The 230686-nt window shown below is 52.8% G+C and carries 185 protein-coding genes, 2 tRNA genes and 1 riboswitch (2 of these 188 only partly in view); of the genes, 80 read left to right on the forward strand and 107 right to left on the reverse strand.

The annotated features are described in order from the left end of the window. The 4 genes in view from JNC80_RS01755 to JNC80_RS01770 are tightly spaced (at most 60 nt apart) and all read right to left on the reverse strand, a layout consistent with a single transcriptional unit that may run on beyond the window. A protein-coding gene (locus JNC80_RS01755; protein ID WP_116086482.1) for an ABC transporter substrate-binding protein crosses the window boundary here: on the reverse strand, positions 1–1121 show its 5' portion. Its footprint begins 472 nt before the window's first position; only the first 1121 of its 1593 coding nucleotides appear in the window; its start codon is at positions 1119–1121; its stop codon lies beyond the left edge, outside the window. Positions 1122–1181: 60 nt separating this feature from the next. Next, the gene (locus JNC80_RS01760) at positions 1182–2084 is read right to left on the reverse strand and encodes an ABC transporter permease (protein WP_376709321.1); all 903 of its coding nucleotides are present in this window, start codon (positions 2082–2084) and stop codon (positions 1182–1184) included. After that, the gene (locus tag JNC80_RS01765; RefSeq protein WP_075654174.1) at positions 2081–3022 is read right to left on the reverse strand and encodes an ABC transporter permease; all 942 of its coding nucleotides are present in this window, start codon (positions 3020–3022) and stop codon (positions 2081–2083) included. The genes JNC80_RS01760 and JNC80_RS01765 overlap by 4 nt, the downstream gene beginning before the upstream one ends. A 60-nt stretch (positions 3023–3082) precedes the next feature. Continuing rightward, positions 3083–4708, reverse strand: a complete 1626-nt coding sequence (locus JNC80_RS01770; protein WP_376709322.1) for an amidohydrolase — start codon at positions 4706–4708, stop codon at positions 3083–3085. 946 nt (positions 4709–5654) lie between these two features. Here JNC80_RS01770 and ccoN point away from each other — a divergent pair. The 8 genes from ccoN to ccoS all read left to right on the forward strand — a co-directional run bounded on the left by ccoN (position 5655) and on the right by ccoS (position 13944). Next, a complete protein-coding gene (ccoN, locus tag JNC80_RS01775; RefSeq protein ID WP_376709323.1) occupies positions 5655–7292 on the forward strand; it encodes a cytochrome-c oxidase, cbb3-type subunit I in 1638 nt (545 codons plus the stop codon). 14 nt (positions 7293–7306) lie between these two features. Further along, positions 7307–8038, forward strand: a complete 732-nt coding sequence (gene ccoO, locus JNC80_RS01780; protein WP_022710271.1) for a cytochrome-c oxidase, cbb3-type subunit II — start codon at positions 7307–7309, stop codon at positions 8036–8038. Between the two features lie 11 nt (positions 8039–8049). Continuing rightward, positions 8050–8208 (forward strand): CcoQ/FixQ family Cbb3-type cytochrome c oxidase assembly chaperone, encoded by a 159-nt coding sequence (locus JNC80_RS01785; protein WP_022710272.1) that lies wholly within the window; start codon positions 8050–8052, stop codon positions 8206–8208. Beyond that, entirely contained in the window at positions 8201–9064 is an 864-nt protein-coding gene (ccoP, locus tag JNC80_RS01790; protein WP_022710273.1) for a cytochrome-c oxidase, cbb3-type subunit III, read from the forward strand. The genes JNC80_RS01785 and ccoP overlap by 8 nt, the downstream gene beginning before the upstream one ends. A gap of 341 nt (positions 9065–9405) precedes the next feature. Next, on the forward strand, positions 9406–10962 hold the full coding sequence (gene ccoG, locus JNC80_RS01795; RefSeq protein WP_022710274.1) for a cytochrome c oxidase accessory protein CcoG: 1557 nt from the start codon (positions 9406–9408) through the stop codon (positions 10960–10962). Positions 10963–10977: 15 nt separating this feature from the next. Beyond that, positions 10978–11529 carry a FixH family protein gene (locus JNC80_RS01800; RefSeq protein WP_151158627.1) on the forward strand — a complete coding sequence of 184 codons (552 nt, stop codon included), beginning with the start codon at positions 10978–10980 and terminating at the stop codon, positions 11527–11529. Continuing rightward, positions 11526–13772, forward strand: a complete 2247-nt coding sequence (locus JNC80_RS01805) for a cation-translocating P-type ATPase (protein WP_376709324.1) — start codon at positions 11526–11528, stop codon at positions 13770–13772. The genes JNC80_RS01800 and JNC80_RS01805 overlap by 4 nt, the downstream gene beginning before the upstream one ends. A 4-nt stretch (positions 13773–13776) precedes the next feature. Beyond that, a complete protein-coding gene (ccoS, locus tag JNC80_RS01810) occupies positions 13777–13944 on the forward strand; it encodes a cbb3-type cytochrome oxidase assembly protein CcoS (RefSeq protein WP_075654168.1) in 168 nt (55 codons plus the stop codon). Positions 13945–14010: 66 nt separating this feature from the next. On the opposite strand, the gene phnN is transcribed toward ccoS, so the two are convergent. From phnN to phnG, 13 genes are all read right to left on the reverse strand, one after another. Continuing rightward, positions 14011–14562: a phosphonate metabolism protein/1,5-bisphosphokinase (PRPP-forming) PhnN gene (gene phnN / locus JNC80_RS01815; RefSeq protein WP_376709325.1), complete on the reverse strand. Its 552-nt coding sequence runs from the start codon at positions 14560–14562 to the stop codon at positions 14011–14013. Between the two features lie 35 nt (positions 14563–14597). Then, positions 14598–15752 (reverse strand): alpha-D-ribose 1-methylphosphonate 5-triphosphate diphosphatase, encoded by a 1155-nt coding sequence (locus tag JNC80_RS01820; protein ID WP_221722033.1) that lies wholly within the window; start codon positions 15750–15752, stop codon positions 14598–14600. Positions 15753–15866: 114 nt separating this feature from the next. After that, on the reverse strand, positions 15867–17234 hold the full coding sequence (gene phnE / locus JNC80_RS01825; RefSeq protein ID WP_376709326.1) for a phosphonate ABC transporter, permease protein PhnE: 1368 nt from the start codon (positions 17232–17234) through the stop codon (positions 15867–15869). 3 nt (positions 17235–17237) lie between these two features. Continuing rightward, positions 17238–18203, reverse strand: a complete 966-nt coding sequence (gene phnE / locus JNC80_RS01830) for a phosphonate ABC transporter, permease protein PhnE (protein WP_221719267.1) — start codon at positions 18201–18203, stop codon at positions 17238–17240. A gap of 172 nt (positions 18204–18375) precedes the next feature. Then, on the reverse strand, positions 18376–19293 hold the full coding sequence (gene phnD / locus JNC80_RS01835) for a phosphonate ABC transporter substrate-binding protein (RefSeq protein ID WP_376709327.1): 918 nt from the start codon (positions 19291–19293) through the stop codon (positions 18376–18378). Positions 19294–19339: 46 nt separating this feature from the next. Further along, positions 19340–20188 carry a phosphonate ABC transporter ATP-binding protein gene (gene phnC / locus JNC80_RS01840; RefSeq protein WP_075654162.1) on the reverse strand — a complete coding sequence of 283 codons (849 nt, stop codon included), beginning with the start codon at positions 20186–20188 and terminating at the stop codon, positions 19340–19342. A gap of 162 nt (positions 20189–20350) precedes the next feature. After that, on the reverse strand, positions 20351–20965 hold the full coding sequence (locus tag JNC80_RS01845; RefSeq protein ID WP_376709329.1) for an LbetaH domain-containing protein: 615 nt from the start codon (positions 20963–20965) through the stop codon (positions 20351–20353). Then, a complete protein-coding gene (phnL, locus tag JNC80_RS01850) occupies positions 20962–21681 on the reverse strand; it encodes a phosphonate C-P lyase system protein PhnL (RefSeq protein WP_122005204.1) in 720 nt (239 codons plus the stop codon). Before phnL ends, JNC80_RS01845 begins: the two co-directional genes overlap by 4 nt. 2 nt (positions 21682–21683) lie before the next feature. Continuing rightward, on the reverse strand, positions 21684–22472 hold the full coding sequence (gene phnK / locus JNC80_RS01855; protein ID WP_022710285.1) for a phosphonate C-P lyase system protein PhnK: 789 nt from the start codon (positions 22470–22472) through the stop codon (positions 21684–21686). Continuing rightward, entirely contained in the window at positions 22469–23377 is a 909-nt protein-coding gene (locus JNC80_RS01860; protein WP_075654159.1) for an alpha-D-ribose 1-methylphosphonate 5-phosphate C-P-lyase PhnJ, read from the reverse strand. The genes phnK and JNC80_RS01860 overlap by 4 nt, the downstream gene beginning before the upstream one ends. Continuing rightward, positions 23374–24498: a carbon-phosphorus lyase complex subunit gene (locus tag JNC80_RS01865; protein WP_376709330.1), complete on the reverse strand. Its 1125-nt coding sequence runs from the start codon at positions 24496–24498 to the stop codon at positions 23374–23376. The genes JNC80_RS01860 and JNC80_RS01865 overlap by 4 nt, the downstream gene beginning before the upstream one ends. Positions 24499–24501: 3 nt before the next feature. After that, positions 24502–25113 (reverse strand): phosphonate C-P lyase system protein PhnH, encoded by a 612-nt coding sequence (gene phnH, locus JNC80_RS01870; protein WP_376709331.1) that lies wholly within the window; start codon positions 25111–25113, stop codon positions 24502–24504. Beyond that, the gene (gene phnG, locus JNC80_RS01875) at positions 25113–25601 is read right to left on the reverse strand and encodes a phosphonate C-P lyase system protein PhnG (protein ID WP_022710289.1); all 489 of its coding nucleotides are present in this window, start codon (positions 25599–25601) and stop codon (positions 25113–25115) included. The genes phnH and phnG overlap by 1 nt, the downstream gene beginning before the upstream one ends. A 111-nt stretch (positions 25602–25712) precedes the next feature. Between phnG and phnF the strand changes: the two genes are divergently transcribed. Both phnF and xylB read left to right on the forward strand, forming a co-directional pair. Further along, entirely contained in the window at positions 25713–26471 is a 759-nt protein-coding gene (phnF, locus tag JNC80_RS01880) for a phosphonate metabolism transcriptional regulator PhnF (RefSeq protein WP_376709332.1), read from the forward strand. Positions 26472–26543: 72 nt separating this feature from the next. Further along, positions 26544–27995 carry a xylulokinase gene (gene xylB, locus JNC80_RS01885; protein ID WP_376709333.1) on the forward strand — a complete coding sequence of 484 codons (1452 nt, stop codon included), beginning with the start codon at positions 26544–26546 and terminating at the stop codon, positions 27993–27995. On the opposite strand, the gene JNC80_RS01890 is transcribed toward xylB, so the two are convergent. From JNC80_RS01890 to ppaT, 6 genes are read right to left on the reverse strand one after another with little or no spacing between them, the layout of a single operon-like run. Continuing rightward, positions 27984–28757: an ABC transporter ATP-binding protein gene (locus JNC80_RS01890; protein WP_376709334.1), complete on the reverse strand. Its 774-nt coding sequence runs from the start codon at positions 28755–28757 to the stop codon at positions 27984–27986. The two genes, xylB and JNC80_RS01890, sit on opposite strands and share 12 nt — an antisense overlap. Continuing rightward, the gene (locus tag JNC80_RS01895; RefSeq protein ID WP_376709335.1) at positions 28754–29548 is read right to left on the reverse strand and encodes an ABC transporter ATP-binding protein; all 795 of its coding nucleotides are present in this window, start codon (positions 29546–29548) and stop codon (positions 28754–28756) included. The genes JNC80_RS01890 and JNC80_RS01895 overlap by 4 nt, the downstream gene beginning before the upstream one ends. Then, positions 29541–30371, reverse strand: coding sequence for an ABC transporter permease (locus JNC80_RS01900; protein ID WP_376709336.1), 831 nt, complete (start codon positions 30369–30371; stop codon positions 29541–29543). The genes JNC80_RS01895 and JNC80_RS01900 overlap by 8 nt, the downstream gene beginning before the upstream one ends. Continuing rightward, the gene (locus JNC80_RS01905) at positions 30368–31339 is read right to left on the reverse strand and encodes an ABC transporter permease (RefSeq protein ID WP_376709337.1); all 972 of its coding nucleotides are present in this window, start codon (positions 31337–31339) and stop codon (positions 30368–30370) included. The genes JNC80_RS01900 and JNC80_RS01905 overlap by 4 nt, the downstream gene beginning before the upstream one ends. A 6-nt stretch (positions 31340–31345) precedes the next feature. Then, positions 31346–32989 (reverse strand): ABC transporter substrate-binding protein, encoded by a 1644-nt coding sequence (locus tag JNC80_RS01910; RefSeq protein WP_376709338.1) that lies wholly within the window; start codon positions 32987–32989, stop codon positions 31346–31348. A gap of 24 nt (positions 32990–33013) precedes the next feature. Continuing rightward, positions 33014–34123 carry a pyridoxamine--pyruvate transaminase gene (gene ppaT, locus JNC80_RS01915; protein ID WP_376709340.1) on the reverse strand — a complete coding sequence of 370 codons (1110 nt, stop codon included), beginning with the start codon at positions 34121–34123 and terminating at the stop codon, positions 33014–33016. Between the two features lie 344 nt (positions 34124–34467). Between ppaT and JNC80_RS01920 the strand changes: the two genes are divergently transcribed. Next, positions 34468–35538 (forward strand): purine-nucleoside phosphorylase, encoded by a 1071-nt coding sequence (locus JNC80_RS01920; RefSeq protein ID WP_376709341.1) that lies wholly within the window; start codon positions 34468–34470, stop codon positions 35536–35538. Between the two features lie 60 nt (positions 35539–35598). Here the strand turns inward: JNC80_RS01920 and aptA are convergent, their stop codons facing one another. Next, entirely contained in the window at positions 35599–36930 is a 1332-nt protein-coding gene (aptA, locus tag JNC80_RS01925; protein ID WP_376709342.1) for an omega-aminotransferase AptA, read from the reverse strand. A 191-nt stretch (positions 36931–37121) separates the two neighbouring features. On the opposite strand from aptA, the gene JNC80_RS01930 reads away from it, so the two are divergent. Together JNC80_RS01930 and JNC80_RS01935 are read left to right on the forward strand one after the other, a co-directional pair. Then, complete coding sequence (locus JNC80_RS01930; RefSeq protein ID WP_022710301.1) at positions 37122–37676, forward strand: cupin domain-containing protein; 555 nt, start codon at positions 37122–37124, stop codon at positions 37674–37676. Positions 37677–37712: 36 nt separating this feature from the next. Beyond that, complete coding sequence (locus tag JNC80_RS01935) at positions 37713–38072, forward strand: winged helix-turn-helix domain-containing protein (RefSeq protein WP_376709344.1); 360 nt, start codon at positions 37713–37715, stop codon at positions 38070–38072. A 3-nt stretch (positions 38073–38075) separates the two neighbouring features. Here the strand turns inward: JNC80_RS01935 and JNC80_RS01940 are convergent, their stop codons facing one another. The 6 genes from JNC80_RS01940 to JNC80_RS01965 all read right to left on the reverse strand — a co-directional run bounded on the left by JNC80_RS01940 (position 38076) and on the right by JNC80_RS01965 (position 44356). Next, entirely contained in the window at positions 38076–38498 is a 423-nt protein-coding gene (locus JNC80_RS01940; protein WP_376709346.1) for a DoxX family protein, read from the reverse strand. Next, positions 38495–39142: a TetR/AcrR family transcriptional regulator gene (locus JNC80_RS01945; protein WP_376709347.1), complete on the reverse strand. Its 648-nt coding sequence runs from the start codon at positions 39140–39142 to the stop codon at positions 38495–38497. The genes JNC80_RS01940 and JNC80_RS01945 overlap by 4 nt, the downstream gene beginning before the upstream one ends. Further along, positions 39139–40053: a DMT family transporter gene (locus JNC80_RS01950; RefSeq protein WP_376709349.1), complete on the reverse strand. Its 915-nt coding sequence runs from the start codon at positions 40051–40053 to the stop codon at positions 39139–39141. The genes JNC80_RS01945 and JNC80_RS01950 overlap by 4 nt, the downstream gene beginning before the upstream one ends. A 275-nt stretch (positions 40054–40328) precedes the next feature. Next, positions 40329–42065, reverse strand: a complete 1737-nt coding sequence (locus JNC80_RS01955; RefSeq protein WP_376709350.1) for an ABC transporter ATP-binding protein — start codon at positions 42063–42065, stop codon at positions 40329–40331. Positions 42066–42233: 168 nt separating this feature from the next. After that, positions 42234–43634: a sensor histidine kinase gene (locus JNC80_RS01960; protein WP_376709351.1), complete on the reverse strand. Its 1401-nt coding sequence runs from the start codon at positions 43632–43634 to the stop codon at positions 42234–42236. Beyond that, positions 43631–44356 carry a response regulator transcription factor gene (locus JNC80_RS01965; RefSeq protein ID WP_376709352.1) on the reverse strand — a complete coding sequence of 242 codons (726 nt, stop codon included), beginning with the start codon at positions 44354–44356 and terminating at the stop codon, positions 43631–43633. The genes JNC80_RS01960 and JNC80_RS01965 overlap by 4 nt, the downstream gene beginning before the upstream one ends. A 136-nt stretch (positions 44357–44492) precedes the next feature. Between JNC80_RS01965 and JNC80_RS01970 the strand changes: the two genes are divergently transcribed. From JNC80_RS01970 to JNC80_RS01995, 6 genes are all read left to right on the forward strand, one after another. Then, positions 44493–45596, forward strand: coding sequence for an ABC transporter substrate-binding protein (locus JNC80_RS01970; RefSeq protein ID WP_370637738.1), 1104 nt, complete (start codon positions 44493–44495; stop codon positions 45594–45596). A gap of 277 nt (positions 45597–45873) precedes the next feature. Then, positions 45874–46818 (forward strand): Bug family tripartite tricarboxylate transporter substrate binding protein, encoded by a 945-nt coding sequence (locus JNC80_RS01975; protein ID WP_116086419.1) that lies wholly within the window; start codon positions 45874–45876, stop codon positions 46816–46818. Further along, positions 46815–47300 (forward strand): tripartite tricarboxylate transporter TctB family protein, encoded by a 486-nt coding sequence (locus JNC80_RS01980; protein WP_022710311.1) that lies wholly within the window; start codon positions 46815–46817, stop codon positions 47298–47300. Before JNC80_RS01975 ends, JNC80_RS01980 begins: the two co-directional genes overlap by 4 nt. Before the next feature lie 76 nt (positions 47301–47376). Then, the gene (locus JNC80_RS01985; RefSeq protein WP_022710312.1) at positions 47377–48894 is read left to right on the forward strand and encodes a tripartite tricarboxylate transporter permease; all 1518 of its coding nucleotides are present in this window, start codon (positions 47377–47379) and stop codon (positions 48892–48894) included. 205 nt (positions 48895–49099) lie between these two features. Further along, entirely contained in the window at positions 49100–49255 is a 156-nt protein-coding gene (locus tag JNC80_RS01990; RefSeq protein ID WP_162994568.1) for a hypothetical protein, read from the forward strand. A gap of 113 nt (positions 49256–49368) precedes the next feature. After that, positions 49369–50190, forward strand: coding sequence for a M55 family metallopeptidase (locus JNC80_RS01995; protein ID WP_376709354.1), 822 nt, complete (start codon positions 49369–49371; stop codon positions 50188–50190). A gap of 37 nt (positions 50191–50227) precedes the next feature. On the opposite strand, the gene JNC80_RS02000 is transcribed toward JNC80_RS01995, so the two are convergent. The 4 genes from JNC80_RS02000 to ydiJ all read right to left on the reverse strand — a co-directional run bounded on the left by JNC80_RS02000 (position 50228) and on the right by ydiJ (position 56920). Next, the gene (locus JNC80_RS02000; protein WP_376709355.1) at positions 50228–51622 is read right to left on the reverse strand and encodes an MATE family efflux transporter; all 1395 of its coding nucleotides are present in this window, start codon (positions 51620–51622) and stop codon (positions 50228–50230) included. 158 nt (positions 51623–51780) lie between these two features. Then, the gene (locus tag JNC80_RS02005) at positions 51781–52869 is read right to left on the reverse strand and encodes a DUF475 domain-containing protein (protein WP_022710316.1); all 1089 of its coding nucleotides are present in this window, start codon (positions 52867–52869) and stop codon (positions 51781–51783) included. A 418-nt stretch (positions 52870–53287) separates the two neighbouring features. Beyond that, a complete protein-coding gene (locus JNC80_RS02010) occupies positions 53288–53848 on the reverse strand; it encodes a L,D-transpeptidase family protein (RefSeq protein ID WP_376709356.1) in 561 nt (186 codons plus the stop codon). Between the two features lie 24 nt (positions 53849–53872). Further along, positions 53873–56920 carry a D-2-hydroxyglutarate dehydrogenase YdiJ gene (gene ydiJ, locus JNC80_RS02015; protein ID WP_376709357.1) on the reverse strand — a complete coding sequence of 1016 codons (3048 nt, stop codon included), beginning with the start codon at positions 56918–56920 and terminating at the stop codon, positions 53873–53875. Positions 56921–57267: 347 nt separating this feature from the next. On the opposite strand from ydiJ, the gene JNC80_RS02020 reads away from it, so the two are divergent. Together JNC80_RS02020 and JNC80_RS02025 are read left to right on the forward strand one after the other, a co-directional pair. Then, on the forward strand, positions 57268–57663 hold the full coding sequence (locus tag JNC80_RS02020; protein WP_225686115.1) for a VOC family protein: 396 nt from the start codon (positions 57268–57270) through the stop codon (positions 57661–57663). 130 nt (positions 57664–57793) lie between these two features. Continuing rightward, positions 57794–58183, forward strand: coding sequence for a c-type cytochrome (locus tag JNC80_RS02025; protein WP_376709358.1), 390 nt, complete (start codon positions 57794–57796; stop codon positions 58181–58183). A gap of 41 nt (positions 58184–58224) precedes the next feature. On the opposite strand, the gene JNC80_RS02030 is transcribed toward JNC80_RS02025, so the two are convergent. Then, on the reverse strand, positions 58225–61266 hold the full coding sequence (locus JNC80_RS02030; RefSeq protein WP_376709359.1) for an aminotransferase class III-fold pyridoxal phosphate-dependent enzyme: 3042 nt from the start codon (positions 61264–61266) through the stop codon (positions 58225–58227). Between the two features lie 185 nt (positions 61267–61451). On the opposite strand from JNC80_RS02030, the gene JNC80_RS02035 reads away from it, so the two are divergent. Both JNC80_RS02035 and JNC80_RS02040 read left to right on the forward strand, forming a co-directional pair. Then, a complete protein-coding gene (locus JNC80_RS02035; protein ID WP_028233479.1) occupies positions 61452–61889 on the forward strand; it encodes an Lrp/AsnC family transcriptional regulator in 438 nt (145 codons plus the stop codon). 40 nt (positions 61890–61929) lie between these two features. Continuing rightward, complete coding sequence (locus JNC80_RS02040; RefSeq protein WP_376709360.1) at positions 61930–62877, forward strand: XdhC family protein; 948 nt, start codon at positions 61930–61932, stop codon at positions 62875–62877. 11 nt (positions 62878–62888) lie between these two features. On the opposite strand, the gene JNC80_RS02045 is transcribed toward JNC80_RS02040, so the two are convergent. Further along, entirely contained in the window at positions 62889–63560 is a 672-nt protein-coding gene (locus JNC80_RS02045; RefSeq protein WP_376709361.1) for an HAD-IA family hydrolase, read from the reverse strand. Between the two features lie 853 nt (positions 63561–64413). On the opposite strand from JNC80_RS02045, the gene JNC80_RS02050 reads away from it, so the two are divergent. Next, on the forward strand, positions 64414–64581 hold the full coding sequence (locus tag JNC80_RS02050) for a hypothetical protein (RefSeq protein ID WP_022712226.1): 168 nt from the start codon (positions 64414–64416) through the stop codon (positions 64579–64581). A gap of 197 nt (positions 64582–64778) precedes the next feature. Here JNC80_RS02050 and JNC80_RS02055 read toward each other — a convergent pair whose 3' ends face one another. Continuing rightward, on the reverse strand, positions 64779–66182 hold the full coding sequence (locus tag JNC80_RS02055) for a pyridoxal-phosphate dependent enzyme (RefSeq protein ID WP_376709362.1): 1404 nt from the start codon (positions 66180–66182) through the stop codon (positions 64779–64781). 472 nt (positions 66183–66654) lie between these two features. Between JNC80_RS02055 and JNC80_RS02060 the strand changes: the two genes are divergently transcribed. Beyond that, on the forward strand, positions 66655–68880 hold the full coding sequence (locus JNC80_RS02060; RefSeq protein ID WP_376709363.1) for a long-chain-fatty-acid--CoA ligase: 2226 nt from the start codon (positions 66655–66657) through the stop codon (positions 68878–68880). A gap of 106 nt (positions 68881–68986) precedes the next feature. Here JNC80_RS02060 and JNC80_RS02065 read toward each other — a convergent pair whose 3' ends face one another. The 3 genes from JNC80_RS02065 to pgi all read right to left on the reverse strand — a co-directional run bounded on the left by JNC80_RS02065 (position 68987) and on the right by pgi (position 72586). Next, on the reverse strand, positions 68987–69727 hold the full coding sequence (locus JNC80_RS02065) for an HAD family hydrolase (RefSeq protein ID WP_213596276.1): 741 nt from the start codon (positions 69725–69727) through the stop codon (positions 68987–68989). Beyond that, complete coding sequence (locus JNC80_RS02070; protein ID WP_376709364.1) at positions 69727–70788, reverse strand: succinylglutamate desuccinylase/aspartoacylase domain-containing protein; 1062 nt, start codon at positions 70786–70788, stop codon at positions 69727–69729. Before JNC80_RS02070 ends, JNC80_RS02065 begins: the two co-directional genes overlap by 1 nt. A 145-nt stretch (positions 70789–70933) precedes the next feature. After that, the gene (gene pgi, locus JNC80_RS02075; RefSeq protein ID WP_376709365.1) at positions 70934–72586 is read right to left on the reverse strand and encodes a glucose-6-phosphate isomerase; all 1653 of its coding nucleotides are present in this window, start codon (positions 72584–72586) and stop codon (positions 70934–70936) included. A gap of 300 nt (positions 72587–72886) precedes the next feature. Between pgi and JNC80_RS02080 the strand changes: the two genes are divergently transcribed. From JNC80_RS02080 to preA, 3 genes are all read left to right on the forward strand, one after another. Then, positions 72887–73351 carry an SRPBCC family protein gene (locus JNC80_RS02080; RefSeq protein ID WP_376709366.1) on the forward strand — a complete coding sequence of 155 codons (465 nt, stop codon included), beginning with the start codon at positions 72887–72889 and terminating at the stop codon, positions 73349–73351. Positions 73352–73706: 355 nt separating this feature from the next. After that, positions 73707–75194, forward strand: a complete 1488-nt coding sequence (locus JNC80_RS02085) for an NAD(P)-dependent oxidoreductase (protein WP_376709367.1) — start codon at positions 73707–73709, stop codon at positions 75192–75194. 1 nt (position 75195) lies between these two features. After that, positions 75196–76509: an NAD-dependent dihydropyrimidine dehydrogenase subunit PreA gene (gene preA / locus JNC80_RS02090; RefSeq protein WP_376709368.1), complete on the forward strand. Its 1314-nt coding sequence runs from the start codon at positions 75196–75198 to the stop codon at positions 76507–76509. 87 nt (positions 76510–76596) lie between these two features. Here the strand turns inward: preA and JNC80_RS02095 are convergent, their stop codons facing one another. Further along, the gene (locus JNC80_RS02095; protein WP_374828046.1) at positions 76597–77265 is read right to left on the reverse strand and encodes a TetR family transcriptional regulator C-terminal domain-containing protein; all 669 of its coding nucleotides are present in this window, start codon (positions 77263–77265) and stop codon (positions 76597–76599) included. 354 nt (positions 77266–77619) lie between these two features. Here JNC80_RS02095 and JNC80_RS02100 point away from each other — a divergent pair, with 354 nt between their 5' ends. Both JNC80_RS02100 and hydA read left to right on the forward strand, forming a co-directional pair. Beyond that, the gene (locus tag JNC80_RS02100; RefSeq protein ID WP_376709369.1) at positions 77620–78870 is read left to right on the forward strand and encodes a Zn-dependent hydrolase; all 1251 of its coding nucleotides are present in this window, start codon (positions 77620–77622) and stop codon (positions 78868–78870) included. 94 nt (positions 78871–78964) lie between these two features. Further along, positions 78965–80449: a dihydropyrimidinase gene (gene hydA / locus JNC80_RS02105; RefSeq protein WP_376709370.1), complete on the forward strand. Its 1485-nt coding sequence runs from the start codon at positions 78965–78967 to the stop codon at positions 80447–80449. 36 nt (positions 80450–80485) lie between these two features. Here hydA and JNC80_RS02110 read toward each other — a convergent pair whose 3' ends face one another. From JNC80_RS02110 to JNC80_RS02125, 4 genes are all read right to left on the reverse strand, one after another. After that, positions 80486–83689, reverse strand: a complete 3204-nt coding sequence (locus JNC80_RS02110; protein ID WP_376709371.1) for an efflux RND transporter permease subunit — start codon at positions 83687–83689, stop codon at positions 80486–80488. A gap of 2 nt (positions 83690–83691) precedes the next feature. Continuing rightward, entirely contained in the window at positions 83692–84831 is a 1140-nt protein-coding gene (locus JNC80_RS02115; protein WP_075654125.1) for an efflux RND transporter periplasmic adaptor subunit, read from the reverse strand. A 293-nt stretch (positions 84832–85124) separates the two neighbouring features. Beyond that, positions 85125–86042, reverse strand: a complete 918-nt coding sequence (locus JNC80_RS02120) for a pseudouridine-5'-phosphate glycosidase (RefSeq protein ID WP_022710762.1) — start codon at positions 86040–86042, stop codon at positions 85125–85127. Positions 86043–86082: 40 nt separating this feature from the next. Next, a complete protein-coding gene (locus tag JNC80_RS02125) occupies positions 86083–87246 on the reverse strand; it encodes a PfkB family carbohydrate kinase (protein ID WP_225686081.1) in 1164 nt (387 codons plus the stop codon). A gap of 315 nt (positions 87247–87561) precedes the next feature. On the opposite strand from JNC80_RS02125, the gene JNC80_RS02130 reads away from it, so the two are divergent. The 3 genes from JNC80_RS02130 to JNC80_RS02140 all read left to right on the forward strand — a co-directional run bounded on the left by JNC80_RS02130 (position 87562) and on the right by JNC80_RS02140 (position 91637). Further along, positions 87562–89259: a sensor histidine kinase gene (locus JNC80_RS02130; RefSeq protein ID WP_376709372.1), complete on the forward strand. Its 1698-nt coding sequence runs from the start codon at positions 87562–87564 to the stop codon at positions 89257–89259. A gap of 188 nt (positions 89260–89447) precedes the next feature. After that, positions 89448–89524: transfer RNA gene (locus tag JNC80_RS02135), tRNA-Arg, on the forward strand. Between the two features lie 391 nt (positions 89525–89915). Beyond that, complete coding sequence (locus JNC80_RS02140) at positions 89916–91637, forward strand: right-handed parallel beta-helix repeat-containing protein (protein ID WP_376709374.1); 1722 nt, start codon at positions 89916–89918, stop codon at positions 91635–91637. 24 nt (positions 91638–91661) lie between these two features. Here JNC80_RS02140 and JNC80_RS02145 read toward each other — a convergent pair whose 3' ends face one another. Continuing rightward, positions 91662–92381 carry an MgtC/SapB family protein gene (locus JNC80_RS02145; RefSeq protein WP_376709375.1) on the reverse strand — a complete coding sequence of 240 codons (720 nt, stop codon included), beginning with the start codon at positions 92379–92381 and terminating at the stop codon, positions 91662–91664. Positions 92382–92599: 218 nt separating this feature from the next. Between JNC80_RS02145 and JNC80_RS02150 the strand changes: the two genes are divergently transcribed. Beyond that, positions 92600–93553 (forward strand): ring-cleaving dioxygenase, encoded by a 954-nt coding sequence (locus JNC80_RS02150; RefSeq protein WP_376709626.1) that lies wholly within the window; start codon positions 92600–92602, stop codon positions 93551–93553. Positions 93554–93605: 52 nt separating this feature from the next. Here JNC80_RS02150 and JNC80_RS02155 read toward each other — a convergent pair whose 3' ends face one another. Then, a complete protein-coding gene (locus JNC80_RS02155) occupies positions 93606–95042 on the reverse strand; it encodes an aldehyde dehydrogenase family protein (protein WP_376709376.1) in 1437 nt (478 codons plus the stop codon). 272 nt (positions 95043–95314) lie between these two features. Between JNC80_RS02155 and cueR the strand changes: the two genes are divergently transcribed. Then, positions 95315–95770 carry a Cu(I)-responsive transcriptional regulator gene (gene cueR / locus JNC80_RS02160; protein ID WP_376709377.1) on the forward strand — a complete coding sequence of 152 codons (456 nt, stop codon included), beginning with the start codon at positions 95315–95317 and terminating at the stop codon, positions 95768–95770. Positions 95771–95799: 29 nt separating this feature from the next. Here cueR and JNC80_RS02165 read toward each other — a convergent pair whose 3' ends face one another. Both JNC80_RS02165 and JNC80_RS02170 read right to left on the reverse strand, forming a co-directional pair. After that, the gene (locus JNC80_RS02165) at positions 95800–97827 is read right to left on the reverse strand and encodes a sensor histidine kinase (RefSeq protein ID WP_376709378.1); all 2028 of its coding nucleotides are present in this window, start codon (positions 97825–97827) and stop codon (positions 95800–95802) included. Between the two features lie 161 nt (positions 97828–97988). Next, on the reverse strand, positions 97989–100082 hold the full coding sequence (locus tag JNC80_RS02170; protein ID WP_376709379.1) for an LTA synthase family protein: 2094 nt from the start codon (positions 100080–100082) through the stop codon (positions 97989–97991). 489 nt (positions 100083–100571) lie between these two features. Between JNC80_RS02170 and JNC80_RS02175 the strand changes: the two genes are divergently transcribed. The 4 genes from JNC80_RS02175 to JNC80_RS02190 all read left to right on the forward strand — a co-directional run bounded on the left by JNC80_RS02175 (position 100572) and on the right by JNC80_RS02190 (position 108217). Then, entirely contained in the window at positions 100572–102671 is a 2100-nt protein-coding gene (locus tag JNC80_RS02175) for a putative bifunctional diguanylate cyclase/phosphodiesterase (protein WP_225686049.1), read from the forward strand. Positions 102672–102856: 185 nt separating this feature from the next. After that, positions 102857–103084 carry a heavy-metal-associated domain-containing protein gene (locus tag JNC80_RS02180; protein ID WP_075654115.1) on the forward strand — a complete coding sequence of 76 codons (228 nt, stop codon included), beginning with the start codon at positions 102857–102859 and terminating at the stop codon, positions 103082–103084. Between the two features lie 17 nt (positions 103085–103101). Further along, a complete protein-coding gene (locus tag JNC80_RS02185) occupies positions 103102–105612 on the forward strand; it encodes a heavy metal translocating P-type ATPase (RefSeq protein ID WP_376709380.1) in 2511 nt (836 codons plus the stop codon). Between the two features lie 244 nt (positions 105613–105856). Next, complete coding sequence (locus JNC80_RS02190) at positions 105857–108217, forward strand: glucose/quinate/shikimate family membrane-bound PQQ-dependent dehydrogenase (RefSeq protein ID WP_376709381.1); 2361 nt, start codon at positions 105857–105859, stop codon at positions 108215–108217. A gap of 64 nt (positions 108218–108281) precedes the next feature. On the opposite strand, the gene JNC80_RS02195 is transcribed toward JNC80_RS02190, so the two are convergent. The 8 genes from JNC80_RS02195 to JNC80_RS02230 all read right to left on the reverse strand — a co-directional run bounded on the left by JNC80_RS02195 (position 108282) and on the right by JNC80_RS02230 (position 119572). Then, positions 108282–108647, reverse strand: a complete 366-nt coding sequence (locus tag JNC80_RS02195; protein ID WP_022710747.1) for a DUF779 domain-containing protein — start codon at positions 108645–108647, stop codon at positions 108282–108284. Positions 108648–108667: 20 nt separating this feature from the next. Then, a complete protein-coding gene (locus JNC80_RS02200; protein WP_028233590.1) occupies positions 108668–109702 on the reverse strand; it encodes a zinc-dependent alcohol dehydrogenase in 1035 nt (344 codons plus the stop codon). 263 nt (positions 109703–109965) lie between these two features. Then, the gene (gene adh, locus JNC80_RS02205) at positions 109966–111483 is read right to left on the reverse strand and encodes an aldehyde dehydrogenase (protein ID WP_022710745.1); all 1518 of its coding nucleotides are present in this window, start codon (positions 111481–111483) and stop codon (positions 109966–109968) included. Between the two features lie 232 nt (positions 111484–111715). Continuing rightward, complete coding sequence (locus JNC80_RS02210) at positions 111716–112717, reverse strand: helix-turn-helix domain-containing protein (RefSeq protein WP_221719222.1); 1002 nt, start codon at positions 112715–112717, stop codon at positions 111716–111718. Between the two features lie 183 nt (positions 112718–112900). Continuing rightward, positions 112901–114427, reverse strand: coding sequence for a glycerol-3-phosphate dehydrogenase (gene glpD, locus JNC80_RS02215; protein WP_376709382.1), 1527 nt, complete (start codon positions 114425–114427; stop codon positions 112901–112903). A 238-nt stretch (positions 114428–114665) separates the two neighbouring features. After that, positions 114666–115433 (reverse strand): DeoR/GlpR family DNA-binding transcription regulator, encoded by a 768-nt coding sequence (locus JNC80_RS02220; RefSeq protein WP_376709383.1) that lies wholly within the window; start codon positions 115431–115433, stop codon positions 114666–114668. Positions 115434–115663: 230 nt separating this feature from the next. Then, positions 115664–117997, reverse strand: a complete 2334-nt coding sequence (locus tag JNC80_RS02225) for an AGE family epimerase/isomerase (RefSeq protein ID WP_376709384.1) — start codon at positions 117995–117997, stop codon at positions 115664–115666. Between the two features lie 33 nt (positions 117998–118030). Continuing rightward, complete coding sequence (locus tag JNC80_RS02230; protein ID WP_376709385.1) at positions 118031–119572, reverse strand: phosphomannomutase/phosphoglucomutase; 1542 nt, start codon at positions 119570–119572, stop codon at positions 118031–118033. 409 nt (positions 119573–119981) lie between these two features. On the opposite strand from JNC80_RS02230, the gene JNC80_RS02235 reads away from it, so the two are divergent. Together JNC80_RS02235 and JNC80_RS02240 are read left to right on the forward strand one after the other, a co-directional pair. Continuing rightward, positions 119982–120058, forward strand: a tRNA-Pro gene (locus JNC80_RS02235). Positions 120059–120357: 299 nt separating this feature from the next. Beyond that, the gene (locus JNC80_RS02240) at positions 120358–120936 is read left to right on the forward strand and encodes a transglycosylase SLT domain-containing protein (RefSeq protein ID WP_220158913.1); all 579 of its coding nucleotides are present in this window, start codon (positions 120358–120360) and stop codon (positions 120934–120936) included. 122 nt (positions 120937–121058) lie between these two features. Here JNC80_RS02240 and cysQ read toward each other — a convergent pair whose 3' ends face one another. From cysQ to cysD, 3 genes are all read right to left on the reverse strand, one after another. Continuing rightward, complete coding sequence (cysQ, locus tag JNC80_RS02245) at positions 121059–121877, reverse strand: 3'(2'),5'-bisphosphate nucleotidase CysQ (RefSeq protein ID WP_376709386.1); 819 nt, start codon at positions 121875–121877, stop codon at positions 121059–121061. Positions 121878–121951: 74 nt separating this feature from the next. After that, a complete protein-coding gene (cysN, locus tag JNC80_RS02250; protein WP_376709387.1) occupies positions 121952–123904 on the reverse strand; it encodes a sulfate adenylyltransferase subunit CysN in 1953 nt (650 codons plus the stop codon). After that, positions 123904–124884, reverse strand: coding sequence for a sulfate adenylyltransferase subunit CysD (gene cysD / locus JNC80_RS02255; RefSeq protein ID WP_376709388.1), 981 nt, complete (start codon positions 124882–124884; stop codon positions 123904–123906). The genes cysN and cysD overlap by 1 nt, the downstream gene beginning before the upstream one ends. A 284-nt stretch (positions 124885–125168) precedes the next feature. Between cysD and JNC80_RS02260 the strand changes: the two genes are divergently transcribed. Next, positions 125169–126296: an NAD(P)/FAD-dependent oxidoreductase gene (locus JNC80_RS02260; RefSeq protein ID WP_376709389.1), complete on the forward strand. Its 1128-nt coding sequence runs from the start codon at positions 125169–125171 to the stop codon at positions 126294–126296. 57 nt (positions 126297–126353) lie between these two features. Here JNC80_RS02260 and metH read toward each other — a convergent pair whose 3' ends face one another. Beyond that, the gene (gene metH / locus JNC80_RS02265; RefSeq protein WP_376709390.1) at positions 126354–130106 is read right to left on the reverse strand and encodes a methionine synthase; all 3753 of its coding nucleotides are present in this window, start codon (positions 130104–130106) and stop codon (positions 126354–126356) included. Positions 130107–130440: 334 nt separating this feature from the next. Between metH and JNC80_RS02270 the strand changes: the two genes are divergently transcribed. After that, positions 130441–130935, forward strand: coding sequence for a BA14K family protein (locus tag JNC80_RS02270; RefSeq protein WP_306402054.1), 495 nt, complete (start codon positions 130441–130443; stop codon positions 130933–130935). A gap of 76 nt (positions 130936–131011) precedes the next feature. Here JNC80_RS02270 and JNC80_RS02275 read toward each other — a convergent pair whose 3' ends face one another. The 14 genes from JNC80_RS02275 to rph all read right to left on the reverse strand — a co-directional run bounded on the left by JNC80_RS02275 (position 131012) and on the right by rph (position 141661). Continuing rightward, a complete protein-coding gene (locus tag JNC80_RS02275; protein WP_022710731.1) occupies positions 131012–131257 on the reverse strand; it encodes a hypothetical protein in 246 nt (81 codons plus the stop codon). 174 nt (positions 131258–131431) lie between these two features. Continuing rightward, positions 131432–131725, reverse strand: a complete 294-nt coding sequence (locus JNC80_RS02280) for a Dabb family protein (RefSeq protein WP_022710730.1) — start codon at positions 131723–131725, stop codon at positions 131432–131434. 94 nt (positions 131726–131819) lie between these two features. Beyond that, positions 131820–132167 carry a 2Fe-2S iron-sulfur cluster-binding protein gene (locus tag JNC80_RS02285; RefSeq protein WP_022710729.1) on the reverse strand — a complete coding sequence of 116 codons (348 nt, stop codon included), beginning with the start codon at positions 132165–132167 and terminating at the stop codon, positions 131820–131822. A 151-nt stretch (positions 132168–132318) separates the two neighbouring features. Next, positions 132319–132858 carry a DUF934 domain-containing protein gene (locus JNC80_RS02290; RefSeq protein ID WP_376709391.1) on the reverse strand — a complete coding sequence of 180 codons (540 nt, stop codon included), beginning with the start codon at positions 132856–132858 and terminating at the stop codon, positions 132319–132321. Beyond that, the gene (locus JNC80_RS02295; RefSeq protein WP_376709392.1) at positions 132855–133604 is read right to left on the reverse strand and encodes a phosphoadenylyl-sulfate reductase; all 750 of its coding nucleotides are present in this window, start codon (positions 133602–133604) and stop codon (positions 132855–132857) included. The genes JNC80_RS02290 and JNC80_RS02295 overlap by 4 nt, the downstream gene beginning before the upstream one ends. Beyond that, positions 133594–135264 carry a nitrite/sulfite reductase gene (locus JNC80_RS02300; protein ID WP_376709393.1) on the reverse strand — a complete coding sequence of 557 codons (1671 nt, stop codon included), beginning with the start codon at positions 135262–135264 and terminating at the stop codon, positions 133594–133596. The genes JNC80_RS02295 and JNC80_RS02300 overlap by 11 nt, the downstream gene beginning before the upstream one ends. A gap of 28 nt (positions 135265–135292) precedes the next feature. Continuing rightward, positions 135293–135592 carry a DUF2849 domain-containing protein gene (locus tag JNC80_RS02305; RefSeq protein ID WP_022710725.1) on the reverse strand — a complete coding sequence of 100 codons (300 nt, stop codon included), beginning with the start codon at positions 135590–135592 and terminating at the stop codon, positions 135293–135295. After that, on the reverse strand, positions 135592–137079 hold the full coding sequence (gene cysG, locus JNC80_RS02310) for a siroheme synthase CysG (protein ID WP_376709394.1): 1488 nt from the start codon (positions 137077–137079) through the stop codon (positions 135592–135594). Before cysG ends, JNC80_RS02305 begins: the two co-directional genes overlap by 1 nt. Before the next feature lie 125 nt (positions 137080–137204). After that, positions 137205–137579, reverse strand: a complete 375-nt coding sequence (locus tag JNC80_RS02315; RefSeq protein ID WP_376709395.1) for a YraN family protein — start codon at positions 137577–137579, stop codon at positions 137205–137207. Further along, positions 137579–138484: a 16S rRNA (cytidine(1402)-2'-O)-methyltransferase gene (gene rsmI, locus JNC80_RS02320; RefSeq protein WP_376709396.1), complete on the reverse strand. Its 906-nt coding sequence runs from the start codon at positions 138482–138484 to the stop codon at positions 137579–137581. Before rsmI ends, JNC80_RS02315 begins: the two co-directional genes overlap by 1 nt. A 22-nt stretch (positions 138485–138506) precedes the next feature. Continuing rightward, complete coding sequence (gene hemW / locus JNC80_RS02325) at positions 138507–139715, reverse strand: radical SAM family heme chaperone HemW (protein ID WP_376709397.1); 1209 nt, start codon at positions 139713–139715, stop codon at positions 138507–138509. Beyond that, positions 139715–140368: an RdgB/HAM1 family non-canonical purine NTP pyrophosphatase gene (rdgB, locus tag JNC80_RS02330; RefSeq protein ID WP_376709398.1), complete on the reverse strand. Its 654-nt coding sequence runs from the start codon at positions 140366–140368 to the stop codon at positions 139715–139717. The genes hemW and rdgB overlap by 1 nt, the downstream gene beginning before the upstream one ends. Before the next feature lie 4 nt (positions 140369–140372). Continuing rightward, complete coding sequence (locus tag JNC80_RS02335) at positions 140373–140783, reverse strand: VOC family protein (protein WP_151158979.1); 411 nt, start codon at positions 140781–140783, stop codon at positions 140373–140375. A gap of 161 nt (positions 140784–140944) precedes the next feature. Beyond that, positions 140945–141661: a ribonuclease PH gene (gene rph / locus JNC80_RS02340; protein ID WP_022710718.1), complete on the reverse strand. Its 717-nt coding sequence runs from the start codon at positions 141659–141661 to the stop codon at positions 140945–140947. 213 nt (positions 141662–141874) lie between these two features. Between rph and hrcA the strand changes: the two genes are divergently transcribed. The 3 genes from hrcA (at position 141875) to JNC80_RS02355 (ending at position 144544) form a co-directional block, all read left to right on the forward strand. Beyond that, the gene (gene hrcA / locus JNC80_RS02345) at positions 141875–142960 is read left to right on the forward strand and encodes a heat-inducible transcriptional repressor HrcA (protein WP_213596203.1); all 1086 of its coding nucleotides are present in this window, start codon (positions 141875–141877) and stop codon (positions 142958–142960) included. Between the two features lie 106 nt (positions 142961–143066). Beyond that, on the forward strand, positions 143067–143714 hold the full coding sequence (gene grpE / locus JNC80_RS02350) for a nucleotide exchange factor GrpE (RefSeq protein WP_376709399.1): 648 nt from the start codon (positions 143067–143069) through the stop codon (positions 143712–143714). A 170-nt stretch (positions 143715–143884) separates the two neighbouring features. Beyond that, positions 143885–144544 carry a trimeric intracellular cation channel family protein gene (locus JNC80_RS02355; RefSeq protein WP_022710715.1) on the forward strand — a complete coding sequence of 220 codons (660 nt, stop codon included), beginning with the start codon at positions 143885–143887 and terminating at the stop codon, positions 144542–144544. Positions 144545–144586: 42 nt separating this feature from the next. On the opposite strand, the gene JNC80_RS02360 is transcribed toward JNC80_RS02355, so the two are convergent. Beyond that, positions 144587–145609: an adenosine kinase gene (locus tag JNC80_RS02360; RefSeq protein ID WP_022710714.1), complete on the reverse strand. Its 1023-nt coding sequence runs from the start codon at positions 145607–145609 to the stop codon at positions 144587–144589. A 196-nt stretch (positions 145610–145805) separates the two neighbouring features. Here JNC80_RS02360 and JNC80_RS02365 point away from each other — a divergent pair, with 196 nt between their 5' ends. Together JNC80_RS02365 and JNC80_RS02370 are read left to right on the forward strand one after the other, a co-directional pair. After that, the gene (locus JNC80_RS02365; protein ID WP_376709400.1) at positions 145806–146525 is read left to right on the forward strand and encodes a sulfate transporter family protein; all 720 of its coding nucleotides are present in this window, start codon (positions 145806–145808) and stop codon (positions 146523–146525) included. Positions 146526–146536: 11 nt separating this feature from the next. Continuing rightward, positions 146537–147175: an aspartate/glutamate racemase family protein gene (locus tag JNC80_RS02370; RefSeq protein WP_376709401.1), complete on the forward strand. Its 639-nt coding sequence runs from the start codon at positions 146537–146539 to the stop codon at positions 147173–147175. On the opposite strand, the gene nth is transcribed toward JNC80_RS02370, so the two are convergent. Then, positions 147172–147897: an endonuclease III gene (nth, locus tag JNC80_RS02375; protein WP_376709627.1), complete on the reverse strand. Its 726-nt coding sequence runs from the start codon at positions 147895–147897 to the stop codon at positions 147172–147174. The two genes, JNC80_RS02370 and nth, sit on opposite strands and share 4 nt — an antisense overlap. 151 nt (positions 147898–148048) lie before the next feature. On the opposite strand from nth, the gene JNC80_RS02380 reads away from it, so the two are divergent. Both JNC80_RS02380 and JNC80_RS02385 read left to right on the forward strand, forming a co-directional pair. After that, entirely contained in the window at positions 148049–148567 is a 519-nt protein-coding gene (locus tag JNC80_RS02380; RefSeq protein WP_225685988.1) for a DUF2244 domain-containing protein, read from the forward strand. A 27-nt stretch (positions 148568–148594) separates the two neighbouring features. Next, positions 148595–149476: a ribokinase gene (locus JNC80_RS02385; RefSeq protein WP_075654092.1), complete on the forward strand. Its 882-nt coding sequence runs from the start codon at positions 148595–148597 to the stop codon at positions 149474–149476. Between the two features lie 46 nt (positions 149477–149522). Here JNC80_RS02385 and JNC80_RS02390 read toward each other — a convergent pair whose 3' ends face one another. Further along, positions 149523–150458 carry a nucleoside hydrolase gene (locus JNC80_RS02390; protein ID WP_028233580.1) on the reverse strand — a complete coding sequence of 312 codons (936 nt, stop codon included), beginning with the start codon at positions 150456–150458 and terminating at the stop codon, positions 149523–149525. Positions 150459–150680: 222 nt separating this feature from the next. Between JNC80_RS02390 and JNC80_RS02395 the strand changes: the two genes are divergently transcribed. Beyond that, positions 150681–151121 (forward strand): Hsp20 family protein, encoded by a 441-nt coding sequence (locus JNC80_RS02395; protein ID WP_022710706.1) that lies wholly within the window; start codon positions 150681–150683, stop codon positions 151119–151121. Positions 151122–151265: 144 nt separating this feature from the next. Beyond that, positions 151266–151517 (forward strand): BQ00720 family protein, encoded by a 252-nt coding sequence (locus JNC80_RS02400; protein ID WP_075654091.1) that lies wholly within the window; start codon positions 151266–151268, stop codon positions 151515–151517. Positions 151518–151681: 164 nt separating this feature from the next. Here the strand turns inward: JNC80_RS02400 and ptsN are convergent, their stop codons facing one another. The 5 genes from ptsN to lptC all read right to left on the reverse strand — a co-directional run bounded on the left by ptsN (position 151682) and on the right by lptC (position 156012). Further along, a complete protein-coding gene (gene ptsN / locus JNC80_RS02405; RefSeq protein ID WP_028233579.1) occupies positions 151682–152146 on the reverse strand; it encodes a PTS IIA-like nitrogen regulatory protein PtsN in 465 nt (154 codons plus the stop codon). Positions 152147–152529: 383 nt separating this feature from the next. After that, positions 152530–153120 carry a ribosome hibernation-promoting factor, HPF/YfiA family gene (gene hpf / locus JNC80_RS02410; RefSeq protein WP_075654090.1) on the reverse strand — a complete coding sequence of 197 codons (591 nt, stop codon included), beginning with the start codon at positions 153118–153120 and terminating at the stop codon, positions 152530–152532. Between the two features lie 385 nt (positions 153121–153505). Beyond that, positions 153506–154288 (reverse strand): LPS export ABC transporter ATP-binding protein, encoded by a 783-nt coding sequence (gene lptB, locus JNC80_RS02415; protein ID WP_051139016.1) that lies wholly within the window; start codon positions 154286–154288, stop codon positions 153506–153508. Between the two features lie 171 nt (positions 154289–154459). Continuing rightward, on the reverse strand, positions 154460–155029 hold the full coding sequence (locus tag JNC80_RS02420) for an LptA/OstA family protein (RefSeq protein ID WP_376709628.1): 570 nt from the start codon (positions 155027–155029) through the stop codon (positions 154460–154462). 332 nt (positions 155030–155361) lie between these two features. After that, positions 155362–156012 (reverse strand): LPS export ABC transporter periplasmic protein LptC, encoded by a 651-nt coding sequence (lptC, locus tag JNC80_RS02425; protein WP_075654089.1) that lies wholly within the window; start codon positions 156010–156012, stop codon positions 155362–155364. Positions 156013–156356: 344 nt separating this feature from the next. On the opposite strand from lptC, the gene sppA reads away from it, so the two are divergent. The 8 genes from sppA (at position 156357) to olsB (ending at position 163701) form a co-directional block, all read left to right on the forward strand. Further along, positions 156357–157334, forward strand: coding sequence for a signal peptide peptidase SppA (gene sppA / locus JNC80_RS02430; RefSeq protein ID WP_022710699.1), 978 nt, complete (start codon positions 156357–156359; stop codon positions 157332–157334). 273 nt (positions 157335–157607) lie between these two features. After that, positions 157608–157895 carry an integration host factor subunit beta gene (locus JNC80_RS02435; protein ID WP_033315997.1) on the forward strand — a complete coding sequence of 96 codons (288 nt, stop codon included), beginning with the start codon at positions 157608–157610 and terminating at the stop codon, positions 157893–157895. A gap of 149 nt (positions 157896–158044) precedes the next feature. Further along, on the forward strand, positions 158045–158371 hold the full coding sequence (locus JNC80_RS02440; protein ID WP_022710697.1) for a lipopolysaccharide assembly protein LapA domain-containing protein: 327 nt from the start codon (positions 158045–158047) through the stop codon (positions 158369–158371). A gap of 384 nt (positions 158372–158755) precedes the next feature. Further along, complete coding sequence (gene lhpI / locus JNC80_RS02445; protein ID WP_376709402.1) at positions 158756–159730, forward strand: bifunctional Delta(1)-pyrroline-2-carboxylate/Delta(1)-piperideine-2-carboxylate reductase; 975 nt, start codon at positions 158756–158758, stop codon at positions 159728–159730. 184 nt (positions 159731–159914) lie between these two features. Then, a complete protein-coding gene (locus JNC80_RS02450; protein ID WP_376709403.1) occupies positions 159915–161090 on the forward strand; it encodes an RsmD family RNA methyltransferase in 1176 nt (391 codons plus the stop codon). Further along, complete coding sequence (locus JNC80_RS02455; RefSeq protein ID WP_151158693.1) at positions 161087–161950, forward strand: TrmH family RNA methyltransferase; 864 nt, start codon at positions 161087–161089, stop codon at positions 161948–161950. Before JNC80_RS02450 ends, JNC80_RS02455 begins: the two co-directional genes overlap by 4 nt. Before the next feature lie 28 nt (positions 161951–161978). Next, entirely contained in the window at positions 161979–162461 is a 483-nt protein-coding gene (gene lspA, locus JNC80_RS02460; protein ID WP_022710695.1) for a signal peptidase II, read from the forward strand. A 370-nt stretch (positions 162462–162831) separates the two neighbouring features. After that, the gene (olsB, locus tag JNC80_RS02465) at positions 162832–163701 is read left to right on the forward strand and encodes a l-ornithine N(alpha)-acyltransferase (protein WP_028233573.1); all 870 of its coding nucleotides are present in this window, start codon (positions 162832–162834) and stop codon (positions 163699–163701) included. 40 nt (positions 163702–163741) lie between these two features. Here olsB and JNC80_RS02470 read toward each other — a convergent pair whose 3' ends face one another. Both JNC80_RS02470 and mutS read right to left on the reverse strand, forming a co-directional pair. Continuing rightward, on the reverse strand, positions 163742–164107 hold the full coding sequence (locus JNC80_RS02470) for a VOC family protein (RefSeq protein WP_376709404.1): 366 nt from the start codon (positions 164105–164107) through the stop codon (positions 163742–163744). A gap of 20 nt (positions 164108–164127) precedes the next feature. Then, the gene (gene mutS, locus JNC80_RS02475) at positions 164128–166914 is read right to left on the reverse strand and encodes a DNA mismatch repair protein MutS (RefSeq protein WP_376709406.1); all 2787 of its coding nucleotides are present in this window, start codon (positions 166912–166914) and stop codon (positions 164128–164130) included. Between the two features lie 402 nt (positions 166915–167316). On the opposite strand from mutS, the gene JNC80_RS02480 reads away from it, so the two are divergent. The 4 genes from JNC80_RS02480 to trpS all read left to right on the forward strand — a co-directional run bounded on the left by JNC80_RS02480 (position 167317) and on the right by trpS (position 175665). After that, positions 167317–169632: an NADP-dependent malic enzyme gene (locus JNC80_RS02480; protein WP_376709407.1), complete on the forward strand. Its 2316-nt coding sequence runs from the start codon at positions 167317–167319 to the stop codon at positions 169630–169632. A gap of 143 nt (positions 169633–169775) precedes the next feature. After that, a complete protein-coding gene (locus JNC80_RS02485; RefSeq protein ID WP_376709408.1) occupies positions 169776–172595 on the forward strand; it encodes a [protein-PII] uridylyltransferase in 2820 nt (939 codons plus the stop codon). 171 nt (positions 172596–172766) lie between these two features. Beyond that, positions 172767–174368: a murein biosynthesis integral membrane protein MurJ gene (gene murJ, locus JNC80_RS02490; protein ID WP_151158697.1), complete on the forward strand. Its 1602-nt coding sequence runs from the start codon at positions 172767–172769 to the stop codon at positions 174366–174368. 229 nt (positions 174369–174597) lie between these two features. Continuing rightward, on the forward strand, positions 174598–175665 hold the full coding sequence (trpS, locus tag JNC80_RS02495; protein ID WP_376709410.1) for a tryptophan--tRNA ligase: 1068 nt from the start codon (positions 174598–174600) through the stop codon (positions 175663–175665). A gap of 40 nt (positions 175666–175705) precedes the next feature. Here the strand turns inward: trpS and JNC80_RS02500 are convergent, their stop codons facing one another. Then, entirely contained in the window at positions 175706–176452 is a 747-nt protein-coding gene (locus tag JNC80_RS02500) for a class I SAM-dependent methyltransferase (RefSeq protein ID WP_376709412.1), read from the reverse strand. A gap of 301 nt (positions 176453–176753) precedes the next feature. Here JNC80_RS02500 and JNC80_RS02505 point away from each other — a divergent pair, with 301 nt between their 5' ends. After that, positions 176754–177245: a universal stress protein gene (locus JNC80_RS02505; protein ID WP_022710684.1), complete on the forward strand. Its 492-nt coding sequence runs from the start codon at positions 176754–176756 to the stop codon at positions 177243–177245. Positions 177246–177334: 89 nt separating this feature from the next. After that, positions 177335–177901 carry a NifU family protein gene (locus tag JNC80_RS02510; RefSeq protein WP_075654080.1) on the forward strand — a complete coding sequence of 189 codons (567 nt, stop codon included), beginning with the start codon at positions 177335–177337 and terminating at the stop codon, positions 177899–177901. A 71-nt stretch (positions 177902–177972) separates the two neighbouring features. Here the strand turns inward: JNC80_RS02510 and JNC80_RS02515 are convergent, their stop codons facing one another. Continuing rightward, entirely contained in the window at positions 177973–178593 is a 621-nt protein-coding gene (locus tag JNC80_RS02515; RefSeq protein WP_075654079.1) for a L,D-transpeptidase, read from the reverse strand. A gap of 142 nt (positions 178594–178735) precedes the next feature. Here JNC80_RS02515 and JNC80_RS02520 point away from each other — a divergent pair, with 142 nt between their 5' ends. Further along, positions 178736–179230 carry an MmcB family DNA repair protein gene (locus JNC80_RS02520; protein WP_376709414.1) on the forward strand — a complete coding sequence of 165 codons (495 nt, stop codon included), beginning with the start codon at positions 178736–178738 and terminating at the stop codon, positions 179228–179230. A 32-nt stretch (positions 179231–179262) separates the two neighbouring features. Here the strand turns inward: JNC80_RS02520 and JNC80_RS02525 are convergent, their stop codons facing one another. The 3 genes from JNC80_RS02525 to hrpB all read right to left on the reverse strand — a co-directional run bounded on the left by JNC80_RS02525 (position 179263) and on the right by hrpB (position 184126). Further along, the gene (locus JNC80_RS02525; RefSeq protein WP_022710680.1) at positions 179263–179826 is read right to left on the reverse strand and encodes an ActR/PrrA/RegA family redox response regulator transcription factor; all 564 of its coding nucleotides are present in this window, start codon (positions 179824–179826) and stop codon (positions 179263–179265) included. A 215-nt stretch (positions 179827–180041) separates the two neighbouring features. Beyond that, positions 180042–181346: an ActS/PrrB/RegB family redox-sensitive histidine kinase gene (locus JNC80_RS02530; protein ID WP_376709415.1), complete on the reverse strand. Its 1305-nt coding sequence runs from the start codon at positions 181344–181346 to the stop codon at positions 180042–180044. Between the two features lie 302 nt (positions 181347–181648). Beyond that, positions 181649–184126 (reverse strand): ATP-dependent helicase HrpB, encoded by a 2478-nt coding sequence (gene hrpB, locus JNC80_RS02535; protein WP_376709416.1) that lies wholly within the window; start codon positions 184124–184126, stop codon positions 181649–181651. A gap of 150 nt (positions 184127–184276) precedes the next feature. Here hrpB and JNC80_RS02540 point away from each other — a divergent pair, with 150 nt between their 5' ends. From JNC80_RS02540 to fghA, 5 genes are read left to right on the forward strand one after another with little or no spacing between them, the layout of a single operon-like run. Beyond that, positions 184277–184558, forward strand: a complete 282-nt coding sequence (locus JNC80_RS02540) for a metal/formaldehyde-sensitive transcriptional repressor (protein WP_151158701.1) — start codon at positions 184277–184279, stop codon at positions 184556–184558. 29 nt (positions 184559–184587) lie between these two features. Beyond that, a complete protein-coding gene (locus tag JNC80_RS02545; RefSeq protein WP_075654073.1) occupies positions 184588–185700 on the forward strand; it encodes an S-(hydroxymethyl)glutathione dehydrogenase/class III alcohol dehydrogenase in 1113 nt (370 codons plus the stop codon). Beyond that, positions 185700–186167: a GNAT family N-acetyltransferase gene (locus JNC80_RS02550; RefSeq protein ID WP_116086285.1), complete on the forward strand. Its 468-nt coding sequence runs from the start codon at positions 185700–185702 to the stop codon at positions 186165–186167. Before JNC80_RS02545 ends, JNC80_RS02550 begins: the two co-directional genes overlap by 1 nt. Beyond that, positions 186164–186823 (forward strand): DUF1345 domain-containing protein, encoded by a 660-nt coding sequence (locus JNC80_RS02555; protein ID WP_376709417.1) that lies wholly within the window; start codon positions 186164–186166, stop codon positions 186821–186823. The genes JNC80_RS02550 and JNC80_RS02555 overlap by 4 nt, the downstream gene beginning before the upstream one ends. Before the next feature lie 3 nt (positions 186824–186826). Then, positions 186827–187657 carry an S-formylglutathione hydrolase gene (fghA, locus tag JNC80_RS02560; protein WP_376709418.1) on the forward strand — a complete coding sequence of 277 codons (831 nt, stop codon included), beginning with the start codon at positions 186827–186829 and terminating at the stop codon, positions 187655–187657. A gap of 142 nt (positions 187658–187799) precedes the next feature. On the opposite strand, the gene JNC80_RS02565 is transcribed toward fghA, so the two are convergent. Beyond that, positions 187800–189227 carry a cytochrome P450 gene (locus JNC80_RS02565; protein ID WP_376709420.1) on the reverse strand — a complete coding sequence of 476 codons (1428 nt, stop codon included), beginning with the start codon at positions 189225–189227 and terminating at the stop codon, positions 187800–187802. Between the two features lie 339 nt (positions 189228–189566). Between JNC80_RS02565 and JNC80_RS02570 the strand changes: the two genes are divergently transcribed. From JNC80_RS02570 to gyrB, 3 genes are all read left to right on the forward strand, one after another. After that, a complete protein-coding gene (locus tag JNC80_RS02570) occupies positions 189567–189956 on the forward strand; it encodes a hypothetical protein (protein ID WP_376709421.1) in 390 nt (129 codons plus the stop codon). Positions 189957–190025: 69 nt separating this feature from the next. Then, on the forward strand, positions 190026–191729 hold the full coding sequence (gene cueO / locus JNC80_RS02575) for a multicopper oxidase CueO (protein ID WP_376709422.1): 1704 nt from the start codon (positions 190026–190028) through the stop codon (positions 191727–191729). Positions 191730–192012: 283 nt separating this feature from the next. Further along, on the forward strand, positions 192013–194484 hold the full coding sequence (gene gyrB, locus JNC80_RS02580; protein WP_116086275.1) for a DNA topoisomerase (ATP-hydrolyzing) subunit B: 2472 nt from the start codon (positions 192013–192015) through the stop codon (positions 194482–194484). Between the two features lie 48 nt (positions 194485–194532). Here gyrB and JNC80_RS02585 read toward each other — a convergent pair whose 3' ends face one another. The 7 genes from JNC80_RS02585 to polA form a co-directional block, all read right to left on the reverse strand. Next, positions 194533–195306, reverse strand: coding sequence for an ABC transporter ATP-binding protein (locus JNC80_RS02585; RefSeq protein WP_376709423.1), 774 nt, complete (start codon positions 195304–195306; stop codon positions 194533–194535). Further along, on the reverse strand, positions 195303–196307 hold the full coding sequence (locus JNC80_RS02590; protein WP_376709629.1) for a FecCD family ABC transporter permease: 1005 nt from the start codon (positions 196305–196307) through the stop codon (positions 195303–195305). The genes JNC80_RS02585 and JNC80_RS02590 overlap by 4 nt, the downstream gene beginning before the upstream one ends. Then, a complete protein-coding gene (locus JNC80_RS02595) occupies positions 196307–197080 on the reverse strand; it encodes an ABC transporter substrate-binding protein (RefSeq protein WP_376709424.1) in 774 nt (257 codons plus the stop codon). Before JNC80_RS02595 ends, JNC80_RS02590 begins: the two co-directional genes overlap by 1 nt. 101 nt (positions 197081–197181) lie before the next feature. Beyond that, positions 197182–199122, reverse strand: a complete 1941-nt coding sequence (locus JNC80_RS02600; RefSeq protein WP_376709425.1) for a TonB-dependent receptor — start codon at positions 199120–199122, stop codon at positions 197182–197184. 170 nt (positions 199123–199292) lie between these two features. Beyond that, positions 199293–199491, reverse strand: a riboswitch (cobalamin riboswitch). Between the two features lie 208 nt (positions 199492–199699). Continuing rightward, entirely contained in the window at positions 199700–200710 is a 1011-nt protein-coding gene (locus JNC80_RS02605) for an Ldh family oxidoreductase (RefSeq protein ID WP_376709426.1), read from the reverse strand. 147 nt (positions 200711–200857) lie between these two features. Continuing rightward, on the reverse strand, positions 200858–202696 hold the full coding sequence (locus JNC80_RS02610) for a DEAD/DEAH box helicase (RefSeq protein WP_376709427.1): 1839 nt from the start codon (positions 202694–202696) through the stop codon (positions 200858–200860). 349 nt (positions 202697–203045) lie between these two features. After that, a complete protein-coding gene (gene polA, locus JNC80_RS02615) occupies positions 203046–205988 on the reverse strand; it encodes a DNA polymerase I (protein WP_376709428.1) in 2943 nt (980 codons plus the stop codon). A 498-nt stretch (positions 205989–206486) separates the two neighbouring features. Here polA and JNC80_RS02620 point away from each other — a divergent pair, with 498 nt between their 5' ends. After that, the gene (locus JNC80_RS02620; RefSeq protein ID WP_376709429.1) at positions 206487–207878 is read left to right on the forward strand and encodes a dipeptidase; all 1392 of its coding nucleotides are present in this window, start codon (positions 206487–206489) and stop codon (positions 207876–207878) included. An 82-nt stretch (positions 207879–207960) separates the two neighbouring features. Beyond that, positions 207961–208581: a ribonuclease D gene (locus JNC80_RS02625; RefSeq protein WP_121991997.1), complete on the forward strand. Its 621-nt coding sequence runs from the start codon at positions 207961–207963 to the stop codon at positions 208579–208581. 81 nt (positions 208582–208662) lie between these two features. On the opposite strand, the gene JNC80_RS02630 is transcribed toward JNC80_RS02625, so the two are convergent. After that, on the reverse strand, positions 208663–209769 hold the full coding sequence (locus JNC80_RS02630; protein WP_376709430.1) for an acyltransferase family protein: 1107 nt from the start codon (positions 209767–209769) through the stop codon (positions 208663–208665). Between the two features lie 342 nt (positions 209770–210111). Here JNC80_RS02630 and JNC80_RS02635 point away from each other — a divergent pair, with 342 nt between their 5' ends. Beyond that, complete coding sequence (locus JNC80_RS02635) at positions 210112–212541, forward strand: PBP1A family penicillin-binding protein (protein WP_376709431.1); 2430 nt, start codon at positions 210112–210114, stop codon at positions 212539–212541. 102 nt (positions 212542–212643) lie between these two features. Here JNC80_RS02635 and JNC80_RS02640 read toward each other — a convergent pair whose 3' ends face one another. Further along, positions 212644–213123 (reverse strand): GNAT family N-acetyltransferase, encoded by a 480-nt coding sequence (locus tag JNC80_RS02640; protein ID WP_376709432.1) that lies wholly within the window; start codon positions 213121–213123, stop codon positions 212644–212646. Beyond that, a complete protein-coding gene (glpK, locus tag JNC80_RS02645) occupies positions 213110–214606 on the reverse strand; it encodes a glycerol kinase GlpK (protein WP_376709434.1) in 1497 nt (498 codons plus the stop codon). The genes JNC80_RS02640 and glpK overlap by 14 nt, the downstream gene beginning before the upstream one ends. 137 nt (positions 214607–214743) lie before the next feature. Here glpK and JNC80_RS02650 point away from each other — a divergent pair, with 137 nt between their 5' ends. Beyond that, on the forward strand, positions 214744–215490 hold the full coding sequence (locus JNC80_RS02650; RefSeq protein WP_022711309.1) for an SDR family NAD(P)-dependent oxidoreductase: 747 nt from the start codon (positions 214744–214746) through the stop codon (positions 215488–215490). Between the two features lie 10 nt (positions 215491–215500). Beyond that, on the forward strand, positions 215501–216436 hold the full coding sequence (locus JNC80_RS02655; RefSeq protein ID WP_376709436.1) for a carbohydrate kinase family protein: 936 nt from the start codon (positions 215501–215503) through the stop codon (positions 216434–216436). A gap of 41 nt (positions 216437–216477) precedes the next feature. On the opposite strand, the gene pncB is transcribed toward JNC80_RS02655, so the two are convergent. The 6 genes from pncB to JNC80_RS02685 form a co-directional block, all read right to left on the reverse strand. Next, positions 216478–217782 (reverse strand): nicotinate phosphoribosyltransferase, encoded by a 1305-nt coding sequence (pncB, locus tag JNC80_RS02660; protein ID WP_075654053.1) that lies wholly within the window; start codon positions 217780–217782, stop codon positions 216478–216480. Between the two features lie 143 nt (positions 217783–217925). Next, the gene (locus JNC80_RS02665; protein ID WP_376709437.1) at positions 217926–226601 is read right to left on the reverse strand and encodes a glycoside hydrolase family 94 protein; all 8676 of its coding nucleotides are present in this window, start codon (positions 226599–226601) and stop codon (positions 217926–217928) included. Positions 226602–227059: 458 nt separating this feature from the next. After that, on the reverse strand, positions 227060–228100 hold the full coding sequence (locus tag JNC80_RS02670; protein ID WP_376709438.1) for a sulfate/molybdate ABC transporter ATP-binding protein: 1041 nt from the start codon (positions 228098–228100) through the stop codon (positions 227060–227062). Positions 228101–228246: 146 nt separating this feature from the next. Then, positions 228247–229128 (reverse strand): sulfate ABC transporter permease subunit CysW, encoded by an 882-nt coding sequence (cysW, locus tag JNC80_RS02675; RefSeq protein WP_075654050.1) that lies wholly within the window; start codon positions 229126–229128, stop codon positions 228247–228249. Continuing rightward, the gene (cysT, locus tag JNC80_RS02680; RefSeq protein WP_376709439.1) at positions 229118–230029 is read right to left on the reverse strand and encodes a sulfate ABC transporter permease subunit CysT; all 912 of its coding nucleotides are present in this window, start codon (positions 230027–230029) and stop codon (positions 229118–229120) included. Before cysT ends, cysW begins: the two co-directional genes overlap by 11 nt. 24 nt (positions 230030–230053) lie before the next feature. After that, a protein-coding gene (locus JNC80_RS02685) for a sulfate ABC transporter substrate-binding protein (protein ID WP_370637792.1) crosses the window boundary here: on the reverse strand, positions 230054–230686 show its 3' portion. The gene runs 387 nt beyond the window's last position; only the last 633 of its 1020 coding nucleotides appear in the window; its start codon lies beyond the right edge, outside the window; its stop codon occupies positions 230054–230056.

A 230686-nucleotide genomic window follows, 5' to 3' on the forward strand; every position in this document is an offset into this window, starting at 1 on the left:
AGGAAAGTGGCTTTCTGGCCGTCTTTTTCACGGATACCGTCGCCGCCCATTTTCCAGCCGGCTTCGTCCAGCATTTTATTGGCTGCATCCTGATCGAAAGCAGGCATCAGTTTTGCGGATTCAGGATCGAAATCAATAATCGCCGGATTAACGAGCGACTTCATTTCCTTACCATGGCCGAAATACACCGCCTGAGTGATTGCCGCTTTATTGGTTGCCATATTCACGGCTTTACGGATTACCGGATCAGACACCACAGGCTTGTCGATCTTGAAGCCCATGAACATGTCGTAGATGTAGTTTTCCTGTTTGGAAACATTAATGCCCGGCATGCTTTCCATCGTGGTCAGCGCAATCGGCGGCATGTAATAGGTCATATCCGCCTGACGCGCCTGAATTGCGGCCATCAGCGTATTTGCTTCAGGGATCACGCGCCAGACAATCTCATCAACCTGCGGGCTTGGATTTTTATAGAATGACGGTCCCCATGTGTAATTCGGGTTTTTCTTGAGCTTCAGTTCCTGACGCGGCTGCCAGCTGACCCAGCAATAAGGGCCAGTGCCGTTGAAGCCCTGCACGCCGAAATTCTCACCTAGTTTTTCAACGGTTGCTTTGTCCACAATGGTCGAGAACGGCATGGTCAGCTGCGGCAGAAGATCGGAATACGGCTCTTCCAGCTCATAGATTACGGTGTAATCGTCTTTAGCGGTTACACTCTTGACCTTACCGCCACGGAAGGCAGTCGGAGAGCGTTTTTCTGGGTTTTGCCAGCGCTCAATTGTATAGACCACATCGGCAGCGGTCATCGGACGGCCGTCGCAGAATTTTACATCCTTACGCAGGTTGAAGGTGTAAGTCTTACCGTCTTCAGATACAGACCATGCTTCCGCAAGCCCCGGCTTGACGGTTTTCATGTCAAAATCGAGCGAGACCAGCGTGTCGCCCAGCATCGCCATCACTTCAACCATCGCGGTTGCAGTGGAGCGGATCGGATCATAATTATCCGCATCGATCACGCGCAGGATCGACAATGGCGCCTTGGTCTGGGCATAGGCTGCACCGGACAAAACGGCACTGGCAGCAACACCGGCGACGAGAGTGGCAGTCAGATATTTTCTCATTTTAGTCCTCCTGATGAGGCGCCCACTGTTCTGTGCAGTGATCCGCCGCCAAAAATGATTTTATTTACGTAATTTCGGATCGAGCGCGTCACGGAGGGAATCCCCCAGCACGTTAAACGCCAGAACGATAATGAAGATCACCAGACTTGGCAGAACCGAGACATGCGGAGCGAAAAACAGGAAGTTACGCCCTTCCGATGCCATGGCACCGAGTTCCGCTGTCGGCGGCTGTGCACCAAGACCGATGAAAGAGAGTGCCGCACCGAGCAGGATCACCTGTCCGAAACGAAGCGTTACAAACACGAAGATCGATGACAGACAGTTCGGCAGCACATATTTGAAGATGATGCGGCTGTCGGACATGCCGAGCGAATGCGCACTTTCAATGTAATCCTGCTGCAACACCACAATCGCACCACCGCGCACCACACGCGCCATCAGCGGCACGGTCGCAATCGACAATGCAATAATAACGGCGGTCAAACCCGGACCAAAGATTGCGGCAATTGCCAAGCCAAACAAAATGGCCGGAAAGGACAACAACACATCCATGAAGCGCATCAGCACGCCGCTCCAGCGGGTGTAATAAGCGGCAACAAAACCGATAATCCCGCCGACCACACAACCAAAGAACACCGAGACAAAGCCCATGAACAGAGTGGTGCGGATGCCATAGAGCAGACGCGTAACCATGCCACGTCCCTGCCCGTCAGTGCCGAGCAGATAGCCTGCCTCACCAATCGGCTTCAGCATCATGCCGAGATTGCCGCCATAAGGGTCTTCCGGTGCCAGCCACGGGGCGAACAGACCGCAAAACAGGGTCAGTGCCACGAGGGTCAGAGCAATCACCGAGCCGGTGTCGGAGAGCAGCATGCGCAACACGCTGACACGCTTGAACGCGATTTCCTGCTCCGCCGGTTGCGTTGCATCCGCAACATTTGTTTTTGCAACACTGGTCATCATGCACCTCTCACACGCGGATCGAGCACAGCGTAGAGAATATCAACGCCCAGATTGACGAGAATAAAGCCGAGAGACATTACGATAATTGTGCCCTGCGCCATTGGCAGATCGCTGGACAAAATTGCACCGACTGCCAGACGGCCGATACCCGGCCATGAGAACACAGTCTCAACCACCACAGCGCCGCCGAGCAAAAAGCCGATCTGCAAACCGATCAGTGTCACCACCGGCACCAGCGCATTGCGCAGCGCATGACGGGTAACGACCTTACGCTCTTTCAGACCTTTAGCGCGTGCAGTACGGATATGATCTGCACCAAGCACATCCAGAACGGATGTACGGGTCATACGGGCGACAGGGCCGACAAACACACCGCCCAGCGTGATCGCAGGCAAAATGATGCTGGTGAAGCCTTCCCATGTCCACAATGGTCCGAGACGACCGGTAAATGGCAGGATCGGATATTTAAACCCGAACAGCCAGACCAGCACCAGACCGAGAAAGAACACAGGGATAGACACACCGGCAACAGACACCGCCATGATCGAGCGATCCAGCAATGAGCCGCGATAATAGGCACCGACTGTACCGAGCAGAATGCCCAGAGGAATTGCCCAGATCAGGGAGGCAACCATCAGCTCCAGTGTCGGGCCGATTGTGGCACCGAGTTCCTGCGAGACCGGCACATTATTGATGATGGAAACGCCGAGATCGCCCTGCATCAGGCGGCCGATATAATAGAAGAACTGTTTCCACAAAGGCTGATCGAGACCGAGATCACGACGGATAGCCTCAACCAGTTCCTGTGTCGCGGTAGGTCCTGCACGCACCTGTGCCGGATCGGTCGGCACCACCTGCATCAGCAAAAAGCCGAGCAGCAGCACACCGAACATGACCGGTAAAGCGAGAAGCAGACGTTGTAACGTGTGCCGAAGCATGAAATTGCCTTTCTCTGGCTGTCGGTTCAAGGCGCGCTAACGCGCCCCGAACCTGAACAGTTACACCTGCCGCTCGAAAACGACTTTGCCGTCAAGCACGGTCATATCGCAGACCACATCACTGCGGATTTCTTCCACGTCACAGGTAAAAATATCCTTCGACAACACGGCGACATCCGCCGCCATACCTGCCACCAGACGTCCGGTTTCATTCTCAGCAAATTGCGTATAGGCGCCGAAATGCGTGTAAGCGTGGATTGCCTCTTCCCGTGTCAGACACTGGTCTCCGCCGATCACCGAACCGACCTTGGTCTTGCGGGTGACGAGCGTGTAGATATTCTGGAACGGATTGGTGGAAGTGACCGGCGCATCGGAAGACGCTGCCGGATGCAAACCGGCATCCACCCATTTGCGCATCGGATAGGATGCATGGGCACGCTTTTTGCCCAGATTGGCGACATAAAGATCGCCGAACTCATAGATGAACATTGGCTGCGGCACCGGATCAATACCGGCTTTGGCCATACGCTCGATCTGCCCGTCGCTCAGGAAACCGCAATGTTCAATACGGTGACGGCGGGCTTTAATCGGCTGTTCTGCACTATCCGCATTTTCAATACCGGACAGCACCTGTTCAATCGCCGCATCGCCGATCGCGTGAATGGCCAGCTGATAGCCAAGTTCATGATAATGCTTGAGGGACTTGTGCATTTCCGCATCGGAATAGCAAAAAATGCCGAAATTATTCGGATCGCCTGCCACATAAGGCTCACTCATAGCGGCGGTCAGGCCACCGGCGCTGCCATCCGAGAACACTTTCATCGCACCGTAGCGCAAATTGCCTGTCTGGCGCTTGGCACGGAAACCCTGTTCATAGGCCTGATCGCCGATACCGTCATGATTGCCATAGATGCAAACCCATGTGCGGATTGGCAGCTCACCGGCGGAAGCCAGTTCTTCATAGGCATGGAGTTCTTCCATGCCGTAGCCCATGCCGACAGCGGCATCCATCACAGAGGTAAAGCCCTGAGAGAGCATGAAACCGGCTGCGCGGGTAATCGCGGCCTTCAACTCATCACGGCTCAGCGGCGGGATTTTATCCGTCACTACGCGCATACCGGATTCCGCGAGCAGGCCGGACAATTTGCCGTTGCGCTTTTCAATCAGACCACCGGACGGGCTTGGTGTATCGTGGGTAATATTTGCCAGACGCATGGCTGCGCTGTTGGCGATACCTACGTGACCGCATGTACGGGTGATATAAACCGGATGATCGGGCGCAATCGCATCCAGTTCCTCAATGGTCGGATGGCGCTGTTCACTCAACTCGAAATGATCATAGCCGCCGCCACGGATCCATTCACCCGCCGGTTTCACAGCCACTTCCTGCGCAATACGTTTGAAAATCTCTTCGAGACTGCGCACGCCAGATTCAGGACGCAGATTGATCTCGTTCATACCTATGCCAAGCATAAGAAGATGCATATGGGCATCATTGAGCCCCGGCACCGCAACACGTCCGCCCAGATCGACACGTCGTGTCTTTTCACCGGTCAGTGCTTCAATCTCAGCTGTAGTGCCGGTTGCCAAAACCTTACCGTCAGCAATTGCAAGCGCCTCAACAAAACCTTCATTAAGGCCGCAAAAAATCCGCCCGCCCGCAAGGACGAGATCTGCATATTCCATACTCTGTCTATCTCCCAGCACCCTGCCTTCAAGGAAGACAAGACATAATTCAGCGAGCCCTACCGATATGAAGATCGGGAAGGTTAATGATTGAGCTGAGGAAAAGCCTCACTCATACGAGATCCGGTGGCTTTTTTATTCCCCTGTACTGTTCGGTTACTCCCGGGCTTTTGACCGGTCAGTCCGTCAGCAGTTATTTTTGTTTGTTAAGAACATGCTTGCAAAAAACTGGTACCAAAGCAAGAGCCCGCGCCGCAAATGTTGACAATTTACCAGACGAAAATTGCATAAATTGATAGCAATTTTGCATAATGAAAAACATCGGCAACGTAGCCATCAATGCCAAATTGGTACTGTTTTCTGTGATTTTACCTGCACAAACAGCTCTGTAGAGATGAGAATCATTCCAGACTGGAGCGATCCGAGCCCCTGCTGTACTTCACAGTACCATTAAAACCGGCGCCTGAACGGCCACCGGCACCGCCTCAGCGACAATCAGCCCCACCCTGCGCAGCAAGACGCAACGTCCCTGTTCCGGCTGAATTTTCAAAGCTTAAACGACTATTCCCCGATCCGGTTCAGAACTGAAAAATCTAAATAATTTCCTACATTTATTTCAGAAATTTCTGTAAATACAGCAATAAAGATATAAGAATTTATCAGGCAACTATATGATATTTATAGAAAATTCTACATATCACATTGTCATAATTAAATTATTTCGCAAACAACAAAACCCGAAGCCATTATCTCCGTCAATATGCTGCGAATTAGCGGAAAATCACGCAAAAAACGCTTCATTTATACATGCCCTGTCACCGGCCGTACTTGATTTAAATCAATGACTAAATTTTTCCGTCGCATATAATACCCGCTATATTGCTCGAATTGCAGGCATTTCTGTAATTTGCGGGCAGGATAAGTTGCGCGCGCGAGGGGATTTTTCATGAATTACGCTGCGGGAATTGTAATCTCCGGGCTCGGTGCTTTTTTAGCACTGCTGGCCGCGGGGTTTACGCATGATCCATTATTCAGAAGCCATATGTGGGTTCTGTTTTTCACTCTTGTGATTTTTACAGCCTTACTGCTGCGTAATGCAGATTACAGTCTGAAGCCTGTGAAGGAAGATCAGTCCGTTTATATGGACGGTCCGATCCGTTACGGTGTCATTGCCACAGTATTCTGGGGTGTTATCGGCTTCCTCGTTGGTGTTTTCATTGCTGCGCAGCTCGCATTCCCTGATTTGAATCTGGGACCATGGCTAAATTTTGGCCGTGTCCGCCCTCTTCACACATCAGCTGTTATTTTTGCCTTCTGCGGTAACGCCCTGATCGCCACTTCTTTCTATGTGGTGCAGCGTACCTGCCGTGCGCGCCTTTTCGGCGGCGATCTGGCATGGTTCGTTTTCTGGGGCTACAACCTGTTCATTGTCATGGCAGGCACCGGCTATCTGCTCGGCATCACCCAGTCGCGTGAATATGCTGAACCGGAATGGTATGTCGATCTCTGGCTGACCATTGTCTGGGTTGTCTATCTCGTGATCTTCATGGGCACGCTGATGAAGCGTAAAGAACCGCACATTTATGTGGCCAACTGGTTCTACCTCTCCTTCATCATCACCATTGCTATGCTGCATGTGATCAACAATCTGGCAATTCCTGTCTCTTTCCTCGGCGTAAAAAGCTATTCGGCTTTCTCCGGCGTGCAGGATGCGGTGACCCAGTGGTGGTACGGCCATAATGCCGTGGCCTTCTTCCTGACCGTGCCGTTCCTCGCGATGATGTATTATTTCGTGCCGAAACAGGTCAATCGTCCGGTCTATTCCTACCGTCTGTCGATTGTGCATTTCTGGTCGATCATCTTCCTGTATATCTGGGCCGGTCCTCACCACCTGCATTACACAGCGCTGCCTGACTGGGCACAGACACTCGGCATGGTCTTCTCCATCGTTCTGTGGATGCCGTCCTGGGGTGGTATGATCAACGGTCTGATGACGCTTTCCGGCGCATGGGATAAAATCCGTACTGATCCGGTTGTCCGTCTGATGGTTGCTGCTATTGCCTTCTACGGTATGGCGACTTTCGAAGGCCCGCTGATGTCGGTTAAAGCCGTTAACTCGCTGTCGCACTATACAGACTGGACCATTGGTCACGTTCATGCGGGTGCGCTCGGCTGGAATGGTATGATCACTTTTGCGGCTGTGTACTTCCTTGTACCGCGTCTGTGGAACCGTGAGCGTCTCTATTCTGTGCGCATGGTCAACTGGCACTTCTGGCTCGCAACACTTGGTATCGTGCTCTATGCCGCTTCCATGTGGGTTGCCGGTATCCAGCAGGGTCTGATGTGGCGCGAATATGACGATCAGGGCTTCCTGGTTTACTCCTTCGCCGAAACAGTACTCGCAATGTTCCCTTACTATGTCATCCGTACACTTGGCGGCACGATGTATCTGGCGGGCGGACTTGTGATGGCCTGGAACGTCTACAAGACCATCAAGGGCGATCTGAGAGAGGAGGCCGCAATTCCGGGCTCGACACCAATCTCAGACACCAATACCGGCCCGTATTTGAAACCGGCAGAATAAGGAGCAGGTGAGTTATGTCTATTCTCAAAAAACACTCGCTGATTGAAAAAAACGCTACTTTACTGCTGATCGGTTCGCTGGTTGTGGTCACTGTCGGCGGTATCGTGGAAATTGCCCCGCTGTTTTACCTGCAAAACACCATTGAGAAAGTAGAGGGCATGCGCCCCTACTCTCCTCTGGAGCTGGCAGGCCGTGACATTTATATCCGCGAAGGCTGCTATACCTGCCATTCGCAGATGATCCGTCCGTTCCGCGATGAAGTGGAGCGTTACGGTCATTACAGCCTTGCAGCTGAAAGCATGTATGACCATTCGTTCCAGTGGGGCTCGAAGCGTACAGGGCCTGATCTTGCCCGTGTCGGCGGCCGCTACTCGAATGAATGGCATGTTCAGCATCTGATTGAGCCGCGCGATGTGGTGCCTGAATCGGTTATGCCGAGCTATGCATTCCTGATGAACACGCCGCTGAATATGTCCGGCATTACCGGCAATCTGAAAGCCAATATTGCTGTCGGCGTACCTTACAATCAGGAAATGGTCGACAATGCATTGGCGGATATGAAAGCGCAGGCTGATCCGGAAGCCGATACAGAGGCTCTGCTTGCCCGCTACCCTAAAGCCAAGACCGGCGATTTCGATGGTAATCCGAAGGTTGTCAGCGAGATGGATGCGCTTGTTGCCTATCTGCAGATGCTGGGTACTCTGGTTGATTTCTCAACTTACGACCAGTCACCGAAGTCGCGTTAAGGAGGTTCATCATGGATTATACAACCATGCGCCACTTTGCCGACAGCTGGGGGCTGTTAGGCATGTTCCTCTTCTTCCTCTTTGTTGTCTTCTTCGCCTTCCGTCCAGGCAGCAAACAGGCTGCCGATGCTGCGAAAGCCATTCCGTTCAAGGACGAAAACAATGACTGATAAGCAAATTGACGATGTAACAGGCGTTGAAACAACCGGCCACGAATGGGACGGCATCAAGGAACTTGATAATCCGATGCCACGCTGGTGGCTCTATGCCTATTATGCAACCATTGTCTGGGCGATTGCCTATACTGTTGCCTATCCGGCATGGCCGCTCATCAACGGCGCTACTTCCGGTCTTCTGGAATGGTCGAGCCGTGGTGATTTCTGGAAAGAAAACACCAAAATTCAGGGTGAACGTCAGGATATTCTGGCAGCTATTAAAGAAAAATCCGTTCAGGAAATTATAGCTGATCCGCAGCTTAACCAGTTTGCAATTGCAGGCGGTGCAGCGGCATTCCGTGTGAACTGTGTTCAGTGTCACGGTTCCGGTGCGCAAGGCGCGCCAGGCTATCCGAACCTGAATGATGATGACTGGCTGTGGGGCGGTTCTATTGATGAAATCCTGCAGACTGTACGCCACGGCGTGCGTTCCAAGGATGACGAAGAAACACGCATCTCCGAAATGCCTGCCTATGGCGACATTCTTGAGCCACAGCAAATCCGTGATGTGGCGGCCTATGTCACCAGCCTGACATCGACACCGCATGATGCAAGTCTGATACCGGCAGGCAAACAGGTTTTTGCTGAAAACTGCGCGGCCTGTCATGGCGAAAATGCCAAGGGCAACAAGGAATTTGGCGCGCCAAATCTGACCGATGCGATCTGGTTCTACGGTTCCGGCGAAGCGGAAATTGCCAAACAGGTGAGAAATCCCAAGCATGGTGTAATGCCTGCATGGGAAGGCCGTCTGGGCGACACAACTGTGAAGCAGCTGGCAATCTATGTCCACTCTCTGGGTGGCGGTGAGTAAAAACGCCCTTTTTCAAGTCATGGCCGGCCGGTGTAAAATATTAATGTAAAATATTCCGGCCGGTGCTCAAAAAATCAGCAAGCCCCGCAGATATAATCTGAAAAACGGGGCTCTGATGAAACATTAGAAACTCAGTGCGAATTTCTGTACCGATAACCGGAACCCGCTCTGAGTGATTTGAGTGCAGTTTTATAAGACCATTTCAGTTCTCAGACTGCCCTTAAGCATTCCGCGCTCAAATGCCCTCAATGAGCGCAGTGTTAATGCGATGAAATAAAGAATCTAGAGCAAGCGCCATACTTCAATCTGAACGCAAACAGCTCTAGCCCCCGGAGTGTACCATGTCAGATGTTGGTGAATTTGAACGTATCGATGCGCAGGCGGTGAATTCGTCTGAGAAACGCGGCTCTCTATATGCCGCGCGTGTCAAGGTTTTCCCGAAACGAGCGAGTGGTGATTTCCGCCGTTTCAAGTGGATTATCATGTTCATCACACTCGGCATTTACTATCTCACGCCTTGGCTGCGCTGGGATCGCGGGCCTTACGCCCCCGATCAGGCGGTGCTGATTGATATTGCACATCGCCGTTTCTACTTCTTCTTCATCGAAATCTGGCCGCAGGAATTCTACTACGTTGCCGGTATGCTGATTATGGCCGGTATCGGCCTGTTCCTTGTCACCAGTGTCGCGGGACGCGCATGGTGCGGCTATACCTGCCCGCAGACCGTATGGGTTGATCTGTTTCTGGTTGTTGAGCGCGCCGTTGAAGGCGACCGCAATGCCCGTATCAAGCTCGACAAATCCCCGATGACGGCCAATAAGCTTGTAAAACGCGTCACCAAACATACAATCTGGCTGGCTATTGCCGTTATGACCGGCGGTGCATGGATTTTCTATTTCGCAGATGCACCAACACTGCTGATGGAGTTTGTGACCGGTCAGGCCGCTATGGTCGCCTATATCACTGTCGCTATTCTGACCGCTACCACCTATGTTTTCGGCGGGCTGATGCGTGAGCAGGTCTGCACCTATATGTGCCCTTGGCCGCGTATTCAGGCAGCCATGCTCGATGAAAACTCGCTCACAGTGACCTATAATGACTGGCGCGGTGAGCCACGTACCCGTAATTCCAAAAAAGCCATTGCTGCCGGTGAGAGTGTCGGCGATTGCGTGGATTGTAATGCCTGTGTGGCCGTCTGCCCGATGGGTATTGATATCCGCGACGGTCAGCAGCTGGAATGCATCACCTGTGCGCTGTGTATTGATGCCTGTAACTCGGTTATGGACAAAATCGGCAAGCCGCGCGGCCTGATCTCCTATTCCACGCTGTCCGACTATGATGCCAATATGGCGCTGGCGACCAATAACGGCACAACACCGATTGAGCCGACACGGATTTATGAAGCTAAAAACACCTTTAATGACAAGGTGCAGCAGCTGAAAATGTCCAAGATTTTCCGCCCGCGCAGCCTGTTCTATTTCTCGATCTGGGCACTGATCGGTGTGGCGCTGATTACAACTTTGCTGATGCGCGAACGGATCGGCATCAATGTGCTGCAGGATCGTAACCCGCAATATGTGTTGCTGTCCGATGGCTCTATCCGCAACGGCTATACGGTCAAACTGCTGAACATGGTCAATGAACCGCGCCAGTTTGAGTTGATTATTGACGGCCTGTCACAGGCAGAAGTGCATGTGGCCGATCAGGCAACTGACGGTTCAGGCCGCCATATTTTCAACGCCGAACCGGATCGTCTGAAAACCCTGAAAGTGTTCGTTGTCCTGCCTAAGACCGCGGTCCCTCCGGGCAGCACACCATTCACCATGACAGTCCGTGATGTTAACGGAACCGAGTCAGCAACCTATAAAGCCACTTTCATTGCCCCTGAAAAGCGCTGATAACGGAGAAACGTGATGATCAAGCAAAATACGTCTTCCCCTGCCCCTCAGGGACGCGAATTTACCGGCTGGCATATGCTTGCGATTATGATCGCTTTCTTCGGGGTGATTATTATCGTGAATGTTATCATGGCCACATCAGCAATCCGCAGCTGGTCCGGCCTTGTTGTCCAGAACTCCTATGTTGCCAGTCAGGAATTTAATGAAAAATCCCAGCTCGGCAAAGAACATGCCGCGCTCAACTGGAAACAAAATCTGGATTATAAAGACGGTATTGTCAGCTACAGTCTGACCGATGCCAATGGTGCGCCGGTTAAAGCGCTTGGTGCAACGGCTGTTTTCCGCAGGCCAGTGAATGAAAAAGAAGACCAGATCCTGAACCTGATGCCGGCAGGCAATAATGTTCTCACCGCAGAAGCCGATCTGAAAGACGGAAACTGGGTGGTTGAAATCAATACCTATGCCGGACTTGATCTGCCTTACCGTCAGGTTAACCGTGTGAATATTGCCGGTGGTAAATTCACCATCACCGCAGACAACCAGCCGGCACAAGGATCAGCGCAATGAGTTGCTGTGGTTCCGGCATTCAGTTTTCCGCTGCGGATTATCGTCCGGAAGAATTACTGCTGGCGAGCCGCACACTCGGCGATGGTCAGCGCCAGCTTGACTTGTCTGTCCCTTCCGTTCATTGCGGCTTGTGCATTCAGACTGTTGAAACTGCGCTGAATGCTTTGCCAGAAGTCAGTTATGCGCGTGTCAATCTTTCGTCCAAACGGGTATCGGTGCGCTGGAAAGACGGTATTGAACCGCCGCATGTGATTGATGCACTGCAGAAGGCCGGTTACCCCGCTCATATTTTTGAGCTGGGTGATGATAAAGATCCGCAGCTTTCCCGCCTGCTGATTGCGCTGGCTGTGGCCGGTTTTGCCTCGATGAATATCATGTTGTTTTCTGTGTCGGTCTGGTCCGGCGCTGATGCCGCAACGCGTGATATGTTCCATTGGCTTTCCGGTCTGATTGCACTGCCGACTTTGGTTTATTCCGGTCGTATTTTCTATATGTCTGCATGGAATGCGCTGAAACACGGCCGCAGCAATATGGATGTGCCGATTTCGCTGGCGATCACCCTTGCTTTTGTGATGAGTGTTTATGAAACGCTCAATTCCGGCCAGCATGCTTATTTCGACGCCTCGGCGACATTGCTGTTTTTCCTGCTGATCGGCCGCACGCTGGATCATGTGATGCGCGAACGTGCCCGCTCTGCGGTGAAAGGTTTAAGCCAGCTGGCCGCACGCGGCGCCGTGGTGATCGGTGATGATAACCAGCACAGCTTCATGCCGATTGCGGATATCCGCCCGTCTATGCGCATCATTCTGGCCGTTGGTGAGCGCGTGCCTGTCGATGCGATCGTTGAAAGCGGTCGCTCCGATCTCGATTGTTCCATTGCGACCGGTGAAAGTGTGCCGGTTCCGGTGACGCAAGGGTCGAAAATCCGTGCAGGTACCATGAACCTGACAGCGCCGTTGACGATTAAAGCCACCGCCTCTGCTGATAGTTCTTTCCTCGCGGAAATGGTGCGCCTGATGGATGCCGCAGAAGGTGGCCGTGCCCGTTACCGCCAGCTCGCAGACCGTGCTTCCGCACTTTATGTGCCGCTTGTCCACACCACTGCATTTCTGGCTTTCGTCGTCTGGCTTTATCTGAGCGGCGATTGGTACAAATCCACCTATGTCGCGATCACCACGCTGATTATTACCTGCCCTTGTGCATTGGCTCTGGCCGTGCCGATTGTACAGGTTGTGGCCGCACGTCGCCTGTTTGAAAACGGCATCATGGTCAAAGACGGTTCCGCGATGGAACGTATGGCTGAAATTGACAGTGTGATGTTTGACAAGACCGGCACACTGACACTCGGCCAGCCGCAGCTCATGGAGCGCGGCAGTCTCGATCAGAATGCGCTGGAACTGGCTGCAGAACTCGCACTCTATTCGCGTCACCCGCTGTCGCGTGCGCTGACAGCCTTCACCAATCCGGCAAAAAATATCCGTTTTGATCTGATTGAAGAAGTAAGCGGTACCGGTATCGAAGCCCGTATGGGGCAGGATATTTATCGTCTTGGTCGCCGTGACTGGGCAGTTGAAGATGTTTCACAGGACAATGCCAGCACCGGCACAGAAACCGTGCTGAGCCGCAATGGTACTTTGCTCGAAGCCTTCCGTTTTGAAGACAGCCCGCGTGATGATGCTGCACGCTCTGTTCAGGCGCTGAAAGACGAAAAACTCAGCGTGGAAATTCTCTCCGGTGACAAAGAAAAGACGGTCAGCGCCCTTGCCCGTCAACTTGGTATTGAGAAATACCGCGCGGAAATTCTGCCTGCCCATAAATCAGAACTGGTGACCGAGCGTACCAATGAAGGCCACAAAGTGCTGATGGTTGGTGACGGGCTGAATGATGCGCCTGCGCTGATGTCTGCCTATGTGTCGATGGCACCGGCAACGGCAGCGGATATTGGCCGTAATGCTGCGGATTTCGTCTTCCTGCATGACAGTCTGACAGCTGTACCGCTGGCAGTGGCGATCTCCCGCGAGGCAGGTAAACTGATCCGACAGAACTTTGCATTATCACTGATCTATAATATTATTGCCGTACCCATTGCGCTGTTCGGCTATGTCACGCCTTTGATTGCAGCGCTCTCGATGTCGCTGTCTTCGATCCTCGTGGTCAGCAACGCCCTTCGCCTGAAAGCAGGTAAAAAACAAGGCCAGAAAACAGCCTCTCCTTTAAGCCTGCTGAAGCGACAAAAGGCCTGAGATTATGAATATATTGATTTTCCTCATACCCATTGCCCTGTTTTTGGGCGGCATGTGGCTCGCAGCATTTTTATGGTCACTGAAAAGCGGGCAATATGAGGATATGGACGGAGCTGCCAACCGGATTTTCCTGCCGGATGACGATGATAAACCAGCACCGGAAAAACCATAAATATCAGGGCAGTTTCGTTTTCCCGAAACTGCCCTGAATTGTTTTCAAGATGTGATTAGCACAGGTTCAGCTGCGGCAGGTATTCAGCTGGCTGGTAAAAGCTTCACCCGCTACAGCAACATCACCGGAATTATCAATCACCCAGACCGGTACATCACCGGCTTCAACCGGTTCCTGACGCTGCAAGCGCAGCGCTATGGATTCCGGTGTTTCGCGCCCGCGCGATGCAAGACGTTGCGCCAGCACTTCCGGAGTTGCGGTAATATGGGCAATCGCCACGCGCGGAAAACGCGCGGCCAGTTGCGGCAGAACTTTGCGGGAGAGATTGGCAATCACCACGCCGCCATTTTCAATCACCTGCTCCACCGAGGCAGGCAGACCGTAATAGAGGCCATGTGCCTGCCAGTGCATGCAAAATTCTGAGCGCTCAACCGCTTCCAGAAATGCCGCTTCCGACAATGTATCATGATCTTCCGTATTGCCATGGGCATCACGGGTCACGACGCGGCGCACAAAATGATAGCTGCCATCCTGCGGCAGGCGTGTGCGTGCATAGTCGATGATTGTGTCTTTGCCCGCACCGCTCGGCCCCACAACGGCAACAAAAATACCGGTCATTCCATTCATTCCGTCACTCAATATTGCAACCGCACTCAGAGTACGCGCTGCCCTTCCCGCCATACTGAACGTACCACCGGTATCGCATTCTGCATATGAACGCGAACCATATCAGCCCGTTTGCCCGATGCAAGTGTTCCGCGATCTGTAAAACCGACAGCTTTAGCCGGATTGCGGGTAACCAGATTGATCGCCTGCGGCAGCGTATAGCCATCAACCAGCTGCGGCAGCGTATAAACCGCCTGCACAAGGCTGAAAGGAATATAGTCGGAAGACAGAATATCGAGATGACCGGCGGAAGCCAGATCACGCGCCGAGACATTGCCGGAGTGGGATGAGCCGCGCACGATATTCGGCGCGCCCATCAGCACAGCCATACCGGCTTCTTTCGAGGCTTTGGCTGCTTCCAGCGTTGTCGGGAATTCGGCCACATGAATACCCTGCTCAATCGCTTCATCCACATGGGCAAGTGTCGCATCATCATGGCTGGCAAGCGAAATACCCTTGGCCTGACAACGGGCAGCAATTTCTTTGCGAAAACGGTCTGCATGAGCCACAGATTCCGCCACGCGGCGATCACAAAACGCATCAAACTCGGCCTGCGTCATCTTCTGCTTGCCCATATAGTAGGTCTTATAGGCTTCAAGGCTGGCAAACTGGCGCTGTCCCGGAGCGTGATCCATGAGGGAGGCAATCTTAACCTGAGGATTGTGCTCAAACAATTCAAACGCATCGAGGCAATTCGGCGAAGACACTTCGCAGCGCAAATGCAGATAGTGGTCTGCACGCAGACGGCCATTGTTCTGACCATCAGCAATCGCATCGGCAAGCAGCACCATATCGTCGGAGTTAATATCCGTGTCACCGTCAAGGCCCACGCGCAGCGCGTCGAATACTGTGGTGATGCCGGAAGCAGCAATCTGCGCATCATGCGCCATCAGTGCCGCATCTGCATTCCAGCGTACTTTCGGGCGCGGTGCATAATGGTGTTCAAGATGATCGGTATGCAGCTCAACAACACCCGGCATCAGATAATCGCCGCCAAAATCTTCACCGCTAATGCCATTGCCAGCGCTGATATCAGCGATTTTTCCGTCACGGATCTGGATTGTACCAGTGATAACTTCATCCTCAAGGATGATACGGGCATTTTTAAAAACGATATCGGAAGGGCGCGTGTCGCGTGTCATCGGAATTTTCCTGCTAACCAAAACTGTCCTGCATGATCGCTGTGATCATGCAGGACAGCTGTGGCCTACAGGAGTTTTGTGACAATCAGACAACGCTGATTTGAAGTTTTTGTCTCATTTCTGTGAGACGCGACGATCACCGGTCAAACGTGAGCGCAGCGCATTGGAAATGGCATCAAATACAAACACCACGATCAGAATGAGGATCACCATATAGGCGACGTTTGCCCAGTTGGAATTGGTGCGCATGGCTTCCCAAAGTTTCAGACCGATACCACCGGCACCAACCGCACCGATAATCGTTGCCGAGCGGGTATTGGACTCCCAGAAATACAGCATCTGACTGAGGAACACCGGCATCACCTGCGGAATAACACCGTAGCGCTGCACATTTGCCGGTGATGCACCAACCGATTTCACACCTTCACGCTGTTTATCGTCGATATTTTCCAGCGTTTCTGAATAGAGTTTACCCAGCGTACCGGTATCAGTGAAGAAGATCGCCGAAATACCAGCCAGCGGCCCCGGTCCGAAAGCACGGGTGAAGAACAGCGCCCAGATAAACATATCGACAGAGCGCAGGAAGTCGAACAGGCGCTTGGTAATCTGATTGGCAAAGAAGTTCGGCGTAATATTACGCGCGGCGATGAAGGCCAGCGGCAGCGCGAGCATACCGGCAAACAGCGTACCGACAAAAGCCATGACAATCGTCTGCAACATCTTGATCCAGACATCGCCGTGCTGCCATTCCGCATTATTCCAGATATTGTCAAAAGCCAGCGACAGATTGGACATTTCCGGTTTGATACGCTCACCGGAGACGATCAGCGAGGCGACCTCACCAGCTGACTTACCCCAGAATGGCGAATTGGTATCGAATACAAAGTTCGGCCAGCCGAAGAAACGGCGATTAACGGTGATACGCTCCGGCATGATACGGGCTTCACCGGAGAAACCGAAATCCACCTGCACTTCATCATTTTTCAGCACTACCCATGACGGCAGCGGTTTATCATCAACAGGTCGGGCAGCATCAGCATCAATGCGCACATTCAGCACTTCGCCGCCATGCTCCACGACAACCGTGTTGCCACTGAGATGCAGCGCTTCAGAACTGCCGAAAATCACACTGGTACGGCCATTGGCCTGCTGCACCCATTCCGGATCAGGATTCTTGCCCAGCACCGAAAAGCGCGGATAGGTTACTTTTGCCTCATCACCATTCAAACCAGTGTTTAGGCGAATAGTCGGGCGCACTTCATAGGAATACCACTGGCGGGCAGTAATACCGGCGCGATCCCACTGGCCTTCCGATAGCACTGTGCCAATGGCAAAGAACCACCAGCTATAAGCCATATACAGCACAATGCCCAAACCGATCAGCGGCAATGTATAGCGCTTGGAAAACGGGCGGCGAAAGACCTGCGGATAACGGTTTTCGTAATCAGCAATCTGAGCGGCATTTAAAGTCAAAGCTGTCATTTTTTACGCTCCGAACTGAAAGGCCTGAGCGCCGACAAGACGGCCGCGCAGCCATGCAGAGGTCTGATCCACCGCAATGATTGTTACGAGCAGCAGAAACACAATCGCCAGTGTTTTTGCCTGATGGCCATGACCGATTGACAGGCGCAATGCCTCACCGATACCGCCGCCGCCAACCGCACCGATAATGGTGGATGCACGAACATTGATCTCGAAACGCAGGAAGGCGTAGGACATGAAGTTCGGCATGACTTGCGGCACAATGCCGAAGCCGACGCGCTCAAACCAGTTGGCACCGACGGCACGCAGGCCTTCTTCCGCCTTCATATCGGCATTCTCAACCACTTCGAAAAACAGCTTACCCAGCGCGCCGATCGTATGAATACCAACCGCAAAAATCGCAGGAATTGGCCCCAGCGAGAGAATAGCTGCAAAGAAACCGGCAATCACAATTTCAGGAAAAGCACGCAGAATTTCCATGTAGCGGCGTACGAAAAAACGTAGCGCACGGCTGGTTGTCAGGTTTTTAGCCGCAAGGAAACACAGGATGAAACCAAAGAAAAAGCCGATCAACGTTGCCATCATGGCAATATTGAGCGTCTCCAGCATCTTGTAGAAATATTCAGGAATATAAAAACCGCTGCCGAACAGATAGACGCGGCCTGCCTCATAATCATATTTCTGACTACCGTCGAAATAAGGTGACGGCAGATCAAACAGAGCCCGCCAGACTTCCCAGCCGTCACGCGGCACCATATCACCGACGAAATCGAAGAAATGCGGCAGACGCTCCCAGAATTTACCGGCATTGCTTTCATTGGCGAACCACAAAGATGCGGAAAGCGCCAGAAACAAACCACCGATAATCAGCAGCGTATAGGTACGACGTCGGGAGGACAGTTCCCGCCAGTGCTGCTCGACCAAAGCGGCTTCACCGGACAGGGATGGCTTAGAAACAGTATGGGTCATCGGGCCCGCCTAGAGCATTTCGCAGTCAAATGACTTCATTTGACGCCCGCGATAATGCGACAAAACAAAGAGTTAGAGCGAGCGCAATGAGTAAAAACCAGACGCAACACGCTCTAAAAAGAATAAAAAAATGCGGCCAGCATCATTCTTTGACACTGGCCGCAACTTAATCTTACTGACCGATCTGCGACTTACGTGCGTCGATTACCGGCTGGTAGAAATCTTTGTTCACTTCGATATAGGACTTGAAATCGCCGCCCATTGTGGAAGCAAAGCACTCAGGATCAGTCTTTGGCAGATCCATCATATAGGTTTTGAACTTGGCTTTCAGATCAGCGTCAATCGCTGTGCGGATAACAATCGGGCCGTTCGGGATCAGCGGGGATTTCCAGACTTCTGTGAAGTCTTTCATATCGATCAGGCCTTTGTCGACCATCTTGCGCAGGTTACCGGATGTGTAACCTTCATCGAAGCTGCCAACGCCGGAACCGAAAGTTGTACCGGCATCAAACTTGCCGTCTTTTACAGCCAGAACCAGATTTTCATGGCCGCCGCCGAAACCGGTTTCGCTGAAATAATCTTTAACCGTCGCGCCATCGAGGTCTTTTGGCAGCGAGGTTACCGGAATGAGATAGCCGGAGGTTGAATCCGGATCGGCAAAACCAAGCTTCTTGCCTTTCATATCAGCAACAGTCTTGATGCCGCTGTCTTTACGGGCAACCATGATCGAATAATAACCGGTCGAACCGTCTGTCTGTTCAGTGGTCAGGATCGGCTCAACCGCATCTTCTTTGGTCAGATAGATTTTGGCATAGCCGGAAGCGCCAAGCACTGCATAATCCAGTGTGCCGCCGAGTAGACCCTGAATAACGCCGTCATAGTCGGCAGCAGGAAACAGTTTAACTTCCTTAACGCCGATTGCCTTTGGCAGCTGGTCAATAATGCACTGGTAATTGCGCAGACGGTCAGCTTCGTTTTCGCCGCCGATAATACCAACGCGGAACACTTCAGGCTTATCTGCCTGCGCTGCGGTTGCGGTTGCCACTGCGGACAGCGCAACGGCGCCGAGCAAAAGCTTCTTGAAGGTCATGAACCATTCTCCTGTTAAACGACTATCGTTTGGTTTTGGATGAGCGTTACTGTGCGTCTGCAACAAGCTTTGCGACCTGTCGTGCCACTTGCGGGCTGACCGGAGGCTGCGGCTGTTCCAATGCTGTGGATGTCACGGCTTCCGAGAAGCTTTCATCATCAGCTTCGGCACCATAAATGCGGCGGGCTGCGGCCTGTGTCAGATCAGCAGGCGTTCCGTCGAACACAACGCGTCCGCCCTGCATACCGATAATCCGGTCGCAATAGGTGCGCGCTGTATCCAGCGTATGAAGATTGGTGATAACGGTCAGGCCTTCGCGCTGATTGATATCGCGCAATGCGCTCATCACGACCTGCGCATTGCGCGGATCAAGCGAGGCAATCGGCTCATCAGCAAGAATAACTTTCGGGCTCTGCATCAGCGCACGGGCAATCGCCACGCGCTGCTGCTGACCACCGGAAAGTGTACCCGCCGGCTGCAAGGCGGTTTTGACAATATCCAGACGCTCAATATTGGCGATAGCCTGCGCACGTTCCTCACGGGAGAAAATGCCCATCAGACTTTTCACAGTAGAACGCTGATTAAGACGCCCAAGCAGCACATTGGTCAGCACATCGAGGCGCGGCACCAGATTGAACTGCTGGAAAATCATTGCGCAATCACTGCGCCAGCGACGCAATTCGGAACCGCGCAGACGCGACACGTCCTGATCTTTGAAAACGATAGAACCGTCCGATGTATCAATCAGACGATTAATCATTCGCAACAAAGTGGATTTACCGGCACCGGATGCGCCAATGATCCCCACCATCTGGCCCTGCGGAATTTCCAGATTAACATCTGCAACCGCAGTATTGCCGCCAAAACGACGGGTTACATTTTCAAGCTTCAGCATCAGCGCCCTCTATCAATTTCCCTGCGAAATTAGGCGCGTGATATGAAATGAAAATGTAAGTTAGATTACACTTCCATGAAAGTTCTGAATCAGATTTTTGACAAAAAAGCCGCCGGAAATTCCGGCGGCTCTGTTCTGCTATTGGATTCAGCAGCTTGGCTATCAGCCGCCGTGCTTTTCAAGAAAAGCTTCAATTTCAAGCTTGCGGAAATCATCCAGTGCATCACGCAGACGCTGATGATCCCAGTCCCACCATGCTAGCGCTTCCAGACGCTCAACAATCGCATCGGAAAAACGCTTGCGGATGAGTTTGGCAGGCACGCCGCCAACAATCGTATAAGGCGCGACATCTTTGGAAACGACCGCACCGGAACCGATGACCGCACCATTACCGATTTTAACACCAGGCAGAACGGTCACGCCATGACCCAGCCATGTATCATGACCAATGGTCACTTCATGAGCGCGGCGCCATTCAAAGAAATCCGCTTCCTGCTCGGCATCCGGCCAGTAATCATTGGCGCGATAGGTGAAGTGATGCAGCGTTGCGCGCCACATCGGGTGATTGGTGGCATTGATACGCACCGAAGCGGCAATATTCGCAAACTTACCGATCTTGGCGCACCAGACCATACCGTCGCGCTCAATATAGGAATAGTCGCCCATTTCCGTTTCAGAAATACGACAACGGGTACCAATTTCCGTATAGCGGCCGAATGTGCTGTCGGAAATTTCCGTATCCGGATGGATAAACGGCTGTTCTGACAATCTGGTCATGCATCTGCTCCCTGACGCACATAACCCGGAGCAAACTCGGTCACGTCGATGATACGGTCAGCCACAGCCTCACGCACATCCTCATCATGGAAAATGCCGAGCATCGCCACGCCCTCTGTTTTTTTGCGGCGGATCAGTTCCATAACAACTTCACGGTTTTTGGCATCGAGCGAAGCGGTCGGCTCATCAAGCAACAACACCGGATGATCGGTAATGAACCCACGGGCAATATTCACACGCTGCTGCTCACCACCGGAGAACGTGGCTGGCGGCAGATCCCACAGCCGCTGCGGCAGGTTGAGCATGGCCAGCAATTCACGGGCCTTATCCTGTGCCTGCTCACGGTCAACACCACGGGCAAATAACGGATCGGCCACAACATTCAGAGCGCTGACACGCGGCACAGTGCGCAAAAACTGGCTGACATAACCAATCGTATCGCGGCGCACAGCCATAACGGTGCGCGGGTCCGCCGAAGCAATATCAATCTGTTTGCCGTGATGGCGCAGAATGATTTGACCTTCGTCCACGGCATAATTGCCATAGACCATTTTCAGGATAGAGCTTTTACCGGCACCGGACGGGCCGCCAAGCACAGCACATTCACCGGCTTTCAGCGCAAAGAAAACATTATTCACCACCGGCAATTTAACGCCGCCCTGCAAATGCATGGTGAAGCTCTTTGCCACTTCCGAAACAATAAGGGGCATAGTCATGATTAAACCTGCAAAATTGAGGAAACGAGCAGCTGCGTATAAGGTGCCTGCGGATCATCCAGCACGCGATCAGTCAGACCGGCCTCGATGATATGACCATCTTTCATCACCATCATGCGGTGCGACAACAGACGCGCCACAGCCAGATCGTGGGTCACAACAATCGCAGCCAGACCGAGATCGGCCACCAGACCGCGCAACAGATCAAGCAGGCGCGCCTGTACGGACACGTCCAGACCACCGGTCGGCTCGTCCATGAAAATCAGACGCGGTGCAGTCACCAGATTGCGTGCGATCTGCAAACGCTGACGCATACCACCGGAGAATGCACGCGGCTGGTCATCAATACGGTCGGCAGAAATTTCCACACGGCCAAGCCAGTCGGTCGCCGTTTCACGGATTTTACCATAATGGCGGTCACCGACAGCCATCAGACGCTCGCCGACATTGGCACCGGCGGAGACGGTCATACGCAAACCGTCAGAAGGATTTTGGTGCACAAAGCCCCAGTCGGTGCGCATCAGGAACCGGCGCTCGGCCTCACTCATGCGATAGAGATCACGGAACTGGCCGTCACGCATCCGATATTCCACAGCGCCGACAGAAGGCTGCAAGCGTGTGGCAAGACAATTGAGCAGTGTCGTCTTACCGGAGCCGCTCTCGCCGACAATCGCCAGCACTTCACCCGGATACAGCTCAAAGGAAACATTGCTGCAACCAAGGCGGTTGCCATAGAATTTCGACAGTCCGTTTACACGCAGCAAAGGCGTATCATGATTTATATCGCTCATTGGGCTGCCTCCAGACCTGAGGACACCTGTCCGATATCTTTGTTATTTGCAGACAAGTGTCCGACATGGCCGTCGGCCTGTCGTGTTTCGCAATAATCGGTGTCGGAGCAGACAAACATGCTGCCGCCCTTGTCATCCAGCACCACTTCGTCGAGATAGACGCCCTTGGCACCGCACATGGCGCAAGGCTGGGCAAATTTCTGCACCTCAAACGGATGATCTTCGAAATCGAGGCTCACCACTTTGGTATAAGGCGGCAGAGCGTAAATACGCTTCTCACGTCCTGCACCAAACAGCTGCAAAGCCGGTGACATATGCATTTTCGGATTGTCGAATTTCGGTGTCGGTGAAGGGTCCATCACATAACGGTCTTCGACTTTCACCGGATAAGCATAGGTCGTGGCGATATGGCCGTGGCGGGCAATATCCTCATAGAGCTTGACATGCATCAGGCCGTATTCTTCCAGCGCATGCATTTTGCGGGTCTCTGTCTCGCGTGGTTCCAGAAAGCGCAGCGGCTCAGGGATCGGCACCTGATAGACAAGGATCTGGCCTTCTTTGAGCGGTGCTTCCGGAATACGGTGACGGGTCTGGATGATGGTTGCATCTTCCGTGCGGGTCGTCACTTTAACCTGCGCCGTCTTTTCAAAGAATGCACGGATCGACACGGCATTGGTGGTATCATCCGCACCCTGATCGATCACTTTCAGCGTGTCGTCAGCGCCCAGCACCGCAGCGGTCACCTGCACACCACCGGTACCCCAGCCATAAGGCATCGGCATTTCGCGGCTAGCAAAAGGCACCTGATAACCCGGCACCGCAATCGCTTTAAGCAATGCACGGCGGATCATCCGCTTGGTCTGCTCATCAAGATAAGCAAAATTATACTGCATCAGAACGCTCATTCTGCGGCTTCCTTCTGTGCTTCTTTCTGTGCATCATTAGCAGCATTGTGGCTGGCATATTCGGCACGCATACGGCGGATAAGGTCAAGCTCAGCCTGAAAATCCACATAATGCGGCAGTTTGAGATGCTCGACAAAACCGGTCGACTGCACATTGTCGGAATGGGAAATCACAAATTCCTCATCCTGTGCCGGCGCGGTAATGTCTTCTTCAAATTCTGCGGTGCGCAGCGCACGGTCACAGAGCGACATCGACATAGCCTTGCGCTCGCTCTGACCGAAAACCAGACCATAACCACGGGTGAATTGCGGCGGGCGGGTTGCAGAACCGGCAAACTGGTTGACCATCTGGCACTCAGTCACCTGTATGCTGCCCAGCGATACCAGACCGCCGAGTTCCGGTACATCCAGCTCAACCTCAACTTCACCGATGCGGATTTCACCAACAAACGGATGGGTACGGCCATAACCGCGCTGTGTAGAATAGCCCAGCGCCAGCAGGAAACCCTCGTCACCGCGTGCCAAAGCCTGCAAACGCAAATCGCGCTCCATCGGGAATGTCCACGGTTCGCGGGTCAGATCACCCGGAACATGGCCTTCCGGCATTTCACCATCCGGCTCAATCATGCCATTGGCACCGAGAATATCAGTCACGCGCGGCATAGCTTCATTAATAACTTCATCATCGCGCTGCACACCTTGTGCCACCGGATGATCGCCAGCCATTTCAGGATCAAGCAGGCGGTGGGTGTAATCGAAGGTCGGCCCCAGAAGCTGGCCGCCCGGCAGATCTTTAAAGGTTGCAGAAATGCGGCGCTCTGCCAGCATCTGCGCTGTGTCCAGCGGCTCGGAATAACCAAAGCGCGGCAAGGTTGTGCGATAGGCACGCACCAGAAAAATCGCCTCGATCAGATCACCGCGAGATTGGCGGATTGCCAGTGCTGCCAGCTCACGATCATAAAGCGCACCCTCGGCCATAGCACGGTCAACGGCCAGCCCCAGCTGCTCCACGATCTGCTCCAGCTGCAAAGCCGGAACTGAGCGGTCACCACGGCGGCGGTCACCCAGCAACTGATGTGCATTCTGAATAGCGGCTTCACCGCCTTTAACTGCAACATACATGGTTCAATTTCCGTTTTTAATAAGTTTGGTACTGCGCGGCAGTGCGGCAACGGTTTTAGGTGCGGCAAAAACCAGATCCACACCACGCGGGAACAAGGCCGCATTCGCTGCCCATTGTTCATTGAAACGTACCGGTAAAGCATTTGGTGCAAATTCACGGAGATGCTCGATACCAGGTCCCTGAAGCTGCAGCGTCTGTGTACCCGTAAAGCCGTCCAGCGCCATGATAATGGTGGCTGAGCGATCAGGATATTCTGATGTGCCTTTGGCAAAAACATCCAGCGGCGGCATCTGAGTAACATCGCTGACCAGCGCAAAATTCGCCTCACCAATTTCAGACACCAGCTCAAAGCCAGTCTGAAATGCGAGCCATTCACGCACCGCACTGCTTGCGGCCAAACGGCTGTCGAGCCAAACCTTGGTATCATGGTCAAACAATGCCTGCGCAATAGCACCGAGTTCCGGTGTCAGCGGCAGTGGCGGCTGCGTTTCTGCTGTCAGCGGCTGGATCGTGCCCGGATTAGCCAGCGCATCCATCAATGCACGAAAGCAGGTCTGCGCATCATAAACGGCGTCAGTGAAACCACCTTCAAAAGCCTGATTATCAAAAGCCATTAGTCGTCTCCCCGAACCATGGTGAAGAAGTCCACTTTCGTTGCCGCGGCTTCACGGCGACGCTGGGTGCTACGAACATCAAGACGCTGTGCAATTTTCTGCAACAGATCACGCTCAACAGCCTCACGGCTCTGCGGCGCCTGCCACAAAGCATCGGCAATCGCTGCCAGACGCGCTTTTTCATGATCGCGTCCTAGCGCATAGGAGTGACCGACCAGACCTTCCGAGGAAGTACCGGACGACACGCGAACAGTCGCACGGGTCACAGTTGTCTCACCCAGATTGAACGGTGCTCCGCCGCCGCCGATACGGCCACGCACCATCACCAGTCCGGTTTCAGGGCCGCGCAGCACATCAACCTGCGGCTGCTCTGCCTGATTACTCCAGAAGGAAGCCAGCTCCTTCAATTCTGCCTTTGCCAGCAAAGCGGCGACCTTGCGCCGTTCGCCTTGCAGCTTTTCAGGTAAATTCTCGGTTTCATTCTTCATTTGACACACCGCTCTAAATTGTCTATTTATCTATACAATTAGACATTAATTATTGTCTTAAACGCTCTTAGTGACAAGCGCATGACAATCAGCGGGGTTGCGGCAAATTAAATGGCAGAGACAACAAAAATCGCCCGAAACAGCGGTGTGGCCGTCTGGCGGCAGATCGCCGATGAAATTCGCAGGGAAATTAAACACGGACATTTCAAGCGCGGTGAAAAGCTGCCGCCGGAAATGACACTGGCTGCCCGCTTTGGCGTCAACCGCCATACGGTGCGCAGTGCCATTGCGGCTTTGACACAGGAAGGCGTGTTACGGGCAGAGCAAGGGCGTGGCACATTTATCGCCAATGCCAAACGCCTGACCTATCCCATCAGCAAGCGCACGCGCATGTCCACCAGTCTGGCCGAACAGATCACACAGCAGGAGCGCATCATCCTGTCACACAGGATTGAAAAGCCCTCAGCCGAGGTTGCCCATGCTTTGCAGCTTAGTGATGAAAATGCGCAGGTGCATTATTTTGAAACCCTGTCTATTGCCGATGGTCAGCCGGTTTCCATGTCCGATAGCTGGTTTGACCAACAGCGTTTTCCGCAATTTGATGAATTTTACAAGGCCAGCGGTTCAGTCACAAAAGCACTGAAGCAATCGGGCATTGAGGATTATTTCCGCAAATCCACACTGATTTCCGCCCAACACGCCAACGGACAGGATCTGTTGCACCTGAAACTCACACCGGGGGCGATTGTGCTCACGGCGCAATCGGTCAATGTCGATACCAATGGCGTGCCGGTGGAATATTCAGCAACACGCTTTGCGGCTGATCGCATGGAATTTTCTATCGAGAGCATGCCGCTGAATGAAGAATAAAAACTATTGCCTGCATTAAGTTTCTGTCGTTAGCTGCGGCCTGTTCATAATTCCAGTCACAGGATCAGCAGCATGGCATTTTATCTCGGTCTTGACCTCGGCACGTCCGGCCTCAAAGCACTGCTGATTGATGAAGAGCAGAAAATTATCGCTTCTGCCCATGCAGAGCTCCATGTCTCCCGTCCGCATCAAAGCTGGTCTGAGCAACAACCACAAGACTGGATAAAAGCCGCAGAAACAGCAATCACCCAGTTAAAAGCGGAACATGGTACTGCGCTTTCGAATGTGCGCGGTATCGGCCTTTCCGGTCAGATGCATGGCGCGGTTCTGCTGGATGAGCAGGATCAAGTGTTGCGCCCCGCCATTCTCTGGAATGATACACGCAGCCATGCCCAAGCCGCACAACTGGATACTGATCCGCAATTCCGCGCGCTCACTGGCAATATTGTCTTTCCGGGTTTTACCGCGCCTAAATTGCTTTGGGTGAAGGACAATGAACGGGAGATTTTTGCCCGCATTAAAAAGATCCTGCTGCCGAAAGATTATCTGCGTCTGTGGCTGACCGGCGAACATGTCAGCGAAATGTCCGATGCCTCCGGCACATCATGGCTCGATGTGGCACAACGCAAATGGTCGGCTGACCTGCTGGCAGCAACAGAGCTTGATGAAAGCCAGATGCCGCGCCTTGTTGAAGGTACAGATGTCTCCGGCACATTGCGCGCAGAGCTGTGCCAGCAATGGGGCATGGCATCAGGTGTAGTGGTTGCCGGTGGTGCCGGAGATAATGCGGCATCGGCCTGTGGTATCGGCACGGTAAAAGCCGGACAGGCCTTTGCCTCGCTCGGCACATCCGGCGTGTTATTTGCCGCCAATGACAGTTTTCTGCCGCGTCCTGATAGTGCCGTTCATGCCTTCTGCCATGCTCTGCCACAGACATGGCACCAGATGGGCGTTATCCTCTCCGCAACCGATGCCCTGAACTGGTACAGTACCATCACCGGCCATGAAGCTGCGGCGCTGACGCAGGAGCTCGTCGATGATTTGCAGGCACCGTCAGGAGTGACCTTCCTGCCTTATCTTTCCGGCGAGCGCACCCCGCATAATAACAGCCTGATCCGCGGCAGTTTCACAGGGCTAAGCCATAGCGACAATCGTGTGGCACTCACTCAAGCCGTGCTTGAAGGCGTGGCTTTCGCCTTCCGCGACAATCTGGAAGCTCTGGCAAAAGCCGGTACACAGCTTGAAAGTGTCATGGCTATCGGCGGCGGCTCACGCTCGGCCTATTGGCTGAAAGCACTGGCAACCGCACTGAATATGCCGGTTCACTTGCCTGCCGACGGTGATTTCGGCGCGGCTTTCGGGGCTGCACGTCTTGGATTGATTGCGGCGGAAAAGGCCGATGCTCTGGCTATTTGCACCAGCCCGCAGATTATCAAAACCATTGAGCCGGATCAAAAACTTCATGCGGCTTATGAGGCAGCCTATCAGCGCTACACGGCGCTGTATCAGGCTTTAAAGCCGTAAAGCCTCAAAAGCGAGTTTCGGCACAGCATCAACCAGTTGCCGCGTCGGCTCGGTCAGCGGGTTTTGCAGCACTGTATTCGGCACACCCTGTTCAACAATCTCGCCCTCATGCAACACCAGCATCCGGTCACAGAAAGCCCGTACCAGTGCCAGATCATGCGATATAAACAGATAGGCAATGCCATTTTCGCGCTGTAAATCGGCCAGCAGATTAAGAATTTTCGCACGCACTGATACGTCCAAAGCCGATACGGGTTCATCCAGCACGATCAGATCAGGCTTGCACAAAAGCGCGCGGGCAATCGCCACCCGTTGGCGCTGACCGCCGGAGAGTTCACGCGGGTAGCGGTCAGCCATATCCGCAGTCAGACCAACCCGTTGCAAGACTTCAGCAATTTGCTGGTTCGTATGCTGCTGACTACCATGCAAAGCCAGCGGCATCTGCAAAATCTGGCTGATCATATGGCGTGGGTTGAAAGCCGCCAAAGGGTCCTGAAACACCATCTGGAACGCAGCCCGTTTTTCCCGCAGCGCACTGCCCTGAAGCGCGGTAATATCAGTGCCGTTGAGAATAATCTTACCACTATCCGGTTCGTTCAGCCGCATGATCAGCCGCGCCAGCGTACTTTTGCCGGAGCCGGAACGCCCGACCAGCGCCAGTGTCTCACCGGCATGAAGTGTGAGATTGATATTTTTCAAACCTTTTGAAGGGTCTTTGCCAAAGGCCTTGTTAAGACCGGCAATCTGCAAAACCTCGCTCATAGCGCACCGTCAATCTCAGGCAGACGCGGCTGCTTCACCCAGTCCAGTCCGATATGGGTTGCCAGCAAAGCTTTGGTATAACCATGCTGCGGCGCGGTGATCACTTGTTCAGCCGTGCCGATTTCCACCAGCTCCCCGCGATAAAGCACCGCAATTCTATCGGCCAGTTGTGAGGCCAACGCGATATCATGGGTCACAAACAGCATTGTCAGTCCTTGCGCGCGCACCAGACCATCCAGCAATTGCGCCACATGATTTTGCACCACCGTGTCCAGCGCACTGGTCGGCTCGTCAGCAATCAGTAATTGCGGCTGTGCGGCTAAAGCTGCGGCAATGGCAATACGCTGTTTTTGACCACCGGAAAATTCATGCGGGTAGCTGCGTATGCGCTGCTGACTGTCCGCAATCTGCACCTGCTGCATCAGTTCTGCCGCTCTTAGACGTGCTTCAGTCCACGAGATTTTAAGATGCGTGACGATCACTTCCGCAATCTGGTCTCCCACCCGCATCATCGGATCGAGCGACCCATCGGGATCCTGAAACACCACGCCGATATCGCGACCGGCACGCGGCTCATGCGCCAAAGCCGGAAAGCGGATTGTACCGGCAATTTTAGCACTGGCAGGCAAAAGACCTGCAATTGCCATAGCCAATGTGGTTTTACCGGAACCACTCTCACCAATCAGCGCCAGTCTTTCACCTTGCTTTAGCTCAAAACTAACAGGGTGCAGCACAGTTTGCACACCATAGCGAACCGTCAAATCCTGTACAGCAAGAAAGACATCAGACATTGCTACGCTCCCTTGACGATTGCGGTCGGCGTGTCAGCGCCTGTCCGGTGAGATGCACGGCAAGAACGGTGACCACCAAGGCCAGCCCCGGAATGATGGAAAGATAAGGAGCAGAGCGCAGCACGCTGCGTCCTTCGGCAATCATTGTGCCCCATGTCACGCTGTTCGGATCGCCAAAGCCCAGGAAGGCCAGTGAGGCTTCAATCAGAATAGCCGCCGCAACTGATACGGCTGCCAGCGATGCAGCTGGCCCAAAGGCATTGGGCAGGATTTCCCGAAAAGCAATGGAGAACGGCCCCTGCCCCAGCGTGCGGGCAGCGGCGACGAAATCGCGCTCACGCAGAGACAGAACTTCCGCCCGTGTCACCCGCGCAGCTTGTGTCCAGCTACCGATGCTGATTGCAATAATCAGCGTCGGAATGCTTGGCCCCAGCACATTGATCATCGCCAGCGCCAGCAAAAAGCCCGGCACAGTCTGAAACGCTTCAGTGATCCGCATCAAAACATTATCGGCAAGGCCACCTAGAAATCCTGCCAATGTGCCGATCAGACTACCGGCAATCAGCGCAGCGGCTGCGGAACTCAGCGCCACCAGCAAAGTCGTCCGCGCGCCATGAAACAGCCCTGACAGCACATCGCGCCCCAACCGGTCTGTACCGAGCCAATGAGCGGTATTAGTGAATGGCCGGATCAGCGGTTCTCCGGCAATCGCCAGCGGATCACCGGCAAACAGTAACGGTGCAGACAGCGCCATTAGCCCTAAAAGTATAAGAAGACCAATACCGGCTTTACCTTGTCTGTCCAAAGTCTGAAAAAACGTCATTGGCGCTGGCTCCGCACCCGCGGATCAAGCCGCGCATAGGCCAGATCAACCAGCAGATTGGCAATGATCACTGCGAAAGCACCAAACAGAATGACACCAAGCAACAAGGCTGTATCGCGTTTGGCAACAGCCTCTGCAGCCAGACGACCAAAACCCGGAATGGCAAAGACACTCTCAATCACCACACTGCCGCCAAGCATCACACCGGCTTGCAGGCCTAACATTGTCACCACCGGTAAAACCGCATTACGGGCAATGTGTCGCCAGATGATACGGCGTGAGGAAATACCGCGTGCTTTAAGCGCCTGCACAAACATTTCCTGATGCAGATCGGCCATGCGGTCACGCATCAGCCGCAGATAGAGCGTGAGATAAACACTGGAAAGCGCTGCAACAGGCAAGATCAAATGGCGACTGATATCTGTCGTTCTGGCCAGTCCTGTTTTGCCGGACGCAATGGTTTCCAGCCCGCCGATTGGCAACCAGCGCAATGTTACGCCGAAGATCACGATCAGTACCAAGCCCAGCCAGAAACCCGGCACGGCATAAAGCGCCAGTGAGGTCAGCGATAACAACCGGTCACGTTTGGAATGCGGTTTGGCACCGGCCACAATGCCAAGCAGAGAACCGGCAAAAAATGCCAGAAATGTCGATACGCCCATCAGCAATAATGTTGCCGGAAGCCGCTCCAGAATAACATCCAGCACCGGACGCTGAAAAGCCGAGGACCAGCCGAAATCACCGGAGAACAGCGCCGTGACATAAGCAAAGAACCGCTGCAACGGCCCCTGATCCAGCCCCCATGACTGGCGCAAAGCTTCAAGCTGCTGCGCATCCGCCCCGCCCATCTGCGCCACATAAGCATCCACAGCATCGCCGGGGGCAGCTTCCAGAATAAGAAAGCTGCCCACCAGAACAATACCCAAAACCGGAAGGATACTGGCAAGACGACGGAGGAGAAACGGCACTGATATTTACTCTTGCAAACCGGTATTCGCCCAGCCGGACACCGCCCAGCGCGGATTATCCGAAACATTCTGCACGCGTTCGTTGGCAACCGTAATGAAAGAGAAATCTGCAACATTGATCAGCGGCAGGTCTTCTGCCACCAGACGCTGCAAATCCTGATAGATGCCTGCACGTAGCCCATCGTCCAAAGTCACCGCGCCCTTGGCAATCAGCGCATCGACCGCATCATTCTTATAACCATATTGATTGGTGAATGGCGCACCGGCCGGCAATCCGCTCTGGAACAGCACTGTCGTCGAGATCGCCGGATCGGAGCGATAAACCGGCGTAGCCACAGCAATATCAAAATCATGATCGGTGTAGACCGCTTTGAGATGTGCCGGAGAGTCATTGGCAACTATCACCGCATCAATGCCGATTTTCACCAATGCCTGACGCAGGTAATCGCCAAATTGCTTGGTCTCATTGAAGAATGGTGCAGGCAACAGTTTCAGTTTAAAGCGGAAACCGTCAGCGCCTTTTTTATAACCTGCCTCATCCAGCAGGCTCTCGGCCTTAGCTATATCAAAGACATATTGCTGCGTATCCGGCGCATAGAAGACCTTGTCAAAAGCCGGTACCGGCCCTGTCGCCGCTTTGGCGTAACCGAGGAAGATCGTCTTGACCACAAAATCCTTATCAATCGCATGGGCGATAGCTTGGCGCACTTTCAGGTCAGCGAGTTCTTTGCGGCGATGATTAAGTTCGACACTGAGCTGATAGGTCAGTGCCTCATAGCCATTGGCATAGACTTTAAGCCCCGGCACTTTGGAAATCCGCTCCAGATCAGCCAGCGGCACGGCAGAGAAAGCGGCCAGTTGGATCTGATCTGCTTCCAGCGCATTACCAGCAGATGCGCGATCCGGCAGTACCTGATAGATGATCTCATCCAGTGCAGGTGCTTCTTTGTCCCAGTAATTCTCATTGCGTTTCAGCAGATAATATTCACCCGGCTTATGATCGCCATAGACAAACGGCCCCGTGCCCACCAGTTTTTCATTGGCCGGATTCTTGGCAATATCCGTGCCTTCATAAAGATGTTTCGGCAGTACTGAAGTCACTACCGGCAACGCGTTGCGGATTAGCTGAAACGGTGTCGGCTCGGAGAAGCGGAAGACAGCTGTATGCTCATCCGGTGTCTCAACGCTTTCCAGATTTTTGAAAACCGAGCGGCCGAGATTTTGCAGTTTCTTCCAGACTTCCAGCGCCGAGAAAGCCACATCGGCAGAGGTAAACGGCTTGCCGTCATGCCATGTCACGCCTTCGCGCAATTTGAACGTGGCCGACAACCCGTCTGCCGAGCCTTCCCAGCTGGTGGCCAGCAGCGGCTTCAAACCATCCGGATGCTGCGCATCAACATAAGACTGCTCGGCCAAAGTCTCGATAACCTTGCTCGCCACATAAAAAACGCCGTTTGAGGCGACAATTGCCGGATTAAGATTGGCCGGTTCGCTATCCGCGGCCACAACCAGACGACCACCGCGCACCGGCTCAACGGAGGCCGGTTTTTCAGCCGTTTGTGCGAAAGCAAAACGCGGCAGAACAGAAAGAGCCGCCACACCGGCAGTTCCCGCCAGCAGAGCACGTCGATTAAGCGTCAATCTTGTCATAATACCCTGTCCCTCTGTAACCGCTTAAATCTTAAGCTTTTTCAATGCACCGGCCAAAGCCTCAACAGCCTTTGCCGCAAATTCCGGTTGCGCTGATGCCCCCATATGACCGATACGCAAAACCTTGCCAGCTGTATCCTTGCGACCCAGCGACACCAGCACATCATGGTCGCGCAGCATCAGATCGCGCAAAGCCACATCGCTGATGCCTTCCGGTACTTTAAACACTGTCGCAGTCGGTGCCGCAGTGGCTTCCTGACGCGGCCATAAGTCCAGCCCCAATGCTTTGACACCTTCACGGGCGATTTGTGCCGTTTGCGCATGACGCGCCCAAACATTTGCAGCACCTTCCGCCAGATAGAGATCAAGCGCGGTATTGAGAGCATAAATTTCTGCAACAGATGGCGTTACCGGAAAAGCATTGCCTGCGCGCCATGCCTCTTTCCAGTCCAAAAGGCTCAGAAAAGATGCCCGTGGCGCATCCGGATTCCCTGCCATTTTCTGCCATGCACGATCACTCACTGCTGCGAGCGTCAGACCCGGTGTACTGCCCAGACATTTTGACGGAGAGGTAATGAAAATATCCGCATGCACGGCTTCAGGATGCACATCCATGCCGCCAAAAGATGAGACCGCATCGACAATCAGAAAAGCACCATGACGCGCGGCAATGGCACCGATCTCCGCCAAAGGATTGAGTGTGCCCGAAGGCGTATCGTGATGGCAAACGGCAATAATACTGATGTCAGGGCGCTGTTTAAGTGCAGCCTCTACAGCCTGCGGATCGATCACATCATCATAATCCACTGCCAGTTCAATGACTTCACGGCCGTAGCGCGCAGCCCAGGGGCCAAAGCCTTTGCCATAAACACCGGAGACAAGATTAAGCACCACATCTTGTCGGGCGATCAGACCCGCAGCTGCTGCCTCAATGCCAAGAATAGCCTCACCCTGCATAATAACCGGTTGATTGCCGGTACGCATGACCTGCGCCAGCTTCTCAATCACGCTTTGATAAAATGCCTGAAACGTATCCGTATAATCATAGGAAACCGGCTGCCCTAATGCCCGAAGAACTTCCGCATAGGCCGGTACCGGACCGGTTGTGAGCATATAGGCAGGCACTTGCAGCATGGGATCATTGACCAGTTTAAAAACAGCATCATAGGAGCGGTTTCCCCCATCTCCAAGAGGGATAATTTTCCACGATCAGCAATTATTGGAATTTGATTTCTTTTTACGAGCAGAGATGAAATATCCCACTGTATTCTTTTCTGCAGGCAAAGAAGATCGTGCAATCACAGAAGCTCTCTTCTGCCTGTGACAAACAGACTTGAGACAAGTTTCCGGCAGAGATTCCGGTTTCGCTCTCAAAGCAGATCGCGTACAAGACGCAAGATCAGTTTCTTTCCGGCCAGCAGGTAAAGTCTGATCAGTCATGATCGCAACGCACCTGTCACCACGGATGAAACTGACCAATGTCATATCACCGAAGGTATTCAGAATTGCGCGCTCTTCTCCTCTCTGCCTCCGCTCTTACCGCCGTTACATTTTCTGCCGCACTGGCCGCTCCGGCTCTGGCGCAGGATACTGCTAAAATCGCACCGAAAGTCATGGTCATCACCATGTTCGGTCAGGAAGCCAAACCTTGGGCTGAGGGCGAGAAATTCACGCAGCAGATCAAGCTGGCCGGTCTTAATCCGGAATATCCGAATGTTGACTGCACTGGCGAAGGTCTGTGCCACATGACAATCGCCATGGGTTTTGCTAATGCGGCAAGCTCGGTCTCGGCCATGGCACTCAGCGAAAAATTCGATCTCTCCAAAACCTATTTTCTGATTGCCGGTATTGCCGGTGTTGATCCGAAACACGGCACACTTGGCTCCGCTCACTGGGCAAAATTTGCCGTTGATGCCGACCTCAACCACCGCATCGACCAGAGCGAAGTGCCGGATACATGGGAAACCGGCTCTTTCGCCCTTGGTGCCAGCAATCCGACCGAAAAAGCCAAATGGTCAGCAGGTACAGAAGTTTATGCCCTGAATGCCAAACTCACAGATTATGCTTTCAGCGTGACCAAGGATGTGGAACTGCTGGATGGTGATGGCGCGAAAGCCTATCGCAAACATTACAAGGGCGATATTGCAACCGGCGCACCGATTGTCAGCATGTGCGATACGCTCTCCAGCGACACCTATTGGCACGGCATTAAAATGGCTCTGTTCATGGAAAAATGGGTTGAACTGCTGACTGACGGCAAAGCCACCTATTGCACCTCCCAAATGGAAGATAATGCCACTCTGACTGCGCTGAAACGTGCATCCGAAGCTGGTAAACTGAATTTCGACCGTATTGCTTTGCTGCGTACTGCATCGAATTTTGACCGTCAGGGCGAAGATCAGGATGCTCTGGAATCACTGAAATCAGAATCCGGCGGCTTTAAACTGGCGACCACCAATGCCTATCGCGTCGGCAAAGCCTATGCACAAACCATTCTGACCGGCTGGGACAAGTGGCAGGAAACGCCTCAGACTGACAGCGCAAAATAACTGGATATAGAAAAGCCCCGCACAGAACTTTCTGTGCGGGGCTTTTTCATGTCTTATAGATTACGATGCGCGGTTGATCGCATCACCAAGGATCGAAACAATCTTGCCGATCTCTTCCTTGCTGACGATCAGCGGTGGTGAAAGGGCAATCACATCACCGGTTACGCGGATCAGCAGACCTTTCCTGAAGCAATCGGTGAACACATCATAAGCGCGTGCGCCAACAGCACCGTCACGCGAAGACAGTTCAATACCCGCCACCAGTCCGAGTGTACGGATGTCGATGACATCCTTCGCGGATTTCAGCGAGTGGATTGCTTCCTGCCAGTCATCCGCCAGTTCGGCGGCGCGGGTCAGCAGCCCTTCTTCCGCATAAATATCCAGCGTTGCAATCCCTGCCGCACAGGCTGCTGGATGACCGGAATAAGTATAACCGTGGAACAGTTCAATCGCGCCTTCAGGCCCGTGCATCAGACCATCATAAATATGACGGCTGGCAAAGACAGCGCCCATCGGAATGGCACCATTGGTCAGACCTTTTGCAGTGGTGATCAGATCCGGCGTAACGCCAAAATAATCGGAAGCGAATGGCGAACCAAGACGGCCGAAGCCGGTGATCACTTCATCAAAAATCAGCAAAATGCCGTGTTTCTTGGCAATGGCAGCAAGGCGTTCCAGATAGCCTTTTGGCGGCACCAGCACACCGGTTGAACCGGCCAGAGGCTCAACAATCACAGCGGCAATGGTTTCCGCACCATGCAGCGCGACCATGCGCTCCAGATCATCCGCCAGTTCGGCACCATGTTCCGGCAGGCCTTTGCTGAAAGCATTTTTTTCAAGATCATGGGTATGACGCAGATGGTCTGCACCCGGCAGCAGCGGAAACACACGGCGGTTATTGACCAGACCACCGACAGAAATACCGCCGAAGCCTACACCGTGATAGCCGCGCTCACGCCCGATCACACGGGTGCGTGTGCCCTGACCAATAGCGCGCTGATAGGCAATCGCGATTTTCAGAGCGGTATCAACGGATTCTGAACCGGAACCGGTGAAGAAAACGCGGTCGAGAATTTTGCCGTCGCCACGCGGTGCAATTTCACCAAGACGGGTGGCAAAATCAAACGCAATATTATGCCCCATCTGGAATGTCGGCGCGAAATCCATAGTCGAAAGCTGTTTTTCAACAGCACTGGCAATCTGCTTGCGACCATGACCGGCATTCACGCACCACAGACCCGCAGTACCGTCCAGCACGGAATTGCCGTCCACATCCGTGTAATACATGCCTTCAGCTGTAGCCAGCATACGCGGTGCAGATTTGAACTGGCGGTTTGCCGTAAACGGCATCCAGAAACTGTCAAGCTTGGGACTATTGGTTAAATCAGTCATTGTTTCGCTCCTCGCCGGCGGAATTTTCCAAACGGAAAACCGTCCTCTCCCTTATATGTGGCTAAGAGTTGGCCATGCTTCGGAGAGCGAAACAAGTCTATTTCTTGTACTAATTATCACCTTGATCTGTTTGGTGAAAAATATAAAATGTTTAAAATATTTAACAACCTCAACAGCGGAAACAGGTACCCATGACCGGTGAGATCGATATTGGCGGCCGTTTGCGCTTCATCCGTGAAAAATCGGGGCTTTCACAACGCGAGCTGGCAAAGCGCAGCGGTGTAACCAATGCCACGATTTCGCTGATTGAGGCCAATCAGACCAACCCTTCAGTCGGCGCGTTGAAACGCATTCTCGACGGTCTGCCGATCGGCATGTCGGAGTTTTTCGCCCTGCAACCGGATATGCCACAAAAGGCGTTTTATCAGTCTGAGGAGTTTGTCGAGATCGGCAAAGGCAAAATCTCCTACCGGCAGCTGGGCGACAATCTGTTCGGGCGGGCGCTGCAGATTCTCAAAGAGCGCTACGAACCGGGTGCGGATACCGGCAAAGTGCCGCTGGTGCATGAAGGTGAGGAAGGTGGCATTGTTATTGCCGGTCGTCTGGAAGTGACTGTCGACAGTGAGAGGCGTATATTGGGACCGGGTGACGGTTATTATTTTGAAAGCCGGCGCCCGCACCGGTTTCGTTGTGTCGGGCCGGTAGCCTGCGACGTTATCAGTGCCTGTACACCGCCGACTTTTTAAGTAATGAATTTTTGAAGACAGAACGGAGAACCAATCATGGCACCACAGGGTATCGCTTTGCTGAAGCCGGTATTGCGGATTGATTTTCCTGAAAATGCGCGGCTGGGGCGCGGCAAGATCCAGTTGCTTGAACATATTCGCGACACCGGATCGATTTCAGCGGCAGGTCGCGCCATGGATATGTCCTATCGCCGTGCGTGGCAGTTGGTTGATGCCCTGAACTCCATGTTCAGTGAACCTTCCGTCACCTCTCAGCGTGGCGGCAAACAAGGCGGCGGCGCAGTCCTCACCCCCTTCGGAGAAGAACTGATCCGCCGTTTTCGTCATATGGAAACCACCCTCGCTCAGGCTTTGAGCGATGATATTGAATGGCTGAATAAAAATCGTACCGCGTAAAAGTTATTTACTGCGCAGACGCGGCACAATTGCATGAAGAACTGCCACAATAATCAGCCCGCCGATAACCGACATATGTTCAACAGCCACATGCATTTTCGCGATGGCTTCCGCACCTTCTGCCCGCCAGAAAGCGTGGGAGACCGGAATTGTCATGGCGGTGAACACACCCAGCCCACCGGCACCCAGCCAGACCAGTGAGCCACCCCGTATTATCAGAGCGGAACCGATCAGTTGCACGGCAATGGTCAGTGCCGCAAACAAGGCTGGCACCGGCAAATTATTCGCTGCCATTTCAGCCACCGCAGCCGGAAAATCAAAGAGTTTGGCAATCCCGCTCAGCCAGAATGTCATGGTCAGCAAAATACGCGCCAACAGCTGAATAACGGGCATGGATAAAAGCTGATAAATCCAGTTCGGACTCATAATGTTCCTCCTGTCCGGTCGTTACGCACAGTCCAGCCATGCAGCAGTGTCTGCAAAGCATCGTCTATGGTCCGGCGCTGCATTTCCACACTCACATATTGCCCCAGCAAAGCCAGACTGAGCAGATTTTCAACAATCATATCGTGGAAATGGATGGCCATAATATGAGGATCACCCTGTCGCAGACTGCCGTTCTCTACATGCGGGGCAATGGCCTTGGCGAAATAATGCCGCGCCATTTGCGGGCCTTTTTCAAACCATGTCCGTGCAATTGCCGGAAATCGTCCCGATTCCGCGATAACCAGCCGCTGAAACGCCACGTGATGCTCTTCCATCAGAACAGTCAGCAATTGACGACCCAACCGTTCCAGTCCGTCTTTCAACGGCAACATGGAAACATCCAGATCTTTGATCCCGTAAGTGAAAGTCTCACTCATTTGCGAGATAACAGCCATGAACAGGCCTTCTTTATCCCCAAAATGATTATAGAGATTGGTCTTTGAACCACCGGCCTGACGCATGATTTCATCAACCGACACGCCCTCATAGCCATGCTCCAGAAACAGGGCACCGGCGATGGTTCTGATCTGCTCCCGCCGCTCTATACCGCGACGGGTAATCCGGACTGGTTTTTCTGCGCTCATTCAGCCGCCTCCGGTTGTTTCTCTGCCTGTTTCTCAGCCTCGGTAATCTTATGATGGTGCCGAGCCGGTCTGAATGATCTGCGATCAACCAGCTGACCATAGAGCAAGCTTCCCAGCACCAGAACAATACCGCCAAGTTGCAGCCAGCTTGGCACCATATCATTAAAAACAGCATCCATAATAAAAGCTGTCACCGGAGCGAGCAGAAAGAACGGAGCAACTGCGGATGGTCCTGCGCCCTCAATACCACGGAACCACAAAGCGAAAGCCAGTGCCGTCAGGAAGAGTGCAAGAATGACAAAACCGGCAAAGTTCACGAGCGTAACGGAAGACGGAATGTCCTGAAAAATCACAGCAAGGATTGCCAGTTCAACGCCACCGACAACCAGCTGCCAGCCAGTGAATGCAAGCAAAGAACACGGGCGACCCCATTTATGGACATAGATACCACCCAGTGCCACAGATAAGGCCGCGCCTAAGCCCGCCAGCACACCGATCATATCCATCTGCACACCACCACGCAGCACAACAAGGCTGACACCAACGGCGCCCAGCAAGACGCTGAAAATCTTATGGCCGGTCGGAATAACCTGCATCAGCGGCCATGCGAGCAGAATAGTGAAGAGCGGCCCCAAAGCCTGAATGGTTGCCGCCACACCGCCCGGAAGGCGCAAAGCCGCAACAAAGATCAGGCCGAAAAACAAACCGGCATTGAGCGTGCCAAGCACAAGAATTTTCCACCACCATTCACGCGGCAGCATTGTGCGGGCAAACAGCAACAGAGGAATACCGCCACCTAAAGCGCGGATTGCACCGATAAAAACCGGATTATGCGGCAGCATGTTGGATGAAACAATATAGGTGAAGCCCCATAGAATGGTGGCCAGTGCAGCTGCAAGTTTAGGATTCATGATCTGTCCTGTCCTTCAATTTGCAGTACCAATATCATACCATACGGTATCGTATCAATTCATCATATTGATGGACGCTGCGTTCACAATTAACAGACAAAGCTGGCCTGCATTCCCGACTAGAGCATTTCACAGTCAAGTTGGATCAACTTGACGCCCGTGATAATGCGGCAAATTAAAGAATCTAGAGCGTGCACTGTGATCCAGTCAGGACGTAAACCGCTCTAGGGCACAATTACACAAGCATTATCTGCAGGGTGCAGGAAGCGGAGCTCCTAAACCTCGGCCGCACGGTTCTGCGCTTCAAGCAGCTGGCGGTAGAGACCGGATTTTTCTTCCAGCAACTGCTGATGACTGCCCTCTTCCGCCACACTGCCGTCCTGCACAACAACAATACGGTCAGCATTGGTGATCGTTGCCAGACGATGTGCGATCACCAAAGTAGTGCGCCCGACCGACAATTCCGACAGGGATTGCTGAATGGCACGCTCTGTCTCTGTATCAAGAGCGGAAGTTGCCTCATCCAGAATAAGGATCGGCGGGTTTTTCAGGAAGATACGGGCAATCGCCAGACGCTGTTTCTGCCCGCCGGAAAGCTTGACACCGCGCTCACCGATAATCGTATCCAGCCCCGCTGGCAGACCGGCCACGACATCGCCCAGACGCGCGCGTTGCACAGCATCCATAATCTCGGTATCACTCGCATCAAGGCGGCCATAGGCGATATTCTCACGGATCGTGCCTGCAAACAGGAACACATCCTGACTGACAATGCCGATATTGCTGCGCAGAGATTTCAGCGTCATATCGCGGATATCAATTCCGTCAATACTGATAGCACCGCCGGTCACTTCATAAAAACGCGGCAGCAAAGAACAGATCGTGGTTTTGCCCGCACCGGAGGGCCCGACAAATGCAATGGTCTCGCCAGCCTGAATATCGAGGTTCAGATTATGCACGATCGGACGATTATCCTGATAACCGAAGGAAACCTGATTATAACGGATATTGCCCTGTAATTTGCCTGCATCGCGGGCATTGGCGCGGTCAGCAATATCCGGACGCGTATTCAGGAATTCCAGATAGCGTTGGAAACCGGCAATGCCTTTCGGATAGCTTTCAATTACCGAATTGATCTTATCAATCGGCCGGAAAAACACCCCGACCAGCAGCAGGAAACCGACAAAGCCACCGGCACTCAGGTCGCCGCGAATGACAAAATATGCCCCGCACAGCATCACCACGACCTGAATAAAACGCATCGACAAATAGCTCAGCGATGTTGAGGCCGCCATGACTTTATAAGCTTCAAGCTTGGTGCTGCGATAATTCTGATTATCCTCGGCAAACAACGCGCGTTCATGGTCTTCATTAGTGAAAGCCTGCACCACACGGATACCGCCGACATTTTCCTCAATACGCGCATTGAAAGCCGCCACACGACCATAAAGTGCGCGCCATGTCGTAGTCATGCGACCGCCATAGCGCAATGTCACCCATGCAGTGACCGGCACGATCAGCGCTGTAATAACAGCAAGTGTCGAATGTTCCCAGAACATCAGAATGAAAGCGCCGATCAGCGTCATGATCGCGATGAACAGATCTTCGGGACCGTGATGGGCAACCTCGCCGATCTCTTCGAGATCTTTGGTCATACGCGCCACAAGATGGCCGGTCTTCTGATTATCGAAATAGCCGAAGGAGAGTTTCTGCAAATGATCAAAGGCTTTGCGGCGCATCTCGGTTTCAATATTGATCCCGAGCATATGCCCCCAATAGGTCACCACCACTTGCAAACCGGCATTGAAAATATAAACGCAGAGCAAACCGGCGGCCGCGAGAGCAATCAGCCCCCATTCATTGGTCGGTAACAACCGGTCGATGAATAATGTAACAGCCACCGGAAAAGCCAGCTCCAGCAAACCGGACAATACCGCACTGCAAAAATCGACAGCGAACAGAAGCTTATGCGGACGATAATAGGCAAAAAACCGTTTTACGATATCCGGCATTACAATCTCTCCCGTCGTCCCGCCTGCAAAATCTGACATTATCATTCAAGTTACTGGCGGTTGTAGCCAAAAACCTTCAGCTTGCAACAAGATAAGTGCCTGATTGCCAGTAAATCGGCCGGAATGATCTATCAAAAACCGGCAATAACGATAACCGGCCAGAATATTTTACGAAGTAGCAGAAAACCGTATGGCCGCGAGGAGACCTTTGCTCTGCGTTGCTTTCTGCAGGATCAGATGCCCTCCATGCAAAGCAGCAATTTCCTCGACAATCGACAGACCAAGACCACTGCCTTGCGGAGCATGTCCTGTGTTTTTTGCAACAGAGCCGCGGTCAAAGCGGTTGCGGATCAGGGAAAGCTGCTCTTCAGGCACGCCCTTGCCATTATCCTCAACCTCAAGGAAAACAAGCTCACCCTGCCTGCGCACACGCACAGTCACGACGGCCTCAGAACCCGCATAAAGCAGCGCATTGCTGATCAGGTTTTTCAAAGCCTCTTCCAGCAGCAGCCGGTCGCCCTGCACGGTCAGACTGGCCTCCCCTTCATAGCCCAGATCAATATCTCCCCGCGCTGCCTCACGCACGTAATCACCGGTGATCTGCCGCGCCATTTCAGCAAGATCAACAGATCCGAGCACTTGCACAGTCTGGTCACCGGATGCATCAATTTTAGCCAGCAACAGCAACTGCGCCAGAATTCGCTCGGCATGCGCCACGGCCTGGTCGGCCTGCGTGACCGCTTCCAACATGGATTGGCGATCCTGACTACGCTGGGCAAGAGCAAGCTGTGTCCGCACCACTGCCAAAGGTGTGCGCAACTGATGGCTGGCATTGCCGGTGAAATGGCGCAGTGCATCCAGCGCCGATTGCAACCGCACCATGAAAGAATTGACCGTTTCTACCAACCCCTGCACCTCATTGGGCACATGCTCGCTGATCGGGTGCAAATCCTGCGGATTGCGCTCGGCAATTGCATCACTGAGGCGGTAAAGCGGACGCAAAGCATAGGTCACGGCAATCCAGACCACCAAGGCGGTGCCGACAATCATAAACAGCAACCGCAAGGCTGAGCGCAGTAAAAGCGTATGCGTGAGCTGCCGACGCGCCATAGTTGTCTCGGCGACAGTCACTGTAAAGGGCACGGAATTGACACCGGTCGAAGCGGAACGGCGCAGCAAAGCCAGCCGTATCGGCTCACCGCGATAGGTTCCGTCGCCAAATTCAACATCCTTATTTTCCGGATTTTTCAGCAGCGGCAGTGTTTCATAACCGGTAATAAACTGGCCGGGCGGGCCGTCCACCCGATAAAACACCCGATCCTGCGCGGCAGAAGTGAGCATTTCCAAGGCGACATAGGGAATATCCACTTCCAGATCACCATGCTCAGACACCACAACACGCTCGGCAATCGCCAGCGCCGAACCACTCAGCACACGATCCGCCACCTTATTGGCCGTGCTGACAGCTTCCTGATACGTATCCGCCAGCGCAATCAACCCGATCAGCATAGTTGAAACCAGCAACCAGCCAAGCAAACGTCTGCGCAGAGAATAGCTGTTTTTTCTCATTGTGAATCCGCGGGCAAATCCACAGGTTCATCCGTTGTGATGACCGGCTGAGTGCCGGACAGACGATCCAGATAATATCCCAGACCCCGCGCCGTCCTGACCGTCAGCCCGTAAGGCGCAAGCCTTTTGCGCAAGCGGCTGACATATTGTTCGATAGCGTTGGAACTCAGATCATGGTCAAAACCGCTGAGGGACTGTACAATCGCTTCTTTGGCAACGACCTTACCGCCGCGCACAAAGAGCAGTTCCAGCAAGCCAAGCTCCCGCGCCGGAATATCAATCGATTGTCCGGCAGAGCTGAAAGTGCGTGTATTCAGATCCAGTGTGACCGCACCGAAATGCACCAGCGCATGACGCAATCCCGCCTGACGCCGCAACAGCACGCGCACCCGCGCCTCAAACTCGCTGATATCGAACGGCTTAATCATATAATCATCCGCGCCGAGATCCAGCCCGCGCACGCGCTCTTCCGGTGTACCGCGCGCGGTCAGAATGAGCACAGCCGCCTGATTATGCCGCGCACGCATGGCCCGCAGCACATCCAGCCCGTCCATCTCCGGCAAGTTGAGATCAAGAATCACCAGATCAAAATTCTCAGCCGCAGCGGCGGCATGGGCAGACGCACCGTCTTCAACAATATCAACCGCATAGCCGCTACCGCGCAACAAAGCGCCCAGCCCTTCCGACAGCGCCTTATTATCTTCAACCAGCAAAATCCGCACGCTGACAACATCTCCCTGCTGCCCTGTTGCAGCCCGTATTGTTTCTCCCCGACACAGCATATAATGATTACAAGGGCAATGTCAGCGGATACAAAGAAATAATCCTGCATTGTCAGTAATGTTTGGGCCAGCGAGTTTGGGAGGACAGGACGTGCGCCGTTTCTGGCTGAGTGCGGTTTTAAGTTTATTGCCGGTGTGGAATAGCGCTGTGGCAGCAACGCCCATGATGTTTCCGGCGCTCAGCGGCGACAAGAATGCGCCGGTGCTGGTTGTCTATTCTTCTCTCGACGAGCCGCTTGCACGACCGATGATTGAAGGGTTTCAGAAAAACAACCCTGACATCACCGTGCGCTATGAGGATATGCTGACCACGGAAATTTATGAGCGCATTGTGCGGGAAACTGATGACGGCTTGAAAACTGCCGATTTCGCTTTTTCCTCAGCCATGGATTTGCAGGTCAAACTTACCAATGACGGTTATGCGCAAGCCAGCATTTTGCCGATGAGCGAGCGCTGGCCAAGCTGGGCGAACTGGCGCAACACAGCCTATGCGCTGACATTTGAGCCAGCAGTCTTTGTCTATCACAAGCCGGAATTTAAAGACCGCAAACCGCCGTCAACCCGCGCGGAGCTGGTTGCCTATCTCAAAGAACAGGGTGAAAGCGTTTTCGGCCGTATCGGTACTTATGATATTGAACGCTCCGGCGTCGGCTTTCTGTTCATGGCACGCGATCAGGAGCAGTTTGACGATATCTGGACGGTCATTCAGGCCATGGGATCAGCGGGGGTCAAACTCTATTCCACCAGTCAGGCGATTGTGGAACGCGTTGCCGACGGGCGCTTTGTGCTCGGTTATAATATTCTCGGCTCCTATGCCGCAGACTGGGCATCGCGCAACCCCGATGTGGGGATTATTCTGCCTAAAGATTATACTGTGGTGATGTCCCGTATCGGACTGGTACCGGAAGCCGCTGCATCGCCGGAACTGGGGCGGCGCTATCTTGAGTTCTTCATGTCGAAAGAAGGCCAAACCATCCTCGCCCGCCAGTTGCAAATACCGGCTGTCAGCCCTGAAGTGGCCGGAGACAATACCGCTCTGACCATGCAGGAAATCTACGGCAACAAGCTGAAACCGGTGCCTGTCAGCCCCGGTTTGATGGTCTATCTCGATCAGGTTAAACGCAGCCGCCTGATTGCCAAATGGAATGATGTGCTGCGCCAGCAGAAAAAATATTATTGATTTTCACAGGAACAGGCTCACAATCTTCAAAAGACATATGAACAAGAGCCGTTCCTGAAAACAGCACAAGTCTCAATAATTATGCGCAAAGCGAAGGGTGCGTCAGGTTCGCGTCAGCTTCATATGATCGATTAGCGGGACTGTTGTCCGTGGAGGCGGTTAAACAGTACCGGGGAGGAGCACTGTATATGGTCGGGGGCACCACATGCCTGATCCTTCCCGTGCGTTTTCTAAAAACCACAGCCTGCGTTGAAACGCAGCATCAGGAGGATCAGACTTGAAAAAACTTCTACTCGCTTCCCTCTTTGCAGGCGCATTGGCGCTGCCTGCCTATGCAGCAGATTACACCATTATTGCACCGGCCAATCCGGGCGGCGGCTGGGATCAGACAGCCCGTTCCCTGCAGACTGTTCTGCAGCAGGAAGGTATCTCCGGTAAAGTACAGGTACAGAACGTACCGGGCGCCGGCGGCACGATCGGCCTTGCACAATTCGCCAGCCAGCAAAAAGGTAAAGGCGATGCTCTGATCGTCGGCGGTTATGTTATGGTCGGCGCTATTCTGACCAACAAGTCACCGGTAACCCTGAAAGATGTTACGCCAATTGCACGTCTGACCGGCGAATATGAAGCAATTGTTGTACCTGCTTCTTCTCCTTTCCAGACAATGGGCGACCTGGTTGAAGCGCTGAAAAAAGATCCGGGCGCAGTATCATGGGGCGGTGGCTCCGCAGGTGGTACTGACCATATCGCTGTAGGTCTGATTGCCAAGGCTGCAGGCGTTGATCCTAAGAAGATCAACTATATTGCCTATTCCGGCGGCGGTGAAGCACTGGCCGCAATTCTCGGCAGTCAGGTTTCTGCAGGTATTTCCGGTTACGGCGAATTTGAATCACAGGTCAAATCCGGCACATTGCGTCTGCTGGCTGTCTCCAGCGCCGAACGTATTGAAGGCATTGATGCACCGACCCTCAAAGAATCCGGCCTTGATGTTGTTGTAGAAAACTGGCGTATGCTGGCTGCAGCACCTGGCATTTCCGCCGAGCAGAAAGCCGCAATCAATGCGGATATTGAAAAGCTGGCAAAATCCAAATCCTGGCAGGAAACTCTGAAGACCAAAGGTTGGGCTGACACCTATCTGGCAGGCGACGCTTTTGACGCACAGCTCGATAAGGATATTCAGGCAACCGAAGGTGTTCTGAAAGACATCGGTCTTGTTCAATGAGTGAACTGAAACCTGTAACAGCGCGTCGCCCCGATCGGGCGGCGCTTTGTATCGCGGCCATCCTGCTTGTCATTTCCGGCGTGATGTTCTGGGATATGGCACGTCTTTCCGAGGCTGCCGGTTATTCTCAGGTCGGCCCTGCGACTGTGCCGAAAGCCATTGCCTTTGGCCTTGCAGGATTGGCGATCTGGACAATTATTGCTGCTTTCCGCCATGATTTTCCCGAGCGTGAGCCGCAGGAAGTCAAACCGGTACTCTGGATTGTCGGCGGTCTCACCGCGCAGATGTTGCTGCTCAACACGGCAGGCTTTTCCATTGCCACGGGCATTATGTTCGCCCTGACAGCCTATGGTTTCGGCAAACGCAAATTATGGTTCTCGATCCCTGTCGGAATTGCCGCCTGTTATGTGATCTGGCTGGTTTTTGCCAAATTGCTGCAATTGTCACTGCCTGCGGGGCCGTTAGAGCGGTTGTTCTTTTAAAAGCCACCGGCTGTCTCCTCGTTGCCGCAGCGCCTTACCCTCTGCGTAAAGCGGCTCAACACGGGAACAATGATTAATGTCTACATTTGAATTTCTCATGCAGGGGATTGTGGTTGCGATGCAGCCGATGAACCTGCTCTATGCGCTGATCGGCGTGACACTCGGCACCGCTGTCGGCGTGCTTCCGGGCATCGGCCCCGCACTGACTGTCGCCCTGTTGCTGCCTGTTACCTATCAGCTCGATGCTGCGGGTTCCCTGATTATGTTTGCCGGTATTTATTATGGCGGCATGTATGGCGGTTCCACTACGTCTATTCTGCTGAATACACCGGGTGAAAGCGCCTCGATTGTTACCGCTCTGGAAGGTAACAAAATGGCGCGTAAAGGGCGCGGTGGCCCTGCATTGGCAACGGCTGCTATCGGCTCTTTTGTTGCCGGTCTGATTGCAACCATCGGCCTCGCTTTCATCGCGCCTTATATTGTTAAGCTTGCACTGGTTTTCGGCCCCCGCGAATATTTTGCGCTGATGGTGCTGGCTTTTGTCACCGTGTCATCGGCTTTCGGCGACAGCGCATTGCGCGGCCTGACATCCTTGTTTATCGGCCTTGCGCTTGCCACTATCGGTATTGACCAGCTGACCGGTCAGGCGCGCCTGTCTTTCGGTGTGCCCGATCTGCTTGACGGCATTGAAGTCACCACACTGGCCGTTGCCATGTTCGCGATCGGTGAAACGCTCTTTATCGCCGCACAGGGTGCACGCGCACCGGATAAAGTGGAAGCCGTTAAAGGCTCGCTGTGGATGTCTGCCTCAGACTGGGCACGGTCATGGAAACCTTGGCTGCGCGGTACATTTATCGGCTTTCCGATTGGTGCCATGCCTGCGGGCGGTGCGGAAATCGGTACATTCCTCTCCTATGCAACCGAGCGCAAACTCACCAAACATCCGGAAGAATTCGGCAATGGTGCGATTGAAGGCGTTGCAGGACCTGAAGCTGCCAATAATGCGTCCGCTGCCGGTACGCTTGTGCCATTGCTGACACTCGGCCTGCCGACAACAGCAACCGCTGCAATCATGCTGGCCGGTTTCCAGCAATATGGCCTGCAACCGGGCCCGCTGCTGTTTGCAACCAATCCGCAGCTGGTCTGGGGTCTGATTGCCAGCTTGCTCATCGCCAATTTCATGCTGCTGGTGCTTAACCTGCCGTTGATCGGCCTGTGGGTCAAATTGCTGACCATCCCTAAACCATGGCTCTATGCCGGTATTCTGATGTTCGCCACGCTTGGTACAATCGGTGCTAATCCGTCGGTCTTTGAACTTGGTATGCTGCTGGCTTTCGGCCTGATGGGCTATGGTATGCGTGTCTTCGGTTATCCGATTGCACCGGCCGTCGTTGGTTTGATCCTCGGCCCGCTGGCTGAACAGCAATTGCGACGCGCTTTGTCTATCAGTCAGGGTGATGTGACTGTCCTGTTCACCTCCCCTATTGCAGCTGTGCTGCTGACAATTGCAGCACTGGCACTGATCGTACCGCTGATTATGCGTGCCCGTGGCCGCGGTCAGGTTCTGTCACAGCTTGCAGCGAATGAGGACTAAACCCTTATACCCCCGAAAATGATGAGCCCGCCGGTTATGCCGGCGGGCTTTTTCTTTGCTTATCATCATTATTTAACCGGCCATGCGATTCATGCATGGCAGCTCTGTCATTCTGTCAGTTGTGAAAACGGCTTGGTGATCCCATCTTTGGAGTATCAGATTACGGCTTTGCAAAAAGACAAAGCCCCAAACACGGAGAAGCAAGATGACAGAACGTACAAAGCATTCCCGTAATTTCATCAGCCGCGCACTGGCTGTTTTCGGTGCCGCAGCTTCCGCAGCCGCTGCTGTTGAAGGCCGTCGTCGCCCGCATGAAAGAGACCTGCGCACCCTCGGCATTAATCCGGCCGACTTCAGCTGATTTATCTTATATTTCAGAACATTTAAGCCCCGCGCTTCGGTTGAAGCTGCGGGGCTTTTTTGTCAAGGTAGCCTCGGAATTACGGAATCAATCATGATTACCGGAGGGGAAATATGAGAGTCTATATTTGTGCGGATATTGAAGGTGTGGCCGGTGTTGTAACATCCCAGCAAGGTCAGCCAGGCAATCCGGAATATGAACGGGCGCGCCGCCTGATGACAGAGGAAGTCAACGCCGCCATTGAAGGTGCACTGGCAGGCGGAGCAGACTATATTCTGGTCAATGACTCGCATGGCCCGATGGTCAATATTATTCCGGAAATGCTGCATCCGGCAGCAGAGCTGATCCTTGGTCGCCCCAAAAAATTCAATATGGCTGCCGGTCTGGATGAAAGTTTTGACCTGTTGTTCTTCACCGGCCATCATGCCAGTGCCGCGCAATATGGCGTACTTGCCCATACCACCAACGGCTTTGCCTTCCGCACCATTAAACTCAATGGTCAGATTGTTGGTGAGCCCGGCTTTTATGGCGCCTATGCCGGTGAACTCGGTGTGCCGGTAGCACTGATCAGCGGTGATGATCAGACCGAACAGGAAAACCGTCCGTTCTTCCCTGAGGCTGAATTTGCCACCGTCAAAACAGCCCTGGGCAACCGTGCAGCGCGTCAGATCTCCGTACAGAATGCCCGTGCGATGATCCGTGATCTGGCGAAAAAAGCCGTTGAACGTAAAAACGAATTGAAAGTCTGGAAACCGTTTACCGGCTGCATCCATGCAGAGTTCATCATGAACTCCCCGCTGCTGGCCGATCAGATGGCGATCATCCCTTGTGCCAAGCGCACGGACGCCACAACCATCAGCTTTGATTGTGCAAATGTTGCGGAAGCTGTCGGCTGGATGGGTGTTCTTTCCGGTCTTGCCGCCAATGTGAAATAACAACAAAAAAGCCGGCATTGCCGGCTTTTCTATTTTTCTAAATCAACTTCACGATTTTCCGCTTACTGAAGATGAAATAATAATAGCCCGATTGCAGGCACAGCATCGTGGCGAAGGTCAGCGAATAAGCCCACCAAATTCCGTCAATGCCAATCCATTGATTGAACAAATAAGCTGCCGGAATTTCCACCAGTAAGATAGCACTCATGGTCAAAACAGTCGGTGCATAAATCGCCCCGCTTGCCCGCATAGAGCTCATAAACACACTGCTCATGCCAAATAATACAATCGTCCAAAGCACGATATGCAGCAAATGCGCCGCCAGATCGGCAACTGCCTGTTCAGTCAAAAAGGCACTGGTAATATAGCCGGACAGCAAATAGGCCAGCGCCACACAGGAGCCGGTGACCAGCCAGTTCAATTGCAGTCCGGCAATTACAATCTTATGCACCTGCTCGTTGCGCCCTGCCCCGACCGCCTGTGCGGCCAGAATTGAGGCGGTAATACCGATAGAGATGGCCGGAAACTGCACCCAGCCCAATGTCTGCACAATCGCACCATAGGCGGCTGTCGCCTGCGTACCATGACCATTGACCAGCCCCAGCAGCACGATCTCGGCAAAAGCAATGGTCAGCATCTGCAAGGCTGTCGGCAGGCCAACGCGCAAAATGGTTTTACAATAGGAGCTGTTAAAGCGGATCAGAGCCAAAAAACTGCGCGTGAATGCCATAGGATGATTGCGCCGGTTCCAGTGCCAGATCAGCCAGACCAGTGCCACAGCGGAAGCAATCACCGTGGAAACTGCTGCACTCATCACCCCAAGCTGCGGAAAGCCCAGCCAGCCTTCAATGAAGAGCGGCGTCAACACCATGGCAACAGATGTGGCAACCACGAGCGCCCAGAGCGGACTGACCGCATCACCCACGCCACGGCTCATATTGCTCATCAGCCAGAGCAGGAAAATCACCGGCATGCCCATCATCATGATACGGGCATAATGAGCAGATTCGTTCAGAACGGCCTGTGGCGTGCCAAGAAATGACATCAGCTGCGTGGCAAATAATCCGCCCATTATTGCAACGGTAACAGACACAGTCATCACCATTGCCACCGCACTGCCCGCAATGCCATGTAGCTTGACCATATCCCGCGCGCCCCATGCCTGACCGATCAGCACAGTTGCACCGGCACCAAGACCGATAATCAGACCAAGAAACAAAAAGAACACCGGAGCAAAGGCGGACATTGCCGCCAGCGCATCAACGCCCATCATGCGGCCGACAAAAATACCGTTCAGCGTGCCGGAAGCCGCCTGCAAAATATTGGACAGCAGCATTGGCAGAAAAATCAGCATATAGGAGCGCCACAGACCATGCTGTACCGGCGGCTTAACAGCATCAATGCTCACAGAAACAGCTTGTTTATCACTCATATTCTGTCCGCCTGTTTCCATTGCCGTCTTCCGTTCTCGCTGTCCGTGCATGCTGTTTCTCATCAATGAGCAATAATCGCAGCTTTGCAATCATGCAAAATAATAAAGCCGCCGGAGTGATCCGGCGGCTCATAATTGCGTGAAGGTGATGAAGCAGCTTATTCGGCTGCTACAGCTTCAGCTTTTGCTTCTGCATGTTCTTCGCGGCGGTTATGACGAACCGATGCCCAGAACGCGATACCGATCAGCACCGCACCGCCAAGACCGGTAATCACTTCCGGAATATGCACGAGTGTCTGGAAATACATCACCACCGACAGGATCAGGATCGCATAGAATGCACCATGTTCCAGATAACGGTATTCGCTCAATGTGCCTTTTTCCACCAGCATAATGGTCATGGAACGCACATACATCGCACCGATACCCAGACCGATCGCGATTACGAACAGGTTCTGCGACAGAGCAAAAGCACCGATCACACCGTCGAAGGAGAAACTGGCATCCAGCACTTCGAGGTAAAGGAAGGCACCAAAACCGCCCTGTGCCGCAGCGTTCAGCGTTTTCTGCGAAGCATCAAGAATACCGCCAACCACTTCCACAGCAAGGAAGGTCAGGAGACCATAAATGCCGGAATAGAGGAAAGTTGTACCTTCAACTTCACCAAGAATGGACGAGAAGGTCAGAAGCAGGATCAGAACGATTGCAACTTCAACCCCTTTGATTTCAGCCAGACGCGCCATCGGACGCTCGAGCGGACCGAACCAATGCACATCCTTGTCGGAATTGAAGAAATAGGTCAGTCCCACCATCAACAGGAAGGTACCGCCGAAAGCGGCAATCGGCAGATGCGCATCAGTCATGATACGCGCATATTCTTCAGGTTTCGCAGCAGCCAAAACGATCGCTTCAATCGGACCGATACCGGCAGCAATCACCACAACCAGCAGCGGGAAAACAATACGCATACCGAAAACGGCAATGATGATACCCCAGGTCAGAAAGCGATGCTGCCATTCCGGCGTCATGTCTTTCAGCTTATTGGCATTCACCACCGCATTATCAAAGGACAGCGAGATTTCCAGCACGGCCAGAACCGTACAGATAAAAAAGATCGAGGCCATACCACCGATTGTACCGGTGGACTGCCAGCCGAGCCATGCACCCAGCGCCAGACCGACGACGGTGACAATAAATGCCCAGGTAAAATAGCTGAGAACAGTTTTCTGAGATGCAGGCGTGCTCATTTCACGATCTCCTTAGTGGCCGGAGACCGGTCTGTACGATACGCATTATCAATATAAGAACAAAAGTTAAAAGCGGAATCGGCCTGATGACCTTCCGCAGAAAACATGAAAGAATTTTTCATGATCACATGTCCGCCGGCTATATTTGCGGCAGTACCGACATCACGAGAGCGCCGTAAACTCTCGCCAGAGGGGCCCGGTACCGTGTTAGCTCCGTAATGATTGACCCAGCTGTATAAAACAGTTGCAAGGCGGATGCCGGTGCCTCTCACCAGCCGAATTTCCCGCAGCCTTCATACTACAGATGCATTCTAATTAATCATTGTTACGATTGCTTCAAGGGGGGAATCCGATTTTCAGCCGAAAAAAGGCATATTTTGAACATGATTGCTTTTTCAAAAGCGGATTTCAGCGCCCGTTATTCATAAAGGGAGATCGGTGTACCATTCGGCACCAGCGACCAGATCTCCTGCATTTCGCTGTTTGTCACCGCCACACAGCCATCCGTCCAGTCCCAGAGATGATGGATCGCTCCGAGAGCACCCCAGCCATTCGGCAGACCATGGATCATAATATTGCCGCCCGGAGATACATTCGCCTCTTTGGCTTTGGCTGCATCCTGCTCATTGGGATAGGAAATATGCAGACTGAGATGTGCCATGGAACGCGGATTGCGCCAGTCGATCACATAATCGCCGACAGGCGTTTTCTGGTCGCCTTCCTGTAATTTATGCCCTACCGGTGCGCCTCCCAATGCAATGCGATAGGTGCGTAAGATTTCATCACCGCGCAGTAATTGCAGTTCACGGGCGGCTTTGCGCACGATGATTTTATCCGCCTGCTGCTCAATGGCGGCCATGGCCGGTGCAGTGCCGGAGCCGACACGCCCCAGCACTTTCGTATAGCCATAGGCTGATGCCGGTAAAGCTATGGCCACCAGCAATAGTGCAATCAGATATTTTCTACGTTTTGAGCTCATAGCACCCGTTTGCAAGCTTTAAGATCAGGAAGCAATCAGTTGCTTCAGAACCTGCAAAGGATGCTGAATTTGCGTCTTTTCCATGATCTCAACCTGCGATCGGCAGGAAAAACCTGTGGCCATAACAATTTGTTCGCGCCCATGGGTCTGCATTTTCTGCCGCCAGCTCAGATCATAGATATTTTCTGACAGCGCACGGTTGCGTAATTCATGGCCAAAAGTACCGGCCATACCGCAGCAACCGCTTTCGCCAATCACCATATTGATGCCGAAATGTTTGAAGATCGCAACCCATGCCGCAATTGTCGGCGTGGCATTGGTCTTCTCAGTACAATGCGGCAGCAGCATATAATTCTGTGCGGCACGCTCTGTTGACGGCTTAATATCGGATGCAATCTGCCCCAGATGCTGCGCCAGCCATTCCTGCGGCAGTTTCACATCCGGCACGGTTTCATTTGGCAGCGCCGAGCGGTATTCACTGCGATAGGTCAGCGTCATCGACGGATCAAGCCCGACCAGCGGCACACCGCTTCTAGCAAGGCTATTGAGATACAGACTGGTATTGCGTGCCGTGCGGGTGAAAGACTTCAGATAACCATGCACATGCTGCGCTTTGCCGTTCGGTTTCAGTTCGGCCAGATAAGGTGTGAAGCCAAGTGCCTTCAGCAAATCCAGCACATCCAGCAGCAATTGTGTATCGAAGAAGCTCGTGAAGCTGTCCTGCACCAGAATAACCGCTTTGGCTTTCTGCTCTGCGCTCAGATTGTTCAGCACATTTGCATCCGCCATCTGGATATTGCGGGCACGCAGTTCTTTAGTCAGGCTCACATCACTCAATGACGGCAAAGCTGTGAGGCCAACCTGTTTCATCCCCCAGCGGCCAAGACCACTGCCCATCACACCATTATAAAGCCTGCCGGTTTTGGCAACCAGCGGCATCATATGTTCGATTGAGGCAATCAGCGGATCTTTCAGCGGACGCAGATAGCGGCTGTAGTAAAGCTCAAGGAATTTGGAGCGGAAGGCCGGAACATTGACCTTGACCGGACATTGCCCTGCGCAAGCCTTACAGGCAAGGCAGGTATCCATCGCATCGCGCACCTGATGGGAAAAGTCATCGCGATTTTTAGAACCGAGACTGTTGCCGATGCGGCCAAGTAAACCGCTCCACAGCGGTTTATCCCGCAGCGCTTGTGCCGAGCGGCGTGGATCAATGCCCTTTTCGCTCAGCAGACGCAACCATTCGCGGATCAGCGAAGCGCGGCCTTTCGGAGAATAGCGCCGGTCGCCGCTGCCTTTAAAAGACGGACACATCGCGGAATCTGTATTGAAATCAAAACAAGCGCCGTTACCGTTGCAATAAGGCGCATTGTCATAAGCATTGCGCACATCCGCAGGGATGATCCGGTCTTTCTGACCACGGAAGGCCAGTTCATCAATCTTTGTCAGCGGCTGATCATCCGGCGTGGCAATCTTACCGGCATTGAGCTGATTATAAGGATCGAAAGCCGCCTTGATACGCTGCAATTGCGGATAAAGCGGGCCAAAAAATTCCGGCACATATTCCGAGCGCACACCCTTACCGTGCTCGCCCCACAAAACGCCGCCATATTTGAGCGTCAGAGCCACCACCGCATCAGAGATACGGCGGATCATTACTTCCTGTGCCGGATCGGACAAATCAAGCGCGGGACGCACATGCAGCACACCGGCATCGACATGACCGAACATGCCGTAATCCAGCCCTTCACCATCCAGCAACGCACGGAATTCAAGAATATAATCGGCCAGATTTTCCGGCGGCACCGCCGTATCTTCTACAAATGCGACCGGACGGCGGGCGCCTTCGACATTACCAAGCAGACCAACCGCGCGTTTGCGCATTGTCCAGATCGCTTCAATATCATCCGGCTTTTCTGTGGTGGTAAAACCGTGACGGCCGCTTTGCGGAGAATTCGCTAAAGACTGGCTGACAAAACGGATTTTCTCAGCCAGTTCTTCAGCGCTGTCGGCCAGCACTTCGGCAATGTTAATCCCGTCTGTGCGCTTACCTTCCTCTGACGGAAAATAATCGGCAATGCGGCTCCAGATAATATCGCCACGTGCCAGCGACAGCACCTTGGCATCCACTGTTTCAACTGATGCTACCTGCAATCCGGTGAGAAAACGGGCATCGCGCAGCGCGGTATTGAAATCATCATAGCGGATATTGATCAGTGCAGCAAAACGCGGGATCGGCAACAGATTGAGATCGGCCTCGGCGATCAGCGCCAATGTTCCCTCAGCTCCGCAGAGCAGAGAATTGAGATTAAGCCCGCCGTCGCTCTCGCGTAAATGCGCCAGATCATAACCGGTCAGAAAGCGGTTGAGCTTCGGGAAGGTCTGATTGATCAGATCGCGATTATCACGCTCGATCTCATCCACCAGCCGATAGATTGCACCGCTGCGGGTATCCGGCTTTTGCAGGTCTTCCAGCTCCGATTTTGAGACCGGTCTGGTGTTCAGCTCACTGCCATCCATCAAAACGGCACGTAAGCCCAGAACATGATTGGAGGTTTTACCATAAAGGCACGAGCCCTGCCCGCAAGCATCGGTATTAATCATACCGCCGATGGTGGCGCGGTTAGATGTCGAAAGCTCCGGCGCGAAAAACAGGCCATAGGGTTTCAGCGCTTTGTTGAGCTGATCTTTGACCACACCGCTTTGCACACGGGCAATGCGTTTTTCCGGATCAATCGAGAGAATACGGTTCATATAGCGCGACGTATCAACCACAATCCCGTCGGTCAGTGACTGGCCGTTTGTGCCGGTACCGCCACCGCGCATCGCCATTTTCAGATGGCGGAATTCTTGCCTTTGGAGAAACTGCGCAATCTGCTGCAAATCCTCAAATCCACGCGGATAGATCACACCCTGCGGACGCACCTGATAAACGGAGTTGTCGGTTGCATAAACGGTGGTCGTGGCCGCGCTGAATTCAATATCACCGCCAAAGCTGCTCAGCCGCAACGCATCGTAGAAATCCAACGGCTCCGGTTTTGCCAGAACGTCTGCCTGCAGGAATGGTATCACGCAATTCTCTCCGCATTTGCCGGTTGCATCTTAGCGCAGCAACCCGTCTTTCACAGATGTTATAGAGCGTGTCGCACTTAATCGCACTCATGGCGCTCGCTCTAGATTCTTTTAATTGTCGCATGTTCGCGAACGTTAAATGAATCCATTTAACTGCGACATGCTTTAGCGTTTTCAGCGGCTCTTTCCAATCATGCGCAGCCGTCTACTTTGTCACGCATTGGCATGAAGTCATGCGAATTATCTTATATAGCTTTATTCTGTGGCATTGAGCTGGCCGTTAAACGGGACAAACAGGGCAGAATCTGCAAGAAAGCCTGTTCCAAACTCTCATAACCGGTGCTCCTATGGCAAAAAACATCCATTCCATGATCCGCGTGCTTGATGAAGCCCGCTCCCTTGCATTCTACAAAACCGCCTTTGGCTTGGAGATTGCAGACCGTCTTGATTTTCAGGCTTTCACGCTTGTTTACCTGAGCAATGCGGAAAGCGAATTTGAACTTGAACTTACGATCAACAAAGACCGCACTGAACCTTACAATCTGGGTGACGGCTACGGCCATCTCGCTGTTTCAGTGTCTGACCTTGATGCAGAACATACCCGTCTTGAACAAGCCGGTCTCAATCCGGGCAAGCTGATTGAATTCAAACCGGATGGCGTGCTGGTCGGCCGTTTCTTCTTCATTACCGACCCAGACGGTTACAAGATCGAGGTTTTGCAGCGCGGCGGCCGTTTCAAATAAATATGAAACGCTTGGCATAAGCCTCCCTGTATAGCTTTGTCGCAGCGACGCTAACACCAGCCTTACTGCGACAAAATTCAGCTAAAATCCAGCGCAGATACAATGATTTAATCAAGGTGTAATTATGCGCATGTCTGCCAAAATGATTATTGGTCTCTCTCTTCTCTCAGGCCTCGCTGTTACCTATCCGGCATTTGCGGAAGGTGACGCTGATAAAGGCAAAAAAGTCTTTGCAAAATGCATGGCCTGCCACACAATTGAAGAAGAAAAAAACCGCGTCGGCCCGCATCTGGTGAATATTCTTGACCGTAAAACCGCAACGGTTGAAGGGTTTAAATATTCACCGGCCATGATGAAGGCCGGTGAAGAAGGCATGGTCTGGGATGAAGCAACTTTGACTTCTTATCTCACCGCGCCGAAACAATTTATTCCCGGTAATAAAATGATCTTTGTCGGGCTGAAAAAACCGGAAGATATCAGCAATCTGATTGCCTATATCCGCTCCAAATCAGCACAATAAAAGCAAAAAGGCCGGTGAAACTCACCGGCCTTCTATTTAACTTATTTTTTTGTCACTTCGGCAAAAGCCTCGTCCAGCACATTAAGCAGATGATCGGCATTGGCCTTGCTGAAGATCATTGGCGGACGCATTTTCAGCACATTATCAAACGGGCCTTCTGTCCCCATCAGAATACCACGGCGGCGGGCGACATTGCACACAGCGCGCGCAATATTGGTAGCCGGTTCTTTGGTGTAACGGTCATTGACCAGTTCAATACCAAGGAACAGACCAAGGCCGCGCACATCGCCGATCACTTCATAACGGTTCTGCATCTCACGGAAAGAATCCATCAGATAATTGCCGATTGTCAGCGCATTGCCGCGCAGGTTCTGGTTCTCAATTACATCCAGCACAGCAAGGCCAACGGCACAGGACACCGGATTACCGCCGAATGTGTTGAAATATTCCATGCCATTATTGAAACTGTCAGCGATTTCACGGGTGGTGACCATCGCTGCCATCGGATGACCGTCACCGATCGGCTTGCCCATGGTGACGATATCCGGTGTCACGTCCTGCGTTTCAAATGCCCACCAATGGCTACCAACGCGACCGAAACCAACCTGCACTTCATCAGCGATACAGATACCACCGGCATCGCGGATCATCTTGTAAACTTCTTTGAGATAACCATCCGGCATGAAGACCTGACCGGCCACACTCGGAATGGATTCCGCGATGAAGAAGCCCGGGCCTTCACCTTTTGCCTGCATGAGCGCGATCTGTTCGGCCACACTTTCCGCATAGAGTTTGGCGTGGTCTTCCGGTGCCCAGTCTTTCGGCGCACGATAGCTGTCGGGCACTTTCGCCACATAAACATGCGGTTTGGCACCCTTGCCACCCTTACGGTTGAATTTATACGGGCTGATATCAATCAGCTCCTGCGTCGTGCCATGATAAGACCAGTCGAGCACAACCGCATTTTCACGTCCCGTATGCACACGCATCATGCGCAGTGCCAGACTATTGGCCTCGGAACCGCTATTGGTGAAACCGGCAACGGTGAGATTATCCGGCAAAGTAGCCGTCAGGCGCTCTGCATAGGCAACAATATTATCATGCAGATAGCGGGTATTGGTGTTGAGCGTTGAGGCCTGTTTGGCCATAGCTTCCACCACTGCCGGATGGGCATGACCGATATGACAGACATTGTTAAAGCAATCGAGATAGGCACGGCCTTTATGGTCAATCAGCCAGACGCCGTCGCCGCGCACGAATTTGATCGGATCTTCATAGGAGATCGACAGGTTCGGCAGCAACATCTCGCGGCGCATCGCCACGATTTCTTCCTTACTGCGGCCGGACTGCTGATAGAATTCCTCGGCCATACCGGCAAAATTGCGGGCATCAGGGAACAGCTCTGCCCAAACATCGAGATAGGCTTCTTCACCCACGCCGATAATATCCATTGCTGTCAGGCGGGTATCGGTACAAATCTGCAAATGCAGATGCGGTGCCCAATGACCGTTTTCTGTTTCATCGCCCATATAAGCGACAAGATCACCCGCTTTCAGAATATCGCCTGCTTTGAGACGATTGCCTGCCTCATGCGCCAGATGCCCCCAGAGCGAAATGAATGGGGCGCAGCCTTCAGGACGGTGCTCCAGAGTAATCAGGCAGCCATAGCCGAGCGGATCCGGCTCAATATCCACGCTGCGGACAATCGCATCAAGCGGTGTATAAAGCGGTGTGCCGGAAGCCATGAACAGATCAAGCCCCAGATGATAGGTACGGCGCTTGCCCTTGACCAGCTTGGATTCAAACATCGTACCGGCATAGACGGTGCGCTCCTCACCCCACGGGCCGATACCGACTTCCGTGCCGGTAACAGCGCAATGTTCTTCCCACATTGCCTGTGCAATGACCGGCTGTTCTTCTGCCGATTTGATGGTCATCGGATGGGTAGGATCACCGTAAGGCACCAGCTCTGCCGGATAGGCAGCCACCGGCTTATCCAGCAATGGCAGCAGTTTTGAACGGTTGTTTTTCAGCCAGCTGACCGTTGCCGAAGCGCCGGAAACCACATCAAAGCCGCAGGCCTTGCGCAGAATTGCCGTTGCAAACAGCGGTTCCATCCGGTCGAGCTTACGCAGGAAATCCCATGCCTGTTTCTCACTGATAGCCAGATACGGATTGTCTTCAGCTTCCGCATGACGCGAGGCGGAAATCGTGACTGACGTTACCAGACGCATCGCGATTAAATCATAGAGCAGGTTCAGCTCTTCTTCACGCAGCGGGTAATATTTGTGGAAGCCTTTGGCGATAGCAGCGGCAGCGCTGATCGGTGCATCATGATCCAGACCGGCATAAGCAGCAGCAATCGCGACTTCTGCAATCACCGGCGTATAAAGTGCATCGCCGAAATCAATCAGACCGGCAATCACATCATGATTGTCATTGCCAACCAGCACATTCCAGTCATTGGCATCATTATGAATTACGCCGGAGCGTAAGGTGCCGAGCTTTGGTGCAACCTGTGTTTCAAAACGGGCAATGAAACGTTCCAGCAAGGCACGGTCATCGGCATTTTTGACAAAATGCAAACGGTCTTTGGAACGGCCGGCCTTGGTAATATCCCAGTCAAGATCACGCAAAGCACCGGCATGCATGAAGCCCTGTAAGGCCGCATCGAACTGGCCGAGCAATTCACCTAAGCCCTCCAGCGCCTGCAATGAGCGGGCGGATTCTGCCAGTGGCAGACCATCAACCCAACCGACCAGACGGATATTATGCACATCGCCATTGGCGGAAAGCGTGTCCGCAAGACTGTCGCCTTTGAGCGTCGGCACGATATGCGGCACCGGCAGGTGACCGGCATGGTCACGGATATGATTGAGCAATGCAGTCTGAAAACGGCTTTCCACCACCGGCTCGGATGCATTGATAATCTTCAGAATGAAGATTTTACCGTCTGCTGTCACGACCTTATAATTCTGGTCGCGCTCGCTGTTGAGCGGTGACAGATCACCGCTCAGACCATAATGGGTCTTGAGCAGAGAAGCGGCATCGGTGAGTGAATATTGCGGCGCGGTATCAAGCATGGTTGTTCCGTTTTATGAGCCTGTCCCCGAGACAGGCGTTGCATCTTATGCGGACAGATTTGCACAGCATAAAAAGATGCGCATCAGACAAAGTGCCGGTTGCACCGGCACTTTGTTTCAAGTAACCGTCACTTTGCCGGTGAGGTTTTTCATCGTAAAAACCATGCAGTTTCAGAGGGGAAATGATGCAGGATATTGACGCAACGGATCAGAAAATCCTGACCATTCTGTCTCAGGAAGCCCGCATTCCGATGAAGACGCTTGCAGGCCGTGTCGGACTATCCCGAAGTGCCACCAGCGAGCGCGTGGCTCGTCTTGAAAAGAACGGCGTAATCCGTGGCTACCGCGCTGATATCGGCCTACTCGATGATGCAGCACTACAGGCTTTTCTGATGATTACGCTGAAACGCACACCGAGCATTTCCATTCTCGATATTCTCGCCGGATTACCGGCCGTGCGCAAAGTCTCGTCGGTCAGCGGCCAGCTTGATCTGGTGGTGGAAGTGGAAGTAGCATCCATCAATGCCCTGAACGAAATCCGTAATAAAATTGCTGAAATCGAAAATGTGGAAGACCTGACAACCAGTATCGTGCTGCGCCGCGAAATCCTGCGCGATAAATAACGTTTCTACCCAAAATGATCCTGACAGGAGGATACTCTCCATGGAAAACCCTACCGTCAATCCGCTGCATATTGCGCAGAACTGGTTTGAACAGGGGCGCAAGCTGGCTCTGGTTACCGTTCTTTCCGTCTGGGGTTCTGCACCGCGTCCTGCGGGCAGTCATCTGATCTGCGATAATCAGGGTAATTTTGAAGGCTCGGTCTCCGGCGGCTGCATTGAGGCGGAAGTGATTGCACAAGCCGTTGAAGTACTGGCAACCGGACAAGCCCATGATCTGTCTTTTGGCATCAGCGATGAAACCGCTTGGTCTGCGGGATTATCTTGCGGCGGCACCATCCGGTTGCTGATTGCCCTTTATGATGCAGCCATGCATGACGTGGTAACACAGATTGTACAGGCGCAGACGAAGCGTCAGCGTATTACCAGCCGCACTGAGCTTGCAACCGGACAGATCACACTGATCCCTGCACCGGATAATGCCAAGATCACACAACTCGATGAAACCGGCTTTATTCAGACCTACCGGCCGCAACCGCATATTGTGGTGACCGGTGCCGTACATATAGCGCAAGCACTGGCACAAATGGCGCAGATTACCGGCTATGAGCTAAGTATCATTGATCCGCGCAGTGGTTTTGCCACAGCGGAACGCTTCCCGTCTGTACAGCTACATGAAACATGGCCGGAAGAATTTTTCAAAACCAATCAGCCGGATAGTTTTACGGCGCTTGTCGCGCTCAGCCATATTCCGCATCTTGATGATCCGACACTCACTGCCGCCCTGAAAAGCGACTGCTTCTATATCGGCGCTCTCGGCAGTCGAAAAACCCATGCCAAACGGCTGGAGCGTTTAACAGCAGCAGGCATTGAAGCGACAAATTTAGAGCGTATTCATGCGCCGATCGGATTAGCGATCAGCGCACAGGAACCGGCAGAGATTGCCGTGGCCATTCTGGCAGAAATTATTCAGGCCTATCGCAAGGTCTGAATTGTAAACACCTAGCCGACGCTCAGGCGCAAACGTCCGTCGCCGTCCTGCATGATGCCTAAATTGATAAAGTCGCGGAACTCAACATTGCCGCCTGTCACCACGTGACTATGGGTTTCGCTGATCACCACAACATCAGAATCCGCCGCTTTACCCGCAGCAATACCGGCCGGTGCATCTTCAAAAACCAGACAATCAACTGCATCAAAGCCAAGACGCTGCGCACCAAGACGATAACCGGACGGATCAGGTTTGCCAGCACTCACATCTTCCGCCACGACGATGGTTTCCGGCATCGGCAGACCAGCCGCAGCCAGACGAGCTTCCGCCAGTTCACGCGGCGCAGAGGTGACAATCGTCCAGCGGTCAGCAGGCAGACTGGCGATAAAATCTTTTGCACCGGCAATAGCGCGAATACCGGCAAAGTCCTGCATTTCTTCAGCCAGAAAAGCGGCTGCAATCGCTGCCGGATCAAGATGAGGCATATTCAGCATTTTGATAACGTCAACAACGCGGATGCCATGTACTTTTTTGAGCAGTTCCGGCCCGTCTACCCCGTGTTCCGCAGCCCATTCCAGCCAGATCCGCTCTACAACAGGAATGGAATTGACCAATGTTCCGTCCATATCAAACAGAAAACCGGAATAGGAATTCAGAAATACAGAATTATCGCGCTGCTTCACTTTCAGATCCTTTTTAGCCAAGGGATAAACGGGGCAAACAAACAGACAAAGCTCATAGAACTCCTGCCCTCTACAAATATCATGCTTTGCAGGAGCAGGTAGCGCACTATTACACCATACTGTTACAAAACAAACATTTATAATGTTTTGATCGCAACAAAATAACGAATAGTGATTTTCGCGCCGAGGATATAGCCCGAACGCTGAATACGGAAATGAATTTAATCGATTTGGAAAAAGAAAAAGGCCGCGCGGGGGAGGAGATGCGCGGCCTGATTATGGATGCGGTTGGGAGGAGGAGTACCGCATTCCGTCATCGGGTCCAATTGGGAGGAGGAGAACGAACCCGATGGACAGACTTATAACGGCAGGAGAAAAAACCGACAATAAACAATAATGCATAACAGTCATGCAGCATTGCAAGGCAGAGTGAAACCGTTATGCGCAACACGCACGAAAGAACTGCAGCAGCGACAACATTCTGTGGCGGCGCGATGAAAACCAGTGCCGGTTAAGCCGACTCAGTTTGCAGTGATTTTGTCCGGCTTCACGGGATTTTTGAGACTACAAATCATACTGAAATCTCATATTTATCGAAACATTCAGCAATTATTGAAATTACAGATACTTCAAAAAATACAGTATAAAAGTAAAATTTATAAAAATCATAGAGTTAAAATCAATATTTATAAAATTACATGTCGAGAAATATCAGATTTTTAAAATCAGCAGCAACAGAAAACAGCTAATACCATCATTTTCGTGCAATTCAAATCTTTTTATATTCAGTATTGCAGTATTTCTCATTCAGATCATAATAAATCCATTAAGAAGATATCGGAGGAGACCCGCAATGTATGATGGTGTACCCGCTCAATGGCAAAAGCCTGCCGATCAGATGAGAAACCGCACCGATGATGCGGCCTATGTATTTCTGGGAATTTTTCTGGCCGGTCTGGCTGTCCCAGCTGCATTTCTTATCTGGGCAATTGCGACAAGCCTGACATCAGTCTTCGGCTGAAACAGCAGAAAAGGAGCCCTCCGGCACCCGAAATCCAATCCTGCATTTTCCGGCAGTCATATCTGTATAAGAACAGCTAAAAAAGATGCGCTTTGTGCCCCTTGCTTCAACCGATGCAATTGTGCGGCATTGAAAGCCGAAGCTGACCGGAAAAGACTGAAACGGCCATATGCACCTTGCAGCATATGGCCGTTTTTTTATGCATCACGCGTATTTTTACCGGCATAGCGTAAATGATTAATCAGATCGATACGGGTGATAAGCCCGATAAAATCCGCACCATTCACAATCAGCGCCACTTCATCACGGTCAAAGAAACTCTGCAACGCACTCAATGGTGCGTCCACCTGCAAGACACGCGGTTGCGGGGTCATTGCCGATGAAACCTGAGCCGCAAAGCGCGACCAGCGCCCTTCCGGCGGGCCCTCCACGGCTTTCAGAATATCGCTTTCATCAATAATTCCGACAAGCCTGCCGCCATCCAGCACAGGTAATTGCGAGACAGCATTGCGCCGCATCCGCCCATAGGCCTCAAGCAGATTTTCATCCGGTGCGGTTACTTCCACCGCACCATCCTGATGGCGTCGCGAGATCAGATCCTCCAGATTGCCCTGCACTGCGCGCTCACTCAGATGCCGCTCGCGCAGCCAGTTATCATCAAACATTTTTGACAAGTATTTGGAGCCGCTGTCACAAATCAGCGTCACCACATTTTTAGGCTCCGTCTGCTCGCGGCAATATTGCAGAGCTGCAGCCAGCAAAGTACCGGACGATGCTCCGGCCAGAATACCCTCGCGTAAAAGCAAATCGCGAGCAGCCTGCACAGATTGCCGGTCGGATATTGTATAAGCACGGCTGACAAGAGAGAGATCGGCATTATCGGGAATGTAATCCTGCCCTATCCCCTCCACCGACCATTGACCGGCCTGCGCTAACTGCCCTGTCGCGATGAATGGTGCCAGAACCGAACCTTCAGGATCAGCAAGTATGATTTGCGTCTGCGGAGAAACCGAGCGGAAATAACGCCCCAGCCCCGTCAGCGTACCGCCCGAGCCAACCCCGACGATTACCGCATCAATCTTATGATCTGTTTGCTCCCAGATTTCCGGCCCTGTTACAGTTTCATGTGCCAGCGGATTAGCAGGATTGGAAAACTGATCGGCAAAAAACGCATGCGGAATTTCTTCTGCAATTCGCCGTGCCAGATTTTGATAATGTTCCGGATGGTTCTTATCCACATCAGAACGTGTCAGCCGGACATCTGCCCCTAAAGCCCGTAAATGGCGGATTTTTTCCTTGGACATTTTATCCGGAATAGCCAGAATCAACCGGTAGCCGCGCAGTGCCGCAACCTGTGCCAGACCAAGCCCCGTATTACCGGCTGTTGCTTCGACAATTGTACCGCCTGCCCGCAACTGACCCGATTGCTCCGCCGCAGAAATAATGCTCAGAGCAACCCTGTCCTTGATAGAACCGGAAGGGTTCTGGCTCTCCAGTTTCGCAAGTAAGCGGCATGGCCCGGTGTCAAATCCGCTGAGTTCGACAAGCGGTGTCCGGCCGATCAATTGTAAAACTGACGGGAATACACTTGCAAATCGCATTGCGGTGGGCTCCTTTACAGCTCATAATGCTGTGCAAGACCCGATATATCTGCGGATTTATCAAGTCGGCCTATGTCATTGAATCTTTAAAGAGCATAGTGCTTCACCAGCACATCAGAAGACATATTATTTTATCTTACCGTCATTAAGCTAAGATTTTTTACTTATATAAGAGGCTTACAGGTTTGTTGTTTCGCACAATGTCAAAGACAGAAAAATTATTACATAAAGAAGACGATGCCCGCAGTGCCGGTTATCCCATGACCGGTCTTGTATTTCATGCAGCCAAATCAATCAGACATATTGCCTGATAAAGAATTTACGTTTACGTCAATGGAAAGATCATGTCTGATATTGATATCGGCATAATCTTGGTTAAGTTGTTGGCAGACGGGTTTTAGCGAGGAAGACCCGATACACCGGAAACTTTCCGGAAGCATATGCCGGCACAACAGGAATTCTGGGAGGCAGAATGACACGTTCGAGTGATGGGAATGCCAAGGCCGGTGCAACAAAAAGCGCCGCAAAGAAAACCGGAACCACGGCGGCCAAAACAGCCGCAACAAAACCGGTCAAAGAATCCGCTCCGAAAAACACAGCAGCGAAAGCTAAGACCGCAACAGCCACCAAGGCCGAACCGGCAAAGACTGCAGTAAAAACATCTGCGGCACCGAAAAAATCTCCGGCAAAAAAAGCTGCCACACCGGAGACAACAAACATTGCGGCTCCGACTGTTGCAGAGGCCAAAAAGCCTGCCAAAACGACTGCAGCAAAGCCTGCAACTAACACCACGGCAGGAAAGCCTGCAACTAACACCACGGCAGGAAAGCCTGCCGGCAAAACAAAAACTGCTGCGGTAAAACCGGCAGCAAAAGCAGCGGAAACCAAAACCGCCCCGAAAGCTGGCACCACGAAGCCTGCTGCTAAAGCCGCTACCAAAGTTGCAAAAGCCGAACCAGAAGTAAAAATTGCTGACAAAGCACCGGAACCAGTGGTGACACCAGTTGCCAAACCGGTAAAAACAGCCAGCCCCTATGATGCCAAGCCATGGCTCAGCAATTATCCGCAAGGGGTAGCGCACGCGCTTGACCCGTCCGCTTATCAGTCGATCACCGATCTGATCCTCACATCCTGCAAGAAATATGGCGACCGCCCTGCTTTCACCTGCATGGACAAATCTCTGTCCTATAAAGAGCTGGATGAAAAATCGGCCGCTCTGGCAGCATGGCTGCAATCACGCGGACTGGTCAAAGGCGACCGCGTGGCCGTGATGATGCCGAATGTGCTGCAATATCCGGTTGCGATTACCGCTATTTTGCGCGCAGGGCTGGTGGTTGTGAATGTCAATCCGCTCTACACGCCACGCGAGCTGGAACATCAGCTCAATGATGCCGGTGCCAAAGCGATTATTATTCTCGAAAACTTTGCCCATACTCTGGAAAAAGTCCTGCCAAACTCATCGGTCAAGCATGTGGTTGTCGCCTCTATGGGGGATATGCACGGGCTTAAAGGTGCGATTATCAATTTCGTCGTGCGCCGTGTTAAGAAAATGGTGCCTGCATGGAATATTCCTGCACATAACAGCTTTAAATCTGTCCTCGCCAGCGGTGCAAAACTGACATTCAAACCGGTGGTGATTGCACCGGATGATCTGGCTTTTCTGCAATATACAGGCGGTACAACCGGCATCTCCAAAGGTGCCATGCTCATGCACAGCAATATTCTTGCCAATGTGGAGCAAATGCGCCTGTGGCTGGATGTGGCTTTCCAGCATAAAGGCCGGCCGGAGCATATCAATTATATCTGCGCATTGCCGCTCTATCATATTTTTGCCCTGACCGTGAATGCGATGATGGGTATTCAGCAGGGTGCCCGTAATCTGCTTATCCCAAATCCACGGGATATTCCGGCTTTTGTGAAAGAGCTGCAAAAAGCACCGTTTCATATTTTCCCGGGGCTCAACACTTTGTTCAATGCCCTGATGGAAAATGCAGATTTCCGCAGGCTGGATTTCAAGCCGCTTATCCTGACTCTTGGCGGCGGTATGGCGGTTCAGCGTCCTGTTGCCGAGCGCTGGGAGAAGATGACGGGCTGCCTGATTACTGAAGGTTACGGCCTTTCGGAAACCTCGCCGGTTGCCACGGCCAATGTGCTCAATGCAACGGAATTTTCCGGTACTATCGGCCTGCCGGTACCGGGTTCTGATGTGGCGATCCGTGACGATGACGGCAATGATGTGCCGCTTGGTGAAGTAGGCGAAGTCTGTGTACGTGGTCCGCAGGTCATGAAAGGCTATTGGAACCGGTCTGAAGAAACAGCCAAGGCTATTTTCCCTGACGGTTTCTTCCGCACCGGTGATATGGGCTTCATGAATGAAGGCGGTTTCACCAAAATTGTGGACCGCAAGAAGGATATGATCCTTGTCTCCGGCTTCAATGTCTATCCGAATGAGATTGAAGAAGTTGCAGCGGAACATCCGGGCGTTGTCGAGGCTGCTGCAATCGGTATTGCCAATGAACATTCCGGCGAAGTGGTAAAGCTGTTTGTGGTGCGCCGCGATCCGGAACTGACCGAAGAGGTGCTGAAAGCTTTCTGCGCCGAGCGGCTGACCAATTATAAGCGTCCGCGTATAATTGAATTCCGCGACAGTCTGCCGAAAAGCAATGTCGGGAAAATTCTGCGCCGCGAATTGCGCTAGAGCATTTCACAGTCAAGTTGGATCAACCTGACGCTCACGATAGTGCGACTAAACAGAGAAAAGGCCGGTGAAATCACCGGCCTTTAATTTTAATTACAAGCAAACATTACTTTCCGGCCAGATAATCCGGCAAATCCGCAATAGACGGCAGCACAATATCAGCCAGCGGTTCAAGCACTTCACGCGGACTGTTGCCCGTCAGCACACCAACCGCCAGACCCGCTTTGGCAGCTCTGGCACATTCCATATCATGCGGATTATCGCCAACCATCGCCACCTGCTCCGGTGCCACGCCGACTTCTGCCGCAAAATGCAGCAGCGGATCAGCATAAGGCTTGGCACGGGCTGCCGTATCATAGCCGATAAAACCGGAAAACAGATCACTGATACCGAGTGCAGCAGCTGTTGCCCGTGCACCGGCCTCAGAATCATTGGTCGCAATACCTAAGATAAAACCGGCCGCTTTCAAGGTTTGCAGGGTCTGGCTCAATGCTTCAACAGCCACTGCCTGTTTGGCACCTTCCTCAACCCCGTAAATATCATATTCAGCAACGCGTGCACGGCGTTGCTCGTCTGTATCCTGCGGATGCCAGAGCGCAACAATATCCTCAACCGTTCCGGCGGCGATTGCAGAATTGGCACGGAATTTTTCTGCCTGCCAGTCATAGCCACCGGCATCCAGCAGTGATTTCGCCAAAGCATCATCACCGGCAGCAGAACGTCTGGCCAATTCACAGGAGATGGAAAACCACGTCCTGTTAAAATCAACCAGCGTGCCGTCCTTATCAAAAAGAATGGCACGGATGGTTTTTTCAGAGCCGGACGGCACTGCTACAGTTGCTGACATTATGCCTCCAGTGAACCGGCAGGTTTGCTTTGTGCCGATGGTTCATCGCCAATCAGCTTCATCACATCATCGCCGCGGCGCAGATAGCGCAGGCTGCGATAGGTTAACACGCGCCCGGCCTGCGGTGCGCAGAGCTTGATATCATGCTCAGGTTCACCCGGCACCGTGACAATCGTTGCCAGCAGATCGCCTTTTTTGACGATATCACCCAGCGCCACATGATACAGCACCATACCGCCCTGCGGTGCGCGGATCATTTCCACACGGGAGAAAGGCGCGATCGGGCCGTTAAATGCTTCGCCAAGCTGGCTGGATGCATCTTCCACCACGCCGCGATGCACGAGGAAGCGATAAAGCCCTTCCCCATCAGCCAGACCGGTTGCCGGATCAACATCATTCAGACCACGAAACTCAACGGTTGTTACCGCACGGCGACGCATATCGCGCTCTTCTGCTTTCATATGCAGCAGCGGATTAACACAGGCCTCTTCAAAAGCCGCGCTAACGGTTGAATCGCCTGCAAGAATTGCGGTCGAGCGTAGTGCTGTTGCCAGATCACGCAGATCTTCCGCATAATTTTCATGCACATAGAGATAGTTTTCACTCTCATCATCGCAATGCAGATCGAGCACGATCTCATGTTTCAGCGCCATGCGAACCAGCATCGCCTTGATGCGCTTATCGATGGAAACCGGCGCATCAGGTTGCGGCAGTGCAGAGGTGTCGAAATCTTCCAGCAACGGGAAATTACGGTTGAAATTCACACCGGAGAAGAAATCAAAACGACCGAGATGCTGATGACTCTGCCACTGATTGGAGGCCACAGGATTAGCCTGCGGGACAATCGTGATATCGCCTTTGATCCGGCCTTCCTCTTCCGCTTTACGCAGCATCGGAATCAGGAAATGCAGCGCAGCCTGCCCCGGCAATTCAGCACCATGCAATGATGACTGCAAATAAGCCGTCGGCGCGCTTGTATCTGTGCCTTCAAAACGCAGCACACGCATTTCCACCTGAATGCCCGGCACATCACCGGCAAACTGTATATGATCCGTTTTCATAAATGTCTTCCACCCATTGACCGCCGGACAGGTTTTTCAATCACCTCATTCCGGCGGTTACTCCATAAACCATTATCAACAAACACGAAAAACAGATGCTTGTCACGTATCGGCAAGCAGTTTTCAGTGTATGAGGATCAGGTTTCTACACCTGCGATGCCTGATGCAGATGTGCAATCAGGCCCTGTGTGGAGGCATCGCGGCCACCGGTATTTTGTTTTCCGGTAACGACATCCAGCAATTCTGTTGCCAGTTCTTTGCCAAGTTCCACGCCCCATTGGTCAAATGCATTGATACCAAAGAGCTGCGCTTCCACAAAAACACGGTGTTCATAAAGCGCGATCAGACGCCCAAGCGCAAAAGGTGTCAGCTTGTCGTAGAGAATAGTAATCGACGGGCGGTTGCCGGAGAAAACACGATGCGGGGCAATGCGCTCCACTTCCGCTTCCGGCAATTTACGCGCGCGCAACTGCGCCTGTGCCTCTTCCAGCGTGCGGCCTTTCATCAAAGCCTCGCTCTGGGCAAAACAATTGGCCAGCAACATCTGATGCTGTTCCAGCAGTTCCGGCTCATGCGTATGCACTGCGATCATAAATTCCAGCGGAATTGTATCGGTTCCCTGATGCAAAAGCTGGAAGAAAGCATGCTGCCCGTTGGTGCCGGGTTCACCCCAGACCACAGGGCCGGTGACGCCGGAAACCGGTGTGCCGTCACGCTTCACGCTCTTGCCGTTGGATTCCATATCCAGCTGCTGCAAATAGGCCGGTAAACGCGCCAGATGCTGATCGTAAGGGATAATCGCGCGACTACCAAAACTGCAGATTTCACGATGCCAATAGCCGATCACACCCAGCATCATCGGCAGATTCTGCTCGAATGGCGCGGTACGGAAATGCTCGTCCATTGCATGGGCACCGGCGAGAAACTCTTTGAACCTATGCGCGCCGATCGCCAGCATGACCGGCAATCCGATGGACGACCACACGGAATAGCGCCCGCCAACCCAATCCCAGAAACCAAACACCCGCTCCGGCTGGATACCGAAAGCGGCAACCTTATCGAGTGCGGTAGAAACAGCCACGAAATGCGCACCGACAGCTTCTTCCCCCAGAGCATCGGCCACCCATTTACGGGCAGTTTTCGCATTGGTCATGGTTTCAATCGTAGTGAAAGTTTTCGACGCGATGATAATCAGCGTGGTTTCCGGATCAAGATCGCGCAGCGTATCGGCAATATGCGCCGGATCAATATTGGAAACGAAATGCGTATTCGGCCCGTCATGATACGGTGTCAGCGCGAGTGTTGCCATCACCGGTCCGAGGTCTGAACCACCGATACCGATATTCACCACATCGGTGATGGTGCGCCCTGTGGCGCCCGCCAGATCACCGGCACGGATTGCCTCACTGAAAAGGCTCATACGGTGCAGCACATCCTGCACCTGCGGCACGACATTTTCACCGTCTGTGACAATCACATCATCCGGTTTTGCCCGCAGAGCTACATGGAGAACGGCACGGTTCTCGGTGCTGTTGATCGGCTCGCCGGCAAACATGGCATCGCGCTGGCCTTCGACATTGCAGGCCACGGCCAGATCTTTGAGCAATGCCATTGTCTCGTCATTGACACGGCATTTTGACCAGTCGAGCAGCAAATCATCCAGTTTGAGGGAGTAGCGCTCAAAGCGCTGCGGATCTGCGGTAAAGGCCTCACGCATATTCTGTTTTTGCGCAACTGTCTGCCAATGTGCTGTCAAGGCTGTCACACCTGCCGCAATTGCCGCCTCATTCCATGCCATGCCAACCACTCCCGGGTAAAGAATAACTGCTTCTCAAATACAACCTATAACACTTTAGAGCATTTCCGCTTTAAGCTTAATTATCAGAAATGCTCTATCCTCAGCTGTACGCATTAACCTACGCAAAACCGGTTCCCGCTTTTGCTGGTAATGCTTTAAATATGAACCGATTGAAGTGTTTTAAGGGCATGATAAATAAAAACAAAATTCAGACGTTGTTTTCTTGTGATTGAAACCGATATCATTAACAAGATAGCGGGTTAAAAATATTCTGCACTACATAAATTTAAAAGGATAGAAATGGATCTGACCGGCGAAGAACGTATTCAGGCACCAAGGCAGGCTGTTTGGGATGCGATGAATGATGTGGACGTTCTCAAGCCCTGTATTCCGGGTTGCGAGACCTTGGTGCGGCTGTCGGAAACCGACATTCAGGCGGCTATTCTTGTTAATCTCAGCCTCATCAAAATCCGCTTTCACGGCTTGCTGATCCTCTCCAATCTCAACCCGCCATTTTCCTATACGATCAGCGGTGAAGGTCAGGGTTCGATTGCCGGTTTCGCTGCAGGCAGTGCCGATGTGGAACTGATCGAAGAAAGCCCTGATGTGACCATTCTGCGCTATACGATCAATGGTGATGCAGGCGGTAAAATTGCCCAGCTCGGCACCAAACTGCTCGGCAATACGGCACGCAAAATAGCTGACCGGTTTTTCGCCAATATCGGCGAAGCCGCAGCACAGAATATACGCCAAGGCAGTGCTTAACTCAGTCGTATTTTATGAGTGTATTTGTCATATTTTGACCATCTGATAAAAAATTTGACCTTCAGCAAAAATCTGTCATGCTGAGTCTACAGAAGCCAAAAGCACACAACCAAAAAAGTGCTCAGCTCTGACAGATTGCGGAACCGGCGTATAATAAGGGAACCACGCCGCTTCCCCACCATGCAGCAATGAACCAATGCGGGACGCGCATCAACATGCGTTCTGAGACAGCATTTGCATAACCGGATTTTGCTTGACGCAACTGCGCGAACAGCCGTCCGGCACCTCTGACATTGATTTTAAGCACCAGATCGCTTGTCTTAACTGCGACTGTGCCGGGAGGAGTGACAGGAGCATGAGTGACCAGCATTCGCATGACAGGCACAACAATACAGCAGCGGATATCCGGCCGAACCGCCTTGATAATTATCAGGATGTGTTTGCTGATCTGCATCCGCCGCTCGACAAGCATGAAGCACTGGTAGAAGCAGACCGCTGCTATTTCTGCTATGATGCGCCATGTATGACGGCCTGCCCGACCCATATTGATATTCCGCAATTCATTCGCCAGATCGCAGGCGGCAATCCGCAGGGCGCAGCGCGTACGATTTTGAGTGAGAATATTCTCGGCGGCATGTGCGCCCGCGTCTGCCCGACGGAAACCCTGTGCGAAGAAGCCTGCGTGCGTGAAGCCGCAGAAGGCAAGCCCGTACGTATCGGTCTATTGCAGCGTCATGCCACCGACCATCTGATGGAAAGCGGTGTTCATCCTTTCACCCGTGCACCGGTTACCGGTAAAAGCGTGGCGGTTGTCGGCGCGGGTCCTGCCGGTCTTGCCTGCGCCCATGCGCTGGCACGAGAAGGCCATACGGTGACGATTTTTGAAGCCCGCCCGAAAGGCGGCGGCCTCAACGAATATGGTATCGCCTCTTATAAGAGCGTCGATAATTTTGCTGCCCGTGAACTGGAATTCATTCTGAAAATCGGTGGCATCACCATTGAAACCGGCAAGGCGCTCGGCAAAGACATTCAGCTCGATGCGTTACGTTCCGGCTATGATGCCGTGTTTTTGGGGCTTGGCCTCGGCGGCACAAACCGGCTGCATATTGCCGGTGAAGATGCCGAGAATGTGCTGGATGCAGTGCGCACCATTGCAGAGTTACGTCAAAGCTCTGACCTTTCCCGCCTGAATATCGGCAAAAATATAGTCGTTATCGGCGGTGGTATGACAGCCATTGATATTGCTATCCAGATCAAACGGCTGGGCGCGGAGAATGTAACGCTGGCCTATCGCCGTGACCGCGAACATATGAATGCCAGCCTCTATGAACAGCAACTGGCACAGACCGAAGGCGTGGTGATCCGTGATTGCCTGCAACCGGAGGAAATTCTGCTCAATGAACAGGAGCAAGCCATCGCGATCCGCTTTGCGCAGACCGAGCAGCGCGAAGGCAAACTGGTTGCCACCGGCGCCACACTCACCTTAGCTGCCGACCAGATTTACAAAGCCATCGGCCAAAAACTTGACGGACAAGGCCTTGGTGCCAGTGGCATGGAAATGAGTGGCGGGCGGATTAAAATTGATACTGAAAACCGTACCAGTGTGAAAGGCATCTGGGCTGGCGGCGATTGTGTTGCTGGCGGTCAGGATCTTACCGTGGCCTCGGTGCAGGACGGCAAGATCGCCGCGCAATCCATCCATCAGCATCTCATGCAATTGCCGGAAGCCGTGAGCGGCTTTGCCGAGGCCGTGCTGGCAGCCAATCGCAAAGATCTGCCGAGCCTCCATCCGCGCGCACCATCGGTGCACAACCATACGAACTCTCCGGTAAAGGATCACTGACATGGCTGATCTGACCACGAATTTTCTCGGTATCCGTTCACCCAATCCGTTCTGGCTGGCTTCTGCCCCGCCAACCGACAAAGCCTATAATGTGGAGCGTGCTTTCAAAGCCGGTTGGGGTGGCGTTGTCTGGAAGACGCTGGGTGCGGAAGGCCCGCCGGTCGTCAATGTCAACGGCCCGCGCTATGGTGCCATCTGGGGTGCCGACCGCAGATTGCTCGGCTTCAACAATATTGAGCTGATTACTGACCGCTCTCTGGAAATCAACCTGCGTGAGATGAAAGAGGTAAAAAGCCGCTGGCCTGACCGCGCTCTGATCGCCTCCATCATGGTGCCCTGCGAAGAGGAAGCATGGAAAGCTATTCTGCCACGGGTGGAAGAAACCGGTGCCGACGGGATTGAGCTGAATTTCGGTTGTCCGCACGGTATGAGCGAACGCGGCATGGGCGCTGCCGTCGGTCAGGTGCCGGAATATGTAGCGATGGTGGTGAAATGGTGTAAACAATATAGCCGTATGCCGGTGATTACCAAACTCACCCCGAATATCAGCGATATCCGTATGCCTGCGCGGGCTGCTAAAAATGCCGGAACCGATGCGGTATCGCTCATCAATACCATCAATTCCATCGTCTCAATTGATCTCGACAATTTTGCCCCGCAACCAAGCATTGACGGACGCGGCTCCCATGGCGGCTATTGCGGCCCTGCGGTCAAACCGATTGCGCTCAATATGGTGGCGGAAATTGCCCGCGATCCGGAAACACGCGGATTGCCGATTTCCGGTATCGGCGGCATCACCACATGGCGCGATGCAGCGGAATATATCTCGCTCGGTTGCGGCACAGTTCAGGTCTGCACGGCAGCTATGACCTATGGTTTCAAGGTTGTGCAGGAAATGATCGACGGTCTGTCCGACTGGATGGACAGCAAAGGCTATCAGTCGCTCGATGATTTCCGCGGACTTGCAACCCCGCAGGTCACCGACTGGCAATATCTCAACCTCAATTACACCACCAAAGCGCGGATCGATCAGGATGCCTGCATCAAATGCGGCCGCTGTCACATTGCCTGTGAGGACACCTCCCATCAGGCGATTACTTCGATGGTGGACGGCGTGCGCCATTTTGAGGTGATTGATGAGGAATGTGTCGGCTGTAATCTCTGCGTGAGCGTCTGTCCTGTGCAGGATTGTATAACCATGGAGCAGGTTTCCGGTATTGATCCACGCACCAAAGAGCCGATCAGCCCTGATTATGCCAACTGGACAACCCATCCGAACAATCCGATGGCAAAACACAAACAGGCGGCAGAATAGGAGCGGTAAACGGTGACAAGACAGGCAGTCATCACAACCCGTAAAACAGAGAGCGGCAGAGAATTTTCTGCCGCAACTCCTCCCTGCTTAACGGGGCCGGATACCGTTGAGCAAAATGGCGCTGACCGCCTGCACCGTTTTCTCACAGCAATCCGGCGCATCAAATTTTTCACCGAGCACTGCGCGCAACTGCGTTTCAAAATCGGAATAATGCTGGGTCGTCGCCCAGATCGTGAAAATCAGATGATGCGGGTCGGTCTTTGCCAGCCTGCCCTCTTCCATCCATTGCCCGATCATGGCCGCTTTTTCATCCACCAGTTCGCGCATATCCTCTTGCAGGAAAGTGCCGATTGCCGGTGCACCATGCATAATCTCATTGGCGAACAGGCGCGAAGCCGCAGGATTGCGGAACGCCATTTCAATCTTATTGCGGATATAAGAGCCAAGCTCTTCCAGCGGTTCGCCCTGCGGATCAATAGACTGCAGCGAAGCCAGCCATTCTTCCATCGTCTGCTGCAAAACGGTGTTGTAAATATCTTCCTTGCGGCGGAAATAATACAGAAGATTGGGCTTCGACATGCCGGATTTCAGCGCGATCTGGTCGATGGTGGAACCGCGAAAACCATAGGTCGAGAACACATCCAGCGCGGCTTCGAGAATGAGCTTGCGGTTCATTTCCTGAATACGCGACAGGCTTTCAGGCTGTTCCTGCTGCATCACGGAAATGTCTTTAGCCGATTTAGATTTCCGTACCATGCTGCTCTTCCCCGCATTTTCATACTGCCTGCAAATATAATGCGTTACAGGCAAATTCGGCCACCGATATTCTCTTGTCCTGAACGGATTTTAGTGGATGATACAGCAGCCGGTTTCCAGCAACGGAAACAAGCCGGTTTCATAAAATACTCCGCAACAGAACGGAGCAGTAATCAACGTGTTTTTGGGGAAACAATCAAGGCTCTTTTTGTGCGGCCTCTGACAAGGCTGCGCTTATTACGCCAAAACGCATCATCTTTCACGATGCGCTGAATGAGGAGGAAATCCACATGCCGTCTCCCCGCGCCTTTATGAACTTATCATGATTAATACAGACCGCATACGGAAACAGACATGAACACGCATCTGAACAGCAATCTCAAAACCAATGCTGACCGCCTCTGGGACAGCCTGATGGATATGGCCAAAATCGGCCCCGGCATTTCAACAGGGAATAACCGTCAGACCCTGACAGATGAAGACCGCGAAGGCCGGCTGCTTTTTCAGAAATGGTGCGAAGATGCCGGTATGACCATGGGCGTCGATACAATGGGCAATATGTTCGCCCGCCGCGAAGGCAGTGATCCGTCGCTGCCACCGGTGATGCTCGGCAGCCATCTGGATACACAGCCGACCGGCGGTAAATTCGACGGTGTGCTTGGTGTCCTTGGCGGGCTTGAAGTGGTGCGCACCCTCAATGATCTCGGCATTAAAACCCGTCATCCGATTGAAGTGGTCAACTGGACCAATGAAGAAGGCGCACGTTTTGCTCCCGCCATGCTGGCCTCCGGTGTCTTCGCCGGTCTTTTTGATGAAGCATGGGCGAAATCCCGCACGGATGCGGACGGTAAAACCGTTGGCGACGAGCTGAAACGCATCGGCTTTGAAGGTTCAATCCCGACAACTAAACGCCCGATCAAAGCCTATTACGAGTTACATATTGAGCAAGGGCCTATTCTGGAAGATGAAGGTCTGGATATCGGTATTGTCACCCACGGTCAGGGGCTGAAATGGTTGCAGATTACGCTCACCGGTAAAGAAGCCCATACCGGCTCAACACCGATGCGCAAACGCGTGAATGCAGGGCTTGGTATGGCACGTATCACCGAGCGGGTGGATGAGATTGCATGGGAGCACGCACCGAATGGCGTGGGTGCCGTGGGCTATGCCCATATCAGCCCGAATTCCCGCAATATCATTCCGGGTACTGCTGTTTTTGTCGCCGACTTCCGTCATCCGGATAAAGCAGAACTCGCCAAAATGGTGCAGAAACTGGAGAAATCCGTAGCGGAAATCTGTGAGAAAATCGGCCTGACTTATCAGATTGAAGAAGTCGGCGCGTTTGATCCGGTTTCCTTTGACGAGACCTGCCTCTCGACCATCCGTCAGGCAACCGAGCGTCTCGGTCTGTCACACCGCAATATTATATCCGGTGCCGGCCATGATGCCTGCTGGATTAATCAGGTTGCACCGTCAGCCATGATTATGTGCCCTTACGTTGATGGTCTGAGCCATAATGAGGCGGAAGATATCACCAAAGAATGGGCCGGCAATGGCGCTGATGTGCTGTTGCATGCAGCATTGGAAACCGCTGAAATCGTATAAATACCTGCTCCGGCATGAGACATTTGTGCCGGAGCCTTTAACCTTTTCGATCAATCAGCATCTGTTCGCAAAAAACCATAAGGGGAAACGAACAATGTCATATTCCGGATCACATAAAGATAAGAAAACAACGCTGATTAAAGGCGGTAAAATCGTTACCGCAGACCGCTCTTACGATGCGGATATTCTGATTGCAGACGGCAAAATTGCCGCTATCGGCCATGATTTGCAGGGCGACACAACAATTGATGCCTATGGCTGCCTGATTATGCCGGGGGGCATTGATCCCCACACCCATCTGGAAATGCCGTTTATGGGCACCCATAGTTCCGATGATTTTGACAGCGGCACCGCTGCGGCACTGGCCGGCGGTACCACAATGGTGGTGGATTTTGTACTGCCCTCACCGGAGGGCAATTTGCTGGAAGCCTTGCAGGACTGGTTTCAGAAAGCAGGCAAAGCGCGCACCGACTATTCCTTCCACATGGCCGTCACCGGCTGGAGCGAACGCTGCTATAATGAAATGCCGGAAGTGGTGGCACGCGGCGTCAATACATTCAAACATTTCATGGCCTATAAAGGCGCATTGATGGTCAATGATGACGAGATGTTTGCCTCTTTCCGTCGTTGTGCCGAAATCGGTGCCATGCCGCTGGTGCATGCCGAAAACGGCGATATTGTCGCGCAATTACAACAAAATCTGCTGGCAGCAGGCAATACAGGGCCTGAAGCGCACAGCTATTCCCGCCCGCCGGAAGTGGAAGGCGAAGCCACCAACCGTGCGATCATGATTGCTGATCAGGCAGGTGTACCGCTCTATGTGGTGCATGTTTCCTGCGAACAGGCGCATGAAGCCATCCGCCGTGCGCGCCAGAAAGGTATGCGTGTTTATGGCGAACCGCTGATCCAGCATCTGACACTGGATGAAAGCGAGTATCAGAATAAAAACTGGGACTATGCGGCACGGCGGGTGATGTCGCCGCCATTTCGCAACAAGATCAATCAGGACAGTCTCTGGGCAGGTTTAAGCGCAGGCAGCCTGCAATGTGTAGCCACTGACCATTGCGCTTTCACCACCGAACAAAAGCGTCACGGCGTTGGTAATTTCACCAAAATCCCGAATGGCACAGCAGGGTTGGAAGAACGTCTGCCGGTACTCTGGACGACAGGTGTGCGTACCGGTCGCCTGACCGAGAATGAATTTGTCGCTGTTACCTCAACCAATGCAGCGAAAATTCTCAATATCTATCCGCGCAAAGGTGCGGTGCTGGAAGGATCAGATGCAGATCTCATCATCTGGGATCCGAATGCAACCAAGACAATCTCGGCGAAGCATCAGCATTCGGCAATTGATTACAATGTTTTTGAAGGCATGAAAGTGACCGGCCTGCCACGTATGACCATCAGCGGCGGGCGCGTTGCCTATGCGCAGGGTAAAATTCTGGCAGAGCCCGGTGACGGACGCTTTATTGAGCGTGCACCGAACACACCGCAGCAGCAGGCTTTGTCGGTATGGAAAGAGGTAGTAGCACCACGCAAAGTGGAACGCGATCCGGCACTGATGCCGATTGGTGTGTGAAATAAAAACGGCGGGTATTTATCCCGCCATTTTTATTTATTCCGGTTTCATTTCCAGCGTGGCCGCATGAGTCAGCTCACGATCCAGACGTTTTTCTTCATCGCTTTTCGGCTTGGTAAAACGACCAAGCAGCAGATAGGCAACCGGTGTCACATAAAGTGTGGCAATAGTTGCCAGACCGAGACCGCCAACAATAATCCAGCCCAGCGCGATACGGGCTTCTGCACCGGCGCCGGAAGCAATGACCAGCGGAATACCGCCAAGCACCGCACAGATCATCGTCATACAGACCGGACGCAGGCGGATATTCGATGCCTCTTCCACGGCCTCACGTAAAGACAGGCCGCGGTCGCGCAACTGATCGGCAAATTCCACGATCAGAATACCGTTCTTCGCCATAATCCCGACCAGCAGCACCAGCCCGATCTGGCTATACACGTTCAGACTCGTGCCTGTGAGGATCAGCGCCACAATGGCACAACCCAATCCCAGCGGCACGGTCGCCATTACGATCAGCGCACTGACGAAGCTCTCAAACTGCGCGGCCAAAACCAGCAGAATAATCACCACCGCAAAGCCAAATACCAGAAACAGACCGGTCGAGGTTTCACCTAAAGTTGCCGCTTCTGCCAGCGGCACCATCTGCACACCGGCAGGCAGCAATGGCGCGGCCAGTTCCTGTACGGTTTTATAAGCATCGCCCAGAGCAAAATCACTGCTCAGACCTGAAGTAATCGCAATGGAGCGCAGGCGTTGTTCACGCGCCAGCTGCGGCGGCACCGCAATTTCCCGTACCGAAGCAATCGTTGCCATCGAGACATAACGGCCGTCACCGGTACGCATGAAGACATTTTCCAGATCCGTCGGATCATTGATCGGATTGGACGTCGCCATCATCTTCACGTCATAGGAACGGTCGCCGATATAGACAGCGCCGATCCTGCGGCCATCGAGCACCGACTGCACCGCATTGGCGAGACCGGTAATATCGATACCGAGATCCGATGCCCGCTCGCGGTCAATCTGTACCGAGAGCTGCGGCTGCGTTGCGTCCACCGACAGGCGTGGCTGCTGGAAGCGCGGATCTTTTTCCATCTCGGCCAGCAAAGCACGGGTCACCGGCTGGATCGTGGCATAATCATTGCCGACCAGCGTGAATTGCAGACCATTGCCGGCACCGCGAATACCGAGACTGTTTGGCTGCAGAGTAAATGCACGCACGCCGGTGATCGGACGCAGACGCTTATTAATATCGGCAACAATATCCTGCTGCTTACGGTCGCGCTCTGCCCAGTCGGCCAGTGTCAGCACCATAAAGCCGTTATTGGACGCACCGCCGGAGCCGGCAATAGCATAGGAATTTACAATCTCGCCATTATCGCGCAGCGGTTTGAGCGCAACGTCAATCTGCTCAAGCTGTGAGCGCAGGAAATCAATACTGATGCCCTGCGGGCCGGAAATACGCAGCATAACGGCAGAACGATCCTCATTCGGGGTCAGTTCCTGACGCAAAGTCGTATAGGCACTTAATGAGAAGAAGGCGAAGACCAGAGCAGCCGCAACCACAATCCACGGCGCATTAAGGCACCAATGCAGACTGCGGCGATAGAATTGTGCCAGACCGGCACTGATACGATAAACAAGTCCGCGCGGCTTATCTGCGCCGGTTTCATGGGCGATGCTTTCGGCGGTCAAAAACCGCGAAGCCAGCATCGGACACAGTGTGAGCGCCACCACGGAGGACAGCAGAACAGCAATTGCCAGCACAAAACCGAATTCGCGGAACAAGCCGCCGGCCTGTCCGGGCAGGAAGGAAATCGGCACAAACACCGCCACCAGTGTCAGTGTTGTGGCGATAACCGCAAAGAACACTTCTTTCGTGCCAAGCACCGCAGCCGCACGCGGCCCCAGCCCCATCGACCGGCGCCGGACAATATTTTCCAGCACCACAATCGCGTCATCCACCACCAGACCGGTTGCCAGAACCAGCGCCAGAAGGGTCAGAATATTGATCGAAAATCCTGCCAGATAAATCGCCGCCACAGTACCGACCAGCGCCACCGGAATGGAAACAGTCGGGATCAGTGTCGCGCGGATATCGCGCAGGAACATATAGATGACAGCAATAACAATGAGGATCGCTGCAGTCAGCGCGATTTCCACTTCATGCATCGCACCACGGATGAAGTTCGCATCATCACTGGTCACCCGCATTGTCATGCCTTCCGGCAATGTCTTATTCAGGCGCTCAACTTCCGCACGAATACCGTCCGAAATATCCAAGGTGTTGGACTGAGCCTGACGGATAATGCCAAGGCCGATACTGTTACGACCATTATTGAGCACTGCCGAGCTTTCAATATCCGGCCCCAGCGTGACATTGGCGACATCGCGGATGCGGGTCTGCCCTTTGATAATGATATTCTCAAAATCCTGCGGCGAGGAAACCGATGCTGTGGCGCGCACCACAATCGCCTGAGATGCACTGCGCAGCGATCCGGCGGGCTGATCCAAAGCCATAGAAGCCAGTGCCGAACTGACATCGGCAAAGGTCAGGCCATAGCTGGCCAGACGTTTATGGTCGATATCAATACGGAAAATCTTATCACGGTCACCATAAGTTTCCACATCGGCAACACCGGGTACGGCGGAAAGTACATCGACAATCTGATCTTCCACAATCACCGTCATATCATCAACGCTGAGCGTTTCAGACGCGATTGCCAGACGCATGACTGCATCAGCATTGGAATCCGCCTTGATGATACGCGATGCATCAGCTTCTTCCGGCATCTGGTTGGCCACGCGCGAGATCGAGTCACGCATATCAGCGGCGGCGACATTGATGTCCACGCCGTCATTGAATTCAACCGTCACACGGCTGCGGCCGAATGATGAGGTTGAAGAAATATTCTTCACACCGGAAACACGGGCAACTTCATTTTCCAGAACCTGCGTGACCTCACGGTCAACCGTTTCTGCAGATGCGCCGTCAAAAGTTGTACTGATCGAAATAACCGGACGGTCAACATCCGGCAATTCGCGGATATCCACGCCGCTCAGAGCCGCAAGTCCTGCTACCACAATCAGCACATTGAGCACAAAAGCAAAAACCGGACGACGGATAAACAATGCCGTAAAACCGCCGGTCTGCGGATTATGCCCGCCGCCTTTTTCTTCAGCGCCGGTTACATCCTCAGTCACTGTGTTTGTTTCAGCGGATGATTTGTCAGAATTCATCATCATCCTGCCTGTTTACTGTTTGCCTGCGCTGTGGCCGGTTCTTTCGGGCTGGCGGTATTGCCCGCGCCCTTAATCGTCACATTGCCGCCTTCACGCACATTCTGCACACCTTCGGTGACAATCGTATCACCCTCAGCCAGTGCACCATCAACCAGCACTGCATTGGCATTGCGCTGGATAATCCGCGCAGCTACACGCTCGGCCTTGCCGTCTTTGGTAATGCGCCAGACATAAGAACCATCGCCGTCCCACTGCACAGACAGCGGATCAACCGCCAGATATTGATCGCCGGGGAAAAGGATAGTCACGGTAAAAGACATACCGGCACGCAGCACATCGCTCGGATTGGTAATTTCCGCACGCACCCGCAAAGTCCGGCTGGCCGCGTCAATCATATTATCCATAGCACTGACCTGCCCCTGAAAGCTCTTGCCTGGCAGAGCCGTCGGCATTGCTGTCACGGCCTGTCCCAACCGCAATTGCGGTGCAAACCGTTCCGGTACCCAGATATCAATCAGCAGCTTTGAGCGGTCATCAATCGTGGCGATGGTGGTGGAGGATGTGACATAATTCCCTGCGTCCACCGGTAGAATACCGACAATACCGGCAATCGGTGCTGTAACCGAACGGCGGCTGAGCGCCAGTTCCGCATCCTTCACAGCCAGTTTTGCATTGGCCAGAGCAAGCTCTGCCGCAACAACCTGTACCTGTGTTGCCGTGTTCGATGCCCGCAAAGTTGCCATACGTTGTTGTGTAATTTCCGCGTCTTTCAGCAGCACCTGTGCTTTCTCAACGGCAATCTGTTCTGTTTCCGCATCCAGTTCGGCAATGACCTGATCTTTTTGGACGGTGGTGCCCGCACTCACCAGAAACCGGCGAATAGTTCCGCTTGAATAAGGCGAAACCGCAACCGTATTGAGCGCAACACCGCTGCCGATAGCACTCAGCTTGTCATTGACGACCTGTTTCTGGGCTGGCTTTACAACCACCAAAGGCGCGTTGCGCGCGCCACTCTGCCCTGCTGCCGGTGCGCCGCCGGTGGCCTGTGTCGCGGAACGTTCAGTATTATACCAGCTCCAGCCCCCGAAGGCGGCGGCAGCCACGACCAAACAAACCGTAATTTGTTTCCAGTTTTTCATTATCTTCCGATCTTGCCGCAACCTGAGTTAATTGCCTGCACAGACAGGCTCGCTGCATTCTGCTCTTAAAATGCGTAATCTGCGGCCTCAGGTCTAATTAAATTTCTGTAATCCTGTTGCGGCAAAGTGCCGGAAAGCCCGTAAAACCGGTATCCGGCCCTGTAAAAACCACGTCTCACGCCCTGAGATGAGCTGATATGGTTAATAAGACCTTACCATGACATAGGTCTGACAAAACAAAACGGGCGGAAACACGATGTTTCCGCCCGCTGAACTCAATAGGATACTGTCTTTTATACGATGGCTTTATAGGCAACGGCCATACGTGCTGCCAGTTTGGCATTGTTCAGCACCAGCGCAATATTGGCTTTCAGGCTGCGGCCTTCCGACAGTTCATTGATGCGCGCCAGCAGGAAAGGTGTCACATCTTTACCGCCAACGCCCTGATCGGCAGCTTCCTTAACAGCGGCTTCAATCGTGCCGTTAATGAATTCCGGTGTCAGTGCATCTTCTTCAGGGATCGGATTGGCAATCAGAATACCGGTGCCGGAACCAAGCGCATGATGCAGCGCCATCGCTTTCGCAATCTCTTCCGCGCTGTTCAGGCGGTGATCGGCTTTACAACCGCTCGAACGGGTAAAGAATGCTGGAAAATCATCGCTGCCATGCGCAATAATCGGCACGCGCTGGGTTTCAAGATATTCAAGGGTTTTCGGAATATCGAGAATGGATTTCACACCTGCGCAAACGACAGTGGTGTTGGTCATGCCCAGTTCGTTCAGGTCGGCGGAAATATCGAAGCTGTCTTCCGCACCGCGATGCACACCGCCAACGCCGCCGGTGGCGAAGATTTCAATACCGGCCAGCGCAGCAATACGCATGGTTGCGGAAACAGTGGTACCGGCAGTCAGTCCCTGCACCATATCAGCAGCCAGATCGCGGCTCGATGTTTTCACCGCATCGGTGGTCTGTGCAAGCTGTTCCAGCTGGGCATCTCCGAGGCCGACATGGATTTCGCCTTTGAGCACAGCGATGGTTGCCGGTGTCGCACCGTTTTCACGGATCACAGCTTCAACCTTACGCGCCATTTCCAGATTCTGCGGGAAAGGCATGCCATGGGTGATGATCGTGGATTCAAGAGCAACAACAGGTGCGCCTTTATCGAGAGCGGCGCGGACTTCATCGCTGAAATGCATAGTCAAACGGGTCATAGCTGGAGCAGCCTTTCTGAGGGAGTTTAATGGAGATAAATCAGTCGCGAATACGATGAAGGTTCGCTTCGAGAAAATGTGCAGACAAGTCCGGATGGACGCTGGCGTCGCTTTCGGTCGTCAGCGTGGCCAGCAAAGTACCGGTGCGCACTGCATCGGGCAATTCCTTCCGGTCAAGCAGACAATAAAGCGTGCCGGAAATCAGCGCATCGCCCGCGCCGGTAATATCCACCGGCTGCGCAGGCACACTGGCAATATGCCGGATGCCGCTTTCATCGCCAATATGAACACCGCCAGCACCCATGGTCATGACGATTTTGGCAACGCCGCGCGCATGTAAGGCATTGATCGCCTGCTCGGCTGTCAGGCGTGGTGTACCCGCAGGGTGACGCAACAGGCTATGCGCCTCATCCAGATTGAGAAACAGCAGATCAACACCACTGAGATCCTGCGGCAGGCGCAGTGCTTTTGGTGCGGAAACCGTATCAACAGCCAAACGGAAACGGCTGCCGGTTTTCTTCGCCAGCAAGGTTTCCAATGTTGCCTGCGGCAGATTGCAATCGGCAAAAACCCAGTCAGCCGAAGCCAGATGCGGCCACACGGTTTCCAGCGTTTCAGGCTTGAACAGGTCGAAAATGCCCATATCGGCAATGCCGAGTGCCAGCTCATTATCTGGCCCAAGAATGGCAGCATATTCAGCAGTCGGCGCTTCATTGGTCACAATCGCACGGCTGACATCAACACCAAGCAGACGCAGATGATCAAGAATAGCGCGTCCGGTTTCATCATCGCCAAGAATAGAAACAAAGCCGATATTTACGCCGAGCCGCGCCAGATTTTCCGTGACATTACGGGCAACACCGCCATGGCTGCGATAACCGCTGACCGGATTAGATGTCTCGCTGATGAGCGGGGCATGGGCATGATATTTACGATCAAAAACCGCGCCGCCAATACAGACGATGCGCTTGTTCTCCGGCAGATAATAGCCACGCCCGAGCACAAAACCCTTTTGGGTCAGCTGCACAATATGAGCAGCAACCGTAGAACGCGCCAGTTTCAGCGCATCGGCAATCTGCTGCTGGCCGACAAACGGATTAGCGACAATCATCTCCAGAACAGCACGTTCCTGCGCGGAGAGATCCTGCAGATTTTGCGCACCGGCTTTTGCTGACTGGTTCACATCCTGATCGCCCTGCACCATTGCCATTCTCCGTTTCAATCGTCCTGATGGGAGCCATATAGCAGAGCAATTTCAGATAATCAAACAAATGTTAAAATAAAAACTTTTGTTTTGTCATTCTTCAGGGAAAACTCCCTCATCACCGCACGAAAATTTGAAATTTTGGCTTAAAGCGCCTATATTACAAACTTGCAGGATTTTAGCCTTTGTGGGGACAGGCTTGCGGTCAGGCATATTTATGCAACTGTACAATCCGTGACCCGGGCGATCGCCTGTTTTGGTCCGTGGGTGGAGACGGGGGACAGGAACAACCTGTCAGCCTGACGGATGGGTGAAATGACCTTTATGAAAAGCAAGGATTTTCAAAGGCCTGCTGACAAAGCCTCTGCAGAATCAGAAAAGAAGCGCGCCGAGGAATTACAGGCGCGCAGCCGTGAGCAAGCTGATCTGACTGCGGAAGGTAACAGCGCGACATCTGGCACCCAAACATCCCTCTCCGCGATTGCCGCCAATGCACCTTTAAGCACAAGTATCCCGCCGGTCTTCACCAATACCGGATCGGATTTTACTGCGAATGATCCCGATGACCTGCATATTCCGCTGCGTCACCGCCTTTCCAGTAAATTGCTTTTGATGACAACTCTGGCCGTGCTGATTGCCGAAGTTATCATTCTCGCGCCGTCACTGGCGAATATGCGCAATCAATGGCTGAATGCCAAACATACCATGATTGCCACCTCCAGCCTGTTATTGCTCGATGCGAATCCGGACACGACGCTGGAATTGCAGATTCAGGATCAGTTACTGCGCTCCACAGGCGCACAATCCATTACAGTCACCCGTAATGGCAGCAGCCGCGTTCTGGCTGCCTCACCGGAGGCGGTGCAGGTCGATGAATATATTGATCTGACAACAGCAACACCGCTGAGTGATTTCTGGGGCGCCCTGCTCACCCTGACCAGCGGCGGCAATAAGACAATGCAGGTGTCAGGCCCGCCCGATTACAGCGGCACCACGGTTGAATTTGTGATGAGTGATAATGCCCTGCATAACAGGCTGATCAAAAACTCCCGTATTATTGCTGCGATATCGCTGCTGATTTCGCTGATCGCGGCCGCGCTGATTTATTTCATCATTCACCGTCTGCTGCTGCGCCCTGTCGGCCATATGTATGAGAATATGTTTGCTTTCGGCCAGAAACCGGATGATCCGACACTGATTATTGACGGCTCTTGCCGCAAAGACGAACTTGGTTATGCCCAGAACAGGCTGGCACAGATGCAGACACATCTGCAGCATTTGTTTCAGGAGCGTAAACATCTGGCCGATCTCGGTCTGGCCGTCTCCAAGATCAATCACGACATGCGTAATATTCTGGCCTCAGCACAGCTGATGTCGGACAGTCTTGCCGATACCAATGATCCGGTTGTGCAACGCTTCTCACCGAAGCTTATCCGGACACTGAACCGCGCCATCACCTATTCCGAGACTGTGATCGCTTACGGTCGCACGCAGGAAGCCGTGCCGGTTCGCCAGCAACGCCTGCTGCGTCCGCTGATTCACGAAGTTGAAGACATGCTGGTGCTTCCATCGGATGTACAGATTGCCTTCCGCAATATGGTTCCCGTCGATTTTGAAGCCTATATCGACAAAGAACAAATGCTGCGGGTGCTGAATAATCTCTGCCGCAATGCGGTACAGGCAATGGGCACCTATCACCGGCAGCCGGAAACTGAAAAATGCCTGACTATCAGCGCGTGGCGCATAGGCAATACCTGTTATATTGCCGTGGCGGATACCGGCCCCGGCCTGCCTAAGAAAGCGCGGGACAATCTGTTCACCGCTTTTCGCGGGTCAACACGCAGCGACGGCACCGGATTGGGGCTGGTTATTGCTCAGGAACTGGTTCGCGCCCATGGCGGCACCATAGAATTGCGTGACGATTACAAAGACGGTGCATTATTTGAGATTCGTATCCCTGATATGCCTGTCTATCCGCCACCGTTTCAGCGCTCACAACGCAATATGGTGTAATTATTTCAACGCTCTGCGCGAAAAGCGCCTTCAGGAAAGCCACGCAATCGCGTGGTTTTCTTATATTTATCCCCAGCCTTCAAAAAAAATACAAATTTCTGAAAGTTTTTCATCATAAGCCCTTGCAATGCCAAACAGAACCCTTTAGAGAGCGCTTACCGCACCGAAACGGAGCGGTTCTAGGGCAAGCACCCGTAGCTCAGCTGGATAGAGCACCAGACTACGAATCTGGGGGTCAGAGGTTCGAATCCTTTCGGGTGCGCCACTCCTTCTCAAAATTGAGAAGTTGACTTTCTGAAGATCAGAAAAATTCCTGTCACATTTGATAGTTTCATGCGTTATATACTGTGCTTATTACAAGCACATAGAGTTCAGATACGCATCTCCGGACAACTCACTCGAATCACCTTGACGCGTGTTGTTTCCTCTGTTGAATATCAAAAATATTTCTCCGCCCTGCTCGCATTCGCAACAATAAATATTCGTTACAATGTGATTCTCAGGAGATGCGCTTTTTGTTTATTTTGAAAAATACGAAATCAGCGATCTCAAATCATAAATATGTGGCTAGAGGCCTGCTCGTCGCTTTTTCAGCGACAATCATCCTGCAAAATACACCGGCAGCCACTGCCGGCACTTCACCGGACTGCAGGCCGATGCAAGCACTGCAAAAACAGCAGTTTCAGGCAGCAAACACGCCGGCATCTGAGAATAACACCATCTGGATGGTTGACGGAGTAAAAGGCGGCGCACCCGCAATCGGAACCATAACAAATTCCGGCCTGTATACCGCTCCCGCCAATATGGACGAATCTGTCAATGTCACCATTTCCGCCGTCTCCATGGCAGATGAAACGGAAATTGCTAATTTCCGAATCTGTAATGCTGCCTATAGCCGTACCCGAACAATTTATTATGTCTCGACCACAGGCGCAGACAGCAATTCAGGCAGCTATTCTGCCCCATGGCGCAGCATTCAGCATGCTGTCGATCAGGCACAGGCCGGTGATACAATCACGGTCCGCGGCGGTATCTATAATGAGACAGTGACATTCAACAAATCAGGTTCTGCGGAGAGTGGTTTTATCACACTCACCCGATATGCCGGTGAAAAGCCAATTATCGACGGCAGCGGGTTGATCACAGAGCCCTATGGCATGCGCGGCCTCATCAGCCTCAACAGCGCCAGCTATATACGCATCAAAGGGTTTGAAATCCGCAACTACAAATCCGGCACGGAATTCATTGCCATTGGCGTTCTTGCTCAGGGCACCGGAAAATATATTGAGATCAGAGACAATGTTATTCACGGCATTGAGGCGAATAATCTGCCTGCAAACGGCAATGCAAATGCTTTGGGCATAGCCGTCTACGGACAGCAGCCAGTACCGATACAGAATGTCATCGTGGACGGTAATGAGCTGTATAATCTGAAAACCGGAACCAGTGAATCCCTGACCATTGGCGGCAATGTCGACGGCTGGCAGGTCACCAATAATCTGGTACACGACAATAATTTTATAGGCATTGATGCGACCGGCTATTACGGCAACAACCGTGCGGACTATAACCGTGCCAGAAACGGCTGGATTGCACAGAACAAAGTTACCAATCTGTCGATAGAAGGCAATCAGGCTTTGACCTTTGTAGCTTCTGCGATTGGTATCTATGTTGATGGCGGGCAGAATATTACCGTTGAACGCAATGTCACCGATGCGAATGACGGCGGAATATGGTTGCTCAGCGAAAATCCGGGCAAACTGACTGACTATGTGACGGTACGCAATAATCTTATCCGCTTTAACCGGAATGCCGGAATTCTTGCTGGCGGCTATGATGCAACCCAATCGGGCGGTGCCGCTCACATCTCGATCACTAACAATACTCTGTATCAGAATAATAACCGTGACATTGCCGGCATCAATTCCGGTGAGTTTCAGCTCGGTCACAATGTCAGCAATATAAATTTCAGCAATAATATTCTCTTTGCCGGAACAAAGGGTTATGCGATCACCAGTTTTATTCCTTCAGTGCCGGACACCGTGAAGCTTGCCAGTAATTTATATTACACAACATCCGGCAGCAGCTTTACACGCTGGTTCTGGAACAATAAAAATTACTACAATGACAGCACATCTCCCAATAATTTCAACACATTCACAGCTGTCAGCGGTGATACAGGCAGCATTATAGGTAATCCTGCCTTCATCAATGCCAGTGCTTCAGATTTTCGCCTCGCTGCAGGTTCTCCGGGCAGAAACAATGGCCAATTTACTGCGACAACAGGATTTCCTGCCACAGGCATCAGGGATTTTGCGATGAACCCGCGCATCACCGGCACATTGATCGACAGAGGTGCCTATGAGCATGTTGAATAAAACAACGCAAAAAACATAGTTCGGCTAATAGTCCTTATCCCCGTCATCGGCAGCAACATAGCGCCAGCGTACCGATGTCACCAATGGCTCAAGACTCAGCCGCCCGATAATCTGCTCCAGCAGCGGATCCTGATTAGTATCGGCACGAAACAACGCATTGACCTCAACGCGATTGCTGTCTTCAATATTGGTGCTTTCCAGATCCTGAATATGTAAAACAGTACCGAGATCACGCAGCAACAATCCCCGCACATGCGCTTCAGCATCGCCCATACAGACAATACTGACAGCATAGCGGGTGCCGAACTCACCACCGCTGGCGGGTTGCCGGTCAATCAGACGCACCAGCGGCCGCAGCAATAAATTGACGCTGATGATAAATAAGGCAGCAATCGCTGCATGGAGATAAAAACCCGCGCCGCACATAACACCGACTGCCGCCGAGCACCATAAAGTCGCGGCGGTATTCAGCCCGCGAACATTAAAACCTTCCTTGAAAATGATGCCTGCGCCCAGAAAGCCGATACCGGAAACGATCTGTGCCGCCACACGCGTCGGGCTGGTATCACCGTCAACCAGCGAGGCAAAAAGCACGAAAGTAGCGGCGCCAAGTGCCACAAGCGTATTGGTGCGCAGCCCTGCAAGCCGCTGACGCCATTGCCGCTCAAAACCAATCATACCGCCGAGTATAAACGCGGCCGTGAGACTGGCGAATGTATGCAGAAGGCTTTCAACAGAACTCATAATCTCTCCCGTTTTTCCTTCTGATAACAGCGGCGTATCTCAGCTATATGAAGGGAATATTCCGCATAGCTGCGTGTCAACAGCATCGGCAGCAGAACCCGCCCCGCCCGCAAGACGCAGTGTCCTGACTTTGTCCCTGTTTCCGGCAAGGCAGCGCCCTATATGGAAGATCAACAAGCCGGATCATTCCAATCTGCAAACCGGTATAGGAGGATATGATGTCACCCAACCTGACAGGTATTCATCACCTGACTGCGATCACCGCACAGGCGAAAGAAAACAAGAAATTCTACACTGATCTTCTCGGGATGCGACTGGTCAAGAAAACCGTCAATCAGGATGATACCAGTGCCTATCACCTGTTTTACGCCGATGGTCAGGCCTCCCCCGGCTCTGATCTCACTTTCTTCGACTGGCCGACTGCGCCGGAAAAACGCGGCACCCATTCCATCAGCCGCACTGGATTGCGTGTTTCGGGTCAGGACTCGCTGGAATATTGGCGTAAGCGACTGAGTGATGCGCATGTTCAGGCTGGTGATATTCAGCTCATCGACGGACGTGCCTCTCTGGATTTTGAGGATTTCGAAGGTCAGCGTTTCCGTTTGCTGGATGACGGTAAAACCGGTGAATCGCATCCTTGGGAGAAAAGCCCTGTTGCCGCAGATCATCAGATCCGCGGCCTCGGCCCGATCACGATCAGTGTGCCGGATCTGAAATATACAGAGCCTTTTCTCATCAAGCTGATGAATATGCGCAAAATCCGCGACTATGCCTCACCGGATGGTCAGGGGCATGTCCATGTTTATGAAATGGGTGAAGGCGGGCCAGCGGCTGAACTGCATGTAGCCGTGCAGCCTGATCTGCCTGCCGAGCAACAAGGTGCAGGTGCTGCCCATCACGTCGCGTTCCGCACACCGGATGAAGCCGGTATGCAGGAGTGGCTGCGTGTACTGAATGACCACAAGATCCGCTCTTCCGGCGAGATCGACCGGTTTTATTTCCGCTCGCTCTATTTCCGCGAAGGCAATGGTGTGTTGTTTGAAATCGCGACAGACGGGCCGGGCTTTGCAAGCGATGAGCCAATGGAAAGTCTGGGAGAGAGCCTCTCTCTGCCACCGTTCCTTGAAGGTCGCCGCGCTGCGATTGAACGCAATCTTAAAGCTTTGGACTAAACAAAAAAGCGGAGAGGTTTCCCTCTCCGCTTTTTATTTCTCGCCCGTTACATCAGCCTGCCAGCGTATAGGCAGTTTTGACGGTGGTATAGAATTCCGCCGCGTAGCGTCCCTGCTCACGCGAACCGTAACTGGAGCCTTTGCGACCACCGAAAGGCACGTGGAAATCCACGCCTGCGGTTGGCAGATTGACCATCACCATGCCTGCATCGGAATTGCGTTTGAAATGCGTGGCATATTTCAGGCTGGTTGTTGCAATACCGGAAGACAGGCCGAAAGCCGTATCATTGGCCGTTGCAAGCGCTTCTTCATAGGATTTAACGCGGATGACGCTGGCCACAGGGCCGAAGATTTCCTCGCGGGAAATACGCATCTGGTTTGTCGCCTCTGTGAACAAGGCCGGACGCAGATAGAAACCCGGTGTGCTGCGTTCCAGCTGCTCACCGCCAAAGGCCAGCTTGGCACCTTCTTGCGCACCCAGTGCAATATAATCCAAGTCTTGCTTCAGCTGACTGTCGTCTACCACAGGACCGATATGCGTGCCGGATTTCAACGCATCATCAATCACCAGCGTCTTCATGCGGGCAACCAGTGCATCCACGAAGCGGTCATGAATACCGTCCTGCACAATCAGGCGGGAAGACGCGGTGCAACGCTGACCGGTCGAGAAGAAAGACGAATTGAGCGCCGCTTCAACGGCCACATCGAGATCTGCATCATCCAGAATAACAAACGGATTTTTACCACCCATTTCCAGCTGGAATTTGCGGTTATGGACGATCGAAGCCGCAGCAACACGCTGGCCGGTGCCTGTGGAGCCGGTGAATGTCAGTGCATGAACATCAGCGCTGTCGAGAATGGCCTGACCGACAACCGAGCCTTTGCCCATCACCAGATTGAGAACGCCTTTTGGCAGGCCCGCACGGTGCAGAATGTCGACGATTGCATGGGCGCAGCCCGGTACCAGATCAGCCGGTTTGAACACCACGGTGTTCCCGTAGCAAAGGGCCGGTGCAATCTTCCATGCCGGAATAGCAATCGGGAAGTTCCACGGGGTAATAATACCGACCACACCAACCGGTTCGCGGGTGATTTCCACACCGATATTCGGGCGCACGGATGGCAGAACCTCACCGGCAAGGCGCAGCGTTTCATTGGCAAAAAAGTCGAAAATCTGTGCGGCACGCATAGTTTCGCCAATGGCTTCCGGCAGGGTTTTACCCTCTTCGCGTGCCAGCAAGCGACCGAGTTCTTCTTTGCGCGCCAAAATTTCATCCGAGGTTTTGCGCAGGATTGCATGGCGCTCCATGATACCGGAACGTGACCAGGCCGGAAATGCAGCTTTGGCCGCGGCAATCGCATTCAGCGCATCGGCCTGAGAAGCGCGGGCATATTCACCCACCACATCATTGGTATCAGACGGGCTGATATTCGGGATCGCCTCGCCGCCAACCCATTCGCCGTCAATCAAATTCTTATGCAATGTCATATTCTGCAAACTCCCCTTTGCGAATAGCCGGTCACTCGTTCCGCCAGCACCATGCCATATATGATGCATCAAACTAATATCATTTAAAGCATTGTGACTATGGTTCAGGCCTCATAAAGCGATGCTCATTCGGAATGATCCTGATATATCAGTATCTACAAGAAAAATGGACGGCTGTCATCACCTAATATTTTTTATCTCCGCACAGCATCTTTGATAAAGCCCTGCGCACCCTATATAAATGACGAGACAAGAAACGGAGCGGAGCAGTCATGATTATCGGCGAAGCAGAAAAAGCATCCGGCATTTCAGCCAAGATGATCCGCTATTATGAATCCATCGGCCTGATTGATGCGGCTGAGCGCACGGCCTCCGGCTATCGCGTCTATTCCGACCGTGATGTGCAAAATCTGCGCTTTATCCGTCAGTGCCGCGATCTCGGCCTGTCGCTGGAACGGATTAAATTATTGCTCAATCTCTGGCGTAACGATCAGCGCGCATCTTCCGAAGTGAAGCAGATTGCGCTGGCGCATGTGGCTGAACTGGAAACCAAGATCGCTGATATGCGTTCTATGGCCGATACATTGCAGAAGCTGGCAGACCGCTGCCATGGCGATAATGATCCGGATTGCGCAATCATCAATGCTTTGTCGCTGCAAAATCAGATGACGCTCAATAAGAAAACCGGCAACTCAAAAAGCAGCGCCAGGAAACAGCACCCGCATTGATCTTTTCCTGACCATTCTGCGCTTTTGTTTTATGTACTCTCTTCTGAAGGCATATCAGGCAATGGCAGTTCAATAACAAAAACAAGGCCATTTTTATCCCATATTTCCTTAAACGAGCCGCGCATCTGCACATCAATACTGAGCTGTTTGAGACGGGAACCAAAACCACGCTGTGACGGTTCCTGTATAATTTGCGGCCCGCCGGTCTCCCGCCACTCAATCCGCATAAAATCCTCATATGCGGATAGTTCGATGCGGACATGTCCCTGCGGCACTGACAGCGCTCCGTGTTTGACAGAATTCGTCATCAGCTCGTGAAACACCAGACTCATCGGCGTGACATGGGCAACGGGACATGAAAGTGCATCGCCTTCTATGGAAATGCGCTCCAAATCGGAAAAGACATAAGGCTGCGTAAGGCGGGTCAGCAATTCATTCAGTGAGATCGTGCTATGCTGCCCCGTAACAGCGGGTGTTTTCTGATAGGTCAGCTCAAATGCACCGGCCAGCGCTGTCATGCGCTCCCGCATTTGGCCGACATAATCCTGTACATCCGTTTTGCCCCGTGCGGACAAGCTCATCAGGCTGATAATCACCGCGAACATATTTTTCAGCCGGTGGTTCAGCTCCTGCGCCACTACTTCCCGCTGCTCCAGCGCCAGCTGTTCAGCGGTCACATTCACAATCAGCCCGAGAACCGAAGGTTTTCCGATATCCGTATAGATACGCCTGCCGATACCCGTGACCCAGACCGGATGCGGTTGTTCTGTATCACGGATGCGGAAAGTCTCGCGGACAATATCGCCTGATGTCAGCGCGTTGCTCAAAGCAGTTTCGACGCGCAGCTTATCTTCTTCATGGACGAGAGGCATAAAATCCGTAACAAAATTGATTTTACGCCTGTCCTTAAATGCCAGCATGTGGCTGGCACGGCCATCAAGGCTGACTTCGGCATCTTCAGGATTATACTCCCAGACCCCGATATTACCGGCATCCAGCGCCATTTGCAGGCGCAATTGCGCTTCCAGAAGTTTCAGCTCTTTCGCACGGTTGCGTTTATCGGCCTGTATCAATGCCTCACTGACAACATCCAGCTCGCGAATGCCCGAGCCCAGCGGCTTAATCGCCTGCACATCTCCCACAGCCATAGCCTGTGCGGCCAATTTTCTGACCGGCTTCGAAATCCGGCGTCCAAAGAAGCCCGCCAGCAAGGCACTCAGCAATAATGTGCCCAGTAACAGGATGATAAAATAGGCAAAAGCCACCCAAACCGGCCAGTTCAGCTCTGAGCGGTTAACACCGATCGCAATGCGCCAGTCGCTCAGCGGCGAACGGATATAATAACCGGCCACCTGATTGCCATCGAGAATCTGTCCGCGCCAACGCCCCTGCTTATCCGTGGCTTCCGCACGCAATTTATCCGGTATCAGCTGTCCCGTATAATCATTGCTGTTATTATTACGCGCCAGAACCTGATCATTCTGATCCACCACAACCGCAATCCAGTTTTTGGATATACCGCTCAAATTTAAAAGATCAGTAATGCGCTGTGCTTCCATGCTCAGCGCCAGAAAATAATTGATTTTCCCGTCAACAAAAACCGGACGAACCACCGTAAAACAGTAGGGCGTATTTTCATGAGCACGCCGCACACCCGTGACATAGGGTTTGCCTGCCGCTTTGGCAGCCGCAAGATCTGTTTTTGTCAGCAGCGGCAGATCACCGACCCGTGCAGGATCCGAGGCAACCAGCAGCTTCGCCTCAGGATCATAGACCGTAATATTGATGTTTAATTCCTGCGCCATATCATGCAGGGTCGTTTGGAGAATATCAAAACGGCCATTCTTCAGAATATTGGAATAGCTGATTATTTCAGCGGCGCGCTGAAGGCCATAGACCTCACGGTCGATTGTAACGGCGAGGGATTGGGTAACATCAAAAGCCTGATTTTCAATATGGCTTCTTTCCTGCAAAACCAGAAGCCATAGAAAAAAACCGACCAATATAATCAGAGGAAGCAACAGAGCGAGCGCAAATAGCGTGAGATGTCGCTTCAAATCTGCCTCTCCCTGATCGGTTCAGTGCAGATGCCGGTCATTTTACGGGAAAACCCGTTCTGATGACGGTCAAACAAAGAACGATAGTCGCAATCTTTGACCAAACATAAAAAAATTATTTCATCATAGCAAGTCAGTAAAAAAGCTGACGATTGGTCAGGTTAATATTGCGATGTAACCTGTTTTTTATTGTCCTGACCGGTCGTGGCATAAATCCCGGCACTGATAAACGGAAACATCTTTTCTTTGGAATAGCTGTTTCCGAACATCATATCATATTGAACCTGACGGTAATCCTGCAAAATCTGCGGCATTACCGGTTGCTGCATCCATCCGGCATGGGGCGTGTAATCTTTATCCAGCAGCAAATGGCCATCAATCACGCTATATTCCTGATGCACTTTGCCCAGAAAACCGGTGTAGTAAGGATGCTGGAGACCGGCCATTTCCAGAACATAAAGCGGCAGGAAAGACGGGCTGATTGTGCCGACACCGCGCAAACTGTCTGTACGGCTTGACCACAATACCAGCGGCGTTTCATGCTGCGCCAGCATATGATCGGCCGTATCCACGCGGCTGGCCGTACGGTTCTTCATATAACCGCTCTCAACATAGACATCGCCGAGCGGCGGCAGATGATCGCCGAAGAAAACAATAATCGTTTCCCGCTCGCGCTTCTTCGCCCAAGCCATCAGCCGTCCGAGATTGATATCCGCATCCTGCGCTCCCTGTGCAAAAGACCGCACAGACCCTTTGGATGCCTCACTTACAGCGCTGTCAGCATTGGTAACAACTTTGATCTGACTATCCGGATAGCGGCTTGGCGCATAAGGACCATGCCCCTGCAGAGATACACCGAACAGGAAGAGCGGCTTTTCCGCCTCTTCAGCCGAGCGGATAATCTCGCTGGTGAATTCTTCATCGGAAGCCAGATGGCCTTTTTTCATCAGCTCCGGCAGATTTTCTTCGGACAGGAATTTATCAAAGCCGAAATTTTCATAGACAGAGCCACGGTTCCAGAACCACTGGCGATAGGGATGCAGCGCACGGGTTTCATAACCCTGCTCGCTGAAGAATGAGGCCAGCGAAGGCACAGGTCTGCGCACATATTGCTGATAGGGAATGCTGCCATAAGGCAAAAAGGCATTCGAAAAACCGGTCAGCGCTTCAAATTCAACATTCGCCGTCATGCCGCCGAATTCCGGCGAAAACACATGGCCAGACTGGTTCGCACGCACATTTTTGATCGGATCTTCATCAAAGGCCACACCCGGAAGACGGGATGGATCCCAGAAAGATTCGCTCATAATCACAATAACATCCGGCTTTTCGTCATTGCGTGCGGCAACCGGAACAATGGTATTGCCGTGGGCAGAAGATGAGCCGCCCAGCAGACCGCTGTCATCATCCGCAGGGAATAAATATTCCGCAATGCTTGCAATCCGCTCCTGCGAATAGCCGTTCGGTGCAGAGACATTGGCCATGGGAATATTGAAAATAAACGCCACAACCAAACCGTTATGGGCGTAATTTTCCTTCTGATCCCACATCATCGGCACAATGCCCATGCGGTCGCGGATATAAGAGAAGCTGGAATAATCGGAAATACTGCCGAACCAGATCAGAGCCGGCATGGCCACAGCAAGACGTGCCGCACGCGCAGTCCAGCTCAGACGCGGCACAGAGCGACGGAAAAAACGCCAGCAAAAATACAAAGCCGCAAGAGCCGCCATCGAAGCGAGCACGATCAGCACCGCATCCAGCGACCTGTCACGCACCAGCAATGGCATCAGATCAACAACCTGACGGGTATAAAGCAGATCGCTCGGATAGAGCGGATCGCCGAGATACATGCCCTTTTGCCGGCTGAACCATGCAAGACCGAGCAAAACCGGCGCAACAATTAAAATACCCTGCCACAAGCGCCCCAGCAGGCTGTCCAGCAAAAACAGGGTGAGGAAAACAAGACCAAATGTTGTCCAGAGCGGGCGGTGTGTCAGCGTAAAATACTGCTTCCATGATGCAGCGGAACCGCGCATCAGCCACTCGGTCAGCATCACGACAGACAGGGTGAGGAACAGCGTTCCGGCTGTGGCAATCAATGCGCGCCAGAACCAGTGCCTGCGGGCAAAATATGCACAGAACCGGCCATCGCACCGCGCCGCCTTCCGCTTATCCCCGTGATTCAGCGCGCTGTCAGAATAAGGGACAGTATGCGGTGCATGATGAGGGACCGGCGTTGCAAGATTGCTCAATGGGCAGCTTCCAAAATAACAGGAACTTTCCGGTTCCTGCAGCGTTACACGATGCGTCTGCCTGTTTGTCTCTGCCGGTAATTTACCGGTCATTGCTGATAAAAAAGCAGTCACAAAGACTTCACAAAAACTTCACACAGGCGTTAGCTTTTAGGTAAACAGGCAGTCCGAAGCAAGAGATGACAAAGAGCAAAGACGACAAATTCCACCGCCGGATATGCTCCGGCACTGTTCTGCATTCAAAAAAACAAATTTGTAAAAAAACGTCACAAATAATGAAACATCGCCAGAACAATAATTCTCTATATTTTTCAAAGAGATGTAATTTTATTCACTATTTTTCCTCAGAAATATCTGGAAAAAAATTATCGCAGGCTTGTAATGTAGTTTTAAGATTTGTGATGTGTCGTGTAGGCTTATCATGCGGTGTAAACAGCCGCACGGCACTGCCGGGCATGATGTTTGCCAACTAAAAGACACGGAGCCTTTATGACAACTGCCCCGCTGAACAGTCAGATCGACTCCCCGCTGTATTTTCAGCCTGCTTTATCAGAGAATGATTTTCGTTTGCTCTTCACACAGCACCCTATTCCGATGTGGCTGTATGATCCGATTTCGCTCAAATTTTTATTGCTGAATGACGCTGCTTTTGAATTTTACGGCTATACGCCGGAGCAGATGAGCCGGATGACTGTGCTGGATATCCGCCCTGAATCCGAGCACGAACGCATGATCGCTGCCATCCACGCAGAAACTGACTTCGGAAAGCCGCAAATCTGGAAACATCTGAAAGCCAATGGCGAGACGATTGAAGTCATCACCTATGGACGGCGTACAAATTTCAACGATCAGCCTGCTATTCTCGCGATCATTCAGGATCAGACAGAAATCCGCAAAGCGCGCAATGAAATCAGCCAGACCCGTTCATTGCTCGACAGCCTGATTAAAAACCTGCCGATCGGGGTTTTCATTAAAGATATGCAGGATAGCGGGCGCTATGTTCTGTTTAATGAAACAGCCAGCGCCATTACCGGCAAAGAATCTGCGCATGTCATCGGCAAAGCCGATCATCAGGTTTTCAATGAAGAAGATGCCCGCAATTTTATCACGCAGGATCAATATGTGATGGAGAGTGACAGTGTTTTTACTGTCGAAAATGAAATTCCGTTGCGCAGCCACAGCCGCCATGTACGGGTGATGAAACGCACAATTCCGTCGCAAAACGGAGAGAAACCGCGTTATCTGATCGGGTTGATGGAAGATATCACGGAAGAACAGGCTCTGCAGGCGCATCTGACCTATACGGCCATGCATGACTCGCTGACAAATCTGCCGAACCGGGTCTATTTTTCGCGCCATACGACGGATTTATTTTCCAAAAAGGAAGCAATCCAGAGCCATGCCCTGCTGTTTCTTGATGTCGATCACTTCAAACATATCAATGACAGTATCGGCCATGCGGCAGGCGATGCCCTGCTCTGTCAGGTTGCGCGCCGTCTCAGCGCCTTTCTGAAACCGCAGGATTTTATTGCCCGTCTTGGCGGTGATGAATTTGCGATCATCCATCCTTTTGACCCGGAAAACCCTGACCACCGGCAGGAAATCGGCCATTTTGCCGAAGAAATCACCAATCTGTTCAGCAAACCGTTTCATCTGGACGGCAGTCCTGAATATGTCGGCTGTACCATCGGTGTTGTCATTGCCCCCGAAGATGGTGAGGATATTGATACGCTGTTGCGCAATGCCGATCTGGCGCTTTATGCTGCCAAGGCAGACCGGCGCGGTGTCTACCGTTTTTATGAAAGATCCATGCGCGAGGCAGTCGAAAAACGCCACCGCACGGCTTTGGAATTGCATACCGCTCTGCAAAACAACGAATTTGTGCTGTTTTATCAGCCGATTTTCTCGCTGACGACAGATCTGATTACCGGTTGTGAAGCTTTGTTGCGCTGGCAGCATCCGACACGCGGACTGGTCGCACCGGATGATTTCATTCCGATTGCCGAAGATACCGGTATCATTTCTGCAATCGGTGCCTGGGTTCTGCGGCAGGCCTGTCAGGATGCCATTTCATGGCCGGAGAAAATCAAAGTTTCTGTCAATCTGTCGCCGGTACAGTTTAACAGCCGCAACATGCTGGACATGGTAAAATCCGCGCTTGAAGAAAGCGGCTTGCAGGCCAACCGTCTGGAACTGGAAATCACCGAAACAGTACTCCTGTCCAATACCGAGCATAATACCGAATTGTTATTCGAATTGCGCAATCTGGGCGTGAGCATTGCCATGGATGATTTTGGCACCGGCTATTCGTCCCTCAATTATTTGCGCACTTTCCCTTTTGACAAAATCAAGATTGATCGCAGTTTTGTGTCCAATATTGATAATGACAAACGCAATCTGGCGATTATTCAGGCTGTGGTTTCTCTGGGCAGCGCGTTCAATATTGTAACGACGGCAGAAGGCGTGGAAACACAGGAACAGCTCACGCGCCTGAAGGACGAACAATTCGGTGAGGTACAGGGATTTTTTACCGGAAAACCGATGTCACAGCGCGATGTTTGTGACTTCATCGCGGGATACGACGGATAAAGATACATAAAATCAAATAGTTAAACTAAATACATTTCTTTCGGAAAAACTCTTGACCTTCCCATCATGGGAAGCCCTATCTTCTTGTCAACATCAACAAAAGCGCTGACATGCGCCTGAAACTGACAAGAAAGGCAGGGCTTCCGCAGGCGGGACTTTCCGCATAATCAGCCCTGAAGATCATCATGACACAATCCGTTTCCTCCACTGTTCTGCTCTCTGTTGACGGTATGGGCTGCGGTTCCTGCGTGGCAAAAATTGAGAAAACCGCCAAAGCCGTTGAAGGTGTCAGCACCGTCAGCGTTGATCTGGCGAAAAAACAAGCCAGCATCGGTTTTTCGGCTCCGGCAAATGCCGCGACAATTGCCAAAGCCATTGATGCGGCAGGTTACGAAACAAAAATCCTCGGCTAAAGGCAGGAGTTTCTGTCATGACCAAACATAGTCACCCTGAGCAGGCACGCTCGGGTCAGCCTGTTGTTACGCTTGATATTGACGGCATGACCTGCGCCTCCTGCGTCGGCCGTGTGGAAAAAGCCTTGCTCGCTTTACCGGGCGTCAACAGTGCGACAGTCAATCTGGCGACACAACAAGCAACCGTGCGCTTTGCAGATAAGCCGGATGCAGGCCTTGCTGCCGAAGCTATCAAGAAAGCCGGTTACACCGCGCATATTCCGCAACCACCGGCACAGGTGGTGCTGGAAGTAGATGGCATGACCTGTGCATCCTGTGTCGGACGCGTGGAAAAGACCCTGCAATCCTCAACAGGGGTTGCTGCGGCCTCCGTTAATCTGGTGACCAAACGCGCCAGCATCACGCTCAGTGATCCGTCAGTCACGCCGCAAATGCTGGCAGATATTGTTACCAAAAGCGGTTATCCGGCACAGCCTGTGACAGCGGCCGCTCCTGCAAGCGGTGCGGAACGCCGTGCAGAGAAAAATGATGCCGAGATTAAAACCCTCAAGCGCGATGTACTGATCGCCGGTGCTTTGGCGCTGCCGGTTTTCATCACGGAAATGGGTTCGCATCTGTTCCCGCCGCTGCATCATTTTATTGCCGGCTCAATCGGTACGCAGAACAGCTGGTATCTCCAGTTCATTCTCACAACGCTCGTATTGTTTGGTCCGGGTTTGCGTTTCTTCCGTATCGGTATTCCGGCGCTGTTGCGCGGCGGTCCGGACATGAACTCGCTCGTAGCTGTCGGCACATTGGCAGCATGGGGCTTCTCGGTTGTTGCAACCTTCATGCCCTCTGTCCTGCCAGCGCAAACCGTCAATGTCTATTATGAGGCAGCAGCGGTTATCGTTACGCTGATCCTGATCGGCCGCTGGATGGAAGCCCGCGCTAAAGGCCGCACATCCCATGCCATTGCCCATCTGCTCGGGCTTCAGGCCAAAACCGCGCGTGTGGTGCGTGACGGCGTGGCACAGGATGTTCCGCTGGAGGATGTGCGTGCAGGCGATCTCGTTCTGGTGCGTCCGGGTGAGAAAGTGCCGGTCGATGGTGAGATCACCGAGGGTACGTCTTATATTGATGAATCCATGATTACCGGTGAGCCAATTCCCGCCACGAAAAATGTCGGTGACACGGTTGTCGGTGGTACGGTCAACAAGACCGGCGCTTTCACCTATCGCGCCACCAAGGTTGGTGCGGATATGGTGATCTCGCAGATCATCCGTATGGTGGAAGATGCACAGGCCGATAAGCTGCCGATCCAGAACCTGATCGACAAGGTCACGACATGGTTTGTGCCTGCGGTTATGCTCGCAGCCTTTGTCACTTTCCTGATCTGGTTTATCTTCGGCCCTGAACCGGCCTTCACCTTTGCGCTGGCTAATGCCATTGCCGTGCTGATTATCGCCTGTCCTTGTGCCATGGGTCTGGCAACGCCGACCTCGATCATGGTCGGCACCGGTCGCGGTGCGGAAATGGGTGTGCTGTTCCGCCGTGGTGATGCTCTGCAAAGCCTGCGCGATGCCGATATTATCGCTTTCGACAAAACCGGCACGCTGACCATCGGCAAACCTGTGCTGTCGCAGTTCCATACATTCGGCAATCAGAGTGCTGATGAGATGCTGGCATTGGCAGCCGCGTTGGAATCCCGCTCAGAACATCCGATTGCGACTGCTGTGGTGCAAGCTGCGGAAGACAAGGGGCTGAAACAGCCGGAAGTCAAAGAGTTTGAAGCTGTACCGGGCTTCGGCGTCAGTGGCATGGTTGACAGTCAGCCCGTCCATGTCGGTGCAGAACGTTTCATGAAAAAGCTCGGCATTGATGTCAGCACCGGTGCAGAGGCCGCAGCAGCAATGACTGCCAAAGCGCAATCCGTTCTCTATATGGCACGGGATGGTGCACTGGTCGCCGCCTTCTCCGTGGCGGATGAGCTGAAACCGACAACCAAAGTCACAATTGATGCCCTGCATAAGCTTGGCCTGAAAGTGGCGATGATTACCGGAGACAGCAAAGTCGTGGCAAATGCCATTGCCAAAGAACTCGGTATTGATGAGGTGTCAGCGGAAGTTCTGCCGGATGGTAAAGTGGAAGCACTGAAGCGTCTCGCAGGTTCTGACCGTAAAATCATCTTTGTCGGCGACGGTATCAATGATGCACCGGCATTGGCTGCGGCTGACGTGGGTGTGGCTGTGGGCACCGGCACGGATATCGCTATTGAAAGCGCCGATGTGGTGCTGATGAGCGGCGATCTGACTGCTGTTGTGGATGCGATTGCCCTGTCCAAAGCGACCATCCGCAATATTCGTCAGAACCTGTTCTGGGCATTTTCCTACAATACCGCGCTTATTCCGGTTGCAGCAGGTCTGCTCTATCCGTTTTACGGCATCCTGCTCTCGCCGGTACTGGCTGCTGCAGCCATGGCACTGTCGAGCATCTTCGTGCTGACCAATGCGCTGCGCCTGCGCAGTTTCACCAGCACACGTTTATAAAAGCACCATCCTCCCAAGGCTAATGCTCTGAAGATAAACGCCGCTCTCAACAGGGCGGCGTTTTCATTGATTAGAGAATTGATTTACTTATTGTTTTACAGAATTGCCTGCGCTTTTTCCTGTCAGAATTAACTGTATCTGCGCCGATTCATTTGTTCTATTTTCAAATAAATGTTTCGAAGCACTTCCCGCTGTGCTTTACTGATCTATATTCTTCCCCATTCAATAAATAAGGGGTAGCATTGTGTTAGTTTCATTAACAGCCATCCTCTTTGCGTTCATAGGCATAGCGCTTGGTTATGGTGGCATAAAACTCGCCCTGCTGGGCGGCAGCCTTTATTACATTATTACAGCGGCCGGTTTTTTACTGACCGCCATACTGCTTTTCACCCGCCGTGCTGCGGCACTCTGGGTCTATGCCCTGATCATTCTCGGCACACTCGGCTGGGCATTTTATGAAGTCGGTTTCGACTGGTGGCCGCTCGGCTCACGCGGCGGCATTATTGTGCTGCTGGGTCTGTGGCTGTTGTTGCCACCGATCCGCAAAGCGCTCAGCCCTGCCAGCAGAGAAGTGGCACCAACGATAGAACAGGCACGTGCAGGCAGCGCCAGTCCTCTGCCGCTGCTGGGGGCAATCGCGGCCGCATTGATTGTTGCCGGTATCTCAATCACCAAAGATCCGCATAATCTCGACGGTTCTCTACCCACGGAAGCGGTCGCGGCAACACCGGATATGGGCAATACGGTACCGGATGGCGAATGGCATCAATATGGCCGCACGCAATATGGTCAGCGTTATTCACCGCTTACCCAGATCACACCGGAAAATGTGGCTAGCCTGCAGCTTGCATGGCAATACCAAACCGGCGATGTGCGCCAGCCGCAGGATGTGACGGAAACCACTTATCAGGTGACACCGCTCAAGATTGAAGACACGCTTTATCTCTGCACGCCGCATAATATTGCCATTGCGCTGGATGCGGATACGGGCAAGGAAAAGTGGCGCTATAACCCTGAGGTCAGCGCCAATACCCAGCGCCAGCACCAGACTTGCCGTGGTGTAACCTATTGGAAAGACCAGAGCGTTGCCGCAGATCAGGCCTGTTATGAGCGGGTTTATCTGCCGACATCGGATGCGCATCTGATTGCACTGGATGCCAAGACCGGCCAGATTTGTGAGAGTTTTGCTGATAAAGGCGTACTCGATCTGACCCGCGGCATGAAATATAATCCGTCCGGCTATTATTACTCCACCTCCCCGCCAACTGCGATGGACGGAAAAATCATCGTCGGCGGCGCGGTGAATGATAATTTCTCGACGCAGGAACAGTCGGGCGTTATCCGCGCCTTTGATATTCTCACCGGCCAGCTGTTGTGGAACTGGGATTCCGGTAATCCTGATGTCACCACACCGATTGCGGACGGTGAGCATTACACCACCAATTCCCCGAATAGCTGGTCGGTATTCAGCGCTGATGAAAAGCTCGGCCTGATCTATATACCTCTCGGTAATCAGGTGCCGGATCAGCTCGGCATGGGGCGCAGTGAGGCGGTAGAGAAATATTCTTCCTCCATCACAGCTCTGGATGTAAAAACCGGTCAGGTTCGCTGGGTACGCCAGACGGTGCATCATGATCTCTGGGATATGGACGTGCCTGCTCAGCCCGTGCTGCTCGACATTACCAATAAGAGCGGACAAGTTGTGCCCGCACTGGTAGGTCCAACCAAGCAGGGCGATATTTATGTGCTCGACCGGCGTACCGGTGAAGCGATTATTCCGGTTACCGAAGTTGCAGCCCCGACAGGAGCAATACCGGAAGATTTCTCCGCACCGACACAGCCGCTTTCCGGTCTCAGCTTCAATCCTCCGCCGCTGACGGAAGCCAATATGTGGGGGGCAACGATGTTCGATCAGCTTGCCTGCCGCATCCAGTTCCGCTCGCTGCGCTATGAGGGTCGTTACACCCCGCCTTCCCTGCAGGGTACAATTGTCTATCCCGGCAATTTCGGCGTCTTTAACTGGGGCAGTGTAGCGGTAGATCCGAAACGTCAGGTGATGTTCGGTATGCCGACTTATCTGGCCTTCACCTCTCGCCTTGTGCCTGCGGATCAGATTCCGCCGAAAGGTGAGGATGAAAAAGCCAGCGAGCAGGGGCTGAACCGTAATGACGGCGCGCCTTACGGCGTATTTATGGGGCCGCTCCTGTCACCGCTTGGCATTCCGTGCCAGTCGCCGCCATGGGGCTATGTGGCCGGTGTTGACCTGCGCACAGGCAAGATCGCCTATAAACATAAAAACGGCACGGTAGAAGATATGGCACCGGTGCCAATTCCGCTGAAACTTGGCGTGCCGGGTATCGGCGGGCCGATGATTACCGCAGGCGGGGTTGCCTTCCTCGGTGCAGCGGTTGACGATTATCTGCGCGCCTATGATCTCACAACCGGTAAGCAACTCTGGCAGACACGTCTGCCTGCGGGTGGTCAGTCCACACCGATGAGCTATACCGGCAAAGACGGCAAACAATATGTGCTGATCGTGGCCGGTGGCCATGGTTCAGTCGGCACCAAAGCCGGTGATTATGTGATGTCTTACAAGCTGCCATAAGCCACACAGACATATAAAAAAGGGCGGAATTTCCGCCCTTTTTTACGTCACGCCTTGGGAGCAATTAAATCGTACAAATGGTCGATCGGGTCAGAAAACGCACTTCACGGCCATTATCGAGCGAGAACATACCGCCCCGCCCCGGCACCACATCAATAATCAGATCCGTATGTTTCCATGCTTCATATTGCGATCGGCTGATATAAAACGGCGCACCGCCAATCTCGCCCAATTGCACATCCTGATCGCCGATCAGAAAATCACCCTGCGCATAGCACATCGGCGATGAACCATCACAGCAACCGCCGGACTGGTGAAACATCACAGGGCCATATTCTGCCTGCAATTCGGCAATCAGTTTGAGGGCGTCAGGCGTCGCAGTCACTTTGTTCAGCGGTGCTGTATTCGTGTTCATTTCTGCTTCAGTCATGACACCCTCCACTTTGTGATCTATTTGGTCATATCCATCACGATACGGCCTTCGATTTCACCTTTGCGCATCTTGTCGAAAATCGCGTTGATATTCTCCAGCCTGTCAGTGCTGATCGTCGCCTTCACTTTACCATCTGCAGCGAAATCAAGCGACTCCTGTAAATCCAGCCTTGTGCCGACAATGGAACCGCGCAGTGTCACGCCATTCAGCACCATGTTGAAAATCGACACCGGAAACTCACCGGCAGGCAGACCGTTGAAAGCAATCGTGCCGCCACGCGACATCATCCCCAGCGCCTGCTGAAACGCTTTTGGCGAGACCGCTGTCACCAGTGCGCCCTGCGCACCGCCATCGGTCAGTTTTTTCACTTCGGCTGCCGGATCATTACTGGTTTTGGCATTGACGGTTGCAACTGCACCCAGTCGTCGCGCCAGATCGAGTTTGGCATCATCAATATCGACAGCCACAACATTGAGCCCCATGGCTTTGGCATATTGCACAGCCATATGGCCAAGCCCGCCGATACCGGAAATCACCATCCAGTCACCGGGTTTGGTATCCGTGACTTTCAGCCCTTTATAAACGGTCACACCAGCGCAGAGTACCGGCGCGATTTCGTTAAACTCGATATTCTTCGGCAAATGACCAACGAAATTCGGATCAGCCACCACATAATCGGCAAAACCGCCATTCACAGAATAGCCGGTATTTTCCTGCGATTCACACAAGGTCTCCCAACCGCCGAGACAATGATTGCAATAGCCGCAAGCCGTATAAAGCCACGGAATACCAACGCGGTCACCTTCCTTGACATGTTTGACACCGGCACCAACGCCGGAGACATAGCCCACACCTTCATGCCCCGGAATAAATGGCGGATTTGGTTTCACCGGCCAATCGCCTTCAGCCGCATGAAGATCGGTGTGACAGACACCGGATGCCTGAATAGCAACCTGAATTTGCCCCGGCCCCGGCACAGGTATCGGCACTTCATCAATTGTCAGGGGTTTTCCGAATTCACGTACAACAGCGGCTTTCATAGTTTTTGCCATAACAATCTCCTTTGGCAGAAAGAGAGGCACTCCTTCTGCTCCATTCATGACACCAACATTACGGAAAGTCGGCGAGCCGGATTGACCGGATCACCGTGGCTGAAGCATTTCACAATCAGGCCGGATCAGCCTGACAGCCGTGGAATGCAACCACATTCAGAGCGTTTGCAACGCATCCTACTCACTGCGTTCGCTCTCATTTTTTGTTTTTGCATATCTCCCCCGAAGTCATGACCGGCTTCGGGGGAGATCATTTCGTCAGATCAAAAGAAGCCCAGTTTTTTAGGGCTGTAGCTCACCAGCATATTTTTGGTCTGCTGGTAATGATCGAGCATTTTCAGGTGATTTTCGCGCCCTATTCCGGATTGTTTGTAACCACCAAAAGCCGCGTGTGCCGGATAAGCATGGTAGCAGTTTGTCCAGACGCGCCCTGCCTGAATACCACGGCCAAAGCGGTAAGCACGGTTGCCGTTACGCGTCCACACACCGGAACCAAGGCCATAAAGCGTGTCATTGGCAATCGACAGCGCTTCCTCATCCGTTTTAAAAGTCGTGACAGAAACCACAGGACCGAAGATTTCTTCCTGAAAAATCCGCATCTTATTGTGGCCTTTGAAGACCGTCGGCTTCACATAGAAACCACCGGCCAGATCACCGCCCAGCTGGTTGCGTTCGCCACCGGTCAGCACTTCCGCACCTTCCTGACGACCGATATCCATATAGCTGAGGATTTTTTCCAGCTGTTCCTGCGAGGCCTGCGCGCCGATCATGGTTGCCGGATTGAGCGGGTCACCCTGCACAATTGCCTCAACGCGCTTCAGGGCTTTTTCCATGAATTTGTCGTAAATTTTTTCATGGATCAGCGCACGGCTCGGGCAGGTACAGACCTCACCCTGATTGAGCGCAAACATCACAAAGCCTTCAATGGCCTTGTCGAGATAGTCATCATCTTCCGCAGTCACATCTTCAAAGAAGATGTTGGGTGATTTACCACCCAGCTCCAGCGTGACCGGAATGAGATTCTGACTGGCATATTGCATAATCAGACGGCCGGTGGTGGTTTCACCGGTAAAGGCGATTTTGGCAATGCGCGGGCTGGAAGCCAGCGGCTTACCGGCTTCGAGGCCGAAACCGTTGACAATATTCAGCACACCGGCAGGCAACAGATCGCCGATCAGTTCCGCCAGCACCAGAATAGAAGCCGGTGTCTGCTCAGCCGGTTTCAGCACCACACAGTTACCCGCAGCCAGTGCCGGTGCGAGTTTCCACACCGCCATCAGGATCGGGAAGTTCCACGGAATAATCTGCCCGACCACGCCCAAAGGTTCATGGAAGTGATAGGCGACTGTATCGTGATCGATTTCAGAAATACCGCCTTCCTGCGCACGGATAGCACCGGCAAAATAGCGGAAATGGTCAATCGCCAGCGGCATATCGGCATTGGTGGTTTCGCGGATCGGCTTGCCGTTGTCCCAGGTTTCGGCTTCGGCCAGCAGTGCCAGATTATCCTGCATCCGGTCAGCGATTTTATTGAGGATCAGCGCACGTTCTGCGGCACTGGTGCGCCCCCATGCTTCTTTCGCGGCGTGGGCGGCATCAAGCGCCAGTTCCACATCTGCCGCATCGGAACGGGCAATCTCGCAGAGAACCTGCCCGTTGACCGGTGAAATATTCTCAAAATAACGTCCGGATTTCGGTTCGACCCATTTGCCGCCGATGAAATTGCCATAGCGTTTGGCAAATTTAGGATGAACTGTCCGGCTTACTTCAACCTTGTTCATTGTCTCTCTCCCTGTTTTTCGCTCATTATCAGCACGCTATCTCTCCTCAGATAGACATGCCTGAACTCACAAATAATGTTGCGGGAAATACGCGGCTTGTCATGAGGCCAGCGGAGCACTCATCACAAACTCTTGCCCGCAATGTCGCAAGAATGAGACAGTTTGAGAGATGGCTTTAAATTCGTGCATCCCGTCCAAAAAACATTTCACATTTTCCGGAATGCCGCGCGGCTCAGCCGTTTCGTCTGATCTGCAAACGGTTGAGCTTACGATGCAGGGTTGCACGGCTCATGCCAAGAATTTTGGCTGCCGAGGAAATTTTACCCTCAGCCCGTGCAAGGGCGCGGATAATGACACCGCGTTCAGCTTCGGCCATATCCATATCCTGCTCAGCCAGCGTTCCGAAGAAATCGGCCGCAGGAACCGGATCTTTCAACCCGTCTTCGCCCAACCCCAGTGCCAGACGTGCGGAACGGCTGGCACCAATCACCATATCATCACGATCAATTGCCAGCAGTGCGCCGCTATTATGCTCAGTGACAGGTGCCAGAACAATGCGGGCTTTCTGGAAATGATAGCGGAAATAATCTGTCTCAATCTTGCGTGCCGCGTCATTCACCGCAGCAAAAATCAACCCTGCATAGGCCTCAGTCAGGTCAGACCGGCAGGAGGATACATCAAGCACAGCAACAAGTTGCCCTGTATGATCGTGGATCGGGGCAACAGAGCAGGAAAGCCCAGCATTTCTTGCATGAAAATGCTGGTCACGGTGAATTGTCACTGCGCGTTGCTCGACAATACAGGTGCCAATGCCGTTGGTACCCTCACAGGCTTCACTCCAGACGGCACCCGTCCACAGTCCCCATTTATGAAATATCTTATCGTCCGCAACAGCCCCGCGCCGCTCCACCGGCACACCAGTACCGTCAGCCAGCAATACACAACAACCGATACCGCCAACCGACAGAAACAGACGATCCAGCACCGGTTGTGCCAGATGGGTCAGCGGCTCGACATATTCCTGCACTTCGCGCAATTTTTGAGCGGTGATAGTTTGGGGTTTGCCGGGATCCTGCGGTTTCAACCCGTGCAGACGAGCAGACCGCTGCCATGAGGCAACGAGAGCCGAGCGTGCTGCACCGCTGCCACGAATGGCAGAGTGAACCCGCTCCGCATGAGCGCTGAAGACTGACTGACCTGCCGCGGCGGATATTTCGCCTGACTGAATGCTCATTGCTGGCTCTCCTCCAGAGCTTCACTCAGTGTCTGCACAGAGAATGGTAGTCCAGATTTATGCTGCTGTGAAGAGCATGAGGATGAGACCCAAAGGAGGAGAAACTATGGCTGTAAAAACAAACACCGCAGCCGGAAGTTTCCTGCTGCGGTGTGAAACTATAAGTGGATAATATGAAAAACGTTACGCCGCTTCCTCATGATAACCGGTTTCGGTTTTCATGAACTGATCCAGAGCAGCGATCTCGCTTGCTGTCATGACCAGCCCGCGTTTGCTGCGTCGCCAGACAATATCTTCTGCGGTCAGTACCCATTCCTGTACCATCATATAACGCACTTCAACTTCATAAAGATCGGCACCAAAATGCTGACCGAGATCTTTATAATCCGCTGCATTGCCCAAAATCCACTGCGCGCGCGTACCATACATGCGGAACAGTCGTGCCGCATGAGACGGTGCCAGAAAAGGATAATGCGCAGCAAATTTCGCGCTCATCCGGCCAAAATCCTGCACCGGAAAATCACCACCCGGCAATGGTGCCTTATGTGTCCATGGCGCACCTTTTTTGCCAAGAAAATGCTCGATTTTCTGCATCATATGCTCGGATAAACGGCGATAGGTCGTGATTTTGCCGCCGAAAATATTAATCAGCGGCGCTTTATTCTCACCGGCATCATCCTTCAGCACATAATCGCGCGTGGCTTCCTGCGCCTTATCGGCTCCGTCATCATAGAGCGGACGGACACCGGAATAAGCCCAGACAATATCTTCGCGCTTTACCGGCTCGCGGAAATATTCACTGGCGGCAGAGCACAGATAATCGCTCTCGGCATCAGTGATTTCCACTTTCGCCGGATCACCGTGATAGTCCTGATCTGTGGTACCGATCAGCGTGAAATCATTTTCATAAGGAATAGCAAAAATGATGCGCCCGTCATTATTCTGGAAGAAATAAGAACGATCGCCGTCGAATTTCTTACGCACCACAATATGGCTGCCCTGCACAAGACGCACATTATGCACCTCGGCCAGACCTTCCACACCGGCAAGCACACGGTCAACCCACGGGCCGGCAGCATTCACCACGAGCTTTGATGTCACCTCACTGGTTTTGCCCGAGCGCAAATCCAGCAATGTCAGATGCCAGATATCAGCAGTGCGCCGTGCGGCAATGACTTTGGTGCGGGTGCGGATTGTTGCACCGCGTTCCTTGGCATCCATCGCATTGAGTGCCACAAAACGCGCATCATCAACCCATGCATCGGAATATTCAAAAGCCTTGGTGAACAGGTCTTTCAGCGGTGCCGCAGCCTTATCGGTTTTCATATTCAGGGTGCGGGTTGCAGGCAGCAATTTGCGCCCGCCAATATGGTCGTACAGGAACAAACCCAGACGCAACAGCCATGCCGGACGCACACCACCGCGATGATAAGGCAGAATGAAACGCATCGGCTTGACCACATGCGGGGCATTAGCCCAGATCACTTCACGCTCCATCAGGGCTTCACGCACCAGCCGGAATTCATAATGCTCCAGATAGCGCAATCCGCCATGAATAAGTTTGGTTGCACGGGAGGATGTACCGCTTGCCAGATCTTTCATTTCGGCCAGACCGGTGCGGAAACCACGCCCTGCAGCATCGCGGGCTATGCCGCAGCCATTAATACCGCCGCCAATAATGAAAATATCGTAGTCCGTATTTGCAACCACGTCGCAAGCTCCGCCGAAAATCATGTCAATTCAATACGTAACTGCTTGAAGCACGGTAAATTGACACGGCTGTGACACATGAAAAACGGCGCACCGGAATCGTCTTCAATCCGGCATCATCCGCAATATGAAAGCAATATAGTAAAAAACGAAACTAAATCGAGCGAAAAAACGAAACTTCACAAAAATAAGGATGTGCAAAAAACTTATGCAGTCGCGAGATAAAACCCGTCAGGTCTTAAAGTTTCAAAGCTTCAATCAACTGCACATCATGATCGGCGCAAATCTGACGCAAAGACGGTTCAATGCACTGATCAGTGATGAAAGTATCAATCTGCGATAAATGCCCCATCCGCACCGGTGCGCTGCGCTCCATCTTGGTGGAATCTGCTACCAGAATAATATGACGGGCATTGGCGATAATCGCCTGCGCAACCTTTACCTCGCGATAGTCAAAATCGAGCAATGCACCATCGGCATCAATCGCTGAAACGCCGATAACTGCATAATCCACTTTGAACTGACGGATGAAATCAACTGCCGCCTCACCGACAATACCACCGTCACTGGCGCGCACAACACCACCGGCAATAATGACTTCCAACCCTGAATAGACGCGTAAGCGACTGGCGACATTGATATTATTGGTAATCACCATCAACTGGCTATGCGACAGCAAATGCTGGCTCACTGCCTCAGTAGTCGTGCCGATATTGATGAAAAGCGATGCGCCTTCCGGTATCAATGCAGCTGCGGCCTGACCGATAGCCTGTTTTTCCGAGGCTGCGATTTGCCTGCGCGCTTCATATTCCAGATTCTCCACGCCCGAGGGAAACAGTGCTCCGCCATGGGTACGGGTCAGCAATTGCGCACGGCACAAATCATTGAGATCTTTACGGATTGTCTGCGGGCTAACCTGAAATTGTTCAGCCAGATCATCAACCAGCACCTGACCTTTCAGCTTAGCCTGTTCCAGAATGGCACGATGACGCGGAGAGTGCTGCATAAAAATCTGCCTGATTTTACCCATTAAACGGACAAAACGTGCCTAATGCGGATTTATCCTCCGCGCCCGCTCTGATTGTTTTTGAATGCGGTTTCAGGAAATCCGGCTTTCGCTTCTCCTGAAACAGCTTTGCATGTCAGGATAACTAATCAGTGGCTGAACACAAGCAGATCAACCTCATATTCAAATAAGTTTGTTTTGTATCAGCATAATTCCACAGACAATTCCTTTCAGACTGACATAGCTATCCTCTCAGATATGCCTGACTTACCCGCCACAGGTGCGTCAGCTGCTTTTGCTGTGACTTGCAAATATAAGGTCAGTGCACTGACCAGATGGTAGAGGATTGAAGCCGGCACATGACCGGAACAATGACTTCCGTTCTTATCAACGCGGTCAATCCACAAACCGCGTTTTGCCGGATGCAGATGCCAGCGAAACAAAGTGGCGATGCGCGCTTCAATTTCCGGCTTCATATCCTGACCATTATAGCCATCGAGCATGATCGCAGCTTTGATCGCCTCACATTGCTGCCAGCTGCGGCTACCGCTATCCACCGGCCTGCCCTCACGCGACACCACATTATAGGCCAGACCTGTCGCCCGGTTGATCCCGCTGGAAATAGCATTGCTATACAAACGATGCGCCATCCGCTGTGTGTTTTGGCAACCAGTGCGCTTGGCATAATCACTGAGCAACGCTGCCCATTCAAAAGCATGACCAGGCTCTGTGTGAGTGCCACGTTTATCCTGCACCCGCTGCCAGTTCGCAGTGAAATATTCTCCCAGACACCAATAATCACGATCAAAAAAATAATATTCACACAGAGCTACAATCTCGGATGCACGATGGAGAAACACAATATCTCCGCTCACCTCATGCCATGCCAGACAGGCTTCGAGATAATGCATATGCGCATTGCTGCTGAGTATAGCCTGCGGATTAGCGTGGTCAGCAAATGTTTCGTAGAAACCGCCTTTGGGATGCGCCAATCTGGCATCCAGAAATGCAAAAGTCTCCTGCGCTAATTGCAGAGCCTGATTATGTCCCGTCTGATGAGCATAGCTCAATGCAAGCAACATACAGGTCTGATCGTAGAGATTTTCCTGACTTTCCGCCACACTGCCATCAGCATGAAATGACTGCACCCAGCCGCCATAGCGACTGCGCCCTTTCGCCTGCATGAAGATCAAACCATGAGCAATCAGACCAGCAGCCTCCCCGCTCCATCCCGCCTGAGAACTTTTCGCAAAAGCATAAATCTGCCGCGCTATAGTTCGTGAACGGCGAAGGCCTGCAACCGGCAGCCCCTGCATAGAAAGGCTTTCATAGAAACCGCCATGGCGATGATCGGTACCACGTACAGACCAGAGGGGCAGTGCCTGTTCAAATAACCAGTCCTGCACCTTTTGCCGGTGCGTGCCCGATAGAGGAATGGGTGCTTCATAATATAATTCTGCACGCTTTTGCTGCGTCAGCTGCCTGACAATGGCCTGCACATGCTGGCTCTGTGCCAGCGGAGCCACAAAGGTTGCGTCCTTGGTGGCAATAACAGCCATATCATTCAGGCCGGACACTGCGAGCAATCCGCTTTCACTGCGAATATAACTATTGTTGCAATCATGGGCGATCACGTCCCCACACAGCACATTGCCGCAACTATCCTGCGGTTGATGCTGGAGCAAAGAGTGCCATGAGCCGAGATCACTCCAGCGGAATGAAGCCGGTATCAGCACACATCTGCCTGCTTTTTCCATAATCGCATGATCGAAGGAAATCGCTGGCACAGACTGATACAGATATTCCGGTAATCTTATCGCATTATCATCGCGCTCTGCCTTATCGAGTGCAGCCTGCACAGCCAGCCAGATATCCGGTGCATATTGCAGAAAGGCGTCCCGCATAGTGCTTACCCGAAACAGGAATATGCCAGAGTTCCAGAAGTAATCTCCCTGCCGGATAAAAGACAAGGCACTGTCATAATCCGGTTTCTCAGTAAATCGGCTGATAACATAGCCTGCGCCATGCGGCTCACCGGCCTGAATATAACCATAGCCGGTTTCCGGCCGTTCCGGCAAAAGCCCGAATGTAACAATCGCTCCTTGCGCGGCAGCAGGAACTCCCTGCGCTACGCTCTGCCAAAACTGCTCTGTAGTCGATATTTCATGATCTGCCGGACAAAGCAGGATCAAAGCATCATCACAGCCCGATAATGCAGACAGCGAGGCCAGTGCTGCAACCGCAGCGGTATTACGCGCCACAGGCTCTAAGATTGTCCTGATATCCCCCACATCAGACATAGCATAAATTGTTTGTGCAATTTGCTCGGAATGAGCCTGTGCACCGATCACAGAAATTCTGTTCTCGGGAGCAAATTGCAGGCGCTTTAAAGTCGCGAGCAACAGGCTCTCATCGCCGGACAGGTGATGAAATTGTTTCGGCTTGTCAATTCTGGAGAGCGGCCATAAACGTGAGCCACTGCCGCCGCACATCACAAAACTCAACAACGGCAAATTCGTATGATTAATTCCGTTGAACTGTCCGTTTTCCCGATCAAAAGCCATAGCCAACGCCCCCGCCCAAGCTATTCAAAAAACTTAAAACCCACCCTCAAAATCGGGTAATTCCCCTGCCCTGAATTGTCTCAAAACATCTTTGATTGCACACAGCATGTCATTGCGCCTCTCAAGCGAGACCGGACTCTCGGCAACCACCACCAAATCCGGCTTGTTTGACGATGCACGGATCAATCCCCATGTACCGTCAGCCACTGTGACACGCGCGCCATTGATCGTCAGAAGCTCCGTAATCTTCTGCCCTGCAAATGAACCACCCGCCTTAAACAAATTGGCAAAATAATCCTGTATCCGGCTAACCAGCCCGTATTTTTCACCATCACAGCAGGGAATATTGAGCGTCGGCGTTGCATAACTGACCGGCAATTGCCGGTGGAGCGCGGCCAAACTCTGATCCGGATGGGCAGCCAGCATTTCGCAAACCGCGATGGCGGTTGCCAGACCATCATCATAACCCAGCCCCAAAGGCTGGCTCAAAAACACATGGCCGGATTTTTCAAACGCCGCCAATGCGCGGCACTCCCCCATGCGGCGCTTGATATAGGAATGGCCGGTTTTCCAATATTCGACCGTTGCCTGATAAGCCTGCAATACCGGATCACTGCGAAACAATCCGCTCGATTTCACATCGACAATAAAATGCGCGGCTTGGTGCTTTTCTGAGAATTGCCGCGCCAATAGCAAGCCAATACGGTCAGCATAAATAATATTGCCCTCATGATCCGCCACACCGCAGCGGTCGCCATCACCATCAACGCCAAAAGCCAGATCAGCTCCATAGGTTCTCACGGCCTCCGCCATTGCTTTTTGCATGGGAGTGGTTTCCGGATCAGGATTATAATGCGGAAAATTCCAGTCCGGCGCGCAGTCAACTTCCACAACATCACAACCAATCCGGCGCAAAATTTGCGGAGCGAACAAACCCGCAGTGCCATTTCCGCAAGCAACAACAACTTTCAGATGGCGCTTTAAAAAGCGGCCTTTTGTTAAAGCTGCGGAATAAAGCTTTTCGATATTATTGACGGAATTATAGCACCCGCCTTTAGCCGGCTCAGCCTGACGCTCCAGAACAATTGATTTCAGCTCAGCCATATCTGCCGGTCCGAATGTGTAAGGGCGTTCACAGCCCATTTTCACCCCTGTCCAGCCATTTTCATTATGTGAGGCGGTCACCATCGCAACAGACGGCACATTCAGTGCAAATTGCGCGTAGTAAGCCATAGGTGACAGCGCAAGCCCGATATCAAAGACCTGCATCCCGCCGGATATCAGACCTTTGATAAGCGCTGTCTTAATCTCAAACGAATAGCTGCGCAGATCATGGCCGACCACAATTGCCGGTTCGATACCGCGCTGTCGCACCATATGCGCCAAACCTGCTCCGACAGCTGTTATACCTGCCAGATTAATCTCAGCGGGTTGTTCAGCACCCGCAAAGCCATACCACCAACGCGCGTCATATTCGCGAAAACCTTCCGGACGGATCAAGATTGCCTCATCCGCCGGAGACTCACTTGTAAAATACTGAATGGACTGCTCTGTATTGATCGCGGTGGATTGCATTATTTGCTCCTGAAAAGAATCAAAGAACATGCATGACCTGAACGGATGTCATTCCGGACGGCTAAAACTCACTCAAAACTGTTTTGTATTCCTTCTTTGACCATAGGATCGGAAAATCATTTTTGCCAAGCGATATTTTGCAAAAACCGGACAAATCCAATAAATTTTAATCTGAAAATTTAGCCATTAAATAATTGATTATATTGATTTATTTATAAATTCATAATCAAGATCAATGCGCATATTGCGTTGAAAAACCGGCCTTTCCCGTACAAAAATCAATTCTGACAACAGTGAAAATCAGACGCAAAAAGCTCATAAATTTCAATAATAAACAGTTGTTTTGATTTTTTTGCATAATTCGCTTGCAGGGAGCAAAATGCGGCGCTATAAGCCGCCTCACGGTCAACGGAGCGTAGCGCAGCCTGGTAGCGCACCTGATTTGGGATCAGGGGGTCGGAGGTTCGAATCCTCTCGCTCCGACCATCACACCTCAAGCGGTGTTTATAAATTTCCCTATAGATTTCAGTATTTTGAACGTGGATGATTTAATCATCGCACGTTATTTTTATATTTTAGCGCCGGTACCGGCGACCACGTTTTTAACCCAAGGTTAACTACGCCAGCAAACATAGTCATTCAAAACCTGTTTGCACCACATTTTGCCGAAGTTTTTCACGTTATGATTTTCAGCATTATCACTTTGCTGTTTTGCGGATCATCTTTTTCGCAAGACGGAATGTTTCATTTCGCCCCAGAGATTGCCTGCCTGAAAGATCGCCTAAATGAAAAAATTCCTTCTTATTTTTGCTGTTTTTCTGGCTGGATGCGCCTCTGCACCCAAATCAGTCAATAATGCCTGTGCGATTTTCGATCAGCGCGACGGCTGGGTGAATAACTGGCATAAAGATGCCAAAAAAGCCGAGCGCGATTTTGGCGTGCCGATCCCGATCATGATGGCGACGATCTACACAGAATCAAGCTTCCAGCCCTATGCGCGTCCGCCACGTACCAAGTTGCTCGGTTTCATTCCGTGGAAGCGACAGTCTTCCGCCTATGGCTATTCTCAGGCGCTGGACGGCACATGGGCACGTTATACGCGTGAAACCGGCCGTTATGGTGCGAGCCGCACCAATTTCGGCGATGCGATCCATTTTGTCGGCTGGTATCACAAACAGAGCAATATCAGTAACGGCATCTCTCTGAACGATCCGTATAATCTGTATCTGGCTTATTATTCCGGCCATGGCGGCTATGCAAAAGGCAGCTGGCGCGGCAATGCCATGGTGCAGCGCGCTGCCAAAAAAGCCACCAATATTTCGCAGCGTTATGCAGCACAGCTTCGTAATTGCGGACGTATGTAACTAGAGCGGTTTACGTCCAGATTGGATCATAGTGCTCGCTCTGGATTCTTTATGTGATCGCATTATCACAGGCGTCGAGCTGATCCAACTTGACTGTGAAATACTCTGACATTTGAGTCGGTTCAGACCGGCCCGGCACCGCCATAAGCAATAAAGAACGGATTGGCATAGTCGCTGTCTGACAACTGGTTGCGCTTGCCATAGGTCAGCGGCTGATCATCCAATGTCAGGGTCTTACCGCCTGCCGCACGCAATACCGCATCACCTGCTGCTGTATCCCATTCCATTGTCCGGCTGAAACGCGGATAGACATCGGCCTGACCGGCGGCCAGCAGACAGAATTTCAAGGATGAACCGACGCTCACACAGGATGCGATTGCCTGTTCCTGCAAATAAGCATCTGTTTCCGGTGTATTATGGGAGCGACTTGCGACAGCGGTTTTCTGCTCGCCGCATTCACGCACCTGCAAACGTATTGCCTCAGACAGAGCATCCGTCTGCACATCATATTGCCATGCACCGGACGGCGAACCGCAATAGAGCCTGCGGCTGACCGGTGCATAGACCACGCCGCTCACAGGTATCCCGTTTTCAATCAGCGCAATATTGACTGTAAAATCACCATTGCGCAGCACAAATTCTTTTGTGCCATCCAGCGGATCAACGAGGAAAAAACGATTACGAATCTCGAGAGGCCCGTCACCGGCAGCCATTTCTTCTTCAGCAACCACAGGCACATCGGGCAGATAAGCGCGCAAGGCTTTGAGAATAACCTCTTCGGCAACGTGATCGGCTTCGCTCACAGGAGATGCATCCGGTTTCAGACTGATCTCACAACCAGTCTCATAAAACCGCATAATCTCGTGACCGGCCTCAAGCGCTGCCTGCTGCATCACCGCCATGAGATCATCATTAGCCAGTGACGTCTTTTCAATGCTCATGCTAAATTCCTCACGCCCGTTCAGGGCGATATATAACATTCTGCAATCAGAAGGAACACTGCTCCCAGACAAGACTAAATTGACCAGCCTTCATCGACCAGACTATGCATGAGACCACGCTGATTGAGATATTTCTCGATCTCATCAGCCAGATCATCCACACTGCCTGTCTGCCCGCGCAGGTGCAGTTCCGGCGCTTCCGGTCGTTCATAAGGGGCATCAATGCCGGTAAAGTCACGAATTTCACCGGCGCGGGCTTTGGCATAAAGCCCTTTCACATCTCTGGCCTCACAGAGTTCGAGCGGCGTATCGACAAAGATTTCGACAAAATCATGCTCACCGGCAAGATGACGCCCCAAAGCGCGATCCTGCGCCAGTGGTGCAATCACCGACACCAGCACAATCAGCCCTGCATCCAGCATCAGACGCGATGTTTCAGCAATACGGCGGATATTCTCACTACGCTCCTCCGCTGAAAAGCCGAGATCACCGTTGAGGCCATGACGCAGATTATCGCCATCGAGAATGAATGTATGTTTGCCCGCCAGATGCAGACGTTGTTCCAGCACTGTGGCCAAGGCCGACTTACCGGAACCGGACAGACCGGTGAACCATAACAGCGCTGGTTTTTGATATTTCTGCTCAGCCCGCTCTGCCGGTGTAACTTTGGCAGCCTGCACATGAATATGCGAGGCTTTGCGCAGTGAATGATCGATCAAACCGGCGGCAACGGTAGCATTGGTCAGCCTGTCGATCAGTATGAAAGAACCGGTCGCACGGTTTTGCCCGTAAGGATCGAAGGCCAGCGGCGCAGAAAGCTGCAAAGCAACCTGCCCGATTTCATTCATCAGCAACTGATCGGCAGGCTCCTGCGCGAATTGCCTTTCCGTATTTTCAATATCAATCCGGTAGTTCAGCGTATTAACAGTCACACTGACCTGATCGGTCTGACTACGCAGCCAATATTGCCGCCCTGCCCGCAATGGTTCCGGCGCAAACCAGACCAGCTTCGCCGCTAAGCGATCACTCACCTGCGGTCGCGATTGCGGATGCGTCAGCATATCGCCGCGGGAAATATCGCGCTCATCTTCCAGCACCAATGTCACTGCCTGTCCGGCATGAGCAGTTTCAAGCTCGCCATCTGCCGTCACAATATAACGGATTGCTGAACTCACACCGGAACGGGCAACCGTAATTTCATCGCCGACACTGACCTGCCCAGAGGCAATGGTGCCTGCAAACCCACGAAAATCCGCATGGGGGCGGCTGACATATTGCACCGGAAAACGAAAATCCTGTTCGGTATCCGCTTTACTGTCCATTGCCACAGTCTCCAGCCATTCCAGCAGGGAAGGCCCCTGATACCAAGGCATATTCTCTGAAAATGTGCGAATATTATCGCCAAAGCGTGCTGATACCGGAATGGCCTGAACAGTGCTGAAGCCCAACCCTTGCGCAAAGGCCTGATAATCCTGCACAATCTGATTAAAAACCACCTCATCATAACCAATCAGGTCAATCTTGTTCACCGCCAGCACAATATGACGGATGCCTAGCAGCGAGGCAATAAAACTGTGACGGCGTGTCTGCTCCAGCAGTCCTTTGCGGGCATCGACCAGCACAATTGCAAGGTCGGCGGTGGAAGCCCCCGTCACCATATTACGTGTATATTGCAGATGCCCCGGCGTATCGGCAACGATAAAACGCCGCTTCGGCGTAGCGAAAAACCGGTAGGCCACATCGATGGTGATACCCTGCTCACGCTCCGCCTCAAGCCCGTCCACCAGCAATGCAAAATCAATATCATCGCCTGCCGTGCCGTGATTGCGGCTGTCCTGATGCAGTTGCGATATCTGATCTTCAAACAGGGTTTTGGCGTCATAGAGCAGCCGCCCGATCAGGGTGGATTTACCGTCATCAACAGAGCCACAGGTCAGAAACCTCAAATGCGATTTGTGCTCCTGCGCCTCCAGATAATCCGTAATCACTGCATCTGAATGATCTGCACGGGTGATACTATCCGTCATCAGAAATATCCTTCCCGCTTTTTCTTTTCCATAGAACCGGCCTCATCGCGGTCGATCAGCCGCCCCTGCCGCTCCGATGTGCGCGTCAGCAGCATTTCTTCGAGAATTTGCGGCAGAGTTTGTGCCTGCGATTCAATCGCGGCAGTCAGCGGATAGCAGCCCAATGTGCGAAACCGCACCATACGGGTTTCAATCTTCTCACCGGCGCACAATTGCAACCGGTCATCATCGGCGAGAATGAGCATATTATCGCGCTCGACAACCGGACGGGGTGCCGCAAAATACAGCGGCACGATCGGGATATTCTCCTGATAAATATAATGCCAGATATCGGCTTCCGTCCAATTGGACAGCGGAAATACGCGAATCGACTCGCCTGTCTGGATGCGCGTATTGTAGATATTCCACATTTCAGGGCGCTGATTTTTCGGATCCCAGCTATGGGTCGCATTGCGGAATGAAAATACCCGTTCCTTGGCGCGGGACTTTTCCTCATCGCGCCGCGCACCGCCAAAGGCAGCATCAAATCCATATTTATCCAGCGCCTGACGCAGGGCTTGTGTCTTCATCACATCCGTATGCACGCTTGATCCGTGAATAAACGGATTGATACCGGCTTCCACGCCCTGCGCATTAATATGCACCAGAAGATCAAGCCTGTGCGCCTTGGCCTGCGCATCACGAAAGGCAATCATCTCTTTGAATTTCCATGTCGTATCAACATGGAGAAACGGAAATGGCGGCGGCGCCGGATAAAAAGCCTTGCGTGCCAGATGCAGCATTACGGATGAATCTTTGCCGACAGAATAAAGCATCACCGGCTTTGTAAAATTTGCTGCAACTTCGCGGAAAATATGGATAGCCTCGGCCTCCAGTCTTTGCAGATGGGTCAGCGGCGCGACAGACCGGCCGGACTGTCGACCAACCTGACTATCCGGGGTAAGCGGCACAAGATCCGCTACATGCAGTGCAAGGCTCATACTCAATTCCGTATTTTGTCCGGCCTTCATTTCACTCAGAGAAACGCTGTTCCGGCGATGAAACATGCGCATCATCATGCCGAAAGACCGCACAAGTGAGAAAGGATGATATCTTTAAGTTTGCCGGCGAATGTCATTTTCATTGCGCGGGAGAAGCCAGACATGGAATGCCTTTCTCCGATAACCGCAAACGTGATTTTCCGCAGCTTTCGCCGAGCTTTTGTCTTGCGCACCATCTGCCGCTCAGCATAACCTGCCCCCCGGAGAGCAGACGGGGATGATTTATGGAAAAGACAGCTTGTGTGATTGCCGGAGCCGGTGTGGTTGGTCTGGCCATTGCCCGCGAAATGGCAATGCGCGGTTTTGAAACACTGGTGCTTGAAGCCGAACATATGATCGGCACACAAACCTCGTCGCGTAATTCCGAAGTCATCCATGCAGGCATTTATTACGAGCCGGATAGTCTGAAAGCCCGCTTTTGCGTTGAAGGTAAAGAACGGCTCTATGCCTACGCGCAAGCACAGGGCATTCCGCATAAACGCTGCGGCAAGCTGATTGTTGCCACGTCTGAAGCCCAACATAGCGCGCTGGACAAAATCGTAGCGCGTGCAGAAGCCTGCGGCGTGCATGATCTGCAACGGCTGAGTGCGGCAGAAGCACAGGCGCTGGAATCCTCCATCCGCTGTACTGCCGCATTATTTTCCCCCTCCACCGGCATTATTGACAGTCACGCTCTGATGCTGAGCCTGCAGGGCGATGCAGAAAATCACGGGGCGGCCATTGCCTTCAAAACCGAAATCCTGCGTGTTGAGCAGATTGACGATGGCTTCTCTATTACCACCCGCGACCGTGAAAGCGGTGAAGAATTTACGCTGGAAGCCGAGCGCTTCATCAATGCTGCCGGTCTTGGTGCACAGGCGATAGCCGCAACCATAGACGGGCTGGCGGAGGAGCATATTCCGGCATTGCATCTTGCCAAAGGCAATTATTTCTCAGCATCCGGCAAAAACCCCTTCTCGCATCTGATTTATCCGGTGCCGGTAGACGGGGGCTTAGGTGTGCATCTGACACTGGATCTCAACGGGCAAATGCGCTTCGGCCCTGATGTCGAATGGCTGGAGCAGGTCGCCCCGCAGACAGGTCTTGATTATTCCGTTGATCCGCAGCGTGGTGACAGTTTCTATGCTGCGATCCGCCAATATTGGCCGGAACTGCCGGACGGTGTTTTACAGGCGACCTATAGCGGCATCCGCCCGAAACTGAGCGGCAGCGGTGAAACCGCAGCGGATTTCCGCATTTCCGGCAGTGACGACCACGGTATAACAGGGCTTATCAACCTGTTCGGCATTGAAAGTCCGGGGCTGACCTCCAGCCTTGCCATTGCGGCTTATGTCAGCACATTGGTAAAATAAAAGGCACAAATACCGGAACGATATTTGTGCCTGAAGTCGCAATTTTCAGCGTGAATATTACTCAGGGATATAATTCAATATCGGCCCGAGCCAGCGCTCCACCTCTGCAACCGGCATATTTTTACGATTTGCGTAATCTTCCACCTGATCGCGTTCGACCTTGGCTACACCGAAATAATAACTGTCCGGATGCGAGAGATAGAGACCGGAAACCGAAGAACCCGGCCACATCGCATAGCTTTCCGTCAGCTCCACACCCGTGGTTGCAGTGGCATCCAGCAGGCGGAACAGAGTGGTCTTTTCCGTGTGATCCGGTTGTGCCGGATAACCCGGTGCCGGACGGATACCCGCATAAGGCTCACCCACCAGCTGATCCGGTGTGAAAGTCTCATCCTTCGCATAGCCCCAGAATTCTTTACGCACCCGCTCATGCATCGCCTCCGCAAAGGCTTCCGCAAAACGGTCTGCCAGTGCTTTAACGAGAATGGAGGAGTAATCATCATTGGCGCGTTCAAAACGCTCGGCAATCGCCACTTCCTCAATACCCGCGGTGACCACAAAACCACCGATATAATCAGCCTTGCCGCTGTCTTTTGGCGCCATAAAATCAGACAGAGCCACATTCGGGCGGCCATCGCGCTTCGATAGCTGCTGACGCAAGGTGTAGAATGTATCCGTATGTTCCTGACGACTATCGTCCTTATAAAGATGAATATCATCGCCCACCACATTGGCAGGCCAAAAGCCGATCACGGCTCGCGGTGCAAACCATTTCTCGTCGATGATCTTTTTCAGCATAGCCTGCGCATCTTCATAAAGCTGACGCGCGGCAGGGCCTTGTTTTTCATCATCAAGAATTGCGGGGAAGCGGCCTTTCAGCTCCCATGTCTGGAAAAACGGCGTCCAGTCAATATAGCGTGCCAGCTCAGCAAGATCATAGGTTTCAAAGACTTTGGTACCGAGGAAAGACGGCTTCGGCGGGGTATAATTTTCCCAATCCAGCTTTTCGCTATTCTCACGGGCGCGAGCCAGCGGCAGGCGCTTCTTCTCCGCTTCACTACGCTCATGAGCAGCAGTGACCTTAGCATATTCCGCGCGGATGTCAGCGACATAGCCGTCTTTCTGCTCCGGCGACAAAAGCTGAGACACAACACCGACAGCACGGCTGGCATCCAGCACATAAACGGTCTGGCCGCGCTGATATTTCGGGTGGATTTTCACTGCCGTATGCACACGACTGGTCGTCGCACCGCCGATCAGCAATGGCAGATCAAAGCCTTCACGCTCCATCTCCGCCGCCACATGCACCATTTCATCCAGCGACGGCGTAATGAGACCGGACAGGCCGATAATGTCCACCTTCTCGTCTTTTGCCACCTGCAGGATTTTCGCGGCAGGCACCATCACACCGAGGTCGATGATTTCATAATTGTTACAGGCCAGCACAACGCCGACAATATTCTTGCCGATATCATGCACGTCGCCCTTCACAGTGGCCATCAGGATTTTACCGGCACTCTGACGCTCGTCGCCACCGTTCTGTGCCTTTTCTTCTTCCATATAAGGCAGCAGGACTGCCACGGCCTGTTTCATCACACGAGCGGATTTCACCACCTGCGGCAGGAACATTTTACCCGAGCCGAACAGGTCCCCCACCACATTCATACCGGCCATCAACGGGCCTTCAATCACATGCAGCGGACGCTCGGCGCTCTGGCGGGCTTCTTCCGTATCAGCCTCAATATATTCGGTAATACCGTTGACCAGCGCATGTTCAATACGCTTCTCAACGCTCCATTCGCGCCAACTTAAGTCTTTCTCTTTGGCTTCTTTACCGGCAGTGCCGCGAAAACGCTCGGCAATTTCCAATAGGCGTTCGGTCGCATCCTCACGACGGTTCAGCACCACATCTTCGCAGGCTTCACGCAATTCCGGATCAATGGATTCGTAAACCGCCAGCTGACCGGCATTAACGATCCCCATATCCATGCCGACCTGAATGGCATGATAGAGAAACACCGCATGCATCGCCTCGCGCACCGGCTCATTACCGCGAAACGAGAAAGACAGGTTGGACACACCACCGGAAATATGCACATGCGGCAGGGTTTCAATGATTTCCTTGGTCGCATCAATGAAATCATTACCGTAATTATTATGCTCTTCGATCCCTGTCGCCACGGCAAACACATTCGGATCAAAGATGATATCTTCCGGCGGAAAACCGACCTGCTCGGTCAGAATTTTATAGGCGCGGGTACAAATCTCGACCTTACGCTGCTTAGTATCCGCTTGACCGGTCTCGTCAAAAGCCATCACCACCACGGCGGCACCATAGGCACGCACCAGTTTAGCGTGATGGATAAAGGCTTCTTCACCTTCTTTCAGGGAGATAGAATTGACCAGCGGTTTGCCCTGCACGCATTTCAGACCGGCCTCGATCACATCCCATTTGGAACTGTCAATCATCACCGGTACACGGGCAATATCCGGCTCGGCAGCGACCAGATTGAGATAATCAACCATCACCTTCTGGCTGTCGATCAGGCCTTCATCCATATTGATGTCGATGATCTGCGCACCATTATTCACCTGATCGCGGGCAACATCGAGCGCCGTCGTGTAATCACCGGCGGTAATCAGTTTTTTGAACTTGGCGGAACCGGTGACATTGGTACGCTCACCAACATTCACAAACGGAATATCTTTGGTCAGCGTAAATGGTTCAAGACCGCTCAAACGCATCAGTGGTGCCAGTTTCACCGGCTTACGTGGCTCGTATTTGCCTGTGGCTTCAGCAATCGCGGTAATATGCTCCGGCGTAGAACCGCAGCAGCCGCCCACCACATTGACCAGACCTTCACGCGCAAAATCTTCCATCTGCACGGCCATCACTTCCGGTGTCTCATCATAACGGCCGAACTCATTCGGCAGACCGGCATTCGGATAGGCGCAAACAAAAGTATCGGCCACACCTGAAAGCTCTGCCAAGTGCGCACGCATCGCATTGGCACCCAGCGCACAGTTCAGACCGATTGTGAACGGACGCGCATGACGCAGCGAATACCAGAAAGCTGTCGGCGTCTGGCCGGACAATGTGCGGCCGGAAAGATCGGTAATGGTACCGGAAATCATCAGCGGCAGGCGGATGCCTTTTTCGGCAAAAACCTGCTCACAGGCAAAGACCGCAGCCTTGGCATTAAGCGTATCAAAAATGGTTTCAATCAGAATGATGTCCGAACCGCCATCGACCAGACCATTGATCTGCTCGGCATAGGCAATGCGCAGATCATCAAATGTCACAGCGCGAAAACCCGGATTATTCACATCCGGCGACAGGGAAGCCGTACGGTTTGTCGGCCCCAAAGCGCCGGCGACAAAACGGCGGCGGCCATCCTTGGCTTGCGCACGCAGAGCGGCACGGCGGGCAAGTCGTGCACCATCGCGGTTCAACTCATAAACCGCCTCTTCCATGCTGTAATCGGCCTGTGCAATGGAAGTGGAAGAGAATGTATTGGTCTCAAGAATATCTGCCCCTGCCATCGCATAGGCATAATGAATTTCTTCAATTGCCTGCGGCTGGGTCAGTGTCAGAAGGTCGTTATTACCCTGCAAATGGCATTCACAACCGGCAAAACGCTCACCACGGAAATGCTCTTCATGGAAACCCAGCCCCTGAATCTGTGTGCCCATCGCGCCATCAAGAATGAGGATGCGTTCACGGGCAGCTTTCTGCAAAGCGGCAAGCACTTCCGAACCATCCGGCTTTGCAGCGACGGGGCCAAACAGATCATCCAGTGAAGTGCTCATTATATTTCCTGCCTGTTACTCAAATAGTTTTGAGTTGATGACATAAACATATCTTTATGTCAAATGCGCAATCCCTCTATTCCTGATTCCTCCCGCTCACCGAACGCGCCATTGCCGTTATGATTTGTGAAATCACCGGCATAAATTCGCCGCAGTTTTTCCGTGGCTTCAGCGTATATTGGAAAAAGCAAATTCCGGTTTGTATCGCGGGAATAATTACAGTCATGCAGCGTTCATCTCTCAGAGAGTACCATGCCCGATGCGCCGGATAAGCATATGTCATGAAACGCTGACAGAAGATTATTGAGTGCGCCTTCATTGAGGAGAAACAGAAATGAGAAAACTGCTTTCTTATTTTACTGCGGCGCTGACAGCGCTGACTATGAGCATTTTGTCTTTCGGCACTGCAGCGCAAGCGCAGCCGGTTGCTGCCGCTCATAGTGCTGTGTTGCAGGATATGACCGCAGCAAAACAAGGCCTGAGCCGGAATGTTCAATATTATCCGGAACGCCGCGAATATCGTGAAAGACGGCATTATGACCGCCGTTACGACCGTCGCTATGATCGTCGTTACGATCGCCGCTATGACCGGCCGCGCCACTGGAACCGTCCGCACTACCGGCCTTATTACAGACCTTATTATCAGCCGCAGTTCCGTTATTACCGTCCGGCACCACCACGCTATTACCGTCCGGCACCGGTTTACCGCTCCGGCCGTAATGCCCACATCAACTGGTGCTATAACCGCTACCGGTCTTACCGTGCGTCCGACAATACATTCCAGCCGAATTACGGTCCGCGCCGTCAGTGCTACTCACCTTATATCTGAGCAAGCCCCGCTGACAGAAACAAAAACGCCGCCTGAAACAGGCGGCGTTTTATTAAAGTCAAACTTTATCAGCTGATCAGGTAACATAAGAGCCGATTGAAGCCGCAACCAGACCGATCGCCACAGCAATCAACGCACCGTAAACACGCGGCTTATCCAGCAAAACAGCGAATGCTGAAAACCATGCGACGATTGCCGCACCAAGTGCAAACAAGAAGCCGGGCTTGTCATAAACCACAAGATTTACGGTTATCAGGGCACCAATAATCAGCGCGCCGAAAACGATCATCATGCCCATGGCATATTTTTCATAATCGTCCATATGCATTTCCTATGTACCAGCCCGTGCGGGCTTAAAGCAGTTTTAAACACAGCCTGCAGTGCAATAACCGCCAGCTTGTCATCATTTCAAAGCCAGACAATCACTTTTAACGTGAATCTTCAACTGCAGATCATCATGAATATCAGCAATCGCACTGTTTTTCAGGGGATTATTTCAGGCAATGGTTGATGTGAAATCAGCCGAATAGCGCATTTCGCGCAACGGGCGCACAGCCTGAGTCGTCGCATCATAGGTCGGATGCGCTTTAAAGGCGGCCAGTGCAGCTTCGTCACGGAACTCGCCATAAACAACCAGATCAATCCGGTCACACATCGGATCAACTTTGCTGTTCGCTACAACTTCAAAACATTCGGAATGGGGAATCGTCGCCAGAGCCCGTAAACGGCGACATACATCCTCCACGTCCTGATCTTTTTTGACGCTGAAAAATACAATATGCCGTATCACGAGTGTTTCCTAACCAGCCGGTTGATATGAAGAATGGTTATCTATCATATGGGCGCCGGAAAAGTCATCTTCAATTCAATGTGAAATTTGAGCGTTAAGCCGCTTCACGGTCTGCTTCCGTGCCCGGAGCCAGCCGGACTTCAAGACCGTTCAGATCCTGCGTCATAATAATCTGGCAGGAAAGCCGCGAATTATCCTCGACATGGAAGGTCTGGTCGAGCTGATCCAGCTCTTCATCCTGCGGGTCATAGAGTTTATCCGCCCATTCCGGCGTTACATAAACATGACAAGTGCCGCAGGCACAGGCACCGCCGCATTCCGCTTTAATATTCAGGCCCCAGTCACGGATCACTTCCATAACGCGAAAGCCTTCGAGAGCTTCAAGCGTATGCCGCTCGCCCTTTTGATCGGTTACATGAATGAAAAGTGTATCAGAACTCAAAACGATGCCTTTTGAACAGCGCAGACTTGGGAGATATAATGGTAGATAATGTTTTCAGCACATAAAACAAGCTTTATTCCTGCCTCCCTGCCCCTAAACCGTGAATTGACCATAGTGAAAACTATTCAGGCTGTATTGAAAACAGCTGATCTTACAGACCCTGTCGCCGCCGCCAGCTATATCCGGCCAGTCCCTGCTCGGCACCATGAATGCCACCGGCAACCGGCTGATAATAGAGGCCGCTATCGTGCAGTTCTCCGGTAAGCAGACGTTGCAAAGTCCGTGCATCTTTAACCTGCAGCGTGTCAAAACCGGAGCGCAGCATCGCACTCACCTGATCAATATGCACAGCGCCTGATGCTCTGATCTCACCGGCAAATCCGTAATGAGAGCGCAGCCGTGCGGCTTTGGAAAAAGAGCGCCCGTCATTAAAGGCGGGAAAATCCAGCACCAGAATATCAATATGCGCCAGATCATCCAGCAAAGTGTCGAGCGCTTCACCGGCTTCCACCCGCACACCAATACGGATGTTGCGCAGGCGATTTGGCTGTGTGTTCAGTTCTGCCCAGAGTGTCAGCGATAGCAGCACAGCTGTGTGACCCGCAATTTCCTCAAGCGTCTCAACCGCTACAAATTCATCCTCGGTCAGGCCGCGGCGTGACCAGACGACAGGTAATGCAACATCCGTCATGCATCTGCTCCCTTTGTTTTATCCTGCTGCAAATGCTGCTCCAGCCCACCCAGATGAATACCGCATTCGGTTTTACCGGAACCTGACCAGCGCCCTGCCCGCTGATCTTCATCATCACTGACCGGCCGCGTGCATGGCATGCAACCTATGGAGCGATAGCCTTGCTCCACCAGCGGATGCGGCGGCAGATGATGCGTCTCGCGGTAGGCTTCCAGCTGTACTGCGTTCCAGTCTTTGAGAGGATTGATACGGATATGCTGCCCCACAGCCTCGAAAGCGGGCAGACTGTTGCGCGTAGCCGCCTGAAACTGCTTGCGACCCGTGAACCATGCCTGAAATGGTGCAATGCCCTGTGCAAGCGGCTGGACTTTGCGTAAATCGCAACAACGGTCTTTATCTGTCAGGCACAGAGCGCCCAGCGGATCATGCGTTTTCAAAGCGCTTGCATCCGGCAGAAGATCACGGGCATCTGTCAGCCCCAGCTCCTGCACCAATTGCGCCTGATAACGCAATGTTGCCGGAAAATGCTTATTGGTCTGCAAAAACAAAACCGGCAGTGACGGCTGTAGCTGCGCAATCAGATGCAACAGAATTGCAGAATCCGCACCGAAAGAGGATACGGCTGCCAGCCCTGCACCAAACTCCTGCACGCTGGCAGCAATAATGTCCTCAGCCGGTGCCTCACCATAAAGATGATTGAGATGCTGAACCCTGTCCGCAACCCGTTGATGCGTATCAGGCTGCATGGGCAGCCTCCCCGTAGAGTGCGGTTTTAAACGGCTGCGCCCCTAAACGCCGGTAGGTTTCGAGAAAACTTTCCTGCGGTGCGCTGCGGATAGTCAGATAGGTATTGACCACCGTCTCAATAGCATCCACCACATCTTCAGAAGAAAAACCGCGACCGGTAATATCACCGATAGATGTCTGCTCGTCGCCGGAACCGCCGAGCGTGATCTGGTATAGTTCCTCGCCTTTTTTCTCCACGCCGAGAATACCGATATGGCCGACATGGTGATGACCGCAGGCATTGATGCAGCCGGAGATTTTGATCTTCAGATCACCGATCTCTTCCTGCCGCGCCTGCGAACCGAAACGCTCGGAAATACGCTGCGCCACAGGAATGGAGCGGGCATTGGCCAGCGCGCAATAGTCCAGACCAGGACAGGCAATAATATCGGTAATCAGCCCTGCATTGGCTGTGGCAAGACCGGCCTGCTGCAATTGCGCATAAAGCACAGGCAAATCGGCCAGCGCCACATGCGGCAGCACCAGATTTTGCTCATGGCTGACGCGGATTTCTGCCTGCGAGTAATGCTCAGCGAGATCAGCCACAATGTCCATCTGATCGGCAGACGCATCGCCCGGAATTTCACCGATCGCTTTGAGCGATATTGTCACCACACCATAATCAGGGTGCTTATGCGGTGTCACATTACGGGAAAACCATGAGGCAAAACCCGCATCATTTTTACGTGTTGCAGCGACAAGCCCGTGCCCCTCTGCGCGCTCCGGCAAATCAGGCGCAGCAAAATAGGCATTAATGGCCGCAATATCGGCCTCCGGCAGTTTCAGATTACTGTCTTTAATCACCTGCCATTCGGCTTCAATCTGCGCCTGCAAATCTTCCAGTCCGGTTTCATGGACGAGGATTTTGATACGCGCCTTATATTTATTATCGCGGCGACCGTGGAGATTATAGACCCGCACAATAGCGGTGATATAGGTCAGCAAATCGGCTTCCGGCAGAAAATCCCGCACCTTTTTGGCAATCATCGGCGTGCGTCCCTGCCCGCCGCCGATATAGACTGCAAAGCCGCGCTGTCCTTGCTCGTTCTCTTTCAGATGCAGGCCTATATCATGCACCTGAATAGCTGCACGATCTGCCTCAGCCCCCGTGACCGCAATTTTGAATTTGCGCGGCAGATAGGAAAATTCCGGATGTAATGATGACCATTGCCGTAAAATTTCGGCATAGGGGCGCGGATCGGCCACTTCATCGCGTGCCGCACCGGCAAAATGATCGGCTGTTACATTGCGAATGCAATTACCGGAGGTTTGGATAGCATGCATCTCCACCTCGGCCAGCTCTTCCAGAATGGCGGGAATATCGGTGAGTTTCGGCCAGTTGAACTGTAAATTCTGCCGTGTGGTAAAATGCCCGTAACCACGGTCATAGACACGGGCAATATGCGCCAGCTTGCGCATCTGACGCGAGGATAAAGTGCCGTAAGGAATCGCAATGCGCAGCATATAGGCATGGAGTTGCAGATAGACGCCATTCATCAGACGTAGCGGCTTGAAATGATCTTCGCTCAGCTCACCGCTCAGACGACGTGCAACCTGATCGCGAAACTGCTCCACACGGGCGAAAACAAATTCGCGGTCAAACTCATCATACCGATACATTCAACGCTCTCCCAATGCGCATTAATATTCAACCAGCTACAGAATGCAGCCGTACAACAGGTGTGATTGTCGGGCCGGACAGACGGATGCGTTCACGCAGGCGAACCGGAAACAGTTCATTGCCACGCTCTTCGACCTCAATCAGATTGATATCCACCACCTCGTCAAAACGGCTGGCCTGCTGACCGGCCGCTTCCAGCGCTGCCACAGCTTCAGGATGACGCGCCAGCAATGCCCCGCGAATGGAACTCGCCCAATGACCATCCGCAGCAAGCCAGACCGAAACACCGTCGCTCAGACGATTGGCACTCAGAACTTTGACTGTCATTATGCTTTCTCCTTTTCACAGACCTGCAAGACAGGCAGTGCCACTATGTGTTGTGCCGCTGTGTGCTCTTGGGCAAGCGGGCGGGCATCTTCCAGAGAGGCACCGGCAACCGCATCGCCGATAATCACCATCACCGGCCCTTGCAGCTCTTTATGATTTTTCAGATGTGCCAGATCTTTTAAGAGGCCGTGCAACATTACACGCTCGCTCCGTCCGGCATTTTCCACCACGGCCACCGCCGTATCTTCATGCAGACCGGCACCGATCAGGCGGCTCGCAACAGAAGCGGCAACGCTTGCGCCCATATAGACAGCAATGGTTGCGCCGCTGAGAGCGAGCCGCGCCCAGTCCGGCAGTATGTCCCCCGCCATATCGTGACCGGTGGTGAAAATCAGGGAGGATGCAACACCACGCAATGTCAAAGGCAACTGCATATCTGCGGCAGCGGCAATGGCTGAAGTAATGCCGGGCACGATCTCGAAACCGATATTAGCTGCACGCAAAGCGGCCATTTCTTCACCGGCACGGCCAAAGACCAGCGGATCACCGGATTTGAGCCGCACAACGCGCTGCCCTTCCTGAGCAAGCTCAACAAGCAGCTGATTAATCTCGCTCTGGCTTTTGCTATGGCAGCCTTTGCGCTTACCCACAGGAATGCGTACCGCATCGCGCCTGCCCATAGTAACCACGCTCTCCGGCACCAGCGCATCATAAAGGATCACATCCGCCTGCATCAGCACGCGTTGCGCACGCAAAGTCAGCAGATCTTCAGCCCCCGGTCCAGCACCGACCAGCCAGACATAACCCGCAGGGATATTCACCTCAATCAGAGCCTGATCGGCCAGCTCCCGCGCAAGGCTCAGATCACCGCGCTCAACAGCCTGTGTAATTGTGCCGTTGAAAAATACATTCCAGAACTGACGCCGCGCTGCGCCTCTCGGCAGCGTGCTTTCCACCTTGTCACGATAATCCGCAGCCAGTTGCGCCAGTGCGCCAATCTGTGGCGACAAGGCGGCGCCTATCTCGCGACGCAGTTTTTGCGCCAATACCGGCCCTGCACCTTCCGTACCGATTGCCACGGCAACCGGTGCATGAGCAACCAGTGCAGGCGTGAAGAAATCGCAGAGATGCGGCCTGTCGACCACATTGACCGGAATATGCCGTGCTTTTATCTCATCAGCGATATTTGCATCCTGTGCGGCATCACCTGTCGCCACGAATGCGAGTTTCACCTGTGCGAAATCATTATCCTGCAAAGCACCGGTGCGTAAATTATAGCCACCATCCAGCACGAACTGCACCAGATCAGCTTCCGGTGTCTCACCTTCCGGTACCACGATGCGGATTTGCGCTGTTGTTTCAGCAATCAGCCGCGCTTTGTTCAGCGCCTCTTCACCACCGCCAACGATCAGCACTGCCGCGCTGTCCACGCGGAAGAAAGCCGGAAAAGCCGTTAATCTGGTTGGGTGAGCCGTCACAATCAGCACCTTTCAAAGGGTGGTTAAAGATTGTGCCGAGTATCGCGCATTCTGTGGCAGCTTATAAGCAACAGGCTTGTGCGCTTGAGCGCTGCGCCGCATCGCTTTTGCGAGTTTTGCAAATTTCGTGAAATTTAGTTCCGGAAACTGACAGCCGCCGGAATATGCACCGGCCAGCGGCGCGGCAGCACCGCGATAAGATCAAAGCGCAGAGAAAGCCTGTCATGATCCGGCTGACGGGCAAGCCAATGATCGGCAGCAGACTCAATCCGGTACAGGTTCATAGCACCGACAGCTTCCATTGCCGCTTCAACAGAAGCACGGGCTTTGACTTCAACAATCAGCACCAGACTGCCGCGCTTGGCGATCAGATCAATCTCGCCAAAGCGGGTTTTATAGCGCCGCTCGACAATACGAAAACCTTTAAGCATCAGAGCAAAAGCAGCCAGCCGTTCCGCCCGTATCCCGCGAGAAAATGCCTGCTGCTTTTTCTCACGAGACGTACTCATTATTTTTGAGCCTTCAATATCATCAGGCGCTGATACAGCTCGCCTTTTTGTTTACCGGTCATACGGGAGGCCTCACCCGCAGCTTTAGACGGTGAAAGCTCCTGTGCAAGCGAGAGCAACAGAGCATCAATATCCTGCTCGGTCACCGGCACGGAATTTTGCAACGGCGCACCGACCAGCAAAACCACCTCACCGCGAATACGGTCTTCACCGTCATATTGTTCACACAGCTCACCCAAAGTCGAAATTGAGAAAGTCTCATAGGCTTTGGTGAGCTCACGGCACAAAGCGGCAGGGCGATCCGCACCATAAACAGCTGCCATATCCTGCAAAGTATCCGAAGCGCGATTGGGCGATTCAAAGAAAATCAGCGTCGTATCAATGGTCTTATAGGTTTCAAGCTTATTGCGGCGCTGTCCCTGTTTCGGTGGCAGGAAACCGCAAAACATGAAACTGTCGGTCGGCAAGCCGGAAGCCATCAAAGCCGCCATCACCGCAGAAGCACCGGGCACCGGTACCACTTTATAACCGGCATTGCGGGCTTCCTCGACCAGACGATAGCCCGGATCAGACACCAGCGGCGTACCGGCATCGGAAACCAGTGCCACGCTTTTACCGGCCGCCAGTGCTTCCAGAATTTTCGGGCCGGCTTCAGCAGCATTATGCTCGTGATAGGCCATCGGGCGGCGGGCAATTGCAAAACGATTGAGCAGCACACGGGTAACGCGCGTATCCTCACAGGCCAGTACATCGCACGATGCCAGCACTTCCAGCGCCCGCAGCGTTATATCACCGAGATTACCGATTGGCGTGGCGACAATATAAAGCGCAGGCTCAATCGGGCGGGCACGGAAGTTCTTTTCCCCCACCACATAGCCGCGCGTTTCCTGTAGATTGTCTTCCACGTTCTATCCTTATTTTAAAGGCTTATGCAGTCAGTTCTGCAACCAGCGTATTGAGCAGCAAAGCACCATCCGGCGTTGCCCGCAAGAAACGCTCATCGCGCAGTTCCAGCAATTTTTGCTCCAGCAACTCTTCCAGCCGCTGCGGGTTCAGACCATGACCGGTCAGCTTCTGATAGCGGTTGAGATCAACACCTTCTTTCAGGCGCAGCCCCATCATCAGAAACTCATCACCTTCCTGTTCCGCTGTCAGATATTCTTCTTCAATAATACCGTGGCCGGAGGCTTCGACCTTATCCACCCATGTTTCAGGATGTTTTTCGGTAATGGTTACCGTGCGTGTGCCATTCTCACGGAAACGCCCATGCGCACCGGGACCGACGCCGACATATTCGCCATAGCGCCAATAGACCAGATTATGCTGGGACTCACGCCCTGCAACCGCATGATTGGAAATCTCATAGGCAGGCAGACCAAGCTCTGCTGTCACGCGCTGCGTTTCTTCATAAAGTGCGGCGGCATGATCCGGCTCCGGCGTGGTCAGTTTGCCTGCCTTCCAAAGATTATAGAACTGTGTGCCTTCTTCAATTGTCAGCTGATAGAGCGACAAATGATCGGCTGCGAGGGCTACCGCCTCACGCAATTCCGCATTCCAGTCGGCAATCGTCTGGTCAGGGCGGGCATAGATGAGATCGAAGGACAAACGCGGGAAAATCTCGCGTGCCAGACCGATCGCCACTTTCGCCTCGGCAACAGAATGCAAACGTCCGAGACGCTTGAGATCGCGGTCATTCAGTGCCTGCACACCGAGCGATACACGATTGACGCCGGCAGCGCGGTAGCCGCGAAAACGGTCGGCCTCTACGCTGGTCGGATTGGCTTCCAGCGACACTTCAATATTGTCAGCAACGGACCAGTATTTGGCGATTCCATCCAGCAACGCGCCGACGGTCTGCGGCTGCATCAGTGATGGTGTGCCGCCGCCCAGAAAAATACTGGTAACCGTGCGTGGCCCTGTCCGCTCGCGCAAAGTCGCCATTTCACGCAGAAAGCTCTGCGCAAAACGTGGCTGATCCACCGGCTGATGCCGCACATGCGAATTGAAATCGCAATAAGGACATTTGGCCATGCAGAACGGCCAATGCAGATAAATGCCGAAAGCATGATCCCCGTCGGCCTGCAATATAGGCAGCGGGGTCGCGATATTGGCACCGGCAGCGGACAGAGACTGCATTATTTAACATCCGCCATGGCAAATTTTGCTTCGGCAAACAATTTGAATGCGCGGGCACGGTGCGACAAGGCATGCGCATCACCCGGCTTCCAGCCGTGTTTTTCCGCTGCAGTCATTTCACCGAATGTCTTGTCATAACCATCCGGCAGGAACAGCGGGTCAAAGCCGAAACCGTCATTGCCGCGTGGCGTTACAATCTGGCCTTCCACTTCACCGCGGTAATATTCTGCGTGACCATCCGGCCAGCACAGGCAGATCACAGAGACAAAACGGCCTTTACGCTGTTCTGGCTGCATCGCACCTGCGGCGGCAAGCTTATCGATGACTTTGCCCATCGCCATGTTGAAATCACGGCTGCCATCCGGCAGTTCCGCCCAATTGGCAGTGTAGACGCCAGGTTCACCGCCCAGCGCGTCAACCATCATACCGGAATCATCCGAGAGAGCTGGCAGACCGGTTGCTTCAGCCGCAGCAAAAGCTTTGATATAAGCATTCTGCTCAAAAGTTGTGCCGGTTTCATCCGGCTCAGGCAGGCCAAGCTGACCGGCTGACTGGGTATCAAAACCAAATGGCCCGATCAGATCGGCAAACTCCTTGAGCTTACCCGCATTGTGACTTGCAACAACCAGTTTGCCTTTGTTCAGCTCTCTCATCAGTTTATCCATTATTCCATAATTTGGGTTCAGCGAATTCCAGTGAATTGCCGGAAGGATCGCGGATGTAAAGTGAGCGCGCGCCATTCGGCCAGTCAAATTCGCGCTCAACCTCGATACCATGTTTTTCCAGATGTTGCTTCCAGTCTGCGATTTCCTCGCGGCTGGCTGCAAAACACATATGGCCTGCACCGGTCGTACCATGACTCGGGACAGGCAGCGCCCCTTCCGGTGCCGGTTTTACCGTCTCTTTGGCGTCGAAAATCAACAATACGCCCTCGCCGCAGCGAAAAAATGCATTGCGATGATTATAGGGCAATGCCAGTTCCAGCCCCAGAATATCGCGGTAGAACTGCACAGCCTCTTCGATATCGCGCACATAAAGCGCGGTTTCAAGGATCTGTTTCGGTTTCAACTGCTCGTTCTGCATTATGAATTTCCCACCATCATCATTGTTACGGAAATGCTCCGGCCCGTTATAACAGGTTCCGGAACATTCTCCGCTCACGATCGGGTGAATTATCCAATTAAACTATTGGATAATTCAGAATGCATTCAGAGCCGCCTGTTTCCGAATTAAGAAACAGCCATTTTCTGCAGGTCAACCAGACGCTTGATGCCGTTGCGTGCCAGTACCATCAGCGCCGCAAACTCCTCATCCGAGAATGGTTCACCTTCGGCTGTGCCTTGCACTTCAACAATACCACCGCGACCGGTCATCACGAAATTCGCATCGGTCTGCGCGGATGAATCTTCCGGATAATCCAGATCAATTACCGGCACACCTTCGTAAATACCGCAGGAAATTGCAGCAACATGGTCTTTGAGAACCTTGTCGACCTTGACCATCTGGCGGGCTTCCATCCAGCGCAGGCAATCATGCAGTGCAACCCAGCCGCCGGTAATGGCCGCAGTACGGGTGCCGCCATCAGCCTGAATAACATCGCAGTCGACGGTGATCTGATATTCACCCAGAGCCTGCATATCGACAACAGCGCGCAAGGAACGGCCGATCAGACGCTGAATTTCCTGTGTGCGGCCACCCTGCTTACCGCTGGCGGCTTCACGACGCATACGATCGCCGGTTGAGCGTGGCAGCATGCCATATTCTGCTGTGACCCAGCCTTTACCGCTGTTGCGCATCCAGCCCGGAACTTTTTCTTCAAGACTTGCGGTGCAAAGCACATGGGTATCGCCGAATTTCACAAGGCAGGAGCCTTCTGCATGTTTGGAAATACCGCGTTCAAAAGAGATTGCACGCATTTCGTCCGGAGTGCGTTTGGATGGACGCATGGATTTTCCTTTTAAAACAAGACTGCATCGCCAATGAGCGGCAGCCTGACTGTAATCTGATGACACCTTTGAAAGGCAGTTATCCTGCTTCTAAGCCTGTAGTCGCCAAATTTAAAGGAAAATCGAAGGGGAAACATGCAAAGGGCATCTCCCGCCCTTTGCCCGCGCTGCACAATAGCCTATATATTGCTCATAAACGGAGCCAATGAACCTATGATAAGACCGGATCGTGCTGACACTCTGCATGCCCCTTTACAGGTGCTGGATCAGCGATCACGCGATATTTTCCAGCGCATTGTTGAAAGCTATCTGAATGACGGCGAGCCGGTCGGTTCGCGTAATTTGTCACGTCTGCTGCCTTTATCTTTGTCTCCGGCAACCATCCGTAATGTGATGAGTGATCTGGAACATCTGGGACTGGTCTATTCACCACATATTTCCGCAGGCCGGATGCCGACCCAACTGGGTCTGCGCTTCTTTGTCGATGCCTTTATGGAGGTCAGCGACCTTCCCGCCGATGAACGCAGCAGTATTGAACATCAGGTACGTGCCGCCGGTCAAAATAACTCTGTCGAGCATGTGCTGACCGAAGCCAGCCAAATCCTCTCCGGCCTGTCACGCGGTGCCGGTCTGGTACTGGCGACTAAGGCCGAAGGCGCACTGAAGCATATTGAATTTGTACGGCTTGACCCGACCCGTGCTTTGGCGGTGATGGTCACGCAAAGCGGCGACGTGGAAAACCGTGTGCTTGATCTGCCTGCAGGTGTTACCTCTTCTCAGCTGATTGAAGCCTCGAATTTTCTGAACGCCCATATTCACGGCAAAACCCTTGCCGAAGCCCGCACACAGATTGCAACTTTGCAAGAGGAAACCCGTCAGGCGCTCGACAGCCTCTCCCAGCATCTGGTGGAACAGGGGCTGGCAGTGTGGAGCGGTGCATCCGGCGACCAGCAAACCCGCCTGATTGTGCGCGGACGTTCCAATCTTCTGGAAAACATCTCCGCACAGGATGATCTGGAGCGGTTGCGCCTGCTGTTTGACGATCTGGAAACCAAAGAAGGCATGATCCAGCTGCTGGATCTGGCGGAAGCCGGTTCCGGCGTGCGGATTTTCATCGGCTCGGAGAATAAACTATTCTCCTTGTCCGGCTCCTCACTGGTGGTTGCGCCCTATCGCGACTCCGAACAAAGGGTCATCGGCGCGCTTGGCGTGATCGGCCCGACAAGGCTCAATTATGCCCGTATCGTGCCGATGGTGGACTATACGGCCTCGCTGGTTTCCCGCCTGTTACGGGGTTAAAACCGGTTTCACCCTGTTAATTTGCCGCGCCACAGAGCGATGGCCTTGATTTTCAGTACACAAACATCGATATCCCAGACAATATGATTCAAGACGGAAGAGAATAATGGCTGACGAAAAGAAAAACGGCGAAACCCCAGATCTTGGCCAGCGCGACCTGAATAATCCGCGTGACCGCGATGCTCTGAAGCGTGCCGCTGATGATTTTCTGAAAGCGCGCAAGGATGAAGCAGTGGCTGAAGCTGCAGAAGATGATGCTGCCGCTGAAGATGCCATCAACCCGCTTGCCGAATTGCAGGTGGAAAATAATGCGCTGAAAGACCAGATGCTGCGTCTGGCTGCCGATATGGAAAATCTGCGTAAACGCACTGCCCGCGAAATGCAGGATGCGAAAGCCTATGCGGTAACCAATTTTGCCCGCGACATGCTTTCAGTTTCCGACAATCTGCGTCGTGCGCTGGATGCTATTCCAACAGATGCGCTTGCTGAAGACACAGGCCTGAAAGCTCTGGCTGAAGGCGTGGAAATGACTGAACGCGCAATGATCAATGCGCTGGGACGTCATGGCGTAACCCAGTTGTCGCCGGAAGGTCAGAAATTCGACCCGAATTTCCATCAGGCGATCTTTGAAGTACCGAATGCTGAAGTGCCGAATAATACAGTCGTTCAGGTCATGCAGACCGGCTATGCCATCGGCGACCGCGTTCTGCGTCCGGCCATGGTCGGCGTATCACGCGGCGGTCCTAAAGAATAAAATTTTCTGACATTGCGGCTTAACATCAGTCTCAGTCGCTCAGTGTAAAGACAAAAACGGACGCAGGGCTTTCCTTGCGTCCGCTTTTTATTGGGCTGAATTTTCATAAAATTGCGCTACACAGGAATAAGCAATCCGGTGCGATTTGCTTAGATAAGGGAGGACAAGACATGACATTTATCGATTTTATCGACTATGCCGGTGTCTTTGTCTTTGCCGCAACCGGTGCGCTGGCGGCCTCGCGCTGCCGTCTTGATATTATCGGCTTCATCTTTCTTGCCAATATGACCGCCGTCGGCGGTGGTGCCCTGCGTGATCTGATGCTCGGCAATACTCCGGTCAACTGGGTGCGCGAACCGCTCTATCTGCTGATCGGCACCAGTGCTGCTGTTCTGGTCTATTTCACCGCACACCGTGTTGAATCGCGTTATCGTATTTTGCTCTGGCTTGATGCGATCGGTATGGCGATGTTCAGCGTGATGGGCGCAGAAAAAGCATTGCATCTCGGTTTCAATGCATGGGTTGCCATCGTTGCCGGAATTTTCACCGCAACAATGGGCGGCGTTTTGCGCGATGTCGTGGCAGGGCAACCTTCCGTATTGATGCGCCGTGAAATCTATATTTCCGCAGCGCTTGCCGGTGCCTGTACATTCGTGGCGCTGAGCGCGCTCAATGCACCGATCACATTCTCTGTGCTGGCCGGTACCGGCATCGCTTTTCTGATCCGTGGCGGCGCCTTGTATTACGGCTGGGTACTGCCTGCACACAAAGCGCGGCGCGGGCGCACAGAAGAAGAACTCAAACGTGACGGTATTGTGCGCGACGAATAAAAACGGGAAGTAATATTTCCCTCCCCGTTTCGTTTTACGTCTTTAGCTGGCTTTGATAAGACCCGCCTGCGCAGCAATATCTTTCAGATTATTCTGCGGACGCGGGCCGATTTGCTGAATAACAATACCGGCAGCCAATGAGCCGAACGCACCGCATTCTTTCAGCTGATAGTCGTTGGTATAGCCATAGAGAAAACCGGCGGCATAAAGATCGCCTGCACCGGTTGTATCAACCAGTGCATCAATTTCAATCGCCTGTACTTCCACGGTTTCATCACCACGCAGAATGATCGAACCCTGTTCCGAACGGGTCACTGCAGCCAGTTTGCAATCGGCACGCAAGGCTTCGAGCGCACTCTCAAAAGATGAGGTCTGATAGAGCGATTTAACCTCCGCCTCATTGGCGAAAACAATATCGACAGTACCGGAGCGCATCAGATCCAGAAACTCATCACGATAACGATCAACACAGAACGGATCGGAAAGGGTCATGGCCACTTCACGGCCATGCTCATGGGCGATTTTCGCCGCCAGCAAAATTGCTTCTTTGGCGCGTGGCGGATCCCACAAATAGCCTTCAAAATAGACCAGTTTGGATGTGCTGACTTTAGAGCTTTCAATATCTTCAATACCAAGCTCCACGCAGGCACCGAGATAAGTATTCATGGAACGCTCGCCATCGGGCGTCACAAAAATCATGGAACGGGCGGTTGGTACGCCTTCCTGCAATGGCGCCGTATCAAACGCCACACCCTGACTACGAATATCATGTGTAAAAATCGTGCCGAGCTGATCCATCGCAACTTTGCCAAAATAGGCAGAGCGACCGCCCAGACTGGCCACACCTGCCGCAGTATTGCCTGCGCTGCCGCCCGACGCTTCAATCGCAGGGCCTTTGCGGCTGTAAAGCAGCTCGGCTCTTTCGCTGTCGATCAAATTCATAGCACCTTTGATAATGCCGTTATTGACCAGAAAATCATCTTCGGTGCGGGAAATAATATCGACAATTGCATTCCCGATGCATAACACGTCATATTTGGCGGCAGAAATGGCTTTTACTCCCATAAAAACTTCGCGGCGGATGGCCGGAACTCAGCCCTCGCATCCATTGCGGCACCAGTTCTATCTATGGAATATGTTTTTTGCCAGTGCAGAAAAGCGTTTTCGTTTTCATCAATACAGCGGGCGATCTGTGAAAGCTCATCTTGTTGCACCTGTACAGGCTCCCTATCTATCGGAAAACAAACCAGACGGAGCCCCGATGATCCTCACCGCCGCGCTTAATGCCCTCTACCGCCTGCCCTCACCGGAGTTCCGCTCAGTCCTGTGGAAATCGCTCGGCCTGACCCTGCTGGCGCTGATCGCATTATGGGCACTGGCACGGCAATTCTTTTTCTGGCTGGCGTGGCCGTGGTTTGAAAATATGCTGCCTGCCATGCCGGACTGGACAAGCTGGCTCGGCCTGTTTGCCGCGATTGCCGCCGGTTTTGTGTTGGCGCTGTTGCTCGCGTTTCTGATCGCACCGGTTACTGCATTGATTGCAGGTATGTTTCTTGATGATGTGGCAGAGATTATCGAGCGCGAAGATTACAGCAATGAACCGGCCGGCACACCGATGCCGGTTGGCCGTTCCCTCGTCTATTCGCTCAAATTTCTGGTAGTGGTCATTCTCGGCAACTTGTTCGCATTGCTGATGCTGCTCATTCCGGGCATTAATCTGATCGCCTTTTTCATCGTCAACGGCTATCTTCTCGGACGTGAGTTTTTTGAATTTGCAGCCATGCGCTATCGCGGCGAGGATGGTGCCAAAGCCTTCCGTGAAGAAAACCGGATTACAGTTTTTCTCGGTGGTCTGGTGATTGCCGGATTTATGGCGATACCGCTCATCAATTTGCTGACACCGCTCTTTGCTGCAGCCATGATGGTGCATCTGCATAAAGCCCTGAGCGGTAAGAAACCGGTCACAAACAACCGAAACTGACAGAGAGACAAATGCGCATAGCCTGTCTGCATACTGCCGCCAGTAATATTGAAATTTTCGGGAAAGCTGCCGCAAACTTGCAGCTTGATGTCGGACAGCTCAACCATGCGGTTCACAGTGAATTGCTGGAAGCGGCAGAACAGCAGGGAGGCATTACGCCAGCCATTGAAACGGCAACGCTGCATATCATCCGAAACCTCATCACTGAGGCCGATGCGGTTCTTGTGACCTGTTCAACCCTTGGCGCAATTGCTGATAATGCCCGCACCGTCTTTGCCAAGCCGGTTCTGCGCACAGACCGTGCTTTGGCAGAGCAGGCTCTGGAGAGCAGTTTATCTGTGAGTGTTCTGTGCACCGCTCCGACCACACTGGAGCCGACGACAGAATTATTCCGTCAGGTCTTTGCCAATGCGCAGGCCGCACCGGATATCAGGCTAATTGACGGCGCATGGGATTTATTCCGTGCCGGTAAGATCAAAGCCTATGAAAGAGCAATCGCAGATGCTGCGAACGCCGCTCATGATACAGGCAGCCAGCTGGTAGTTCTGGCGCAAACCTCTATGGCAAATGCCGCTGAACTTATCCGCCACAAGACACACGTGCTTGATGCACCAACTGCCGCTCTGCGCCAGCTTCTGCACCGTGCTTAATCTTCAATCCGTAGCAAGGGTGCCGGAATCGTATTGGTTTTCTGCGCCGATTTGCAAATATCGGCGATCACGCAATTAACGCAATCCGGCGTGCGGGCCTTGCAGACATAGCGGCCATGCAGGATCAGCCAGTGATGGGCATGCATCATAAACTCTGCCGGAATGATCTTCACCAGCTTGGCTTCGATCTCATCCGGTGTTTTGTAAGGCGCAAGACCGATCCGGTTGCCGATACGCAGAATATGCGTATCCACCGCCATTGTCGGCTGACCAAAAGCCATATTGAGCACCACATTAGCTGTTTTGCGCCCCACCCCCGGCAAAGTCACCAGCGCATCACGGTCACCCGGCACTTCACCGCCGAAATTATCAATCAACGCATGAGACAGTAAAATTGCGTTCTTCGCCTTATTACGCCACAGGCCGATGGTGCGGATATAATCGCCGACAACCTCTTCACCCAGATCGACCATTTTTTGCGGTGTGTCAGCAATGGCAAACAAAGCCCGCGTTGCTTTATTCACGCCCGCATCGGTTGCCTGCGCCGACAGCATCACCGCCACCAGCAGCGTGAAAGTGTTGACGTGCTCAAGCTCGCCTTTCGGCTCCGGACGCTGCACGGAAAACCGCCGGAAAATCTCATGGATTTCTGCCGGTGTGTAAAGCGTGCCGCTGACACGACGCTGAGATTTTGCGGGAATCTGGGTCTGGTTGTTCTGCATGGCATTTATATAGTAAGCTATAAGCAAGAAGCCTATCTGCAAGCTTGCCGCAGGCTGGAGTGCCGTGCTCTTTTTCGGGGCGCAAAACTTGCTCTAGTATTTTGTGCTGTCGAGCTTTTACCAACGATATGCGGCCCCGAGAGTTATTGCCATGAATGCACCCTACCATCCGGACGGTGCTGATCCGGACGCCTATGGCGCACAGTTTTTCAAAGCGACCCTGCTTCCCTACCGTTCTTTAAGTGCGCGCGGTTTTCAGATCATGATTTTAAGCCTGCTGCTGCTCTGGGCTTGTATCGGCATGGTTTTCATGCAGATCGGCGCATTGCCAGTAGTCGGGCCGGTGGTCGGATTGTTCGGACTGGACATTGCCCTGATCTATCTGGCGTTCCGGCTTAATTATTATGCCGCCAGACAACGGGAAGAAATTACGGTTTCACGCGAACAGTTGCTCATCAGGCAAGTCTCCGCTTCAGGACGTATCCGCGCATATCAGTTTAATCCTTTCCGCACACGGTTTCACATTACCCGTAAAGATGATATCGGCATTATCCAGATGCAGCTGCAAAGTGACGGCAGAACTTTGGATATTGGCAGATTTTTGCCACCCGATGACCGCGAGAGCTTTGCAAGTGCTTTTTCCAACGCCCTGACACGCAGCCGCCGCTGACGATCGGGTTTAAATACCGGATGTTTTATGATTACGATTATCGGTTCGATTAATTTTGACCTCATCGCCCGCAGTCCGAAACTGCCGGAGCCCGGTGAAACCCTCACAGGCAGAAACTTCTCAACAGCCGCCGGCGGCAAAGGTGCCAATCAGGCACTTGCTGCCGCACGCGCCGGTGCATCCGTGCGTATGGTCGGTGCTGTTGGTGATGATTCCTTCGCTTCGCAGGCCGTTGCATTGCTGCGTGCCGACGGCGTGGATCTGACCCGTGTCGCCACACGCGGCGATGCCACCGGTATCGCGCTCATCACTGTTGAAGACAGCGGCGAAAATACCATCATCGTCATTCCGGGTGCCAATGGTCTGGTTACGCAAGACGATGTAAACACCGCTGATCTGGATGGCGGTTATCTGCTGCTGCAAATGGAAATTCCGCTGCCGACACTGGAGAAAGCCATCGCTGCATCAGAAACCAGCGACACAACCTGCATTCTCAATACCGCGCCCTGGCGCGATGATGCTGCCAGCCTGTTGCCGCGCGCCGATATTATTATTGCCAATGAAACGGAATTTGATCTGGCCAGCGTCCAGCTTGAATTGTCCGGCGATGACCGTCAGGCCAGAATGATCGACTTTGCCGAGCATTATGGCCGTACCATTATCGTAACGCTGGGTGCGCAGGGCATTATGGTGGCAACACCGGATGAGCATTACAGCCTGCCTGCCCTGAAGGTTAAGCCGGTGGATACGGTTGGTGCCGGTGACACATTCTGCGGCTATCTCGCGGCCGGTCTCGACAGCGGCCTGTCTTTGCGTGATGCCTGCCAGCGCGCTGCAAAGGCAGCATCGCTCGCTTGCCTGAAAGCCGGTGCTCAGCCTTCCATTCCTTACGCGGCAGAAGTCCAGTAAAAGAAAAGGCCGGAGAAATCTCCGGCCTTTTTTATCGTCTCTATATTTAAAGCGTTGCAATACGCTCGGTCAGCAATGTGAAGAAACCTTCGTGGTCAACATCACGCATCACGATTGCATTTTTCGGGCGTTTGGTAACACCCCACCAGTCGATTACCGACATACCGAGGCAAAGCTCAGACGCGGTTTCGATCTCAACATTGCAATGACGGCCTGAATAGAGTTCCGGCTTCAGCAGATAGGCAATCACATTCGGATCATGCAGCGGTCCGCCGTCTGTACCGTATTTTTCCTCATCAAAGCGTTCGAAAAACTCCAGCATCGCCACGCAGGCATCCCCCACCTTGTTACCAAGGGAGCGGAAAGCCTCAATACGTTTTGCAGTTGTCAGCGCCTTATGGGTAACATCCAGCGGCATCATCACAATCGGCACACCGGAGGCATAGACGACTTTCGCCGCTTCCGGATCCACATAGAAGTTGAACTCGGCGGTCGGCGTAATATTGCCGCCTTCAAAGAAACCGCCGCCCATCAGCACGATTTCCTGAATGCGGGAAGCGATTTCCGGTGCCTTGTTCAGCGCCAGCGCAATATTGGTCAAAGGTCCGAGAACGCAAAGCGTGACTGTGCCCGCAGCTTCATGCAGCAAAGTTTCAATGATGAAATCCACACCATGTTGCTTGTGCAGTTTCATCACCGGCTCTGGCAGATCAGGACCATCAAGACCGGTGCGGCCATGGACTTCTTCTGCAGTAACCAGCGGGCGAACCAGCGGCTTGGACGCGCCTGCAAAAACCTTTGTCTGCGGCTTGCCTGCCAGTTCGGCAATTTTCAGAGAATTATGCTGCGTCAGCGGCAAAGGCACATTACCGGCCACAGCAACAATACCCAGCACATCCAGCTCCGGACTTGCCAGAGCCAGCAGGATTGCCAATGCATCATCCTGCCCCGGATCTGTGTCGATAATAATTTTGCGGGCCATCAAAGCCATCCCTTTCATCAAAAAATCTGCGCATGGCGTCATGTGAACTCATGAGCTTTCAGGCGCACTATAAATGCAGTGAAATTATTTTCAGCACGAATCTTGAACGATAACGCACATATCAGCTGTTGCTCTTGAAGTGGAGCTTTTCTCAAGCCATATAAAGAGCAGGAAAACGCCGCTACGGGTTTTCCCCAAACGGTCGCTCTTAAGGACTGAACAATGACCAGACTTACACCTTTCTCCAGCCCGCTGCTGCTGGGTTTCGATACGATGGAAAAAACGCTGGAACGGATTGCTAAATCCGGTGACGGCTATCCGCCATATAATATCGAAAGACTGCGCAGCTCTGCGCAGGATCAGGAACAACCGGTTCCTGAGAAATTGCGCATCACACTTGCTGTTGCCGGTTTTTCTGATGACGATCTGGAAGTTACGACTGAAGATAACCAGCTGGTTATCCGCGGACGGCAGACCGATGAATCCGAGCGGGAATATCTGCATCGCGGCATTGCTGCACGTCAGTTTCAGCGTGTTTTTGTGCTGGCAGACGGTATGCGCGTGGTCAACGCGGAACTAAAAAACGGATTATTGTCGATTGATCTCGACAGACCGGAACCAGAACGCCTCGTCAAGCGTATTAGTATAAACGTGAAAGAGTGACCGTTCTCAGGATTATAAAAGAACTGTAAAGGGTTCATTGTTATAATCAGCTCCGTGGTTGCAGTTTTATCGGCTGATAAATGCAACTGCAAATGCTCTCGAAAGGCAGCGTCAATTTTGAGCTGCCAGGACAGGAGGCCTAAAATGACTGCTGACAAACACATTTTTACAGAATTCGAATTTGCCCATCTCGGCGAAGGTGAAATCGCCTATTTGCGCAAAGTTCGCTCCGAAGATTTGTCACGGCGCTTCCCTGCATTACCACCAATGGCGCCGGGCATGGAACTCTGGGCTCTCTTCGGCGCCAGCGGAACCCCTATCATGCTTTCCGATATGCGCGCCACAGCATTGGCCGGAGCACAGGAACATGAACTCCACACAGTGATGCTGCATTAAGCGCATCCTGACAAGTGAAACCGGTTAAACACATTACAACCCGCCTGTATCACAGGCGGGTTTTGTTTTTATTCCCACTTCATGAAAAATGCCGCGCTGCACAGGGCAAACACGGCATTTTAAATTCAACTCAACCCTGCTTAATCAACAGGACTGTCAGCTTTTCAGGCAGCATTGGATGCAGGTGGCGCAATCAAAAATGAATGCAGTGCCTGCGCATCAACGGTGCCGCGCAATTTAGCAACCATATCCGGATCGCGCAGCAAACGCGCAATACGGGACAGTGCCTTCAGATGATCTGCACCTGCATTTTCCGGTGCAAGCAACAGAAATACCAGATCAACCGGCTGATCATCCAATGCTTCAAAATCCACCGGCTGCTCAAGACGCGCAAAAACACCGGTAATTTTACTGATATTCGGCAGTTTGCCATGCGGTATCGCGATGCCGTTGCCAACACCGGTAGACCCCAGACGCTCACGCTGAGTCACAGTTTCAAAAACTTCTCGCTCAGAAAGACCTGTGAGTTCAGCAGCCTTCTCAGCCAAGATCTGCAATAATTGCTTCTTGGAGCTTGCCTTCAGCGAAGGGATAATCGCCCCTGGCTGAATCAGATCGCTAAGATCCATTTTCTCCATTCCTTCTCTCATGCGGAGTAATCATCTCCGTAACCGGGAGGTGCAGTGATCTACTGCCCATTCAACAGATACTCAAGTCAAATTCGCGATTCTACTCACACTTTTCACGCATCAACTCCGTAACGCATTGATTTCAATCATAAATAAAAATTAAAAAAAGATTACAATACGCATTCACTGACGCCTGCTTTGCGGCATTCCGCTCAAGGTACACCAGTAACACAAAAATTCCTATCTCTAGATATCGTGAATAACAACTGCAACCACGCAGAAAACAGGGCAGGCAACCCACTCATCGCTTCAATATTCTGTTCCGGAAAAGCAAAACCCCGCTATCTGCGGATTCGCAAATAGCGGGGCCTGTCAGTTCAGCCTTAAACGCGGGCTGCCTGTGCGACTCTGGACGGATCAATCCAGCCAATATTGCCATCCGGACGACGATAGACAATGTTGACTTCTTCACTTCCTGCATTGCGGAAGACCAATACAGGATGCTCTGTCAGATCAAGCTCAACAACGGCAGATGCAACACTCAGCGTGCGCAGGGAAACGGATGATTCCGCGACGATCGTCGGCGCATAATCCTCAGGAAGATCATGATCTTCGTCGGGAGCCGGTTCCATCACGCTATAGGCGATATTCTGATGATTGTTGCGCGCTGACTGAACCAGAGAGCGGGACTTGAGGCGACGCATATAGCGGCGCATCCTTGTCTCCAGCTTTTCAGCCGCTGCGTCAAAAGAAAATTGCGGATCCTGCGCTTCTGCAGAAGACTGCAGAGTCGCTCCGGTATCCAGATGCAAAGTGCAATCCGTAGTAAAACGGGAACCTGATTTAACGACTGTAATTGTACCGGAAAAGCCACCTTCGTAATATTTGCTAACAGCATCACGGACACGGTCTTCAATTCTGATGCGGAAAGCATCACCGATGTCCATATGTTTACCCGAAACGCGGAGACTCATGTGGCAGTACCTCGCTGTCTATATTCGAACACCTCAATCTAACCACAAGCGAAGGCATTGCGCAAAGCGAACTGACATAAAATAAAATAAACTTTGCATGTGCCAAAAGAATATGCGGACAGCTCTTTGATTGACACAATCAGTCACTATATAAGCGCCTGTCGAAAATTCCGGCGAAATAAACGCCCGTTATCAAAATCATCAACGATTTCAAATAAATTCGGAAGCAGAAACTGCTCCCGGGATTCGCTGACTAGAGCGGTTTACATTCATGCTGGATCGCAATGCTCGCTCTAGATTCTTTAGTTTGTCGCATTATCCCGACGTCAAGTTGATCCAACTTGACTGTGAAATGCTCTAATAACGCTTTGCGTAAAATTTGAACTTACAGAGTAAACTGATCGCCCAGATACAATCTGCGTACATCGGGATTGGCGACGATCTCTTTCGGACGGCCATGGGTCAGCACCTGTCCGGCATGGATAATATAAGCGCGGTCAATCAGGCCGAGCGTTTCACGCACATTGTGATCGGTAATCAGCACACCGATGCCGCGGCTGGTGAGGTGGCGCACAAGTTGCTGAATATCCGCAACCGCAATCGGATCCACACCGGCAAAAGGCTCATCCAGCAGCATAAAATTCGGGCGGGATGCCAGTGCACGGGCAATTTCGAGACGGCGGCGTTCACCACCCGACAGTGAAATCGCCTGCGCCTTGCGCAGATGCGTGATATGGAATTCTTCCAGCAGCGCATCCAGTTCAATGGCGCGCTTTTTGCGGTCTTTTTCGACCACTTCCAGCACGGCCTTGATATTATCTTCAACCGACAGACCACGGAAAATCGAAGCTTCCTGCGGCAGATAGCCGATGCCGAGCCGTGAACGGCGATACATCGGCATAGATGTTACGTCAAAACCGTCAATCTCAATCGTACCGCTGTCGACCGGCACCAGACCGGTCACCATATAAAAGCAAGTGGTTTTACCGGCACCGTTCGGACCCAGAATACCGACAGCCTCACCGGCACGCACACCAAAGGACACACCATTCACAACCTGACGGCCGCGATAGCTCTTGCTGATGCCTCTGGCAACCAGCGTTCCTTTAAGCCGTGACAATTCCTGAGGCGGACGCTGTCCTTCCGCACCGGCAGACTGCGCCTGCAAATTGCCCGCAGCATCGGCCGCGGCATTATCGGGAGCATGATCGGTTTGGGCGTTTAAAGAGGACAATAGAAATCCAGACCAGTTATCAAAGCCGGTGCCTGCATTCAAAGCACAAGCAAAATTAAATTTATCAGCTCAGTTGCAGACCAGAACAGCTCTGATCTTGCAATTTTATTCGGCTTTAGGAGACAGAATAATGGAGACGCGGCCGGACTGTCCTTTACAGCTTTCCAGATAGGCTTTGCCTGTCTGGGTATTGGCTGTCAGCTTGCAACCGGTGGCAATATTATCACCATCAGACAGCACAACTTTCTGGCCGGTCAGCACCATTGTCTGCGCTTTGGCATCATAAGTGCCGGCATCGCCGGTTGCGACCTGTGTACCGGATTTCAGATAGACTTTTCCGTCCACTTCAATCTTCTCAATGCCGCCGGCATCCAGACCAGCGCCACTCAAACCACCGATACCGCCTTTGGCTTTATCAGCACCGGCTTTATCGCCGCCGTCTTTTTTCTTGCCGGTATGAACCTGCATACGACCGGCACGCAGCAGAATATCGCCCTGCTTGACCGAAACATTACCGGTGAGAATGATAATGCCCTCTTTGTCGCGCACTTCCATTTTACCGGCATCAATCGACACAGGTTCTTTGCTGTCAGATAATTTCAATCCGTCAAGGGGAACACCCTGCTGTGCCTGAGCAACTGAAAGGCTCAAAGGCAAAATCAGCAAACCGGACATGAAGAGGGCGGCGATCTGCTTCACGCCTGTCAGGCGCAGCGCAGACTTGCCCGAAACTGTATTCTGTGAGCCTGTTTTCAGCTCGCTGCCTGCCTGTTGCCGCATCATATTCATTCCCTCGAAAATCACCCTTGTTATAAATCGCAAGTTTGAGAATAAAACAACAAACTTCTGAATATATTCTTGCCGCCGGATCATAAGTCGGGCCGGAATATACGCAGTCTGCCAACACATCTATAACAGGCGTATTACTTATTAGTGTAAATCACTATCACACTCTGTTCAACGACGAAACAAAGACTGCTTTACGGGCAGCAACACAGGTGCTGCAATCAGCTGCCCTTTTTCGCTGCGGAGACGGTTTCCTTAACAGGCTCAATGGTCAGCTGAACCTGATCATCAAACACCATCACCTTGCCGTTTTCCTTAATGAGCATTTTATTTGCGCGGATATGTGCGTTTTTTGTGCGGATATCCACCGGCTTATCGGTCGACATCTCGCCACTCGACACATTCACATTGGCAGAGCCCAGCTTGGCTTCCATGCCATCGGTTGTCTTCACTGTGAACGCATTATCAAACTGCAAATGACCGTTATTGCTGTCATAGACGCCGGATGCCGCATCAATCTCAGCGCTGTCTTTATCACCGACAGGCAATTGCGCTTTGATTCCTTCCAGCGCAACCACGCCGTTCTGTTTGGCATCCTGCACAGCGCGCTCGGCAACCATCGAAAACGGACGCTTATCCTTGGTGTAACCTTTAAGCTGCGGGCCGGTCATCACCAGCTTGCCGCTTTCAGAGGGATCAAGCTCAACTTTCACCGGTGAGGGAGGCGTAGCCAGAAATGTGTACCATGAGAAAACCGCAGCCACGCCGAGAGCAACAACCGGCAAAGCGGTTTTCAGAACGCGCACGCGCATGCTGTGTCTCTTCGCAGCGTGAAACACAGCGGTACTTTTATGTGACGCTCCGAAAACCATTTTATGGTCTGACACAGTCCAAAACTCCTGAAACCGGCAATTTGCCAGCTGCCTACACGTAAGGTATTAATATTTATCGGTGAAATGCACGACTATTCTGTATAGTGCGCTCAAATCGCTTTTTATTGTGGTATAAATGGGATGATACCGCGTCCAAAACAAGCTGCATTGCTGCAGTTGTGCGTTCCGGAGGTTTAACTCAGATCACTTTTCAATGATATGAGGTTAAAAAACCTGATAATACCATGTTCAGGTCTTCCTCGGATATTATCCCCGCTTCCAAAATACATTCTGTTTATGCGACATATAAAGACATCATATAAGCCCAAGAACGGACATATCTCATGACTTATACTGCCGATGCAGTGCTTGAACGTCGTCGAATTCGCCGTAAGCTGACTTTCTGGCGTGCTGTCACTTTGCTGCTTGTTGCGGCAATGATACTCTTCGCTGCGCTTTACATCAACGGCAGCAAGTCTTCCCGCAATGTGCCTCACATTGCAAAAATTTCCATCACCGGCACCATTTATAACAATGAAGAGCTTTTGAAACGTCTCAAAGATGTCGCAGAGAGCGATATGGTGAAAGGCGTCATTCTGGATATCAGCTCTCCCGGCGGCACCACGACCGGCGGCGAAGTGATTTATGATGCCGTGCGCAAAATCGCCGATAAGAAACCAGTGGTCTCACAGGTCGGCACACTGGCAGCATCCGCGGGCTATATGATTGCCATCGCCTCAGACCATGTGATCGCCCATAAGACATCTATGATCGGTTCGATCGGCGTGCTGTTTCAATATCCTGATATCAGCGCCTTGCTGGATAAAGTCGGTGTGAAATTTGAAACCATCAAATCCAGCCCGCTGAAGGCCGAGCCGAATTTCTTCTCTCCGGCCAGTGAAGAAGCCAAGGCCATGATCGATAACACAGTCAAAGATACTTATGACTGGTTTGTTGGTCTGGTTAAAGAACGCCGTCCGATGATTACAGCCGACAAGCTCCCTGCTTTGACCAATGGTTCGGTCTATACCGGCCGTCAGGCATTGCAGCATAAGCTGATTGACGCGATCGGCGATGAGGAAACCTCTGTTGCATGGCTTGAGACCAAAGGCATCGACAAAGAGTTGCCGGTTATCGAGTGGAAAGCTGAAAGCTCATCCTATAATGACCTGCTTTCCTCAGCTGCAATGAAATTATTGTTGCGGAACATGGGCTTGTCCGATCAGGCCGGTGCACTATTTGATGAACAGATCGGTCAACGTATCTTCCTTGACGGCATGCTTTCAGTTTGGCACGGTAGCAACGGAGAAAAACCGCAATAATACCCGTAAAATGCGTTTAACATTAAAGATAATGCGTATTTTCAGATAGTTATGCTATGAAATATTAATAGCATAGGCATATTATTCATACTAAGCTGTCTCTGTTCCGACGGGGACAGCCCGCATACAGGTTCTGAGAGTATTCTTTTAGGGCGCATTCCCCGATCCTTATTAAAGGTGCGGGTCAGATGCGCAGTATATCAAAACCGGAAGCGCAGCGGTCCGTTTCAGACGGCCGGATTAAGCGCTAATATTGCAGAGAGGTCGAACGCAGTGATTAAATCTGAACTCGTGCAGATCATCGCCAGCCGCAATCCGCATCTTTTCCAGCGCGACGTGGAAAATATTGTCGGTGCAGTTTTCGATGAAATTACTGAAGCTCTGGCGGAAGGAAACCGCGTAGAGCTCCGTGGCTTCGGCGCCTTTTCCGTGAAAAACCGCCCTGCCCGCAACGGACGCAACCCGCGCACGGGCGAATCGGTCGATGTTGAGGAAAAATGGGTTCCGTTCTTCAAAACCGGCAAAGAACTGCGTGATCGCCTCAATAACGGCCACGATTAATCAATAATAGCTGCAGCGCATATACAAGCGTCTTTATGCGCAACATGCGAGCGGTGATATAAAATCAGGCACTTCTGCTATCGGGCATATTTATGCCTGATAGCACTTATATTTTATGCAGTGCAGCCCGAGAATTACGGATATTAAACATGACCAACCGTTTTCTGACACTTGTCATTGCCTTGCCGCTTGCAGTGATTTTAATTGTACTGTCGGTCGCCAATCGCAGTGCAGTCAGTGTGACGCTTGATCCGTTCAACCCCGGCAATCCTGCTCTGACCTATACAGCACCATTGTTTCTCTGGGTGCTGGGGGCTTTTCTTGTTGGTATTGTTACCGGCGGTCTGCTGATCTGGTTCACACAGGGACGACACCGCAAACTGGCACGCAAGCGTAAAGCAGAAGCCGATGCACTCCTGACCCGCGCCAAACAGGCGGAAGCCAAAAACCTGCCATCCGCATCTTCCCTGTCCTGATCTCGGCGCTGCATCCACACAGACCACATATATTATCAGGCTTTTTCATCAACTTCATAAAGATCGGTGCTTGTCTCCCACCCTCAGGCATGGGAACAATCTGTTGTTGTGAGAGCGCGTTTTGTGCGCCGATCGGGCACACAGCGCTCTAAAGCATGTCGCGGAAAAACGGGCACCGGTTTTCCGATAACGACATACGTGAAAACAAGGAGATCGAGCGAGCGCAGTGAGTATAATTAAATGCGCTACGCTCTAGATTCTTTATTTGGTCGCATTATCACGGGCGTCAAGTTGATCCAACTTGACTGTGAAATGCTCTAATGAAAATAAATGCCCGTGCATTGCAGGAGACAATGGGCGGCATCATAAAAGGCCTGACAAATAATGCTTCATATTTCCGCTGCTGCCGTTGATGATCTGATGACCTGGCCGGAACTGGTCGATGCGCTGGACAGCGCCTTCCGTAACGGTATGATCCAGCCTGTGCGCCATCACCATCCGGTTGAACGCCCTGAGGGCAGCCCGTCCATGTTGCTGCTGATGCCTGCATGGTCAGATTTCCATAAACTTGAGCATCAGTCGCAAGGCTATATGGGCGTTAAAATCGTCACCGTGTCACCGGATAACGGTCTGATCGACAAGCCTGCGGTTATGGGGGTGTACCTGCTGCTTGACGGCATTACCGGCGAACCGAAAGCTTTGATCGACGGCCAGAGCCTGACCCGCTGGCGCACGGCCGCAGCCTCCGCCCTTGCCGCCCGCTATCTGGCACGGGAAGATGCATCGCGTCTTGTCATTATGGGTGCCGGAGCGGTTTCTTCCAATCTCGTCCGCGCCCATAGTTCTGTGCGCCCGATTACCGATATTGCGCTTTGCGTGCGCAATCCGAAACGGGCAGAAGCAACACTCAAAGAACTGCGTGATGAAGGCTATAATGCCTATATTGCAGAAGATCATATCGCAGCCATTCAGCAGGCGGATATTGTTGCCGCCGGCACTCTGGCAACCGAACCATTGATTCACGGGAAACATTTGCATCCCGGCACCCATGTGGATCTGGTCGGCGCTTTCACGCCGGATATGCGTGAAAGCGATGACGAAGCCGTGCTGCGCTCCCGTGTTTTTGTCGACACCAAAGACGGTGCTCTGAAAGAAGGCGGCGACATTACACAGCCTTTGCGTGACGGCATTATCAAGCCGGATCATGTGCTCGGCGATCTGTTTGATCTGGCACGCGGAACAGTCAAAGGCCGCGTAAGCGATCAGGACATTACACTGTTCAAATCCGTGGGTGCAGCCATGGAAGACCTTGCCGCCGGTATTATGGTCTATGAAAAGAGCCTGAAACAACAGGGCTGATCCCGCCCGTTATTTTGCCCTGAAGAACCTCAGATATGGCGGCTTTTCAGGGCAAAGATGCATTTATAAGATATTTGCGCTTAAATTCAGCTTTCCCAAAAGGCTGCCATGCTCTACGAAACAGAAAATATTGCACCATCTGATGGTATAGTATTTTGAGTTTAACAGTTTCGGAGCAAACAGGGTGAAACCGCCAAAAGGAAAAGCCGCCAAATCTCATAATGGTTCATCAGCGCGATCTGCGGGCAAACCGGCCGCACAGTCACGCGATAGCCGTAAAGCGGTGTCGGCTGCACCTTCGCAGGGTTTTAAAAAACCGCGCCCGAAATTTGCTAAAACCGAACAGAATGCTGCGGCTTTTGAAAATGCAGCACCGGCTGCACCGAAAAAAGTAACGGCTGAACCGGCTGTCGCCCAGCGCTCATTGCTGAAACTGACAGGCGACCGACCTCAGCAAAATCTGCCGGTTATTCTCGAGACCAGCCCGAGCGAAGATTATGCGCTGCTTGACAGCGGCAACAGTCTCAAGCTTGAACAATATGGCCCTTACCGCATCATCCGCCCTGAGGCGCAGGCAATCTGGCAGCCTGCATGGCCGCAGAGCGAATGGGATAAGGCAGACGCGATCTTCACCGGCAATACCGATGAAGAAGGCATGGGACGCTGGCACTTTCCGAAACAGCAACTGGGTGAAACCTGGCCAATGGCGTTGCAGGATGTGCGCTTCTTCGGCCGCTTCACCTCGTTCCGCCATGTCGGCGTTTTTCCGGAGCAGGCCGCGCACTGGGCTTTCATGGCGCAGCAGGTGCGCGATGCCCGTAAAAAACAGATCAACCGTTCCGTTCGTGTCCTCAACCTCTTCGGCTATACCGGTGTTGCCTCGCTGATTGCCGCCCATGCCGGTGCAGAAGTGACCCATGTGGACGCTTCCAAAAAAGCTATCAACTGGGCGCGTGAAAATCAGGCGCTGGCCGGTCTGGAAGACAAGCCGATCCGCTGGATCTGCGAAGACGCAACCAAATTTGTGGCGCGCGAAGAGCGCCGTGGCAATACTTACGACATTATCCTGCTCGACCCGCCCGCCTATGGCCGCGGTCCGAATGGCGAAGTCTGGCAGCTTTTTGATAATCTGCCGCAGATGGTCGATATGTGCCGCGCCATTCTCTCGCCGGATGCCCTCAGCGTTGTGCTGACTGCCTATTCGATCCGTGCTTCATTCTTTGCCATTCACGAGCTGATGCGCGACCGCTTTACCGGTCGCGGCGGCGTGATTGAATCAGGCGAACTGATCCTGCGTGAACGCTCTGCCGAACGCGCACTTTCCACTTCCATGTTCTCCCGCTGGATTGCCAATTCATGACCCAGAATAATGATTTTTCCCGCAAAGATACTCCGCGCACCGGTAGCGTTAAAGAAGTTACCAGCCTGACCAATCCGATCGTCAAAGACCTGCGTGCTTTGTCTATGAAGAAGTTCCGCGACCAGCAAGGCGTGTTTCTGGCGGAAGGTCTGAAACTGGTGATCGATGCCATTGATCAGGGCTGGCGCATCCGCACTCTGGTGTTTTCCAAAGCCGGTAAAGGCAATCCGCTGGTAGAAAAAGTGGCAGCCCGCACCAAAGCCGGTGGTGGTCTGGTGCTTGAAGCTTCAGAAAAAGTCATTGCGGCGATCACCCGTAAAGACAATCCACAAATGGTTGCCGGTGTTTTTGACCAGCGTTTTGAAACACTGGATCATCTGCGCCCGCAAGGCAATGATACCTATATCGCTCTCGACCGTGTGCGTGATCCCGGCAATCTCGGCACTATCATCCGTACCGCTGATGCGGTCGGTGCCAAAGGTATCATTCTGATCGGTGACTGTACTGACCCTTATTCGATGGAGACTGTGCGCGCGACCATGGGTTCGGTTTTTGCCGTGCCGCTCTATCGCGCCAAGCATGACGAATTCGTCAACTGGCGCAAATCCTATAAGGGCGTGCTGGTAGGAACGCATCTCAAAGGTGCGGTTGATTACCGGACCATTCCTTACAACAAACAGCCGGTTGTGCTGATGATGGGCAATGAACAGCAGGGTTTGCCTGATGATCTTGCTCAAATTTGCACACATTTGGCACGTATTCCTCAGGCTGGCCGTGCGGATTCGCTTAATCTTGCCATTGCCACAGGCGTCATGCTCTATGAAATCCGACGTGACGCTCTGGTTCTGGATGATCGCTAAACTAAGACACGCAGGAGTTTAAGCCCCTATGTCCCAACGTGCCACTCTCTGGTCTGTTCTGATTATCGTTTTCGCTGTCACCTCAGACCAGTATATCAAATTTCTGGTTGAGAGCGGCATGGACTATAATCAGCAGATTGATCTGCTGCCGTTTCTGGCGCTTTACCGCACCCATAATGAGGGCATTGCTTTCTCCATGCTGTCGTGGCTGCATGACGGCGGCCTGATAGCCATGACTGTTGCTGTCATCGGTTTCGTCTCCTATCTGTGGTGGACAACCGCACCGGAACGGGTGATCAGTCGTATCGGCTTTGCACTGATTATTGGTGGTGCGCTCGGCAATCTCATCGACCGCAGCCTGCTCGGCTATGTGGTTGATTACATCCTGTTCCATCTGCCAAGCTGGTCTTTTGCTGTCTTCAATATGGCTGACGTTTATATCTCTACCGGTGCCGGACTGATTATCCTCGACGAACTGGTGCAATGGAGAAAGTCCCGCTCTGCGGGCTGAGGGGAAAAAATCCCGCTCTGCAGGTTGAGGGCAAGTAGTCCCGCTTTGCTGGCTGAAACACCTCAAAATCTTCACCAAATCCGGTCATTTCCCTGACAAAATCTCCGGCAAATCAATTTAAACGGATTTGCCGGCGGCTTTTTCACATGCTGCCGTTCTCCATACCTGTCAGTTTCACCGGCCTGACAAGACAATCTAAAAGGCATATGTCACATGCCTGACGCAGACATCCTCTATAAATACCGCAACTCAGAAACGTGGCTAAGCAGACAAAATACTTGCGGACAGCACTGAGACAGTTGAATCCGGCGGAGGATATATCTTGCCACAGGCTCTTGGAATTTTTTCACAAACCGCGCATGATGCACGCATGAAGCAAACACCACCAGATACGCTTGAAATAGGCGCCATTTTAGCTGATGCCGGTTTTTCTTCACTGGCCGGCCAGATACTGGGGCGTATGGGCAGTCTTATTGTGCGGATTGCAGACAATCCGGACACGATCCGTATTGCGCAAAAACTGCGCTACGATGTTTTTTATACCGAGCTCGGTGCGCAAAAATCTCAAAATACCATTCTCGAAGAACGCGACAGCGACCATTATGATGCGATCTGTGATCATCTGGTGGTTTATGACACATCAATTTCCGGCGGTGAGGCAGAGCAGCTTGTCGGAACATACCGCCTGATGCGCAGCGACATGCTCGCGGCTGGGCATACATTCTATTCTGCCGGTGAATATGAAATCACCAAACTGCTTGAACGCAAGCCCGGCCTGCAATTTCTTGAACTCGGCCGCTCCTGCGTTAAGCCGGAATATCGCTCCAAGCGTACGGTTGAATTGCTGTGGCAGGGCATCTGGTCCTATTGCCGCCAGCACAGGATTGAAGTGATGTTCGGCTGCGCCTCATTCCACGGTACGGTGCCGGAAGCCCATGCACTGCCGCTGTCTTTCCTGCATCATAATTGCCGCGCTGATGCGGAATGGGATGTCCGTGCGCTTGAGCAACATTACCGCTCGATGGATATTGTTCCGCAGGAAGCCATCAACCCGAAAGTGGCGCTGTTTTCCATGCCGCCACTGATCAAAGGCTATTTGCGCCTTGGCGCAATGATCGGTGACGGTGCAGTGGTTGACCATCAGTTCGGCACCACGGATGTGCTGATTGTTCTGCCGGTCGAGCGTATTTCCAGTCGCTACATCAATTATTACGGCGCTGAAGCTGACCGTTTTGTATGATGTGATGAAAACAAAAAGACCGGCAATATACCGGTCTTTTTTATATCTGATGCGATAAGATATTTATGACATATCCGAGCGGATCACGGACATAAAAACGCTGCACGCCCCACGGTTCTTCCGTGAGCGGATAGATGATCTCAAATCCTGCAACCTGTGCGCGATGATAGACTTCATCCAGATTATCAACCTCAATGGAAAGACGGGGCACATCCGTTCCGCCGCCGCCCTCTGTCGCTAAACTGAGCTGTTGGACAGGTCTGTTTTCTGCGGCCGCTCCGGCAGCCAGCGTTACGATCCAACCGTGATCCATCACCACATCCAACCCCAGCAGTTCCTCATAAAAGACCCGCGCAGCCTGAAGATCAGAGCCTGCCAGATTAGCTACGATCCTCAGAACTGCCATGTCGTCTCTCCTGCCGGGTTTTAGTTTTTAACCGATAGTTGTTTCAGGCGGTATAAGGCTTCCAGTGCTTCGCGCGGTGTCAGATCATCCGGATTGATCTCGTTCACAGCGCTCAGCAATGCGCTGTCCTGCGCAGGTTTTGCCACTTCACGCGGCTTGGCAACGACAGCAAAAAGCGGCAGATCATCAATGATCTTTTCAGCCTTGCCGGAGGTTTCGCCCTCTTCTAAGCGATGCAGCACATCGCGCGCCCGTTCAACCACCGCATCAGGCAGACCGGCAAGGCGTGCAACCTGCACACCATAGGAGCGATCAGCGGCACCTTTGGCCACCTCGTGCAGGAACACGACATCGCCTTCCCACTCTTTCACCCGCATAGTGACATTGGCAAGCCGTGCCAGCTTCTCTGACAGTGCCGTCATTTCATGAAAATGCGTGGCGAACAGAGCGCGACAACGGTTTTTCTCGTGCAGATATTCCACGCTCGCCCAGGCAATCGACAACCCGTCGAAAGTCGCGGTACCACGACCGATTTCATCGAGAATGACCAGTGAGCGTTCACCGGCGAGATTGAGAATAGCGGCGGTTTCGACCATTTCCACCATGAAAGTGGAACGTCCACGCGCCAGATCATCCGATGCACCGACACGGCTGAACAGACGATCAACAATACCGATATGCGCAGATGTAGCCGGAACGTAAGAGCCCATCTGAGCGAGAATTGCGATGAGCGCATTCTGGCGCAGGAAGGTCGATTTACCGCCCATGTTGGGGCCGGTCAAAAGCCAGATAGCACCGAATTTCTGATCGCCCAGCGGTGACAAATCGCAATCATTGGCCACGAAAGGATTAGCGGCCTGTTTTTTCAGCGCCTGCTCGACAACCGGATGACGGCCGCCATCAATGGCAAAATTCAGACTATCATCGACTTTCGGGCGGCAATAGCCCTGCTCATCGGCCAGAACACCCAGCGCTGCCGACACATCCATCACCCCAAGAGCCGCAGCACCGGCACGAATAGCATCAGCATTTTCAACTGTGTGACGGATTAATTCTTCGAAAATTGCCAGTTCAATCGAAAGTGCACGATCAGCGGCATTGGCAATTTTGGTTTCCAGTTCCGCCAGTTCCGTGGTGGTGAAACGCATAGCGCTGGCCATAGTCTGGCGATGGATAAAACGTGCTTTGGCCTCATCCGTATCGGTCAGTGCACCGGCATTATTGGCAGTCACCTCAATGAAATAACCAAGCACATTATTATGCTTGATCTTGAGCGATTTAACGCCCGTCTCTTCCATATAATCAGCCTGAAGTCCGGCAATCACACGACGCGACTGATCGCGAAGGCTACGCATCTCATCCAGTTCTGCGTGATAGCCCGTGCGGATAAAACCGCCATCGCGTTTCAGCAATGGTAGTTCTTCCGCCAAAGTCTGATCAAGCAATTGCGCATAATCTTCCGGCAGTGCGAGAATAGCGCGGCAGGCCTGCGCCAGCTCTTCCGACAATTGCTTATCCTGAAACAGTTGGCGCACCAGATGTGCGGCCTGAAAACCGGCATGCAAAGCGCCAAGATCACGCGGACCACCGCGCCCGACGGCCAGACGTGACAAGGCACGCGGCATATCCGGCACACCGCGCAAAGCAGCACGCAGTCCTTGTGCCAATGATGTTTCACTTAGAAAAAACGCAACGGAATCCTGTCGTGCAGCAATTTTTTCCGGCTCAGTCAGCGGCGCTGTCAGACGCTCGGCCAACAGGCGTGCACCGGCACCGGTGACTGTGCGGTCAACGGCTTTGAGCAGTGAGCCTTCACGATTGCCGGAAAGCGTGCGCATCAGTTCCAGATTGGCGCGGGTTGCCGGATCAATAAACAGCGACGACCCATCTGTTTCGCGCTCTGGGCGCATCAGCGGCGGGCGCTCGGCAATCTGGGTTTTCTCAAGGTAAGCAATGGCGCCGGAAATGGCAGAAAGCTCAGTGCGGTTGAACTCGCCGAAGCCATCCAAAGTTGCCACGCCGTAATAGCGCTTGATGCGTTCTTCTGCCGTTGAACTTTCAAACAGGCTCGGATGTTGCGGCATCACAATCCGCCCGAGCAGATCCAGTACCGGACGGATCTGCGGATCCTGAAACGCGGTTTCCGGCACGATCAGCTCGCTCGGATCAACGCGCATAATATCGGCATAGAGTTTTTCAGGCGTGGTTTCCGTCATACGGAACTGGCCGGTGGAAATATCAATCCATGCCAGCGACAGCCTACCCTCTTCCGCACCTCTTACACCACTTCCCATTTGTGCGCTACGCACACGGCCGAGGATCATCAGAAAGTTTGCACGCGCCGGATCAAGCAGTTTTTCTTCCGTGATCGTGCCCGGTGTGACAAGACGGATCACATCGCGTTTGACCACCGATTTCGAGCCGCGCTTCTTCGCCTCTGCCGGATCTTCCACTTGCTCACAGACGGCCACGCGGAAGCCCTTGCCGATCAGACGCTGCAAATAATCATCTGCCGTATGCACCGGCACACCGCACATCGGAATATCTTCACCCAGATGTTTGCCGCGCTTGGTCAGTGTAATCCCGAGAGCCTCTGATGCCTCAATCGCATCATTGAAAAACAGCTCATAAAAATCACCCATACGATAGAACAGCAAGCTGTCGGGATAGGCAGCCTTGATCTCAATATATTGTTCCATCATCGGCGTCGGACGCGCGGTGAGGCCTGCATCATAAGTGCTCTGCGGCTCATCTGCGAGTTCAGGCGTCCGGTCAGATTTTACTGAGGCTGTATCATGCTGCGTCATAGGGAATACACATGTTCCTGAAATAATTTTTCAAAATCCTGCACGAGCATTTCCGGTTTTGATTAAACCAATAGGAAATGCTCTGCCATTTTGTTTTCCGCGTATCTTGTTCCGAAAACCGCTTAACACTTTTCGGGATACGCTTCAGTTTAAAACTTCGAACAAAGCCCTGTGAAGCAGCCAGTTGCTTATATCCCCGTGATTTTCGCCAGAATGCGCCGATTATACGAATATTGTCTTTAAACATCGGAATCTTTTCAAATATTGCGCTACACAAACAGGCCGACTTGATATAAACACACTGCCCAGCCATCCGAAGGATGTTTCAATATATTATAATACTATGGCCGTTCACGCTGCATAAGCTGACAACCGCCCTCGCAGAGAAAATCGGAGGGGTCAATGACCAACGATAAGACCACCCAGAAGCCGCAATCTGGCCAGAAACCACAAGCCGGAAAAGGCACATCCCTGACGGAGCAAGAGGCGCTGGATTTCCACTCCCGCGGACGTCCGGGCAAACTGGAAATTACTCCGACCAAGCCAATGGCTACGCAGCGCGATCTGTCGCTGGCCTATTCTCCGGGTGTTGCTGTACCGGTCAAAGCGATCGCAGAAGATCCGGCCAAAGCCTATGACTATACATCCAAGGGCAATATGGTTGCCGTGATCTCCAACGGCACCGCCATTCTGGGTCTTGGCAATCTCGGCGCGCTGGCTTCCAAACCAGTGATGGAAGGCAAGTCGGTGCTGTTCAAGCGCTTTGCCGATGTGGATTCCATCGATCTCGAAGTCGATACCACCGATGTAGAAGAATTCATCAATTCCGTACGTTATCTCGGCCCGAGCTTCGGCGGTATCAATCTAGAAGACATTAAAGCGCCTGAGTGCTTTGTCATCGAAAGCCGCCTGCGCGAGCTGATGAATATTCCGGTTTTCCACGATGACCAGCATGGTACTGCAATCATCGCCGCTGCCGGTATGCTCAATGCGCTGCACCTCACCGGTCGCGACCTGAAGACCACAAAAATGGTTTGTAACGGTGCCGGCGCTGCCGGTATTGCCTGTATCGAACTGGTCAAAGCCATGGGCTTTGCGTCAGAAAATGTAACGCTGTGTGACACCAAAGGCGTGGTCTGGCAGGGTCGTACTGAAGGTATGAACCAGTGGAAATCTGCCCATGCGGTCAAGACTGACAAGCGCACACTGGCGGAAGCCATGGAAGGCGCGGATATTTTCTTCGGTGTTTCCGCTAAAGGCGCGCTGACCGAAGATATGGTTCGCTCCATGGCCGATAATCCGATTATTTTCGCCATGGCCAATCCTGATCCGGAAATCACACCGGAAGAAGTGGCAGCCATCCGCTCCGACGCGATTGTCGCGACCGGTCGCTCCGACTATCCGAACCAGGTCAACAACGTCCTCGGCTTCCCGTATATTTTCCGCGGTGCGCTCGATGTTCGCGCCACCACTATCAATGATGCGATGAAAGTCGCCGCCGCCAATGCGCTGGCAGAACTGGCACGCACGGATGTGCCGGATGATGTGGCTGCCGCCTATCAGGGCAACCGTCCGCGTTTTGGTCCGAATTACATCATTCCTGTGCCGTTTGATCCGCGCCTGCTCTCCACAATTCCGGTTGCTGTTGCCAAAGCCGCGATGGACAGCGGTGTTGCCGGTAAGCCGATTGAAGATCTGGATGCCTATGCACGGTCTCTGGCTGCACGCCGCGATCCGATCGCCTCGACCATGACCGGCATTTATGACCGTATCCGCCGTCATACCAAGCGCGTGATTTTTGCCGAAGGTGAAGAGCCGCAAATCATCCGCGCTGCCGTTTCCTTCACATCGCAGGGTCTGGGTAAAGCCATTCTGCTCGGCCGTGAAGACCGTATTCGTGAAACAGCCCAACAGGCCGGTATCGACCTTGGCAAAATCGGCATAGAAATCACCAATGCCCGTCTGTCCAAGCGCACCTCGGAATATGCCGATTATCTCTATGAGAAATTGCAGCGTAAAGGCTACCTGTTCCGCGACTGCCAGCGCATGATCAATAATGACCGCAACCATTTTGCGGCCTGCATGGTCGCCATGGGCGATGCAGACGGCATGGTTACCGGCGTAACCCGCAATTATGCCACCAGCATTGAAGATGTGCGCCGCGTGATTGATGTGAAACCGGGTCACCGGATGATCGGCGTGTCGCTGGCTCTGTGCCGTGGCCGTACCGTTTTCATCGCCGATACTGCGGTGCATGAACAGCCGACAGCGGAAGAACTGGCTGATATCGCCGTGGAAGCCGCCAATGTTGCACGTCGCATGGGCTATGTGCCGCGCGTTGCCATGCTGGCTTATTCCACTTTCGGTCATATGTCCGGTGCGCGCTCTGAAAACATTCAGGAAGCCGTGCGTATTCTCGAAAAACGCCATGTGGACTTTGAATTTGACGGTGAAATGAGTGCCGATGTGGCTCTCAACGGCAAGCTGATGGAATCCTATCCGTTCACCCGCCTGACAGGCCCTGCCAATGTGCTGGTGATGCCGGATTATCATGCGGCCTCCATCGCCGCGGATATGCTGCAGGAACTGGGCGGCGCAACACTGATCGGCCCGTTGCTGACCGGTCTCGACAAGGCTGTGCAGATCGTACCGCTGAGTGCCAAGGATTCCGACATTGCCAATATGGCGGCCTTTGCCGCCTATGCGGCAACCAACTGATTATTTCAGTAATCAAACTCAAAAGGCCGGAGCACTCTCCGGCCTTTCTTCTTTAGAGCAGAATGCAGACTTACCGTTGCGTTCAGCTTTAATCCATGCTCAGTTTTCTGCATCGTAACCTTGCTACTACGGAACCATGATCCATGCGCTTGTCCGATCTTCATCTTGACCGCATCATTGACAGGCAGGCGCTTGCTGCCGCGCTCACAGAGATCGTCAACGCAGATGCAAGCAAAGACCAGATGCGCAATCAGGTTCTGAAAACACTAAAAACCACATGGAAAGACGGTAAAGCCCGTGCCGAGACCATGCTGCTGGAAGACGGCGGCGGTATTGCCTGTGCCAGACGCATCAGCGGATTGATGGATCAGATCATTGCCGCACTTTATGATTTTACCGTTGAGCATATTTATCCGGCGGTGAACCCGTCCAAAGCGGAAAGCCTCGCCATTATCGCTGTCGGCGGTTACGGACGCGGCGGTCTGGCACCGGGTTCTGATATCGATCTGCTGTTTCTGCTGCCCTATAAGCAAACGCCATGGGGAGAACAGGTTGTGGAATATATGCTCTATATGCTTTGGGATATGGGGCTGAAAGTCGGGCATTCCACGCGCAATATTGATGATGCTATCCGCCTGTCGCGCGAAGATATGACCATCCGCACCTCGCTGCTGGAAGCGCGTTTTCTCACCGGCAGCCAAGAACTTTTTGACGAACTCACCACCCGTTTCGATCAAGAGATCGTTGCCGACAGCGGTGCGGAATTTGTACAGGCCAAGCTGATTGAGCGCGATATCCGCCACAAGAAAGCGGGTTCAACGCGCTATCTGGTCGAGCCGAATGTTAAGGAGAGCAAAGGCGGGCAGCGCGACCTGCAAACCTTGTTCTGGATTGCCAAATATATTTACCGTGTTCACTCCACGGAAGAGCTGATCAAGCGTGGCGTTTTCTCCTGCAGCGAAGCAAAATTGTTCAGCAAAGCCGATGATTTTCTCTGGGCAGTGCGCTGCCATATGCATTTTCTCTATGGCAAGGCGGAAGAACGCCTGTCTTTTGATATTCAGCGCGAGATCGCCACCCGCCTCGGCTATACCGATCATCCGGGGCAGACCGGTGTTGAACGCTTCATGAAGCATTATTTTCTGGTTGCCAAAGATGTCGGCGATCTGACCCGCATCATCAGTGCCGCGCTGGAAGAAGAGCAGTTCAAAGAAACACCGGGCACAGGCCAGATCTATTCCACACTGACCCGCAAAAAGCGCAAAATTGCCGGCAGCACGGACTTCATTCTCGACCATAACCGCATCAATATTGCCGATGATGAGGTGTTTCAGCGCGATCCGGTTAATCTGATTCGTCTGTTCTATCTGGCAGATAAACACGGGCTGCAATATCACCCGCATGTCATTCAGCGTGTCAGCCGCTCGCTGAAACTGATCAAAAGCGATGTGCGCAATGACAAGGAAGCCAACCGGCTGTTTCTGGAAATTGTTGCCTCGCCGCGCACGCCGGAACGCACATTGCGCCGCATGAATGAATCCGGCGTGCTGGGGCAGTTCATTCCTGATTTTGGCAAGATCGTCGCGATGATGCAGTTCAATATGTATCATCATTATACGGTTGATGAGCATCTGCTGCGCTGCATCGCCATCATGTCCGAGATTGAACATGAGACGCTGAAAAACGAACATCCGCTCGCCCACAGCCTGTTGCCGACACTGAAAAATGACCGACATCTGCTCTATGTGACCTTGCTGCTGCACGATATTGCCAAAGGCAGGCCGGAGGATCACTCCACCGCCGGAGCCAAAATCGCCCGCAAATTATGCCCGCGTTTCGGGCTTAATCCGTCAGAGACAGAATTGGTGGCATGGCTGGTGCAGGAACATCTGACCATGAGCAAGGTTGCGCAATCGCGTGACCTCAACGACCGCAAAACCATTGCCGATTTTGCCGCTATTGTGCAGACCACCGAGCGGCTGAAACTGCTGCTGCTGGTAACAATCTGCGATATTAAAGCGGTCGGCCCCGGCGTCTGGAACGGTTGGAAAGGCCAGTTACTGCGCACCCTCTATCATGAAACAGAATTACTGCTGACCGGTGGCTTCTCGGAAGTGAGCCAGACCGAACGCAGTAATCAGGCACGCTGCCAGCTGGCTGAACAGCTTGGCGACTGGCCGGAGGACAAACGGAAAGCAGTTCTGGCGCTGCATTATGATAATTACATGCTGACCGTGCCGCAGGAAGACCAGAAGCGCCATGCGGATTTCATCCGCGCCAGCGATGAAGCAGGCAAAATCCTCAATATTCTGGCTCGCCCGCATGAGTTTGAAGCGGTGACCGAACTGACAATTCTGTCGCCCGATCATCCGCGTCTGCTGTCAATCATTGCCGGTGCTTGTGCAGCGGCAGGTGCCAATATTGTTGATGCGCAGATTTTCACCACCACGGACGGACGGGCGCTCGATACCATCCTCATCAGCCGTGAATTCGACACCAATGATGATGAAATGCGCCGTGCTGCGCGTGTCGGCCAATTAATTGAAGATGTGCTGACCGGCACTACCTATCTGCCGGAGGTGCTGGCACGCAAGACCAAAGCACGGCGCGCTGCCCGTGCCTTCCATGTTACCCCGCGGGTGCATATCAATAATACGCTCTCGGAGAAATTCACAGTGATTGAGGTCAAAGGGCTGGATCGTACCGGTCTGTTGTCGGAAATTACCAATGCGATTTCCGATCTTTCACTCAATATTGCCTCGGCGCATATCACGACATTCGGTGAGAAAGTGATTGATACTTTCTATGTTACCGGTCTAGACGGGCAAAAAATCACCGGTACGACCAAGCAGGCCAATATCCAGAAACGCCTCCTCAGCTTGTTTGATAAGAGCGGGAATGATAGCAGAGCACCAGATAATAAAAACGGCGATCCGAAAAAATTGCGCGAAACGGCAGGTTAGAGCATAATTCCTTAAACTTGGATCAGTTTAAGGTAAAATTATGCTCTAATTTTAAAGTGTTAGAGCGACCTTCGTGTGCCAAGTCTGGCACACGGCGCTCTAATCCGGCTTGCGTCTTTTTAAAGTCTGCCGCAATGCCTGCCTGTCCTTCCCTATTCACGAGATGAATTCATGAGCCTGCTGAAAAAATTCGCAACTGTTGCTTCCGGCACGCTGATGAGCAGAATCTTCGGCTTTACCCGTGAAATGCTGATGGCAGCGTTTCTCGGAACCGGCCCTGTTGCGGATGCTTTCAACACCGCTTTCCGCTTCCCGAATACTTTCCGGCGACTGTTTGCTGAGGGTGCATTCAACGCCGCTTTCGTGCCGCTCTTTGCCAAAGAGATCGAGCAAAATGGTATGGATGGTGCCAAGCGCTTTTCTGAAGAAGTCTTCGGTGTGCTGTTCACCATTCTTCTCGGACTGACCATTGCCATGGAGCTTTCCATGCCGTTTCTGGTCAGTACAGTTATTGCACCGGGCTTCACCAGTGATCCGGTGAAGTTTGAGAATACGGTCAATCTGGCGATGATTATGTTTCCCTATCTCGCCTGTATGTCGCTGGCGGCGATGATGGGCGGCATGCTCAACAGCCTGCATAAATATTTCGCGGCAGCCATTGCGCCGGTTTTCCTGAATTTCATTCTGATCGGCGCGCTGCTGCTGGCATGGGCGCAGAATTACGACCCGCTGCAAATCGGTTATGCCCTGTCCTGGGGCGTGATGGCAGCAGGCGTTGTACAGCTCGCCATTGTCTGGTTTGCAGTACGCCGCGCCGGTATCAAAATCGGCTTTCGCCGCCCGAAACTGACCCCCAATGTACGTCGCTTGCTGGTACTGGCACTGCCTGCCGCAATTACTGGCGGCATTACCCAGATCAATCTGCTGATTAATACCAATATTGCATCCGGCTCAGCCGGTGCCGTATCCTCTCTCGTTTATGCTGACAGGTTTTATCAATTGCCGCTCGGCGTAGTCGGCATTGCTGTTGCCACCGTTCTGCTGCCGGAATTGTCGCGTGCCTTGCGCGGCGGCCATATGCAGGAAGCCGGAAATCTGCAGAACCGTTCTGTCGAATTCACTCTGTTCCTGACATTGCCTGCGGCGGCAGCCCTGCTGGTTTTCTCCGAACCGCTTGTGCGCCTGTTGTTTGAACGCGGGCAGTTCGGCCCGGAATCCACGCTGATTGTTTCACAAATTCTCGCAGTGTATGGTCTCGGCCTGCCAGCCTTTGTGCTGATTAAAGCCTTTATTCCGGGGTTCTTTGCCCGTGAAGATACCCGCACACCGATGATCTTTGCCGGTATTTCGGTGGTGGTGAATGTGACACTGGCGCTGATCCTGTTCCCGCGTCTCGGCCCTACCGGCATTGCCACGGCGGAAATTACCGCCGGTTGGGTCAATGCCATTCTGCTGCTGTCCGTTCTGATCTGGCGCAAACATTGGGATTATGATGCCGGTCTCATCCGCCGTATTCCGCGCCTGATTATCGCAGCAGCGATCATGGCCGCAGCTCTGTATTTTTCCGCTCAATATTTTGAGACCTATTTGAGCAGGCAGGCAGGACTACTGGTACAGGCAACAACGCTCGGCCTGCTCGTGATCGGTAGCATGATTGTTTATTTTGCGACGGTTTTTGCCATTGGCGGTGCCAGCCTCTCCGCTCTGAAAGGCAATATGCGCCGCCGTAAAAAAGCAGCGGCAACGCCGGAAAATACAGATATTTCCGCTTGATTGCTTTTCAGCACTCTGGCAGTAATAACGCATCCGGAAGACAGGATTACACGCCTGCCTTCCGGATATTTTTTATAATCCAAACTTTTTAGCCAAGACTGGCAGCATGCGTCCAAACCACATATGCCAGCCTTAAAAGCAACCCCAGAGCATCCCTGATTATCAAACCTTACGTTTCGACGATAATCACGCTCGACCGGCTCTCCACCAGCTTCAGGATTTATCAAGAATGAACACCTTCAAAGAACGCATTTTCTCCGGCGCACAACCAACCGGCAATCTTCACCTCGGCAATTATCTTGGCGCATTGAAGCGCTGGGTTGCCTTGCAGGACGATAAGGATTGCATTTATTGCGTCGTTGATATGCATGCGCTGACAATTCTGCCGGATCCTGTGGAACTTTTAAATTCCACACGCGAAATCACCGCCGCCTATCTGGCTGCCGGTCTTGATCCGAAGAAGAGCATTGTCTTCAATCAGAGCCGCGTGCGCCAGCATGCGGAACTTGCATGGGTGTTCAACTGTATTGCTCGTATCGGCTGGATGAACCGCATGACGCAGTTCAAGGACAAAGCCGGTAAAGACCGCGAAAATGCCTCGCTGGGTCTGCTGGCCTATCCGAGCCTGATGGCTGCAGACATTCTGCTCTACCGTGCTACCGCCGTGCCTGTTGGAGACGACCAGAAACAGCATCTTGAACTGACACGTGACATTGCGCAGAAATTCAACAACGACTATTCCGACCGCATTGCCTCGCTCGGCATCGGCGTGAAAATGGCTGTTGGTGATGAAACTGTATCGGGCTTTTTCCCGATCACAGAGCCGCTGATTTCCGGCCCTGCGATGCGCATCATGTCTCTGCGTGACGGCACCAAGAAAATGTCGAAATCCGATCCGTCCGATCTGTCGCGCATCAATCTGATTGATGATGAAGACACCATCACCAAAAAGATCCGCAAAGCCAAGACTGATGCCGATGCTATTCCTTCAGAAGTGGAAGGTCTGGAAGGCCGTCCGGAAGCGGATAATCTGATCGGTATCTTCGCAGCTCTGACCAACACGGACAAGGCAGCCGTGTTGCGTGATTTCGGCGGCAAGCAGTTCTCTGAGTTCAAAGCCTCGCTTGCAGAACTCGCTGTTTCGCAGCTTTCACCGATCACCCATGAAATGCGTCGACTGGTAGCAGATCCGGCCTATATTGATGCCGTTCTGCGTGACGGCGGTGAACGCGCAAGTGTGATTGCCGAAGAAACCATGCACAATGTCCGCGACATTGTCGGCTTTCTGCAGAAATAAAAATACAAAAAAGGCAGGGAATTCCCTGCCTTTTTTATTTCTATTGAGCCTCGAAGGTCAGAGTACCAACTGAGCCCGTATCAAAATCGCCTGATTGATAATCGCCGTAGATTTTGATTTGCGTAAAACCTGCCTCACGCAGTGCCAGTTCCAGCTCAAACACGCCCCACCAACGTAAAGAAAATAATTCCATCTCCGTTGCCACCAGTTGCGTGTCTTGCCATAGCTCATAGCGCAGCTGCGATGTCACCACCTGTTTGACATAGTCCGTTGCGGTGCGCATTTCCTGCAAGGTCAGCAAATCCTCGCCATCCTGCCAGTGCCGCGCACGTGGTGCGTGATCCATGAAATCACCGACCACAGAAATATCCAGCAGCAGTTTACCATCCTGCATCAGTGACTGCCTGCACAGGCGCAGGAAGCTCATCGCATCAAGCGGATCGGTCATAAGCTGGAAAGAACCGGCTGGCAGCACAATCGCCGCAAATTTTTGCGCATAATGAAATGTCGTGAAACCCTGCCTGCTCAGCTCTGCATTTACACCATATTGCGCACAATTTGCTTTGCATAAAGCAAGCATTTCAGGAGACAGATCAAACCCGATGACGCTATGCCCCGCCTGTGCCAGCGGCACCAGCATACGGCCATTGCCTGTGGCCGGTTCCAGAACCGGCGCTGTGATGGTTTTCAGGCGTTCGAGATAGAATTCCACATCGCCGAAAGAGCGCCCGACCGGTTTATCCAACTCGTAAACACGCGAGGCCAGCTTGCCATAAGTCTTCGTCATTTTTTGAATTTTTCCTTGTCCGCAGCAAGCAGAGACAGGCTTAAAAGCCGCAAAACTCTGCCGCACATAAAAAATCATCCCGTTACACAGCAATGTGAAACAGCAAGAAATGCAGGACGATAGCTTTTCCTTTCAAACACAAAGTGCCTGAAAACACAATATAAACGACGGGCATAGATTTTACGGCACAGGTTCTGGGACAGAAAATTGCGCAATTTTCATAGGGCAAATATGTAAAATTTCGCCCCGCCACAAAATTGTCATCTTGCAGTCGGGCCTATTGAGTGGCAAATTCCCGCGCATGGTTTCAAAACGTCTTAGCCGGGAAGCCGGCCACCGCCGTAAATTTCTTGTCTCAATTGATGAAACGCCCGAATGCGGACGTGCGGTTGCCTATGCATCACGCCGTGTGCGCAATACCGGCGGCGCATTGGTGTTGCTGTTCGTCATCGACCCGTCAGATTTCCAGCAGTTCCTTGGTGTCGGCAATATTATGCGGGCAGAGGCACTGGAACGGGCGCAGACAGCATTGAATAAATATGCAACGCAATTACGTGAGCAATACGGCATTGAGCCTGAGCTGATTGTGCGCGAGGGGCAGACTGCGGAAGAAATTCACAGCCTGATTGAAGAAGATCAGGATATTGCCATTCTGGTACTGGCTGCCGGTTCCGGCAAAGAAGGTCCGGGACCGCTGGTACAGTCGATTGCAGGGCGCGGCGCATCCTTCCCTGTACCGGTCACAGTCATTCCGTCAGATCTTTCTGACGATGACATTGATGCCGTCGCCTGAAACACCTATATTAACAGCAATCACGCAACTCTGTGGTCATGGTTGCCGTATTTTCTTTACAGCCCCTCATTTAACACGGGAGAACTTCAATGTTCATCCAGACTGAAGCCACACCTAATCCGGCGACCCTGAAATTCCTGCCGGGTAAAGTGGTTATGCCGGAAGGCACTGCTGATTTCCGCGATGCGGACAGCGCCGCCAATACCTCGCCTCTCGCCGCTAAACTCTTCGCAGTACCAGGCGTAAACGGGGTATTTTTCGGCTATGATTTCATCACTGTCAGCAAAGACGGTGCGGAATGGCAGCATCTCAAACCGGCTATCCTCGGTACGATCATGGAACATATGATGTCCGGCGCACCGGTCATGGCGTCAGAACAGTCCAAAGGTCACGATCATACCGAAGGCGAGTTCTTCGCCGATGCGGATGCGGAAATCGTTGAAACCATCAAAGAACTGATCGAAACCCGCGTGCGCCCTGCTGTGGCGCAAGACGGCGGCGACATCACATTCCGCGGCTTTGAGCATGGTGTTGTTTATCTGCATATGAAAGGCGCCTGCTCCGGCTGCCCGTCTTCAACAGCAACACTGAAACACGGCATTCAGAACCTGCTGAAACATTTCGTTCCGGAAGTTCTGCAGGTCGAAGCTATCTGAGATTTCAGAAATATCATCAATAAAAAACGCGGCTTAAAAGCTGCGTTTTTTATTGTCTCTGCCATACCAGATTACAGCACAACAACCTTGGCACCGACACCGGCACGGTCATACAAATCCATAATATCCTGATTAATCAGACGGATGCAGCCGGAAGATACATTCTTGCCGATGGACCACCATTCCGGCGTCCCATGGAGACGATAGCCGCTGTCACGTCCGCCTTTATACAGATAGAGCGCACGGGCCCCCAGCGGATTGTTCAGACCGGGTTTCATGCCACCGGCATATTTTGCCAGTTCCGGCTGGCGCTTGATCATCGGTGCCGGTGGTGTCCATGTCGGCCATTCACGTTTCATGGCAACTTTGGCATTGCCTTTCCACTGAAAGCCCTCACGACCAACACCGATACCATAGCGCATCGCCTTACCATCCGGCTCGACATGATATAAAAACTTGTTCTGCGTATCGACGACAATTGTACCGGGCGCTTCTGTCGTTTCATATTTAACCTGTTGGCGACGATATTCCGGTGCGATTTTCTGAACAGGAACCGTCGGCAGCACATAGGTTGCATCTGTAACACTGGAATAGGATGCCGTACTGGTCTGAAAAGGTGAGGTTGTCGAACAACCGGCCAGCGCCATTGTCAAAAAAAGACCCGCGGCAGAGAGTGCATTTCTGTATACCATTTTTCCCCTCAGAAAACCGTAATGACAGTCAACATTTGTTGGGAACAAGTTAACCATTGATCCTTAATCAATCATTAACCATGATTATCTTTTATAAAATCCGTTATTCAAGATAAACGGACACCTATACTGACAGAGACACATGCCAATTATCTCGCCTTTTCAACAACATCCTCTCAGTGACGGCCGTCAGTCTGAACTGGCATTGCTGGTGCGGCGCGGCGTGCAGCGCCTGTGCCTTGATCTGAATATTCATGTTTTGCCTGAAATTTCTCTGCGTTCAGGCCGGCGTGCCGATCTGGTCGGGCTGACACGCAAAGGTGAAATCTGGATTATTGAAATCAAATCTTCCGTCGAGGACTGGAAAGCCGATCAGAAATGGCCGGATTACCGCAATCATTGCGACCGGTTGTTTTTTGCCACCCATGCACAGGTGCCGCGCGAGATCTTTCCGGAAGATTGCGGTTTTATACTCTCGGACGGTTATGGCGGGGAAATTCTGCGCGATGCACCGGAGCACAAACTGGCACCGGCGACACGCAAAGCGCTGACATTACAGCTGGCGCGGATCGGCGCAAACCGGCTGACACTTGCAGAAATGGCAGGCGTGTCGATGCCACTCAGTGATGCCGACTGAAAGACCAGCCGGCATGATTATAAAGATAAGGCTTAACGCGGAGCGCGTTTGGCCAGAATACGCTGCAATGTGCGGCGATGCATATTCAGACGGCGTGCGGTTTCAGAAACATTGCGTTCGCACATTTCATAAACGCGCTGAATATGTTCCCAGCGCACGCGGTCTGCCGACATCGGATTTTCCGGCGGCGCAATCTTCTCACCGTCACGGCGGGTCAGCGCTGCAAAAACCTCATCCGCATCCGCAGGCTTGGAAAGATAATCAATCGCACCGATTTTGACGGCATTCACAGCGGTGGCAATATTGCCGTAACCGGTCAGCACAATGGCGCGGGTATCTTCACGCTTGGCACGGATAGCTTCAATAATGTCCAGACCATTACCGTCACCGAGGCGCATATCAACAACGGCGTAGGCCGGAGCTGCCAGCTTCACAGCAGCGATGCCTTCCTCAACGGATTCAGCTGTTGTTACTGTAAAACCACGGCTTTCCATAGCACGCGCGAGCCGCTGCAGAAACGGTTTGTCATCATCAACCAGAAGAAGCGAAGGATCACTGCCGATGGCAAGGTGATCATCCTGACTCATATCATCCATCAGGTATTCCTTACTCGTCTTTTGTCTTTTTACTTATTGCTGCGCCTGCGTCAAAAAGTCAAATATGCAATGTAACTATTCATGTAAAACGACAAAATTCATAGCATTTCACAGAGATTTTACTCAAAATATGCCTGTAAAGGCCACAGTTTCAAACACTGAAAAACGAATCTTTCAGTCTCAGACACCCTCCCCGCTTCTCCGGAGAATCGGATTTATGCTGTCAGCGCCTGCCGCGACCAGACAATCGTAATTTCCGCACCGCTTTGACCCGGTTCAGGACGATTGGCAAAGGAGATATGCGCACCGGAACGCTCCAGCAGTGTTTTGGCAATGAACAGCCCAAGCCCCAATCCGCCACCATTGCGCTCATCGCTGCGGCGCGACATATAAGGCTCACCGATCCTGTCGAGCATATCAACGGAAAAGCCTTTGCCGTCATCACGGATCGTGATGCGCACTGAATTTTCATCCCAGCCCCAGACCACTTGTGTCTCGGTCTTGGCAAAATCCACGGCATTCTCGATCAGATTACCCAGACCATAAATCACACCGGGATTGCGACGGACAACCGGCTCGGCAATCATTGATTTCGGATCAGGTTTTTTCTCAACATCAATCTGAATGCCGAAATTGCGATGCGGCGCGATCACCTCTTCAATCAGCGAGGACAATGCCAGTTTCGACATATGCTCTTCGCCTTCTGAAGACAGGCTGGTGAGACGCTGCAGAATTTCGCGGCAACGCTGCGCCTGAGAGGACAGTAACTGAATGTCCTCGGCATAACGGTCATCACTTTTCAGAGCACGCTGCATTTCCTTGACCACAAGTGTGATGGTCGCCAGCGGTGTTCCCAATTCATGGGCAGCAGCAGCAGCCAGACCATCCAGCGCTGATAGATGCTGCTCACGCTGCAGAACCAGTTCCGTCGCACTCAGAGCATCGCCCAGCAGACGCGCTTCTTCGGCAATACGATAAACATAGACACCGCTGAAAATCAGCGTCGAAACAATGGCACACCAAACGCCGATGACGAACATCAGCGGCAGTTCCAGCGTCATGCCGCTATACCAAGGCAAAGGCAGATGCCACACGACCAGCACGCTGGCACAGGCAATCGCCATCAGGCCGAGCAGCAGAATACTGCGTACAGAAAGTGCAGTTGATGCAATAATCACCGGCACGACCAACAGCACGGCAAACGGATTTTGCAGACCGCCGGTCAGATAAAGCAGGCCGGTGAGCTGCAGAATATCAAAGGCTAGGACCAGCAGAACCGTACGTAAATCCAAACGATGATTGAGCTGGTAGCGGAAAGATAAGAACAGATTGAGCCATGCCGATACGGCAATCAGCGCGAAGCTGATACCGAGCGGAAACACAAAATGCAGCGACAGAGAAACGAACAAAACAGCGGCGGTCTGGCCGGTAATGGCAAACCAGCGCACGCGCACCAATGTTGTCAGACGCAGGCGACGGGAAAGCGACGAGGCCCGGTTTATCAGATCACCATTTGCCATTCAGTCTTCCCCGTAAATTATCGCCATAAAATGCCTTATGCGGCAAAATCGGCATGTACGCAAGCAAATCTGCGCCATCCTGCCGCAGGCTAATTTCCCCCGAACGCTCCCGCCATATTTTGGTTATGGCGAGCCGAAAATGGTGCTCTGCGAGAACCGGAGCGGAGCGTACAATAGTACGTGAGCCTAGGTAAGCGCAGAAGAGTGCCATTTGCAGGCTGCCGAAGCATTGTTACTCCAGTCAAGTTGTTTCAACTTGACTGGAGTAACAATGCGACAAATCAAAAAAAGAGCCGAAATATTCAAGTCCCGCGTGGTTTGGCACGCCGAGTGGGATCCGCCTCTGCGGGATTTTCCGGCCAGACATGGCGGGGATAACGGCCGCGCATATCGGTGCGCACATCGGCCCATGAGCCTTTCCAGAAATTCGGCAAATCGCGGGTGATCTGGATCGGTCTATGCGCCGGAGATAGTAGCTCCAGCAACAGCGGCACCGTATCGCGGGCAATGGAAGGATGCGTCGTCAGGCCGAACAGCTCCTGCACCCGCACGGCGATTACCGGTTCATCGCCCTCATAATTAATTGCGATATTGGAGCCGGTCGGCACAGTAAAATGTGTTGGTGCCAAAGTATCAATCTGCCGTTGCAGATCAAACGGTACGAGAGAGCGCAGGCCATTCATCAAAGCAGTTTGACTGATTTTATCGAGCCGCGCCTCACCGGTCAGGAACGGCAGCAACCAGTCTTCCAGTGTCACCAGCAAATGTTCATCATCCATAGACGGCCATGGCTCACCAAGCCCGCGATAAAGCCAGCCGAGCCGGCGCCGCAGCGTTAAGGAAGATTTATCCCAAGGCAGAATATCCAAACCATATTGGCGCACAGCCTGAACAACACCCAAATCGGCTACCTCACCCGATGGCGCTGCGAGATTTTTCTCCGACAGAGTTATAGCTCCCAGCCGCACCGCTTCACGGGCACGCAAGGCCTTGCGTTCAGGGTCATAGACAACCTGCTGTCCGCCTTCGATCTGGCTCACCAAACTCTTGCGGATATCCTCTTCACTCACCTCAGCGGCAGAGAGAATACGCTGCGCCCCTGCCCGTCCGGTCAGATCTGCAACCACCAGCCATGGCGCGCGGGAGAGATGCTGGCTGGTATCCAGCTCACCACCGCGCCCATTGGCCAGAATAAACTGCCCGCCATTGCCACGCGCTTTGGCCACACGATCCGGAAAAGCATCCAGCAGCAGACGCCCCGCGTGAACTTCTTCTTTATTTTGCGCATTGGCTACCGGCAAATCTTTAATCAGCGAGCGTGCCAGTCCGCGTGCCTTTTGCGCACGATCACCACGGTCACGGCGGAAACGGGAAAGCCGCGCATCGAGATCGACATCATTGCCACCGAGCCCCCGCTCGGTCATCAGCACGGCAAGCTCTGCCGCCTGCAAGGCTTCACCGCGATTGGCAGCCTCGGCTACCATATGCGCAAGCCGCACCGGCAAAGCCAGCTTCCTGATCTGCTCGCCGGATGCTGTCAGCCGCCCGTCTGCATCCAGTGCGCCAAGCCGCTTCAGCAAGGTAGCCGCTTCTTTCAGGCTGGCCGCTGAGGGTTGATCGAGCAAACGCAAGTCGCTGACATTTTGCACACCCCATGCTGCACAATCGAGCAGCAGCGACGACAGATCAGCTTCCAGAATTTCCGGCGTGGTAAAGCGCGGCAGCGATGATGTTTGCCCCTCATGCCAGAGCCGGATCGCAATACCCGATTGGGTTCGCCCCGCACGCCCTGCCCGCTGGGTAATCGCCGCCTGCGATGCGCGCACTGTCTCCAGCCGTGTCAGGCCGGTCGCCGGTTCAAAACGCGGCTGACGCGACAACCCGCTGTCGATCACCACCCGCACGCCGTCGATAGTGATCGAGGTTTCGGCAATCGAAGTTGCCAGCACCACTTTGCGCGTGCCTTCCGGTGCTGGTTTGATCGCCGCATCCTGATCGCGCCCGTCCATGGCACCATATAACGGGCAGAGCATCACATGCTCCCCCACACGTCCTTCTAATGCACGGACTGTGCGTTCAATCTCACCCTGACCGGGTAGGAAGCACAGCAGGCTCCCCTGTTCATCCGCCAGAACGGCACGGATTGTCCGCGCCATTGCATCTTCAATCCGCTCATCGGTTTTGCGTTCCTGATAGCGGATTTCAACCGGAAAACTGCGGCCTTCACTCTCCACCACCGGCGCATTATCGAGCAGTTCCGCCACCCGCGCACCGTCAAGCGTTGCCGACATCACCAGAATTTTGAGATCGGGGCGCAAAGCTCCCTGCACATCCAGCGCCAGCGCCAGTCCGAAATCAGCATCCAGACTGCGCTCATGGAATTCATCAAACAGCACCGCGCAGATACCGGATAATTCCGGATCATCAAGGATCATGCGGGCGAACACGCCTTCCGTCACCACCAGAATTTGCGTCTGCGCATTAAAACGGCTGTCGAGGCGCATCCGGTAGCCGACTGTTTTGCCAACCTCTTCGCCCAGCAGGCGTGCCATTTGCGTGGCTGCTGCACGTGCTGCCAGCCTGCGCGGTTCCAGTACGATAATCCGCCCACCATTGCGCCAGTCTGCCTGTAAAAGATGCAGCGGCACCAAAGTCGTCTTACCCGCACCGGGCGGCGCAACCAGAACGGCAGAGCCGTCAGCCTGCAAGGCATGATCCAGTTGCGGCAGCGCCTCACGGACAGGCAAAAGCGGAAGGGATGAAACGGACTGCTGAGGCAAAGACAACGCACCTGATAAATGATTCTGATCGCTGCGAATTATAAACAGCCGCGTTATGCTTTACTATTCTTGAGGAGCAGATATGGCACATCAATTGACATACTCCCCCATAGTATATATTTTCATCACCATATTCATCAGTAGAAAACCATGCCCCATTCACCGGAAGCCAAAAAACGCGTCATGACACGCCTGCGCCGCATCAAAGGTCAGGCGGAGGCGCTTGAGCGCGCGGTTGAGGAAGGCACAGAATGCGGTGCGCTTTTACAGCAGCTTGCCGCCATGCGTGGTGCCGCTACCGGCCTGATGGCGGAAGTTATGGAAAGCCATTTAAAAGAGACCTTCCAACAGCCGCAGAAAGCCCTGTCTCCGGCTGAAATGGATACAGAAATCGACCAGCTTATGCGGATTATCCGCTCTTATCTGAAATAAAAGACCACTGATTTAAGAGGAACAAAGCCATGAAATCGCGCGCAGCCGTTGCCTGGGAGGCCAATAAGCCCCTCACTATTGAAACAATCGAAATCGGTGGTCCGAAAGCCGGTGAAGTTCTGGTGGAAGTGATGGCAACCGGCGTGTGCCACACCGATGCCTATACGCTGTCCGGCCTTGATTCAGAAGGTAAATTTCCGGCCATTCTCGGCCATGAAGGTGCAGGCATTGTGCGGGAAGTCGGTGCCGGTGTTACCACACTGCGTCCGGGCGACCATGTGATCCCGCTTTACACACCGGAATGCCGCTCGTGCAAAACCTGCCTGTCGCAGCGTTCCAATCTCTGCACCTCGATCCGCGCCACGCAGGGTCAGGGTCTGATGCCGGATCGTACCTCGCGCTTCTCCTGCGACGGCGGCGAAATCTTCCATTATATGGGCTGCTCAACCTTCTCGAACTTCACCGTTCTGCCGGAAATCGCGCTGGCCAAAGTGCGTGAAGACGCGCCTTTCGACAAGATCTGCTATATCGGCTGCGGTGTTACCACCGGTATCGGCGCTGTGATTTATACCGCCAAAGTGCGTCCGGGTTCGAATGTTGTGGTATTCGGCCTCGGCGGTATCGGCCTCAATGTTATTCAGGGCGCACGTATGGTTGGTGCCGATAAGATCATCGGCGTTGATATCAATCCGGCCAAAGTGGAAATGGCGAAGAAATTCGGCATGACCGACTTCATCAATCCGCGTGAAATCGGCAATGACAAGGTGGTGCAGGCCATTCAGGACCTGACTGACGGCGGTGCCGATTATTCCTTCGACGCAACCGGTAATACCGATGTGATGCGTCAGGCGCTGGAATGCTGCCATCGCGGCTGGGGTGAAAGCATCATCATCGGCGTGGCTGAAGCAGGTAAAGAAATCGCCACCCGTCCGTTCCAGCTGGTCACCGGCCGCGTCTGGAAAGGCACAGCATTCGGCGGCGCGCGTGGTCGTACCGATGTGCCAAAAATCGTTGACTGGTACATGGAAGGCAAGATCAATATTGATGATCTGATTACCCATAAAATGCCGCTTGATGAGATCAACACCGCGTTTGATCTGATGCATGAAGGCAAGTCGATCCGTTCGGTGATTACATTCTGATGAAACAGTTTGTTTCCCGCTGGAACGAAATCGACGATCTGACACCGCGTGCACTCTATGCAATGCTGAAGCTGCGCATGGATGTGTTCATCGTCGAGCAGAATTGCGCCTTTGCGGAGATCGACGGCAAGGATATTGGTGCATTTCACCTGAGCATTCTTGATGGTGAGGAGCTCGCGGCGACGCTGCGGGTTCTGCCACCGGAAGAGAATGAAGCAGTGAAGATCGGCCGTGTTGTGGTAGCGCCAAACTATAGGGGCTACAAACTCGGCCAGCGCCTGATGCAGGAAGCTGTTGATTTTGCGCAAGCACGCTTTCCTGACCAGCCAATTGAGCTGGGCGGGCAAAGCCATTTGCAGAAATTCTACGGTTCATTTGGTTTTGTCGCCATTTCCGAAGAATATCTGGAAGACGGCATTCCGCATATCGACATGCGTCTGGAACCGGCAAACGGAGCCTCTGTATGAATTTTCTGCTGCGCCGTCATATGTCCTTCTATATTGCAGCGGTATGCGGCGCGGCAGTCTTTCTGATCTGCCGGGTTTTCTCCATTTCACCGGCACCGGTAATTGCGGTCAATTGTTTCTTCATCCTCTATCTGCTGATGACTTTCAGGGCATTGCCGCATTTAAGTTCAGCTTACTTGAAGAAACATGCTGCAAGTACCGACGAGCCGGTCTGGATTATTTTTCTGGTCACTTTTGCGACTGTGATTTCCTCCATCACATCGCTGTTCATTCTGATAAATCAGCAACAACAGCATGATCTGTTCACATTTGCTGCGACACTGGCTGCAGTGCCGCTTGGCTGGTTTACCATTCATATGATGACAGCCCTGCATTATGCGCATCTGTATTGGGAACCGGATCAGACCGCGCTCAAAGACGGAAGCTCAGGACGCAAACATAAAGGCGGCTTTGAATTTCCGAACACGCCGGAGCCCTCCGGTTATGACTTTGTCTATTTTGCTTATGTGATAGGCATGACCGCACAAACCTCCGATACCAGCGTCACGACACCGGCCATGCGCAAGGTCACTCTGCTGCACAGTATCGTTTCCTTTTTCTTCAATACCGTACTTGTGGCCGCAGCCGTCAATGTTGCTGTGGCTCTGGGGAGTTAGTTCATGGAAATCATTTCAAAGGCAAAAGCCTTCGGCGGCACGCAGGGCGTCTATCGCCATAAAAGTGAAGCCTGCCAGTGTGATATGACTTTTGCTTTGTTCCTGCCACCGCAGGCCGAGCACGGACCGGTGCCTGTTCTCTGGTATCTCTCCGGCCTGACCTGCACCCATCAGAATGTCATGGATAAAGGTGAATATCGCCGTCTTGCCGCCGAGCTTGGCATCGCTATTCTCTGCCCTGATACCAGCCCGCGTGGCGATGACGTACCGGATGAACCGGATAACTGGCAGTTCGGCAAAGGTGCAGGTTTCTATCTCGATGCCACAGAAGCGCCTTTTGCCAAAAACTATCAGATGTACAGCTATGTTACAGAAGAACTGACCAAACTGGTGGCTCAGGAATTCCCGCTGGATATGTCCCGTCAGGCAATTACCGGCCACTCCATGGGCGGCCATGGCGCAATCACCATTGCTCTGAAAAATCCTGAGCGTTTTAAATCTGTCTCCGCTTTTGCACCAATTGCCCAGCCTTCTACTGCCGGATGGTCAAAGCCTGCCTTTGAGAAATATCTCGGCAGTGATCAAAGCGCGTGGCGCACTTATGACACAACCGCGCTGATTGAAGACGGTCACCGGATTGAAAGCCTGCTGGTCGATCAGGGCACAGCGGACAGTTTTCTGGATGATGGTCTGCGCCCGTGGCTGTTGCAGGAAGCCTGCGCCAAGGCGGCCATCCCGCTCACATTGAATATGCGGGAAGGCTATGACCATTCCTATTATTTCATCTCAACCTTTATGGATGAGCATTTGCGTTGGCACGCTGCCCGCCTGTGATATTCCGGCTTTGATGGTCTGCAAATGGCGCGTTTCTGCGCTTCCGGTGCTCATGTACTAAAGTACACTGCGCGCCGGTTCTCGAACCACACCATTTTCGTCACATCAAAAACGGAATATGTGTCATGTGCCGCGCTGAATTTCAGCGCGGCGTCACCTTCATCAGCAAACCGTTTTTAGGCTGAGTGGTCAGTTTCTGTACCGGCCACGGCTTCGCATTTCCCACCATATCAAAACGATGCTTTGACAACAGAACCGCCAGAGCAATCACCGCTTCCTGCATGGCAAAACTGCCGCCGATACAGACGCGCGGGCCCGCACCGAATGGCAGATATTGAAAACGGTCGATCTTATCGCGGTTTTGCGGATGAAACCGCGCCGGAATAAATGCCTCCGGATTATCCCAATATTTCCGGTGCCGGTGGATTGTCCACGGCATCACGATCACCGCCGTACCTGCCGGAATTTTCAGGTCGCCAAACTGATCATCCGCAAGCGCCTCACGGTTGATCGAGGGCGCAGGCGGATAAAGCCGCATCGCCTCCTCAAAAGCGGCGCGGGTCAGCGGTAGTTTTTCCAGCCATTGATGCGGCGGTAAATCCTTGCCTTCACCATTCATGAATGCATCAATTTCCGCCTCAACAACAGCACGTTCCTGCGCATCCTGCGCCAGAAGATAAAGCGTCCAGCCCAGTGCCCGTGCAGTTGTTTCATGCCCTGCACCGATGAACGTGATGAGATTATCCTCAATCTCATCCCTCGACAGACCATCCGGTTTTTCAGCGGAAGTTTCCGTCTGCAATAACAATGTCAGGAAATCATTCGGCACGGCTTCACCGCGATCCATCCGCTCTTTGCGCAGCTGAATGGTCTGCGCAACTATCGAGCGGAAAAAGCCGAGGGAACGGCGGCCACGCAATTGTGTCAGGCGGGGCAACCAGTCCGGCGCGCCAAGCAGATCAAACGGATCGACCCGTCCCATCGTCTCGAACAGACGATCTGTCTGGCGGGCAAATTCCTTCGGATCACCGGCAATCTCGCCGGAAAATAGTGTCTCAGCCAGAATATCATAGGTCAGCAATGTCATATCCCGCGACACATCTGTCACTGTGCCGGATATACGATAGCGGTTGGTGAAGGTCTGCGCGCTTTTCAGCATGGCATCAGCGAAGTCGTGAATATGACGCGGTGTGAACACCGGCGCCATAGCCTTGCGTGAACGCCGCCATGTGGAGCCTTCGGCGGTCAACAAACCATCACGCAGGATCGGGCGCAAAACGCGCTGACGGATGGTACCCATCGGATAATTTTGCGGATTTTCCACCAGAACATGACGGATCAGCGCCGGATCATTGGCAATAATCGTATGCATACCGAGCCAGTTCACCTCAACCCACGGCTCATTATAGGAAGGCTCGCCCCAAAGCTCTAACGGGTTACGATAGACAATCCGCATCAGCTCCAGCCGCCCGACCGGATCTTTACGCGGAACCGGTGCCGGTGGCACAAAAGGGTGCTTTGCCGGAATTGCACCGGCATTTGAAAGTGAAGATCGTAGCAATTCAGTCATGATGCCATCCTGAAAATGTTTCATCATGCTGTTCTGGTATCAGCCTTGTGCCCCCCCCCAACGCATGCCGCAGCTAAATGTCTTCATTTAACGTCCGCAAGCATGCGTCACTCAAGAATCCAGAGCGTACACAGCAAGTTGAATGCGCTGTAAAGGCTCTGGCAGCACCGGAAACAGCGACTACCTCAAACAGATATAGGAAAGACAATAAGGCAAAACAGCGATCCCGCAAATTTTGCCGTAATTATCTGACAGGAAACTTGGAACGCGCACTGGTCAAGGCTGCCCCGCCTGCCTATATGTGCTGTTAACTCCAGAGAAATATGAAAGCCCGCTTCCGTGTCATCCGCAATCAACAGCATTATCAGCCTGCCATACCGGCTTATGCTGTTTCTGCTTGCGTTCATGATGCTGCAGTTTTGTGCCTTTCAGATGTCTGCACAGGCTTACACACCTGTTATGCCGGTTGCAGCCGAAATTACACATGTTGCGCCCGCACCTGAAACCATGGATCACGGGCAGCACAATAAAGCCCCGGAAACCGGCCAGCATCACAGCACCAAAGGCATGGCCTGTGCAGTCAGCGGCTGTGTTATGCCTGTTCCTGTAGCACCGGTTATGGCACAAATTGATGCCTTTCCGCGCACACTAAGCGCGCCCTATATGCAGGCTTTGCACGGACTGCCGCCTGCCCTTTCCGATCGCCCTCCCATTTCTGTTTTTGCCTGAAAATCACAATGCACCGCGCTGACCTTCAGCGCAGGTGACAATATTTTCTGACATAAACGGAGTATTCCGATGAAAACACTTAATCGTCGTCAGGCCATGCTGTTCGGCCTTGGCGGTCTGTCCGCTGTTGCCCTGCCAGCTCTGCACCTCAATCGCGCAAGCGCACAGGGCGCCCATGATATGCACAATATGGCACCTGCCGCATCTGCTGCTCCAGCAGGTGTGAAACTGCCCCATCCCGCTCTTTTGCAGCCGGATAATAGCGGTTTGGTAAAACTGAAGATCGCTAAAGGCCGCCACAATTTTCAGGCTGGCAGCAGCGCCGCTTCCGCCGGTATTAATGGTAATTATTTCGGCCCTGTTCTGCGTCTGCAAAACAAATCCCATGTGCGTTTCGCCATTGAAAATGCGATGGATGAAGTCACCACTCTGCATTGGCACGGGCTGATGATCCCGTCTGATATGGATGGCGGGCCGCATAATGTGATTAATGCAGGCGCCACATGGCAGCCGGAATTTGACATCAATCAACCGGCATCGTTCAACTGGTTCCACCCGCATACGCATATGGAAACTGCCCGTCAGGCACATATGGGTGCGGCCGGTATGTTGCATGTCAGCGATGGCGGCGACCGTGAACGCGGCCTGCCGGATACATTCGGCACCGACGACCTGTTTCTGGTATTTCAGGATCGCCGCGTGATTGACGGTGACAATGTTTATGCGCCGGATTTCATGGATCTGATGCATGGTTTCCGCGGTCAATATCTCACCGTCAACGGTGCTATTGCCCCCGTTGCCACCGTACCGCAGAGCATTGTGCGCCTTCGCCTGCTCAATGCCTCCAATTCGCGCAATTATCACTTCCATTTCAGCGATGGCCGGATGATGCACGCGATTGCTTCCGATGGCGGCTTCCTCGCCAAACCTGTAGCTGTCAATATTCTGACCATTGCACCGGGTGAGCGCTATGAAGTGCTGGTGGATTTCTCCAATGGTATGGCTGCGGACTTTACCAGCCTGCCGGATGACGGCTCCGGCAGAACACCGAAACTGGGTGATGCACAAAGCCTTGAGCATTTGATGCGTTTTGAGGTGAGCGATGGTCTGAAAGCCGATGTGATGAAACTTGTTTCCGCATTGGAAGAACCGGCTGCTGCCGATCCGGCCAAGTCCGTCAAAACCCGCTCTTTCGTCTTTGATGAAAACATGGCCGGTAACATGGCGATGATGCGCAAGAAAATGATGGGCGGCGAAAGCTCCCCGATGGGTCAAATGGGGCAGATGGACCATAGCAAAATGGATCACAGCCAGATGGGGCAGATGCAAATGCCGCAACCGTCAAAGATGCAGGAAATGATGTCCGGAGAGATGGATCATGGCGAACATTCGGCACGTTCAGCTGACCAGATGGGACCGTCGCTGACTGCTGCCACCTCCGGCATCACCATGTCGATTGCGGATAAGCCTTTCGACATGAGCCGTGTGGATGTGGAAGCTAAGCTCGGTTCCATGGAAATCTGGAAGCTGAAATCTGTTGAAATGGGACACCCGTTCCATATTCACGGCGCCAATTTCCGCGTCCTGTCCAAGAATGGTCAGGCAGCACCGGATTATCAGCAGGGATGGAAAGACACCGTGCTGGTCGACGGTGAAGCCGAACTGCTCGTTCACTTCAAAGCAGAAGGCAAACGCTCGCATCCGTTCATGTTCCATTGCCATGTGCTGGAGCATGAAGATGTCGGCATGATGGGACAGTTTGTAACTGTCTGATCCGCGCTTTTGAAGCAGAATTGAACATATCCGCGCCCGATGCAGACAGGCTCTTGCAAGGCCTTTCGCCTCGGGCGCGGTTTATTACATAAAAACTGGTAATTATGCCGTTTTTCAGCGCTAAAATTTGGTAAATCGGCTCTCAGCGACTATATTAAAGAGACCATTTCAGCCTGATTCGTTTCAGCACTTTCCGGCCCGTTCCGGTAAGCCGGAATCTATAATCAGCCAAATTTTTTACCGGACGGCATAAGCCTTACGGCAACGCTAACGAAAGTCTTTCATGAGCGAGACCACTGAAAATCCTCAAGGCGAGAACCTTTCCGCAGATATCAATGCGACTAATCCTGAATATGGCGCGGATTCCATCCGCGTTCTGAAAGGGCTTGATGCGGTGCGCAAGCGCCCGGGCATGTATATCGGTGATACGGATGACGGCTCCGGCCTGCATCACATGGTTTACGAGGTGGTGGATAACGCGATTGACGAGGCGCTTGCCGGTCATGCGACACTGGTTACCGTGACATTGAATGCCGACGGTTCCTGCACTGTAACCGATAACGGCCGCGGTATTCCGACCGATATCCATAAGGAAGAAGGCGTGTCTGCCGCTGAGGTTATCATGACCCAGCTGCACGCAGGCGGTAAATTCGACCAGAACTCCTATAAGGTTTCCGGTGGTCTGCATGGCGTGGGCGTTTCCGTGGTGAACGCGCTTTCCATCTGGCTGAAGCTTAAAATCCGCCGCGCCGGTAAAATTCATGAAATGAGCTTTACCCATGGTGTGGCTGATGCACCGCTGGTGGAAACCGGCAATGCAGGCGATGAAACCGGCACAGAAGTCAGCTTCCTGCCGTCGCCGGACACTTTCACCATGGTTGAATTCAGCTATGAGACGCTGGAACGCCGTCTGCGTGAACTGGCATTCCTGAATTCCGGCGTACGCATCAAACTGGCTGATAAGCGCCATGCGGATGTGATTGAGCAGGTTCTGCATTATGACGGTGGTCTGCAGGAATTTGTCAAATATCTCGACCAGTCCAAAAAAGCACTGCTTGAAAATCCAATCTATATTATCAGCGAAAAAGACGGCATGACCGTTGAAGTCGCCATGTGGTGGAACGACACCTATCATGAGCGCGTGCTGTGCTTCACCAATAATATTCCGCAGCGCGACGGCGGCACACATCTTGCCGGTTTCCGCGGTGCGCTGACCCGTCAGATGACCGGCTATGCGGAAAGCTCCGGCATTGCCAAGAAAGAGAAAGTCAATCTGACCGGTGATGACTGTCGTGAAGGTCTGACAGCGGTGCTCTCGGTAAAAGTGCCGGATCCGAAATTCTCATCCCAGACCAAAGACAAGCTGGTGTCTTCGGAAGTTCGCCCTGTCGTGGAAAGCCTCGTTAATGAAGCGCTGGCCACATGGCTGGAAGAACATCCAAGTGAAGCCAAAGTGCTGATGTCCAAGGTTGTGGAAGCGGCTGCCGCGCGTGAAGCAGCGCGTAAAGCCCGCGATCTGACACGCCGTAAAGGTGCGCTCGACATCACCTCTCTGCCGGGCAAGCTGGCAGATTGTCAGGAACGCGATCCGGCCAAGTCCGAAATCTTCATCGTTGAGGGTGACTCGGCTGGTGGTTCTGCCAAGGGCGGTCGTTCGCGTCAAAATCAGGCTATTCTGCCGCTGCGCGGTAAGATCCTCAATGTGGAACGCGCCCGTTTTGACCGTATGCTCTCCTCCGACCAGATCGGTACGCTGATCACTGCGCTCGGCACCTCGATTGGTAAGGACGAGACCAGCGGTTTCAATCCGGAAAAGCTGCGCTATCACAAAATCATTATCATGACGGATGCTGACGTCGACGGCGCTCACATCCGCACATTGCTGCTCACATTCTTCTTCCGTCAGATGCCGGAGCTGATTGAGCGCGGTCATATCTATATTGCGCAGCCGCCGCTCTACAAAGTGACACGCGGCAAGTCTTCGCAATATATCAAGAACGAAGCCGCTTTTGAGGACTTCCTCATTGAAACCGGTCTCGAAGAAGCAACTCTGGAGCTCGGCAATGGTGAAGTCCGTGCCAGTGCCGATCTGCTGTCGATCATCAATGACGCCCGCAATCTGCGCACAGTGCTGAACGGCCTGCATACACGCTACGACCGTGCAGTGATCGAGCAGGCTGTGATTGCCGGTGCGATGAATGTGGAAGCGTCCAACGATCCTGCGAAAGCACAGGCTCTGGCCGATGCGGTTGCCAAACGCCTCGACATGATCGCCGAAGATATGGAACGCGGCTGGAGCGGCACCTATTCACCGGAAGAAGGTTTCCGCTTTGAACGTATGTTGCGCGGCGTAAAAGATACCGCGATTATCGACATGGCGCTGCTTGGTTCTGCCGATGCCCGTCAGCTGGATCGTTTCAGCGAACGACTGCATGAGGTTTATTCCACGCCGCCGGTTCTGCGCCGCAAAGATAAGAGCGAAACCATTTCCGGTGCGCTTCAGCTTCTGGAAGCAGTTTTTGCAACCGGTCGCAAAGGTCTGTCGCTGCAGCGCTATAAAGGTCTTGGCGAAATGAATGCCGAGCAGCTTTGGGAAACTACGCTGGATCCGAATGCACGCTCGCTGCTGCAGGTAAAAGTGACAGATGCAACCAGCGCCGATGCGCTGTTCTCGCGCCTGATGGGTGACGAAGTGGAACCACGCCGCGAGTTCATTCAGGACAATGCGCTTAGCGTTGCCAATCTGGACGTTTAATCCATTTTGCATAATCCAAAAAACGCCGGAAATTCCGGCGTTTTTTATTTATCTTACAATATGTGTCGGCTGGATAATGAGACCGTCCGGTGTTTGCGCACGATACACTCCTACACCATAGAGATCGCGGATCACGTCTTCCCTCAGAATATCCGCCGGTGCGCCATCAGCCACCAGACAACCGTCTTTCAACAAAAGCAGGCGGGTACACCAGCGTGCGGCCAGTCCCAGATCATGCAATGTGCAGATAATGCTGCGGCCACGTGTGGAAAGCTCGCGGAAAATCTGCATCAAACCCAGCTGATGTGCCGGATCAAGCCCTGCCACCGGCTCATCGGCCAGCATCAAAGGCGTATCCTGCGCAATGGCGCGGGCAATCAGTACCCGTGCCTGTTCACCGCCGGATAATTCCCGCGCCGGTTTATCGCGCAGATGAGTAATCTCCAGCGCTTCTATGGCAGAGGTAATCTGTTGCTGATCCTCTTTGCTCAGGCCGGAGAATTGCGGCAGACGAGCAAGACGGCCGAGCTGCACCACAGCCTCAACGCGCATATTCCAGCTGATCTCACGATCCTGCGCAATATAGGACAGAAACTGTGCACGCTTTATGCTTTTAAGCTGCGCGCTTTCCTGTCCGTTCAAAGTGACCGAGCCCTGATAAGGCAGTTGCGCCAGCAAAGCACGCAACAGCGTAGACTTTCCCGCACCATTCGGACCGATCAGACCGACAAACTCGCCTTCACCTATAGTGAAAGAAACTCTGTCAACAACGATGCGCTTCTGGCGGGAAACCGAGAGATTTTCAACGCGTAACAGGCTCAAATTTCTGCTCCTTTGCGCAATCTCCACACCAGATGCAGGAAGAATGGTGCACCGATCAAAGCCGTCAGAACGCCGAGTTTCAGATCCTTCTCCGGAAGAATAAGACGTACAAAAATATCAGCAGCCAGCAACATAACCGCTCCGCCCAGTGCCGAAGCCGGTAGCAGACGCGACGGACGGGAGCCAACTAACGGGCGCAAGACATGCGGCACTACCAGCCCGATAAAGCCAATTGCTCCTGCCACAGCCGTTGCCGCGCCGACACTCATCGCCGTGCCTGCAACAACCAGAAACTGCACTTTGCGCAAATCAACACCCATGCTGGCTGCGGTTTCCTGCCCCAAAGTCAGCGCATCCAGTGAACGGCCTGACAGGATCAACATAAGCCAGCCAAGGCTCATAAACGGCAGCACCAGCCAGACATGGCTCATGGAACGATCATTTAAGGAGCCGAGCATCCAGAAGACAATTTCCATCAGGGCAAAAGGATTGGGCGCAAGGCTCAGTGCCAGTGATGTCAGCGCACCGGCAAAGGCAGAAACCGCAACACCGGCCAGAATAACCGTAATGGTCGAACCGCTACCTCCTGCCAGAAACTGCACCAATATCACTGCGATAAATGCAAAACCCAGTGCCATCAGCGGCAGACTTAAAGGAAACAGCAAAGACAGTCCGCTATAAAGCGCCAGAACCGCGCCAAGTGAAGCAGACGAACTAACGCCAAGCAATCCGGGCTCCGCCAAAGGATTGCGTAAATAACCTTGCAAAGCCGCACCGGACAAGCCCAATGTCAAACCGATCATCAAGCCTAGTAAGGCACGGGGAAGCCGCAATTGCTGCATGATCAGCACTGTATCGCTGTCGCCTATCCCGAACAAGCCGGACAGCCCTTGCATAAAACTGATGGAAGACGAACCGGTCAGCAGTGAGATAGCAAACAAGGCGATCAGCACCACGCCAAGCACAAGCAACAGACCATAATAGCGCCGGTTCTGATCCATCATCGCTCTCCGTTTGCCTGTCTGGCACGCTGCAATATTCTCACCGCTTCCAGCGTATAGACTGAACCGCACGACCAGCTGCGCGCAGGCACTGCCACATGTTGTGTTTTACGCCCCTGCTCACTTACCAAAGCCTTCATAACCGGATGCCGGTAATTCTGATAGGCCAGCGCCGGTTTCTCATAAAATTCAGGCTCAATGATCATATCCGGCTTCAGGCGAATGAGATCTTCCAGCGATACACGCCCTGCTGCCAGTCTGCTGTCACTGGCACCCAAATTGGTAATATCCAGCAGCTTCATAATCTCATCAGACAATGTTCCCACTCCGGAGGTGTAACCATTAGGCTCATAAAGCAACGCGGATACCGGTTGAGTATTCTTCTGCAAAGACCCAAGCATCTGATCAATTTCAGCAATTTGTGACTGTGCATTGTCTTGCTGCCCTAGCACCTGCCCCATTTGCGCGATCTGTTGGCGGATATCAGCAAAGCTCTGCGCATAGCCGAAACGCTCAATCCTGACACCTTCCCGCTCCAGAACTGCAAGCTTGTCCGGCGCTGTGTAGACCGAGGCCAAAACCAGATCGGGCTTCAGCGCCAGTATTTCCTCAAGACCGGAACGGTTGAGATAATAATTTCCGGCCTGTTTTGCGACCGGCGAAGAAACCGGATCTGCCGCAATATGGCTGACGGAGACAATCTGAGACGGATCACCCAGCGACAGTGCCAGAATATCCGTACAAAGATTGAGTGAAACCACCCGCTTTGACATTACCTGCGCTTGCACAGGTAAGATGCAGAAGCACAAAAGGCAGGCCGCGAGAACGGCCTGCCTTTTAGTAAAACTGATGAGGGCGGTTAAACGCACCATTCTCAGAAAGAGGCTTTCAAACCGGCAAATGCGCCGCGACCCGGTGTATTATAGCCGTAGACTTCCTGATATTTTTTATCGAACAGGTTTTCGATACGGGCATAACCTTCAAGTTTATCTGTGAACTTATAGCTGCCGCCGATGTTAACGACGGTATATTTGTCCAATGTCCGTAAACCGGTATCTTTCATTTCACCATTGAATACCGCTTCACCGAACAAGCGGGCACGATCCTCATAGAATGTATAAGCCACATTCACAGAACCGGAATGTCGCGGACGACGCACAGCTTCTGTCCCATCAGGATTGCGTGACGAAGTATAGGTATAAGCACCACCAGCTGTAAAACCATAAAATAAGTTCAATGTTGCTGCCAGTTCCACGCCGTGACGTTTGCTCTTACCATCAAGATTTTCCACCCCAGTTGGCGACCAACCAGTATAAATTGTTGAGATCTCCTCACGCAAATTTTGCTTGAAATAAGTAACATCCGTTACCAAAAGACCATCGAAGAAAGCATATTCCAGTCCAATGTCCCAGCCAAGACTCTTCTCTGGCTTCAAGTCGGGATTACCAACAAAACCTGCAGAAAAACCAAACTGCTCATAGAAAGTCGGATTGGTCACACCGGTACCGACCGAGCTGTGCAAACGAGCATTAGTATCAGGAATAGCCCATGCACCGCTCAGAGAGAAAGTTGTGGCATCGTCAAAATCTTTATTCACGTCATGGCGCAAACCAAGATTAACGAAAAACTGATCCGCAAACTCACCATTATATTCGCCGACAAAAGAATACATTGAGCGCTTATGATGTTCAAACTGGGTCGGATCCATCCACGGATTGGACAAATCATTCTCCGTCGCCACCTGACGGAAACGCTCCTGCTGCCATTCTATACCGCCGGTAATTTTGTGACGTGCATCCGCAAAACTCGGCGTATCGAAAGCATAGGTCGCCTGATAGGACGCCGTATAGCGGCTGCCTTTATTTTCAGCAGGATAGTCTGGTGCAATATATTCATATTTGCGGTCACTGCCGGTGAAACGCAGTTTCTGCGTCAGCGCATCATCCAATGCTGTCCATGTCAGACCAACACTGCCCAGAAGCTCATTCGTCTTACCTTCCAGACCGATTGAATCCAGCGGGTTAAGGGACGTCATATTATCGAGATCAGTGCGGTTCTTCACATAACGCAAAGTCGCGTCGAGTTTGGCTGTCTCCGACAGATCAATATTGACCTTACCATTCAGTGTCAGATTTTCATCGCCGTCTTTTTCATCGCCGATATTGGAAATGTTGAAACCTTTGGTGCGGCGGTATGAGGCGGCCAGCGCCATATCATAATTTTCAGCACCGCCCTGCAAAAGCACGCCGCCGAGCCATGAATTCTGGCTGCCGGCTTCCGTTGTACCGCTGATTTTGAAACCATCGCGCTTGCCGCCTTTGGTGATAATATTCACCACACCGGCCAATGCATTCGAGCCCCAGAATGCGCTCTGAGGACCGCGCAGAATTTCAATCCGGTCGATATCTTCCGCCTGTAAAGCGCCGAAATCATAGGCATCGCCGGAAGCGGCATTCATTTCAACGCCGTCAACCATTACCAGCAAATGATTAGCTTCAGCACCACGCACACGAATATTGGTCATACCGCCTTTTGTACCCTGACGCGACACGGCAAAACCCGGCACCATACGCAGCGCATCGGCCACATAACGCACCTGATTTTGCTCAAGCTGCTTGCCGGTAATCACAGTCACTGCACGGCCGGTCTTACCTTCTTCAATCGGCGTGCGTCCGGCTGTCACAAGAATTTCTTTAAGCTGTACCGGTTCCTGCTTTTTCTCTTGCGCCAGCGCCGCATTGCCAAGGCTGAAAACTGTCAAAGCCGTTCCGAGTACCAAAATGGATTTTTTATGCTGCAACAAATTGCGTGTCATGCTGTCCCGCCATAGGTCAGACAATGCAACACTTTATCCGCATTACATTGCCCTGAATGATACAAACCGCATTTGAGACAGGCTGAATAAACAGTCACTTATCCGCATACGGCAACATTTTAACAATGTCACCGTCACGGACGTCCGCGCCTGCGCACCCCTCGTGCACGGGCTGGTGACCGGAAAAGGCAGGTCTCCTGACTTGCGGGTCATCACGAACGCTCCGCCTTCCCGCCCTCTCAGACAGTGGCTTACCGGAGGCCGCTCACCGTTACAGTTGCGGGGGCAGTCACGGATTAAGCACCGTGTTCCCTTTTCATTTGTCTGAAACAATGCTGCCCAGACAAAACCTTTTCCGTGTAAAGCGATAACAATGCACCGCTTCACGGTCAATTCTTAAGCAATTATGAACTGCGTTTTTCAAAGGGGCGTGATACTTGTGCCGCAGTTTCAAAATGATAGAGCATAATTCCTTAAACTTGGATCAGTTTAAGGTAAAATTATGCTCTAATTTTAAAGTGTTAGAGCGACCTTTGTGTGCCAAGTCTGGCACACGGCGCTCTAGACGATTTAGCCGTTACAGCGCACGGATATCATCGTAAAGCTTCTGCGGAATTGTCACCGTGCCATTGGCCAGACTGCGTTCACGGGCTTCATAGCGGCGCTGCGAAGGCAGCCGTGCCCCCTGATCTGTAATCGCCGAGAACATTTTCTCCGCCCGCCCCATATGCTCTGCCATTGCTGCGCCGAGGAAACTCTCCGGATTCAAGGCAATCACGATTTCCCCGTGTTTCGGCGTTGCACCACGGCCATTATCCCACTCCTGAGATTCAAGGCTCAGCATATCACCGATCAGCGGCCCCGCCAGCAATTCGACCATGGCAGACAAAGCCGAACCTTTATAACCGCCGAATGTCAGCATCGCGCCTTGCAGTGCAGTCTCAGCGTCAATTGTCGGCTCACCATCTTTATCAACTGCCCAGCCCAATGGGATGGGCTTGCCTGCACGGCGATGCAATTCAATCTCACCGCGCGCCGCAGCACTGGTGGCAAAGTCGAAAACAAACGGATATTTACCGGCGCGCGGCCAGCCGAAAGCGATCGGATTGGTACCGAACACACCGGTTTTACCACCGGCAGGTGCGACCCATGAATGGCTCGGCACCATTGTCAGCGAGACAAGACCATGTTCTGCCAGCATTTCCACTTCCGGCCACAGAGCCGAGAAATGCACACAATGATTGATCGCCATCGCGGCAATGCCGAGTTTACGGGTTTTCTCCACCAGCATCGGCAGGCCTTTTTCCAGCGCCAGCAAAGAATAACCGCCTTTGGCATCCACAGCGACAATACCGCCGGCACGGTCTTCCACTACCGGCTCCGCATCCAGCACAACAGCACCGGTTTTAATGGTCTGAGCACAGCTCAGTACCCGATAAAGCCCGTGAGAGTCACATTCATCACGCTGGCAGCTTTGCAGCAAACGCGCATTGGCCTGCGCATGTTCCTGAGAAAGACCAAGTTTAATAAAGGTCTTTTCCGCAAGATTGTAAGCTTCATCAAGCGTGATGGTAATGGTTGCGGTCATAGCTGCGATATCCTCCCTGCGCATAAAGCCTGCCTTAAAAGCAGTCTAATATATCAGATACCTAGCCCAGCCATTGCGAAACAGCAAGTTATTACCTTATGAAAATAAAAAACCCGCTCAGAGAGCGGGTTCTTCAAAGCTTAGATTTCAACGGGAGAATTTACGATCGCCGCCTTCACGTGGCTTGCGCGGCCCTTTTGGCTTATCGCCGTAAGGCTTGCCTTCGCCACCTTTAAAGCGGGATTTGCCTTTCGGCGCGCCCCAGCCCGGCTTGTCATCACCACCGCGCTTGTCAAAGCGACGCTCACCACCGCGATCAGAACGCGGGCCACGGCTTTCCTGCTCAGGTGCGGTTGAAGTGCGGATCACCAGACCTTTTTCGCCGGTACCCTGTTCTTCAACAGTCGCAAAATATTCTTTGGCTTTTTCGCTGTTAATCTCGAAACGGGTTTCATTTTCGAGAATACGGATCGCACCGACATCACCCTTGGAAACCTGACCGGCTTTACAGATCAGCGGCAGAATCCATTTCGGATCGGCACGATGTTTGCGACCAGCCGACAGTGTAAACCATGCACCGCCATTGAAGGAGGAACGGTCTTCACGCGGAGCACGCTCGGAGCGTTCGCCACGTTCACCGCGCTCGCGTGCCGGTGCACCCAAGGCGCGTACCGGACCTTCAGAAACATCTTCCGGTGCCGGACGGCTTTCAATTTCACGACGGAGATAAGCGGCTGCGATCTGTTCAGGCGTATAACGCGCCTGCAATTCGCGCATCAGTTCCTGCATGTCTTCAGGAATCTCATCGCTGAGGCGTTCGCTGCTGAGGATAACCTCACGAACTTTTTCCTGAACCGCATTAATGGTCGGCGCTGCAATGCTCTTGGCATCCAGACGTGTCATCTGCAGCAGACGCTCAGCCGAACGGCGACGGGAGAAAGGAACCACCAGAATACAGGTGCCCTTACGACCGGCACGACCGGTACGACCGGAGCGGTGCAGCAATGTTTCACCATTATTCGGCAGATCGGCGTGAATAACCAGATCGAGATTTGGCAGATCAATACCGCGTGCAGCAACGTCTGTTGCTACGCAAACGCGGGCACGGCCATCGCGCATGGATTGCAGTGCATTGGTACGCTCAGCCTGAGACAATTCACCGGACAGCGCCACAACCGAGAAACCGCGATTGCTCAGACGGCTTGCCAGATGTTTCACGCCTTCACGGGTGGAAGCAAAGATAATAGTGTTAACATTATCATAGTACAGCAGCGTGTTGATGATCGCGTTTTCGCGCTCATGCGGCGGCACAATCATCGCCTGATAAGTAATATCAGCATGTTTTTCATGGGACGCAGTGGCAGTAATGCGCAATGCATCTTTCTGGAAACGCTTGGCAAGCAAAGCAATGGATTTGGAAACCGTCGCTGAGAACATCAGTGTGCGGCGATCTTCCGGTGCTTCACCGAGGATGAATTCCAGATCTTCGCGGAAACCGAGATCAAGCATTTCATCGGCTTCATCAAGCACAACGGCACGCAGATCAGACATGTTCAGCGCACGGCGGGTAATATGATCGCGCAGACGACCCGGTGTACCCACGATAATATGTGCACCGCGTTCCAGATTGCGGCGTTCGGTACGGATATCCATACCACCAACGCAAGTGGTGATACGGGCACCCGTTGGTGCGTAGAGCCATTCCAGCTCGCGGGCAACCTGCAAAGCCAGTTCGCGTGTCGGCGCAATAATCAGAGCCAATGGCGCACGCGGGGCTTCCAGACGATCGCCCTGTTCGAGCAGATCAGGTGCCATGGCAATACCAAAAGCAACAGTTTTACCGGAACCGGTCTGAGCAGAAACCAGCAGATCGCGACCGTCATTGTCAGGCGTCAGCATAGCTTCCTGAACGGAGGTCAGTTCCTCATAGCCACGAGCTTTGAGCGCACCGGCAAGGGCTGGTGCAATAGTAGAAGGCAAGGTCATGAATGACTTTCAGCAATGGCTCACCCACGCATCAACTGGCCCCGACATTATTTGCCCTGAAGTTTCAGAAGCAAATGTCCCATCCCTGGCTTCATTCATGATGAAACGGCAAAAAGCCGTATACCATGCTTTCACACATCCGTGACCGGTAACGTAAATAAGCAAACAACAATAAGTGATGATGCTGCGCTACGTAAAGGCGAATGACATTGAGGTCAACCTGCAACGGGCGATTGTTACAATCTATTCCGCACAGAAGACCAGTCTTTCGCTTTTTAAGGCGCTTATGTTGCAAAACCGGAGTTCTGCAACATGTTCTGGTGCCTCTTACTGCATTAACTGCATAAGATCAATGCGCTTCATCCCAGTTTTGCGCGGCTCTGGCATCAACCTGCAACGGCACAGCCATCGAAACAGCCGGCATTGCCGCATTGACCATCACCTCACGCACCACTTCAATGGTCGCATCAACCTGCGCGTCATCAACCTCGAAGATCAGTTCGTCATGCACCTGCAACAGCATTTGCGCATCGAGTTTCGCGTCTGCCAGTGCCGGTTCCATGCGGATCATCGCGCGACGAATAATATCTGCTGCTGACCCCTGAATAGGCGCGTTAATCGCCGCCCTTTCATTAAACGCACGCACCTGCGGATTGCTGGCTTTGATCTCCGGATAATGAATACGGCGGCCGAAAATAGTCTCGACATAGCCTTGTTCACGCGCAGCAGCCTTGGTTGTTTCCATATAATCCTTGATACCGGGGAAACGCTCAAAATAGGTACGGATATATGAGCTGGCCTCTTCACGCGGAATGGACAGCTGATTGGCAAGGCCGAAGGCCGAAATGCCGTAAATAATACCGAAATTGATTGCCTTGGCGCGACGGCGCACTTCTGACGGCATGCCCTCTACCGGCACGCCGAACATTTCAGAGGCTGTCATCGCGTGAATGTCGATACCGTCATCAAAGGCTTTTTTCAGCTGCGCAATATCCGCAACATGCGCGAGTACACGCAGTTCAATCTGACTATAGTCGGCAGAGATCAGCTTTTTACCCTGCGGTGCCACAAAGGCAGTGCGGATTTTGCGGCCTTCAGCGGTGCGCACCGGAATATTCTGCAGGTTCGGTTCTGACGAAGACAGACGTCCTGTCGTCGTTACCGCCATAGAATAAGATGTATGCACCCGCTTAGTTTCAGGGTGAATATAACCGGGCAATGCATCCGTATAGGTGGATTTGAGCTTGGTAAGCTGGCGCCAGTCCACAATCTTGCGCGGCAGCTCATGGCCTTCCGCCGCCAGATCTTCCAGCACCTGCGCAGAGGTCGACCACTGGCCGGTCTTGGTTTTTGAACCACCCGGCAGGCCGAGTTTGCCAAACAGAATATCGCCAAGCTGCTTCGGTGAGCCGATATTCATCTTTTCACCGGCAAGCGTATAAATCTCATCTTCAATAGCCGCAGCCGATTGCGCCAGATCGCCGGAAAGGCGGGAGAGAATTTGGCGGTCAACGCTGACACCGCGCTCTTCCATCCGCGCCAGCACTTCAACCAGCGGGCGTTCCAGCCGCTCATAAACCGAAGCCATACCATCGGCCGCCAGACGCGGTTTCAGCACCTGCCACAGGCGCAATGTGACATCGGCATCTTCCGCACCATAGGCGATGGCGCGGTCAATCGGCACCATGTCAAAAGTCACGGCCGATTTTCCGGTACCCGCTACTTCCTTATAAGGGATTGTTGTGTGCCCAAGCCAGCGTTCTGCCAGCACATCCATGCCATGGGTGCCGGTGCCTGCATCCAGCGCATAGGACAGCAGCATCGTGTCGTCAAAACGCGCAATATTAATGCCGAGACGATGCATGACCAGCCAGTCATATTTCATATTCTGGGCAATGATCAGCACTGACGGATCTTCCAGCAGCCGCTTTAGTTCTGCAAGGGCTGCATTCAGCGGAATTTGCCCTTCAATCAGCCCGCCGCCGAGCAGATCACCCTGACCGGATTTATGTGTCAGCGGCACGTAACAGGCTTTGCCTGCCGCCAAGGCCAGCGAGAAACCGACCAGCTCGGCCTGCATCGGATCAAGCGAGGTTGTCTCAGTGTCAAAAGCCACAAAACCCTGATCAATCGCCTGATCGATCCAGTCTTTCAGCACCGCAATATCGGTAATGCCAACATAAGCAGCATGATCGATCTTGTCAGAAGTGCCTTGCGCTTTGCGGGCTTCCACCAGCGTCTGCGGCCGCATCAGCTGGCCGTTGTTTTCTGCACTTACAGTCGCAACCGCTTTTTCCGGTACGGAAGTTTCAGCAACATCTGTGCCACGATCAAGATCAGGGCCGCGTGCTTCCGCGCCCCATTCTGTCTCCACAGTAATCGGCTCAATCTCGGCCGCAACCGTATCTGTGGCCTCTGCCACACGGCGGGTCAGCGTGGTCAGTTCCATCGCCTTCAGGAAGCCGATCAGCTTCGGCCCGTCCTGAGGTTCCAGCATCAGCCCGTCAAGATCAATCTCCAGAGGCACATCATTCTTCAATGTCACAAGCTGACGCGAAATGCGGGTCTGATCCGCAAAAGCGATAATATTCTCGCGGCGTTTATTCTGTTTAATCTCGGAAGCACGGGCAAGCAGCGTATCCAGATCGCCGAACTCTTCCAGCAATTGCGCGGCAGTTTTGGGCCCGATGCCCGGAATGCCCGGAACATTATCGGTTGAATCGCCGGTCAGCGATTGCAGGTCGATCATCTTCTCCGGCGGCACACCCCATTTTTCAATCACTTCAGGGATTGAAATCTGCTTGTCCTTCATGCCGTCATACATCGAGACTTGTTCAGTCACCAGCTGCATCAGGTCTTTATCGGATGAGATGATCGTGACTGTCGCACCGGCCTCTTCGGCAAGTCGGGCATAGGTGGCGATAATATCATCGGCCTCATAGCTTTCCTTTTCGATGCAAGGCAGGTTGAAAGCATGCGTGGCCTGACGGATCAGGCCGAATTGCGGGATCAGATCTTCCGGCGGGGCAGTACGGTTAGCTTTATATTCCGGATAGATTTCCTTACGGAAAGTCTGTGACGAATAATCGAAGATAACCGCAAAATGGGTCGGCACCACGCCGACATCCGTATTGCGCGCATCTTTCAGGAGCTTCCACAGCATGTTGCAGAAACCGGACACCGCACCAACCGGCAAACCGTCTGATTTGCGGGTGAGTGGCGGCAAGGCGTGATATGCGCGGAAAATATAGCCGGAGCCGTCGACGAGGAAGAGATGATCACCTTTTTTCATGGTAAAAGATGTAAAGCATAAGCGCGAAAAAAGAAATCACGCCATATCGCTCGTTACGAAATAATCCTCGCTTATCTTCCGCCCTGTCCGGCACCCTATAAGCAATAACTTTTTTGTGACTGACACGCCGCGTTTCAGCCCTTGTATTGCCACTTTTTCTGGCCACATTAGCCCTATCGACAACATTGTCGGTTTCCGTTTTTCGGCATGTCCCCCGCCGGAAAACCGGGGTGGTAGCCTCCCCCCCCCTCTGGCTGCCACCATTTATTACAAGCCGTTACGGTTCCCCTCACCGTAACGGCTTTTGCTTTTCCGGTTAAAGACAACAACTGCCATTTATTGCTGTGCATTGAGTTTACGCAAAAGCCGTTCCCACTTTTACAGCAAATGCCCGACATCATCCCTGTACAGTCTCCGGCCATTTACGCTAAAACCGTCCGGACTTTAAAAACACATTCATGCTTTGCGAGTCGAAGCATGCTTTTTCATGAGGGTAACATGTCAGCACTTGAACCTGTTCTTCAGCACCTCGATCAGAATCTCGACAACAGTGTCGATCATCTGTTTGATCTTCTGCGCATCAAATCCATTTCGACAGATCCGGCTTTTAAAGCCGACTGCCGCAAAGCTGCGGAATGGCTGGTAGAAGATCTGAAGAGCATTGGTTTTGATGCCAGCGTGCGCGATACACCGGGTCACCCGATGGTTGTTGCCCATCATGAAGGTGCAACGGCAGATGCCCCGCATGTACTGTTTTACGGCCATTACGATGTGCAGCCGGTAGACCCGCTGAATCTCTGGGAAAATGACCCGTTTGATCCTGCGGTTAAAGAAGTTGAAGCCGGCCGTAAAATCCTGACCGGTCGCGGTACATCCGATGACAAAGGCCAGTTGATGACTTTTGTCGAAGCCTGCCGCGCTTATAAAGCAGTCCATGGTCAACTGCCGGTTAAAGTGACCATCTTGTTTGAAGGTGAAGAAGAATCCGGTTCACCATCGCTCAAGCCATTCCTCGACAGCCACAAAGAAGAACTCAAAGCCGATGTTGCTTTGGTTTGCGACACCTCGATGTGGAACCGTGATACACCGGCGATCTGCGTTGGCCTGCGTGGTCTGGTTGGTGAACAGATCACCATTAAAGCCGCTGACCGCGACCTGCATTCCGGTTTCTTCGGCGGTGCAGCAGCTAACCCGCTGCATGTACTGTCAAAAATCCTTGCAGATCTGCATGATGAAACCGGTCGCGTAACCGTAGAAGATTTCTATGAAGGCGTGGAAGAAACACCGAGCCAGGTTCTCAAGTCATGGGAAGGTCTTGGCCGTACCCCTGAGAATTTCCTCGGTCCTATCGGTCTGTCCGTACCATCGGGCGAACAGGGACGCAGTGTTCTGGAACAGACATGGGCGCGCCCGACTGCCGAAGTCAACGGCATGATCGGCGGCTATACCGGTGAAGGCTTCAAAACCGTGATCGCTGCGGAAGCATCTGCCAAAGTCTCCTTCCGCCTCGTACATAAGCAGGATCCGGATAAAGTCCGCGCCAATTTCCGCAAATTCGTCGAAGCCCGTCTTCCTGCCGATTGCCGCGTGGAATTCCACCCGCATGGCGGTTCACCGGCTATCCAGCTTTCCTATGATTCACCGCTGGTGACACAGGCCAAGCAGGCTTTGTCTGACGAATGGCCTAACCCTGCGGTGCTGATTGCCATGGGCGGCTCTATTCCGATTGTCGGTGACTTCGACAAATTCCTCGGCATGGACTCCCTGCTGGTCGGCTTCGGCCTTGAGGATGACCGCATCCATTCTCCGAATGAAAAATACGAGCTGTCCTCCTTCCATAAAGGTCAGCGCTCTTGGGCCAGAATTTTGGCGGCACTTGCCGCCAAGTGAGGCCAGAATTTTGGCGGCAAGTGCCGCCAAGGGGCGCGCATTCTCGCCGCACTTTCAAAGAAATAAGATAACGGAACTTTCAATGACAACTATCCGCGTTCATAAAAACGATCTGCCTGATCTTGATAATTATCAGGTGGATTCCGTCGCTATTGATACGGAAACGCTGGGGCTCAATCCTCTGCGTGACCGTCTGTGTGTCGTACAGATTTCACCGGGTGACGGCACCGCGGATATTATTCAGATCGAGAAGGGGCTGAAAAAAGCCCCTAATCTGGTCAAGCTGCTCAAAGACCGTTCGATCACTAAAATCTTCCATTTCGGCCGTTTTGATCTGGCAGTGCTGGCACATACATTCGGCGTGATGCCGCAGCCGGTTTTCTGCACAAAGATCGCCTCTAAACTGACCCGTACCTATACGGATCGCCACGGCCTGAAAGAAATCTGCTCGGAGCTTCTGGAAGTTTCCATTTCCAAGCAGCAACAGTCATCCGACTGGGCAGCGGAAACTCTGTCTCAGGCACAGCTTGAATATGCTGCTTCAGATGTTCTCTATCTGCATCGTCTGAAAAAGGTTCTGGAATATCGTCTGGAGCGCGATGGTCGTGAGAAACAGGCTGAAGCCTGCTTTAAATTCCTGCCAACCCGTGCAGAACTTGATCTGATGGGCTGGGACGAGCAAGACATCTTTGCTCACGCATAAAAATTTAAAGCCCGCGATATTCGCGGGCTTTTTTATTATATGCCTTACGCTCGTACCGGAACAGTCCCGCTACGATCATATTCAACGCAGCTTCGAACGGAAAACCGGCTTCCACTTTTCCTGAAACTGCTCGGTAATAGCCCATTGCGGCCGCGCAAAGAGGAAGCGTCCGTAGCCGGTTTTATCAATCAACACATAGAGAATAACCGGCAGGATTACACCCATCATCATGGTCAGCAGCGAAATCGTGCCGACATCGGTAATGATACCTGTTTTCAGCAGCACTGTGCGGGTAACCGCCATCGGCAAGAAGAATGCCAGATAAACAACAATGGAATGCGCGCCCAGATAGCTCAGCACCCGATGCACAATATTCGCTGAGCTTAAACAGGCGAGCAGCGATGATACGCTGATAATCGCCAAAGCGCCGAGGAAGCCGAGGAACAGCGAGACCAGCGGCAATTCGCTATAGCCGCCCAGACCGCCTGCCTGCCATGCCTGTCCGCTCAGCAGCGACTGGCCGAATTCCGGTACAGGTGTGAACACCATCTGATATTCGACAAAAGCCCAGAGCAGCAGGCCGGTTACGGCAATCATGTTGTTGCGCGCTACCCATTCAGCCATACGGAAAATCTGCGGTGCCAGTGCATAACCGGCATAGAAATAGACAAAGCGTGAGCAGAATTCGTCAATCATGATCCAGCCGGTATGGATCGGCAGGATTTCCAGAATGGCCAGCATAGTCAATACCAGCCAATGCGGCACGTCACGCATGAAACGCGTTGCCAGAAAGAAAAACGGCAGAATATAAATAAACCACAACGTGCCGAAAGGCTCGATAAAGGCCATCAGATAAGCACTGACGACACCGGAAACGCCGCCCTCGGCCATGATGCCCGGTGCTTTAAAAACGAACTGGATAGTCAGCCACAGCACATAAAAATACAGGAAATGCACGACTTTTCGGTCAAGATAACGCAGCCAAGGCCGGTCGATTACCGCACTCAAAAACAGGCCTGAGATCAGAAAGAAATCCGGCATACGGAACGGTTTGGCAAAGGCGACCACATAATGCATCCAGCCGGTCTGACCGGCGGCCTCTTCCACACCCAGCGTTGAATGCATCATCACAACAAAAATGATGCATATCCCTTTGGCGATATCGACCCAGTCAATTCGTTGTGTCACGCTATACCTATCTGAACCAGTTTAACCTGTTTTCTATAATGAAATATCACAAAAGCTGAATAGTATTTTCGTGTGCAGCCTGCATTAAATGAACTGGAGCATTTCCAGTTTTAATCAGAATATCAGAATGCTCTGTCCATTTGCTATTACGCGCATCTTTCACCGAAAACCGCTGCACGTTTTTCGGTATATGCTCTTAAGTACATTCTTGAATACAAAGCATAATTTCAAAGCCCTGATGACAGCATTATACTGTTAGCAAAACTTTACTGCTCTTTAAACTGCCTCAATTACGGTGCAAAGCACAGCTATTCAATTTTTTAAGCAGGTTTACCAACGCATATGGCTTCCAGAGATTCAAAAGACCGACGCATAGAACCGTCCTTCGGAAAGCCAGAGACGCCTGCCAATAAAGATGAAATGCGCATTGATGAGAGTGACCGCGTGAATGGCAGCGCATCCAAAAAACGTGCACAGCGTCCTGAACGCGCTTCCCGCAAATCAAAAAAACAAGAGCCAGCTTCCGGTTCTTTCCGCTGGCTGCGCCGTCTATTCTACTGGTCATTTGTCCTGATGCTGTGGGGCGGTATCGCCCTTGCCGGTGTGGTGATTTATATCGCTGCCAAAATGCCGCCGACCAGCGACTGGGCTATTCCTGACCGTCCGCCGAATGTCAAAATTCTTGATGTAAACGGCAAGCTGATTGCCAATCGCGGCACGACCGGTGGCGAGGCTATCGGCTTGCGGGAAATGTCGCCTTTCATTCCGCAGGCAGTCATCGCCATCGAAGACCGGCGTTTCTATTCCCATTATGGTGTTGATCCGATTGGTCTCGGTCGCGCCGTCTTTACCAATATTACCAAAGGCCGTGCAGTACAGGGCGGCTCTACAATCACCCAGCAGCTGGCCAAGAATCTGTTTCTTTCACCAGACAGAACACTGGAACGTAAGGTGCAGGAAGTGATGCTCGCTTTGTGGCTGGAGCATACTTACACCAAAGACCAGATTTTGGAGATGTATCTCAACCGTGTTTATCTCGGTTCCGGTGCCTATGGCGTGGATGCCGCCTCACGGCGCTATTTTGATAAATCTGCCAAGGATGTGAACCTCACCGAAGCCGCCACACTGGCAGGCTTGTTGAAAGCACCATCACGCCTCTCGCCTGCCCGCGACCCGAAAGCTGCCAATGACCGCGCCAAGCTGGTGCTGGCCGCTATGCGCGATCAGGGCATGATCGGCCTCAAAGAACAGGCCATTGCCGAAAGTGAACCACCGACACGTGCCGCTGCCTATTGGTCAGGGTCTGAAAATTATGTTGCAGATGCCGTATTGTCGGAACTGCCGAAACTGATCGGTGAAACCAAAAGCGACGTAACCATTCATACCACTGTTGATCTGGACTTGCAGAAGGTTGGTGAAGAGGCCATTCGTGATCTGATTTCGCAGAACGGCAAGAAAATGGATGTCAGTCAGGGCGCCCTCGTCTCCATTGACGGCACCGGTGCGGTGCGTGCGATGATCGGCGGCTATGATTATGCCAACAGCCAGTTTGACCGCGCGTCGGAAGCCCGCCGTCAACCCGGCTCCACTTTCAAACCGTTTGTCTATCTGACTGCACTGGAACAGGGACGCACACCGGACTCCGTGCGCAATGATGCGCCGGTGCGCATCGGCAAATGGACACCAAGCAATTATAACGGCAAATATTTTGGCGAAGTAACGCTGGCAACAGCTCTGTCTCACTCGCTCAATTCGGTTGCTGCGCAGCTGGTGATGGAAGTCGGCCCGCAGGCCGTGGTCGATACCGCCCATCGTTTCGGTATTCAGTCTGCCCTCACTACCAATGCCTCACTGGCACTCGGCACATCGGAAGTCACGCTGATGGAACTGACGGATGCTTTTGTGCCTTTTGCCAATGGCGGTTATCGCGCACCGGTGCATATGATTACCAAAATCACCGGTAATGATGACAATGTGCTCTATGAATATCCGGCTGAACAACAGCAACGGATTATTACCGAGCAGGTGCTGGGCATGATGAATGCCATGCTGCGCCGCACAGTTGAAGACGGCACGGCAAAACGCGCCAAATTCGGCAACTGGCCTGCAGCGGGCAAAACCGGCACCAGCCAAAGCTCGCGTGATGCGTGGTTCATCGGCTATACGGCCAATCTGACCACCGGCGTGTGGTTCGGTAATGATGACGGCAAACCGACCAAGAAAGTCACCGGTGGCGGCCTGCCTGCAATGGCATGGAAAACTTTCATGACTGCAGCCCATAAAGGCGTACCGGTTGCCGACCTGCCGAGCACTTATGAAATTCAGAATGTGCTGCCGGGCGGTAGTGACGAGCTGCCGGATGCAACGGCCAGTATAGGCCAGCAGCCGCCTGCATCAGGCAATAGTGGCTATCCTGCCTTGCCGGAAAATGATGAGACTTACTGGCCACCAGCCCCCGGTGCACCGCGCCAGCCTGACGGTGCACAATTACCGTCTCAGCAAAATCAACCTGCGCAACCGCCGATCTCCGTACAGGAAAACCCTGCACCGGTTGGAAATACAGCGCCACCGGTTCAGGATAATTCAGGCTATCCGACGCCTCTGCCTGACAATTCCGGCTATCCGGTACAGGCACCGCAAGGCAATAATGCACCACCGCCGGTGGCCGGAGATCCGGCCTATGACGGCCCGCGCCCGCAAGGTGATGTCGGCGGACAACCCGTGCGCAAAAACACGACATTGCTGGACGTGATCATGGGCAACGGGGAATAATCAGAGCGGTTCCAGTTAAGAATGAATCGTAGGAACCGCTCTGTCTATTTGTTTTTACGCATTGTCCTACGCAAAACCGCTTCGCACTTTTGCTGGAAATGCTTATAGCGCTTTACTCATCGGGAAGGACGGCATGCCCGACCTTCCCGTTTTGGCATCGCCCTCGGGTAAATAACCGAGCTTTTCATAAAACTGTTTTGCTGTGGCCGTGCTGGTCAGACGGCTCACAACCTGCCCCTGCTCTTTAAGCCAGCCTTCAGATACTGCCATCAAAGCTTTACTGACACCGCGATACTGATGATCCGGTGAAACATAATTGAGCAAAACACCGTCTATTGCCGAGACAGCAGCAACACCGGCAATCCGCCCGGCAATCTCGGCGACACAATAGATCTGCCCCTCGCGCGCAATCCATGCCCGCAGATTGTCTTCTGTTTTATTGGCAAGCCATGGATTCAAAATCCGCGGGTTATTCTGATGATCCGCAACACAAAGCTCCGTGATTGAGCAGCGCAGAACCGTGCAAATCTCCGCAGCATCTTCTGCTGTCGCCGCCCTTATCAGCATTTTATTGTTTCGCACGGAGTGTGCTGCGTACAGACTTATGCCAGCCATTGATTTTACGTTTGCGCAAAGCTGGCTCCATCAGCGGCTCAAAACGCTGCTGTTGCTGCCAGTCTTTGGCAAAAGTCTGCATATCGCCCCAGAGACCAGCCTTCATACCTGCAAGCCACGCTGCTCCCAATGCAGTGGTTTCCAGAATAACCGGACGGTCAACCGGCGCGTTGAGAATGTCTGACAGGTTTTGCATCGTCCAGTCGGAGGCAACCATGCCGCCATCAACCCGCAAAACAATATCGCTGGTGTCAGTTTTCCAATCTTTATGCATGGCTTCAAGCAGGTCATGTGCCTGATAAGCAACGGATTCCAGCGCAGCCTTGGAAATCTCGGCGGGTCCCGAATTACGGGTCAGCCCGTATATGGCACCACGCGCCTCTGCATCCCAATGAGGAGCGCCCAAGCCCACAAAAGCAGGCACCAGATAGACATCCTGAGTCTCATCCGCTTTGAGCGCCAGTTCACCGGATTCCGCTGCATTTTTGATGATTTTCAAACCGTCGCGCAACCATTGTACTGCAGCACCGGCAACAAAAATCGAGCCTTCCAGCGCATAAGTCACCTCACCATTCAGGCGATAGGCAATAGTCGTCAGCAAACGATTGCGCGACAGAACTTTATCCTTGCCGGTATTGAGCAGCGCAAAACAACCGGTGCCAAAAGTCGCCTTCAACATACCTTTGGCAAAACAAGCCTGACCGATCATAGCCGCGTGCTGGTCACCCGCCACACCGAGGATCGGAATTTCCGCGCCCAGAACATCAGCTTTTGTCACACCGAAATCATCGGCACAATCTTTTACTCCCGGCAGCATGCTACGCGGAATGTTGAACAGTTTCAGCAGTTCTTCATCCCACTCATTCCTGGCAATATTGAACAACAAAGTGCGGGAAGCATTGGTGGCATCGGTGGCGTGAACCTGACCGCCGGTCAGCCGCCAGATCAGAAAACTGTCGATTGTGCCAAACAGCAGCTCGCCCTTCTCCGCTTTTTTACGCGCACCGGACACTTTGTTGAGAATCCATGCCAGCTTGGTTGCGGAGAAATACGGATCAAGCAACAGGCCTGTCTTACGGCGGATACGCGGCTCAATGCCCTGTTTTTTCAGTTTCAGGCATTCTTTTTGGGTGCGGCGATCCTGCCAGACAATCGCATTATAGACCGGCTTGCCGGTTGTCTTATCCCAGACCACCACCGTTTCACGCTGATTGGTAATGCCGATTGCTGCCACATCTTCCATACTGGCGCTGGCATTTTCAACCGCCTGTTTGCAGGTCGTAACAACGCTTTGCCAGATTTCTTCCGGATCATGCTCGACCCAGCCGGATTTGGGATAATGCTGTGTAAATTCCTTTTGTCCGAGACCGGTGATCTTATGATTTTGATCGAAACAAATGGCTCTGCTGGATGTTGTACCCTGATCGATTGCCAAAATCAGTTTCGACATAAATATCTCCGATTCCCAAAAACATATTTCTGAAATTATGTGCGTAATGTTTCAGTGCCAAATTTAAACACGCCTTGCAAATTTTAAAATCTATAGTGATAGTGTCCACTTAAAATTAGCAATAAAGGCCGATTAAAATGACTGATACGCCTAAAAAAACCATCGTACTGACCGGTGCCAGCCGCGGTATCGGCCATGCAACCGTGAAGCGTTTTTCACGGGCGGGCTGGCGTGTCATTACCTGCTCACGTCAGGATTTTTCCGACAACTGCCCGTGGCCTGCTGGCCCTGAAGATCATATCAAGGTTGATCTGGCTGATCCGGAAGATATCGGTCGTGCAATCTCGGAAATCCGCCGTCGTCTGGAAGACAATGGCGGTCAGCTTAATGCCTTGGTCAACAATGCCGGTATTTCGCCAAAAGGCGCTGGCGGAAGCCGCCTCAATTCCATTGAAACCCAAATGGCCACTTGGCGCGATGTGTTTCAGGTAAACTTCTTTGCGCCGATCATGCTGGCGCGTGGTTTGTTCAAAGAACTGGAAGCGGCGCAGGGTTCGGTGGTCAATGTCACGTCTATTGCCGGAAGCCGCGTGCATCCTTTTGCCGGTACCGCCTATGCCACATCCAAAGCAGCGCTTGCCGGTCTGACCCGTGAAATGGCCTCCGACTTCGGCCCGCATGGTATTCGCGTCAATGCGATTGCACCAGGCGAAATTGAAACGTCCATCCTGTCACCGGGCACAGAAAAACTGGTGGAGCAGATGCCGTTGCGCCGTCTTGGCCAGACATCGGAAGTGGCTGAAACCATCTATTTCCTCTGCACTGAAGCCTCATCCTACGTGACCGGCTCAGAAATCCACATCAATGGCGGTCAACACGTTTAAGGATGAGAGCATGATCCTCTCCTGCGGAGAAGCGCTGATTGATATGCTGCCGCGCGAAACACAGGGCGGCGAGACCGGCTTTGTGCCGCATGCAGGCGGCTCCGTGTTCAACACAGCAATTGCCATTGGTCGATTGGGTGCAAAGGCCGGATTTTTCTCCGGCCTATCATCGGATTTTCTCGGGCAAATCCTGCGCGATACACTGGAAAAATCCCGCGTTGATACGCGGTTTTGTGCAGTCTCGGATCAACCGACAACGCTTGCCTTTGTCCGGCTGAATAATGGTCAGGCGAGCTATAATTTCTACGATGAAAACACCGCCGGTCGTTTGCTCAGTGAGGCGCAACTGCCGGAACTGGGTGCTGATGTCAGCGCTCTGATGTTTGGCGGTATCAGCCTCATTCCGGAACCTTGCGGCAGTACCTATGAAGCGCTGATGCGGCGGGAAGCGCCAAACCGTGTGACAATGCTCGACCCGAATATCCGCCCGAATTTTATTCCGGACAAAGCCGCCCATCTGGCGCGGATCAAGCGGATGATTGCACTGGCTGATATTGTCAAAGTCTCAGATGAAGACCTGCTCTGGTTTGATGAAGGCACGGATCATGATGCGATTATCCGCAACTGGCTGGCCGCAGAGGGACAGAACGGACCTAAAATCATCATTGTCACCAAAGGCGCAGATGGTGCCGTAGCCTATGCATCCTGCGGTAAAATCAGTGTCGGTGGCGAAAAAGTCACCGTGGCCGATACGGTCGGTGCCGGTGATACGGTCAATGCCGGTGTGTTGGTGAGCCTTGTAAAACAAGGCCTACTGAATAAGCAATCCCTTGCGACCATCTCGCAAGAACAGCTGACCAAAGCCATCGCCTTTGGCATCAAAGCCGCAGCGATTACCGTGTCGCGTGCCGGTGCCAATCCGCCGTGGGATTATGAAATCACTTGATAAGGAAAAGGCGGCTTTCTTAAAAAGCCGCCTTTTGTATTTTAAACCCGCACTTCCTGAGTGACCCGATCTTCACCGCCGAAAAACTCGATATAGCGTTTGACCGCCTCCGGATCGCCGGTGGCTTTTGACGGATTGTCCGAGAGTTTCACCGCCGGACGTCCATTGGCATCAATCACCTTACAGACCAGCGAAATGGCTCCTAGTCCTGAAACGTGTTTCGGTGCGCAGCCGATAAAATCATTGGTGAGATTGGTGCCCCAACCAAAGCTCATCCGCACACGGCCTTCAAAGTGGCGGTAGGTCTCTTCAATCGTATCCACATCCAGTGCATCGGAGAAGATCAGTAATTTCTCACGCGGGTCTTTGCCCTTTGATTTCCACCATTCAATAATCCGCTCTCCGCCCTCAATAGGTGGAGAACTGTCGGGGCGGAAACCTGTCCAATCTGCAACCCAGTCCGGCGCATCGCGCAGGAATGCTGTGGTGCCGAATGCATCCGGCAGCACGATCAAAAGATTGCCGCCATAATAACGGTTCCAGTCCTGCAACACGCGGTAAGGTGCCGAGCGTAATTCTTCATCCGTATCGGCCATAGCTGCCAGCACCATCGGCAATTCATGGGCATTGGTACCGAGCGCTTCCAAATCAGTATCCATTGCCAGAAGCACATTGCTGGTGCCGGTAAAGGCATCGCCAATGCCTTCTTTCAGCGCTTCCACACACCAGCGCTGCCAGAGGAACGAATGACGGCGGCGGGTGCCGAAATCAGAGATTTTCAAATCCGGCAATTGGCGCAGACGATCAACCTTGCCCCACATTTTGGCTTTGGCACGGGCATAAAGCACATCCAGCGCGAAAGGCCCGAGGGACTTCATCGCTGCGCGGGAGCGCAATTCATTGATAATCGCCAGCGCCGGAATTTCCCACATTGTCGTATGCGTCCACGGTCCGTGGAAATGCAGTTCATATTGTCCGTCGCGGCGTGTCAGCTCGTATTCCGGCAGCTGGAATGTGCTGAGCCATTGCAGAAATTCCGGCGCAAAAATCTGCTTGCGACCATAGAATGTATTACCGGCCAGCCAGATCATTTCCTTTTTGGTCATGCGCAATGAGCGGGCATGGTCAAGCTGCGCACGCAACTCACCTTCATCAATCTCATCGGCAAGCCGCACAGTTTTCGAGCGGTTAATCAGCGAGAAAGTCGCATCCACCTGCGGATACAGCCCCCAGATCATTTGCAGCATCAAAAGCTTATAAAAATCCGTATCCAGCAGACTGCGAACAATCGGATCCAGCTTCCACGTATGGTTATAAACGCGCTGCGCAATATCTGTTCTGGTCATGCCAGATGTCCTTATCTGATCCGATGAGATTTATTCTCATCCTGAGCATCATTCTTGTTGGACAGACCATAAGCAGAATTCAGCAAAAATAAAGGGCGATGATTGCTCACCGCCCTTTATTTAAAGTTTCTGTTTAGTCTGACTTATTTCAGTTCAAGCACAATCTCGTGCTGTCCCTGCGTTGTCAGTGCAATACCGGCATCGCGTTTTTTGACTGCTTTGCCGTCCACTTTCAGACTGTCCCGACCGGCTTTATTGCGCACAGTGATTTTATACAGTGCCTCACCATGACGGTAATCCAGCTCAAAACCATCCCAGTCAGACGGCAGTACCGGATTGAGGAACAGCTCATTGCCGCGCTTGCTCAAGCCGAGAATACCCTCTGTTGCCACGCGGTAGAACCAGCCTGCAGAACCGGTATACCATGTCCAGCCGCCCTGACCGCGACGTGGTTCAACGGAGTAAATATCCGCTGCAATCACATAAGGCTCAACACGATAGGTCTCAGGATTTTCGCCGTGATGCACCGGATTAATCAGCGAGAACAGCTTATAAGCCTCATCACCACGACCGAGTTTGGTCAGCGCCATGATCGCCCATGTGGCACCATGGGTATATTGCCCGCCATTCTCACGCACACCACGCGGATAGCCTTTAATATAACCCGGCTCATGTTCAGTCTTGTCAAATGGCGGAGTGAACAGGCGCAGCAAGCCGCCCTCTTCATCCAGCAAATGCTTTTCAAGTGAAGCCATCGCCTGATCTGCGCGTTCAGGATCAGCAACACCGGACAGCACAGCCCAGCTCTGGGCAATCGCATCAATCTGGCATTCGTCACTCAGGTGAGAACCAAGCGGTGCGCCGTCATCGAAATAACCGCGACGATACCATTCACCGTCCCAGCCATGCTCTTCCAATGCCTTGTTCAGAGCATCCAGATGCTTCTGCATAGCTTCCGCACGGCTCGTATCACCACGCGAAACACTCAACGGAATAAACTGCTGCAATGTATAGCTCAGGAACCAGCCGAGCCAGACGCTCTCGCCTTTACCTTCAACGCCGACAAGGTTCATGCCGTCATTCCAGTCGCCACCAAGGATCAGCGGCAGACCATGCTGACCGGTGCGCTGCATGGCCAGTTCAAGCCCTTTCACACAATGCTCATAGACCGTATCGGTTTTGTCGGAGGTTTCCGGCTGGTAGAAAGCGTCATGTTCGCCCTCGCCCAAAGCACGGCCCTGCAGATAAGCAATCTCCTCATCAAGCACCGCCAGATCGCCGGTCACCTGCGTATAGAGCGTTGCCGCATAGGACAGCCACACCACATCATCGGAGATCAGTGTGCGTACGCCTGCCCCCGTCACCGGCAGCCACCAATGCTGCACATCGCCTTCCGCAAACTGGCGACCGGCGACATTGAGCAATTGCTTGCGTGCCAAGAGCGGATCAAGCATCAGCAATGACAGCGTGTCCTGCAACTGATCGCGGAAGCCATAGGCACCGCTGGCCTGATAGAACGCCGCACGCGCCAGAATACGCGAAGCCTTGCTCTGATAAGGCAACCAGCGATTGACCATCAGATCGAAAGAGCGATCCGGCGTTTTCACCTGCAATGGTGCAGTAAAATCCTGCCATTGCTCAGAAGTACGCGCCAGCAGATCATCTATATCCAGACCACGGCCATAGGTAATCAGTCCCTGTGCCGTTTCTTCATCTTTAGCATTGCCAAGAATGAAGAGAATGTCTTTGGTCTGTCCTGCACTCAGTTCCAGATCATAGCTCAGAGCCGCACAAGGATCGCGTCCGGCCTCAACTGTGCCTGACAGGGATTTGCCCTGCATCACACAATCAGGTTCGGTAACGGAACCGGTGACACCGATAAATTCCTGCCGGTCAGAAGTGACCGATGCCGGCAGAATATTTGCCGTCAGAAAGGCCACCTGCCCTGCCTTGTCGGTGTGATAAGGATTACGGGCAAAGAGTGCGCCCAGCTCTTCATCAAAACGCGGGACAATATAAGCGGCGTTTTTGGCACGGACATTGCCCAGCACCCATTCCGCATAATTATAGAGCCGCAGGCGTTTCATCGACTGGCCGCGATTGACAAGACGCAGACGCGTCAGGCGCACCGGCTTGTCCGGATCAACCGCCATTGTCAGTTCACAGAACACATCACCATGTTTAGAGGTGAATGTGCTAAAGCCCTGACCGTGACGCGCTTCATAGGTCACATCCGCATCGCGGATGACATTGGCCGCAGGTGCGAAAACCTTGCCGCTGTCACGATCCGCAATATAGAGCGCTTCACCCGGAAGGTTGGAAACCGGATCATTCGACCACGGGGTCAGCTGATAATCACGGCTGTTACCGCTCCATGTGAAAGCGGAACCTTCCGCTGAAACATGGAAGCCGAATTCCGCATTGGCAATCACATTGATCCACGGATGCGGGGTTGTGCTGTCACCATTGAGACGCACAACATAATTGCCGTCTGTATCAAAACCGCCATAGCTGTTCCAGAATTCCAGCCCGTCACCGGAAACCGGCTTACTTGTTATAGACTGGCGCGGAGCCACACCCGGCAATTTGGCGATGGCTTTTACACCATCACCGCTTTGCTGTGCGGCATCAGCTTCTGCAGCCAGACGGCTGTCGCGGCGGTTCAGACGCGGATCAGCACTTTCCGGTTTGGTTTCTTTGCGATGTGCCAGATCAACTGAGAGTTCCTGAATACGCTTGAGCTGCTCTGCCAGAGAGCCGTTTTGCGCATGCATAACAATCCGTGCAGCAGCCAGCAGCGTATTATAGGACGCCTCACTCATCTGATCGCGGCGCACCGTGAAGATGTGCTGTTTCTGTCCCTGATGCTGCGAACGGACACGGAAACTTTCCGTCAGCCATTCAACTGCACGCTGGGTATCCTGCGCATAGGAGAAGGCCCGTTCATTGACCACCACCACATCAACGGTGAGACCTTTTTCGCGCCAGTATTCCTGTGCTTTCAGCACACCGCGCAGCACTTCAAGATCGGCCTCATTATCAATCCGCAGCACGAAAATCGGATCATCGCCGGAAATCGACAATGGCCAGAGATCAGATTGCGCACCAAGACCCGCAGCAATCACTTCCGATGGCTGGCGCAAAGCGCGATCCGGATAGATCAGATAAGCAGCGGTTTTCTGGTAATCTGTCGCCTCAGCCGGTTTGATACCGACATGATGCAGACGCACTTGGCTACGTGTCCATGACAGCGTATATTCACGGGCAAAGGCCTCAGGATAACGCAGAACTGCCGCTTTTTCTTCCAGATAAGAGCGCGAACCGCCTGCCAGTGTCCAGAACACCAGCGACACTTTTTTATGCGCCGGAACACGGACACGGGTACGCAATGAGGCAACCGGATCAAGCACAGTGCCCTGACTGCCGGTAAACTTCATCTCCGGATCGAAAGCCGCCGGATTACGCAGCGTGCGGCCACGGCCGATAAAGACACGGCGGTCAGTTTCGGCTTCCGTTTCACGCACAGCGCCCGACAGATCCGTCACGAAATGCGCCACATGCACTTCTGTGTCTGATGGTGCGCGTTTGCGCCGTTTGGCATAGATTGTTGTACCGTCCGGTGCGATTTCCGTTTCCACAAACATTTTGGCAAAAGCCGGATGTGCATCATCCGTATCCGGATTATTCAGCACCAGTTCCGCATAGGATGTGACCTCGATCACACGGTCGCGCGAACTGGTATTGATAATATCAATCCGGCGTCCTTCACCATCGACATCGGTGGTAACGATGGTTTCCACCACAGTCTTGATATCGCCGGAGGTTTTGTAGAACTCGGCCTTGTCTTCTGTGAACACCGTTTTGGTTTCTGTTTCCAGATGGCGCGACGGCTCACCGGTCGCCGACCACCAGCGTCCGCTTTCAATATCACGCAGGAACAGGAAGCTGCCCTGCATGCCTTCAGACGCATCGGGCTGGAAGCGGGTAATCGCCAGATCATGCCAGCGGCTGTAACCATTGCCGGCAGCCGTCAGCATCAGCGAATACTGGCCATTGGACATCAGATGCACACTGCGTGGTGCTTTCAGTGGCTCTTCGATAATGCGCATCGGCGCTTCATCAAAGGCACCGCTGTCCACACGCATCGGATTTTCCGTCTTGGCATAGACCATCGGAATTTCACGCGGTGCTTTTTCCTGCAACAGCAGTTCAGCCGCTTCAATCACCGGATCGGAATGGAAACGGCTGCGCATACGACCATCAAAAATCACGTTATTAACCGCGATAATCGACATGCCATGGTGATGTGCATAATAGTTTTTCACCACAGCGCATTTTTCACCTTCGCGCACACGCGACGGAGTGAAATCCACAGCATCATGGAAACCATAACGTCCCAAAGCGCCGAGCTTCTGCAAGGTCTTCAGGTTGGAAACCGCATCAGCAGGGCGATATTGCGAAGCCAGCAGGCTCGCATAAGGTGCAATCACCGCATTACGCGACAGACCGCGCTGCAGACCCAGTTTCGGCACACCGAAATTGGAATATTGGTAATTCATCTGCGGATCGCGGGCATTATAGGCCGCTTCCGAGATCCCCCAAGGCAGACCGCGGGAGGTTGCATATTCAATCTGACGCTGCACGACCAGCTTATTGGTCTGGTCAAGGAGCGAGCCAAGCGGCTCATTCATCACCAGCGGCGGCATCAGATATTCGAACATCGATCCTGACCAGGACAGCAGAGCGCCTTTCCAACCGACCGGCACCAGCAGGCGGCCAAGTTTGAACCAATGTTCTACCGGCACATCACCCTTGGCAATCGCAAACAGGCTGGCAAGACGGGCTTCCGAAGCCAGAAGATCGTAGCAGCTCTCATCCAGTTCGTTTTCCTGCACGCGGAAGCCGATCGACAGCAGGCGGCGTTCCTTGCGCTCAAGGAAGCCGAATTCCATGTCAAAAGCCAGCTGACGGGAACGGCTGGCAAGGCTCTGCAACTGTATGCGCAGTTCTTCAGCATTATGCTCGCCGATCGCATCATCCGTATGCGCTTTACAGGTGGCAACCAGAGTCCGCGCCCATTCCAGCGCTTCCTGAGACTGGGTAGTTTCCAGCTCATCATCCAGTTCCAGCGCCAGTTTTTCAATATCCTTGGCGAAAAGTGAAATATTGATGGTGCGGAAAGAGGCGGTTTCCGGCTCCTCGCGGAAGGAACGCACAGCGCGACGGAAATTGGCAATCCGCTCTTCCAAACGGCGACGCAGTGGGCGCAGAATACGGCGATCATCCGGAATGGCAGCAATTGCCTCTTCCAGAATGTCGTTAACGTCGAGAATACCTTCAAAATCGCCCTGCAGATAGACGGACGGCGCCTGCGCCCATTCTTCCAGCGCCGAAGACAATGTAACCAGATGACCGGCCAGATTGCCGCTATCCACCGCCGACACGTAAAGCGGCTGCAATGGTTTCAGCGTATCAGTCTCATACCAGTTATAGAGATGGCCGCGGAATTTCTCCATCTTCTCCAGCGTATCCAGCGTCAAACCAATACGGTTCAGCGTATCGTTGAAGCCGATCCAGCCGAAATCACGCGCTGAAATCACAGAGAGGAAATAGACACCGATATTGGTCGGGGATGTGCGCATTGCCACAATACCCACCGGATCTTCCTGATAATTATCCGGCGGCAGATGGTTGCCTTCCTCATTGGTGAAGGCTTCGAAATAGCGCCATGTACGGCGGGCATAGCGGCGCAGATCGCCTTTATCGCTGGAGCGGACTTCCAGCGTATCCTGTGGTTTAGCCGAGCGGCTTACCGCCCATGCAATCCATGGCGAAGCAATCCAGATCACGGCAAAAGGGACAGCAATCAGCACCGCTTTGCTGCCGAACAATACCGGAAGCAGGAAAGCCAATGCGCCGATCAGCAGCGACGGCCACATCAGGCGTACATAGAAATCCAGCGTATCGGATGACTTCATCTGCGCGGCCGCGCGCCATGCCAAAAGATAACGGCGGGAGACAAACAGACGATAGAAAGTACGGACAATCGCATCGCCCATCAGCGTTGCGCTATGGGCAATAAAGCTGAGACGCAGCGCCATATCCGCAAAAGCCAGCGTCACATCAGTCAGAACCGACTGAGCATGGCCTTTCAGCGAATAATCCATATTCACCGGAATAAGATTGGTGACGATACCGAAAATCATCGGCACAAACATCGCCAAAATCAGGAATAGCTGCCAGATGGTAGCAACGCCGAGCGGCAGCAAACACCAGCCCGCAAAAGACGCAATCACCCACATGATCGGGTTGAGCGAACGGCGCAGGTTATCGGCCATTTTCCAGCGGGTGACATTGCTGACACCTTTGCCGGTTGAGAACAGAAACGGCAGCAACTGCCAGTCACCACGCGCCCAGCGGTGATGACGGGAAATATCAACATTATAGCCGGTCGGATAATCTTCCACGACCTCGACATCGCTGGCGAGCGCACAGCGGGCATAGCCGCCTTCGAGCAGATCGTGACTGAGGACTGTATTTTCCTCAATCTTGCCCTGCATCACCTTTTCAAAGGCATCAACATCATAAAGGCCTTTACCGGTGAAAGTACCCTCGCCCAGCAGGTCCTGATAAACGTCAGAAACTGCAAAAACGTATGGATCAATACCGCGATTGGCGGAGAAGACGCGCTGCAGAAATGAGGCCTCATCGCCGGTGGTCAGCGACGGGGTAACACGCGGCTGCAAAATACCGTAACCGCTGGTAATGCGGCCGGTTTTCTCATCAAAGACCGGATGATTGAGCGGATGTGACAGTTTGCCGACCAGATTGGTCACCGATTGCGGTGTCAGACGGGTATCGGAATCCAGTGTCATCACATAGCGGATATCGCGCGGCAACGGCACATCCGACGGGAAGAAGCTGGTATCATGGTCGCCACGCAGCAGCAGGTTCAGCTCATGCAGCTTACCGCGCTTGCGCTCCCAGCCCATCCAGCAACCCTGTGACGGATTGTAAAGACGGCGGCGATGCAGGAAGAAGAACCGCGCCTGACCATTGGTGGCATAATCCTCTCCGGCATAATGCGCATTAAGCCTTGCGACTTCCTCGCGGGCATAATCCAGCACTTCCATATCGGCAGGCGTGACTTCGACATTGCTGTCTGTCCAGTCACTGACAATCGCAAAATAAACCTCACCGCGCGGATTGGTCAGATAATGCACTTCGAGATTGCGGATATGTTCATCCACACTGTCGCGCGAATTAATCAGCGTCGGTACGGCCACCAGCGTGCGGGCATCGGCAGGCAGACCGTCGCGATATTCATAACCGACAAGACGGTTCGGCTGCACAAACCACGGCACCAGCGAATTAAACAGGCCAAGTGAGGCTTCATAGGCAGGGAACAGCGCGAGGATAGTGAAAAGCAGCTGTTCGCTCTCGCCAAAACCGATGCGACCCATGCCGGTATAAACCAGCACCAGCAGGCCGATAGTCATTGCCCAGACCGGTGCAGCGATCCCCCACAGGCCGAGCCCGCGATAGAGACGCAGCAAACGCGATGATAAAGGCGGCGTATAACCGCAAATCTGTTCCAGTTCGGTGCGGGCATTGCCGCTCAGATAATAGGCAATTGCACCGCTTTGTTCACGCTCGGTGATTTTATGCTCACGCAGCGATTTTTCGCGCGCCAGCCGCAGAGCTGTATTGGTCACCTCAATTTCCGTCATACGGGAATTGCGGGCGATCTTTTCAATGGTCACGCGATAGCTGTTGCGTGAGGCGAAATCGAGATTTTCGAAATCGCTGTTCTCGCGCAGGATCGCATCCATAATGCTGACAGTCTCAACCCATGAGGTCCAGTCCACGTCATCAATGGTTTTGAGCGAGCGGATAATATTGCCCATGGTCATACCGCCGGTGGACTGGCGGGAATGTTCCTCGACAATAATCTCCTCAACATCACGGCCGGTGGCTTCAAGCTGGGCTTCCAGCCATTCAATCGCCGGTCCGGTGGCCGTGGATGCACTGCGCAAACGATAAAGCAGATGCGTGGCGAAAGTGCCGTCGCGCGCCGGTTCGCTATATTCTGTCAGGATGGATTGCAGCTCTTCCGGTGAAGAAGCGACCACAATCTTGTCCGCCACGCGATTGGCGAAATTACGCATCGCACGGGCGCGCTCAACACGCAGCGCCAGGCGACGGGCATTTTCCACCAGCATGAAACGGATAACCGATGGCAGTGCCCATAATTCACCGATGCGCAGCGGCTCCACACTCTGGAAACCGTCGATCAAAGCTTTCAGGCTTTTGAGCGAGAAACCACTGTCGCTATGGGCAACATAGAGCCATGCCAGTGCGAAAACCCGCGGCAGGCCTTCGGTGCTCAGATTGGCAGATGCATCGGTGTTTTTTGATACAGCACCATCCGGATGGATATTAGCTGCCAGCGGCAGCTGGCGCAAAAACTTGTCCGGCAAATCGCGGCGTGCCTGCTGCATGCTTTTATCGACAACGTAATAATTGTCGAGCAGCCACTGGGCAGCCGGCGTAATCGTCTCGCCGTTGCGCGATGCCGCATCGGACGAGCGATAGGCATGCAGGATCAGACCGGCATTTTCTGCAAGCCGTTTGTTAAAATCGAATTTCTCATAATCCGGCAAGCGCACGGCTTCATTGCGGGCCAGCGCCGCAGCGAGCAGTTGTAATTCTTCTGGTGTTTTATAATGCCCCCTGATTGGCAAAGGCAAAACCGGCAAAAGGCGGTCAGCAACAGGGCGGGAAAACAACGATGAAAGAGAGAAAGACAAAGCCGGCATATGCCTTTTACAGCCTTTTATAAGATTTAAGTTCCGCTACGGATGGTCAGATTTGCCATATCCGCAAACACATGCTTCAGATCCCGTGAATTCCATGAAGATTCACGCATGATCGGTGGTGTTAAACAGTTATGACCAAATTACGTCCGCAAAGAATGCCATGGTCGAATTTGGTAAAATCGCAAAGCACAAATCATAGCTGATTTTAACTTTACGTTATAAAAATCAACAGGCTACCCTCTGCAATTTGCGTTCCGACAATGCGCAAGCCCTGACAAAGCTGGGGCAGCACGCTTTGATATAATGCCAGAGGGTGAGAAAAGTTGCCTGAGTGCACTTTAAACGGATTAAATTATTTTGAAAGTCCCCCTTTCTGATAAGAAAAACGCCGGATATCAGAGCCGAAATTCAGCCCTGTATCCGGCGTTTCAGAGAATCATTTTTCGAGCTGTATCTCTTCAGTTTTGAGAGGCAAAGACCCGCCAGTATTTCGGACGGAATGCCAGACGGCTGCCGGTCACCGCTTCATTCTCGGCCGGAATTTCAATCTCGACAATTTCGCGGTTACCGCCGACTTCCAGCTCAACACGGCGCTTGGCGCCCACACGCCTTGTCGCGGTGACCACACCGGCAATGCAGCCGCCACATCCCTCCACCAGCTCCACATCATGGGGGCGGAAATATAGCACGGCTTCTCCGTCTGCCTGATCGGTTTTCAGCCCCAGCGAGCGATCCGCCAACCAGAGTGCCCCCTGCTCCACACGCACATTCAGACGGCTGGATTCACCGATAAAACCATAGACGAAAGCAGAATTCGGGCTGTCATAAATCTCGTCCGGTGTTCCGACCTGCTCGATGCGCCCTTGACTCATCACCACAACACGGTCGGCGAGTTCCAGAGCCTCATCCTGATCGTGGGTTACAAAGACCGTCGTATGGCCGGTGCTGTCATGAATCTCACGCAACCACTTGCGCAGTTCTTTTCGCACCTGCGCATCCAGTGCACCGAAAGGCTCATCCAGCAACAATACATTCGGTTCAATCGCCATGGCACGTGCCAGAGCCACACGCTGACGCTGACCACCGGAGAGCTGCGCCGGATAACGGTTTTCCAAGCCCTGCAATTGCACCAGATTGAGCAGATCAACCGCGCGTTTATAGATTTCCGCTTTGGACGGGCGTGTAGAGCGCGGGCGCACTTTCAGACCAAAACCGACATTCTGCGCCAATGTCATATGACGAAACAAAGCATAATGCTGGAATACAAAACCAACATTGCGTTCCTGCACGGTTTTATTTGAGGCATCATCCTCGCCAAAATAGACCGTGCCTTCTGTCGGGCTTTCCAGCCCTGCAATCAGACGCAATAAAGTGGTCTTACCCGAGCCGGAAGGGCCGAGCAAAGCAATCAGCTCGCCTGAACGAATATCAAGCGAAACGTTGTGCAGCGCCGGAAACTGCTCAAACTCCTTGCGCACCTCAACAACGCGTACTTCCATTCTCAATCCTTTCAGGCACCCTCATGCCAGTGCAATGCAATTCATATTGGAGCATTCAAAACGCTCTGTCTCTTTGTTGTAAGCGTACTCTGAAAACCGCTCACACTTTTCGGGATGCGCTATTCATGCGCAAAACGCATTACAAACTAAACCCCGTCATGCGAAAAACGCATTTCCAGTATGGTTTTCAAAACGAGTGTTATCAGCGCCAGTCCCGCCAGCAGTGATGCCACTGCAAATGCCGCCACGATATTCTCGCTATACATCATCTCCACATGCAGCGGCATAGTCGTGGTCAATCCGCGAATACGCCCCGACACCACCGCCACCGCACCAAACTCTCCCATTGCACGCGCATTACACAGCAGCACGCCGTAAAGCAGCCCCCAGCGGATATTCGGCAAAGTCACATAGAGAAAGGTTTTCCAGCCGCTTGCCCCGAGAGACAAGGCTGCCTCTTCATCGCCTGTTCCCTGTTCCTGCATCAGCGGGATCAGCTCACGGGCAACAAATGGAAAAGTGACAAAGATCGTTGCCAGAACAATACCGGGAACAGCAAACAATATCTGGATATTATGCGACTGAAACCATGATCCGAGCATACTGTTACCGCCGAACAGCAGCACGAAAACCAGCCCTGAAATCACCGGTGATACCGAAAACGGCAGATCAATCAGCGTGATGAGAAAGGTCTTGCCGCGAAACTCGAATTTGGCAATCGCCCATGAAGCAGCAATCCCGAAAACCATATTCAAAGGCACTGCAATAGCCGCAATCAGCAAAGTCAGACGGATAGCTGAAACCGCATCCGGATCAGTCAGTGCCTCCAGATACGCACCGGTGCCTTTGCTGAAAGCCTGCGCGAAGATCACAATCAGCGGCAGCACAATGAACAAGGCCATAAACAGCAGCCCTGTCATTGTCAGAAACCAGCGCATAGCCGGTGTTTCTGTGACCGCTGAGCGGTTATGGGTCGTGTGATTATGTTTCAGACGACGCGAAAACAGTTTTCCGGCACTAGCTGCCATAGCCATATCTCCTGCGTGTCCGCGTCTGGATCAGATTGACGATGAGCAGCATCACAAAAGAAATCAGCATCATCACCGTGGCCAGCACTGTAGCTGCGGAATAATCGAATTCCTCAAGCTTGATGAAGATCAGCAAAGGCGCGATTTCGGTCGAATAAGGCCGGTTACCGGCGATAAAAATCACCGAGCCATATTCCCCGACCGCACGGGCAAAGGCCAGCGAAAAGCCGGTCAAAATAGCCGGTTGCAAACCGGGCAACAGTACACGGAACACAGTCTGAAAGCGGCTTGCACCCAGCGTTGCCGCTGCCTCTTCCTGTTCACGGCTGATCTCTTCAATCACCGGCTGGATCGTGCGCACCACAAATGGCAGACCGATAAAAACCAGCGCCACCACAATACCGGCCTGTGTAAAAGCAATACGGATATCCAGCGGCATCAGCCATGCACCGATCCAGCCTTTCGGCGCATAAAGCGCTGTCAGCGCAATACCGGCAACCGCAGTGGGCAGCGCGAAAGGCAGATCGACCATCGCATCGACCAGCCTTCTGCCCGGAAAGCGGTAGCGTACCAGCACCCATGCAACAATGCCGCCGAAAACCACATTAATCAGCGCGGCCAAGATCGCGCTGAAAAAACTGACCTGCAAGGCATGAACCAATCGGGGATCAGTCGCCAGCTGCCAGAAACGTGCCGGCCCCACCCCGACGGCATGGAGCATCAGCACCATCAGCGGGATCAGGATCAGCAGGGACAGATAGGCCACGCTGAAGCCCAGTGTCAGGCCAAAACCCGGCAGGATGGACGGCTTGCGCCATGCCTGCCAGAAAGGTGGTTTTTTCCCGCTTTTATGTGGCTGATCCGGTTTCCCGCCGCCCGTTTTTGTTGTGAGTTCTACCATAGGTAACACCATGAAAGACGGAACTTATTTGACCGGTTTATAAATCTGATCGAATGTGCCGCCATCCCCGAAGTGTGCAGGCTGCGCCTTAACCCAGCCACCGAATAACGGGTCATCAATCGTGATGAGCTTGACATCCGTCAGCCATTTACGGTCGGCCTCCGGCACTAATTCAGGCTTTGACGGCCGGTAGAAATGTTTGGCTGCAATCTTCTGCCCCTCTTCGGAATAGAGATAGGTCAGGAAGGCTTCCGCCTGTTTGCGGGTACCTTTGGCATCGACATTCTTGTCCACCACAGCAACCGGCGGCTCGGCGAGAATGGATTGCGGCGGCACGACAATGTCAAAAGAATCCGCTCCGAATTCCGCAACTGACAGATAGGCTTCGTTTTCCCATGCCAGCAACACATCGCCCAACTGGCGTTGCACAAAACTGGTGGTCGAGCCACGCGCACCGGTATCCAGCACCGGCACATGACGGAACAATTCCGTCATATAGGCTTTGACCTTGGCTTCATCGCCGCCATATTCGCTATGCGCCCATGCCCATGCGGCCAGATAATTCCAGCGGGCACCGCCGGAGGTTTTCGGGTTAGGTGTAATCACCTCCACCCCGTCTTTAATCAGATCGCCCCAGTCTTTAATGCCCTTTGGATT

The organism is Pseudochrobactrum lubricantis, assembly GCF_041929865.1.
GTDB lineage: Bacteria > Pseudomonadota > Alphaproteobacteria > Rhizobiales > Rhizobiaceae > Pseudochrobactrum > Pseudochrobactrum saccharolyticum.

Excerpts from the sequence above, each read along its gene's own strand:
- JNC80_RS02300 (WP_376709393.1), bottom strand. The coding sequence starts at position 135,264 with ATGTATCGGTATGATGAGTTTGACCGCGAATTTGTTTTCGCCCGTGTG.
- JNC80_RS01910 (WP_376709338.1), bottom strand. The coding sequence starts at position 32,989 with ATGACAAGATTGACGCTTAATCGACGTGCTCTGCTGGCGGGAACTGCC.
- JNC80_RS02650 (WP_022711309.1), top strand. The coding sequence starts at position 214,744 with ATGACTGATACGCCTAAAAAAACCATCGTACTGACCGGTGCCAGCCGC.
- JNC80_RS02110 (WP_376709371.1), bottom strand. The coding sequence starts at position 83,689 with ATGAATTCTGACAAATCATCCGCTGAAACAAACACAGTGACTGAGGAT.
- JNC80_RS01860 (WP_075654159.1), bottom strand. The coding sequence starts at position 23,377 with ATGAGCGTTCTGATGCAGTATAATTTTGCTTATCTTGATGAGCAGACC.
- rph (WP_022710718.1), bottom strand. The coding sequence starts at position 141,661 with ATGCGTCCATCCAAACGCACTCCGGACGAAATGCGTGCAATCTCTTTT.
- JNC80_RS01980 (WP_022710311.1), top strand. The coding sequence starts at position 46,815 with ATGAGTGAACTGAAACCTGTAACAGCGCGTCGCCCCGATCGGGCGGCG.
- JNC80_RS01920 (WP_376709341.1), top strand. The coding sequence starts at position 34,468 with ATGTCATATCACCGAAGGTATTCAGAATTGCGCGCTCTTCTCCTCTCT.
- metH (WP_376709390.1), bottom strand. The coding sequence starts at position 130,106 with ATGAGCACTTCACTGGATGATCTGTTTGGCCCCGTCGCTGCAAAGCCG.
- JNC80_RS02470 (WP_376709404.1), bottom strand. The coding sequence starts at position 164,107 with ATGGCAGTTCTGAGGATCGTAGCTAATCTGGCAGGCTCTGATCTTCAG.
- ptsN (WP_028233579.1), bottom strand. The coding sequence starts at position 152,146 with ATGGATCTTAGCGATCTGATTCAGCCAGGGGCGATTATCCCTTCGCTG.
- cysW (WP_075654050.1), bottom strand. The coding sequence starts at position 229,128 with ATGGCAGCTAGTGCCGGAAAACTGTTTTCGCGTCGTCTGAAACATAAT.
- nth (WP_376709627.1), bottom strand. The coding sequence starts at position 147,897 with ATGCAGAACAACCAGACCCAGATTCCCGCAAAATCTCAGCGTCGTGTC.
- JNC80_RS01770 (WP_376709322.1), bottom strand. The coding sequence starts at position 4,708 with ATGGAATATGCAGATCTCGTCCTTGCGGGCGGGCGGATTTTTTGCGGC.
- JNC80_RS02145 (WP_376709375.1), bottom strand. The coding sequence starts at position 92,381 with ATGAGTTCTGTTGAAAGCCTTCTGCATACATTCGCCAGTCTCACGGCC.
- JNC80_RS02220 (WP_376709383.1), bottom strand. The coding sequence starts at position 115,433 with ATGCAGCACTCTCCGCGTCATCGTGCCATTCTGGAACAGGCTAAGCTG.
- JNC80_RS02140 (WP_376709374.1), top strand. The coding sequence starts at position 89,916 with ATGCAAGCACTGCAAAAACAGCAGTTTCAGGCAGCAAACACGCCGGCA.
- JNC80_RS02670 (WP_376709438.1), bottom strand. The coding sequence starts at position 228,100 with ATGGAAGTACGCGTTGTTGAGGTGCGCAAGGAGTTTGAGCAGTTTCCG.
- JNC80_RS01865 (WP_376709330.1), bottom strand. The coding sequence starts at position 24,498 with ATGTATGTTGCAGTTAAAGGCGGTGAAGCCGCTATTCAGAATGCACAT.
- JNC80_RS02030 (WP_376709359.1), bottom strand. The coding sequence starts at position 61,266 with ATGCTTGATACCGCGCCGCAATATTCACTCACCGATGCCGCTTCTCTG.
- phnD (WP_376709327.1), bottom strand. The coding sequence starts at position 19,293 with ATGACCTTCAAGAAGCTTTTGCTCGGCGCCGTTGCGCTGTCCGCAGTG.
- JNC80_RS02565 (WP_376709420.1), bottom strand. The coding sequence starts at position 189,227 with ATGACTGAATTGCTACGATCTTCACTTTCAAATGCCGGTGCAATTCCG.
- ccoS (WP_075654168.1), top strand. The coding sequence starts at position 13,777 with ATGAATATATTGATTTTCCTCATACCCATTGCCCTGTTTTTGGGCGGC.
- hemW (WP_376709397.1), bottom strand. The coding sequence starts at position 139,715 with ATGCAGTCTCTGTCCGCTGCCGGTGCCAATATCGCGACCCCGCTGCCT.
- JNC80_RS02480 (WP_376709407.1), top strand. The coding sequence starts at position 167,317 with ATGACCAACGATAAGACCACCCAGAAGCCGCAATCTGGCCAGAAACCA.
- JNC80_RS02590 (WP_376709629.1), bottom strand. The coding sequence starts at position 196,307 with ATGGATCAGAACCGGCGCTATTATGGTCTGTTGCTTGTGCTTGGCGTG.
- JNC80_RS01805 (WP_376709324.1), top strand. The coding sequence starts at position 11,526 with ATGAGTTGCTGTGGTTCCGGCATTCAGTTTTCCGCTGCGGATTATCGT.
- JNC80_RS02175 (WP_225686049.1), top strand. The coding sequence starts at position 100,572 with ATGACAACTGCCCCGCTGAACAGTCAGATCGACTCCCCGCTGTATTTT.
- JNC80_RS02315 (WP_376709395.1), bottom strand. The coding sequence starts at position 137,579 with ATGAGTACGTCTCGTGAGAAAAAGCAGCAGGCATTTTCTCGCGGGATA.
- JNC80_RS02290 (WP_376709391.1), bottom strand. The coding sequence starts at position 132,858 with ATGACGGATGTTGCATTACCTGTCGTCTGGTCACGCCGCGGCCTGACC.
- sppA (WP_022710699.1), top strand. The coding sequence starts at position 156,357 with ATGACTTATACTGCCGATGCAGTGCTTGAACGTCGTCGAATTCGCCGT.
- JNC80_RS02025 (WP_376709358.1), top strand. The coding sequence starts at position 57,794 with ATGTCTGCCAAAATGATTATTGGTCTCTCTCTTCTCTCAGGCCTCGCT.
- JNC80_RS02200 (WP_028233590.1), bottom strand. The coding sequence starts at position 109,702 with ATGGCAAAAACTATGAAAGCCGCTGTTGTACGTGAATTCGGAAAACCC.
- grpE (WP_376709399.1), top strand. The coding sequence starts at position 143,067 with ATGGCTGACGAAAAGAAAAACGGCGAAACCCCAGATCTTGGCCAGCGC.
- JNC80_RS02000 (WP_376709355.1), bottom strand. The coding sequence starts at position 51,622 with ATGAGTGATAAACAAGCTGTTTCTGTGAGCATTGATGCTGTTAAGCCG.
- phnL (WP_122005204.1), bottom strand. The coding sequence starts at position 21,681 with ATGACTATGCCCCTTATTGTTTCGGAAGTGGCAAAGAGCTTCACCATG.
- JNC80_RS01935 (WP_376709344.1), top strand. The coding sequence starts at position 37,713 with ATGGCACCACAGGGTATCGCTTTGCTGAAGCCGGTATTGCGGATTGAT.
- cysT (WP_376709439.1), bottom strand. The coding sequence starts at position 230,029 with ATGGTAGAACTCACAACAAAAACGGGCGGCGGGAAACCGGATCAGCCA.
- JNC80_RS02185 (WP_376709380.1), top strand. The coding sequence starts at position 103,102 with ATGACCAAACATAGTCACCCTGAGCAGGCACGCTCGGGTCAGCCTGTT.
- aptA (WP_376709342.1), bottom strand. The coding sequence starts at position 36,930 with ATGACTGATTTAACCAATAGTCCCAAGCTTGACAGTTTCTGGATGCCG.
- JNC80_RS02125 (WP_225686081.1), bottom strand. The coding sequence starts at position 87,246 with ATGGTGCAGGGCGATCAGGATGTGAACCAGTCAGCAAAAGCCGGTGCG.
- JNC80_RS01985 (WP_022710312.1), top strand. The coding sequence starts at position 47,377 with ATGTCTACATTTGAATTTCTCATGCAGGGGATTGTGGTTGCGATGCAG.
- JNC80_RS02370 (WP_376709401.1), top strand. The coding sequence starts at position 146,537 with ATGCGCATAGCCTGTCTGCATACTGCCGCCAGTAATATTGAAATTTTC.
- ccoP (WP_022710273.1), top strand. The coding sequence starts at position 8,201 with ATGACTGATAAGCAAATTGACGATGTAACAGGCGTTGAAACAACCGGC.
- JNC80_RS02020 (WP_225686115.1), top strand. The coding sequence starts at position 57,268 with ATGGCAAAAAACATCCATTCCATGATCCGCGTGCTTGATGAAGCCCGC.
- preA (WP_376709368.1), top strand. The coding sequence starts at position 75,196 with ATGGCTGATCTGACCACGAATTTTCTCGGTATCCGTTCACCCAATCCG.
- JNC80_RS01800 (WP_151158627.1), top strand. The coding sequence starts at position 10,978 with ATGATCAAGCAAAATACGTCTTCCCCTGCCCCTCAGGGACGCGAATTT.
- JNC80_RS02060 (WP_376709363.1), top strand. The coding sequence starts at position 66,655 with ATGACACGTTCGAGTGATGGGAATGCCAAGGCCGGTGCAACAAAAAGC.
- JNC80_RS02155 (WP_376709376.1), bottom strand. The coding sequence starts at position 95,042 with ATGACATTGCATAAGAATTTGATTGACGGCGAATGGGTTGGCGGCGAG.
- JNC80_RS02065 (WP_213596276.1), bottom strand. The coding sequence starts at position 69,727 with ATGTCAGCAACTGTAGCAGTGCCGTCCGGCTCTGAAAAAACCATCCGT.
- JNC80_RS02500 (WP_376709412.1), bottom strand. The coding sequence starts at position 176,452 with ATGACGAAGACTTATGGCAAGCTGGCCTCGCGTGTTTACGAGTTGGAT.
- JNC80_RS02070 (WP_376709364.1), bottom strand. The coding sequence starts at position 70,788 with ATGAAAACGGATCATATACAGTTTGCCGGTGATGTGCCGGGCATTCAG.
- JNC80_RS02180 (WP_075654115.1), top strand. The coding sequence starts at position 102,857 with ATGACACAATCCGTTTCCTCCACTGTTCTGCTCTCTGTTGACGGTATG.
- rdgB (WP_376709398.1), bottom strand. The coding sequence starts at position 140,368 with ATGAGAGAGCTGAACAAAGGCAAACTGGTTGTTGCAAGTCACAATGCG.
- JNC80_RS02080 (WP_376709366.1), top strand. The coding sequence starts at position 72,887 with ATGGATCTGACCGGCGAAGAACGTATTCAGGCACCAAGGCAGGCTGTT.
- JNC80_RS02635 (WP_376709431.1), top strand. The coding sequence starts at position 210,112 with ATGGCTTCCAGAGATTCAAAAGACCGACGCATAGAACCGTCCTTCGGA.
- JNC80_RS01765 (WP_075654174.1), bottom strand. The coding sequence starts at position 3,022 with ATGCTTCGGCACACGTTACAACGTCTGCTTCTCGCTTTACCGGTCATG.
- JNC80_RS02530 (WP_376709415.1), bottom strand. The coding sequence starts at position 181,346 with ATGGCAAATGGTGATCTGATAAACCGGGCCTCGTCGCTTTCCCGTCGC.
- JNC80_RS02610 (WP_376709427.1), bottom strand. The coding sequence starts at position 202,696 with ATGACCTTGCCTTCTACTATTGCACCAGCCCTTGCCGGTGCGCTCAAA.
- JNC80_RS02540 (WP_151158701.1), top strand. The coding sequence starts at position 184,277 with ATGCCCCATTCACCGGAAGCCAAAAAACGCGTCATGACACGCCTGCGC.
- phnN (WP_376709325.1), bottom strand. The coding sequence starts at position 14,562 with ATGACCGGTATTTTTGTTGCCGTTGTGGGGCCGAGCGGTGCGGGCAAA.
- phnH (WP_376709331.1), bottom strand. The coding sequence starts at position 25,113 with ATGGCTTTTGATAATCAGGCTTTTGAAGGTGGTTTCACTGACGCCGTT.
- xylB (WP_376709333.1), top strand. The coding sequence starts at position 26,544 with ATGGCATTTTATCTCGGTCTTGACCTCGGCACGTCCGGCCTCAAAGCA.
- JNC80_RS02005 (WP_022710316.1), bottom strand. The coding sequence starts at position 52,869 with ATGAGCACGCCTGCATCTCAGAAAACTGTTCTCAGCTATTTTACCTGG.
- JNC80_RS02485 (WP_376709408.1), top strand. The coding sequence starts at position 169,776 with ATGCGCTTGTCCGATCTTCATCTTGACCGCATCATTGACAGGCAGGCG.
- JNC80_RS02385 (WP_075654092.1), top strand. The coding sequence starts at position 148,595 with ATGATTACGATTATCGGTTCGATTAATTTTGACCTCATCGCCCGCAGT.
- JNC80_RS02225 (WP_376709384.1), bottom strand. The coding sequence starts at position 117,997 with ATGGCTTTTGATCGGGAAAACGGACAGTTCAACGGAATTAATCATACG.
- pncB (WP_075654053.1), bottom strand. The coding sequence starts at position 217,782 with ATGACCAGAACAGATATTGCGCAGCGCGTTTATAACCATACGTGGAAG.
- ccoO (WP_022710271.1), top strand. The coding sequence starts at position 7,307 with ATGTCTATTCTCAAAAAACACTCGCTGATTGAAAAAAACGCTACTTTA.
- hydA (WP_376709370.1), top strand. The coding sequence starts at position 78,965 with ATGTCATATTCCGGATCACATAAAGATAAGAAAACAACGCTGATTAAA.
- JNC80_RS01820 (WP_221722033.1), bottom strand. The coding sequence starts at position 15,752 with ATGACACGCGACACGCGCCCTTCCGATATCGTTTTTAAAAATGCCCGT.
- JNC80_RS01845 (WP_376709329.1), bottom strand. The coding sequence starts at position 20,965 with ATGACCAGATTGTCAGAACAGCCGTTTATCCATCCGGATACGGAAATT.
- phnK (WP_022710285.1), bottom strand. The coding sequence starts at position 22,472 with ATGAGCGATATAAATCATGATACGCCTTTGCTGCGTGTAAACGGACTG.
- JNC80_RS02305 (WP_022710725.1), bottom strand. The coding sequence starts at position 135,592 with ATGACAGTCAAAGTTCTGAGTGCCAATCGTCTGAGCGACGGTGTTTCG.
- JNC80_RS02100 (WP_376709369.1), top strand. The coding sequence starts at position 77,620 with ATGAACACGCATCTGAACAGCAATCTCAAAACCAATGCTGACCGCCTC.
- JNC80_RS01995 (WP_376709354.1), top strand. The coding sequence starts at position 49,369 with ATGAGAGTCTATATTTGTGCGGATATTGAAGGTGTGGCCGGTGTTGTA.
- glpK (WP_376709434.1), bottom strand. The coding sequence starts at position 214,606 with ATGTCGAAACTGATTTTGGCAATCGATCAGGGTACAACATCCAGCAGA.
- cysD (WP_376709388.1), bottom strand. The coding sequence starts at position 124,884 with ATGAGCCTTGCACTGCATGTAGCGGATCTTGTGCCGCTTACCCCGGAT.
- JNC80_RS02455 (WP_151158693.1), top strand. The coding sequence starts at position 161,087 with ATGACCCAGAATAATGATTTTTCCCGCAAAGATACTCCGCGCACCGGT.
- olsB (WP_028233573.1), top strand. The coding sequence starts at position 162,832 with ATGAAGCAAACACCACCAGATACGCTTGAAATAGGCGCCATTTTAGCT.
- ppaT (WP_376709340.1), bottom strand. The coding sequence starts at position 34,123 with ATGCTGCAAGTGCCTGCCTATATGCTCACAACCGGTCCGGTACCGGCC.
- JNC80_RS02605 (WP_376709426.1), bottom strand. The coding sequence starts at position 200,710 with ATGACCGCAACCATTACCATCACGCTTGATGAAGCTTACAATCTTGCG.
- JNC80_RS02620 (WP_376709429.1), top strand. The coding sequence starts at position 206,487 with ATGTCAGCACTTGAACCTGTTCTTCAGCACCTCGATCAGAATCTCGAC.
- JNC80_RS02550 (WP_116086285.1), top strand. The coding sequence starts at position 185,700 with ATGAAACAGTTTGTTTCCCGCTGGAACGAAATCGACGATCTGACACCG.
- JNC80_RS02515 (WP_075654079.1), bottom strand. The coding sequence starts at position 178,593 with ATGGTATACAGAAATGCACTCTCTGCCGCGGGTCTTTTTTTGACAATG.
- JNC80_RS02355 (WP_022710715.1), top strand. The coding sequence starts at position 143,885 with ATGACATTTATCGATTTTATCGACTATGCCGGTGTCTTTGTCTTTGCC.
- JNC80_RS02525 (WP_022710680.1), bottom strand. The coding sequence starts at position 179,826 with ATGGATGATATGAGTCAGGATGATCACCTTGCCATCGGCAGTGATCCT.
- hrcA (WP_213596203.1), top strand. The coding sequence starts at position 141,875 with ATGATAAGACCGGATCGTGCTGACACTCTGCATGCCCCTTTACAGGTG.
- JNC80_RS01785 (WP_022710272.1), top strand. The coding sequence starts at position 8,050 with ATGGATTATACAACCATGCGCCACTTTGCCGACAGCTGGGGGCTGTTA.
- JNC80_RS02260 (WP_376709389.1), top strand. The coding sequence starts at position 125,169 with ATGGAAAAGACAGCTTGTGTGATTGCCGGAGCCGGTGTGGTTGGTCTG.
- phnE (WP_221719267.1), bottom strand. The coding sequence starts at position 18,203 with ATGACCCATACTGTTTCTAAGCCATCCCTGTCCGGTGAAGCCGCTTTG.
- JNC80_RS02390 (WP_028233580.1), bottom strand. The coding sequence starts at position 150,458 with ATGGCCCGCAAAATTATTATCGACACAGATCCGGGGCAGGATGATGCA.
- JNC80_RS02395 (WP_022710706.1), top strand. The coding sequence starts at position 150,681 with ATGACCAGACTTACACCTTTCTCCAGCCCGCTGCTGCTGGGTTTCGAT.
- trpS (WP_376709410.1), top strand. The coding sequence starts at position 174,598 with ATGAACACCTTCAAAGAACGCATTTTCTCCGGCGCACAACCAACCGGC.
- JNC80_RS01945 (WP_376709347.1), bottom strand. The coding sequence starts at position 39,142 with ATGAGCGCAGAAAAACCAGTCCGGATTACCCGTCGCGGTATAGAGCGG.
- lspA (WP_022710695.1), top strand. The coding sequence starts at position 161,979 with ATGTCCCAACGTGCCACTCTCTGGTCTGTTCTGATTATCGTTTTCGCT.
- JNC80_RS02210 (WP_221719222.1), bottom strand. The coding sequence starts at position 112,717 with ATGAGCATTCAGTCAGGCGAAATATCCGCCGCGGCAGGTCAGTCAGTC.
- JNC80_RS02600 (WP_376709425.1), bottom strand. The coding sequence starts at position 199,122 with ATGACACGCAATTTGTTGCAGCATAAAAAATCCATTTTGGTACTCGGA.
- JNC80_RS02655 (WP_376709436.1), top strand. The coding sequence starts at position 215,501 with ATGATCCTCTCCTGCGGAGAAGCGCTGATTGATATGCTGCCGCGCGAA.
- JNC80_RS02380 (WP_225685988.1), top strand. The coding sequence starts at position 148,049 with ATGAATGCACCCTACCATCCGGACGGTGCTGATCCGGACGCCTATGGC.
- JNC80_RS02440 (WP_022710697.1), top strand. The coding sequence starts at position 158,045 with ATGACCAACCGTTTTCTGACACTTGTCATTGCCTTGCCGCTTGCAGTG.
- phnC (WP_075654162.1), bottom strand. The coding sequence starts at position 20,188 with ATGCTGAAGCTTGAAAATGTAACCCGTCGTTTTGGCGGCAATACTGCG.
- ccoG (WP_022710274.1), top strand. The coding sequence starts at position 9,406 with ATGTCAGATGTTGGTGAATTTGAACGTATCGATGCGCAGGCGGTGAAT.
- phnG (WP_022710289.1), bottom strand. The coding sequence starts at position 25,601 with ATGAAGAATGAAACCGAGAATTTACCTGAAAAGCTGCAAGGCGAACGG.
- JNC80_RS02120 (WP_022710762.1), bottom strand. The coding sequence starts at position 86,042 with ATGACCCGTTTGACTATGCATTTCAGCGATGAAGTCCGCGCCGCTCTC.
- phnF (WP_376709332.1), top strand. The coding sequence starts at position 25,713 with ATGGCAGAGACAACAAAAATCGCCCGAAACAGCGGTGTGGCCGTCTGG.
- JNC80_RS02520 (WP_376709414.1), top strand. The coding sequence starts at position 178,736 with ATGCCAATTATCTCGCCTTTTCAACAACATCCTCTCAGTGACGGCCGT.
- JNC80_RS01960 (WP_376709351.1), bottom strand. The coding sequence starts at position 43,634 with ATGAGAAAAAACAGCTATTCTCTGCGCAGACGTTTGCTTGGCTGGTTG.
- JNC80_RS02400 (WP_075654091.1), top strand. The coding sequence starts at position 151,266 with ATGACTGCTGACAAACACATTTTTACAGAATTCGAATTTGCCCATCTC.
- JNC80_RS01900 (WP_376709336.1), bottom strand. The coding sequence starts at position 30,371 with ATGACGTTTTTTCAGACTTTGGACAGACAAGGTAAAGCCGGTATTGGT.
- murJ (WP_151158697.1), top strand. The coding sequence starts at position 172,767 with ATGAGCCTGCTGAAAAAATTCGCAACTGTTGCTTCCGGCACGCTGATG.
- cysN (WP_376709387.1), bottom strand. The coding sequence starts at position 123,904 with ATGACGGATAGTATCACCCGTGCAGATCATTCAGATGCAGTGATTACG.
- JNC80_RS02095 (WP_374828046.1), bottom strand. The coding sequence starts at position 77,265 with ATGGTACGGAAATCTAAATCGGCTAAAGACATTTCCGTGATGCAGCAG.
- JNC80_RS01940 (WP_376709346.1), bottom strand. The coding sequence starts at position 38,498 with ATGAGTCCGAACTGGATTTATCAGCTTTTATCCATGCCCGTTATTCAG.
- fghA (WP_376709418.1), top strand. The coding sequence starts at position 186,827 with ATGGAAATCATTTCAAAGGCAAAAGCCTTCGGCGGCACGCAGGGCGTC.
- JNC80_RS02195 (WP_022710747.1), bottom strand. The coding sequence starts at position 108,647 with ATGACTGAAGCAGAAATGAACACGAATACAGCACCGCTGAACAAAGTG.
- phnE (WP_376709326.1), bottom strand. The coding sequence starts at position 17,234 with ATGACAGCTTTGACTTTAAATGCCGCTCAGATTGCTGATTACGAAAAC.
- JNC80_RS01955 (WP_376709350.1), bottom strand. The coding sequence starts at position 42,065 with ATGCCGGATATCGTAAAACGGTTTTTTGCCTATTATCGTCCGCATAAG.
- JNC80_RS01760 (WP_376709321.1), bottom strand. The coding sequence starts at position 2,084 with ATGATGACCAGTGTTGCAAAAACAAATGTTGCGGATGCAACGCAACCG.
- JNC80_RS02510 (WP_075654080.1), top strand. The coding sequence starts at position 177,335 with ATGTTCATCCAGACTGAAGCCACACCTAATCCGGCGACCCTGAAATTC.
- JNC80_RS02420 (WP_376709628.1), bottom strand. The coding sequence starts at position 155,029 with ATGTCCGGTTTGCTGATTTTGCCTTTGAGCCTTTCAGTTGCTCAGGCA.
- JNC80_RS02595 (WP_376709424.1), bottom strand. The coding sequence starts at position 197,080 with ATGTCAAAGCGGGTGGTTTCACTCAATCTTTGTACGGATATTCTGGCA.
- ccoN (WP_376709323.1), top strand. The coding sequence starts at position 5,655 with ATGAATTACGCTGCGGGAATTGTAATCTCCGGGCTCGGTGCTTTTTTA.
- pgi (WP_376709365.1), bottom strand. The coding sequence starts at position 72,586 with ATGGCATGGAATGAGGCGGCAATTGCGGCAGGTGTGACAGCCTTGACA.
- JNC80_RS02150 (WP_376709626.1), top strand. The coding sequence starts at position 92,600 with ATGTCACCCAACCTGACAGGTATTCATCACCTGACTGCGATCACCGCA.
- polA (WP_376709428.1), bottom strand. The coding sequence starts at position 205,988 with ATGAAAAAAGGTGATCATCTCTTCCTCGTCGACGGCTCCGGCTATATT.
- JNC80_RS02625 (WP_121991997.1), top strand. The coding sequence starts at position 207,961 with ATGACAACTATCCGCGTTCATAAAAACGATCTGCCTGATCTTGATAAT.
- JNC80_RS02040 (WP_376709360.1), top strand. The coding sequence starts at position 61,930 with ATGGAAAACCCTACCGTCAATCCGCTGCATATTGCGCAGAACTGGTTT.
- JNC80_RS02505 (WP_022710684.1), top strand. The coding sequence starts at position 176,754 with ATGGTTTCAAAACGTCTTAGCCGGGAAGCCGGCCACCGCCGTAAATTT.
- JNC80_RS01950 (WP_376709349.1), bottom strand. The coding sequence starts at position 40,053 with ATGAATCCTAAACTTGCAGCTGCACTGGCCACCATTCTATGGGGCTTC.
- JNC80_RS02240 (WP_220158913.1), top strand. The coding sequence starts at position 120,358 with ATGAAAAAATTCCTTCTTATTTTTGCTGTTTTTCTGGCTGGATGCGCC.
- JNC80_RS02115 (WP_075654125.1), bottom strand. The coding sequence starts at position 84,831 with ATGAAAAACTGGAAACAAATTACGGTTTGTTTGGTCGTGGCTGCCGCC.
- JNC80_RS02555 (WP_376709417.1), top strand. The coding sequence starts at position 186,164 with ATGAATTTTCTGCTGCGCCGTCATATGTCCTTCTATATTGCAGCGGTA.
- cueR (WP_376709377.1), top strand. The coding sequence starts at position 95,315 with ATGATTATCGGCGAAGCAGAAAAAGCATCCGGCATTTCAGCCAAGATG.
- JNC80_RS01890 (WP_376709334.1), bottom strand. The coding sequence starts at position 28,757 with ATGAGCGAGGTTTTGCAGATTGCCGGTCTTAACAAGGCCTTTGGCAAA.
- lhpI (WP_376709402.1), top strand. The coding sequence starts at position 158,756 with ATGCTTCATATTTCCGCTGCTGCCGTTGATGATCTGATGACCTGGCCG.
- gyrB (WP_116086275.1), top strand. The coding sequence starts at position 192,013 with ATGAGCGAGACCACTGAAAATCCTCAAGGCGAGAACCTTTCCGCAGAT.
- cysQ (WP_376709386.1), bottom strand. The coding sequence starts at position 121,877 with ATGAGCATTGAAAAGACGTCACTGGCTAATGATGATCTCATGGCGGTG.
- lptC (WP_075654089.1), bottom strand. The coding sequence starts at position 156,012 with ATGGTTTTCGGAGCGTCACATAAAAGTACCGCTGTGTTTCACGCTGCG.
- JNC80_RS02360 (WP_022710714.1), bottom strand. The coding sequence starts at position 145,609 with ATGGGAGTAAAAGCCATTTCTGCCGCCAAATATGACGTGTTATGCATC.
- cueO (WP_376709422.1), top strand. The coding sequence starts at position 190,026 with ATGAAAACACTTAATCGTCGTCAGGCCATGCTGTTCGGCCTTGGCGGT.
- JNC80_RS02295 (WP_376709392.1), bottom strand. The coding sequence starts at position 133,604 with ATGCAGCCTGATACGCATCAACGGGTTGCGGACAGGGTTCAGCATCTC.
- JNC80_RS02130 (WP_376709372.1), top strand. The coding sequence starts at position 87,562 with ATGACCTTTATGAAAAGCAAGGATTTTCAAAGGCCTGCTGACAAAGCC.
- adh (WP_022710745.1), bottom strand. The coding sequence starts at position 111,483 with ATGAACAAGGTTGAAGTAAGCCGGACAGTTCATCCTAAATTTGCCAAA.
- JNC80_RS01990 (WP_162994568.1), top strand. The coding sequence starts at position 49,100 with ATGACAGAACGTACAAAGCATTCCCGTAATTTCATCAGCCGCGCACTG.
- hpf (WP_075654090.1), bottom strand. The coding sequence starts at position 153,120 with ATGAGTCTCCGCGTTTCGGGTAAACATATGGACATCGGTGATGCTTTC.
- JNC80_RS02665 (WP_376709437.1), bottom strand. The coding sequence starts at position 226,601 with ATGCCGGCTTTGTCTTTCTCTCTTTCATCGTTGTTTTCCCGCCCTGTT.
- JNC80_RS02035 (WP_028233479.1), top strand. The coding sequence starts at position 61,452 with ATGCAGGATATTGACGCAACGGATCAGAAAATCCTGACCATTCTGTCT.
- JNC80_RS01930 (WP_022710301.1), top strand. The coding sequence starts at position 37,122 with ATGACCGGTGAGATCGATATTGGCGGCCGTTTGCGCTTCATCCGTGAA.
- mutS (WP_376709406.1), bottom strand. The coding sequence starts at position 166,914 with ATGACGCAGCATGATACAGCCTCAGTAAAATCTGACCGGACGCCTGAA.
- JNC80_RS02275 (WP_022710731.1), bottom strand. The coding sequence starts at position 131,257 with ATGGACGATTATGAAAAATATGCCATGGGCATGATGATCGTTTTCGGC.
- JNC80_RS02230 (WP_376709385.1), bottom strand. The coding sequence starts at position 119,572 with ATGCAATCCACCGCGATCAATACAGAGCAGTCCATTCAGTATTTTACA.
- JNC80_RS02085 (WP_376709367.1), top strand. The coding sequence starts at position 73,707 with ATGAGTGACCAGCATTCGCATGACAGGCACAACAATACAGCAGCGGAT.
- JNC80_RS02365 (WP_376709400.1), top strand. The coding sequence starts at position 145,806 with ATGATCCTCACCGCCGCGCTTAATGCCCTCTACCGCCTGCCCTCACCG.
- JNC80_RS02055 (WP_376709362.1), bottom strand. The coding sequence starts at position 66,182 with ATGCGATTTGCAAGTGTATTCCCGTCAGTTTTACAATTGATCGGCCGG.
- JNC80_RS02545 (WP_075654073.1), top strand. The coding sequence starts at position 184,588 with ATGAAATCGCGCGCAGCCGTTGCCTGGGAGGCCAATAAGCCCCTCACT.
- JNC80_RS01895 (WP_376709335.1), bottom strand. The coding sequence starts at position 29,548 with ATGTCTGATGTCTTTCTTGCTGTACAGGATTTGACGGTTCGCTATGGT.
- JNC80_RS02010 (WP_376709356.1), bottom strand. The coding sequence starts at position 53,848 with ATGAGCTCAAAACGTAGAAAATATCTGATTGCACTATTGCTGGTGGCC.
- JNC80_RS02050 (WP_022712226.1), top strand. The coding sequence starts at position 64,414 with ATGTATGATGGTGTACCCGCTCAATGGCAAAAGCCTGCCGATCAGATG.
- JNC80_RS02270 (WP_306402054.1), top strand. The coding sequence starts at position 130,441 with ATGAGAAAACTGCTTTCTTATTTTACTGCGGCGCTGACAGCGCTGACT.